Below are 230686 nucleotides of genomic sequence, written 5' to 3'. Positions count from 1 at the left end.
GCGTCGGGGCCCGCGGGCAGGATGCGCGTGGAGGTCGACGCGGACGCCGCGACGATCGCCTCGGCGTTCGCGTACGCCTCCTCGGGGGTCGCGCCCCCGACCTCGACCATCATCCAGCCGCCGCCCGGCGGCAGCTCGGGGACCGAGTCCGCGCCCTTGGCGCGGCGCACCACGTCGACGAGGCGGGCGTCGAGGCCCTCGACCGCGAGCGGGCCCAGCGAGAGGAGGGCGGGGACGTCGTCGGCCGCGGTGGGCATGTCCTCGTAGGCGAGGACGACGAGCGTGGGCGCGCTCGGCATCGGGACCAGGGCGACCGTGGCCTCGAGGATGGTCACGAGCGTGCCCTCGGTGCCCACGAGCATCTTGGCGAGGTCGGAGCCGTTCTCCGGCAGCAGGTGCTCGACCGAGTAGCCGGAGACCTGGCGGCCGAACCGCCCGAACTCGGTGCGGATGAGCGCAAGGTTGTCCTTGACGATCTTCGCGAGGCCCGGGACCGCGGCGAACGTCGGGTCGCCCTTGCCCGCGGTGAAGCGCCTGCCCGTGCCGTCGACCACGTCGAGCTCGACCACGTTGTCCGCGGTGCGCCCGTACGCGACCGCGTGCGGGCCGCACGCGTTGTTGCCGATCATGCCGCCGAGCGTCGCGCGGTTCTGCGTCGAGGGGTCGGGCCCGAACCGCAGGCCGTGCGGGGCCGCGGCCTTCTGGAGCGTCGACATGACCACGCCCGGCTCGATGCGGGCCGTTCGTGCCTCCGGGTCGAGCGACAGGACGCGGTTGAGGTGCCGCGAGAAGTCGATCACGACGCCCGGGCCGATCGAGTTGCCCGCGACCGACGTGCCCGCGCCGCGCGCCGTGAGCGGGACGCCCAGCTCGCGCGTCACGTCGAGGGTCGCAACGACGTCGTCGGTCGAGATCGGGAAGACCACCATCTCGGGGACGACGCGGTAGTTCGAGGCGTCGGTCGAGTACTCGGCCCGGCGCCGCGTCGAGGTGTCGACGATGCCGCGCGTCGTGGTCCGCACCGCGGTCGCGACGGCCTCGCGGGCCGCGTCCGCTGCGCGCTCGGCCTCGCTGCGGGCCGCGGACCGTGCGGACTCCTCGGCGGCGGCCGCCTTCGCGGCGTGCTGGGCGTCTGCCTCCGTGGTGCGCTCTGGCGGGACGGGGGCTCCTGCGGCGTCGAGTTCAGCAGTCACGTCGGCGATTCTCCCACCACTCCCGGGAGGGGGTGACGCCCGTCCGGGGAGTGTCCCGGATCCGGGTCCGGCGCGGGACGGGGGCGGGCACGGTGCCCGACGGCGGAGCGTGGGTTCGGGGGTGGCGCGGGGGTTCGGGGGGTGGCGCGAGGCGCTGGAGCTCCGGGTGGCGCGGTGCGCTGCGGCGTCGAGCGTGCGGAACGGACGGAAGGTCCCCGGACCCACCCTCGCCACGTGCGGGTCAGCACTCGGTGGTGCGCTGTGCCGGGTGCGCGGTGCACGTGTGCGCCGTGCTGGGCTGCGATGTGCCAGGGAGACCCTGTGCAAGCCTGCCCACCGGCTCCTGGAGGTGCCCTGCCCGGGCCGGGTCGTGCTCGCTCCCGCTCGTGGCTACCGACTTCCGTCCGCTCCGGTGGCAACGGTACTGCGGGTCGCCGCAGGGCGCGCCGCGGGCGGGGAGGCCACGACCTCCGCATCCGCTGTCAGCGCGGGTTCGCCACGAGCCGTCGGCTAGGGCGCGACCCGGTAGCCGCTGCGGATCGCGACACGGTTCCAGGCGCTCATCACCACGGCGAGCCAGCTGACCGCCGACACCTGCTCGGCGGTCAGCGACCCGTCGTTCCAGTCGTCGCGCGCAGGGACGGAGAGCCGTGTCACTTCCTCCGCCAGTCCGAGGGCCGACTTCTCGATGTCCGTGAAGTACTGCGTCTCCCACCAGGCAGGCAGCACTGCGAGCCTGTCCGCGCTCTCGCCGGCACGCAGCGCGTCGCGCGTGTGCAGACGGCAGCAGAAGGCACAGCCGTTGAGCTGGGACACGCGCAGCCGGATCAGCTCGACGAGCCGTGGGTCTAGTCCGGCTCCTGCCGCGGCCGCTCCTGCTGCCTTGCTGAGCTCAGCGACGTGCCGATAGACGTCAGGGTGCTCCTTGCTGATGTTGACCCGCGGCGTCCGAGAGCTCCGCTCCGTCGACGTGACCATCTGGGTGCTGCCCTCTCTTCGTCCGGACCGTCAGCTCGTGGCCGGCAGGGTTCGCTGCATCGAGTACACGGCCGGGCCGTCTGCCGTGGTCGTGTGCGCTGTCACGAAGAATCGACGTCCCTCGTACAGTCGCACGTTCCGGTCGTCGGACGTCTCGAGCGCGATGGTGCAGCCCGGGTCGAGACGGCCCACCTCCGCGACGACCGCGTCGACGAGGGCCGAGCCAAGGCCTGCACCGCGCGCCTCGGGGCGCACTCCGAGCGTGGCGAGCTCCCACGACGGCACCGGGTGTGCGGGGAGGTCGGCGGCGAGCAGAGCTTCCAGCCGGTCTCCGTGCAGCTCGCGCAGCCGCCGTTGCAGGTCGTCGGCGAGAGGCGGCGCGCTCGACGGCAGGGCGGCGACCGCTCCTCGTCCGTGGGCGTCGACCAGCACCAGGCCGTGCTCGATCGCGTGAGCGAGGTACAGGGACTGGAGCTCTTCGAGCCGGTGCGCGTAGTTGTCGTCAGGAATGGTCCATCGAGTCCACGGGTAGTCGGCGAAGGCGACCGCCAGCGTGCGCGCCGCGGCCGGAAGATCATGGGAGGTGGCGGTGCGGATCGAGTGATTCATGCAGGGCCTTTCAGTGTTCATGACGCCGAGCGTGCCCGTCGACCGTGGGACTGACGGGCTCCTGGATCCGCAGGTGGAGGATCGGGTACGGGCGACCGTCACCGTCGAGCGGGCTGCGCGCGACCACACGGAATCCACGGGCGAGGTAGAAGGCGTGCGCACCAGCGTTCTGCTCGTTCACGTCGACCCTGGTCACGCCGTGGTGGGCGATCGCCTCGGCGAGCAGCGCCGACCCTACGCCGTCGCCCCGCGCCTCGTTCCTCACGAAGAGCATCTCGAGAACGCCCTCGGAGACGCCGGCGAATCCGATCGGCCTCCCCCCGCGCTCGGCGACGACGAGGGTCACCGCGGGAAAGTAGACGGGAGAGAGGTCGGTCTCGATACGTTCGAAGTCGGCGTCGTCCAGAAACTCGTGCGTCGCCCGCACCGCACTGCGCCAGATCTCGACGAGCGCCGGATACTCTGACGGCCCCTCGACGGGGCGAACAGTGAGTTCTTCGGTACTCGCAGCCATGAGATCGATCGTGGCACGACCGTCCCAGCTCGGTCCATCCGATACTCGTCGAGAGCGCCGGCACGGGCCCTTCGCCACGAGAGGCCCTCGCGACGGCTTCACCTGCGGTCGTCCTCTGCCGGGTCGTCCTCAGGGGTGGGGACCTCCCAGGTCCCGAACAGCGCGAGGCCGCTCGCGGCCGCGAGGGCGACGGACGCGACGTTGTCGAGCTGGCAGCGGTACTGGGGTTCGAGGCCGCGACTGAGGGCGTGACGCATCATCGCGCGGACCACGGCGCGCCCCTGCCCCTGCCCACGCGCCTCGGCGAGGGTGAGGACCCCGATGTCCGCGAACACGGCTCCCTCGCCCCACGGGTACATGCTTCCCGCACTCGACAGGCGCCCGTCAGGACCGAACGCCCCGAAAGCGGCCCAGTCGTCGATCCCCACCTGTGCGTCGTCCAGGTCCTGCTCGGTCGCCCGAGACTCGAACTCCTCGAACGCCTCGGTGTCGGCAGGCGAGAGGAGCCGCACGCCTTCGCGGTCCCTCTCGGAGGTCACGCCCGCGCGAAGGGTCGCCGGAAGGTAGTAGAGGTTGTCCGCGCCGTGCAGGGTGATTCCCCCCGCCACGAGCGCTTCACGGACACGCGCCTCGGTGATCGGCCCAGACCGGAAGAGGCCGGTGGACTCGAGCCTCTCGACGACGTCGGGCAGCACGGCGATCGCCGTGTGCGAGTCGGCCGCCGTGCGCAGGACGGTGACGGATCGGTCCTCGTCCAGCCGGGGATTGACGACGAGGCTCACGCTGCCGTCCCTGTGGATGGTCTCGCCGAGGAACGGCTTGCGCCAGGTGGTGACGACGCTGGCGGGAAAGTGGCTCATGACGGGCCTTCCATGAGTAGTCGGGCGGGTCCTCCGCGCGGTGGACCGATGCGCTGCGGCGAGGGCGGGCAGGAACGTCGAGCGTGCTCGCCGGCCCGGGTGGACGACGCGAAGACCGGCGGTGCCGATGGCGTGGTGGGCGACGAGCGAGGTCGGCAGGGCTCCTACGATGACCCGCTCGATCTTGAAGAGCAACTGACTTTTGCCAGAACAGGAACCGGCTTCCTAGGGTGGCCGCATGGACTCGAATCCGGCGGTCGCGTCGACGCTCGACCAGGTGCCCGCACGCCTACGGCGCGCCCGGCAGAAGCGTGCCCTGACCCTGGCGGAGCTCGGTGAGCGCACCGGTATCTCCAAGAGCACCCTGTCCAGGCTGGAGAGCGGACGGCGCAAGCCGAGCCTGGAACTCCTCCTCCCGATCTCCGTCGCGCTGGCGACCCCGCTCGACGACCTGGTGGCTCCACCTCGCGTCGTCGACCCGCGCATGCCCCAGCGGCAGCAGAAGACCGGCGGCCGGCTCTACGTCCGCCTCTCCAGACACTACGAAGGCCCCCAGGCCTACAAGATGACCATTCCCGCGGACCAGAAGGACCCCACGCCGCGCAGTCACGAAGGCCACGAATGGCTGTACGTGCTGCACGGCCGCCTGCGACTGGTCCTCGGCGACCTCGACCTGACCCTGGGGCCCGGAGAGGTCGCCGAGTTCGACACCGAGAACCCCCACTGGTTCGGCTCCGCAGGTCAGGGGGACGTCGAGGTCCTCAGCCTCTTCGGCAAGCATGGCGAACGGATGCACATCCGAGCGTCCACCCCGCGGGAAGGCGCCGACGAGGCACCGTGATCCGTCGCACCGTCCGGCCGTCCTGAGCGGACGCGACGGGCTTCACGACGACGTCGGAGCCTCAGTTCCCGGCGTCGCCCTCGACGTCCGCGGTCCAGTTGACCTGCTGGATGCGCGTGTCGAGCTCGCGCAGCGTGCGCGCCAGGTCGTCGGCCTGCGCCCGGGTGGCGGGCACGTCGACGCCCGACACGTACCGCAGCTCGGTGCGCGTGAACCGGTCCTGGGAGGCCGACGCCGCGTCGGCGAGGTCGGTCCGCAGGCGGTGCCGCAGGCGCAGCACGTCCCGGCGGGCGAGCGCCGCGGTCATGGTCAGACCCGGTTCGACCTCGGTCGCGAGGTTGGCCGCGTTGATCCGGGCGATGAGCGACTCGAGCTGTGCCGCGAGCCGCTCGTGCTCGGCCAGCAGGGCCACGGGGTCCTCGGCGGGCCGGTCCCCCTCCTGGTGCCGTGCGTTGGCGACCGCACGGCTCGCCACCTGGGCGAGCCGGCGCTGGAGGTCGGCGCGCTGTGCGAGGGCCTCGGCGAGCTTCATCGTGTGTCGACTCCTGGTTCTCGGGGGGACAGGGGCGTGGGTCCGAACCTATCCCGGGACCGTCGTCACGGCACTGCGCCCGGCACTGCGGCCCGAGCCGATGGCGGCACGCGGGTTCCCGCCCGCCGCGAGATGCGGCCGACGGGGGTCGTCCCGGCGGTTCGACCCCGTCCGCCGGATCTCGGCCCCGCGGACCGGGACCGCTCGCTAGAGCACGAGCTCGGGCTGCAGCCTCGACGGGCTCCAGACCCGTTGCTTGTACGCCGCGTAGGTCGTCGCGAGCAGCGCGACCGCGAGCACGACGAGCAGGACCCCGACGTCGCGCGCGACCGTCGCGAGGTCCCCGCCGTACAGCAGCTGCCGCAGCCCCTCGACCGTGTAGGACATGGGCAGGAACCGGTGCAGCGAGCGCAGCGGCTCCGGGATCGTCTGCCACGGGAACGTCCCGCCGGCCGTGACGAGCTGGACCAGCATGAGCACGAGCCCCAGGAACTGCCCCACGGCCCCCAGGTAGACGTTGAGCGCCTGGAGGATCGCGACGAACGTCGCGGACGCGAGCACCAGCAGCACCGCGGTCCCCACGGCGTAGACGGGGTCGATGTCGAGCGCGAACTTCACGACCGTGAACATGAGCGCGACCTGCGCGATCCCGATCACGGCCGGGGGGATCCACCCACCGAGCGCGGTCTGCCACGCGGGTCGTCCGGCCGCGAGCGACCTGGTCGACAGCGGCCGCACGAGCAGGAAGAGCACGTAGGCCCCGATCCACGCCGCGAGCGACATGAAGAAGGGGGCGAGCCCGGCCCCGTACGTCCCGGCGTTGGCGATCGTGTCCTTCTTGACCTCGACGGGGTTGCCGATCGTCTTCGCGGTGTCCTCCTGCGTCTGCTCGTCGACGTCGGGGATCTTGCCCAGCCCTGCCACGAGCCCGTCGTAGAGCTCGGTCATGCCGGACAGCAGCTCGCCCGTCCCGTCGCGCAGGGTCACGCTCGAGGACGCCAGCTGCGTGGCGCCGTCGGACACCTGGGCCGTGCCCGAGGCGAGCGTGCCGGCCCCGCTCGCGAGCGTGTCCGCGCCCGCGTCGAGCTGTGCCGCGCCCGAGGCGAGCTGGTCGCCTCCTGACGCCGCGGTCGCGATGCCCTGCGTGAGCGCGGGGGTCGCGCCCGCGAGGGTCGCGGCCCCTGCCGCGACCTGTGCCGAGCCCGAGCTGAGCTCGTCGAGCTTCTGCGACGCGCCCTCGACCTGGGTCGCGGCGGCCTCGACCGGGCCGCGCGCGTCCTCGAGGACCTGTGCGACGGCGTCGGCCTCCTCCTGGGTGATGGTGCCCGCTGCGACGAGCTCGGCGAGGCGCGCCTCGAGGTCCGTGCGTGCGGTGTCCAGCTGCCCGACGACGTCCCTCGCCGCCGCGGCCGCCTCCTGCCCGTAGCCCGCGACCTGGGCGTTGCCGTCCGCGACCTGCTGCGCGCCGTCGGCCAGCTCCTGCGTCTGGGACGGGAGGCTCGCGGTCTTGCTGCGCAGCGTGTCGAGACCGTCCGACAGCGTGGCCGCGCCCGAGGAGAGCCTGCCGCTCGCGGTCGCGAGCTCGTCGGCCCCCGTCGCGAGCTTCGAGGCGCCGGCCGCCGTCTCCCCCGCCCCCGAGGCGAGCCGGGCCGTGCCGTCGACGAGCTGGACGGTCCCGTCGGAGAGCTGCGTGGCGCCGTCGACCAGCTTCTGCGCACCGTCGACCCCGCTCGCGAGGTTGGTGTGGATCGACGCGAAGCCCTTGAGGAACGTGTCGGCGGCCTCGGTGCCGACCTGCTCGGCGATCGAGTCGCGGACCTTGCCGACGATCGTGTCGGCGATGGTCGCGGCCAGGTAGTTGTTGGCATCGTTGGTGATGAGGGTCAGGCTCGCCTGCTGCGGCTCGAACTTGCCCGAGGAGGCGAGGTCCTCGGAGAACGTCGGCCCGATGATGAGCGCCGCGTCGAAGCGCCCCGAGCGCACGCCCACCTCGGCGTCGGCCTGGCTCGTCTCGACCCAGCCGAACCCGCCGTCGCCGCTGAGCAGCTGCTTGGCCACCTCGTCACCGAAGTTGGTCTGGGTCGACGTGCCGTCGGCCGCGTCCTCGACCGTCGCGCCGCGGTCCTGGACCACGAGGGCCGCGGGGATCTCCTGGAGCTTGTCGTACGGGTTCTCGTTGGCGAACAGGTACAGGCCCGAGTAGAGCGTCGGGATGACGATCATGGCGAGGATCGCGAGCTTCGGCAGCGTGCCCGCGCTGATACGCCGCAGCTCCGAGATGCCCAGGCGGATGGCGGTCATCGGTCGGTCTCCTTCCCGGGGGCGGGTGCGTCGAGATCGGCGTGCCCAGCGGGTGCGGGCCCAGCAGGTTCGACGGGCCCAGCGGGATCCGCCGCACCGGCGGGCCCCGGCGGCTCGGCGTCACCAGGGGCCTCGCCGGTGGCCTGGTGCCTGCCGGGGGCTTCGCGGTCGAAGAGCCGGGTCGGGTCGGTCTCCTCGACGCCCTCCTCCTCGGGACCACCGCCCACCGGTGCGAGCACCGCGGGCTCGGGCCGGGTCCGCAACGCCTCGACGGGCGCGGCCCGCAGGGCGTCCGCACCGCGAGCAGGGGCCAGCTCCGCCCCGAGGTCACGGGCCGAGGACCGGGTGCACTCGACCATCACCCCGTACCCGAGCGAGGCGAGGGACTCCGCGACCGACCACCAGCCCGACGGCTCCCCGCTGTGCCGGTCGGGGAGCGTGAGCACGACGAACCGGACGTCCTTGCGCTCGGACGCGAGCGAGGACAGGAGCGCGGTCCGCACCGCGCCGTGCAGCGCGTCGATGCGCTCGCCCCGACGGTCGAGCAGGTCGTGGTCCGCGAGCCACCGCTTGGCGTCGCCGGGCAGCGACCGCCGGCCCGCGAGCGAGAGCTCCTCGGCGACGACGTCGCCGACCGTGAGCGCCTCGTCGGGCTCGGAGATGCCCGGCACGTCGACCACGGCCGTGACACGACGCAGCTCGGCCGTGGACGTGGTGGTCGAGCCGTCGTCCTCCACGAGCGTGACCGTCCCCGTGTACGGCGCGAGGCGCCCGGTCGCGACGAGCGCGAGCGCGGTGTGCCCGTGCCCGGGCTCGCCCGCGAGGAGCACGCACTCGCCCGACGAGACGCTGAGGGTGGTGGCCTCGAGCATCGGCGAGCGCCGACCCTCGACCTGGACGTCGTCCAACGTGATCTGCACCTTCGGGTCCTCTCGTGGCGAGGCCCACCGGGATACGCCGCGGCGGCCTCCCGTCGATCTTCCGTTGGACCGCCGGGGAGCGCACCTTGTCCCGTGCCGTCCGGGTGAAGGTCGCACGTCCCCCGGCCGAGGCGGCGCATCGTCGGTAGCCTGGGAAAACGGGCGACGAGAGGAGACTTCATGCGCGTCGTGATCGTCGGTGCGAGCGGCAACGTCGGGTCGGCCCTGCTGCGCCGGCTCGCGGATGAACCGGTCGTGACCTCGGTCGTGGGGGTCGCGAGCCGGGTGCCGCGCGCGGACGGCTCGAGCACGGTCGTCCCACCGTTCGACACCGCCGAGTGGGTGCGGTGCGACCTGAGGGACCCGGAGGACGTCGTGACCTCGCGGCTCGAGGGGGCGTTCGTGGGCGCGGACGCCGTCGTGCACCTCGCGTGGGCGATCGATCCCGCGCACGACCGGGACGAGCTGGCCCGCGTCAACGTCGAGGGCACGCGACGGGTCGCCGCGGCCGCGGCGCGCGCGGGGGTGGGGCACCTGGTCGTCGCGTCGTGCGCGAGCGCGTGCTCGCCCGCGTTCGACGACGTCCCGCGTGACGAGTACTGGCCCACCGCGGGCATCGCAGGGTCGGTCAGCAGCGCCCAGAAGGTCGAGGTCGAGGAGCTCCTCGACCGGTTCTCGGCCGCTCACCCGGGCGTCGTGGTGACGCGCGTGCGCGCACCGTTCACGTTCCAGCGCGACGCCGCGAGCGAGGTGTCGCGGTTGTTCTTCGGTCGGCTCCTGCCCCTGCCGCTGCGCCGCAAGGGATTCCTGCCGACGCTCGTGTGGCCGCGCGGGATGCGGCTCCAGGTGGTCCACGCGGACGACCTCGCGGAGGCCTACCGCGCGATCCTCGTGGGGCGCCACGCGGGCACGTTCAACGTCGCCGCTCCGGAGGTCCTCTCAGGGCCCGACGTCGCCGCGATCGTCTCGCAGGGAAAGCTCCGTGAGGTCTCGCCCACGTCGTTGCGGCGCCTGGTCGCCCTGGCCTGGGCGGCACGAGCCGTCCCGCTCGACCCGGGCTGGTTCGACGTCGCGCTCGCGGTACCGGTCCTCGACGCGTCGCGGGCGCGCCGGCTGCTGCGCTGGGCACCGTCGCACGACGCCCGGTCGACCGTCACCGAGGTCGTCGACGGGCTTGTCGAGGGTGCCGGGACCCAGAGCCCGCCGCTGCTGCCGCACTAGGGTCGGCGGCCGCGAGCCGCGGCGCGCCGGGCGCGAGGAGGGCGGCTCGGTCGAGCCGCCCTCCTCGCGCCCGGCGGACCGCGGGGTCCGGGTCAGGACTCGGAGGCTCCGGGTCAGGACTCGTAGGTCGCGTCGAGCGTGATCGTCGTACCCGTGAGCGCAGCTCGGTCATCGCGAGGTGCGCGTTGTCCTGGATCACGGCCGCGGCCGCCGACGNCCTGGAGGAACCAGACGAGCGCCAGCAGGTAGAGGCACTGTCCCGCGATCCCGAGCGCGAAGACCCCGAGCAGGAGTCGAGCCGCCCTCCTCGCGCCCGGCGGACCGCGGGGTCCGGGTCAGGACTCGGAGGCTCCGGGTCAGGACTCGTAGGTCGCGTCGAGCGTGATCGTCGTACCCGTGAGCGCCTTGGAGACCGGGCACGTGGCCTTGGCCGTCTCCGCCGCCTCGAGGAAGCCGGCCTCGTCGAGGCCCTCGACCTCGCCACGGACCGTGAGGGCGATCGCGGAGATCCGCAGGCCGCCAGCAGGGTCCGGGGTCAGCGTGACGTCGGCCGACACGTCGAGCGCGAGGGGCGTGCCGCCCGCGGCGCCGATCACGCCGGAGAGCTGCATCGCGTAGCACGAGGTGTGCGCGGCCGCGATGAGCTCCTCGGGGCTCGTGACTCCCTCGGCCGCGTCGGCCGTGCGGCGCGGGAAGCTGACGTCGAACGTCCCGGCGCCGGAGCTCGTGAGCTCGACCTGTCCGGTGCCCTCCTGGAGGGTGCCGTTCCATGCGGTGCGTGCGGTGCGGACTGCCATGATGTGGCTCCTTCGAGCGGGTGATCAGGGGTGCAGGACCGTGCGTACCGACGGTAACCCCGGAGGCGGGCCGCTCGCAGAAGGGTCCGTCGCCCGCGTGGCAGCCGGGGTGCCCCTAGGGTGTCCCGGTGAGCATCGAGGAGATCATCGGCTTCGTGACGGGCGCCCTGTGCGTCTGGCTGGCCGTCCGGCAGAACGTGTGGACCTTCCCGATCGGCCTCGCGAACAACGCGGTGTACGTGATCCTGTTCGCCTCGACGGGGCTCTACGCCGGCGCGGGGCTCCAGGTCGTGTACCTCGTCCTGGGCGCGCTCGGCTGGTACTGGTGGGTGCGCGGCGGCGAGGCGCACCGTGCGCTGACCGTGCGACGGACCCCCGCGTGGGTCTGGCCCGCCGCTGCGGTGGGCGCCGCCGCGGCGACCGCGCTGCTGGTCTGGGTCCTGTCGACGTGGACCGACTCGACCGTGCCGTTCTGGGACGCCCTGACGACCTCGACGAGCCTGGTCGCCCAGCTCATGCTGGGGCGCAAGTGGGTGGGGAGCTGGTGGGTGTGGATCGTGACCGACGTGATGCTCGTCGGCCTCTACGCGAGCCAGGGGCTGTGGCTGACGGCCGTCCTCTACGTGGGCTTCATCGGCCTGTGCGCGCTGGGCCTGCGCGACTGGTCGGCCGAGCTGCGCGCCGGCACGCACACGAGCACGGGCGCGCCCACGGAGCCCGACGGCCCTGTGCCCGCAGTTCAGCAGGACGCCCGATGACCCGGTTCGCGCACGGCCTCGTGATCGGCAAGTTCTACCCCGTGCACGCGGGCCACGTGAACCTCGTGCGCACGGCGCTGTCGCGGTGCGAGCGCGTGACCGTCCAGGTGCTCACGGCCTCGCAGGAGTCGATCCCGGGCGAGGTCCGCGCCGGGTGGCTGCGGGCCGAGGTGCCCGGCGCGCACGTCGTCACGGGGCTCGACGACGCCCCGGTCGACTACGCGAGCCCCGACGCGTGGGCCGAGCACGTCAAGGTCATGGAGTCGCTCCTCGACCCCTCCGACGCTCCCGTGGACGCCGTGTTCACGTCGGACCGGTACGGCGTCGAGCTGGCCCGCCGGTTCGACGCCGAGTGGGTCCAGGTCGACCCGGGCCGCGCGGTGGTCTCGGTGTCCGGGACCGCGGTCCGCGCCGACCCCGGGGCGCACTGGTGGGCGCTGCCCTCCTCGGTCCGAGCGTGGTTCGCGCGCCGCGTCGTGGTGCTCGGTGCCGAGTCGACCGGTTCGACGACCCTGGCCACCGAGCTCGCCGAGCACTACCGCCTGGAACCCGTGCTCGAGTTCGGCCGCGAGTGGTCGGAGGTCCGTCCGGGAGGGCTCGAGGCGCCGTGGCACACCGCGGAGTTCGACCTCGTCGCCCGGGAGCAGGCCCGGCGCGAGGACGAGGCCGCGGCCCTGACCCCGGTCCCCCTGGTCGTGTGCGACACCGACGTGCTCGCGACGACCCTGTGGCACGAGCGCTACGTCGGCTCACGGTCGGCGAGCGTCGAGGCGCTCGCCGCGACCCGCCGTCCCGACCTCTACCTCCTCACGGGCGACGAGATCCCGTTCGTCCAGGACGGGCTGCGCGACGGCGAGCACATCCGCCACGCGATGCAGGACCGCTTCCGGGAGGTCCTGGCCGGGCAGGACGTGCCGTGGCTCGAGGTGCACGGAGACCGGGCGAGCAGGCTCGCCCGGGCGATCGACGCCGTCGGGCCGCTGCTCGCCACACCCCGTGCCGTGGCCGCGCCCATGACGCAGGCCGGGACCGACGCCTACTGAGCCGGGCCGCGAGCGCCCCTCCGGCGCACCCCGCCGTCAGGGCGCGAGCACCACGGCCGTCCCGTACGCCACGATCTCCTGGTAGCCGTTGCCGACCTCGTCGCTGTCGTAGCGCATCGCGAGGATCGCGTTGGCGCCCTGCGCCGTGGCCTCCTCGACCATGCGGGCCACGGCCTCGTCGCGTGACTGCTGGAGCTGCTTGGTCAAGCCCTTGAGCTCGCCGCCGACGATCGACTTGAACCCCGCCCCGATCTGCGCGCCGACGTTGCGCGACCGGACGGTCAGCCCGGTCACCTCGCCGATGACCTGCTGCACGGTCCGGCCCGGGACATCGTTCATGGTGGAGACCAGCACGGTACGTCCTCCTCACGGTCGCGCGACCTGCGCGACGTCTCCCTCACCGTAGGAGGTCCCCCGGCGCCGCGCCCGGCGGGGCCGAGGGGCCGTGGAACGCTTCGTCCCACCCCGGCGGCTCGCCGCGTGGTCGCGGGCCCGCGGGGTTTGAATGGACGCATGAGCGCCTCGGACTCCCCCACCGCGACCGCGACCGCCGAGCCGACGCCCTGGGCGCTCCCGCCACGGGCGGTGCTGGCCGAGGTCGGGTCGAGCGACGAGGGGCTCACGGCCGACCAGGCCCGGACGCGGCTCGCCGAGGTGGGCCCCAACCGGCTGGCCCCGCCCGCGCGCACGCCCTGGTGGCGCCGGGTGCTGTCGCAGTTCGACGACGTCCTCATCTACATCCTGCTCGTGTCGGCCGTGCTCAAGGCGATCGTGGGCGACTGGATCGACTTCACGGTGATCCTCGCGGTCGCGGTCATCAATGCCGCGATCGGGCTGGTCCAGGAGGGCCGGGCCGAGAAGGCGCTCGACGGCATCCGCAGCATGCTCTCGGTCCACGCGCAGGTCCGGCGCGACGGCGCCTGGACGCAGATCGACGCCGACGACCTGGTCCCGGGCGACGTCGTGCGGGTCCGGTCGGGCGACCGCGTCCCGGCCGACCTGCGGCTGCTGGAGGGGGTCAACCTCCGGGTCGACGAGTCGGCGCTCACGGGTGAGTCGGTCCCTGCGTCCAAGTCGAGCGACCCCGTCCCCGCCGGGGCCGGGGTGGGCGACCGGTCGAGCATGCTGTTCTCCGGCACCCTGGTCTCGGCGGGGACGGGCACGGGCGTGGTCGTCGAGACGGGCGAGACGACCGAGATCGGCCGCATCCAGACCCTGATCTCCGAGGTGGACTCGCTCGAGACCCCCCTGTCGCGGACGCTCGACGCGTTCGGCAAGAAGCTCGCGGTCCTGATCCTCGTGATGGCCGTGGTCATGGTGGTCATCGGGCGCGTGGTCCACGGGTTCGACACCCCCGAGCTGATCTCGGCGGCGATCGGGTTCGCGGTCGCGGCCGTGCCCGAGGGCCTGCCGGCCCTCGTGACGATCACGCTCGCGCTGGGCGTGCAGCAGATGGCCCGACGACGGGCGATCACGCGCCGCCTCCCGGCCGTCGAGACGCTCGGCTCGGTGACCACGATCTGCTCGGACAAGACCGGGACGCTGACCAAGAACGAGATGACGGCCCGCACCGTGCGGACCGCGGCGCACGAGTACGCCGTGACGGGGATCAGCTACGCGCCCGACGGCGAGGTCGACCTCGACGGCTCCCCCGCGCTGCTGGCCGAGCACGCCGACCTGCGGCGGCTGGCCGAGGTCATGACGCTGTGCAACGACGCCCGGATCGTCCGGTCCACCGTGGAGGGAGGGGGCCGAGGCCCCGAGGGGACCGACGGACAGGGCGGACACGACGACGGCGCCGGCGAGGGCGACGCGCCGGGCTGGCGGCTCGTGGGCGAGCCGACCGAGGGAGCGTTGCGGACCCTGGGCCTCAAGGCCGGGTTCGACCCGACCGGGTGGCGGCGCGTCGCGCTCGTCCCGTTCGAGTCCGAGAACAAGTACATGGCCACGCTGACCCAGGACCCCGACGGCGGTCTCCACGTCCTCGTGAAGGGCGCCCCGGACCGGGTGCTCGACCGGTGCGCGACCCAGACCGGTGCGGACGGGCGGCCCGAGCCGCTCGACCGCGACCTCTGGTACGAGCAGATCGACGCGATCGGCGCCCAGGGTCTACGGGTCCTGGCCGCCGCTCGCGCCGGTACGGCCCCTGGTCGGACGACGCTCTCCCCCGAGGACGTCGAGGAGGGCCTCGAGCTGGTCGGCCTGGTCGGCATCGTCGACCCGCCCCGCCCCGAGGCGATCGAGGCCATCGCCCAGTGCCAGGACGCCGGGATCACGGTCAAGATGATCACGGGCGACCACTCGGGCACGGCCCTCGCGATCGCCCGCGAGATGGGGATCGTGCCGCCGACCGGCGCCGGGGACGGAGCACCTGCGCCCCAGGTCCTGACGGGTGCCGAGCTCGAGGCCATGAGCACCGAGGAGCTCCGCGCGGTCGTCGAGGAGGTCGACGTCTACGCGCGCACGAGCCCCGAGCACAAGATCCGCATCGTCTCGGCCCTCCAGTCACGCGGGCAGGTCGTGGCCATGACGGGCGACGGCGTCAACGACGCCCCCGCGCTGACCCAGGCCGACGTCGGCGTCGCGATGGGGATCAAGGGCACCGAGGCGACCAAGGAGGCCGCCGAGGTGGTCCTGGCCGACGACAACTTCGCGACGATCGAGCGGGCCGTCGAGGAGGGGCGACGGATCTACGACAACCTGCGCAAGTCGGTCCTGTTCCTGCTGCCGACCAACGGCGCGCAGTCGCTCGTGATCCTCGTCGCGGTCCTGCTCGGGTGGGCGCTGCCGCTCCAGCCCGTGCAGGTCCTGTGGATCAACATGGTCACGGCCGTCACGCTGTCTCTCGCGCTGGCCAACGAGCGCGCCGAGCCCGACATCATGTCGCGCGCGCCGCGCGACGCCAAGGCCTCGATCCTCACCGCGGCCTACCTGCGACGGGTCCTGCTCGTCTCGGTCCTCATCGGCGGCGCGACCATGGCCGTGTACTTCGTCGAGCGCGACCAGGGCATGAGCGTCCCCGAGGCCCAGACCACGGCCGTGACGATGCTCGCGCTCGGCCAGCTCGCCTACCTGTTCAACTGCCGCTTCCTGGACCGGTCGTCCATCACGTTCGCGGTCCTGCGGGGCAACCGGGCGGTCTGGTACTCGGCGGGCGCGCTCGTCGCGCTGCAGGCCGTGTTCGTCTACGCGCCCTTCATGCACTCGTGGTTCGGCTCGGCGCCGATCGGGCCGCGCGAGTGGGGCATCACGCTCGGGCTCTCGGTCGTGGTGTTCCTCCTTGTCGAGGCCGCCAAGGCGTTCGGGAGGAGGCGGACCTCCGCCGCACGGTCGAGGTAGATCGACGAGAACCCTCTACGTCACGGCGAAGACCCACGCACTCTCCTGGCAGAATCGCTCCGTGACCCCCGCCGAGCAGCAGGACCTCGACCACGTCTCCTCCGCTCCCACGCGCCCCGGGCCGGCGGCCACGAACCCGTTCGACCTGGACGTCGCGGACCTGTTCCGCACGCCCGTGTCCGGCGCCCCGGGCACAGCCGGGACGAGTCACGGCTCGACGACGTTCGCGCCGCTCGACGAGAAGCTGCGCCAGGCGTACTTCTGGGTCGTCAACCACGCGATCATCAGCCCGCACTACGACGTCGAGTTCTCGGCCGGCCCTACGGCCCCGGACGTCTCGTTCCGCCTCGGGGACTCCCGGGCACGCCTGAACCTGCCGAGCGACCAGTCGTACTCGAGCTTCGTGCTGCTCCCGCTGCTGACGTTCGCGGTGCGGGGCCGGTGCCTCATGGTCGGCGGCCCGGGGCGCGGCAAGACCGCGAGCGCCGTCCTCATGGGCGTCCTCGCGGGCTACCCGGTCCGGGACGTGCGGCGCGCGATGCAGCACGGGCACCCGCAGCTCACGGTCTCGGACCTGTTCGGCACGCCCCTGCCCAAGGACCTGGTGCAGGCCGACTCGCTCGCCGACGTCGACGTCGCGTGGCGCACGTGGCTGGGCATGCGCGTCAAGATCGTCGACGAGTACAACCGCATCCCGACGCGCACGCAGTCGGCGCTCCTGACGGTCCTGGCCGACGGCTACGTCGAGGTCTACGACCAGGTCTACGAGACGGGTGCCGCCGCCTGGTACCTCACGGCGAACGACGACGCGGGCGGTGGGACCTACCAGGTCGTCGACGCGCTGCGGGACCGGATCGACGTCGTCGTGCACGCGCTGCCGTTCAACAACCGCTTCCTGGGCGACCTGGTCGCGCGCGCCGAGCGCGGGGTCCGTCCCGAGGAGAACGTGCCCCCCGAGATCGTGTTCGACGCCGACGAGCACGACCGCCTGCACCGCGACGTGCTCGCGGTGCGCATCCCGGTCCCGGTGCGGCGACGGCTGGAGTTCTTCGCGAGCCAGCTCGAGGTGCTGGAGCGGGCCGCGTGGCAGTTCGAGTACCGCACCAAGGACACCGCGAAGCTCGCGGGGATCGACCCGCACCTCCTGGCCGCGGCCGACACGGGCCGCGACCGGCTGGGCGACATCGGCGCGCAGACCCTCAACGGGCTCTCGGTGCGGGCCCTGCAGTCGCTCATCTCGTACGCCAAGGCCATGGCGTTCTTCCGCGGCAACGCCGAGGTGGACCTCGCGGACCTGCGCGCGGTGCTCCCCTTCGTGCTGCACGACAAGCTGGTCCCCGACCTGCAGTCCGCACCCTTCGACGACGAGGAGCGCGAGCCCCTGCGCGCCGACCGCGTCTCGTGGATCCGTGACCTGTTCGACACGGCCTGCCAGCAGTACGACGCCGCGGGGCTCGACCAGGACGACCCCGTGGCCGAGATCCTCTCGGCGGTCGAGGCCGGTCTCGAGGGGCTGGGCGAGGCCGAGGTCCTGCGGCGCACCGCGCAGATCGAAGGGCTGCTGTCCCTGTGGCAGGACGCGGTCAAGTTGCACGGGAACGTCTACGAGGACGCCCTGGTCCTGAAGTACGCGCACCAGCGCTACACGAACTACCTCGCGTGGCTGCGCTGGAGCGGTCAGTGAACGCTCGCCACCCCGACGACGGCCCCGGCCCCGGCGAGGACTCCCCGACGCGCTCGCCGTTCGCGGAGCACCTGGTGCGCGAGCGCGACCACCTCAACGCGGTGCTCGCGCGCGCGGTCGCGCTCGGTGCGGACCGCGACGACGTGGCCGCGGCCGTGCGCGAGCTGCGCCCGGTCGTCGACGGGCTCGCTCCCGCGCTCGACGCCGGCGAGCTCGCGGGCGTCGTGGACGCGCTCGTGTCCACGGCGACCCGGTGCGTGGCGGCTCGCCGGTGGCGCTCCGACTCGGCCGAGCGGTGGGCGGTCCTCGCGCTCGCGCCCCAGGTCCAGCCGTGGCTGCGCACCGCCCCGGCCGTCACGGTGGCCGCGCTCACGGACGCGGCGCGCCCGGTCGCGGCGCGCGGGGACGCGACCGGCTGGGGACGGCGTGTGTCCGCTGCGGCCGAGGTCGCAGGAGCCGCGACGCTCGCGGCCCGGGGCGGGCCGGCGTCCGAGGGGCTCGCAGCGCCCGGCTCGCCTGCCGCCACCGTCCGCGACGTCGTCCTGGTCGCGGCGTGGCGCAGCGGCCTCGTCCGCTACCGGCAGGCCGCGCTGCGCGCCGCGGCGTCGCTCCCCTCGCCCGTCGCCGCGGCGGCGCTCGACCTGGCCCCGGGGACCGACGTCGGCGCGGTCCTCGAGCGGCACGCGAACGACCCGTGGTGGTGGCCCGGGCAGGCCGCCTCGCACGGCGCGGCCCCCGCGGTCAGCCGGTTCGGGGGCTTCCGCGGGTTCGGCGGTCCGTGGCTCACGCTGCCGCTCGTCGTCGGGCCGCTGCCCGGTGAGCCCGGCCTGCTGTGGGCCGTCCGCACGGCCCGGCCCCAGGCCGAGGACTGGACGCTCGTGTGCGACGTCCACGGGTGGGCCGCGCTGCGCGCCGCCCCGGGGGCCGAGGAACGGCCTGCCCCGGGCGCGACCGACCGCACCCCGCCCGCCGGCGTCCCCTGGCTCGACGACGTGACCGGGCAGGCCTCGACGCTCACGCCCTCGACCCACCTGACGCTCGTCAGCCGCGAGCACTCGTACTCGCTCGACCTGGTACGGGCACCCCGATGACGGGTACGCCCACGCCGGGCCCGACGGCGGCGGACGGCTCCGCGTCGCTCCCCCCGGCGCCCGGCGCCGGCACGCGGCACGCACCGTCGCGCACGAGGCTCCGCGACCGGTGGCTCGCGGCCTGGCCCGAGGCCCTGGCCGCCTGGGGCACGCAGACCCGCCTGCACGCGCCCGTGCTGCACCACGGCGACGACCGGCCCCAGGACGTCGGGTCGTTCGCGTGGTTCTCGACCGTGGACGTCGAGGTGCACATCGACCTCGACGACATCGCCGAGCGCGGGCTCGAGGACCACGCGGTCGCGGTGCTCGCGCACGAGATCGGGCACCACCTGCTGTCCCCCGGCGACCTGACGACGAGCGCCCGGATCCTCTCGCGCGTCCGGGACGGCCTGGTCGACCTGGACCCGCTCGCGGGGGCCATGGCGAACCTCTGGTCCGACCTGCTGGTCAACGACCGTCTGCAGCGGCGCGCGGGCCTCGACATGGCGGCGATCTTCGCGGCCCTCGGCGCAGGGCGGGCACCGCTCGCGCAGATGGTCATGCGGACCGACGAGATCCTCTGGGGCCTGCCCCGCGGGACGCTGACCCATCCCGACCACCCCGTGCCCGAGCGCGAGGCGAGCCTGTGCGCGCGCCTCGTGCGGGCCTACGCCAACGACCCCGTGGGGGGTGCGGGCGGGTTCGCCGCCCTGATCCGCCCGCTGCTCGTGGCCCCGCCGTCCGACGAGCCGGGCGCCGCGCCGGGGGGCTCGGCCGACGGAGCAGGTCCCGCGGCGGACGGCGGGAGCGGCGCAGCCCTCTCCGGCGGGCAGCACGGCATCCTGTGCTCGCAGTCGGAGCCCGCGGGAGCCGTGCCCGCGGGCCTCGCGACCGACCCCACGCTCGGGCGACCCGTGCTGCACCCCGCGGTTGATCCGCGCGTGACGGGCGCGACGCCGTCGGGCCCGGACGAGGAGCGTCCCCTCCCTGTCCCGGCGAGCGACGCGACCGGGGCCGCCGACGCCCTGGGCCAGGCCATCTCGCCCGCGCACTACGACGCGGTCCTGCGGCTGCTCGGCCTCACGACGTCGAGCGCGCAGTCCGCCGCGCGCTGGTACCGCGAGCACGCCATGCGCTTCCTCGTCCCCTTCCCCGTCCGGACGGACTCCCCGGTCGACGAGGAGCTGCTCGGCGGGCACGAGCAGTGGGACCTGGGCGAGGACCTGGCCGACGTCGACTGGGCCGCGACCGTGCTGCGCTCCCCCGTGATCGTCCCGGGGGTCACGACCGTGCGCCGCGTGCACGAGCAGCAGGACGGGCACGACCCCGCGCCGCGCCCGTACGACCTGGACCTGTACCTCGACTCGTCGGGGTCCATGCCCAACCCCCAGCAGCGGCTCGCACCCATCGCCCTGGCCGGGGCGGTCCTGGCCCTGTCCGCGCTGCGTGCCGGTGCGCGCGTCCAGGCCACGACGTGGAGCGGCCCCGAGCAGGTCGCGGGCACCGACGGCTTCACGCGCGACGCCGACGCGATCCTCGCGGCGATCGTCGCGCACTTCGGGGGCGGCACCTCGTTCCCGGTCCCCCTGCTCGAACGCACCCACCTGGGCGACCCCGTCACGGGCGCCCCGGCCGTGCGCACCCGACCCGCGCACGTGTCGGTCATCTCCGACGACGGGATCAGCTCGATGTTCCTCGACCACCTGGGCGGTTGGCCGCGCGACCCTTCCGCACCGCGAGCCGCGTCCGACGACACGCTCGCGGCGCGCGCCGTCCGGGCCGCAGGGGGCGGCGGCAGCCTGGTCCTGCAGGGCAGCGACGAGCTCGCCCGACGCGTCGCCGGCTGGGCGCCCGGCTACCGGACGTTCGCGGTGAGCTCGACCGAAGACCTCGTGCGCTTCTCGCGCGACTTCTCCCGCACGCTGTGGACCACGAAGGGAGCGGACCGTGCCCGCTGACACCACCTCTGCCGGGCCCGCCGGCTCCGTCGGACCCCGATCCTCCCGGCCCACGGTCGAGGGCCCCGCCCTCGCGGTCCTCGTGCAGCGCCTGACGCTCACGCCGCCCGACGTGCTCGATCCCGGGGTGCACGTGCCCGCCCTGGTGGGCGACGCCGTCGACCTCCTGGCCCTGAGCGTGCCCGGCTGGTGGCAGCTCGACGCGCACGCCCGCACCGCGCTCGACCGCACGTGCGGGGCGGGGGCGCCCGCGGCCTCGCGCGCCGGGGCCGGGATCGCGGTCTGGCTCGTGCGCGCTCCCGAGCTCACGCGCCTGCCCCACCTGCGGGAGGCCGCGCCCGACGGCCCCGCTGCCTGGCTCCTCGCCGTGGTCGACGCCCTCGCGCACGACCTCGCGCCCGTGCGCGACCCGCAGACCTGGGTCTCGTCCCCCGAGGGGCGCGAGGAGGCCGCACGCGCGTTCCTGCGCGCGGCACGGCTGCGCCCCGCGGGCGAGAGCGACGCGGTCGCCGAGGACCGCTGGTCCGCGGTCAGCACGGTCGAGCAGCGGCGCGTCGACCGGGAGATGGCCGAGGAGGTCCGGCGCTCGGAGGAGCTCGCCAAGGCCCTCGCGGCCAAGCGCGCGGCCGAGGCCGCCGCGCAGTACGCGAACTACTGAGGCGTCGCGCGGGCCAGGGGGCGAGCCGCGCTCGGGAACGCGTCGCAGAGCGCGAGCCCATCGAGCCCCTGGACGCCGGGCGCCGCCCGCACGGTCCCCGCAGGAGCCCGACCGTTCACGTACAGTGCGACGACCGACGACGACCTGTCCCTCACCCGTCGAGGAGTCCCGTGCCCCCCGCCCCTGACGCACCCCCGTCCCCCGACCTCCCCAGCGGTGTCCCGGACGCGCTGCTCGGCGAGTACGCACCGTTCGGCAACGTCGCGCTCGACGACGCCGAGCGCTGGCCCACGCTCACGCCCGACGGCGCCGCTCGCCTCGACGCGCTGCGTCACCACCCGGCGGCACCGGTCTGGGTGCACGCGACGGGCGACCGGCTCACGGCCGACGACCTGCCCGTGCTCGCCGCGACCGCGCGCCGGTTCGCCGGGGCCGACAGCGGCAGAGACGACGGCCGCGACGACGCCGGCCCAGGCGCAGCGCTCCGCACCGGCACCTCCCGCACGACGGCCGAGCGCGACGTCCCCCCGTGGGTCACGGACCTCGTCGAGCGCGCGCACACGGTCGTCCCGCGCTACCGGCGTGCCCGGGACCAGCGCCGGAGCCACGCTCGTTCCCCGCTCGACGACCTGCCCCCCGTGACCCGCGACGACCTGCGGGCCGACCTCGCGTCGTTCGTGCCCGTCGACGTCGACCTGTCGCGCGTCCTCGAGGGCACTAGCTCGGGCAGCACCGGGGCGGCCGTGGTCGTCCCGCTGCACCCCGTCGCGGTCGCGGCCGACCTCGCGCTCCTCCACCTCCTCGTCCGGGACGCCGGTGCGGCCTGGGTACCGCACGAGGACCGGCTGGGTCTCGCGAACCTCGTCGACCAGCGGGCCGCCTTCACGTACGCGTCGGCCATGACGGGCTTCGACGCGGCCTCGGGTCGGGCCGCGAGCGACGTCGCCGTGCCGCTCATGGCGCGCGTGAACCTCGACCCCGGCGCGTGGCGGGACCCGGCCGACCGCTCGACGTTCCTGCGCGGGACCGACCCGCAGGTTCTCAGCAGCTCACCCCTCCCGCTGCTGGCGCTGGCCGACCTCGACGCGCGCGAAGGGCTCGGCCTGCACCCGGTCGCGGTCGTGAGCGGGGCCGCTCACCTCACCCCGCCCGCGCGGGCCCGGCTGCGGGCCGCGTGGGGCGTCCCGGTGATCGACCTGTACGGCCTGCGCGAGACGGGCGCGGTGGCCTCGCGCGCGGACGACGGCCCGTTCGTCGTCGTCCCGCGTCGTGTCTGGGTCGAGATCCTGTCCGACGACGGCACGCCCGTCCCCGACGGGTCGCCGGGCGAGGTCGTGGTCACCACGGACGAGAACCCCTACCTGCCGCTCCTGCGCTACCGCACGGGAGACCGCGCACGGATCGTCCGTCCCCACGGGCCTGGTGGGCGGGTCGAGCTGCACGACCTCGAGGGGCGCTCGCCCGTGCGCTACCTGCACGCCGACGGGCGCTGGCTCGGTTCGGTCGATGCGACCCAGGTCCTCCAGGCGGCCGGGATCGCGGCCTGGCAGCTCCACCAGCGCGCCGACGGGACGATCGACCTGACCGTGGTGCCGGACGCACCCGTGGGCGGGGCGCCGTCGGGCCACGGTCCGGTCGGCGCGTCCAGGCCGGGAGAACCCGCAGCGGGCTCGGCTGCGCACGCCCTGCGACGGTGGATCGGGCGCGACGTCGTCGTGACGGTCACGACGCCGGCCCGCCTGGGACACGGCCGGGCACGCCGCTACTCGAGCGACGTGCCCGGCGGTCAGGCGTGAGTCCCGGTCAGCCGATGTTGCCCTCCGGGCGGAAGACGATCGACGAGGTGCGGTCGTTCATGGACCCGAGGCTCGTGCACAGCGGGACGCAGTTGGTCGTGGTGCCCGAGTAGTTCTCGCCGTCGTAGAGCGTCGACCAGCACCGGGCGTAGGTCGCCATGGAGCTGATGTTGTTGTTCATCAGGTAGGTCGACATCTTGGGGAACCCGTAGGTGTTGCCCGTCATGCACCCGTAGCCGCTGCTGCCGTAGAAGACCTTGGCGCCACCGGTCTGGTTGGTGTTCTTGTACGCGATGCCCAGCATCATGGAGCTCGCGGCGGCGGTCGTGACCGTGCCCGCTCTCGCCGCCTGGGGCGCGGCCGCCGCCTTGGCCGCCTGCTCGTTCGCGTAGCCCCGCAGGGCCGTGATGTCACCCGCGAGGACGCGCGGGTCCGTCACGGGCTCCCCCGAGACCGACTCGAGCGCCTCGCCGAGCGTGTCGAAGCACGCGGTCGTGGGCGCGGGGGTGAGGGCGATGTCCTGCCCGGCCGGTGTCGGCTGCGCGATGACCGTGCAGACCTGGTCGTCGGTGGGGAATCCCTGCGACGTCAGGTCGGGACCGCTCGCGAGGGCCGGTGCCCCGCCGATCCCCCCGAGGACCAGGACGACCGCCGAGACGGCGGCCAAGCGCGTGATGCGTCGTGACATGTGGTGCTCCTTCACAGCGTGGGCCGGGAGCCTCCGCGACCTCGCGAAGGACCGACACGTGGGTGAGGACCGACAGCGGGACAACCTCGTCCCACGCCCCCGCACCGATCCTAGGGGTAGGTCAGAGCAGTGTCCCGTTTGTCCCCTGTGTTCACCCGCGGCCACCGGATCTGTTGCCCGGGGCCCGCGTGACGCGCGGTCGCACGGCTTCCCCTATAGCGTGCAGGCACGGTCGTCTGCACACAGCCGTCGGCGACCGCAACGGGGGAACCACCAAGCACCTTCAACGCCACCGGTCCGTACCGGGGAAATGAGTGTCGATGAAGCACCGTTCGTTGTTAGCTGCAGTCTCTGGACTGGCGGTGGTCGCGGCCTCAGCGCTGCCCGCCGCGTCCGCACCGTCCGACCCGGCCGGCCCGTCCGGCCCCACCCTCACCTCGCAGTCCTCGGAGTCGCTCGCGCTCGACCAGGGCAAGGTCGCCCCGTCGCTCGCCGAGTCCTCCGGGACCGTGACCGCGTTCGTCCAGCTCGACACCCCCTCGGGGGTCGACCTGTCGGAGCAGGGCGCGAGCGCCGCGCAGGTCGAGGACAACCAGGCAGTCGTCGAGCAGCTCGCGGACAGCGTCGTCCCCGCGCAGACGAACGCCCGCAGCGCCCGTGCCGCGGGCGCGCCCCAGCAGGTGTCGGTCACGAGCAAGCTCGTCCCCGGTGTCGTCGTGACCGGTGACGCCGAGCAGGTCCGTGCCCTGGCAGGTGACGACAAGGTCGTCACGGTCTACCGCATCGTCCCCAAGACGCCCTCCAACAAGGGCACCGACGCGTTCACGCGGGCCCTCGAGGCATGGCAGAGCACGGGCTACACGGGGCAGGGCGTCCGGATCGGCATCATCGACACGGGCATCGACTACACGCACGCGGGCTTCGGCGGCCCGGGCACGCAGGCCGCCTACGACGAGGCGTACGGCGTCAAGGGCCAGGGTCCCGTCCCCGCGGGGACGTTCGACGACGCCAAGTACCTCGGCGGGTACGACTTCGCGGGGTACGACTACGACGCGTCGGGCACCGTGCCGGGCACGTCGCTGATCCCGACGCCGGACGAGAACCCGATCGACTCGCTCGACTCGATCGGCTCGGGTCACGGCTCGCACGTCGCGGGCACGACGGGCGGCTACGGCGTCCTGGCTGACGGGACGACGTTCGACGGCGACTACACGACCCTCACCGACATCTCCGACTGGACGGTCGGGCCGGGCTCGGCCCCCGAGTCGGGCCTGTACGCGCTCAAGGTCTTCGGTGACCTGGGCGGCTCGACCAACGTCGTGGTCGACGCGCTCGAGTTCGCGGCCGACCCCGACGGCGACGGCGACCTGTCCGACCGGCTCGACATCGTGAACCTGTCGCTCGGCTCGGACAACAGCCCGGCCGACGACCCGGAGAACCTGTTCATCGACCAGCTCTCGCGCCTGGGCACGCTCGCGGTCGTCGCGTCGGGCAACGCGGGCGACGTGACCGACGTCGGGGGCTCGCCCGGCAACGCGCGCACCTCGCTCACGGTCGCGAACTCGGTGGGCAACACCCAGACGTTCGACGGCGTCGAGGTCACTGCCCCGGCGGGCGTCGCGGGCTCCTATCCCGCGCAGAACTCGCAGAGCTACGCGGGCGACGCCGACGTGACCGCGGAGGTCGCGTTCCTGGGCGCCACGGTCAGCGGGTGCACGCCCCTGACACCGGCGCAGGCCACCGCCACGGCGGGCAAGATCGCGTTCCTCTACTGGGACGACGACGACGCCACGCGGGCGTGCGGGAGCGCGGCGCGCTTCAACAACGCGCAGGCCGCGGGCGCGGTCGGCGTCCTGCTGTCCTCCGAGCTCGAGGTCTTCGCGGCCGGGATCGCGGGCAACGCGGGCATCCCGGGCGCGCAGCTCACGGGCCCGAGCCACGACGCGCTGCGTCCGGCGATCGAGGCGGGCGGCGTCGTCCTGACACTGGGCCCGTCGCTCGCGAACTCGTCGTTCGTCGAGATCCCCGCGATCGGGGACACGCTCAACGCGGGGTCCTCGCGCGGGGTGCACGGCTCGCTGGGCGTCGTGAAGCCCGACGTCGCCGCACCGGGCACGGGGATCTCGTCCGTGGCCTCGGGTCGTCTCACGCAGCCCGGCATCAAGTCGGGCACGTCGATGGCCACCCCGCACGTGGCGGGCATCGCGGCGCTCGTCAAGGAGGCCCACCCGGGCTGGAGCGCGCAGCAGGTCAAGACGGCCGTCATGAACACGGCCTCGCACGACGTGTGGACGGGTCAGGGCGGCACGGGCACGGCGTACGGCCCCGAGCGCGTGGGGTCGGGGCGCGTGGACGCGGTCGACGCGGTGAAGAACTCGACCCTCGCCTTCTCGGCGCAGGACAAGGAGCTCGTCTCGGTGTCGTACGGGCTCGTGCCCGTGGCGGACAAGACCGTCAAGGAGCGCCGCACGGTCGACGTGCAGAACACGGGTTCGCAGACCGTGAAGTACGCGGCGGCGTTCACGACGTCGAGCTCCGCAGGGGGCGCGACCGTCACGGTCTCGCCCGCGGACCTCACGATCCCCGCGGGGCAGACCCGGACGGTCACGCTGACCCTGACGGCCGACCCGGCGACGCTCGCGAAGCAGCTCGACCCGACGTCGGCCGCGACCACCTCGGGCGTGCCGCGCGACTTCGTCGGCATGCTCACCGGTCGCCTGGTCCTGACGCCGGAGTCGGGCAGCGAGCTGCGCGTCCCGGTCCAGGCCGCGCCGAAGCTCGTGAGCGACCTGACGGGCAAGGACGTCACGTTCCTGAACCAGGACACGTCGGCCGAGCTCGACCTCGACGGACGCGGCGTGGCCTCGGGCGGCTGGACGTCGCTCGTGGCGCCGTTCGAGCTCAAGGCGACGAGCCCGCGGCTCGAGGCCGATGCGGCCGAGGGCTCCTCGGCCTCGGCGGTCGCGTCGGGTGACATCCGCGCTGTCGGCTTCACGTCGAGCGCGCCGCAGTACGCGGCCGCGGGCGACGACCCGGGCGCGGGGCGGATCGGCATCGGCGTGGCCATGGACGGTGACTGGGCCTCGCTCGGTGGGGTCATGTTCCCGTCGGTCGAGACCGACGTGGACGGTGACGGCTCGGCCGAGTTCGAGACCGTGGTCCGCAAGTACAACGAGTCGGACCTGACCCTGGCGACCACGTACACGCTCAAGGACTGGACCGGTCCGGACGGCGAGGAGTACGGGGCGGGCGAGGGCGTGCTGCTCGAGCCGGTCAACTCGGTCTGGGCGAACGTCGACACGTCGGTCTTCGACAGCAACGTGCTCGTGGTGCCGATCGCGATCGGCGAGCTCGGCATCGAGCCGGGCACCGTGCCGTCGTTCACGGTCGCGACGTACTCGTACTACGGGACGCAGCCCGACCAGTCGATCGACCGGGTCGGACCGTTCACGGGCGACCCGTACGACCCCGCGTACTGGTTCAGCGGCGGCGGACAGCTCCTGTTCGTGGGCGCCGACGACGCACCCGTCACGGTCAACCGGTCGGCCGCGGCCACCGAGGCGGGCACGGGCGAGCTGCTCCTGCTGCACCTGCACAACGCGAGCGCGGGCAAGCGCTGGCAGACGGTCGGGGTCTCCACCCTGGACGCGTCGGTCGAGCTCACGGTCACGGCGCAGTCGCGCTGCGTGTCGGGCAAGGCGCAGGTCTCGGTGCGCGCGGTCAACGACGGTGACGTCAAGGCCGACGTCGTGGTCGAGACGCCGTTCGGTACCAAGACGTTCAAGAACGTCGCGCCGGGCAAGTCCGCGTCGCAGTCGTTCAACTCGCGCGAGGTCTCGATCGACGCCGGCGCGGCGACGGTCACGGGCACGGCGATCATCGACGGCGTCAAGGTCACGACGCCGTTCGAGGCCGGGTACGAGGCGATCAGCTGCGGCTGACACCTCGCCCCCTCGGGGGACGGGTCAGGGTCGGCGTGACCTCGAGGTCACGCCGGCCCTGACCCCAGAGCTTCTTGCGCATGACGAAGGGCGCGACCCCACGGGTCGCGCCCTTCTGGCGTCCCCGGGTCCAGAAGACACCGAGGGACCGTTCAGGACGAGCGTGGCCCCATGTTCACGCTCGTCCTGACAGCTCTGTGCCCACCAGGGGGCGACGGGCCCCTACACCTTGACGCCCAGGTTCTGCATCTCGAGCACGAGCCCCTTGATCGCCGCGGCGGGCACCTGTCCCCCGCGCTCGACCAGCGCCGCGACCGACGCCGGGATCTCGGCCTCCGAGCACAGGATGAGCGGGGTGTCGGCCGCCGAGTCGGGCAGCCGACCGTGCGTGCCGCGCACGTAGGACGCGTCGAGCGGCACGGTGCTCATGGCGTAGCGCAGCCCGACCTTCTTCTTGACGAGGTTGAGGCCGGCCTTGGCCTTGGCCAGGGGGTCGGCGGGGTCGAAGAACAGCTCGGCCGGGTCGTAGCCCGGCTTGCGGTGGATGTCGACGCCGCGTGCGTACTCGGGCGCGCGGGCGTCGTCGAGCCAGAAGTAGTAGGTGAACCAGGCGCCCGGCTCGGCGACGACCACGAGGTCGCCCGAGCGCGCGTGATCGAGCCCGTAGCGGGCCTGCGCCTCGCGGTCGAGGACCTCGTCGACGCCGGGCACGGCCCGCAGCAGGTCGGCGACGCGCGCGAGGCGCGAGAGGTCGTCGACGTAGACGTGCGCGACCTGGTGGTCGGCGACCGCGAACGCCTTGGACGTCCACGGGTCGAGCTGCTCCTTGCCGTCCTGGACGTAGACCTCGAGCAGGCCCTCGCGGCGCAGGATGCGGTTGAGGTGCACGGGCCGGTTCGCCTCGGCGATGCCGTACTCGGAGACCACGACGACCGCGATCCCGTTGTTGGCCGCGTCGTCGAGCAGCGGGGCCAGGACCGTGTCGAGCTCGGCGGCCGCGGCGTCGGCCTCGGGTGAGTCGGGGCCGAACCGCTGCAGGTCGTAGTCGAGGTGCGGCACGTAGGCCATGGTCAGCTCGGGCGAGTGCGTGCGCAGGACGTGGCGGGTCGCGTCGACGATCCAGGCCGAGGACGCGATCGCGGCGGTCGGGCCCCAGTAGGTGAACAGGGGGAACTCGCCGAAGCGGCCCGTGAGCTCGTCGTGCAGCGCGGGCGGGCGGATGTACGCGTCGGGCGACTTGCGCCCGTCGGCGTGGTAGATCGGCCGAGGGGTCACGGTCACGTCGGTCGTGGCGCCCATGGCGTACCACCAGCAGACGTTCGCGGTCCGGTGGTCGGGGTTCGAGCGGCGTGCGGCCTCCCAGATCTTCTCGCCCTCGACGAGCTTGTTGTGCTGGCGCCACAAGAACACCTCGCCGAGCTCGCGGAAGTACCAGCCGTTGCCCACGGCTCCGTGCTGGGCGGGCGCGAGGCCCGTCATCATGGTCGCCTGCACGCTGCACGTGACCGCGGGCAGCACGGTCGCGAGCTGGGTCTGCCAGCCGCCCGCGGCCATCTGGCGCAGGCGGGGCATGTGGGCGAGGGCCTTCTCGGTGAGCCCGACGACGTCGAGCAGCAGCACGGGCTTCATGCGGGGACTCCTGAGGGTGCGGGGATGGTCACGGTCTCCACGGGGCCGGGGGCAGCACCGGGGGTGAGCAGATGGTCGGTGGCCCAGCGCAGCTCGGCGGCGATGCCTCCCACGAGCGGTTCGACGGCCCCGGCAGAACCGAACGCCGGCGAGTCGGGCGGCAGCACGGCCCACGTGTAGGTCTCGACGTCGAGGTGCGCCTCGTCGCCGTGGGGCGCTGCGCGCACGGCCTCGACGGCCTCGCGCAGCACGTCGGTCGTCGCGGTCAGGGGTGCGGCGGGCTCGTGGTGCAGGGGCACGTGGAAGTGCACGCGCCAGGGGCCGTCCCCCGGCAGCCCGGGCACCGCGTCACCGTCGCCCAGCGCATCGGGCAGGTCGTCGACGGGCAGGACGTCGCCGCTCGGGGCGAGCTCGCGCACCTGGTGGATGTAGCGCTTCTCGACGAACTGCCCGACGGCGTCCCGCGCCTCGGGTGCCGACGGCTCGGCCACGTGGAGCGCGGCCGAGGCCTGCACCTTGACCACCCGCAGCCCGGCCCCCGTGATCCGCGCGACGGCCCCGGCCGGGTCGGCGAACGAGACCGCGAGGTGGCACGTGTCGAGGCAGACCCCGACGAACGCGGGGTCGATGCCCCCGACACGCCCCGGGCGCTCCGGGCGCTCCGCCTCGGCCTCGCCCGCCCCGCCGGTACGTGCCTCGAGCCAGGTCACGACGTCCTCGACCGTGTCGAGCACGCAGCCGGGCTCGGGCTCGACCGCGACGCGCACGACCTTGCCCGTGCGGGCCGCGAGGTCGCGCAGCCCGTCGGAGAGCTCCTCGAACGCCCGGGTCGCGATCGCGTCCTGCGCGGGCGACCAGGGCTCCCCGCCCGGCTCGCGCCACGCGAGCGGGAGCGTCGAGATGGACCCGTCCACGCCGTCGGGCAGGAGGGCCGCGAGGACCTCGGCGCACTCGAGGGTGTAGGCGAGCCGCTCGGGGTCGGCCCACGTGGGCGAGTAGACCGCGAGCTTGACGACGTCGTCGTGGAACCCGCCGTAGGGGAACGCGTTGAGCGTGTGCACCTGCAGCCCGTGCTCGTCGAGCGCGGCCCGCAGCCGGGCCATGTCGTCGGCCGCGCGCGGCGAGGCCGAGAGCCGGTGCGCGAGCGAGGCAGGCAGCCACAGCCCGACCCCGAGCACGTCGAGCCCTGCGGCCTCGCGCACGGGCCCGGCGTACCGGGCGAGCTGCTCGACCACCCCGTCGAGGTCCTCGGCGGGGTGGACGTTGGTGCAGTAGGACAGCAGCATCAGACCCGTGCCCCGCGCAGCACCGAGCTGCCCTCGAAGCTCGCGCTCGCCGCGGGCGCCTCGCCCTCGACGAAACCGGGCACGGGGTCGAGCAGCAGGTTGCCGGACTGCCCGTAGAACTCGACGGGGTTGCGCCACAGGACCTTGTCGACCTCGTCGTCGGTGAACCCGGCCGCGAGCATGGCGCGCCCGGTCTTGAGCGTCTTGAGGGGGTCGGAGCGCCCCCAGTCGGCGGCCGAGTTCACCAGGACCCGCTCGGTGCCGTGCTCGAGCAGGATCGAGACCATGCGGTGCTCGTCCATCTTGGTGTCGGGGTAGACCGAGAACCCCATCCACGCCCCGGCGTCCTTGACGAGCGCGACGTTGGTCTCGTTGAGGTGGTCGACCACGACCATCCCGGGGGCGATCCCCGACTCGCGCACCACGTCGAGCGTGCGGTGGGTCCCGACGAGCTTGTCGCGGTGCGGGGTGTGGACCATGACCGGAAGGGCCGCGTCGATCGCCATGGCGAGCTGACGCGTGAACGCCTCGTCCTCGGCGGGGGTCATGGAGTCGTAGCCGACCTCGCCGACCGCGACCACGCCGTCCTTGTCGAGGTAGCGCGGGATCTCGTCGAGCACCTCGGTGCAGCGCGGGTCGTTCGCCTCCTTGGGGTTGAGGGCGATCGTCGCGTGGTGGCGGATCCCGAACTGCGTGGCCCGGAACCGCTCCCAGCCGAGCAGCGCGTCGAAGTAGTCGACGAACGACCCGACGGTCGTGCGGGGCTGGCCGAGCCAGAACGCGGGCTCGACGACGGCGCGCACGCCCGCGGCGTACATGACCTCGTAGTCGTCGGTCGTGCGCGAGGTCATGTGGATGTGGGGGTCGAAGATGCGCATCAGGCGTCCTTGCTGTGGTTCGCGTGAGAGGTCGTGGGCACGGTGGGCAGGGTGGGGGCGCCGGTCCTGTTGGGCGCCTCGGGTGCGATGCGGGCGACGTCGTCGGGCACGACGCGCCCCGCGGCCCGACGCTCGGCTGCGAAGTCGCGCGCCATGCGCGCGAGCTCGTCGTCCGCGCGCTCGTCGAGCGCGGCGACCGCGTCGAGGCTCACGCCCATGAAGACGAGCTTGAGGACCGCGTGGCGCCAGGCGTGGTCGTCGAGGTGCGCGGCCGCGAACGGCCCGACCGCGGCGGCCACGAGGCTCTGGTCGTTGGCGCGCAGGGCGTCGGCCGCGAGCGCTGTCCCGGCGCAGACCACGGCGGGCGCCAGGGCGCCGTCGGGCTGCCCGGCCAGCGTGAGGGCGTCGAGCCCGCGCAGCACGCCGCGCCGCTCGGGCGTGTCCCCGCGCTGGTAGGTCTCGGTCAGGCGCGCCGCGAGCGACTCGCCGTCGGCGGGCAGGGCGTCCGCGAGCGCCACGACCAGGCGGGCGCGCGCGGCGTCGTCGAGCGTCCCGTGCAGGACCCCGGCGGGGTCCAGGTCGGGGTCGAGGGACGTGCGTCCCACGGCCCGCCCGGCCCGTGCCAGGTGCCCGACGGCGGAGCCCGGGTCCGCGGCGATCTCGCCGCAGGCCGTGGCCAGCCAGGCGGCCTGCTCGTCGGTGAGCAGGCCCACGAGGGCGTCGGGGTGACCGGCTGCGGGCGGGCCCGCCGTCGCTGTGGCGCCCGGTGCGGCGGTCAGGTCGGGGGTGGTCATCGGAGTGCCTCCTGGGGTGCGGATGCGGTGGTCGTCGGAGAGGTCTGGTCGGTCGCGCTCCACGCGGCCCAGGCCTCGGTCATCGCGGTCATGCTGCGGTGCGCGAGCCCGGGGGCGTCGTACGAGTGGCGGGGCAGCTCGACGGCTGCGACGCCCGTGTAGCCGATCTCGCCGAGCGTGCCGAGGGCGAGCGACAGGTCGAGCTCTCCGTCCCCGAACGGCAGGTGCTCGTGCGCGGTGTGCCGCATGTCGTCGACCTGCACGTTGAGCAGGTGCGGCGCCGCGGCGAGCAGCGCGCCGCGCACGCCGTCGGGCTCGACGACCACGCAGTGCCCCAGGTCGACCGTGAGGCCCAGCTCGGCGGGCGACCCGACGTCCTCGCGCAGCCGCAGGGCGTCTCCCACGGTCTCGACGAGCATCCCGGGCTCGGGCTCGAGCGCGATCCGGACCCCGTGCTCGCGGGCGTGGGCCACGACGCGCGGCACCCGGGCGAGCAGGCGCTCCCAGCCGGCCTCCGCCGTCGTGCCCGCGGGCAGGACCCCCGAGAAGAACGACACGCACTCGGCGCGCAGGCCCGCCGCGACCTCGACCGCACGGCACAGGAAGCGGACCCGGACGTCCGCGAGATCCTCGTCGGGATCGAGGAACGTCGGGTGGTGCTTGCGGAACGGGTCGAGCAGGAAGCGCGTGCCCGTCTCGACGACCACGCGCATGCCCAGGTCGTCGAGACGCTCGCGCAGCCGGGCGACCTGCGCGTCGGCGTCGTCCGCGAACGGGTCCAGGTGCGGGTGCCCGAGCGTCAGCGCCACGGCGCCGTAGCCCTCGTGCGCGAGCACGTCGAGCGTGACGTCGAGCGGGTGGTCGGTGAAGCCGTTGGTGCCGTACCCGAGGGTGAACGGTGGTGCACCGGGGCTGGTGGAGCGGCTGGTGGAGCGGCTGGTCGGCGAGCTCATGACTCGCTCAGTCCCGGGTTCGGGCTCGTGCTGCGCCGGCTCCTGGCGCGCAGCGCACGACCCACGACCTCGACCGCGGCGAGGACCGCGACCGAGCCCAGGCTCCCGCCCCGAGCGGCGAGCGCCGCCTGGAGCGGCACCATCGAGCGGATGCCCGCCTTCGTCGCCGCGAACGCGTTCGCGGCGTCGGGCGCGCCGACCGCCTGCGCCTGCTGCGGCAGGCACGAGGCCGCGTAGACCCCGGCCGACGCGAGCGCGGCGAGCGCCGGGACGACGGCGCGTGCGCGCCGTCCCGCACCGGACCTCCCGAGGGCTGGCTCCGCCGTCGGGCCGGAGCGCAGCGACCGCAGCGCGCCGACCGCCACGGCCCCCGCGACCCCGACCGTCCCCGCGGCCACGGCCGCCGCGACGGGCGGCGTCGTGCCGTGGACCTCACCGCGCGAGAGGACCGTCACGCCCGCGGTGTGCACCGTGAGGGCGGCCGCGGCCGGGAGCGCGGCGCGGACCCTCCCGGCGCCCGCGCCCATGAGGACGTCGAGGCCGCGGCAGGCCGCCATGACGACCGGACCGGACGCGTGGTTCTTCGCGACCAGGTCGTACGTCCACACGCTCGCGGCCAGCGGGACCGCGAGGGCGAACGACCTCCGTCCTCCCCCGGCCGCCGCGAGCGTCAGACCCGCGGCCGTGAGGCCCGTCGCGACGCCGAGCGCCTGGGCCGGCGAGACGCGCCCCGAGGGCAGCGGGCGCTCGGGGCGCTCGACCGCGTCGAGCTCGCGGTCCGCGTAGTCGTTGAGCGCCATCCCGCCCGCGTACAGGCAGGCCGAGGACAGCGGCAGCAGCGCGAGCCGCCACGCCCGCACGTCCCCGGCACGCACCGTGCGTGCCGAGCCCAGCCGCCCACCCGCGGCCGCCCCGGCCAGGGTGTCCCCCACCACGGACAGGACCGCAGGAGCACGGACCAGGTCGAGGTAGTCGCGCAGCGTCACGGCTCGTCGACCCCTGCCTGAACTGCGTCCGCCTGCACGCTCGTCCGGTGCGCCCACACACCCAGCACGCGGGACTGCTCGGCGAACGAGTGCACGTCCGAGCCCCACGGGTCCTTGAAGAAGAAGCCCATCTCCGGCACGGGGCCGGACAGGCCCGCAGCGTCGGCGAGCGCCAGGAGACGCGCCAGGTCCAGGACGAGGGGCGCCGCGAGCATCGAGTCGTACGCGCTCCACGTCGTCTGGAGCGTCAGGCGCGAGCCCAGGAAGCCCTCGACGTGGATGTGGTCCCACGCGACCTTGATGTCGCCGAGGTCCGGGACGTTGTCGATGTGCAGCGGGGTGACCGTGCTGCCCGTCAGGTCCTGCAGGCCGCGGTTCTTCGACACGAGCTTGCTCTGGACCGCGTGCGGGTCCGCGAGCGTCGCACCGTCGCCGCCGCCCAGCAGGTTCGAGCCCGCCCAGGACAGTACCCGCAGGCCGCGGGCCGTGATGGCCGGGGCCAGGACCGAGCGCAGCCACGTCTGCCCGGTCTTGCCGTCCTGGCCCGCGAACGGCACGCCACGCTCGGCCGCGAGCGCGTGCAGCGCGGGCAGGTTCATGCTCGCCGAGGGCGTGAAGCCCGCGTAGGGGGCTCCCGCGAGGAGCGCCGCGTACGCGTTGACCGAGCTCGCGGGCAGGACCTCGCGCTCGGGGTCCTCCAGGGCCGCGCGCAGCAGGTCCAGGTCCTCGAGCTCGGGGGCCGGGGCCGGGAGCGGCTCGGTCGAGGCGAGGTCGACGACCACGACGCGGGCCAGGCCGTGGCGCTCGCGGAAGTCGACGATGTCGGCTGCGAGCGCCTCGGCCGCAGCGGCCTGGGAGCCGGAGCGGTGGGCCGCGTCGTAGCCGGGGCGGATGTCCGCGTCGACCGCGTCGAGCTGGGGACGCACCGCCTCGAGGAGGCGGTAGGGGATCATGCCGGCCTCGACGAGCTGCTCGGCCTTCTTGCCGAGGGGCGTGTCGCTGATGTCGTGGCCACCCACCGCGAGGTCCGCGAAGGCCGGCAGGGCGACGTCGTCGAGCGGGGCCTGCGCGGTGACGCAGCCGGTGGGGGCGGAGAGCCCCGAGGCGATCGCTGCCAGGCCGAGGGTCGCGGTCGTGGCGACCGACCCGCGGGCCCCGACGAACCAGATGCCGGTGCGGCCGTGGTTCCACGTCGACTGGTGGGCTGAAAGGTGCATCGTCGCTCCTGGTCCCGTCGACCCCGGGGACCGGGGTCGATGTGGCGAGCCGAGGGCCTCGTCGCCCCCGACGGGCCTGCGAGCCCGGAGGTGGGCGCACTCTCGCTGCTGCGCGACGTGCTCTTGCTGTCCGGGCCGAGGCCGTGGCCTGACCCTAACCCCCCTTTTGTCGATGGTCAATCAAAAGCCGGAGGGTTCTGCCGTGGAGTCCTGGAAATGGCGGCAAAAGAAAGATGCCGGGAGCAACGCTCTCGCGTCACCCCCGGCACCCGGGTCCCCCGACGGTCAGCCCGCCGGCGCGAAGTCCAGCTCGTCGTCGGTCACCGCGACGACCGACCACGCGTTGCCCTCCGCGTCGCTCAGCTCGTACGACGGGACCAGCACCGCCCCGCCGTCGCCCTGGTAGTGCACGGCCCAGCCGAGACGGGCCTCGGTGATCGTCACGTCGCTCACGGGCCAGGAGATCGCAGCCCCCTCGCCTGCCGTCGGGGGCACCGTCGGCTCGGTCGGCTCGACGGGTGCCACGGCCGAGTCCTCCATCATGACGCCGACCTGCCCGCCCCGGGCGTAGGCGATCATCCCGGAGCCCGCGAACCGCGGGTCGCCCAGTCGCTCGACCGCCGCGGTCGGGCTGACGACCGTGTAGTCGCCGATCGAAACCGTGGGAGCGAGCGACCCGTAGAGGGACGAGAGCCCGGCCCCCGAGTACGTGAGGTTCCACGCGAGCCCCGTGCGCTGCCCCTCGACGACCTGCGCCGCGGTCACCGACACGGCCCGGCCCTCCTCGTCGAACGAGTCGGTCGTGAGCTCGTAGCCCGCCGGGTCGACCCCGAGCGAGGTGAGGACGTCCCTCGCGGCCCCGATCGCCGCGTCGGCCGCGGGCGCCTTGCCCAGGTCCGCCTGGCCGCAGCCGGCCTGGGGATCGACCTGCATCTCCTCGGTGCTCGGCGAGTCCGACCCCACGGCCGGGTCCACGAGCACGCAGTTCCAGGGGTCCTTGGTCGGGTCGTTGAACGACACGCTCGCCTGACCGTCGGGCTGGAGCGTGACCCAGGGCCCGGCGCCGTCGTCCGCCCCGACGACCCACGCCCCGTACTCCTGGCGCGGCTCGCCCGTGACGCCCAGCGCGGCGGCGACCCTGGCTGCGGACTCGGCCGAGAACACGCCGGCCGCGTCGAGGGCCCACGCGGGGGCCGAGTCTCCGTCCGTCCCGAGCCCCGACGCGGTGAAGACCGTGCGGCCACCGAACCCGCCGAACCCGAGACCGCTCATCTTGCTGTCGGCCGCCGTGCTCGACGCCGCACCCTGCTCGGTCGCGGGCGCCTGCAGGGTGATGGGTGCGTCCGCGGTCGAGGCCGTGGAGTCCGAGGTACCCGAACCCGCGCTCCCCAGGGCGTACCCGCCCACGCCGAACGCGAGCACCCCGGCGACCGCGGCAGCGGCCGTGAGCGGGAAGCGGCGCCGCCGCCGCGCGCGGTGCACGGCCAGCTCGTCCGGCAGGTCGGCGTCGGCCGTCGTGCCCCCCGCGTGCAGCGTGCCGCCGCTCGACGACGGCACGCCCGTCCCCGCGTCCGCCGCCCGGGCCGCGGCCTCGCTCGCGCCCGAGGCGCCGAACGTGCCGGACAGGTGTGCACGGACCGTCTCGTCCTTGGCCGCGATGGCCCCCAGGTCGGGGGTCGCCGTCGCGGCCGGGTCGGCGTCGCGCACACGCTCGTACGCCTCGTCGCGGGGCTCGGGGGCCGGTCCAGGGGTGCGGTCGTCGGTGCTCATCGGGAGCCTCCAGCTCGTCGATCCGGGGGCCCGGATCCTCTACCCCGTCTGTGTCGTCAGCGCTCCGGGTCTTGCACCGGGCGAAGAGTCGGCGTCGCCGTCCGGGCACGGACCTGCGCGACCGGCACCTCGCCCGTGTCGCCTGCCCGGGCCTGCGCGGCCCAGGCCTCACGCAGGCGCGACCTGGCCCGCGACAGCGCCGCGTCGGCGCCGCCCCGACTCACCCCGAGGACCGCGGCGAGCTCGTCGCCGGTGACGCCGTCCCAGGCGTTGAGGAGCAGGATGCGCCGGTCACGGGGCGAGAGCACGCCGAGCACCCGACGGACGTGGTCGTCACCGAGAGCGAGCGACATCGGGTCGACGTCGTCGGGCTCCTCGGGGACGTCGGCCACGAGGACCGGACGCATCTTGCGCCGGTGGTTCGCGAGGACGAACCCGGCGGTGCGGTAGAGCCACGGGAGCTCGGCGTCCTCAGGGAGGTCTGCCCGGCGGCGCCACGCGGTCGCGAAGACCTCGGCCGTCAGGTCCTCGGCGTCCGGTCCGGCCCCTCCTCCCTGGGCGGGCAGGCGGCGACGGAAGTACCGGTACACCGCCGTCGTGTGCGCGGTGAACAGCGCCTCGAACCAGGCGTCGTCGCGGGGCGGGGGCGTCACAGGGGCTCCAGGTGGGATCGCCGGCATCATCACCCTCCCTGTGTCGCGGCGGAGCGACTCCTTGCACCACGAGGTGGTTCGTGTTCCGCCGTACCACGTGCCCACCACGATCATGCCTCTACCCTGGGGGCATGAGCGCCCCCGACGCCGCCGTCCCGACGCCGCAGCCCGCCGATCGTCCGACGAAGCGCAAGGGGCGCACGGCAGGGTGGGTGATCCTCTTCCTGTTCCTCCTGCTCGTCGCGTTCCTCGTGTGCGCCGGCCTCCTGGCGCGCGACGCGCTCGCGGCCCGCTCCTCGCTCACCGAGGCGATCGAGAAGGTCCCGACGGTCGAGGAGGCACTGCGTTCGGGGGACGGCGCCGCAGCCGAGGCCGCCCTCGCCGAGGTCCAGCCCCTCACCGCGGACGCACGCAGCAGCACGGACGGCCCGCTGTGGTGGCTCGCGGGGCGCGCCCCGCTCTTCGGCGCCGACGTCCGCGCCTTCTCGACCGCCGCCTGGGCGCTCGACGAGATCACCCAGGACGTGCTCCCGCCGCTCGCGGCCGCCGCGGCCACGGTGTCCGAGGGCGGGGTCCAGGTGCACGACGGCACGGTCGACCTCGCGCCGCTGACCTCGGCCGCCCCGCAGATAGAGTCCGCGGCGGGCACCATGTCCACGGTCGTGGACCGGGTCGACGCGCTCGACGTCGCCGACCTGCACGACGAGCTCGCCGGGCCCGTGGTCGACCTCCAGGACAAGGTCGGCACGCTCGACGGGCTCGTCACGAGCGCGCACCGCACCACGACGCTCCTGCCCGCGATGCTCGGCGCCGAGGGGCCGCGGACCTACCTCGTCATGGCCCTCAACAACGCCGAGCTGCGCTCGCCGGGCGGCATCCCGGGCGCGTTCGCCGTGATCGGTACCGAGAACGGGACCATCACGCTCGGCGGACAGGCCTCGACCAGCGCTGTGGGCCCGTTCCCCGGGGGCATCCGTCCGCTGGCTCCGGCCGACGAGGAGCTCTTCGGCCCGAACATGGCTGTCTACGTCCAGGACACCGTCTTCACGCCCGACTTCCCGACAGCGGCTCCGTTGGCCGCCGCGATGTGGGAGGCCTCGCAGGGGCAGGTGGTCGACGGCGTCCTCACGCTCGACCCTGTCGCCCTGTCCTACCTGCTCGAGGCGACCGGACCGGTGGACGTCGCCGGGACCACCATCGACGCGGGGAACGCCGTCTCGACCCTCCTCTCGGACGCCTACGCGGAGCTCGAGCCGGGCGAGGAGACCGACGCGTTCTTCGCCGACGTCGCCTCCACCGTCCTCTCGGCAGCGCTGTCCGGCGGCACCGATCCCGCGAGCCTGCTGGACGCGGTCCGCCGCGCGACCAGCGAGCACCGCGTCCTCGTCTGGTCGAGCCACGAGGACGAACAGGTCCTTCTCAGCGACACCGTGATCTCCGGCGACATCTCGTCGTCCGATCGCGCAGCGGACACGATCGGTGTCTTCCTCAACGACGCGACCGCGGGAAAGATGGACTACTACCTCGACGCGACCGTCGAGCACGTGGCCAGCGAGTGCTCCGCTTCCGGACGTACGGACACCTTCCGCGTGGACCTCACGTCCAACGCCCCCGCCGACGCCGCGACCGACCTGCCCTGGTACGTGACCGGCGGCGGTATCTCCGGCACACCTCCGGGAAACATCCGAACCGACCTGTTCCTCTACCCACCGCGCGGGGGGCGCATCGTGAACACGACCGCCGACGGGACACTGACCGGCAGCAAGGTCGTGGAGAGTCACGGCCGCGCCGTCGCGACGCTGCCGCGCGAGCTCTCTCCGGGACAGAGCACGAGCGTCACGTTCACGGTCACGAGCGACGGGACAGGTGGCACGAGCAGCTCGTCGGACACCCGACAGGTCGACCTCTGGTCGACCCCGACCATCCACCACGGCGGTCTCACCACGATCGAGGTGCCGGTCTGCGGATGACCGGCGGGGATGTCACGGCGGAGCAACAATTCCCCGAGGATTGATTTTCACCCGGACACCCGTCCATCTGGCGCCGGATAGTGGATACCCTGACAAGTCAGGGTCCATTGTCGGTACGACGCGCACCAGAGCTTTGACCCTCCCATTCATCGACCGCCACGAACAAGACTGGTGATGACGCCATGAGCACATCAAGGACCACACTCTGGGCGCGAGGACTCGTCGTCGCAGGGCTCGTGGGTGCGACGGCTCTCGTCGGCCCCGCGGCGAACGCTTCCCTCGATACCCCCGACGCGACCCCGACCACCGGCGACTACGTCGAGACGACACCACCTCCGACGATCGAGCTCACGGTTCTCCAGCCCGTGTGCGACGGCGACGTGCCTTATCTCGTGTACGACGTCGACGTGACGGGCACGCCGAACGAGACCGTCACCATCACGTGGCTCAACCCGTCGGGCGAGAACGTCGTCCAGGCCGGGCTGCCCCTCTCCGGGCGTGTCCTGTGGCCCGGGGCCACCGTGAACTCCGCCGGCGAGCCCACGGGATGGCCGGGATGGGTGTTCGAGGACGGTGAATGGGTCGAGGGCGGCAGCTTCGGCTGGGTCCGCCCCACGGTCGACGTCCTGTTCCAGGTCAACCCTGAGACCACGGTCTCCGTGGCCTACCCGCCGTCCAGCCCTAACTGCAACACGAACCCGCCGGGCAAGACGACGCCTCCCCCGGGAACCACCGTCGACGGGAAGGTCACGACCGTGGCCAACGTCTCGGACTCCCAGGGTGGCCTTGCGGAGACCGGTGCCACGGTCGGCAAGTTCGTCGGCATCGGCGCAGCCCTCCTGCTCGTCGGAGGCGGACTCGTGCTCGTCGCCCGGCGCGGTCGCAAGGGCAACGCCTGACGAACCCCGCAGAGCACGAAGGCCCCCGGTGATCATCACCGGGGGCCTTCGTACGTGCAACGACCAGGGCTGGCCTCGGCTAGGCCGAAGCGGTCGCCCAGGTGCCCGCGTAGAGGCGCGACTCGAGGCCCTCGAAGGCCCAACGGTCCGCGATCAGCGTGGGACCGTTGGGCGACTCCGGGATGAACCACTGCAGCTGCTCGACCGTCATCTGCTCGGCGCCGGTCGCGTCGACGCAGCTGAGGTCGAAGCGCGTCAGCGTGCCCTTGGCGCCGTCGATCTCGACGTCGAGCGTGCTGGTCTCCGTCGACGCCCCCACCTCGAGCTTGCCGGGGCCCGGGCAGAACGCCCCCTCGGGGACGTAGGCCTGCGTCGTGTCGATCTCACCGACCGCGTCGCCGCTGAGGACGTCGAAGCTCGGGCACGCCTCACCCTCGGGGCAGCCCCCAGCACGCACCTGGGTCAACCCCTCCGAGGGCTGCACGATCGACCAGTAGTCGGCGGCGAAGAGCGCGAGCGGGCCCACGTCCACGGTGTTCGTGTGCTGGCCCTCGTGCTCGTCGTGGTTCTCGGCGGCAGCAGGACCAGAACCCGAAGGGTCCGTGTCCGCGGTGGCCTTGTCGGACGAGCCACCGGTGCAGGCCGACGCGAGGAGCCCTACCCCCAGGACGACCCCCGCGATCGGGACGAGGCGCGCACGGCCGGTGCGACGTCGTCGGGCGGGCCGGGCAGACGCCGCGACGGCGGCCTCAGGTGCGGCCGGAAGAAGAATCGGCTGGAGCTTGTGCACGGAGGTACTGCCTCACTCATGTAGGTCGGCCCCGGCGTGACCCACTGGGGAGAGTCGCGCCGGGGCCTCGGACGATTTCACGCTACTGATGCCGGGCCGGGACGGAGATGAGGGAATCCCACATCCTTGCCGGCGGGGTACGGGGAAACCCGTACCCCGGTTGTCGACCCCGCGGTCGGACGGGCTGGTCAGAGTCCCTGCCCGACCGGCCGCGGGGTCGACGACGTGCTCAGAGGGTCAGCACGCGCCGCTGTCGGCCCAGGCGCCCCACTGCTGGGAGCCCGGAGCCTCGCCCTGGGTCCAGTACTTCGCCGTCCACGTGCGACCGGAGTGGCTGACCACCTTGCCCCCCGTGTACGTCTCGGTCGCGGACCAGGCGGGCGCGAGGCACGTCCCCGTCCCGCCGGTCGAACCACCCGTCGTACCACCGGTGGTGCCGCCGGTGCTGCCACCGGTCGAGCCACCCGTGGTGCCGCCGGTGGGCTCGACGACCGTGACGCCCCGCGGGTAGTCGTACGTCGTCGAGTACGACACGCCGCCGATCGTGACGATCACGTTGGAGAACTGCGCGATCGGCATGGTCCACTTCAGCTGGTTCGTGATGCTGCCGCCCGCGGGGATCCCGCCGAGGGGCACCGTGAACTGCGCGGTGTGGAAGTCGCCCTTGAGCCCACCGACGTTCGGACCCGTGTGCCCCTTCGTGACCGTCGCGGTCTTCATGCCGGACCAGTCGCTCATCTCGCCCGTGTCGGTCGTCCCGTACTGGAACGAGATGGTCGCCCCCGCCGGGATGTCGGTCTTCGACCTGTTGGTGAAGACGACCTTCGGGTTGATCGGGTAGTTGCTGTCCCCGAGCGCGAACTGCGTGTAGTCGATGCTCATGTCGATCGCCTGCTTCGGCATGACGCGGTCGGCGTTGGCCTTGGTGGCCCCGTAGGCGGTCGTGGCGCTCAGCCTCGAGTGCATGAGGTCGACCATGGTCTGGCCGATCTCGTACTGTCCCTTGGCCGAGTTGTAGCCGTAGTCGCCTGCGAGCTCCCAGATCATGATGCCGCCGAGGCCCGTGTCCGCGACGTAGTCGGCCTTCGCGCCGATGGCCTGCGTCGTGTCACCCGAGAGGAAGACCTTCTTGCTCGCGTTCCACCACCACTCGTTCTTGGTCACCGGGTCGAAGTGGTGCACGTACGAGCCCGTGACCGCCGTCGGGACCTTGTAGGAAGCCGCGTAGTCGCCCGCGATGCCCTTCTGGAGGTTGAGCGCGTGCCAGATCGGGTTCACGCCGGCCGGGACCGCGTTGCCCATGGGGTCGGAGTCGAACCAGAGGTTGTCGACGCCCTCGGCCCCGTAGCCGCACTTGCCGTTGGTGCCCGCCGGGCACGAGAACCCTGCCGGTGGGACCGCCTTGCCACCCATGCCGTCGACGCCGCCCTGGACGCCCTGGAAGCCACGGGTGTAGAAGCCGACGCCGAGGTTGACCCGGCCCGCGGGCATCGCGCCGCGGAAGTAGTGCGCGGCCCAGTCACCGTTGAGGTAGCCCATGCCCTGGTACGCCGTGTAGACGCCCGCGGCCGTGAGCTCGGGGTCCTTGCCGTCGTCGAACAGCGGCGAGTTGCCGCCGACGTGCTCGTTCCACGCACCGTGCAGGTCGTAGGACATGAGGTTGACGTAGTCGAGGTACTGGACGACCTGGTAGGCCTCCATGCCGCGCAGCAGCCATCCCGACGACGGCGTCGCGGTCGTCAGCATGTAGTACTCGCCGTCCTCGGCCCCCGCCTTGTCGAGCTTCTCGCGCAGCGTCTTGAGCAGGTTCACGTAGCCCTGGAAGTGCTGGCCGCGCTTGGCGTCCGAGAACGCGAAGTCGTCCGGGTTGCCGGCGCCCTTGTTGGACGTGGGGTACTCGTAGTCGATGTCGATGCCGTCGAACCCGTACTGACGGATGAACGCGACCGTCGAGTCCGCGAACGTGTCGATCTTCGCCTGGGACTCGGTCATGGTGTAAAAACCACCGGATGCGACGCGCTTGCCGTCGGCGTCGAAGTAGCCACCCGTCTCGGCCCAGCCGCCGACGGCGGGGATCACCTTGACGCCCGGGTTCGCCTTCTTGTACTTGGCGAGCAGGTTGAAGTGCCCCTGGTACGACAGGCTCGGGTCCATCTCCGCACCGGCGACGCCCGGCCATGTCATGCCCGTCGCCGGGTTGCCTGCTGCCTGCGCGTTGACCGAGATCTTGTTGTCCGCGCCCACGTGGGCGAACGCGTAGTTGATGTGCGAGAGCTTGTTCCAGGGGATGTCGCTCGCGAGGTAGCGGGGCTGCCCGTTGGCGCCCGTGCGCCAGCTCGAGAAGTAGCCGATCACGCGGCGGTCGAGCCCGTTGGGGAGCTTCTCCCGGCCGTCGGCGTCGTAGACGTCGCAGTAGGGCACGTCGACGCCAGGGGTCTTGTACATGCCGTCGGGACGGCACGCCTCGTGGCCCGTCGCCGGGGTCCCGGGCGGTGTGGTCGTCCCCGTGGGGTCCGGCGTCCCCGTGGGGTCGGGGGTACCGGTCGGGTCCGGGGTGCCGGTCGGGTCCGGGGTGCCGGTCGGGTCCGGGGTGCCGGTCGGGTCCGGGGTGCCGGTCGGGTCCGGGGTGCCGGTCGGGTCCGGGGTGCCGCACGCACCCTGGGACTCCCAGGGGCTCGTCGTCTCGGTGCCCGGGACGTTGCCCTGCGTCCACCACTTCGCGCGGTAGTTCACGCCGCCGTACGACGCGGTCGCGGACCCGGTGTAGGTGGCCGTCGAGGACCACGCCGGCGCGCAGGCGGTGGCCGCGGTCGAGGACGTGGCGGTGGCCGTGACGACCATCGTCGCGAGCAACGCTGCCGTCGTCGCGAGGGCCGCGCCGACCCGGGCGCGGTGCCCGGTGAGTTTCACGTGCATGAATCTGCCTTCGTTGTGCGGAGCGCGACACACGGTGTGCATGAAGCGCAGAGGGCCGCAGAGCGTCGCCCTGCGGGAGGAGAGGGCCGAACCCGGAGCCGGTCGAGCGCGAGGAGCTGTCCTCGCGCGACGGACCCCGGGCCCGGCAGCGGAGGTACCGCTCCGTGGTACCCACCGATGACGGAGCCTCGTCCGGCGTCGGTCGTCGGCGGGGGTCGGGGTGAGCCGGGGGCGGGGCGGGGTTGCCCGCCCCCGGCTCGGCTTCAGCAGGCGCCGAGCGCCTGCCACGGGCCGTACTGCTCGGCTCCGGGGACGTTGTTCTGCGTCCACCACTTGGCCGTGTACTTCTGGCCCGCGTGAGAGACGGTCGCGCCGCCGGAGTAGGTCGCAGAGGCGGACCACGCCGGGGCGGTGCACGTCCCCGTGCCCGTCGTGCCGCCGGTGCTACCTGTGGTGCCGCCGGTCGTGCCACCCGTCGGGTCGGTCGTGCCGCACGCGGCGACGAGCTCCCAGGGGCTCCCGGCCGTGCCGGGGGTCTCGTTCAGGGTCCACCACTTGGCCTTGTAGTTCTTGCCGTTGTGAGAGACCGTCGCGCCGCCGTTGTAGGGGCTGCTCGCGGACCAGGCCGTCGCGCACGCCGTCCCCGTCCCGCCGGTCGGGTCCGTCCCGGTCGGGTCGGTGCCCGTCGGGTCGGTGCCCGTCGGGTCGGTGCCCGTCGGGTCGGTGCCCGTCGGGTCGGTGCCCGTCGGGTCACCACCGGTCGAGCCGCCCGTGACCGGTCCTGCCGGGGCTGCACGGAACTTCGTCGCGAGCCCCTTGAGCAGCGAGCCGTCCTGGTTGCCCGTGAGGTCCCACCACATGGCCCCGCCGAGCTTCTTGGTGGCGATGTAGTCACCCTTCACGCCGACGGACTTCGGGTCGTCGAAGCTCCACCACTGGTTGCCGTCGTACCGCCAGGAGGCCACGGACACCGGGTCGAAGTACCCCGTGCCGAGGTTCTTCAGCTTGTCGTAGTCCTCGTTGCCGGCCTCCCACGTGCCGGGCCCCGCGTCGGTCGCGACCCCCCAGGGCGCCGACGACGTCGCGCCCTTCCAGCCACGCCCGTACATCGCGAGGCCCACCGTGAGCTGCTTGGCCGGCACACCGTTGTCGAGGTACGCCTTGACGGCCTTGTCGACGCTGTACCGCTTGTTCGCGGGGCGCGTGTCGGTCGGGTCGTCGTACAGGTTGCCCTGGTGGCCCGTGAGGGTCTTGTTCCAGGCACCGTGCAGGTCGTATCCCTGGATGTTCCCGAAGTCGAGGTACTGGTAGTTCTCCGGGTCGTTCCACCCGCCGGACGCGATGTCGTCGGGGTTGGCCGGGAGGAACGCGCTGAGCTGGTAGTGCTTGCCCGTCGTGGCGCCGTAGGCGTCGAGCTGGGTGCGGAACTCCTTGAGGAGCGCCTTGAAGTTCGCCTTGTCGCCCGCGACGTCGACGATGTTGCCGACCTCCCCATTGAGCGAGCCGGGCCACTCCCAGTCGATGTCGAAGCCGTCGAACACGCCTGCCGCCGCACCGGGGCCGCCGCGACCGTCGACGACGGGCAGGTTGCCCTTGAGGTACAGGTCGATGCACGAGGACACGAGCTTCTTGCGGCTCGCGTCGGTCGCGGCAGCCTTGGAGAAGTTCTTGGACCAGGTCCAGCCGCCGATCGAGAGCATGGCCTTGAGCTGCGGGTTCTTGGCCTTGAGCTGCTTGATCTGGTTGAACGAGCCGGCGAGCGGCTGGTCCCAGGCGTCGGCCACGCCTGCGACCGAGTTGGCCGCGGTGTAGCCCATGCCGTAGTCGGCCCACGCGTCGCCCGCGCCGTCGGACCCGTTGGGGCCGGTCCCCTGGGCCTTGTTGGCCTCGAAGCACGTGAGGGTCTGGTGGTGGATGTTGCCGAACGCGTAGTTGAGGTGCGTCAGGTCGGCGGCGGCGCCGGAGTCCTGGAGCTCCTTCATCTTGAAGTCACGCCCGTACACACCCCACTGGGTGAAGTACGCGACGTTGCGGTAGCCGTTGATCGCGCTGTCGCCCGAGGTGGCGGTCGTGGTGGCTGCGGGGAGGGGGGCGGCGGTCGCGGCGACGGTGCCGGCGACCAGGGACGCGGCGAGCATGGCCGTCGCGGTCAGTCCCGCGGCCACCTTCCTCGCGCGGCCTCGTGGGGTTCTCAGTCGCATGTGTCTGCCTCACTGGGTGGGGGCTCTGTGCCCGGTGACCCCGGACGTCGTTGCCCAGGAACACCCCGACCCTAGGGAGCGCGCGTGCCCTCGTGAATCAGCGTTTCCCACATTGTTTACCTCGCGTACATACACGAGGCCGCGTAGGTGTTCCCCCGTACGTACTGCCCGCAGACGTACGTGTCCTCAGCGTCCGACGCGGTGCGCGAGCACCGCGAGCTCGACCCGTGAGCGCACCCCGAGCTTGCGGAAGACGCGTCCCAGGTGCACCTCGACCGTCCGGACGGAGAGATAGAGCTGGTCCGCCGCCTCACGGTTGGAGCCGCCCTGCACGACGAGGAGCGCCACGTCGAGCTCCCGCTCGGTCAGCTCGTCGGACCATCGCCCGCGCAGCTCGTCGAGCGCGTCGTCGGACACGTCGCTCTCGCGTGCGGCGAGCCGTGGCCTCCCCAGGCCCGACGACGTCGCTCCCGTCCCCGTCCCGGCTCCCCCGGGGGCGCCGGGACCGCCGGGCGGGGCCGCGGCGACCCGGGCGTCGAGCGTCGCGAGCCCGTCGTCGAGGAGCGCGAGGACCCGGCCCAGCTCCTCCTGCGCCTGCCGTGCCCACGCCCGGGCGCCCGACTGCGTGAGGAGCTCGACCGCCGAGAGCAGGTGCTCGTGCGCGGCAGGCAGGTCCCCCCACCGGGTGAGGGCGCGTCCCAGGCACAGCTCGGTGCGACCGTGCTCGAACGGTGACGCGATGCCGCGACCCGCCGACGCGACCGCGTCGCGCAGCACGACCGCGTCCTCCGAGCGCGCCAGGGCGATCTCCGCGCGGGCGAGCGTCGCGACCCGGTTCGCCGGGGAGAGGTCCTTGGCCTCGACCCTGCGCCGGGCCAGGGCGCGCTCGGCCGCGTCGGGCCGTCCCGCGAGCACCCACGCCTCGACGTCGTCCATGCCCGGCAGGTGCAGCATGTGCGCGCAGTCGCGCCGGTCGGTCTCCGCAGCGAGCTCGAGCAGGGTCGCCGCCTGGGTGTGGTGCCGCGCGAACGACGCCCCGATGGCCCGGTCGACCAGGAGGCCGAGCCGGACCGGGCGCGACGTCGGGCACGAGCACGTCTCCTCGAGCGCCGTCGCGAGCGTCCCGACGCTCCCGTGGACCGCCATGTCGAGGCGCCGTGCGACCGCGACCCCGGTCCCCGCGAACGGCAGACCGACCGGGAGCCGGAAGGCCGCCTCCTCGAGCTCGCGGCGCGCCTTGGTGATGTTCCCCGACCAGAAGTGGACCAGGACCTGAGCGAGACGCAGGTGCGCCTCGACGTACGGGGTCACGGCCCCGGACGGGGTGTCGAACCATCGGCCCCCTGAGTGCACCGGGGCGAGGTTCGCGACCGCGCTCGCGAGCGCCTGGCCCGCGACGTCGAGCGCGTCCTCGTCGGCGAGCGAGAAGGCGCGGCTGACCTGGGAGTAGGCCTCCTGCTCCGCGGTGAGGCCCGAGCCCGGAGCGCACGGCCCCTCGCCGCGCTCCCCGACCCCGTAGTTCGCGAGCCAGGCCCGGGTGATGTCCAGTCCCCCGACGCCCTGCGTACAGCGTCGGGCCAGGCGCTTGGCCGCGTCGAACGCCTGCGCGGCTGCGACGCCGTCACCACGTTCGGCGTGCAGCGTCGCGGCGCTCGTCAGCCCCCGCACGACGTCCCCGATCTCACAGCTCCCTGCGGCCTCGCGCGGGTTCCCGTCCCGGTCGACGCAGCACGTGCACGCGTCGTCGGTGTCGGCGAGCGCGAGGTAGGGCGCGATCACGTCGTCGGGCACCTGCCCCTGGACGTGCGTGAGCGCGACGACCAGCGGGCCGAGGATCCGGGCCGCGCTCACGGTCCCGTCGCAGCGGGCGGCCCGTCGCAGCCAGTCCGCGGCGTCGTGCACGTGCCCGGACTGGAGCGCCGCGGTGCCCGCGAGGACGTACGCCTCCCCGCGCTCGTGCCCCGTGGCCTGGCTGGCGGCCTCGCGCGCCACCTCGTGCGCCCAGACGACGTCACCCCGGTCGAGCAGCCGCTGCGCGAGGGACACCAGGCCGGGGACCAGCGCGGCGTCCCCCGCGAGGGTCGCGAGCGCCGTGTGCCAGGTCGCGATGTCCTGCTCGTCGACCGCGGTGTGGACCGTGGCCAGGCGCAGGTGCGCGGCGGTCTTGTCCGCGAGCCGGGCCTCGCCGTGCACGAGCGACCGGACGCGGGGGTCCGTGAACGCGAACCTCCCCGAGACCAGCGACAGGTACCCCGAGAGGGGGCCGTCCAGGACCTCCTCGATGCTCAGGCCCGAGGCAGCGAGGAGGATGTCGGTGCGCTCGACGACCGCGACGGCCGCGACCAGCAGCGCCCGCAGCTCCTCGGGCGCGAGCTCGGCGAGCCGGTCGCCGAGCAGTCTGCGCACCGCGGGGACCGGCGGCAACGGGTCCGGCAGGATCGCGGTCCCCGCGAGCTGCTCGGTCGAGAGCGTCCGGGCGGTCTGGGAGATCGCGGCAGCGTTCCCCGCGAGGTGCCGCGACAGCCTCGCGGCGACGTGCGGGGCCACGGAGAGCCGCTCCTCGACGAGGAGGAGGTGCAGGGCCTCGGCGGGCCCGAGCGGCGCAAGCTCACGCACCTCGACCGGGTACGGCAGCGGGCGCTCGAACCCGCCCGGGACCGACGTCGCGAGCAGCACGAGCGAGGCGCGACGCTGGGCCACGAGCCCCAGGATCACGGCCCGGCTGATCTCGTCGACGAGGTGGAGGTCGTCGGCGAGCAGCACGACCGTCCGGTCCGGGACCGCTTCCTCGAGGTACTCGGCGAGCGCCACGGCGCCGACCTCCGGGAGATACCCGTACTCGGGGTCCGCGACGTCGAGCGGGCGCACCAGGCGGTCGGGCACGTCGCGCCCCGTCGCCTGGGCCAGCTGGGAGACGATCGACCGCACCGCTCCCCCTGAACGCTGGGGACCGACGCTCTGCGCGACCCGCAGGACGAGGGGCGCATGGGGGCCCCGCGTCTCGTGGAGCGCCTCGTGGACGAGCTCGAGCGTGGTGCTCGCTCCCATGCCGGGCTCGCCCGACCACACGAAGGCGCCGCGGCCGTCCGCGACGGCGGCCAACGCGAGATCGATCTCCGCCCTGCGCGAGGAGAGCCGCTCAGGCCGGTGCTCGGCGGCCGCGCGGGACGTGCGTCCCTGCTCTGAGGTCAGGAAGTCTTGCTGGCTGGCTGGCATGTCAGACCCTCCCGTCCGGGGCAACGATGGCCGGACGACTCTCAGGAATGTTAACAACCCGACGTAAAGCCAGGCATCCTGTGCTGTTACCCGTGCGTATCCTCGACGGTTTCCCCCGTGGTGGCTTGCCGCCACCTGAGACCAGGTCTAGGGTGACCTCGTCCCTCCGTCCTGACTGCCGAAAGCTCGGTACCTCAGTACGTGCACGGAACCAGAAGCAGATGAGAAGGAGGTGAGAGCGATGCAGGACGGCAGCAGTCATAGATCCCCGCACTGCGCGTTCGCACCCCTTCGTCCTGCCCGCTGACCTTCGTCAGCCCTTCCGGCGGGCCCTCCGGGGGCGGTCGCCAGTGCGCTCCGTGCACCGTTTCCCCCGCCGTTCCTCGACCCCGCGCTCCGGCGCGCCGTCGGGCCCGGCGTCCGGTCGGCACCGTCGAGAGCACGGCGCCGGGAAGGACCAGCATGTCGACGACGACCCACCTCAGCACTGCACGCCCCGCCACGCTCAGCGGTCGCGTGCCGCACCCTCGTGCAGGACGCGGCGACCCCGCACCCGCCCGACCCAACCTCGAACGACAGTCGATCACCTTCACGATCGGCCTCTACCTGTTCATCTGCACGGCCCTGCTCGGGACCCACCTCGTGGCCTCCCGTGCGGACGCGGCTCCCGAGGCCCCCACCACCGCAGTGACCTCGACCACCGGACCCGGCGCGACGTCGTCGGGCCGCGGGACCGTGCAGGAGGTGACCCCGTGACCACCACGCCGCCCACCCTGCTCGAGGCCCCCGGCACGCACGGGGCCCCGCTCACGCCGACCACGCGCCCCTCCCCCGCCCCGGGACAGCGTTTCGACCCCCGTACGCTGCGCCGCCACTGGCTCCAGGTCGCGTCCCAGGACCCCGCCGCGCTCCAGCACGCCTGCGACGAGGGGGTCGACTTCGCGGTCGCCGGCGGGCGAGTCTGGGAGACCGACGAGCACGTGTACCTGCCCGTCGTCGCGACGTACCGGCAGGGGGAACGGATCGCCCGCGAGACGCTCGTGTTCGCGCTGTCCCCCGACCGTGTCGCGACCCTGCAACCCACGAGGCACTACCCGATCTTCGACAAGGCCATCGCGCGGATGCGGCGCACACCGCGGCTCGTCCAGTCCTCCTACGGCGTCATGTACGCCCTCGTGTACGCGCTCAACGAGGCCGCCGAGCGCGTCATCCACCACGCGAGCGACCTGCTCGAGGAGATGTCGGACCAGATCGAGGAGGCCACGCTGGGCTACGACCGGCGTGGCCGGGAGATCGGCGTGACCGACATGCAGGGCACCATCTCGCGCATGAACCGGGCCGAGGAGATCGTCTCCAGCACGCAGGAGTCGCAGCTCTCGCTCGCGCGCGCCGCGCGGCACCTGCGCAGCGAGATCGCCGACACGGACCCCGTGCTCGCCGGGCTCGTCGAGACCCTCATCGCGGACATCGACGGCGTCAAGGAGCACGCGAGCTTCGAGCATGACAAGGTCCGCTACCTGCAGCAGGCGATCATGACCTCGCTCGACGTCAAGCAGAACCAGATCGTCAAGGTCTTCACGATCATCACGGCCGTGTTCCTGCCCCCGACGCTCATCACGTCGTTCTACGGCATGAACTTCACGCGCATGCCCGAGCTCGAGTGGGACCTCGGCTTCCCGTGGATCGTGCTCGTGACCCTCGTCGCGGCCGTGATCCCGCTCGTCTACATCAAGCGGCGAGGCTGGCTGCGCTGACCGCTCGCACCCTGCACGTACCCAGGCACGCCGCGCGTGGGTCCCTGTGCGGCCGGGCGGCCCGGGTGTCTGCACCGGACCCGGGCTGCCGGGCTCCCGACGTCCGGACGCGCCGACGCCGTCGGGACCATGACAGGCAGGTCATGGTCCCGACGGCGTCGGGTGCGCAGGGCTCGCGTCAGGTCAGACGCAGGCGCCGACCACGCGCCACGGGCTCCAGTACGTCTCGGTGCCCGGAGTGTTGGTGTGGACCCACCAGTTCGCCTGGTAGTTGACGCCCTCGTGCGACGTCACGTCGCCCGCGGTGTAGGTGCCCGCCGCGCTCCACGCGGGGAAGCAGCCGCCGGCGGCCCCGGAGTCGACCGGGCCCGTCGGCGACGCACGGTAGACGTCCGCCGCGGTGCCGACCAGCTCGTCCTCGTAGTCGCCCGCGAGGTCCCACCACATCGAGCCGCCGAGGCCCTTCTCCGCGACCCACTTCGCCTTGAACTCGACCGCGCGCGGGGTGTCGACGGACCACCACTCGTTGCCGTCGTAGCGCCACGACGAACCCGTCGCCTCGTCGAAGTACTCGGTGCCCAGGTCACGCAGCTCGAAGTACTGCTTGTTGCCGGCCTCGAACGTGCCGGGGGCCACGCCCGTGGCGTACTGCCAGGCGCCTCTCGTGCCGCCGTCCTCGACGCCGGTCCAGCCGCGCCCGAACGCCGGGATGCCCACCGTGATCTGCTGCGGGTCGACGCCACGGCTCAGGTACACGTCCACACCCTGCTCGACCGAGATGTCCCCCGAGAACGTCGGGTCGTCGTGCAGGTTGGACTGGTGCCCGGCCAGGTTCGGGGACCATCCGCCGTGCAGGTCGTAGCCCTGGATGTTGCCGTAGTCGAGCGACTCGAAGATCGCCGGGGCGTCCCAGCCCGCGTTGATGACCGTCGGGTTCACGGGGATGTACGCCGAGAGGAGGTACTCCTCGCCCTGCGACGCGCCGTACTCGTCGAGCTGCTTGCGGAACTCGGCGAGCAGCGCCGTGAAGTTCGCCTTGTCGTTGACTGGGTCGATGTGGTTCTCGGGGTGCTGCGACCAGTCCGGTGCTCCGGGCCACTCCCAGTCGATGTCGATCCCGTCGAAGACGCCCGCAGCGGCAGCCGGGCCGCCGCGACCGTCGATCACGGGCAGGTTGCCCTTGAGGTACAGGTCGATGCACGAGGACACGAGCTTCTCGCGCGACTCGGGAGTCGCGGCAGCCTTCGAGAAGAACTTGGACCAGGTCCAGCCACCGATCGACACGAGCACCTTGGTGTCGGGGTTCTGCTCCTTGAGCTTGCGGAGCTGGTTGAAGTTCCCGGCGAGGGCCTGGTCGGACGTGTCCGCCACCCCGTCGATCGAGTCCTCGGCACTGACCGCGTCGACGAAGTCTGCGCCCGCGACACCCGCACCGTCGTTGCCGCCCACCTCGGGCGTGCCCACCTTGTCGGAGATGAAGCACGAGAGGTCGGTCGGGTGGATGTTCCCGAACGCGTAGTTGACGTGCGTGATCTGCTCGGCCTGGCCGGACTCCTGGAAGTCCTTGACCGTGTAGCCGTAGTTCTCGGGCGCCCACGACATGAAGTAGCCGACGTTGCGGTAGCCGTTGATGTCGTTCTCGCCGTTGGGGCTGGCTGCCGCAGGGGCAGCGGGAGCTGCCGTCGCGCTGCCCGCCGCGACCAGGCCGGTCGCCACGAGCGCGAGCGTCGTCGCGGACACCACGGCGCCGAGCGCGCGGCGGCGCACCGGTGAAGGAGTGGTTCGAGTTGCGTGCAAAGGGAGGCCTCTTCGTCTTCCGTGCTGCTGGCCCCGGTCCGTCCCGGAGCCCCAGATGCTGGGCTCCTCGAACCTAACCAGGCTCGCGCACGAAAGATGTACGGGTGTTCCACATGGTTCACAGCGGTCACATAAGGGATTTCCCGTAGAAACCATGCGAAGACCTCGAAACGGTACGAATGGTAGCTTTTCGAACGCCTGCCGCTACGCCTCGACCAGGATCGTCACGGGCCCGTCGTTGACGAGCTCGACCTGCATGTCCGCGCCGAACACCCCCGTCGCGACCTCGACCCCCTTGGCGCGCAGCTCGGCGACCACGGCGGCGACGAGCGGCTCCGCGACGTCCCCCTTCGCCGCGCCGTTCCACGACGGCCGTCGGCCCTTCTTGGTGTCCGCATAGAGCGTGAACTGGCTGATCACGAGGACCGGGGCCCTCTCGTCGAGCACCGACCGCTCGTCGCGCAGGATCCGCAGCTCGGCGAGCTTGCGCGCGACCAGCTCGACCTGCGCGGGCCCGTCGTCGTGCGTCACGCCCACGAGCGCGACCAGGCCGGGCCGGTCCACGCGCCCCACGACCTCCCCGCCCACGCTCACGCTCGCGCGCGTGACCCGCTGCACGAGGGCCCTCATGAGGCGCGGCCCGCAGAGAACGCGGCGCGCACCTCGCCCACGGGCGCTCCCCCGCCCAGGACCGGGGTGCGGCCCACGCGGTCGAGCGCGGCGGCGTCGGCGCCGGGGAGATCGCCCGCACCGAGCGCCGCGAGCGCGGCGACGAGCACCGCGGGCCGCGGGCGCGGCGACCCGTCGAGGACCTTGAACGCGAGCGCACGACCGTCGGGCAGCCCGACCCCGTACACGCCGTCCGCGCCGTCCTTGGCCACGAGCCCGGGGACGGCCCGCATGACGTCGGTCGCATCCCGACCGGTCCCACCGACCATCTCCGGGAACGCGGACATCGCGCGGGCGACCAGTGCCTCGGGCGATGCCGGATCGGCGACGGGCGCACCGGCCAGCCGGCCGAAGGCCCGGGCCATGCCCTGCAACGTCGTCGAGAACAACGGCGCGCCGCAGCCGTCCACGGTGACGTGGAGCCCGGACGCGTCGTCGCCCGTGAGCTCGAGCAGCGTCTCGCGGATCGCGACCTGCAGCGGGTGCGCGGGATCGAGGTACGTCTCGATGTCCCAGCCCGCCGCGACGCACGTCGCGAGCATCGCGGCGTGCTTGCCCGAGCAGTTCTGCGTGATCGACGCGGGCCCGTTGCCCTGCTCCTGCCATGCGAACGCGGCAGGCGGGTACACGGGCATGTCCGGCGTGTTGCGCAGTGCCGACTCGTCGAGGCCCGCGCCCGCGAGGATCTCGCGTGCGCCCGCGAGATGGAAGTCCTCGGCGTTGTGGCTCGCGGCGGCCAGCGCCAGGAGGCGCGGCGGCAGCGACAGCCCGTGACGGAGCATGGCGACGGCCTGGAACGGCTTGACCGACGAGCGGGGCCAGATCACGGTCGACGGGTCGCCCACCGCGAGATCGACACCACCCGACGCATCGAGCGTGACCAGGTGGCCCAGGTGCACGGACTCGACCAGGTCGCCCCGGACCACCTCCGCGAGCGGAGCGGCCGAGCGCAGCACGGGGGTCACCACCCGCCCGGACGGCCGCCGCGCGACCCCCCGGAGCCTCCCGAGCCGCGCCCGAACCCGTACGGCTTGAGGCGCGGGCGCACGTCGACCAGGTAGATGAAGGCGGGGACGAGCGCGATGAGGTTGAAGAAGCTCGTGCTGGTCCACATCATCGGCGGCAGGCCGAGGAACCCGATCGCCGCCGCGACGCCCAGGATCGCCGACCAGATCGGCTTGGTGAGCTTTCCCTCGGCCGTGAACCCGTTCGCGGGACGCCGGAGCGCATCGATGAGCGCGACCGCCTGGGCGACGAACACCACGACCGCGAGGACGACGAGGACGAGCCACTGGGCTCCACCGAAGCTGATCACGCTCCGAGCCTACGGCAGGACGCGCAGCGACTCCGCGCGGGCAGCCGCGGCCACCCGCTCGTCCCACACCGCGAAGATCGCGTCGTCGTGCCGCAGGGTCAGGGCCGAGGCCAGGTGGACGGCGTCGGCCCCGCGCAGCGCGTGACGGTCGGCACCCGCGAGGGCGCTCGCGCGGTCCAGGACCCCCGGGGAGACCTCGACCAGGTGCAGCGCGGGCCACAGCAGGTCCCACGTCGCGAGCGCCTCGGCCCGCTCGGTCGCGTCGAGGACCCCCGACCGCTCCCCCGCGGCGAGGGCCGCCCGGACCTCGGTGTCGGACAGCCGGCTCGTGGTGACCACGTCCGCGCGGTTCCAGAGCGCGCTGGCCAGCTCGGAGCCAGGCTCAGCCACGCACAGCTTCACGAGCGCGCTCGCGTCGAAGTAGACCAGTGCCACGGGGACCGCCGGTCAGCGTCGGATGCGGCGCACGAGGCCCGACATCGCCGACTGCTTCGCGGCCGGGCGTGCCGGCGGCGTGTGGACGGGGCGCTCCTCGGTGGCCGGTGTCAGGAGCCCGTCCCTGGTCAGAGACGTGATGAGGTCCGCGCTCCCCACCGCGCTCAGCCGCGCCACGGGGATGCCGCGCTCGGTGATCACCACGTCCTCTCCGTCACGTGCCCGCTCGATCCACGACTTCAGCTCGGCCCGCAGGGCGCTGACGGAAACCTCCATCCCCTGAAGGTACCGGCACGTGCCCGGATTGCGTAGACCTCCACGCGATCGGATCTCGCGGACCTCGGGGCGCCGCTCAGAGCTCGGTGAGCGCCTCGCGCRCCTCGCGCGGCGACATCCCCGCGGCCTCGAGCGTGTCGACGATCGGGGAACGCAGGAGCATGACGAGCGACTGGACCTGCCAGTCGCCCGCGCCCACGGTCCTCGGGTCCGCCGCGGCGGCCGTCTCCGCGAGGATCTCGCGAGCCGTGACCGGGTCCTTGCCCGCCCCGATGGCCTCGGCCAGCACCCGGGTCCCCGCCGCGTACCGGTCGACGATGGCCGCGACGGGCAGGAGGTCGTGCTCGGGTCCGGCGACCGGGCGGGAACGGCGTGCGAGCACCCGGACGCTGCGCATCGCCCGGTCGACCAGGACCGCCTTGCGCTCGAGGTCGCCCAGCTCGGCGCGGTGCTTGCGACCCACGGCGCTCACGCGGGACAGCTCCTGGGCGCTGGTCGCGGTGGCCTGCCACTCCTCGAGCGCCGGCTCGGACGCCCGGCCGCGCACGAGCGCGGCGTCCAGGTCGTCCACGTCGCCCGAGCGGAACCCCCGCGCGAGCAGCTCGAGCGTCTCGGCGAGCTCGGTGGTCGCCTCGTCCCCCAGGATGCGGGGTCGACGGCGTGGGTCCCCCGGCGTCAGCGTCGCGGCGAGCAAGGCGATCGCCCCGCCCACGAGGGCGTCCACGAGCCGCCCGCCGGGGCCGCCCGTCTGTGCGGCGGGCAGTCCCACGATGACGATCGCCTGCACTCCCGCCTGCGTCGCCAGCAGCGCACCGCGGTCGATGAAGCGAGCGACCAGGGCCGAGGTCGCGAGCACGACCGCGACCTGCCACCACCCCGAGCCGATGAAGTGCACGATCAGGTCGCCCAGGCCCACGCCCACGGCAACCCCGATCGCGAGCTCGCCCACCTTGCGGACCTGCCGGTCGAGGCTGAACCCGAGGCACACCCACACCGAGACGGGTGCGAAGAACGGGTACGGGTGCCCGAACACGTAGTGCGCGATCCCGTAGGCGATCCCGGCCGCGAGCGAGGCCTGGATGATGGGCCAGAACGCCGCCCGGACCCGGGAGCGCCCCTGGCGGAGCCTGGCGCGGAGCAGCAGCCGACGGAACGCCTTGCGAGCCGTCTCGACGGCCCCCGGCTCCGGCAGCGCCGTCCCGTCGGAGGCGTCCCGCGACTGCGTCATGTGCTCCTGCTCACCGGGTCCCGGCGACCCGGCGGAACCCGGGGTCAGGCCATGCGGTGGCTGCGGCGGGCCGCGACGCGGTCATCAGATCATGCTCCGGGGGGCGTCCTGCCCGCGGGGCGTGATCCCACGCGCCACGGGGCCGCGCGGGGCCGGGCGGTCGACCGAGACTCCTTCGCCCGGGACGACGACCTCCTGGGCGGCCGCCACGGCGCCGCCGTCGCAGTCGACGACGAGCTCGACGTCCTCGGGGGCGCTGCGCTTGAGGACCGCGAGCGCGATGGGACCGAGCTCGTGGTGCCGCGCGACCGACGTCACGTTGCCGACCGGTCGCCCCACGGGCGCGGCCCCGTCCGCACCGGGCTCTCCGCCGGGCAGCCGGACCTCGGCGCCCGCGACGGGCAGCAGGTGACCCGAGCCGTCGAGGTGGAGCATCACGAGGCGACGCGGGGGCCGACCCATGTTGTGCACGCGCGCGATCGTCTCCTGCCCGCGGTAGCAGCCCTTGTTCAGGTGGACCGCGGTCCGGAGCCAGTCGAGCTCGTGCGGGATCGAGCGGTGGTCCACCTCGGTCGCGAGACGAGGACGCCACGCCTCGACGCGCAGGGCCTCGCTCGCCCACGTCCCTGCCAGCCGCCAGCCGGCCGCCTCGCGGGACGCGACGGCGTCGGGCAGCTCGGCACGAGGCACCAGGACGAGACGCCACGCGCGGTGCGCGCCGGGGTGCTCGTCGTCCGCCGGGCCGTAGCGCGTGCCGCCGGGAGCGGTGCGCGGCCAGGGGTCGCGCCAGGTGACGGGCTCGCCCTCGGCGCCCTCTGCGTCACGGGGCTCGCCCAGCACCGCGATCTCGTCCGTCATGTCGGTGATCTCGACGCGCAGCGCGAACTTCATGCGGTCGAGCCAGGCCGCGAGGGTCGGGGCGTGCGACCCCTCGGTCACGAGCCACGTGGACTCGCCGTCGTCCACGACGCCTGCGGAGTGCTCGACGTGCCCCTGGGGGCTCAGGACGAGCAGCTCGGTCGAGGTCCGAGGGGCGAGCCCCAGCAGGTTCTGCGACGTGATCGAGTTCAGCCAGGTGAGGCGGTCGGGTCCCTTGACGCGCACCACGCCGTGGTGCGAGAGGTCGACGACGGCGCCGCCCGCCTCGAGCGCACGCTGCTCGCCCGTGGGGTCGCCGTAGTGCCAGGCGACACCCGCGTCCGGTCCCGAGCCCGCGACCGCACCGGGGCGGGCCAGCAGCGGGCTCGTCCGGGTGGGGGCCTCGGCCTGGGGTGCGTCTTCGGTGCCAGCAGTCACGATCGAACAACCTCCTCGGCGCCGCGATGGGCGCGCACGTCCGTCCGGCCGCGCGGTGGCGACGGCCGTACCTCACGCGTCGGACGGGCTACAGGCGGTCCAGCTTCGCCGACGCATACGACTGCAACGACTGACCGAAGGCCGCCAATTCCCAGACCCACATGAGCTGGCCCTGCACGTTGCCGTACAGGCGGTTCGACGCCGACACCTCGGCGGACGTCGAGGTGCGCACCATGGCGTCGCTCGACAGGTCCACGCGGCCGTTGCCGACCACGCCCAGGTACAGGGTCATGCGGCCCGACGGGTCCGCGATCATGACCTCGATCGCGGACTTGTCCTCGGGCAGGCCCTCGGGGCGCTCCGGGGACACGCGCCAGTACCCGGTCTCGGTGGACCAGATCCGCCCGGGCGCGAGGTGCCCCTCGGTGCTCGGCTCGGTCGAGTCGCTCGACGGGTCAGCCTCGGGGTCGGCAGGCTGGTCCGCGGTCCAGGACTCGGGGACGGTCTCCGGGACCTCGGTCTCGAGGACGCGGATCGTCGACTCGTAGCGCAGGTAGGGGCCGCCGTCGTGGTCGAACGTCACGTCCTGGACGAACGGTGTCTCGGGGATCCCCGGATAGGCGATGACCCCCTCGCCGCGCCACGAGCCCACGAGCCACGCGAGCGGGTAGGCCTCGGGGGCGAGCCCCTCTGGGAACGCGAAAGCCATCTGGTGGTACCTCCGGCGGTGCCGGTCCCGTGGACCGGTGGGTGACGACAAGGAGAGAGGGGACCTGGGTCCTGCCGGGCGACGGAGGCCCGGCGCGACGATCAGGTCAGCGCTGACCCTGGTACAGCTTGTAGACGACGAACCCGGCGAACCACGTGATCGTCACGGTCGCGGCGATCAGCAGTCCCAGGAAGATGAGCTCGAGTGCATGCGTGGACATGTCGCCGATCCTACCGTCCGGCCTCTAGGCTCGCGCACGTGACCACCGAGCCCACCCTCCCGCAGCCCACGACCGTCCCCTCCCAGCGCTCCCTGGTCGTCAAGACGACCTCGGGGCTCGAACGCCCCGAGGCGACCAACCAGGCGTTCACGGTCGCTGCCGCGGCCGTCGCCGCGGGGGTCGAGGTGAGCGTGTGGCTGACCGGGGAGTCCGCGTGGTTCGGGCTGCCGGGGCGGGCGAGCGAGCTCGAGCTCGAGCACGCGGCGGCCCTGCCGGACCTGCTCGCGGTCATCCTCGAGGCCGGGACCGTCACGGTCTGCACGCAGTGCGCGGCACGGCGCGGCATCACCGAGGCAGACCTGCTGCCCGGCGTGCGGATCGCGGGGGCCGCGGTGTTCGTCGAGGAGACGCTGCGCCCGGGGGCGCAGGCTCTCGTCTACTGAGGGAGTGCGGCGGCGGTGCCAAGGTGCCGAGCTGCCGAGCTGCCGAGCTGCCGAGCTGGCTCAGGGAACTTGCGGCGCTCACGCAGGCGACCGCCGTCCCCCCGTACCCCCGACCCGCCGTCCCCCCGGCCCGTCGGCCCGTCGGCCCGTCGGCCCCGGCGTAGTTGTCAGAACTGAGCCGGGCGATACCCCGGCCACGTTCTGACAGCTCATCGATCCGCGGTGCGACAGCTCACCGAGCCCCGAGCCCTCAGCCTTCGACCCGGATCCCCAGCTCGGCCGCGAACAGCGGAGCGAGGTCCACGAGCTGCGCCGGGCTCACCGTCGCTCCGGCGAGCCTCTCGATGCTCGTGATCCGGCGCAGCACCGCGCCGCGCAGGTCGACGTGCACCAGGCGGGCGCTCGCGAGGACCAGGTGGTCGACCGCAGTGTCCTCGAACGCGACCCGGGTGGCCTGGGCGTTCGTCAGGTCGAGCTCGTCGACCGTGCAGCGCGTGAGCCGCAGGTCGCGGATCGTCGCGCCCCGCAGGTTGACGTAGCCGAGCTTGCAGTCGACGAGCTCGACCGACCGCCACCCCGACTCGTAGAGCTCGGCCGACCCGATCCGCGAACCGTCCAGGACCACGTCGTGCCACACCGAGCGCGGTGCGCTGAGCACGGGCGCGTCGATCCTCTCGAGCCGGGACTCGCTGAACGTCGCGGCGCGCAGGTCGGCCTGGTGGAGCGAGAGCCCGACGAGGTCACAACGCTCGAACGTGATGTCCGAGAGGTCGGTGTGGGACAGGTCCGCGCCCTCGAACCGCTCGTCGTGGCGGCGTTCCTCGGCCCCGAGGACTGCGGCGTCGCCCGCGGTCCTGACCCCGGCACGCAGCCTCTTGATCCTGGGAGGGACGGTGGTCACGGGGCTGGGGAGTGCTGGCACCGCTCGACCCTACGCTCCGCACGCGGGCGCGCCGAGACCTCGCCGATTCCGGTACCGCCCGCCACCGGCACGAGCGACGAGGCGGCGCGGAGCGTCAGCGAGCGGGCGCGAACCGGCGGATCAGCAGGTACATCTCGCACCCGAGGCACAGCCCGAACGCCGCGTTGAGCACCGCCGCGACGAGCGCGAGACCCGCGGCGACCGGCACCGCCACGAGGGACACCGTGAAGCCCAGGACCACGCCGACCCCGGTGATGACGAAACCGACCCCCTGCGCGAAGCGAGGAGGACGCGGGTCCTCGCGCTCCGCCGTCGGGCCGAGGCGAGGCTGGACGAAGGTCTTGAAGACCCACCCCTGCCACGTGCCCTGCGCCCCGCGCAGCGTCCCGAGCAGGAAGCTCAGCGCGACGAACGTCAGGACCCACAGCGCGGCCTCCGACGATCCCAGGAGAAGGGTGACCGCGAGCAGCAGCGCGGTGATCCCTGCCCCGACGCGGGGACCTCGCGGGTCGATGCCCTGTGGTGCGCTCACAGCGGGGGTGGACTCGTGCGACATGCGGGCTCCTCGGTGGGACGGGCCGTCAGCGGAGCCTCGGGCGGGATTCTCAGCAGGACGATCGAGCGGCACGGCCCGCTCAGGCGACCGAACCCGCCGGCACGTCGAGCGCCTCGAGCGCGTGCGCCCTGCTCACGCTGCCGCTCATGCGGGCGACCTCGCGACCGGCCGGGTCCAGGACGAGCACCGTCGGCGTGCGCAGTATGCCGAACGTTCGCACGAGGTCGTGGTGCTCGTCGACGTCCATCTCACGATGTGTCACGTCGGTGCGGGCCGCGACGACCTCGTCGAGCACCCTGGCCGTGTGACGGCAGGGCGAGCAGAACTCCGACGAGAACTGCACGAACGTCCGGTGGTCCCCCAGCACGATCCCGCGGGCCGACCAGTCGACCGCGGCAGCGGGCTGGGCGTCCCGGAGCCGGACCACTCCCTGCCGGCGCTGCCACCACACGCCGAGGAGCACGCTCGCGCCGAGCAGCGCGAGGAGGATCACGATGCGCCAGACCATGGTTCGACCTTCCCGTCGTCCGTCTGCGGTGCGTCCGGAGAGAGCCGGGCAGGTCAGCCCACGAGGACCCGACCCACCACGAAGACCAGGATGCCCCCGACCGTCACCGGAAGCACTATGGCAGCAAGCGCGGCAGCCCTGCGCTCGAGGGCCGGCAGCTGGTCGAACAGCGCGTGCAGGGACGCGACGAGCAACCCTGAGACCGCCCCCGTCCACAGCCCGTTGGCGGTCACGACCTCGGGGAGCGCCCACGCCAGGGCGCCGCCGGCGGCGATCGACGCCGCGAGGGTCAGGAGCGTGTTCCACCAACCCGGCACGGGCAGTGCCGAGACCGCCGAGGCGACGGCCAGCGTCGCCGCGCACGTCACGACGAGGGCTGCGCCGGCATCGGTGCGGTCCGTCGCGATCCACCCGGCGGCGGAGACCGCGACCACGAGCCCGCTGACCGTGCCCAGCAGGGACTCGACCAGGCGTGGCCGTCCGTCGCGGCGGAGCATCTCGGCGACGAACGCCAGGACGACCCCCATCGCGAGCACGAGCGGCAGGTTGCGCAACGAGGGCTCGCCCTCGGTCGCGGCGACCGCGGCGACCGCCCCGACCCCGGTCAGGCCGATGACCAGGCCGGACCCACCGGGGGCGGGCTGGTTGAGCAGCGACGGCCACCCGATCGCCACGAGGACGGCCAGTGCCGCGGACGCGAGGGTGAGCGGGAGGAGCCCGAAGAAGGCTGCGACGGCGACCGCGGCGGCCACCACCGCGGTGGCGACTGCGCGTGAGGAGAGACCCACTAGGCGCACTCTCCCTGCGTCAGGGAGCGAGCGGCACCGGGTCCGGAAAGGCTGAGCACGAACATGAGTCTCCCAGATGACGCGCGGCGGCGAACACGAAACAAGGTTGTAACAGCAGAAAGGCCCTGGTCACCCCGTTGACGTCTGTTCAACGCGCTACGGTAATGATTCCGGCCTTCTCGAAGGTCACTGGGAGGAGGTGCGTCGGTGGCAGAGCTGTTGATCCTGACACCGGCGACAGGTGGGTCCGTCGAGGTCCTGCCTGCGCTGGGACTGTTGTCGCACCGCATACGGGTGCTGCCCATGGAGCCGTCGGCTCTGGTGGACGCGCCGGACTCGGACGTCCTGCTGCTCGACGCGCGTCGTGACCTGGTCGCAGCGCGCACCACGTGCCGCCTGCTGCGCGCCACGGGTCTCGCGGTGCCGCTCGTGCTCGTCCTCACCGAGGGCGGCCTGACGGTCGTGACGGCCGAGTGGGGGGCCGACGACCTGCTGCTCGAGTCGGCGGGCCCCGCCGAGGTCGAGGCCAGGCTCCGGCTGGTCGTCGAGCGCTCGGCGCACGGTCGGGCCGAGGACGCCCCGCAGGAGATCTCGGCGGGCGAGCTCGCGATCGACGCCGGCGGGTACACCGCGAGGCTGCGCGGGCGCCCGCTCGACCTGACCTACAAGGAGTTCGAGCTCCTCAAGTACCTGGTGCAGCACCCGGGCCGCGTCTTCACGCGGGCCCAGCTGCTGCAGGAGGTCTGGGGGTACGACTACTACGGGGGCACGCGCACGGTCGACGTCCACGTACGGCGCCTGCGCGCCAAGCTGGGCCCCGAGCACGAGCAGCTCATCGGCACCGTCCGTAACGTCGGCTACCGGTTCGACCCGCCCAAGGACCGGCGGGCCCAGTCCGCCGAGATGCCGGACGCCGCCCAGCCCACGGACGAGTCCGCCCTCGCGGAGGACCAGGTAAGTTCGTCCGGGTGACGACCGACTCGAGCGACTTCTCCGCAGCACTCGTCGACGGCCCCTGGCGGCACGAGTTCGTGCCCGCCAACGGTGCGCGCTTCCACGTCGCCCTCGCGGGACCGGAGTCCCGTGGAGGGGGTTCGAGCGCGCCGCTCGTGCTGCTGCTGCACTCCTTCCCGCAGTTCTGGTGGGCATGGCGCCACCAGCTCGAGGCTCTCGGCGAGGCGGGCTACCGCGTGGCCGCCATGGACCTGCGGGGCACGGGCGCCTCGGACAAGCCGCCGATCGGGTACGACGCCCCGACCCGCACGCGTGACGTCGCGGGCGTCGTCCGGTCGCTCGGTGCTGATCGCGCCGTCGTCGTCGGGCACGGGAGCGGAGGCGGGCTCGCCTGGGCCATGGCCGCGCTCCAGCCCGCCGTGACCGCGGGTGTCGCGGCCCTCGCCGCGCCGCACCCCTCGCACGTGCACGCCTCGGGTCGCCGCCTGCTCACGCCCGTCGCTCAGCGGCACCTGGCCTTCGCGCAGCTGCCCACGCTGCCCGAGCGCGCGCTGACCCGCGACGACCTGGTCGCGCGCGTCCTCGCGGACGGTGCGGCCTCGCCGCTCTCCCCGGAGGCGGTCGAGACCTACACGACCGTCATGCGCATCCCGTTCGCGGCGCACTCAGCGATGGAGGCGATCCGCTGGTCGGTGCGTTCCACGCCCCGGCCCGACGGGCGTCGCTACCGCAGCGCGCTGCGCCGCCCGCTCAACGTCCCGACCCTCCAGGTCCACGGCGGGGCGGACGGGTTCCTGCGTCGTGAGCTCACCGACGCGGACGCCGCGGCGGTCTCGCGCAGCCTGCGCTTCGAGGTCCTCGAGGGGGCGGGGCACTTCCTCCCGGAGGAGGCGCCCGACGACGTCACGCGCCTCCTGCTGGACTGGTTGCCCTCCACGCAGGGCTGAGCCGCGCAGGAGACGACAGCAGCGGCCTCGCAGGCCGCCGGACGGGCGCTCAGTCGGTCTTGACCAGGGTCGCCGCGACCACAGGATCCGTCTCGCCGATCCCGAACGACGGGCACAGGTGCGAGATGGTGCACGCCCCGCACGCGGGCCTGCGCGAGAAGCAGACCCGGCGTCCGTGGAAGATCAGGCGGTGCGAGAGCATGGTCCACTCGCGCTTCTCGATCAGCTCGCCGACCTCCGTCTCGACCTTGACCGGGTCCTCCTCCGAGGTCCACTCGAGCCGGCGCACGAGACGCCCGAAGTGCGTGTCGACCGTCAGACCGGGGACGCCGAATGCGTTGCCCAGCACCACGTTGGCCGTCTTGCGCCCGACCCCGGGCAGCGTCACCAGGTCGTCGAGCTTCTTGGGGACCTGCCCGCCGTAACGTTCGACGAGCGCCTGTCCGATCCCGATGACGGCCTGCGCCTTGGCCCGGAAGAAGCCCAGCGGACGCAGGACGTCCTCGAGATCGAGGCGGTCCGCCGCTGCGTAGGCGGCGGCGTCCGGGTAGCGCGAGAAGAGCTCGGGAGTCGTGAGGTTGACCCGCTTGTCCGTCGTCTGTGCCGAGAGCACCGTCGCGATCAGGAGCTCGAGCGGCGTGGTGAAGTCGAGCTCGCACCGCGCGTCCGGATACGTCTCCGCCAGCTCGCGGTTGGTCCGCCGCGCACGCCGGACGAGCGCGAGGCGTGACTCGGCGGAGGAACCCGCCGGAACCTGCGATGGCGCGGGCGAAGGAGAGGGAGCAGGACGCGAGGTACCACCCGAAGAGGTCACGTTCGGCAGCCTACTCGGCCCCACCCACACACCCCTCCCACAGGATCGACGCAGGCCGGTCCCAGGCGTTGGCGTCCCAAGTTGCGCGCATGAGGCAGACTTGTGGGAGGAATCACGAGTACCGGTTCGCTCGAACTCCGCCGATGCAGACGGGCACATGCCGGGAAAGTCCGCTCAACACCCGAAGGACATCGCGTGGACGACGACGTAGTGCTCTCCGCCCCCCTCTTCGCCACCATGGACCGCGAAGAGACCCGGACGCTGTTCGACTCGATGCAGCAGATCGAGCTCACCCGTGGGGACGTACTGTTCCGCGAGGGCGAGCCCGGCGACAGGCTGTACGTGATCGCACAAGGCAAGATCAAGCTCGGCCGACGCTCGAACGACGGCCGGGAGAACCTCCTGTCCATCCTCGGGCCGGGCGAGATGTTCGGTGAGCTCTCGCTCTTCGACCCGGGCCCCCGCACGGCCACGGCGAGCTCCGTGTCCGACGCGCTCCTCTACGAGCTCCGCCACGAGCAGCTCATCGAGTGGATCGAGAAGCACCCGAGCGTCGCGAAGCACCTGCTCAACGCTCTCGCCCGCCGCCTGCGCCGCACCAACGAGACCCTCGCGGACCTCGTCTTCTCCGACGTCCCGGGCCGTGTCGCCAAGGCGCTCCTGGACCTGTCGACGCGCTTCGGCGAGGAGACCGAGGAAGGCGTGCGCGTCGCGCACGACCTCACCCAGGAGGAGCTGGCCCAGCTCGTCGGCGCCTCCCGCGAGACCGTGAACAAGGCTCTGGCCGACTTCGCGACCCGCGGGTGGGTCCGTCGTGAGGGCCGCGCCGTCGTGCTCCTCGACGTGGACCGCCTGGAGCGTCGCGCCCGCTGAGCGCGCCCCTGCGACGACCGGAGGCCGGTCGGACCACCCCTCACGGGGTCGGCCCGACCGGCCTCTCGTCGTGCTGCTGCTCCTGCGGAACGACCCGTGCTGCGCGCTCGGGAGGACCGGTCAGTCCGCGAGCTCCACGACCAGCTCGACCTCGACCGGCGAGTCCAGCGGGAGCACCGCGACGCCGACCGCGCTGCGCGCGTGCACGCCCGCCTCGCCGAAGATCTCGCCGAGCACCTGGCTCGCGCCGTTGACGACTCCCGGCTGCCCCGTGAACGACGGGTCGCTCGCGACGAAGCCCACGACCTTGACGACCCTGGTCACCTGGTCGAGGTTGCCGACGAGCGCGTGCACGGCAGCGAGCGCGTTGAGCGCGCACGTGCGGGCGAGCACCGCGGCGTCGGCCGCGGCGACGAGGCCGTCGCCGTCACCCACCTTGCCGGTCACCTGGAGCGCGCCGCCGACGAACGGCAGCTGGCCCGAGGTGTAGACGTACCGTCCCGTGCGCACGGCAGGGACGTACGCGGCGACGGGCGCGGCGACGTCGGGCAGGGTGATGCCCAGCTCCGCGAGGCGCGCCGCGATGCTCGTCGCCACTACTGCCCGCCGGTCGGGCGCTTGAGGTAGGCCACGAGCCCGTTGCCGTCGGGGCCCGTGACGACCTGGACGAGCTCCCAGCCGTCGGAGCCCCACTGGTCGAGGACAGCCTTGGTGTTGTGGATGATGAGGGGGATGGTCGCGTACTCCCAGGTGGTTGCCATGCGACCGAGCGTAGCGGGGATCGCCGGTCCGGTCAGCGCGTCGTGACGTTCGTCGCGACCGCGCATCCCGGGGTCCTGCGGGGGCGCGCCGGGGCCCGGGGCCGAGCGGTTCTGCGGTCACGGGTGCTCCGCATCCTGGCCCGCGGATGCTTACACAACCCGCACACCGGGCAGGGGCGAGAACGCCCGGGGAGCGTCGGTGCCCTCCCGTAGGCTTGGGCCATGGCCTCCCCTGCGCGTCCCCGTCGACAAGTCAACGCCTATCAGCTCATCGCCCTGCTGCTGGCGTTCGTCCTCGTCTCGGGGGTCGGCGGAGTCCTCGGGGCGGGTCTGCTGATCCCGATCGCGGCCGGCGCGAGCCAGCTCACCGACAGCACCGTCCAGATCTTCGACGAGCTCCCCGACGAGCTCGAGCCCGGCCCTCTGTCGGAGCAGTCGCGCGTCTTCGCCAACGACGGGACGACGCTCCTCGCGACCTTCTACATCGAGAACCGCATCGTGGTACCCCTCGACGAGGTCTCGGAGCACATGCGCAACGCCGTGGTCGCGACTGAGGACAAGCGCTTCTACGAGCACGGCGGGGTCGACATCGAGGGCACCACGCGCGCCGCCATCAACAACGCCACGGGTGGCTCAAAGCAGGGCGGTTCGAGCCTGACCCAGCAGTACGTGAAGAACGTCCTGATCGAGCAGGCAGTGCGGGCCGAGGACCCCATCGCGGTCGAGGCCGTCAAGGAGAGCTCGATCGAGCGCAAGGCCCGCGAGGCCAAGCTCGCCATCTCGCTCGAGAAGCGCATGACCAAGGACGAGATCCTCCAGGGCTACCTGAACATCGCACAGTTCGGCATCCGGGTCTACGGCGTCGAGACCGCGGCCAGACAGTACTTCGGCACGCACGCCGCCGACCTCAGCATCGTCCAGGCCGCGACCATCGCCGGCGTGACCAACGCACCGGGCAAGTACGACCCGTTGGCCAACCCGGCCGAGTCCGAGAAGCGTCGGAACCTCGTGCTCGGCCGCATGCTGGAGCAGGCCTTCATCACCCAGCAGGAGCACGACGAGGCCGTCGCGACCCCGCTGCCCGACACGCTCAACGTCCAGCCCATCTCGGCCGGGTGCCAGGCTGCCAACGGTTCCGCGTTCTTCTGCGACTACGTCACCAAGGTCATCCTGTCGGACCCCATCTTCGGGGAGACGCAGAAGGACCGTGAAGGTCTGCTCTACCGCGGCGGCCTGGACATCACCACGACGCTCGACCCCCGCCTGCAGACCGCCGCCGAGGACGAGGTCACGTCGGCGATCCCCGCGTCCGACCCCAGCGGCATCGAGAACGCGCTCGTGACGGTCGAGCCCGGCACGGGCAAGATCCTCGCGATGGCCCAGAACCGGCCCTACGACGCGTCGCTCGAGGCCGCTCCGGGCACCACGGCCCAGAACTACAGCGCGGACCAGGCTCACGGCTCGTCGCGCGGGTTCTCCCCCGGCTCGACGTGGAAGCCCTTCCTGCTCGCCGAGTGGCTGAACGCAGGGCACACCCTCAACGAGACGGTCAACGCGAACCGGCGCGAGTGGAACGTGGGGCGTGACTTCACGTCGTCGTGCACCAAGCTCAACGTCGGCGAGAAGTGGAACCCTAACAACTCGGACGGCCAGGGCAAGGGCAGCATGACCGTCCTGGCGGCGACGGCCAACTCGGTCAACACCGCGTACGCCGACATGGCGAGCAAGCTCGACCTCTGTGCGGTGGCCAGCACCGCGAAGTCCGTGGGTTTCGCTCCGTCGCTCACCAAGGACAAGGGCGAGGTGGACGTCCGTCCCTCCATGATCATCGGTACCCAGAACTCCTCGCCGCTCCAGATGGCTGCCGCGTTCGCCACGTTCGCGAGCGGTGGCACGTACTGCGAGCCCGTCGCGATCACGAGCGTCGTCGACCCGAACGGCAAGGAGCTCGAGGTCCCCTCGGCGAACTGCAACCCGAACGCCCTGGACCCGGCGGTCGCCAACACCGTCACGTACGCGCTGCAGGGCGTCATGACGCAGGGTTCGGGCAAGAACTCCCAGCTCGCCGACCGGCCGAGCGCGGGCAAGACCGGGACCGCCCAGCTCAACACGCACAACTGGTTCGTGGGCTACACGCCCCAGCTCGCCACGGCCGTCTGGATCGGCAACGCCGAGACGGACGTCCAGATGCGCAGCAACGGACGTGGTCGCTTCTACATCAACGGCGTGGGCAAGCAGTGGTGGTTCGGCTCCGACCTGGCGGCCCCCATGTGGAAGAACTACATGACGGCAGCGCTCGACGGTGCGCCGGTCGTCGAGTTCCCGGGTCCGGACCCCAAGCTCCTCGGCAAGGTCCAGGCACCGCCCAAGACCGACGGCGGCACGACCGGAGAGGGCAACGGGTCCGGGAACGGCGGGACCGGCTCGGGCAACAACGGTGGTGGGAACACTGGCGGCAACGGGTCCGGCAACAACGGCGGTGGCCAGGGCAACGGGTCCGGGAACGGTGGCAACGGCTCGGGCAACAACGGTGGTGGGAACGGCGACGGCGCCACGCCTCCTGAGGAGCAGGACTGACCCGGTCCCGCGTGCACCCCGCACTGGTCGGTCTCGGCGCTCTCGCCGCGGTCGGTGCCGGGGGGCTCGCCTACGCCCACGTCGAGACCAAGCTCTTCACGCTGCGTGAGGTCACCGTCCCTGTGCTCCCGCCGGGGCACGCCGACCTGCGGGTCCTGCACTTCTCGGACCTGCATCTCACGCCCAGCCAGGAGCGCAAGATCGAGTGGGTCCGGTCGCTCGCCGCGCTGCGCCCCGACTTCGTGGTCGACACGGGCGACAACATGGCGCACCTCGACTCGCTCGAGCCGCTCCTGTACGCGCTCGAGCCGCTCCTGAGCAGCGCGCCAGGTGCCTTCGTCATGGGGTCGAACGACTACTACGCCCCCTCGCCCAAGAACCCGGCGCGCTACCTCCTGCCGGACGCGCGGATCTTCCACAAGATCGACCCTCCCAAGCTCCCTGCCCCTGAGCTTGCTGCCGCGATGTCCGCGGCCGGGTGGATCGACCTCACCAACCGTCGTGACGCGGTCGACGTCGGCGGTCTGCACATCGACCTGGTGGGCGTCGACGACCCGCACCTCGACCGCGACGTCTTCCCGGCCGCACCCGAGCGGGCGGCGGGCGGCTCCGGGACGGCCGCTGCGCCGTCGGGCCTGCGGATGGGCGTGGTGCACGCGCCTTATGTGCGCGTCCTCGACCAGATGCACGACGACGGCGCCGACGTCATCCTCGCCGGCCACACGCACGGCGGCCAGCTCTGCGTCCCCTTCTACGGAGCGCTCGTGACCAACTGCGACCTGGACCGCGGGCGGGCCAAGGGCCTGCACGGCTGGCCCGGAGCCCGCCCCGACGCCCCCGGCGGCGAGGACTCGACCTGGCTCAACGTCTCGGCCGGAGCAGGCACGTCGCCCTACGCACCGTTCCGATTCGCGTGCCGCCCGGAGGCCACGATCGTGACGCTGACCGCACGCTGAGGCAGCGGTTTCGTCCCAGGGGCAAACGTCCGCTATTCTAGGCAGGCTCCAGCGCGCAGGTTTGGCGGGACCTTTCGAGGACCCCTGACCGATCTGACGCAAGAGGAGCAATCGGGGTGTGGCGCAGCTTGGTAGCGCGCGTCGTTCGGGACGACGAGGTCGCAGGTTCGAATCCTGTCACCCCGACCAGCACGAAGGCCCGGAGTCCACTGGACTCCGGGCCTTCGTCGTTCCCGCATCCCTGCGCCCGCCGACGGTGACGAGCCCGTCCGCCGAGGGTGACGGCCATCCGGCGCCCAGCCGGTCACCCTCGCCGCCCCCGCTGCGCCCGGACCGCTCGGGTGACACGATGAAACGGTCCCGTCCTCGCGAGGAGCCGTCGTCCTGGGCAGGGCGCTGAACACGCTGAGGGCCCCCGCACCACGCACCGGAGGAGTCGTCATGGCCGAGGAGCCGATCGTCGTCGTCGGAGGTGGGCTGGCCGCCGCGAAGGCCACCGAGACGCTGCGCGCCGAGGGGTACGACGGCGACCTCGTGGTCGTCTCGAGCGAGCCCCATCGGCCCTACGAACGGCCACCGCTCTCCAAGGACTACCTGCGCGGCGAAGCCGAGCGCGACGTGCTGTTCCCGCTGCCCGAGGACTGGTACGCCGACCACCACGTCGACCTGAGGACGGCCACGCGGGCAGCGGCGATCGACGTCGCCGGCCACGCCCTGACCCTGATCGACGGCACCGTCCTGCCCTACTCGCGCCTGCTCCTCGCGACGGGCTCGACGCCCCGCTCGTTCGCCGTCCCCGGCGCCGACCTCCAGGGTGTCCACTACCTGCGCACGATCGAGCACGCCGACCTGCTGGCCGCGACGCTCGAGGCGTCGGCCCGCGAGGGGGCGGGACGGCTCGCGGTCGTGGGAGACGGCTGGATCGGGATGGAGGTCGCGGCCTCGGCCCGCACCATGGGCCTCGACGTCACGGTCGTCGGCCGCTCGGTGCATCCCCTCGGCAGGGTCCTGGGCCCGCTGCTCGGCGAGATGTACGGCAAGGTCCACGCGGACCACGGGGTGCACCTGCACCGCAACGCCCAGGTCGTGGGGATCACCGGCAGCGAGGGGCGGGTGACGGGCGTGGACGTCGAGGACGGGACGCACGTCGCGGCCGACGTCGTCGTGGTCGGCGTGGGCGTCACGCCCAACGTCGGGTTCGCCGAGGCCGCGGGCATCACGCTGCGCGACCGGTCGCTCGGTGGCGGGCTCGCGGTCGACGCGACCCTGCGCACGTCCGCCCCAGACGTGTGGGCTGCGGGGGACATCGCGAGCGTCCCCTCGCAGCGCTACGGCCGTCCGCTGCGCGTCGAGCACTGGTCCGTGGCCCTCGAGACCGGGCCCCATGCCGCACGCGCCGTGCTGGGCTCGCGCGAGCCCTACGACAAGCTCCCGGGCTTCTTCTCCGACCAGTACGACGTGGGCATGGAGTACCTGGGGTTCGTCGAGGACCCGGCCGAGACCGAGGTCGTCGTGAGCGGGTCGCTCGAGGACAGCGAGCTCGTCGCGTTCTGGGTCGCGGACGACCGCGTCCAGGCCGGGATGGCCGTCAACACCTGGGAGCAGATGGAGCGGGTCGAGGAGATCGTCCGGGCCGAGGGGCCGGTCGACCGGGACGCGCTCAGGGTGTTCCGCACCTGACCGACCGGGCGCACCGGCCCCCTCAGCCCGGCCAGGCCGAGCCGGGATCCGGCCCCCCTACGGCACCGCGCGCTGCGCCTGCCCCACGTACTGGCTGAGCGGCCGGATGAGGGCGTTCGCGGCGCGCTGCTCGACGACGTGCGCAGTCCAGCCCACGACTCGCGCGGCGACGAACAGCGGCGTGAACGTCGGGGTGTCGAACCCCATGAGGTGGTAGGCGGGGCCCGTCGGGTAGTCGAGGTTCGGCAGGATGCCCTTGCGCTCGGTCATCGCGGCCTCGAGCGCGTCGTACAGATCGTCGAGCGCGGTCGCCTCGTCGGTCCCGAGGTGCGCGACCAGGTCGTCGAGCGTCTTCTTCATGGTGGGCACGCGCGAGTCGCCGCTCTTGTAGACGCGGTGGCCGAACCCCATGATCTTGCGCTTGCCGGCCAGGGCCTCGTCGAGCCAGGAGGCTGCCCGGTCGGCGGTCCCGATCTCGGCGAACGTCGCCATGACGGCCTCGTTGGCCCCACCGTGCAAGGGGCCCTTGAGCGCGCCGATCGCCCCCGTGACGGCCGAGTGCAGGTCCGAGAGGGTCGAGGTGATGACGCGGGCCGTGAACGTCGAGGCGTTGAACGAGTGCTCGGCGTACAGGACCATCGAGACCTCGAAGGCACGCACGACGCACGCGTCGGGCACCTCGCCGAACGTCATGTGGAGGAAGTTCTCGGCGTAGCCCAGGTCCTCGTCGGGGTCGACGATCTGCTGGCCGCGCCGGCGTCGCTGGTCGAGGGCCACGACCGCGGGCATCATGGCCCACAGCCGCAGGGCCTTGGCGTGCTCGGCCTCGGGGGACGAGTCCTCGGCGCTCGGGTCGTGCGCGCCCATGACCGAGACGGCGGTGCGGCACACGTCCATGGGGTGGCAGCTCGTGGGGAGCTCGAGGATCGCGTTGCGGACCTCACCCGGCAGCGCCCGGTTCTCCCGTTCGACGGCGGTCTGCTCGGCGAGCTGCTCGGGCGTCGGCAGCTCGCCGTGCCACAGCAGGTAGGCGACCTCCTCGAAGCTCTTGCGGGCCGCGAGCTCCTGGACGGGGTAGCCCCGGTACAGCAGCGAGTTCGTGTCGGGGTTGACCTTGGACACGGCGGTCGTGTCGACGACGACGCCCGCGAGGCCCTTGCGGATCTCCGGGGCCGGGGACGCCGTGCCCGGGGCGGTCGCGCGGGCCTCGGTGCCGTCGGGGACCTGCGCGGGGGTGCTGGTGGTCATGTGCTCACTCCTTCGTGATGCGGGGTCATGTGCTGCAGTACCGGGTCGCCCGGGCCGGCGAGGACCCCAGTCCTCGCCGGCCCGGGCACCCCGACCGCCCTACGGCCGGTAGGTGAAGATCTCGGTGTCGAAGTGGTTGTAGCCGGCATAGTCCACCAGCTCGTACAGCCGCGCGCGCGTCTGCATCTCGCCGACCACCCCGTCCTGCGTCCCGGTCTCCCGGATCACGTCCAGCGTGCGCTCCGCGGCCCCCATCGCGCTACGCAGGAGGGTCACGGGATAGATGACGATCTGCACGCCGACGGACGCGAGCTGGTCTCGCGTGAACAGCTCGGACTTGCCGAACTCGGTCATGTTGGCGAGCACGGGCACGTCGACCGCGGAGGCCACGGCCTCGAACTCGGCGAGGTCGCGCATGGCCTCGGGGAAGATCGCGTCGGCTCCCGCGTCGACGAGCGCCTTGGCCCGGTCGATCGCAGTCGCGAGGCCCGCTGCTCCGTCGAGGCTCGCCCGGACGTCGGTGCGCGCCATGACGAGGAAGTTCGGGTCGCGCCGGGCGTCGACCGCCGCGCGGATCCGCTTGGTCGCGGTCTCGAGGTCGACGGTCGCCTTGCCGTCGAGGTGGCCGCACCGCTTGGGGTTGACCTGGTCCTCGATGTGGCAGCCCGCGACGCCCGCGTCCTCGAGCGTCTGGATGGTCCGCGCGACGTTCATGGGCTCGCCGAACCCCGTGTCTGCGTCGACGATCGCGGGCAGGTTCGTCATGCGCGCGATCTGACCCGCACGCGTCGCGACCTCGGTGAGGGTCGTGAGACCGATGTCCGGCAGCCCGAGGTCCGCGGAGATCACGGCCCCCGAGATGTACACCCCGTCGAAGCCCTTGTCCTCGATCAGCCGCGCCGAGAGCGGGTTGAACGCACCGGGGAGCTGGAGCAGCTCACCGGCGGCGAGCCGGGCGCGCAGCGCGGCCCGCTTGTCCGACGGCGTCACGTGCGAGTACAGCATCAGTTGCCTCCTGCGGTGGTCGGGTCGGCAGAGCCGGCAGCGTCGGCAGAGCCGGCAGAACCAGCAGAGCCGGCAGCGTCGGCAGCGTCGGCAGCGTCGGGATCCTCGTCGGTCACGTCGCGCATGGTCCAGGAGGCCGAGCCGTCCCCGGGCCCGCTCCCGGCCGGCCCTCCGCCCGCGCGCCCCGTTCCCGGGGTGCCGGACGCGCCTGGGTGCGCTCCGCCGTCGGGCTCGCCGCCTGCCGCGCCCTGCGAGGGACGACCCAGCTCGAAGATGCCCGTGGGCACCGGGACCGCGTCCAGCAGCCCGGGCCGCGCGACGATCGAGAGCTCGCGCACCTCGGCAGGCGTGAGCGACGGGAGGCGCTGCGCGAGGTCGAGGAAGCGCTCGATCTCGGCGGGCTCGAGCACGCCGTCCGCGAGCAGCCGGAACTTGGCGACGTACTGCGCGCGGGCGAACGGGCGTGCGCCGAGCGGGTGCGCGTCGGCGACGGCGATCTCGCGGACGATCCGCCCGCCGTCGGCCAGCTCGATCTCGACGCGACCACCGAACGCCTTCTCGGCCGGGTCGACCGAGTGGTAGCGGCGCGTCCACTCGGGGTCCTCGGCCGTGGTGACCTTGCCCCACAGCGCGACGGTGTCGGCGCGGCCGGCGCGCTCGGGCGTGTACGAGTCGACGTGGTGCCACCCGCCGTCCTGGAGCGCGACCGCGAAGATGTACGGGATGGAGTGGTCGAGCGTCTCGCGCGAGGCCTTCGGGTCGTACTTCTGCGGGTCGTTCGCGCCCGAGCCGATCACGTAGTGCGTGTGGTGGCTCGTGTGGATGGTGATGCCGACGATGTTGTCAGGGTCGGCGAGCCACGGGTGCTCGGCGTGCAGCGCGCGCGCCAGGTCGATGAGCGCCTGCGACTGGTACTCCGCCGAGTGCTCCTTGGTGTACGTGTCGAGGATCGCGGTCTTGGGCTCGCCGGGCGACGGCAGCACGACGTCGTAGCGTCCCTCGGGGCCGTCGAGCAGCCACGCGACGACGCCGTCCTCGCCCTCGTAGATCGGCTCGGGCGAGGTCTGCCCGCGCATCGCCCGGTCCACCGCCTCGACCGCGACCTTGCCCGCGAGGGCCGGCGCGTACGCCTTCCACGTCGAGATCTGCCCCTTGCGAGACTGCCGCGTCGCGGTCGTGGTGTGCAGGGCCTGACCGATCGCCTGGAAGATCGTCGTGGTGTCGAGCCCGAGCATGGTCCCGATCCCGGCCGCTGCCGACGGGCCCAGGTGCGCGACGTGGTCGATCTTGTGGGCGTGCAGGCTGATGGCTCGCACCAGGTCCACCTGGATCTCGTATCCCGTCGCGATGCCGCGCACGAGCGCCGCGCCGTCGCAGCCCGCGTGCTGGGCGACCGCGAGGATCGGCGGGATGTTGTCACCCGGGTGCGAGTACTCGGCTGCGAGGAACGTGTCGTGGTAGTCGAGCTCGCGGACCGCGACGCCGTTGGCCCAGGCGGCCCACTCGGGGCTCGTGCGGGTCGCGAGCGAGGTCCCGAAGACCGTCGCACCGGGCTCGTATGGGTGCGCGAGGGCCTGCCCGCGGGCCGCGACGGCGGGCGGGCGCGTGAGGCTCGCGGCCGCGACGGCCGCGTTGTCGATCACGCGGTTGACGATCATCTCGACGGCCTCCTCCGGCACCTCGACCGGGTCGGTCGCGAGCTCGGCGAGCTTCCACGCGAGCTGATCGGTGCGGGCGAGGTTCTCCGCCGAGCGGTGGGTCCGCAGGTGGTGGGTCGTGGGCATCGGTGCCTCCGGTGGTCGGGTGCGGTGCGTCGGGGTGCGTCGGGCGGGCGTCCTGCCCGACGGCGCCGCGCGGGCTGGGGGTGCGGTCGGCGGGGGGCCGGTGAGGCGCGCGGCGTCGTCAGCCGGGCGGTGGCGCCTCGCCCAGTGCTTTGGCGGCCATGGCCGCGCTGCGCTCGATGTGCTCGCGCATGGAGCGCTCGGCCGCGTCCGGGTCACCGCTCGCGATGGCACGGGCCACCGCGCGGTGCTCGTCGACGTGGTCGGTCGTCCCGACGCGTTCGCGCGCAGACAGCGAACGGTAGCGGTCGACGTGCCCGCGGATCTGGCGCAGCAGCGCGGAGCACCAGCGGTTGTCGGCGAGCGACTCGATCTCGCCGTGGAACTGGGAGCCGATGCGCAGCACCTCGTCCTCGTGGTCACGCACGGCGTCCATGAGATCGACGAGGCGAGCGAGGTGCTGGACGTCGGCAGGCCGTGCGCGTTCGCACGCGTCCCGCGCGAGCAGCCCTTCGAGACGGGAGCGGACGTCGTAGACGCGGTGGAGGTCGGTGACCGCGAGCGGCGCGACGCGCACTCCCCCGGTGGGCTGCTCGACGACGAGTGCCTCGGCCTGGAGGAGACGCAGCGCCTCGCGGACGGGTGTCCGGCTGACGCCGAGCTGAGAGGAGAGCACGGGCTCGGTGAGACGTGCGTCCGCAGCGAGGGTGCCATCGATGATCCGGGCCCTCAGGAGGTCGTAGACCGCGCGCGCGCCGGACTGTCGGCGGACGGCGGCGAGGGGCTCGTCGCGCGGTGGGGGCGACGTCGTCGTCGGAGCGCTGGGCATGCGGCCATCGTGCCACAGCACCTGCGTACTTGTATACAACACTGGTGCCCGCTGGCCTCAGGTCGCCTCATTCCATCTGGGTGATGTGGACACCAGGAAGCCGTGGAACGCTGAAGAAACCTCATCGAAGGAGGAACCGAAGGTGAGTACAACTGCTGGCCGCAGCATCGGGCCCACGAGTGAGTTCAGCCTGTTCTTCCACGTCAAGCCCGGCCAGAGCGAACCGCTCCGGGCCGCGCTCGACGACCTGCAACAGACCCCGGGGTATCTTCCCGGTGACTACGGCATGGCGATCAAGACGATTCACGAGGCACGATTCGTGCTCTTCGACGACGACACGCGACTCGCCTTCATCACGAGCTTCGACGGTCCCTGGGACGCCTACATGGACGACTTCTTCAACTCCGGCCCGACGCTCGCGCTCTTCGACCTCATCTTCAGGCACACCGAGGGCTACGCCGGCCTGCCGGACCTCGCCACCGAGAAGGCGTTCGTCCTCGGAGCGCAGGAGCGTGCCGCCGCCTACGCACGCAACTACCCCGGCACGGTGAAGGAGATCCTGAAGGCGCAGCGCGTGAACGCGGCCTTCCAGAAGGTGCTCGATCACCCCGATGCCGCGGCCGCGCTGCAGCACCCGGCACTCCAGCCGCTCCTCGACGAGGCCGGAGACTGAGGTGTCGGATCACATCTCGGGCCCGCGGGCGTTGGCCAACTCGATCGCCGACATCACCGACGTCTTCGCGTTCCCGAGCCCCGCCCGGCCGCGGCACCTCGTTCTCGTGATGAACACCCTGCCGTTCGCCAAGGTCTCCGACGCCCTCTCGGAAGGCCTGATCTACCGGTTCCGGGTGCGGCCCCTCACGGCAGCCGTGCCCGGCGACCACGCCCCGTTCTCCGCAGGCCCGGAGCACGGCGCCGAGGAGTTCGTGTTCGACTGCGTCTTCTCTCCGCCGACCAGCGCCGAAGGCCAACCGTTCGAGCAGGAGGGCACCTGCACCACCCCCTCCGGCGAGACCGTGTCGTTCCGCGTCAACGACGAGGACGGCGGTTCCGCGCACGGCGTGCGGGTCTTCGCCGGTGCGCGCTGGGACCCGTTCATCCTCGACGCCCCCGCGGCGCTGAAGACCGTCGCGATCGGCGAGCTCGCCTTCGCGGAACGCGGCTCGATCTACATGGACGGCAAGAACGTCCTGGGACTCGTCGTCGAGATCGACCCTGCGCTGCTGGGCGGCGCCACGTTGGTCGGCGTCGTCGCCGAGACCCTGACGCGCGGCGTGTTCAACGTCCGGATCGAGCGCGTCGGGCGACCCGAGGTGAAGAACCTGATGCTCGGGCCGATGCAGTTCGATCGGGTCAATCAGGACCTCGAGATCCGCGACCTCTACAACATGGAGGACGCGTTCCACATCCAGCACGGCTACGAAGGCGCCTACCGGGCACGGCTCGACGCCAACCTCGCGTTCTGGGACAGCCTCGACGGCAAGACCGACTGGCCGACGATCGACGGCGTCCATCCGCTGACCGAGCTCGTGCTCGCCGACTACCTGGTCATCGACCTCTCCAAGCCCTACCAGGAGAAGGGTTCGTTCCTCGAGATCGAGCTCGCCTCCCGCAGGGGACGGGCCCACGCGACCTGCGGAGGGCGCACGATCAACGACGACGTGATGGACGTGTTCTTCACGACCCTGATCAACGCCGGCAACGGACCGATCATCCGCGACGGGGTGGACGGCTCGTCCCGGCCGGCCTCGCAGACCTTCCCGTACCTCTCGGCTCCCAACCCCCATCCGCCAGAGAAGCCGGAGCACCACTGAGCATGGCTGAGACGGGGAGCGTCACGCTCGAGCTCGATGACATCCAGAGTGGCGCCCTGCACGAGCGCCCCTCCCCCTACGTCGGCGCCTACCTGATGCTGCGCATCGACGACCGCGCCGACGGCCATGAGCTCGTCCGGCGGCTGACAGCCCTCGTGAGCTCGGGGACGCAGTCGCTCGATCCCGCCAACGACGCCTGGTTCACCGTCGCGTTCACCTACCACGGGCTGAAGGCGCTCGGAGTTCCTCAGGATTCCCTCGACAGCTTCACGCCGGAGTTCCGTGAAGGGATGGCCGCGCGGGCGGAGCACCTGGGAGACGTCGGCGAGAGCAGTCCTGAGAACTGGGAGAAGCCGCTCGGCACTCCCGACGTCCACATCGCCATCGCGGTCATCTCCCCCGACGCCGAACGACTCGAGGCCGTCACCGAGAAGGCTCGCCTCGCCCACCAGGAGCTGGCGGGCATCTCGGTCGTCTGGCGGCAGGACTGCTACCAGCTCCCGACCGGGCGCACCTCGTTCGGGTTCAAGGACGGGATCGGCCAGCCGGCCGTCGAGGGCAGCGGCAGGGCGCCGTCGAACCCGCACGAACCGCCGCTCAAGGCCGGCGAGATCATCCTCGGCTATCCCGACGAGACCGGCGGGCTGCCGCCGATGCCGAGCCCCGACGTCCTCGGCCGCAACGGCACCTACGTCGTCTTCCGGAAGCTCCATACGAAGGTCGCGGCCTACCGGCAGTACCTCCGCGCGCGAGCGGCGAACCGTGAAGAGGAGGCGCTGCTGGGGGCGAAGATGGTCGGACGCTGGCAGAGCGGAGCCCCGCTGGCCCTGACGCCCGACGTCGACGACGCCGAGCTCGGCAGCGATCCGCAGCGCAACAACGCCTATCTCTACGGCGATGACCCCCGGGGCTTCAAGTGTCCGGTCGGCGCCCACGCACGACGCGCCAACCCGCGCGACGCGCTCGGCGACGACGGCAGCACGGACGTGCGCCTGCACCGCATGATCCGACGTGGCACGAGCTACGGCCCGATGCTCCCCGACGGCGTGCTGGAGGACGACGGCGCGGACCGCGGCATCATCTTCGTGTTCGCCGGCGCCCACATCAAGCGCCAGTTCGAGTTCGTCAAGACCCAGTGGCTCAACGACGGGATCTTCATCGGCGCCCCTGACGAAGCGGACCCGATCGTCGGCTCCCCCCACCACGCGAACACCTTCACGATCCCCCGGCGACCGATCCGACGCCGCCTGCAGGAGCTCCCGCCGTTCGTCGTCACGCGCGGGGGCGAGTACTGCTTCGCGCCGAGCCTCTCGGCCATGCGTTGGCTCGCAGAGCTTCCGCATTCCGTCTCGACCGAGGAGAGCACGCCATGAGCACGACCCCCGAGGGGACCGACCGCTGGAAGGCGCTCGACTTCGCCCCGCCGGCTGCAGACGCCCCCGAACCCGAGTCCTCCGTCCTCGTCGAGTACCAGCATGACGACCAGATCGCCGTGATCACGCTCAACCGTCCGCACGCCGACAACGCGATCACGACCGAGATGGGTGCTCGACTGACCGAGATCGTCGAGACGATCGCCGTGCGCACCGCCGTGCGCGTCGTCGTGCTCACGGGCGCCGGCGAGCGCGCGTTCTCCGTCGGCAGCGACCTCCGACAGCGCAGGAGCATGACGAAGGAGGACTGGCTTCGCCAGCGCCAGGCGTTCGACCGCACGCTGTACACCGTGCGGCAGCTGCGCAAGCCGCTCTTCGCCGCCGTGAACGGCATCGCCTATGGCGGCGGGTGCGAGCTCGCCCAGAGCTGCGACTTCATCATCGCCTCCGAGAACGCCACGTTCGGGCAGCCGGAGGCGATGCTCGGCCTCTCGGCCGGTGGCGGCTCCCCGGTGTTCCTGCCACGCCTGCTCGGACCGGGCAGGGCACTGCAGATGCTCATGACCGGCGACCCGATCTCCGCGGCCGAAGCACACCGGCTCGGCATGGTCAACGAGGTCCACGACCAGGACGACCTGGCGGCCGCGGCAGCTCGGATCGCGGAGAAGATCGCCGGCAACTCCCCGACGGCGGTCCAGGCCGTCAAGCGGGCCGTACAGCTCGGCGAGGGGCAGCCCGTGGAGCAGGCGATCGCCATCATGATGGAGGCGCACTGGCGCTCGGCCGTGCACCCCGACCGCATCGAGGGCATCGGAGCCTTCAACGAGGGCCGAGACCCGGTCTTCCGCGACGCCGACTACTGAACCCGGCCTACGAGGAGGCAGAGCAATGACGATTCCCGACGAGGTCATCCGTGCGCGCGCCGCGCTGCAGATGATCAACCCGGCCCCGTACAACGCGGAGGCGCCGCCCGCGGCGCTCGCCGAGGAGATCACCCCGACCGAGCTCCACTACGTGCGCAGCAACTTCTCGCTGCCCGAGCACGACGGCAGGCTCGAGATCGGCGGCGCGGTGGAGCACCCGCTGACCCTCACGCTCGAGGACCTTCGTGCCTTCCCCGCGCACGAACGCGCGGTCACGCTCGAGTGCGCCGGCAACGGACGCCTCGAGATGCGTCCACTGCCCACCGGTGAGCCATGGGGTGACTACGCCGTCTCGACCGCCCGCTGGAAGGGTGCTCTGCTGCACGAGGTGCTGGCACAGGCGCGGCCGCACGACGACGGCGTCGACGTGCGGTTCGAGGGCGCTGATCACGGCGCCTACCACCTGGCCGCGGTGCTCGCCGACACCGACACCGAGGACATGCACTTCGTCCGCTCCCTGCCGCTGGACCACGTCGCCGATCCGGCTTCCGAGATCCTCATCGCGTACGAGATGAACGGCAAACCCCTCGGCCAGGACCACGGTGCGCCGTTCCGGATCGTCGTGCCGCACTGGTATGCCGTGGCGTCGGTCAAGTGGCTCCAGCGCATCGACGTCCTGACCGAGCCGTACGTCGGCGAGTTCCAGACGGGGCACTACATCTACGAGTGGGCCGATCGGGCCCCGGAACCCGTCGACCTCATGCGCGTCAGGGCGCGCGTCACCGCTCCCGCCGCTGGCTCGACCGTGCCCGCGGGCACCGTCGAGGTGCGCGGAAAGGCCTGGTCGGGCACCGGCCCCATCGCACGTGTCGACGTGAGCCTCACGGGCGCCGGCGAGTGGCGCGAGGCCCACCTCGCTCCGCCGACGGGCCCGTACCACTGGCAGGAGTGGTCGTTCGACTGGGAGGAGGCCGCGGTCGGGCGCCACACGCTCCGCGTCAGGGCGACCGATGCAGCGGGGAACGTGCAACCAGACGTACCGCCGTGGAACCGACTCGGCTACGGCAACAACGCCATCGAGGTCGTCTACGTCGACGTCGTCTGACCAGATCCCACCACTGCGCTCTCGCACGACAGGGTCTGGCCTCGTTGGAGAACCGCTCACCCCTCCGGGACCAGACCGCGCGACGTGCCTGCGCAACGGTGGCGTCCACTGCCGTCAGCGGACGCCGGGGCCCGTCTCTCCCTCGGCTGCCGCGTCGGCGAACGGGGTCATCCGTTCTCCCAGCTCCTGGTGCCATGCGGCGAGGCCGTCGAGCGGGACCGGGCTGCGCTTGGTCGATCCGCTCCCCTGGCCCGACCACAACGGCGGATAGACACTGAGCCCCTGGCTCGGCGGGAGCGCTTCCAGGTCGTCGACCCAGCCAGGCCAGCGCAGGTCGGCCACGTACTCGGCGAGCCCACCGCTCACGGCCCACTCCGCGAAGGCACCGAGGCCGAAGCCCAGGACGTGCCACTCGAGCGTGTCCGGGGCGAAGTAGTGCACGTCCCCGAGCGGGCCGGGCAGGCCGCCGCCGTTGACCGCGAACGTCCCGCCGAGCACGTCGAACGCGACGACGAGCCTCTGGGGCGCGACGGCCCCCTCCTCCGGGGTGCCCAGGCCGTTGATCGTCGCGAGGTCGGGGAGTCCGTACGCGCCTCCGCCGAGGAGCCGGAGCCAGCCGTGATCCACCAGGACGCCGCCGGTGTAGAGGGCCAGCGCCCCGAGCGTCGAGCGCGTCGTGATCTGGAGGCGGTACAGGACCTCGGGCGCCCACTCGGGCGGCGCGAGGACCTCGACGCCGGGCCGCTGGAACATCCGGGCGAGCGTGGGCCACGCAGGATCGTCGACCTGCGTCAGATCCGAGACCGTCCTGATGCCCATGACCGGGGATCATGCCACGTCCGGCAGTGAATTCCGACACGTCGCGGAGGATCCGCTACCGGATTCTCCCCATCTGTGCATCTTCTCCGTGCTCAAGGAGGTGCGATCCCCGGAATTCCGGGGCAACTAGACCTCCCGAGGCGTCCGCTCCGTGAGACGGACGGAGCCCTCGGCCATCGGCGCGGGCACGGTCTCAGCGGCCTCGTCCACCCCGTGGAGAGGTCGTGCGACCGCACCGGCGTCGGGCGTCGCGACCTGGCGCCGTCCGGCCACAGCCGCGTAGCCGAGGCCCACGACGACCGCGCCCCCGACCAGGTTGCCGAGCCCGACGAACAGCAGGTTCCGTCCGAACTGGCCCCACGTCGTCAGCATCTCGGGGCTGAAGAGGCCGATGCTGAACGTGGTCATGTTGGCGACCACGTGCTCGAACCCCGAGGAGATGAACGCGAAGATCGCCCAGAAGATGACGATCGCCTTGCCGGCCTCCGACCGGAGGCGACCGCACGCCCAGATCGCCGCGCACACCAGGATGTTGCACAGGACGCCGCGGAAGAAGAGCTGACCGCCGGTCTCGTGCGACTTGCCCGCGAGCATCGACGCGATCATCTCGCCCGCGGCGGCGTTGGTGTGCAGGATCCCCGACTGGACGACCATCCACCCGAACAGCATGGACCCGAGCAGGTTCCCGCCGAAGCAGAACAGCAGCGTCCCGACGGCGGAGCGCACCGGGATCGTCCGCGTCACCGCTCCCTGGGTCAGGATCATCATGGCCGAGGTGCTGAGCTCGGCCCCCGCGAAGACGACCAGGGTCAGCGCGACCGAGAAGACGCCACCGGCCACGAGCCGCTCGGCCGGCGCCCCCGCCGCGAGGAACGGCCCGGCCGTGGCGACCATGAGGACCACGCCCACCCCGATGTAGGCCCCGGCGAGCATCGCGGCCACCAGATATCGCCAGGGGTGCCGGGTGCCCTCGACCTTGGTGCGAGCTGCACGGGACTGCTCGGACAGGTTCTCGGTGAGGGTCAGCACCCTTCGATGATCCGCCCGTTCCATCTATGCGTCCCGGAGGGTCGGCAGATGGAACGGGCGGTCTCAGTCCGGACGCTTCCTACCCGAACGTGAACGTGAAGACCTGCATCCCCGCCGGGACCTCGAGCTCGACCGTCCCCTCGCTCGGCGCGTCCCCCTCGATCACCGGGTAGAGCGTCGGGTTCCCCGAGACCGCGATGTCCCGCCGCTCGACGACCTCCCCGTCCGCGTCGCGGACGGTCGCCACGACGGTGCCCTGGCCACCCAGGACGGTGAAGACGTCGGTGCCGCGGTAGGCCAGCCGCACGCGCGCACCCTCGGACACCGCGGTCGCCCCCTGGAAGTCGACGTCCCACGTCCCGCCCAGCGAGAACGTGTCGGAGGCCTGGTCCTGGGTGAGCGTGAACGCCTGCTCGCCCGCGGCGTAGCGCGGCTCGCCCGCGTAGTTGCCGACCTTGCCGACCGAGAGGTACGTCTCCGGGGTCGTCGAACCGTCCGGTGTCCCGTCCTCGACCGAGGTCGCACCCGGCAACGTGACGCCCGGGTTCGCGTCCGCGAGCAGCTCGCGGATCAACGCCTCGGTGTCCTCGTACCCGCCCTCTCCGAACCGGATGTGACGTACGGTCCCGTCGGCGTCGATCAGGTACTGCGCCGGCCAGTAGCGGTTCCGGTACGCGGTCCAGGTCGCGTAGGAGTTGTCCTGTGCGACCGGGTACGTGACGCCCAGGTCGTCGGCCCCCGCCACGACGTTGCGCGTCTCGCGCTCGAACGCGAACTCGGGCGTGTGCACCCCGATCACCTCGAACCCCTCGCCCACGTCCTTGTACTGCTCGTACCAGGCGTTCACGTGCGGGATCGCGCGCTGGCAGTTGATGCAGGAGTAGGCCCAGAAGTCGACCAGGACCACCTTGCCGCGCAGGTCGTCGAGCACGAGCGGCTGGTCGCCGGGTGTGTTGAACCACGTGTCGATCCCGCGCAGCGCGGGAGCCGGACCGCAGTCCTCGAGCTCGGGCGCACCGTTCGAGCAGTTCGACAGTTCGCGGTTCTCGTCCGTGACGATCCCACCGAGGTCGAGCGCCTCGCGCACCGTCCCGGACGCGTCGACGCGCTCCTGGAGGCTGCCCGTGTAGTCGGGCAGCGCGCGCTGGAGGTAGGCGGGCAGGTTGAACGCGAGCCCGACCGCGAGCGCGATCATGACCACGCCGCCCGCCACGCGGATCCCCCGTGCGTGGCGCTGGAAGGCCTTGACCCGTTCCGCGACCCGACGGCCCGCGAGCGCGAAGACCAGCAGCGGGATCGCCGCGCCCACCGCGAACGACACGGTGAGCGCGATGGTCTCCGGCCCGATGTTCCCCGTCGCGCCCGCGACCGTGATGGCCGCGAGGACCGGTCCCGCGCACGGGACGTACAGGACCCCCAGCCCCAGACCCAGCACGAACGCCCCGCGGTCCTGGCTGCGCGTCCCTCGTCGCGCACCGAGCGCCGCGATCCTCTGGAACGGTCGTTCGAGCACCTCCTCGAACCGCGGCACGATCATGCCCACGCCGATCACCGCGAGCAGCGTCAGGCCCACCCAGCGCAGGAGGTCCTGCGGCAGGCCGAGCGCCCCGAGGAGCAACGAGCCGAGCAGAGTGAAGACGCTGAAGCTCACGACGAGCCCTGCGATCACGAGGTACGGGCGCCACGAGCGACGAGCGGCCGCGTGGGCGTCGTCGCGGGCGTCCGCGCCGCCCCCGGCCCGACGGCGCCGCTCGCCCTCGGCGCGTGGGGCGCCACGGTCGCTGGTCGGCGGGGCCGCCGTGACGACCTGCCCGCGCGCACCCACCGTCACGACGCCCGGAGCACCCGCGAAGAGCGCCGCCGACGGCGCTGCCGACCCGTCCTCCGCCGAGGGCGACCGGACCTCGGTGGTGGCTCCGTCGTCGGGCACGGCGGAAGCTGCGGGTGCGGCGCCGCGGGCACCCTGCACCCCGCCCGCGAAGAAGATCACGGGCAGCATGGGGAGGATGCACGGCGAGATGCCGGTGATGAGGCCACCGAGCAGACCGATGAGGACGAGGGTTTCCATGGCCGGGGTTCGGCGCCGCGTCCCCGCGGGATGGGTCGAGGGGCCGTCGGACCACCGCGCGGCGACGGCGAGAAGACCGGACCCATCCACCCTCGCCCGGGCTCCGAACCTCCTCCGAGACGCCCCGCACCTGACGGGGCGACGACAACGAGGAGAGACCGATGAACGTTCGAACCCGTACCTCGTACGCCGTGGTCGGCGTCGCGACCCTGGCGGTCCTGGGCCTGTCGGCCTGCAGCTCGGACTCCGACTCGGGAAGCGACGACACCTCGAGCGCGGCCGAGACGACGATGCCCAGCGACGACATGTCCGAGGACGCCATGACCCCCGAGGTGGACCCGGCGGCCAACCTCGTGGGTCCCGGCTGTGCCGCCTACGCCGAGCAGGTCCCGGACGGTGCCGGCTCCGTCACGGGCATGTCCACCGACCCCGTCGCGGTCGCGGCGTCCAACAACCCCCTGCTCACGACCCTCACGGCCGCGGTGAGCGGACAGCTCAACCCCGACGTGAACCTGGTCGACACCCTCAACGGCGGCGAGTTCACGGTGTTCGCGCCGGTCGACGACGCCTTCGCGAAGATCGACCCGGCCACCATCGAGAGCCTCAAGACCGACTCCGACACGCTGACCTCGATCCTCACCTACCACGTGGTCCCCGGACAGCTGACCCCGGACCAGGTCGTCGGCGAGCACGAGACCGTCGAGGGCGGGACCGTGACCGTCACGGGCTCGGGGGACGACCTCAAGGTCGACGACGCGAGCGTGATCTGCGGCGGTGTCATGACGCAGAACGCCACGGTCTACCTGATCGACACGGTCCTCATGCCGACCATGTGACCCCCGACGCCGGCCGCCGCGGTTGTCCCCGTGCCGCGGCGGTCGGCCCACCAGGAGATGCACGGGGACACGGACGAGGAGCCGGTCGCTCCGGACGGGATGCCCCGAGCGACCGGCTCCTCTCGTCTGCCCGACCCCTCAGGGGCGGGCAGACGTGCTGCGGCTCAGCGGGTCGGCGATCAGCCGTTCGCCCTGCGGCGCGCCCACACGAGCGCAGCACCGCCACCGATGAGCAGGAGCGCGAGGAACCCGGCTGCTCCGGCCGTGGCTCCCGTCGCGGCGAGCGACGGACCGCTCGGCGCCTCGGCACTCACGGGACCGGGGGCCGCGACGACCGGCGGGTTGGCGCACGACGCCGTGCCCTCCGGGTAGCGGACCGTCGTGGAGTAGTCCGGGTTGACCTGGAACAGGACCTCGACGTCCGATCGCGTCCACGCGTAGTTGCCGTCGGTCTCGACGTAGGTGCCGTCGGACTGACGCTCCCAGCCGGGCCACGCGCGGGGCTCGTCCGCGGACGCGCCGGGCCACAGGATCCTGCCGTCGAGCGGCAGCCCCTCGACCGTGTAGTCCTCACCCTCGCCGGGGTTCAGGAACGTGATGCTCAGCGGGCGGTCGCTGTCGGCCTGGTACCCCTCGGGCAGGAAGACCTCGTAGCCGAGGTAGGGCGTGTCGGCCTCGCAGACCGCACCGATGTCACCGGGGGTCAGGACGCAGTCCTCGGCGGCGGCCTCCAGGTCGAGCGCGAAGGACGCGCTCGCTCCGTCCTCGGCCAGCACGTACCCCGCGGACTCACCGAGAGCGAAGCCGGACGCGGGGTGCGCGACGATCGCGCCGTCGGTCCGCGTGTAGCTGATCTGCTCGGTGCTCTCGGGCAGGACGAAGCGCTCGTCGTCGGTGCCGCAGACCTCGAGGATCGTCGGTGCGACCGGGGGCACGAACGTCAGCGACGGCTCCTCGGGCTCCGGCACGACAGGCGTCTCCGGCTCGGCCGGAGGCACGGTCTCCTCGGCACACTCCGGGACCTCGACGAGGTCGTCGAGGTCGTGGTGCTTGGAGCCGGTCATGACTCCGCCCAGTGCGGACTTCGGCGGAGTGATGGTCACGGGCCAGGCGAACGTCCCGTCCTGACGGATCCTGTCCTGCTGGACCGCCCACCCGTCCCCGCAGACCTCCCGCGGGAGGTCGGACGGGAAGGTGGTGTACCACTCGGTCCCCGGCCTGTGGTCGATGAGCGTCTGGGGTCCGGAGTTCTCCCAGGCGGCGGGCTTCGCGGGGTCGGTCTTCTGGTAGACGTAGATGCCCACCTCATTGCCCGGCGTGGGTGCGGAGACGCACGGCGTGGTCTTTCCTTGCTGCGCGAAGTCGTACCTCTTGCCGTCCGAGGCACGCACGTCGATCTCCCACGAGTGGGCGACCGACGAGTCGGGGAACGCGTAGGAGGTCGAGTACGAGCGCTGGAACGTCTCGTCCTTGACGACCTTTCCGTCGACCTTCACGGTGACGGTGTTGTCCTTGGCGGAGTAGGCCTTGAGCGAGAGGTCGAGGCCCGTGCAGGTCGCGGAGACCTGCGGGGTGTGGGCAGAGGCGGGGGCCGCGGTGGCGACCAGTCCGCCGAGGGCGAGCAGCGAGGCTGCCGTGCTCGCCAGGAGCTTCTTCACGGGTGGTGGATTCCTTCCGGGGTGATGCCGAGATGCGACGTCGCACGAACGACACGGGGTGGGAACGTGTCGTATTGCATCACCAATACCCAGACTTTGACAAACCCCGGCATATATCCGGAATCGGACCAAGGAATTACCCGAGAGCGGGCATTGTGACCGGAATTCGGGTCGGAAATTATCCGAGATCGAGCATCAGGTCTCGAGGACGACCAAGGGGTCGCTCGTCGGCTGCGGAGAACCCCCGGCGGGCTCGAGCGTCACCGCCACCCCCGCACTCCCGGCCGCATCGACGAGCAGGGCCGCCGAGCCGTCCCGGGCGTCGAACACCCCGGCCGAGACCATGCCCTCACCCTCGACGAGCCAGAGCTGGTAGTCCTCGGCAGCCCCGGCCTGCGGCAGGTCCGAGACGGAGAACAGCACGCGGTCGCCCGAGACGAGCGCGCTCGCGTCCCCGCCCCCGACCATCTCGCCCCGGACGATCTCCGCAGCGGGGTCGGCGAGCATCGAGGCGACCGCGTCGGCCTGCGTCTGGAGCCGGACCTGCTCCTGCCGGGCCTGGACCGCGAGCGTCGTCGGGACCGCGACCGCCACGGCCGCGGCCGCGACCGCCGCGACGACGGCCCACCGGCGGGGAGGGCGAGCCGTCCGGCCCGGGCGAGCGTCAGCGCGACCGGCCTGGGCGGCCGCGACCTGGGGCGTCGACGCGACGCGCTCGAGCACCTGGTCGCGGAGCCCAGCAGGCGGGGGCGTGTCGACCGTGAAGGCCGCAACCACCGCGCGGTGCTCGTCGAGCTCGCGGCGCGCGTCGGGCTCCGTGGCCAGCAGCCGTTCGACCACGCGGCGGTCCAGGTCGTCGACCGCGTCGAGCGCGTAGGCCGCGAGCAGGTCGCGCGGGTCGTCCGCGCCCGGTCCTCCGGGCCCCGACCCGGTGCCGCGGGTGTCTCCGGTCTGGCCGGGGTCGTCAACCACGGTTCACCCCCAGGCAGTCACGCAGGCGCACGAGGCCGTCACGGATCCGTGACTTCACGGTCGGCACGGCGGCGCCCAGCTCGAGCGCGACCTCGCGGTACGTCAGCCCACCGAAGTAGGCCCGGACGACCGACTCGCGCTGCGTCTCGGTGAGGCTCCCGAGGCACCGGCGCACCGCGGCCGACTCGATCAGCTGCTCGACCTCCTCGGCCACGACGTCGTGCCCTCCCCCGGCGAATCTTCCGTCGACGTCCTTCTGGTCCCGGACCCGGCGGGACTGCTCGGACCGCACCCGGTCCACCGCTCGCCGTCGGGCCATCGTGACGACCCAGGTCCGGGCCGAACCCCGGGAGGCGTCGAAACGCACCGCCGTCTGCCACACCTCGATCATCACCTCCTGGGTCACCTCGGCCGCGTGGTCGTGGTCTCGCAGCACGCCGAGCGCCGTGCCGAACACGGCCGGCGCCAGGGCGTCGTACACCGGCGCGAACGCAGCCGGATCACCCTCGGCGCACGCGGCGAGCGCGGCATCGAGAGCGTCGGGCTCGCTCGTCCTCACGGGTGGCACCCGACCAGTCTGCCCCAGGCTCACCGCCGCGGCGCACGGGCGGGACGTCCGCAGGTGCGCTGCATCCGCGACGGCTGAGGCACCCAAGGTTCGTCGCGCTCGGGCCTGCGGATGGGTCGCCGGTCGGTCGGGGGCTGCCACTACCCTCACGGGGTGACCGAGACGCCGCAGCCCACCCGGCTCCATCCCCTCTACGTCGTCGTGGTGGTGCTCTTCGTGGTGCTCGTCGCGCTCGCGCTCTGGGCCACGGCCCGGGGCGACGTCCGGGCCGGTGAGCAGGGGGACGAGCGCGAAGCTCCTGCCGATCCCGCCCCGTCCGAGGACGCCCGGATCCGCGCGGACGTCGAACGGGATCTCGGGACGATCGAGGGTGTCGAGTCCGCCACGATCCAGGTCTTCGAGGAGGGGATGCTCGAGAACGTGCCCCCGCCCTCCCCTGCGGTGACGATCGACCTCGAGAGCTTCCGGACCCCCGAGGACACCCAGGCGACCGTCGACGCCGTCTACGGCATCCTCGCCGGCTCGGGGCTCAGCGCGCCGCCCACGGTCACCGTGGTCGACACGCTGCCCGGCACCAAGGCGACGCTGACGCTCGAACCCGCAGGCCCGGGAGACCCCGCCGTCCACGACGCCGTGGCGTTCCTCGACGCAGGAGCCACCTCGGTCCACCTCACGCCGGAGAGCTCGGCGGTCAGCGGCCGCGAGCCCGCCGACCTGCCCGGGCTGGCCGAGGTCGCGGGCACCCTCGCCCGGCCCCTGAGCGCGCTCTCGACCGACGGCTACGACGCCCTGTACACCGCAGGCGTCGACCCCGTGCCGCCACCCCTGCCCGCCGTCCAGCTCCTGGCGGAGGCCGGGTCGCGCGACGAGACGACCCAGACCGTCTACGAGGCCAGGTCCCCCACGGGCAACCCCGTCCCGCTGCTCACCGTCTACGTCGACGGCCCGCCGACACCCGTCGCGGACTGGTTGCGCGCCTCGGGCCAGGCGGACCTCCTGGGCAGCGCGATCGCCTTCACGGTCTACGGCAGCGAGACCTCCGAGTCCGGCTTCGTCTCGGACCGAGAGCTCGTGAGCACCGACCCCGCGAACGACGAGGCCGACGCCGCGGCCGCGGCCGCCGACGGGGTCCCGCCTTGCACCGGGCAGGACCTCCGAGCAGGGGTGACCGGGTTCGACGCCGCCGCCGGGTCGCGCTTCCTCACCGTCACCGCGGAGAACGTCACCGACGCACCGTGCGCGCTCGACGGGCGCCCCGGGCTGAGCTTCCTGCGCGCCTCGGGGACGGTCCCGGACGTCCTGTCCGAGCCGGAGATCCCCGGGCAGAACCCGGTCCGGATCGTCGTGCCGCCCGGAGGTGTCGCGACCTCGCAGCTCCGGTGGGGCGCCATGTCGACGGCCAACGACCCCGACCAGACGACGAGCGTCCTCGTCACGACCGTGCCGGGCGCCGACGAGGCGCGCCTTCGTGTGACGGACGTCCCGGGCGCCGAGTCCGGGGTCGACATCCTCGAGGGCGCGCGCGTCGTGGTCGGCGACTGGGTCCGCTCCTCGTCCTGACCCGCGATGTCGGGGCGCGCTCGCGCCCGGGCTCGGTCGCACCACCGCACGGTCGCACCGACTCAGCACGACCGACGGCCGCTCTCCCCGTGGGGAGAGCGGCCGTCGGTCGTGCCAAGGAGTGCGGTGGCTCAGAGCGCCCGGCGCGCCCGCACCGACTCGGCCAGCTCGCCGAGCAGCTCGGCCGTGGTGTCCCAGTCGATGCACTTGTCCGTCACGGACTGGCCGTAGACGAGCCCGCGCGGAGCCGGCGCCTGCGCCCCGGCCACGATGAAGCTCTCCATCATGAGGCCCGTGATCCCGGCCTCGCCCTCGGCGATGCGCGTCGCGACCTCGCGCACGACCTCGGCCTGACGCACGTGGTCCTTGCCCGAGTTGCCGTGGCTCGCGTCGATGACCAGGCCGTGCTCGACGGCCCCGCCCAGGCCCGAGGACGCGGCCACGCGCAGGGCGGACGCGACGTCGTCGGGCCCGTAGTTGGGGCCGCTGCGGCCACCGCGCAGGATGATGTGGCAGTCCGGGTTGCCCGCGGTCTCGACCGCGGCCGCGCGGCCCGCCCCGTCCGTACCGAAGAACGTGTGCTCGCTCGCCGCGGTGATGCAGCCGTCGACCGCGATCTGGATGTCGCCGTCGGTCGCGTTCTTGAAGCCGACCGGCATCGACAGGCCCGACGCGAGCTGGCGGTGCACCTGGCTCTCGACGTTGCGCGCACCGATCGCGCCCCACGAGACGGCGTCGGCGATGTACTGCGGGCTCGTGGGCTCGAGGAACTCGGTCGCCGCGGGGACACCCGCGTCGAGGACACCGAGCAGGACCTCGCGGGCCAGGTGCAGGCCGCGGTTGACGTCGTGCGTGCCGTCGAGGTCGGGGTCGTTGATGAGGCCCTTCCAGCCGACCGTCGTGCGCGGCTTCTCGAAGTACACGCGCATGACGATCGCGAGGTCCTCCGACAGGTCCTTGGCCACGGCCGCCAGGCGGTGCGCGTAGTCGAGCGCTGCCTCGGGGTCGTGGACCGAGCACGGGCCGACGATCACGAGCAGGCGGTCGTCGTCCCCCGCCAGGACGTCGCGGATCTCGCGGCGCGACTGGGTGACCAGGTCACCCCGGGCCGTGCCGAGGGGAAGCTCGGCGAGCATGTCGACGGGTGCGGGCAGCGGGTCGAGGGCGCGGATGCGCAGGTCGCTCGTGGGCGCCTGCAGCTCGTACTCGGGGTGAGAGGTCACGCGTTCCATGGTGTCACCTGCGCCGGTGGCGGAGGTGACCGTCTCGGGGTGACGTTCGTCGACGGTCTCCGCAGAGACGGCGGTCGAGGTCGTGGCGGTCATGCGAGGGCTCCTGATCTGAAGGTGACTCAGACGGAGCCGTGCGGCCTGCTCTGTGTCCGGAGTCGGCCCGTCTGAATGACGAAGGGCCCGGACGCGGTCTGCGTCCAAGGCCCTGTGCTGGCTCCGGGGAAGGTTGGTCAGGCGAACGCCCGCTCGGCCCCTCCAGGAGCCAGCGTAAAGCGCCAATACCAACGAACCGTGTTCACCCGACGACCGTAGCACAGCCGTTTCGGGGACCGGCAGGGCCGTCTCAGACTCCGGTCGGGAGTGCTCGGGGCCGCGTCGGCCCCGCAGGCGGCCGGCACGCGGTCAGCGCGCCGTCGGTACGCGCCGTCTACGCTCGGTCCATGCCGATCCCCGAGTTCGTCGCCGCGCTCCGCTCCCACGTCGGGACCGACCTCCTGTGGATGCCGGGGGTCTCGGGCGTCGTGATCGACGACGACGGACGTCTCCTGCTCGGGCAGCGCGCCGACACCGGGCAGTGGGCGATCGTGAGCGGGATCCTCGAGCCGGGCGAGGACCCCGCGGTCGGTCTCGCGCGCGAGGTCCTCGAGGAGACCGGCGTGACCGTCGGGGTCGACGCCCTGACCGGGGTCACGGTGACCCCGGCCGTCGAGTACCCCAACGGTGACCGCTCGCAGTACCTCGACCTGTGCTTCCTGTGCCGCCCGGTCTCCCCCGCCGCGGCGGCAGCGGCCCACGTGGCCGACGACGAGTCCCTCGCGGTCGCGTGGTTCGCCCCCGACGACCTCCCGGCCGACCTCGCCGCCTCGACGAGCGAGCGGCTCGGCCACACCCTGGGCTACCTCGCGGACCCGACCGCGGGACCGTTCTTCGTCCGGTAGCCCGGTGTGCGGGGCCGCCCGGCAGGACCCGCGCACCGGGCGCCCCGCGGTGTGCGCGGGGGTCGCGGTCGCGTCACGACCAGCGGAACAGCTTCACCGCGAGCGGCAGCAGCACCACGGTCCACACGGCCATGACCACGAGCTGCGAGAGGGGCACGCCGTCCTCGAACCAGCCCGTCGTCATGGCCTGCGTCGCGGCGCCGAGCGGCGTGTACCCACCGATCGTGCGGAGCACCTCGGGCATGATCGGCCCGGGCGTCCACATGCCCGCGAGGAAGAGCATCGGGAAGTAGAGCGTCATCCCGATCGCCGACGCGGTGCTCGCCTTCCCGGCGCGCGACGCGATGAGCATCCCGAGCGAGAACATCGACAGGATCCCCAGCAGGAAGCTCCCCGCGACGACGGCCGGGTTCGCGGGCGCCGCGAGGTCGAACACCAGGCTCCCGACGAGCACCGCGAGCAGCGCCGCGACGCAGACCGTCACCAGGTTGATGAACAGGTGGGCGCCGATGAGCCCCTGCGGCCTCATGGGCGTGGTCGAGAGCCTGCGCAGCACGCCCTTCTCACGGAACGTCGCGAAGTACACGGGCATGGTCGTGAGCGCGACCGTCGCGACCGCGGTCGCGAGCGCCACGGGCACGTAGACCGCCACGGCGGTCAGCCCTCCCCAGGGCGGTGGGGCGTCGGTGATGACCTCCCGCATGCCGGGGATCGCGAAGCCCACGCCCACGAGGAGCACGGTCGGGAAGAGGAGCGCGAAGAAGACCGTCCCCGGGTCGCGGAGCAGCAGCCGGGCCTCGGTCAGTGTCAGTGTCCGCAGGCCGTGCCAGCCCGTGCCAGCGACCTTGCGGCGGCGGGGTCCTGCCACCTGCGTGCGTGTTGCCGTCTGCGTGGTCATCGCGCTGCTCCCTCGGTGTCGGACCGGTCGTCGGTCAGGGTGGGGCCCGTCGCCCCCGTGTGGTCGTAGGTCCTGCCCGTGACGTGCACGAACACGTCCTCGAGCGAGCGCGTCACGGTCCGGACGTCGGGCACCACGTCCACCTCGGCGAGGGCCAGCACGACGGCGGGCAGCACCCGCCGCGTCCCGGTCACCTCGATCTCGTGGCCCTCGCGCGTCACTGCCTGGACGTCCGCGAGCCCGGCGAGGATCTCGAGCACGTCGGCCTCCTCGTGGGGCTCGACCCGCAGGCGCAGCACGCGCGTGGCATCGACCGACTCGATGAGCTCGGCCGGCGAACCGGCCGCGACCACGACTCCCTGGTCGATGATGACGAGCCGGTCGCACAGGCGCTCGGCCTCGTCCATGAAGTGGGTCACGAGCAGGATCGTCACGCCGCGGTCGCGCACCCGCTCGACGAGCTCCCACGTGGCGCGACGGGCCTGCGGGTCCAGGCCCGTGGTCAGCTCGTCGAGGATCGCGACCTGCGGGTTCCCCACGAGTGCGAGCGCGATCGACAGCCGCTGCTTCTGGCCGCCCGACAACTTGGCGAACTGCTGGTCGCGGTGCGGCGTGAGGTCGAGCAGGTCCAGGAGCTCGCTCGTGTCGGCGGGCGACTCGTAGAACGACGCGTACAGCCGCAGCGCCTCGGCGACGGTCATGCGGTCGTTGAGCTCGGCCTCCTGGAGCTGGACGCCCAGGAGCTCGCGCACCGAGGCCGGGTCCTTCTGCGGGTCCCTGCCGAGGATCCGGACGGTCCCGGAGTCGGCCTGCCGGAGCCCGGCGAGGCACTCGACGGTCGTGGTCTTGCCGGCCCCGTTGGGGCCGAGGATGCCGAAGATCTCCCCCGGCCCGACGGCGAGGCTCACGTCGCGCACGGCGACGTTGCTCCCGTACGCCTTGCGGAGGGCGACGACCTCGATGGCCGGTGCGGCGCCGTCGGGCAGCGTGCGCGCCGAGCGCGACCGGGTGGTCGACGACGCGGGCGGGACGGACGGGACAGGATGTGCGGTGGTCATGGTGCCCTCCCTGAGGGTGTGCTCGCCCGCCGGGCGGCGCACCGGTGGACCGGACGCCGTCCGTCGGACGGGATGAACGCTGTGGTGGGTGCGCCGGTCCCCGGTTCGGAGGCACGCCGCGCGAAAGGCGTCGGGGACGCCAGGGCCGTCAGGTCGTGACGGGAGCGATGGCCACCGACCGCGTGATCAGTCGGAACGCGAACGCCGCTGCGGCCAGGGCGACCAGCCCACCGACCGCCGCGATCAGGACCTCGAGGTCGTCGAGGCCGACCGCCTGGGCGAACGGCTTGCCGAAGTAGCCGCTCTGGAACGCGAGCTCGACGAGCGCCACGGGAACCAGGAGCAGAGGGAGCGCGAACGTCCCGCGCAGGAAGCGGAGCCGGTAGTACCCCATGCCGATCGCCGCGCCCACGAGCCAGTAGACGGCGCAGAAGAAGACCTGCGACAGGAACACTGTCCCGAGGACCCTGGCGTCGACGTCGAGCTGGCTGCTCTCGAGGGTCGGGAGCCACCCGAGCGAACGGAAGACCGCCCACTCGGCGTAGCCGAGAAGTGCTGCCGCGAGACCGAACGTGACCCCGACGACGCCCGCCGTGAGCCACGCCGCGCGGATCAGCGACCGTCGCGTGCCGCCTGCCGCGACGTGCACGGCGATGCTCCCGATCGGGAAGATGATCCCCAGGACGAACAGGAAGAACTTGACCGACCCGTTGACGACGCCTTCGATCGGCTCGCCCTCGAAGGTGTTCGTCTGGCCCCCGAGGTAGCCGATGACCGCGGCGACGACCACGACGATCGCCCAGTACCAGACGCCGACCGTCCAGGATCCCGCGGTCATGTTCCAGGTCGCGGTGCGCAGCGACCGCTTCTCGGCCGTGCGGCGCACCTCGGCACGCTGCACGGCCCGGTCGGTGAGGGCTGCCGGGCCCAGGTTCTCGGTCATGACCGCTCCTCTCGCGTCAGGTGCACGAACAGGTCCTGCAACGGCACCGCGCCGAGCTCGAGGCCCGCCTCGGTCGCCGCGGTGCGCTCGGCGTCGTCGAGCGTGCCGAACAGCGTGACCTGGGCCGTGCCACCCAGGCGTTGCCGGGCCAGGACGCGCCGGCCGTCGACGAACGACTCGACCACGGCCGCCGAGCCCGTGAGGCTCACTCCCCTGCTGCGGACGGACTCGACGCTCTCCGCGAGGAGCACGCGCCCCCGGTCGACGATCACGACGTCCTCGAAGATCCGCTCGACCTCGTCGATCAGGTGGCTCGACAGGACGATCGTGCGCGGGTGCTCGGTGTAGTCCTCGACGAGCGCGTCGTAGAACGCGTACCGGCTGGGCGCGTCCATGCCGAGGTACACCTCGTCGAAGATCGTCAGCGGTGCGCGGGACGCGAGCCCGATGACCGCCCCGAGCGCCGACCGCTTGCCGCGCGAGAGGTCCTCGGGGTTCTTGCGCAGGTCGACCTCGAACAGGTCGACCAGACGGGCCGCGAGGTCCGCGTCCCAGTGCTCGCGCATCTCGGCGTAGTACCCCAGGCTGTCGGCGACCTTGGTCGCCGAGATCGTGTCGCCGCTCTCGCGGACGAGCTGCGTGCCGGCCATGGCCCAGGCGTTCTCGAACGGGTCCTCGCCGTCGACCAGCACGGTCCCGGCGTCGGGGCGGCGCATGGCGGCGATCAGCGAGAGGGCCGTCGTCTTGCCCGCGCCGTTGCGGCCGAGAAGTCCCGTGATGGTGCCGGGACGGATCTGGAGGCTCAGTCCGTCGAGCGCCGGGTGCTTCTCGCCCTTGCCGAAGCTCAGCGTCACGTCCCGGAGCTCGACGCCGAACGGGTCGGGGCGGGTGGGGGCGGTCATGGGGTCTCTCCCGTCGGGGTGGGGCGGTCCTGGGGACCGCGGCCGAGGACGTGGTCCACGATCTCGGCGGGCGTGATGCCCAGCAGGTCGGCCTGGACCAGAGCGGGGCGCAGGACCTCGGCGAAGTAGCGGTCGCGATGCTCGGCGAGCAGCTTCTCGCGGGCTCCCGAGGCGACGAACATGCCGACGCCGCGCCGCTTGTAGAGCACTCCCTCGTCGACCAGCCCTGCGAACGCCTTGGCGGCGGTCGCGGGGTTGATGCGGAAGGTCGTCGCGTACTGGGTGGTCGACATGACCTGCTCCTCCTCGGCGAGGTCTCCGCTCAGGATCTGGGCGCGGATCTGCTGGGCGATCTGCAGGTAGATGGGTTCAGGTCCGTCGAACATGGTGCCCATCCTCTCGCCGATCGCACGTTCTATGGTTCGTTACATGAGTAATGAACCATAGAACCCTGGGTGTGCGCAAGGGGCAACGCTGCCGAGAAGTGAGCGGTGGCCCCCGATCCGGTGGAATCAGGGGCCACCGCTCACTTCTCGGCGTCGCTCGGTCGTGCGCTCACGACTCGACGGCCACCCCACCGCTCTCCGGCTGCTGCTGGACCTCCTCGTCCGCGAGGCTCTCGAGCAGGTCGAGCGACGGCACGAAGAACAACGATCCCGTCAGCGCGGTCGACACCTCGAGGATCCGGTCGGTGTTGCCCTCGGGCTCGCCGATGAACATGCGGTGCAGCATGAGCTCGGTCACCGCGGGGTCCTTCGCGTACGCGATGTAGTACGTCCCGAACACGCCCGACCCCGCATCGCCGAACGGCATGTTGTCGCGCAGGATCGCAAGCTCCTCGCCGTCCTCGTCCTCGATCACGTTGAGCGCGACGTGCGAGCTGCTGGGCTTGACGTCGTCGTCGAGCTCGATGTCGTCGAGCTTGGTGCGCCCGATCGCCTTCTCCTGCTCCTCGGTGCTCAGCCCGTTCCAGGTGTCGAGGTCGTGCACGTACTTCTGCACGACGACGTAGCTCCCACCCACGAAGTCCGGCTCGTCCACGACCAGCGCGGCCTCGGGCGCGGCCCGGCCCGTCGGGTTCTCGGTCCCGTCGACGAAGCCCAGGAGGTCGCGCGAGTCGAAGTACCGGAAGCCCGTGGTCGAGTCCTCGACGACCACGGCGTCGCCCAGCGCGCGCATGATCTGGCGGGCGAGCTCGAACGTGAGGTCGGCCCGGTCCGCGCGGAGGTGGAAGAGCACGTCCCCCGGGGTCGACGGGGCCGTGTGCCGGGCACCGGCCAGGGCCGTGAACGGGTGCAGGTGCGCGGGGCGCGCCGCCCCCGTGGGCCGGACGCGGTCCCAGAAGTCCGAGCCCAGGCCCACCACGCACGACAGCTCGGCCCGGCCCTGCCGGAAGCCCACCGAGCGCACCAGCCCGTTGACGTCCGAGGCCACGCCGAGCAGCGTCGCGTCCGCCTCGGGAGTCCCCGTGGAGCGCACGACGAGGAACTCTGCGGACGTCGTGAGCTGGTACAGCACGGGCTGCGGCTCGGGGTCCGGCGCAGGGACGGGGGCCGGGAGCTGGGGGTTGGTCACGGGGCACCTCCGCGTCGCGCCCGCCGCACGGGAGGCGCGGGTCTTCCCCGAGTCTGTCCGGCGGGCGGCGGTTCGTCGCGCGCAACGGATCCCGTGCGCGCCGGGCGGGGCGGCCGCACCTGGGTGCGCACAGCCCGACGGCGCCCGCCCACCGGAAGGTGAGGGGCGCCGTCGGGCACCGCGGTGCCTGGCCCGTCGCCGGGCCAGCGGGACCGACGGGAGACCTCGGCCTCCCGCCCGTCCCGGCAGCACGAGTCAGGCCGAGGCAGCGGCCTTGCTCGTGAGGTCTGCCGCGACCAGCTCCGCGACCTGCACCGCGTTGAGCGCGGCGCCCTTGCGAAGGTTGTCGTTCGAGACGAACAGCACCAGGCCACGTCCTCCCGGCACGCTCTGGTCGGTGCGGATGCGGCCCACGAACGACGGGTCCGCGCCAGCGGCCTCGAGCGGGTTCGGGACGTCCGAGAGCTCGACGCCCGGGGCCGCCGCGAGCAGCTCGCGCGCACGGTCCGGAGTGATGGCCTGGCCGAACTCGGCGTGGATCGCGAGCGAGTGGCCCGTGAAGACCGGGACGCGCACGCACGTGCCCGCGACCAGGAGGTCGGGAAGACCCAGGATCTTGCGCGACTCGTTGCGGAGCTTCTTCTCCTCGTCGGTCTCCTCCTCGCCGTCGTCGACGATCGACCCGGCGAGCGGCACCACGTTGAACGCGATGTTGCGCGGGAACTTGTCCGGCGCGGGGAACGAGACAGCGCTGCCCGAGTGCACCAGGCCCGTGAGGTCCTGCTCGGCCCCGGCGACCGCCTGGTCGCGCAGCTCGGCCGCACCTGCCAGCCCCGCGCCAGAGACCGCCTGGTACGTCGCCACGATCAGGCGCTCGAGGCCTGCCTCGTCCGCGAGCGGCTTGAGGACCGGCATCGCGGCCATCGTGGTGCAGTTCGGGTTCGCGATGATGCCCTTGCGCGCCTCGTGGATCGCTTCCGGGTTGACCTCGGCCACGACGAGCGGGACGTCCGGGTCCATGCGCCACGCCGAGGAGTTGTCGATCACGACGACGCCCGCTGCGGCATAGCGCTCGGCCTGCGCCTTGGACGTCGCGCCGCCCGCGGAGAACAGGGCGATGTCGAGGCCCGAGACGTCGGCCGTGGCCGCGTCCTCGACGACGACGTCCTCACCCTTCCAGGGCAGCGTGCTGCCCGCGGAGCGCGCCGAGGCGAAGTAGCGGATCTGCGCGACGGGGAAGTCGCGCTCCTCGAGCAGGCGGCGCATGACGGCGCCCACCTGACCGGTCGCCCCGACGACGCCGACGACGAGGCCTGCAGAGTTCTGGTTGCTCATGGTGGTCTCCTCGCTCAACGGCCGGTGCCGGCGTAGACGACTGCTTCGCTCTCGCCGTCCAGCTCGAACGCGGTGTGGATGGCCCGCACCGCGTCGTCGAGGCTGTCGGCCCGCGTGACGACCGAGATACGGATCTCGGACGTCGTGATCATCTCGATGTTGATGCCCGCGTCACGCAGCGCACCGAACAGTCGCGCCGAGACGCCCGGGCTCGACTTCATGCCCGCGCCGATGAGCGAGACCTTGCCGATCTGGTCGTCGTACTGGAGCGACGCGAACCCGATCTCCTCGCGCACGGCGTCCAGGGCCGTGGTCGCGAGCGCGCCGTCGTCCATGGGCAGGGTGAACGAGATGTCGGTCAGGCCCGTGGCCGCGACCGAGACGTTCTGGACGATCATGTCGATGTTCGCGCCGGCACCGGCCACGACCTCGAAGATGCGGGCGGCCGTGCCCGGGACGTCCGGGACGCCCACGACGGTGATCTTGGCCTCGCTGCGGTCGTGCGCGACGCCGGAGATGATCGGATCTTCCATGATGACCTCTGCCTCGTTGTCGGCCGGGTGGCCGGGAGCCTGCTGGGGGACGTTGGGCACGGGGCGCGCGTCGTTCGACACGATGGTCCCCGGCTTCGTCGAGAACGACGAACGGACGTGGATGGGCACGTCGTAGCGGCGCGCGTACTCGACGCAGCGCAGCACCAGGACCTTGGCCCCGCTCGCCGCCATGTCGAGCATCTCCTCGTAGGAGATGCGGTCGATCTTGCGGGCCGTCGGCACGATGCGCGGGTCCGCGGTGAACACGCCGTCGACGTCGGTGTAGATCTCGCACACGTCGGCGCCCAGGCCGGCCGCGAGCGCGACCGCCGTGGTGTCCGAGCCGCCGCGACCGAGGGTCGTCACGTCGTTGGTGCTCTGCGTGACGCCCTGGAACCCGGCGACGATCGCGACCGAGCCCTTCTCGACCGTCTCGCGGATGCGGTGCGGCACGACGTCGACGATGTGCGCCTTGCCGTGCACGGCGTCCGTGATCACGCCGGCCTGCTGGCCCGTGAACGACTTGGCCTTGACGCCGAGGTTGTTGATCGCCATCGCCAGCAACGACATCGAGATGCGCTCGCCTGCCGTGAGCAGGATGTCCATCTCGCGCTGGGGGGGAAGGGGGGTGACCTGCTGGGCGAGATCGATGAGCTCGTCCGTCGTGTCACCCATGGCCGAGACCACGACGACCACGTCATGTCCGGCCCGCTTGGTCTCTGCGATGCGCTTCGCCACCCGCTTGATGCTCTCTGCATCAGCTACCGACGAGCCACCATATTTCTGCACGACAAGTGCCACTAGCCTGCTCCGTTACGTCGCCGGCCTCCGTCTCTCTCAACGGCCCGCCGGGTGTTTTACGAGTCGGTCGATGATAGCCCGGCGCCCGTGGACGGCGGGAGGGGGCTCAGGATGCGAACGGTCCGGGCCGGTGCCGGTCGCTGACCTGCGGGGATGCGGACGGTCCGGGCCGATGCTGCTACCGGCGCTGTGTGCCGAGCACGAGGTTGTGGTCGATCTGACCCTGAGAACGACCGCAACCTCGTGCTCGGCAGTCGCCACCGCGTGAAGGGTCAGTGCCCGAGGCGTCCCGGCAGCTCGTCGAGCGACGTGATCCGCGCGGGCTCGTCGAACGGCCCTCGTCCGCCCCGGTCCAGGTGGACGGCCTGCAGCCCGGCCGCTCGGGCGGCGACGACGTCGAGGTCGTGCCGGTCCCCGACGTGCAGCACCTTCTCCGGCACCACTCCCAGCGCGGCGCAGACCTTCCGGTAGCTCGCCGGTGCGGGCTTGGCCACCGCGAGCCTCTCGGCCGTGAACACCGGCCCGATCCGCCCGTTCAGCCCCACGGCGCGGAGCTTGGCGTGCTGCTGATCCTCGGTCCCGTTGGTCAGGACGGCCAGCTGGACCGGCCGGGCCTGCAGCGCGGCGAGCATCGGCTCGACGTCGTGGAACGCGGTCCACGACGCCTCGTAGTGCGCGACATAGCTGGCGAAGACCTGGTCGAGGTCGTCGTCAGATCCCACATCGAGGCCCGCGAGCGGCAGGACGTCGCGCAGACGCCTGCGCCGCTGCTCAGCGAAGTCGACCTCCTTCGAGCGCCACGCCAGGAAGTGCTTCTCCTCGGCCGTGAACCACGCCGAGGCCAGCGCGTCGGTGACCTGCACCCCGAGTTCGGGGAGCCACGCAGCGAGCGCCGCGCGCGCGGCCCCTTCGTGGTCGAGCAGCGTCCCGTCGAGATCGAGGACGACGGCCTGCACGGGAACGGTCACGGCCGCGATCCTAGGCGACGCCAGCGCCTGGTGCCGAGCACGAGGTTGCGGTCGGTATGACTCTGAGAACGACCGCGACCTCGTGCTCGGCGAACAACCGCGCTGGGCAGGCAGGCAAGCAGGTGGTCAGGCCGACGGCCCGGTCAGGTGCGCGGATTGGCCAGCACGAGATAGGCGTACAGGCCGAGCGCCGCGCACGCCAGCAGCAACAGGAGGAGGCCACGCCGCCGCGGCCAGGCGACGAGGACCCCGAGCGCGGCAGGCACCGTGACCATCGCCACGAAGAGTGCGAAGGCCTCGGCGGCAGGCGTCGGATCGCCGAAGCAGGCCAGGTCCGCTTCGACGAAAATCCCCGTCTCGCAGTAGTAGCCGTACCCGTCCATCCCCACGTCGTAGGTGATCAGGGCGGGGAACACCGCCAGGATGTATCCCACGACCGCGACGACCACCCCGGCGACCAGCCGCCCCAGCGCCAGGCCTGGCCTCCGCGGCCGGGGCCGAGGCCGGCCGAACGGGCCGGTCACGCCGGAGGGGTCGATGCGCACCGGGTCGCGCGCCCGCTCCCCCGCCCGCGCACGAGGCGGGTCGTCGCGCGTGGCAGGCAGCTCGAGATCAGGCGAGCAGCCACCCGTCTCCGACCGGACCATGCGTCGCGGCCCTGCCCGCCGGGCCCCGGCCGGCCCCGTGCCGTCCGACCCGGCCCCCGCCCCGCTCAACCTCACTCCCCGAGGCTCGTGACGACGTCGTACCCGAGCTTGCAGATGAGCGCCCCCACCACGACCACGAACACGACCCGCACGAACCCGCTGCCCTTGGCCACGGCCATGCGCGCCCCGATGTACGCGCCCAGCAGGTTCGCGGCCCCGATCGCGAGCCCCAGCCCCCACAGCACCGCGCCGTACGGGACGAAGAAGATGAGCGCGCCCGCGTTGGTCGCGAAGTTGGCGATCTTCGCGAGCGCGGAGGCCGGCAGGAACGCGTACCCCAGGATGCTGACGAGCGAGATGACGAAGAACGTCCCCGTCCCGGGCCCGAGCAGCCCGTCGTAGAACCCGATCACGAGCCCGATCCCGGCCGCGGCCCACCGGTGCCCGTTGCCCTCCCAGCGCAGGTTCGTCGTGTGCCCGAGCCTGGGCTTGGCGATCGTGTAGACCGCCACCGCGATCAGGACCACGAGGATGATCGGCTTGAACAGCTCGGCGGGGATCTTCGACGCGAGCGCCGCGCCGCCGATCGCCCCGAACAGAGCCGCGATCGCCATGGGACCGGCGGTCCGCAGGTCGGGACCCACCCGCCGGTAGTACGTCGTCGCGCTCACGGAGGTGCCCATGATGCTCGCGAGCTTGTTCGTCGCGAGGGCCTGGACCGGGCTGATGCCCGGCACGAGCAGCAGCGCAGGGAGTTGGACGAGCCCTCCCCCGCCCACGACCGCGTCGATCCAGCCCGCGGTCAGGCCCGCGAGGACCAGGAGGGCGATCGTCAGGAGGTCGAGCTCGAGCCCGCCCGAGCCCGGCAGCACGATCCCCTCGCCCGCGGCGAGAGGCGCGTGCGCCACGAGAGGAGGCGTCGCGGCGAGGTCCCAGGTCACACGGAAGTCTTGCACGACGGCGGAGGCGGCACCCAGGTACTGGACAGAACCTTGTCCGGGTTCGCCACCACGGTCCTCGATGCCCCGTGGTGCTCAGCGAAGTGACGAGCACGGGAGCTCCCCAGGGCGCATGCCTGTGACTCGTCGGTGGCCCGCGTAGTCTCACGACCGTCGCGCCGCTTCTTCTCTCCCACCCCTCACCGACGGCGACCGGCCCGCTCCTCAGGCGTCCGGGAGGTCGGCGATGCGGGACGAGATCCGCTCCAGAACACGCAGCTCGTCGGACGTCAGGTGGTCGACGAGACGACGGCGTACCGAGCGGACGTGGTGCGGAGCGGCCTGCTCGAGGATCTCGAAGCCGTGATCAGTCAGTCCGATGACGCAGCCGCGCGCGTCCGACGGGTCCGGGTGCCGCTCGACGAGGTCACGCACCTCCATCCGGTCGATGTGGTGCGACAGGCGGCTGCGGGACCACTCCATCTTGGCTGCCAGGTCCTTCAGGGCGCGGCGTCGGCCATCCCGCTCCGAGAGCGTGCTGAGCACCTCGTAGTCGGGGGCAGACAGCCCGGAGTCGGCTGCCAGGTCGCGGGCCGTACGGGCGGGCAGCACCGTGAGCAGACGACGGAAGGCCCGCCAGGCTCTCTCCTCCTCGGGGGTGAGCCACGGAACGGCCGTCGTCGGCGCATCGTGCCGAGAGCCGGCAGGCCGTCCGGTGAAATTCGTTGACATGTCATCATTCTAGCCTCTAAGGTCGTTGACATGTCAACGAAGCCGCGCATCATGGTCCTCACCACCAGCACCCGGCCCGGACGCAGGGGGCGGGCGATCACCGACTGGTTCCTCGATGTCGCCTCCTCGCGTCCAGACCTCACCGTCGACGACGCCGACCTGGCCCTGATCCGGCTGCCCCTCCTCGACGAGCCCGGCGAGCCGGCATCGGGCTCCTACCGCCATCGACACACCCAGCAGTGGAGCCATCGGGTCGCTGCCGCGGACGCGGTGGTCGTGATCCTCCCGGAGTACAACCACGGCATGCCGGCGACGTTCAAGAACGCAGTCGACTACCTCTCCGCCGAGTGGGCCTACAAGCCCGTCGCATTCATCAGCTACGGCAACACCTCGGCGGGCACGCGTTCCCTGCAGATGGCCAAGCAGGTCACGAGCGCCCTGAAGATGATCCCGGTGGGCGCCGCCATCTCGCTGCGGATCTCCGACGCTCTCCCCGAAGGAACCGTGATCGACTCCCCTGCGCTCGTCGCGAGCGCCGGCGCCCTCCTCGACGACCTCGCACGGGTGTCGAGCACCGTCCACCCTCTGTTCGCACGAACGACCAGGACCAGCAACGGTTCCGACGCCCCGCCACTCCCGGCGCCCGTGCCCGTCCCTGACGTGACGCTCACCCGGGCGACCGCCGTGGACGCGGGCGAGCTCTTGGTGCTCCAGCGCGCCTGCTGGGTGCAGGAGGCGATCGCCAACGCCTCGCTCCGACATGCGGCACTCACCGAGTCTCTCGACGACGTCATCGCGTGGGTCGCCGACTGGCAGGTCTGGGTGGTGCACCGCCACGGGCGCCTGGTCGCAGCGGTGCGTGCTCGCCGCGACGGAGCGATCTGGGAGATCGGCCGGCTGATGGTGGCCCCCGATCTCGCCGGACGCGGCCTGGGCACGTGGCTGCTGGAGCATGCCGAACGTGCCGCACCCGAGGAATCCACGTCGATCGGCCTGTCCACGGGGAGCAGGAGCCTGCGCAACCTCGCCCTCTATCGACGGGCCGGCTACCGACCCGTCGAGGAGGTCGACGGTGCCGTCCGGCTGGTCAAGAACCTGGACAACGAGAACGTCGCCGGGATGCGCGACGAAGAAGCCGACAGGCGACGTAGCGACCGCGTCGACGAACCACGGGACGATCGCAAGCGTCCGGTCCGCGCCGTCGGGGCACCTGTCGACGTCGGCTGACAGGTCATGGCCGCGGTGGCAGCGGTTCGCAGGTCAGGACTGCAGCGCGTCGTACTCCGCCTCGGCCGCGACGTCGTCCTCGACGTCGAGGCGCAGGTGCGCGAGCACCATCTGCAGGACGCGCAGCGCGCTCGCGGCACGCTCTCCCCACAGGGACAGGTAGGAGAACTGCCACCACCACAGCGCCTCGAGCTCCTGGCCCGAGTCGTAGTGCTGGAGCCCCTTGGCGAGCGCCTCGGCGATGCACGCGATGTCTCCGGACACGTACGCCTGGCTGACGACGGCACCCAGCACGGGGTCGACGATCTCCGGGTACTCGTCGAGCCCGTCGAGGAGCTGCGCGAGGGCCTCGCGCAACGGGTCGAGGTCGGTCTCGGGTCCCGCGTCGGGCTCGAACCGCTGGTCCGGGACGACGTCCATCATGGCGCCGAGCCGCGCACCGGCGGCCAGCATGTCCGACGTGGCGAGCAGCAGGAGGGGGATCGCGGCCTCGGGAGCGGCACCCGAGGCGACCTCTGCCGTGGTGGTGAGGAACGTGCGGGCCTGCGCGGACACGGAGGCGGCGACCGACCGGAGGTCGGACCCCAGGGCCTCGCTGATCTCAACCACTGACGACTCTCCGTCCCTCGAAGGCCCGCCCCAGCGTGACCTCGTCCGCGTACTCCAAGTCTCCACCCACGGGCAGGCCGGACGCGAGGCGGGTGACCCGCAGCCCCATCGGGGACAGCATGCGTGTCAGGTAGGTGGCCGTGGCCTCGCCCTCGACGTTGGGGTCGGTCGCGAGGATGACCTCCTGCACCTCGCCGTCGGCCAGGCGTGTGAGCAGCTCGCGGATGCGCAGGTCGTCAGGGCCCACGTTGTCCATGGGGTTGATGGCCCCGCCGAGCACGTGGTACTTGCCCCGGAACTCGCGCGTGCGCTCGATCGCGACCACGTCCTTGGGCTCCTCCACGACGCAGATGACCGCGGCCGAGCGTCGGGGGTCGAGGCAGATGCGGCACCGTTCGCCCTCCGCGACGTTGCCGCAGACCTCGCAGAAGCGCACGCGCAGCTTGACCTCGGTCAGCGCGTCGGCGAGCCGGCGCACGTCCGCGGCGTCTGCCGCGAGGAGGTGGAACGCGATGCGTTGGGCACTCTTGGGACCGACCCCGGGGAGTCGGCCGAGCTCGTCGATCAGGTCCTGGACCGCGCCTTCATACACGTCCCCAGCCTACGGGTCGCCGCCCACGGTCGGGTCCGCGCAGGGAGAGTGCCCTGGTCTCGCCTGCGAAGTCCGATCAGTCCTCGTCCGCGACGATCTCCACCTCGAAGCCGTCCTCGTTCTCGAGGTAGGCCGCGTAGTGGTCGGGCCCGCCCGCGTACGGGTGGGCGTCGGCGAACATGAGGCTCCACCCGTGCTCGGCGGCACGGGCCACGAGGTCGTCGACCTCGCTGCGCCGACCACCCGTGAACGCCAGGTGGTTGACCCCGGGGCGCATGCGGTCGTGATCCTTGCCACGGACCGCGGGGCTCGCCTCGAGGACGATGTACGTCGCCCCGCGCAGCCAGCTCTGCCCCGTGGCCCACGTCTGGAACCGCGTGTACCCGAGCTCGTCGAGCAGCCACGCCCACGAGCTCTCCGCGGTGTCGAGGTCCTTGACCCAGAGCTCGACGTGGTGGAGCTCGCCGCGCGGACTCACGGTCAGAGCCCGGTGTCGATGGTCTCGTCGATCACGACGCCGCCCAGGAGCTGCGCCACGAGCGGGGCACCGACCAGGCCCGACGACGCCAGGTCCGGGTCGTCGTCCGAGGGCGAGTCGTCCTCGATCGAGATCGCGACGCGGGCGGAGGACTGCCGCGCCTTCTGCTCGGCGGCCTGGCGTTCGAGCGTCTGGCGGCGGGACTCCCGCACGCCGGGCGGCGGTCCCGCGGGTGCGGGGGTCGGGGCGCTGGGCGCGGCGGGCGCGGCGGGCGCGCGCAGCGTCTGCCGGTTGCCCGACGGCGCAGCTCGCCTCACGTCCGCGGGCGGCGGTTCCGGGCCCTCGTCGAAGTCTGCCGGCGGCTCGGTCATGGAGGCTCCCGCGAGCCAGGCCTCGTCGGCCGCGTTGACGACCGGCGGCTCGTCGTGGCGCGGAGCCGGGGGCGCGACGGGGGCGGCGGGCACGGTGGCCGGAGCTGGGCGTTCCTGGACCGCGACGCTGCTCCGCTGCTCGTGCTGCGGGGCTGCCTCGCCCGTGTGCTGCGGAGCAGCAGGGGCACTCGTGGCTGTCGGCGCTGCGACGATGCCGACGCGATCAGAGGCCGGAGCCGGGGCCGACGACCCCGAGGGCCCGTAGCCGCCGGACCCCGACGCACCCTGTCCGCCGGGGGCCTCGTGCCCGGACACGTCGGCCGGGGCCGACGGCCCTGCGTCGGACGGGTCGTCGTGGCGTGGAGCCGGGGGCGCGGCAGGCGCCGAACCGCTGCGCACCGAACCTCCGCCCTCGTCGAGGCGGGCCTCGACCCGGACCTGGAACCCGAGCGTCTGGTAGACGGCCTCCTGGACCGCGCCCGTGTGCCGGGAGGTGGAGAAGGTCCGCGCGAGGGCGGGCGTCTGGAACGCGAGGTACAGCGTGTCCGAGGTGAGCTCGCCGACCTGCGCGTTGGCGCTCACGAGGGACCACGTGACGCGGCTCGAGCTGAGGGTCTGGAGGACCTCGGGCCAGCGACGGCGCAACGCGTCGGTGCTGAGCGCGTCGCCGTCGTTCGAGGCCGGTCCGGCACCGGCACCGGCACCGGCACCGGCACCGGCCGAAGGTGCCGTGACCTCGGGCTGGGCGGGGGCGTCCACGGCGGGCGAGACGGGCTCGGCGACCGGTGCGGGAGCAGGGGCTGCGCGGGGCACGCCCTGCTCCGTCCCGTCCTCGACGGCATCGAGCGGAGCGGCGGGCCCCGCATCATCTGCGGGCTCGACGACGCCGGAAGCGTCCTCGGCGACCGGGGACACGTCGTCCGCAGGACCCTGCGCAGCGACTCGCACCGACTCCGCCGGCTCCGCGTGGGCGTCGCCGACGGGCACCACGACCGGTCGGTCGTCGGTCGCCGGGGCGACCGCCTCGCTCGCGCCGACGGGTTCCTCGACCTGGGGGGCGGCCTCGGCCGGCACCGCGACCGCAGGAGCGACCGGCGCAGCAGCAGGGACAACGGCCGGCGCCACCACAGCAGGCGCGGCAGGAGCGACCGGCGCAGCAGCAGGCGCCCCAGCCGCCGCGGCCACCTCCCCGCTCTTGCGCGCCTGGAGCGCGGCCCGCGCGGCCGCGGCACCGCTCAACCCGTTGACGGGGGCGACCGGGGTGTCCTCCTCGACCCGCGGGCCTCGCGGCGCTGCGGCGACGAGTCCCTCGGGGCCGCCGGACCGCGGCGCGGACGCGACCGGGGCCAGGCCGGCGGTTCCCAGCCCGCCCCGCTCCAACCGGTCGATGCGTGCTGCGAGCCCTGCTGCGCCGTCGTCCACCCCGGGGAGCAGGAGGCGCGCGCACAGGAGCTCGAGGTGCAGGCGCGGGGACGTGGCGCCGCTCATCTCGGTGAGCGCCGCATTGACCAGGTCCGCCGCACGCGAGAGCTCGGCCGCGCCGAGGTGCTGCGCCTGGGCCTTCATGCGCTCGAGCTGGTCCGACGGGACGTCGCGCAGCACCGCGTCCGCAGCACCGCCCGAGACCGAGATGACGATCAGGTCGCGCAGGCGCTCGAGCAGGTCCTCGACGAAGCGGCGCGGCTCGTGCCCCGTGGTGATGATCTGCTCGACGACCCGGAAGATGCTCGCGCCGTCGCGGGCCGCGAGGGCCTCCACCACGTCGTCGAGCAGCGAGGCGTGCGTGAAGCCCAGGAGGTCCACGGCACGCTCGTAGTCGACGTTCCCGGCCTCCGCGCCCGCGATGAGCTGGTCCATGACGGACAGCGAGTCACGCACCGAGCCGCCGCCCGAGCGGACCACGAGGGGCACGACGCCCGTGCCGATCGTCACGCCCTCCGCGGCGCAGAGCTGCTCGAGGTACGGACCCAGGACGTCCGGCGGGACCAGCCGGAAAGGGTAGTGGTGCGTGCGCGACCGGATGGTCCCGATGACCTTGTCCGGCTCGGTGGTCGCGAAGATGAACTTCACGTGGGGCGGCGGCTCCTCGACCAGCTTGAGGAGCGCGTTGAAGCCCTGCGGCGTGACCATGTGGGCCTCGTCGAGGATGAAGATCTTGTACCGGTCCCGAGCGGGCGCGAAGGTGGCGCGCTCGCGGAGCTCTCGTGCGTCGTCGACACCGTTGTGCGAGGCCGCGTCGATCTCGATGACGTCGAGGCTGCCCGACCCTCCGCGCGCGAGCTCGATGCACGACGAGCACTCCCCGCAGGGGGTGTCGATGGGCGTCTCCTCGGTGTTGCGCGCACAGTTCAGGGTGCGGGCGAGGATGCGCGCCGAGGTCGTCTTGCCGCAGCCACGAGGGCCCGAGAAGAGGTAGGCGTGGTTCACGCGTCCGCTGCGCAGTGCCTGCCGCAGGGGTCCGGTGACGTGGTCCTGCCCGATGACCTCGGCGAAGGTCTCTGGCCGGTAGCGGCGGTACAGGGCGGTGCTCACCCCGGCAACTCTAGACGGCGTGGCTGACAGCCCGCACAGCGGGTCCCCAGGCGTGCTGCCCGGGGCCCGGCCGTCGGCCCGTCGACGGAGAGTCGGCCCGTCGACGGCAGTGCCTCAGCGCCGCAGCACCTTGCGCGCGAGCCAGTTGCCGAAGAACTGCACGACCTGCACGATCACGATGATGACGACGACCGTCACGGCCGTCACGGCCCAGTTGTAGCGCTGGTAGCCGTACCGGATCGCGAAGTCGCCCAGGCCGCCGCCGCCGATGTAGCCGGCCATCGCCGACATGTCGATCACGGCCACGAAGATGAACGTGTAGCCCAGGATGAGCGGCGCGAGAGCCTCGGGGATGAGGACCGTCCGGATGATCCGCCACGGTGAGGCGCCCATGGCGCGCGCGGCCTCGACCACGCCCGGGTCGATGCTCACGAGGTTCTGCTCGACGATGCGCGAGGTCCCGAACGCCGTCATGACGGACAGCGGCAGGATGAACGCCTCGGTGCCGATGGTCGTCCCGACGACCGCGAGCGTCACGGGGTAGATCATCGTCAGGAAGATGATGAACGGGATGGGTCGGACGATGTTGACGAGCACGTTGAGGACGTTGAACACCACGCTGTTCGCCAGCAGGTTGCCCTTGCGCGTGCAGTAGAGCGCGAGCCCCAGGACCAGGCCGCCGATCCCGCCCGCGAGGAGCGCGATCGAGACCATGTAGAGCGTCTCGCCCAGGGAGGACAGCAGGATCGGCCACAGGGTGGACCAGTCGCGGTTCATCGCTCGCCTCCGAACGTGCCGGGCTCGTTGCCGAAGTCACCGGGCTGGGTGCCCTGGGTGCCGGGGCGGCCGACCCCTGAGATCCCGGGGCTGCCCGTCCCGGGCCACCTCTCGCTCTGCCACGCGTCGCGCGGGTCGGGTTCGTCGGCACGGCCCGACGGCGGAGCCCCGGTCACGTCGTCGGCCTCACCCGACTCGTCGCTCGCCCCGGCCACGACGCGCGGGTCGTCGCGCGGGTCCGCGGCGGTCCCGAGGTCCACGACGTCGGTGGTCGCCGCGAGCTCGGTGAGGAAGGCCGCGATCGTGGCGTCGTCCCCCGCGAGCTCGAGCGTGAGCGAGCCGAAGGGCCGCTCCCCGATCTCGGAGATCCCGCCGAACACCACGGAGCCGTCGAGCCCGTGCTCACGCAGGAGCCGCGTCAGGCTCGCGCCCGAGGTCCCGTCCTCGTGGACCCCGACGGTCACGAGGCGCCCGGGGTGCCGGCGACGCAGGCGCTCGAGCGCCTCGGGGCCGGGGCGGTCGCGCAGCGCCGTCCCGACGAACCTCTTGGTCGCGGTGGCCTGCGGCGAGGAGAACACGTCGTAGACCTCGCCGACCTCGACGACCTTGCCGTGCTCCATGACCGCGACCCGGTGGCACGTCGAGCGCACGACGTCCATCTCGTGCGTGATGACCACGATCGTCACGCCGAGCTCGGCGTTGACGCGGCGCAGCAGCGCGAGCACGTCACGCGTCGTCTCGGGGTCCAGGGCGCTCGTCGCCTCGTCCGCGAGCAGGAGCTTGGGCGACGTGGCGAGCGCGCGGGCGATCCCGACGCGCTGCTTCTGCCCACCCGAGAGCTGCGACGGATAGGCCTTGGCCTTGTCGGAGAGCCCCACGAACTCGAGGAGCTCGGCGACGCGGGCCTCGCGCCGGGGCTTGTCCCAGCCCGCGACCTTGAGCGCGTAGGCCACGTTCCCGGCGACGGTCCGTGAGGACAGGAGGTTGAACTGCTGGAAGATCATGCCGATGCTCGCGCGCACGGGACGCAGCTCGCGCTCGGAGAGCGCGCTCACCTCGTCCCCGTCCACGACGACGCTGCCCGACGTGACGGGCTCGAGCGCGTTGATGAGCCGGACGAGCGTGCTCTTGCCCGCGCCCGAGTAGCCGATGACGCCGAAGATCTCACCCGCCTCGATGTCCAGGGTGACGCCGTCGACGGCCGCCACGGCGGACGGACCGGTCCCGAAGACCTTCGTCACGTCGCGGAAACGGACCATCGTGTCCGAGGTGCTGCTCACGGAGGAACCTCTCGTGCGGGGGGTGGGGGCGACCGGGGCTCCTCGTGAGAGCCGTGGGCCGACGGGGTGCGGAGGGGCTGCGGCCTGGTGGCCGTGCGGCCGGCGCGTGCGGACAGCTCTCATCCAACAGGCTCCGGGGCCCGCGGGCGAGAGCAGCGCGTGCATCGCCCGGGGCGGGCGGGAGCACGCCGGTGCCCGACGACGTCAGGTGAGTGACGCCGTCGGGCACCGGTGGCTCACGCCGAGGGCTCAGCCCTGGGCGCGGTAGTTCTCCTCGATCCCCGCGAGGATCTCCTGGAGGTCGGCGGGCGAGTTGTCCTTGATGACCGCGGTGCCGCCCGAGGCCTTCTTCTCTGCGGCGATGACCTCTTCGTTCTGCGAGAGGGCGGCGATCTTCAGGAGCGTCTCGTCGTCCTTGTCCGCGGCACGGGCGACCCACACGTTGATGTAGGGCTCGGAGGCCGACGAGTCGGGGTCGTCCTGGAACAGGGCGTCCTCGGGCTTGAGGCCGGCGTCCTCGAGGAAGTCGTTGTTGATGATCGCGCCGTCGACGGACTGGAGCGAGATCGCGGTCTGCGCGGCGTCGACCGGGGTGACCTTGACCTTGGAGGACGGGAGCACGTCGGCCTCGGTCGACAGCGAGCTGCCGCCGTCCTTGAGCTCGATGAGCTTGGCCTCCTGGAGGACCAGGAGCGCGCGCGCGAGGTTGGTCGCGTCGTTGGGGACCGCGATCTCGCCGCCCGCGGGGATGTCCTCGAGCGCCGTGTGCTTGGACGAGTAGAGCGCGAGCGGGTAGACCGCGGTGGCGCCGATCGGCTGGAGGTCGTCACCGGCCTCGACGTTGTAGCCCGCGAGGAACTGCAGGTGCTGGAACTGGTTGAGGTCGATCTGGTCCTGCGCGAGCGCCGGGTTGGCCTGCTGGTAGTCGCCGAAGTCGACGATCTCGATGTTCAGGCCCTCTTCCTTGGCGACCTTCTCGAACACGGCCCACTTGTCGTCGGCTGCGCCGACCACGCCGATCTTGACGACGTCGTCGGCGCTGCTCGCCGAGGCACCGCTGTCGGTGGGGGTCGTGGCGCACGCTCCGAGCGTGAGGGCTGCGGTGGCCGCGATCGCAGCGAGGGTGAGGTTCTTGCGGAGCATGGTCTGTCCTTCCGGTGACGGGCGCCGGCGGTTGTCGCGGGGCGTCCGTGGGGGCGTCGTGGTGGTGACGGGGTGACGGGTGGAACGTCCTCCTGCCCGACGGCGGGTCACGGGTCGCGAGGACACGTCACCGGTGGTCGGTGGTCAGGAAGGGATGAGCAGGGCGCTCCGGCGCGGGCTCCGGTCGTCTCCGGGCTGCACTCGTGGCGGGTGGTGCGGTGCTGGGGTCAGGTCAGAGCTGACAGCACATTCGACCGGCGCCACGCAGGACGGAGCGACACGACATTCGGCAGCAGGGGGCTGCGCGGTGCGTCGTGAGCTCGGTGCTCGTGGGGCGGGTCATGGCTCCATGATGCGCACGCTCGGCGTCCCAAAACCACTGCATCGGTCGATATTCCAGATGCTGGACGGATTCTCGTCCGCATCCTGGTCCGTCGACGAACGTTTGTACTGTTCTGCGGCTTTTCCACCCATGGGGTGTGGCACAGGCCACACCTGGCCGTCCGGGGCGAGCGCCGACGTCGGGCACGGCTCGATGCCGAGCTCAGGAACGGGCCGCGGCTCTGTCCGGACATGCAAGGACCCCCCGTGCACCCACCAGAGCCCACCTGCCCTTGCTGCCTTCCGGCCCTGGGGGAGTTCAGTGAGATAGTGCCGCACGAGGGGTCTGGACCCAGCCTAGCCCAGGACGGGCGGTCGTCAGAAACCGGCCCCTGCACATCCCTCCTCGCCGCCTGCCCTGAGGCCCCAGAACGGCACCAGCCCGGGGGCCAGCGGCCCGATTCGGTCGCTGGGCGTCCGTCCGGTATTCTCGACACGCTGCCTGACGCCCCGCGTGGGTCGACGCTGCAGCACGGAGGATTCGCCTAGTGGCCTATGGCGCACGCTTGGAAAGCGTGTTGGGTTAAAAGCCCTCGGGGGTTCGAATCCCCCATCCTCCGCAGAACGAAGGGCCCGCAGCGTGCGCTGCGGGCCCTTCGTCGTGCACGGACTCCGGTGGACGGGGCGCGGGAAGCCAGGCCCTAGAGTCACCCCATGACCGTGGAGCGGACCCTGGCACGGGTCGAGGAGGACCTGCGCGTCGGCGACGTCACGATGGCGCGCACGAGGCTGAGCAGCCTGGTCCGGAGCCTGCCGCACCGGCTCGACGCGCGGGAACGCCTCGCCGACGTCTGCCGCCTGGACGGCGACCTCGTCGAGGCCGGACGGTGGTCGTACCTGAGCGAGCATCGCGACGAGGGCGAGGTGGCCGCGTTCGAGCGCGCCTGTGGCAATGACCCGGTCCGGATCATGCGCGCGCTGCGCTGGCGCTCCTCCGAGGAGGCCGCCACCACCGAGGTGGCACGGCTGCGGCTCCTCGACGTCCGTGGCCGCGCCGAGGCCCAGGCCGGCAGGACGCTCGACTGGTCGGATCGCGGTCGCGAGGCGGGTGACCCCTGGTGGCGGGACCTCTTCGCCGTCGGCTGCCTGGTCATGGGCGTCGCCCTCGTCGCTCTCGTGATCATCGGCGCGGTGACGGTCGTCGGCTGGATCGTCTAGGAGTCGTCGCAGCTTCGCCCCGGACCCACGGGGTGCGGGCGAGTCGTCAGCCCTCGTCGCCGAGGCTGTCGAGCAGCCGCTCCGCCATCCCGATCAGCTCGTCACGGGCCACACCGTCACCGATGAGCCGCACCGTCCCGGCAGGAGGCGCCTCGATCGACACGACCGACCGTTCCTCCCCCTCCGGGTCGGACACCACGGTCACGGCCAGGTCGACCGAGAGCTCGGGGACCGGCTCGGGGGCCCAGTCGTCGCCGAGGTACTCGACGTCGACCCCCTCGGGGACCGCGTAGACGTACAGACCGGGACCCTGCTCCTCGGGCTGCCCCTGGACGTAGATCGAGCTCGTGGACCCCGAGAGGTCGATGTCGACGGTCTCGACGTAGCGGAAGCCCGCGGGCAGGATCGCCTCGTCGATCTCCGATGCCGCGGTCAGCAGCAACGCCCCCTCGGTCGTGGCGCTGTCGAACGTCGGAGCGGGACCCGCGGCCGGAGCCGCCGGGGTCTCGTCCGCGGTGGCGACGGGCGAAGCGGACGAGGCGCATCCCGCGAGCGCCGCGACGACGAAGCCGAGGGCAAGGGGCAGCAGGGCGGTTCGAGTCGGGTGGGAGCGCACCCTCGGATGGTGCCACGATGCTGCGGCACTGGACAAAACCCTCAGAGCGAGGTCACGACGGACCTCGTCCCGTCAGGGTCGGTTCACTCCGGGTCCCGGGGAAGGACGATCCACAGCACGATGTACAGGAGGATCTGCGGTCCCGGCAGGATGCAGGACGCGACCGCGAGCACGCGGACCAGCGTCGGGCTGATGTCGAAGCGGCGGGCGAGGCCCGCGCAGACGCCGGCGATCACGGCGCCGCGGCGCGGTCTGGCGAGGATGTGGCTCATGTTTCGACGGTACGCCGGGCCTCGTCGCGCGCACATCGGGGACTCCCCTGGTCTGTCCCTGATACCGGTCCGTCCCTCAGAAGGGTGGCCGTCATCCCCGAGGCGGACCCCCTGGCCTCCTCGACCTTGACGACTCCTTGACGCCTGTCCCTCTTGCGCCGGGCTGAACAGGTGTTTAGCGTGTTGAACATGCGTTCAGCATCGTCCCGCACCCGGGCCGAGGACGCGGCAGAGCCCGCGGCCGACCCCTCGGACCTCACGGCTCGCGCTCGCATCCGCGACGCGGCCCTGGCCCGCTTCGCGAGCGAGGGCTTCCGCGTCCCGCTGCGCACGCTCGCCGCCGACGCCGGGGTCAGCGCGGGCCTCGTCATCCATCACTTCGGATCGAAGGACGGCCTGCGGCGAGCGTGCGACGAGCACGTCCTCGTCCTGATCCGGGAGAACAAGCGCAACGTCCTGGGCGACGAGACGGGCGCCCGAGGCAGCCCCATGGACGTCCTCGCACAGCTCTCGTCGGTCGAGGAGTACGGCCCGGTCCTCGGCTACGTGCTGCGCAGCCTCCAGGAGGGCGGCGACCTCGCCCGCTCGTTCGTCGAGAGCATGGTCGAGGACGCCGCCGCGTACATCGCCGACGGCGTCGCCGCCGGCACCATCAGGCCCTCGCTCGACGAGACCGCGCGTGCGCAGTACCTCGTCACGCAGTCGCTCGGCACGATCCTCCTCGACCTCACGCTCCACCCGCCGACGGACCCCACCGACACGGGCGCGATCGTCCGTGGCTACGTCGACCGCGTGGGGCTGCCGTCGATCGAGCTCTTCACCCACGGCTTCCTGACCGACCGCACGCTCCTCGACGCGTACCTCCGGTACGCCGAGCCGCCGCCCGGTGAGCCCGCCCCCTCGGCACCGGCCCCGTAACCCCCTCCGACCTGTGCGGACCGCCGCCCGCTCGCCGAGGCGAGCTGCGCCGTCGGGCACGGACGTCCCCCGCCCGACGGTGGCCCGGACCCGCCTCTCCCCTCCCCAGCCCACGCCTCCCCGACGAGGAACCATGACCACGACCGCACGGACGACCCCCGCCCCCGCCACGACCCGCGGACCGGCCGTCGAGATCCACGACCTGCACAAGTCCTTCGGCACGACCCGGGCCCTCGACGGCCTGGACCTGACCGTCCGCGCCGGAGAGGTCGCAGGCTTCCTGGGACCCAACGGTGCCGGGAAGTCCACCACCATCCGGGTCCTGCTGGGCCTCCTGCGCCCCGACTCGGGCACCGCGACCCTGCTGGGCGGCGACCCGTTCCGCGACGCCGTGTCCCTCCACCGGCGTCTCGCCTACGTCCCGGGTGACGTCACGCTGTGGCCCCAGCTCTCGGGCGGCGAGACGATCGACCTGCTGCTGCGCCTGCGCGGCGCGGGCGTCGACGAGCGCCGCAAGGCCCGCATGCTCGAGAGGTTCGAGCTCGACCCGACCAAGAAGACCGGGACCTACTCCAAGGGCAACCGGCAGAAGGTCGCGCTGGTCGCGGCGCTGAGCGCCGACGCCGAGCTGCTCGTGCTCGACGAGCCGACGTCGGGCCTCGACCCGATCATGGAGTCCGTCTTCCAGGACTGCGTGCGCGAGGCGACCGCGCGCGGCACGTCGGTCCTGCTGTCGAGCCACATCCTGGCCGAGGTCGAGGCGCTGTGCGACACCGTGACGATCATCCGAGGCGGCCGGGCCGTGCAGTCCGGGACCCTGCGCGAGCTGCGGCACCTCACGCGCTCCAAGGTCGTCGTGACCGTGGGTCCGGGGGCACCCTCGACCGCCGCGCTCGCTGCGCTCGAGGGCGTGCACGACCTGACCGTCGACGGGTCGCACCTGACCTTCCACGTCGACGACGACGCACTCCCCCACGTCACGCGCGCCCTGGCGGACCTCGAGCCGCACGGCCTGACGATCGAGCCCCCCTCGCTCGAGGAGCTGTTCCTGCGGCAGTACGGCGACGAGCTCGCCCTGCTCGAGGGTGAGGACGGGCGATGACCGCGCTCGCGGCGCCGTCGACCACCCCAGCCCCGGCGCGCGCCTCCGCCCCGCCCCTGTCTCTGCACCGCGCGCTCGCCGGAACTTGGTCGCTCCTGCGGCTCGCGCTGCGGCGCGACCGGGTCGTCCTGCCCGTGTACGTCGTCGTCGTGCTGCTCATGGTCGCGGTCACGTACTCGTCGGTCGCGACCGTCTACGGGACGCAGGCCGAGCGCGACGAGCTCGCCGCGAGCATGGGCACCAACAGTGCGTTCCTGGCACTGCTGGGCCCGCTCGAGCACACCGGGTCGGTCGCCTCGACCACGGCGTGGCGCGTGGGGCTCTTCATGATCCTCGTCCTGGGCGTGCTCGCGGTGCTCACCGTGGTGCGCCACACGCGCAAGGAGGAGGAGACCGGGCGGCTCGAGCTCGTGCGCGCAGCCCGGGTGGGATCGCTCGCGCCGCTCGCGACGGGCGTCCTCGTCGCGGCCGGGATGTCGGTGCTCACGGGCGCGCTCATGGCCGCGATGTTCGTGGCCCAAGGAGCCGACAGCGCCTCGTCCGTCGCGTTCGGCCTCCAGTTCGCGGCGCTCGGCCTGGCAGGGACGGGGATCGGGGCCGTCTGCGCGCAGGTCGCCACGTCGTCGCGGACCGCCAACACGATCGGCGTGCTGCTGCTCGTCGCGGGGTACGCGCTGCGCGGCGTCGCCGACATCGAGCCGTCCGCCGACTGGCTGCACTGGGTCTCGCCCGTCGGCTGGGTCCAGGAGATCGACCCGTTCGGGGCGAACGCCGTGGGGCCCGCGCTGCTGTGCCTCGCGCTGTTCGTCGTGTGCGTCGCGGTCGCGGCGCGCACGTCGCTCGGTCGCGACCTCGGGGCGGGGCTCGTGCAGCCGCGCCCGGGGCCCGCCGGGTCGGCCTCGTTGACGAGCCCCCTCGCGATCGCGCGCCGGCTCCAGCTCCCGGGCGTCGCGTCGTGGGCGCTGGGCGTGGGCGCCTACTGCCTGCTGGTCGGGTTCCTCCTGGACTCGGTCGACGACATCGCCGGGTCGTCGCCGCAGATGCAGCAGATCATCGAGCAGCTCGGCGGGGCAGGCGCGCTCGCGCAGGTCTTCCAGGTCGCGATCATGGGGTTCGTCGGGATCGCGGCCGCGGCGTTCGCGGTGACGTCGGTCTCACGGCTGCACGCCGAGGAGACGTCCGGGCGAGCCGAGCTGGTGCTCGCGACCGGGGTCTCGCGGACCCGCTACCTGTCGGCCTCGGTCGTCATGACGGTCGCGGGGGTGGTCGCGGTCCCGCTGTGGTCGGGGCTCATGATGGGCCTGGGGCACGCGCTGGTGTCGAGCGGGTGGGGCAGCGCGTTCGCGGACGCCGTCGGGGCCGGGCTCGTGCAGGTCCCGGCCGCGCTCGTCGTCGCGGGCCTCGTGCTGGTCCTCTACGGGTGGTGGCCGCGGCTCGTCGCACTGGGCTGGGGCGTGGTGACGCTCGTGCTCGTCGTCGGGCAGCTGGGCGAGCTCCTCGGCCTGCCGCAGTGGGTCCGCGACCTGTCGCCCTTCACGCACGTGCCCCAGGTCCCCCTCGACCCGTTCGCCCTCGGCCCGGTGCTCGCACTGACGGCAGTGGCCGCGGCGCTCTTCGCGGTCGCCTACGTCGGGTTCGGGCGTCGGGACGTGAGCGGTGCGTGAGCCCGACGTGAGACCCGGCCCCTGCCCGGGCCGGATGTGCGGGGCCTGTGGAGTTGTGGGGCACCGCGGGACATCCAGCGCCGGGCGCTCGGCCCCCGCCCTAGACTGGCCCGCATGATCTTCAAGGCCGTCGGCGAGGGGCGCCCGTACCCCGATCACGGGTTGGTGACGCCCAAGGACTGGTCGAGCGTCCCACCCCGGCAGGTGCGGCTCGACGAGCTCGTCACGACCAAGGGCACCTTGAACCTGGAGACGCTCCTCTCGGAGGACTCGACGTTCTACGGAGACCTCTTCGCGCACGTCGTCGAGTACCAGGGTGTCCTCTACCTCGAGGACGGGCTCCACCGTGCTGTCCGGGCGGCTCTGCAGCAACGCGCGATCCTGCACGCCCGTGTGCTCATGCTCAACGCCCCTGCGGTCGGGTAGGTTGCTGGCGTGACCACGCAGCCCGGCCCCGACACCTCCCGTACCGTCCGACGACGGCGCATGCACGAACGCCAGGCCGTGATCTTCGGGTTGCTCGTCGCCTTCCTGGTCATCATCGGCATCGGCGCGCTGGCCGTGTACACGGGCGCGGTCGACGCCCCCTTCAACAAGGGCTTCACCACCATCCAGGTCGACGACGAGCTCGCCGACGTCAAGTCCCCCTGCCTGCCCGAGGGCACGCTGCCCGTCCCGTACACCGACGTCCAGGTCCGCGTCTTCAACGGCACCGGGAAGGGCGGACTCGGCGCGGCCAACAAGGAGATCCTCGCCAACCGCGGCTTCACGGTCGTCCTGCTGGGAGACCTCGAGAACCCGGACGGCACCAACACGACGCAGAACGTGACGCAGATCTCGTACGGCCTGGCCGGGGTGGCGCAGGCGTACACGCTCGCGGCCCACTACCCGTCCCCGGTGCTCGTCCTCGACGACCGGGCAGACACCACGGTCGACGTGGTGCTCGGCAAGAACTTCGACAACCTCGTCGACGAGGAGCTCGTCGGTCTCGACGGTGCCGTCCCGCTCGAGAGCCGCAAGGACTGCGCCGCGGTCGAGACCCTCACGCCGCGGGCCACCTACGTCCCGCCTGTGCCCGCCGCCGACGTGCCCGCGGAAGAGGTCCCTGCCGAAGAGGTTCCCGCCGAGGACGCCCCCGCCGAAGGCTGACGCCGGGCGCCACGCGTCCATGCCGGGGAGTGCGTTGGCCCCGTGCAGGGTTCGGCGCTACTGTCTGGCCCGGTCTTTGATTCGTCCCTGCTCCTGAACGGTCGCTGCAACGATGGCCTCGCTCCCCCTCCGTCCCGCTCGCGTCACCGACCCTGCCGAGGTCGAGCGCCTGTACGACATCTGCCTGCGGACAGGGGCCGACGGTGGTGACGCGACCGCGAGGTACCGCGACCCCCGTCTGCTCGGCGAGGTCTACCTCGGTGCGTACCTGGCGCTCGAGCCGGACCTGGCGTTCGTGGTCGACGACGGCACGGGAGCGGTCGGCTACGTGATCGGCACCGCGGACACCCGGGAGTTCGAGGCACGCTGCGAGCGTGAGTGGTGGCCGGAGCTGCGCGAGCGCTACCCCCTGGACTCGTTCCCTGCGGGCTCGGAGGACCACGGGCTCGTCGCGCAGATCCACTCACGCGGACCCGCGGAGCAGGACGTGGTGGACCTGTACCCGGCCCACCTCCACGTGGACCTGCTCCCGCAGGCCCAGGGCGGGGGGAACGGCCGCCGGCTCCTCGAGACCCTCTTCGACGCGCTGCGTGAGCGCGGTGTCCCGGGCGTGCACCTGGGCGTCTCGGAGACCAACGCGTCGGCGATCGGGTTCTACGAGCACCTGGGCTTCGAGCGCCTGGCTGTGCCGCAGGGCTACGTGCTGGGGCTGAAGCTCTAGCCCCTCGCACGCTCCGACCCGTGGGGCACCGAGATCTCCTGCCGCTGGGCACCGAACCCGCGGCCCGTCGAGCACCTCCCCCCACCCGCCACGCACGAGATGCGGCCAACGGGGGTCAGGACTTCTCCCAGACCCCCGTTGGCCGCATCTCGCGGGCGGCGGGGTACCCGCGTGCGCACCGGGTCGACCGCGAACGCCGGCGCCCAGGGACCCGGCGGCCAGGGATCCGGCTGGCCGTCAACGGCGGTCGGTCGACGGCCAGCGACCCGGCGCACCCGCCGCCGCCGGCCGCCAACGGCAGGCCGTCAGCGGTCCGCCATCTCCTCGCCACCCGGCACCGACGCCGGGCTCGCGGGCTCCTGCGACGTCCCGCGCCACCGGGAGATGTTGCGCATCACGTGGTAGATCACGAGCGCCGACGCCGTGCCGAGCGCGATGCCCTCGAACGTCACGTCCCCGATGACCCAGGTGAAGTTCGCGATGCCGACGACGAGCGGCACGGCCGCGGTCGTGAGGTTGACCGGGTCGGAGAAGTCGACCTTGTTCTGCACCCAGATGCGCGCCCCCAGGATGCCGATCATGCCGTAGAGCATGGTCGTCGCCCCGCCCAGGACCCCCGCAGGGATCGTCGCGATGAGCGCCCCGAACTTCGGGGACATGCTCAGGACCAGCGCCGTCACGCCCGCGACCCAGTAGGCCGCGGTCGAGTAGACGCGCGTCGCGGCCATGACCCCGATGTTCTCCGCGTACGTCGTGGTGCCGGACCCGCCGCCGATGCCCGCGAACGTCGTGGCGAGACCGTCGGCGAAGAGCGCACGGCCCGTGAGGTCGTCGAGGTTCTTGCCCGTCATGGCCGCGACCGACTTCACGTGGCCCACGTTCTCCGCGACGAGCACCAGGACGACCGGGACGAACAGGCCCAGGACGGCGACGTCGAACGTCGGGGTCACGAACTCGGGCAGGCCCAGCCACGAGGCGTCCGACACCGGGGCGAAGTCGACCTCGCCGCGGATCGTCGCGACGACATAGCCGATGATCACGCCCAGCAGGATCGCCAGGCGACCGATGATGCCCTTGAAGAGCACCGTGATGAGGATGATCGAGGCGAGGGTGACGAACGCCGTCACGGGGAACACCTTGAAGTTGTTCCACGCGGCGGGCGCCAGGTTGAGGCCGATGAGCGCGACGATCGTGCCGGTCACGATGGGCGGCATGGTCACGTCGATCCACCGGGGCCCGGCGAAGTGCACCACGACGCCGATGAGCGCGAGCACCAGGCCCGTGACCAGGATCCCGCCGACCGCGACGGACTGTCCCCCGGAGGCGCTCGCCGCGGTGATGGGTGCGATGAACGCGAAGCTCGACCCGAGGTAGCTGGGGAGCCGGTTGCGCGTGATCAGCAGGAACCCGATGGTCCCGATCGCCGAGAAGAACAGCGTCGTCGCGGGCGAGAAGCCCGTCAGGAGCGGGACCAGGAACGTCGCGCCGAACATCGCGACGACGTGCTGCATGCCGATCCCGATCGTGCGAGGCCAGCTCAGGCGCTCGTCGGTGCTGACCACGGCGCCGGGTTCGACGCGCTTCCCGTCTCCGTGGATCTTCCAGCCGAGTGCTGCCATGAGGGGGCTCCGATCGTGAAGTTTTGGTGAAGTGCCGAAGGGAAGGGTACTGCCCGGTACGCCCGCTCCGTGACCGACCGGTACGCCGTGGACAGCCCCGTCCCACAGCCCTCTCGCACGCGCGCACCACCGGCCGCCCCCGGACGCCCGACGGCGGAGCGCACCTTCTCCACGAAGGTGCGCTCCGCCGTCGGGCCGGAGTGGGCGCTCAGCTCAGCTGCGGCCTGACCTCGCGCGCGACGAGCTCCAGGTGGTCGAGGTCCGGGAGGTCCAGGACCTGCAGGTAGAAGCGGGTCGCCCCGTCCTCGCTCATGGCCGCGAGCTTGTCCGCCGCCTCGGCCACGGTGCCCGCGATGCCGTTCGTCCGCAGCTCCTCGGGGTCACGACCGATCGCCGCGGCGCGACGACGGAACTCCGCCTCGTCCTTGCCCACGCACACCACGAAGGCCGCGGAGTAGATCAGGTCGTCGGGGTCGCGGCCCGCGTCCTGGCAGACCACGCGGACGTTCTCGATGCGGTCGCCCAGCACGCCCGGGTCGGGGAACGCGACGTTGAACTCGGTCGCGTAGCGCGCCGCGAGCGCCGGGGTGCGGCGCGGGCCGTGCCCACCGATGATCACCGGGATGCGGCTCTGCACGGGCTTGGGCAGCGCCGGCGAGTCCGTGAGCGTGTAGTGCTCGCCCGCGAAGCTGAACTTCTCCCCCACGGGGGTCTCCCACAAGCCTGTGACGACCGCGAGCTGCTCCTCGAGGATCCCGAACCGCTTGGCCGGGAACGGGATGCCGTACGCGGTGTGCTCCTGCGGGAACCAGCCCGCCCCCAGGCCCAGCTCGATGCGACCGCCCGACATCTGGTCGACCTGCGCGACCTGGATCGCGAGCACCCCGGGGTGCCGGAAGGTCGCCGAGGTCACGAGGGTCCCGAGGCGGATGCGGCTGGTCTCGCGCGCCAGCCCCGCGAGCGTGGTCCACGCGTCGGTCGGGCCCGGGAGCCCGTCGCCGTCGCCCATGACGAGGTAGTGGTCGGAACGGAAGAACGCGTCGAAGTCGAGCTCCTCCGAGGCGCGTGCGACCGCGAGGATGTCGTCGTAGGTGGCGCCCTGCTGAGGCTCGGTGAAGATGCGGAGGTCGATCGTCATGTCCTCCACCTTGCCACGTCGCCGGGGGTGCCGAGAGCGGGCCCGGGGCCCGCGGCGCCTCAGCCGACCTGCGCGGCGACCACGGTCACCGAGCGCCCCGGCGGCGCGACGACCACGAGGTCGCCGTCGTCGGTCAGCGAGAGGCGGAAGCCGCCGAGCTCGCGCGAGGCGTCTGCCCCCGGTGCGCCCGCCGCGTGGGGCGCGTCGGATGCACGGCCGGCCTCCGACGCGTCGTGCTCGTCGGTCGAGGCCTGCACCTCCGACACCGCCCCGCCGGCCGGGGCCGCGAGGTCGAGGTACTCCATGAGGTCGCGCGACGCCTCGACGAGCTTGACGGGCCAGCTCTCGCCCGGCTCCCAGGCCGCCCCGACGCGCAGGCGCCGCCCCACGAGACCGGCGAGCGCGGGCTCGTCGGCGGTCTCGAAGCGGACGTGCCCGCCCTCGTCGACCTGGAGCCCCGTGACGCGCTGGACGTCGACGATCTCGTTGCTCGCCGCGGCGACCAGGACGTCGGCGGCGTCCAGGAGCTCCTGCGCGTCGTCGGAGTCCGCGAAGGCCTCGGGGGTGTCGACCTCGGGCACGGGCCAGTCCCCGCGGACCACCGCGAGCTGCTCGTCGCGCGACCCGGTGCGCGGGTAGCGGTGCGAGACGTTGACGACGACGGCCATGGGAACCTCCGGTGATGCGTGGATCGGACTCAGGACAGCAGATCACACGTCGGCGGTCTTCCCCGCACCGCACGGGCCGCTCCCGGCACCGTAGGGTCGGGGCATGCGACTGAGCACCGTGATCCTGCCGATCTACCGCTGGTCCGAGGGCCGCGACGTCTGGCGCCGCGCGGAGGACCTGGGGTTCCACGCGGCCTACACGTACGACCACCTCTCGTGGCGGAGCTTCCGCGACGGCCCCTGGTTCGGCGCGCTGCCGACGCTCGCAGCCGCGGCCGCCGTCACCGAGCGGATCCGGCTCGGGACCCTCGTGACCTCACCGAACTTCCGCGAGCCCGTGACGCTCGCCAAGGACCTCATGACCCTCGACGACGTGTCGGGCGGGCGCATCACGCTCGGCCTCGGCGCGGGGACCACGGGGTTCGACGCCACGGTCCTGGGCGGCGAGGGCTGGTCGGCTCGCGAGCGCGCGGACCGGCTGCGGGACTTCACCGCGCTGCTCGACCGTCTGCTGACCGAGCCCGCGGTCACGCACGACGAGGGTCACTACCGCGCGCACGAGGCCCGGACGATCCCCGGACCGGTCCAGGAGCCGCGCGTCCCGTTCGCGATCGCCGCGACCGGCCCGCGCGGCCTGCGCCTCGCGGCGCGCTACGGCCAGGCGTGGGTCACGACGGGCGACGACCGCGTCGGGACGGACGGCACCCCGGCTGCGTCGCGCGCGGCCGTCGGCGCCCAGGTGACCCGGCTCGAGGCGACGTGCGCCGAGGCCGGTCGCGACCCGGGCAGCATCGAGCGCATCCTCCTGACGGGGTTCACGCCTGACCGGCCGCTCGACTCGGTCGACGCGTTCGTCGAGACCGCGGCCGCCTACCGCGACCAGGGGATCACCGAGATCGTGCTGCACTGGCCCATCGCGGACTCGCAGTTCGCGGCCGACCGGGCGACGTTCGAACGGATCGCGACCGAGGGCCTCGCGCAGCTCGGCTGACGCAACCGGGGACGGTAGGCGGGGCCGGGCGGCGAGGCCGACCGGCCCCTGCGGCAGCCCGGCCCCGCCTGCCCGCCTGCAGCGGCCGCGCTCAGCCCTCGACGACCCCGCCGGCCCCGGTCACGACCCCGGGCGTCTCGCGCTCGGCGCCCCGCGTCTCGGTCGAGATGCGGAGCGCGGCCACGAGGTCGCGGTACAGCTCGTCGGACGCGAGCAGCTCGTGGTGCGTGCCGCGCGCCCGCACGCGGCCGTCCTCCATGACGAGGATCTGGTCGGCGTCGATCACGGTCGAGAGCCGGTGCGCGATCGTCACGACGGCCCGCTCACGCGACAGGTCCTCGATCACGGCGTGGACCGCGGCCTCGGTGAGCCCGTCGACCTGCGCGGTCGCCTCGTCGAGCAGCAGGACCTCGGGGGCGTGCAGCACGGCACGCGCGAGCGCCACGCGCTGGCGCTCGCCGCCCGAGACCGTGGTGCCGACGAGCGAGGTGTCGAGCCCGTCCTCGAGCGAGCGGACCTTGGCGTCGAGGCGCACCTTGGCGAGCGCGTCCCACATGGCGTCCTCGGTCGCGTCGGGGTCGGACAGGCGCAGGTTCTCGCGGATCGTGCCGGGCACGACGGGCGTCTCCTGCTCGACGTACGCGATGCGCGAGCGCACCTCGTCGAACGTGTAGCCGTCGTAGGGTCGCCCGTCGAGCAGCAGCGTGCCGGACTCGGGCTGGAGGAAGCGCAGGAGCAGCGAGAACGTCGTGGTCTTGCCCGCCCCCGACGGGCCGACGATCGCGACCTGCCCGCGCCGTGGGACGTCGAACGTGAGGTCGCGGACCACGGGCTCGCCGCCGGGCAGGTAGCGCGCGGTCACGTCCTGGAACGCGAGCACGGGCGTCTCCCCCACCTGGTCCGGAGCGGGGTGCGCGGGGTGCGCGGCGCCGTCGGGCAGGGCGCTCCCCCGGCCCGACGACGGCACGCGGCCTCCCGCCGCGCCTCGCCAGGGTGCGTCCCCGGACGGGGTGGAGGCCCGCTCGGGCTCCTCGATCTCGATGGCTTCGACCTCGCGGATGCGGCCCGCGGCCGCGATGCCGGCCTGGAGCTGGCTGACGTTCTGCGTGAGGCTCGTGACGGGGTCGACGATCTGGAACGCGTACAGCAGGAACGCGACCAGGCTCGAGACGGCGAGCAGGCCCTGGTCGACGCGCCATGCGCCGAGCGCGAGGATCACGATGATCGCGAGCTGGATGCCGCCGCCCGCGATGGTCCAGGCGACGGCCTCGGTGCGCACCGACCGGACGCTGTGCCGGGCCGCGTCGCGCGCGTCGTCGACCACGCGGTCGATCTGGCGCTGCTCGGCGCGGCTCGCCTTGATGGTCCGCAGCGCGCGCAGCCCGCCCTCGAGCACGCCGCCGAGCCGGCCGAGAGACTCCTGCGCCTGCTCCTGGGCCTTGGCGATGCGCGGCATGAGCGACCCCACGAGCACGCCGATGATCACGATCGCGAGGAGCGTGGTGCCGAGCAGGACCGTGTCGAGCACGGCCATGAGGACGATCGTCCCGACCAGCCCGACGACCGCGTTGACCAGGTTGACGATGCTCGACGACGCGGCCTCGCGCAGCAGCACCGTGTCCGACGTGACGCGCGTGACGAGCTCTCCCGTGGGGCGCGACCCGAGCGCCCCGACCTTGGCGCGGAAGAAGCGGCGCACCATCGAGGTGCGGGCGTCGAGCACCACGCGCTCGGCGAGCGTGCCGAGCAGGATCCACTGCCACAGCCCCAGGACGAGCCCCACGAGCAGGAGCCCGATCAGCAGCCCGACGGCCGGCGCGAGCGAGACCCCCGTGCCGAGCGTGTCGAGGACGCGCTTGGTGACCATGGGGGTCGCGAGGCTCGCGGCCGTGGTCCCGAGCCCGAGGACCAGGCCGAGCGCGAGCGTGCGTCGGTGGGGCCGGACGAAGGTCCACAGGACCTTGAGGCGTGGGAGGAGCGGCCCCTTCGGAGCAGGGGCCTGCGGGGTCTCGGTGGTCGGGTCGGTCGACGCGGGGGCGGTGGCGGCCATGCGACCAGTGGAACACGCGTGTCTCATTTCAGACAAGAGACGTCTCACCCGTTCGCGGATACGCTGAGCACGTGACAGCCAGCGACACCGCCGCCGCGCCGCGCGAGGCGAGCACCGACGCTCCCGCCGCCGCGACGCCGGCGACCCCCGAGGCCCCCGCGACGGGCGCCCGCGCCCGGACCCGGCGCGCGATCCTCGACGCGGCCGTCGAGGTGTTCAGCACCAACGCCTCAGCCTCGCTCGGCGAGGTCGCCCAGGCCGCGCAGGTCGGCCGGAGCACGCTGCACCGCTACTTCCCCGAGCGCGCGGACCTCATCCGGGCCGTCGGCACCGAGGCGCTCGACCGCACGCGGGCCGCGATCCGTGCCGCGCGCCTCGACGACGGCGACCCCGCGGCCGCGCTGCGACGGCTCGTGATCGAGTACTTCGACCTGGGCCCCTGGTACATGCTCCTGTTCCACGAGGCCTCGCTCGCCGAGGACGAGGCGTTCTGGGAGGAGAGCGAAGCGGCCGAGGCCCCCGTCCGTGCCCTGTTCGCACGAGGCCAGGAGGACGGCGCGTTCGACCCCACCCTGACCGTCTCCTGGAACCAGCGCACGGTGTGGTGGACACTGTTCAACGCCTGGTCGGTCATGACCGAGGACGGTGCGTCGCGCAGCGACGCGCTGCGCATGGCGGTCCGCAGCGTCGAGGGCGTGGTCCTCGCGGCGCGGAGCACTCCTCCGTCCTGAGCACCCGCACCGACGACCCGCACGAGCGAACCGAGGACGACCGCATGAAGAACATCCGCTGGGCGAGCGTCCTGACCGTGCTCGGGTGCGCCGTGGTGGGGCTCGTGAGCCTGTTCTCGCTGCTCCGGGGCCGCACGTGGGCGTGGTTCCCGCTGCTCGTCGCGGTCGCCGTGGGCTTCCGCGAGATCCGCTACCTCCAGCGGATCGACCACCAGCGCAACGCCCCGCGGTAGTCTCGGCACCTGCCTCGCCCTGCCCGCCGCACACCCCGGACCTGCCCCTCAGGGGCGTCCCGGAGGGGATGTCCCCCATCCGACGGGCGCCCGTCATCCTCCGGGAGGACGAGGGCCTCGCCGAGGATGGTTCGGAGGGCCGATGTGCCGGCGACCCTCCCCCGCAGAGACTGGTGGCACGCCCCGCGACAGCGAGGGCGGCCAACTTTCCCTGGGGAGGAACCATGACCACGCAGGTCACGACCTCGGCGCCGATCCGCGTCGCACTCCGCGGCCACGACTCGACCGCGCGCCGTGCGCGCTCGTCGCAGCGCCCGGACGGCTCGCGTCCCGCCTCCCTGCCCGACGACGGAGCGCCCGCCCCGCAGTCGCGTCGTCCGGGTGCGACGAGCGACCCGTCCGACCGTGCGAACGGCTGGCTCGTGGCCGGCTCGGTCCTCGTGGCCATCGCGCTGTTCTCCGCGCTCGCGCTCAGCTCGTTCGCGACCCTGGGCTGACCGGCCGACACGTCAGGACCCGCAGCACCCCGCAGGACCCGCGTGACCTCGAGGTCTCGCGGGTCCTGCCGCGTCACGGCCCGTCCCGCGCGGCTCAGAGCCGCGGGTCGACCGGCTCCGACTCGAGCGCCAGGACGGCGAACACTGCCTCGTGGACGCGCCACAGCGGCTCGCCCGCCACGACGCGCTCGACGGCCTCGAGACCCAGCGCGTACTCGCGCAGCGCGAGCGACTGCTTGCGTCCCAGCGACCGGTCGCGGAGCCGTTCGAGGTGGTGCTCCTGGGTGTACTCGGGCCCGTAGATGATCCGCAGGTACTCGCGGCCCCGGACCTTGAGCCCCGGCTGGACGATCCCCCGGGGCCCGCGCACGAGGTTCGCGAGCGGCTTGACGACCATCCCCTCGCCGCCCGCCTCGGTCATCTCCTCCCACCAGCGGACCCCTTCGGCGCGTGAGGCCTCGTCGGCGAGGTCGACCACGAGACGACGCGTGGGCCGGAAGAGCACCGGGTCGGCCTCGACCAGGCGGTCCGCGATCCCCAGGTGCCACAGGTGGTCACGGGTCGCGTAGGTGGCACCGGTCGCAGTGCCGGGGGCGGGCGCGACGTCCGCCGCCGGGCCGTCGAGCGGAGCGGGAACGCCGTCGACCGTCGGGGCGGCGGAACCGTCCGCACCGCTCGCGAGCACCTGGAACGGGGCGAGCTGGACGCCGTCGAGCCCGTCGACGGGCCACCGGTAGCGGCGGTACGCCTCGGTGTACCTCTGGGCGTCCTCGGCCCGCGACGCCGTCCGCGCCCGCAGCCCCTCGACGTCGACGCCGCGCGCGGCGGCCGCGTCCAGCGCAGCGAGCGCGGGCGGCATGACGGCCCGGGCCGCGGCCCCGACGCTCGCGTACTGGTCACGGATGAGCTGGTCGGCCTTGGCCGACCACGGCAGGATCTCGGCGTCGAGCAGGACCCAGTCGGCGCCCAGCTCGTCCCACACCCCGGCCCCGTCGAGGGCCTTCGCGACGCGCTCGAGGAGAGCCTCCGCCGTCGGGCCGGAGAAGAGCGGGCGACCCGTGCGCGTGTGCGCGACGCCGCGCCCGCCCGGCGGGGCGTCGACCCCGAAGCGCCACGCCGAGGCCCCGTACGCCTCGCGGCACACCAGCACCACGGCGCGCGACCCCATGTGCTTCTCCTCGCACACGACCTGCCCGACGCCGTCGCTCGCGTAGGCCGCGAACGCACCGTCGGGGTGCTCGAGGTAGCCGGGCAGACGCGACGTCGCGACCGGGCTCATGGTCGGCGGCAGGTACAGCAGCGCGCGCGGGTCCACCGCGAACCGGCTCATGACCTCGAGCGCGCCCGCGGCGTTCTCCTCGGGGACCGTGATCCTGCCCCGCGTGCCCGTCACGACCGAGCGCCTGCCGAGCACGTCGGTCACGTCGAGGACGTCGGGGTCGCGCTGCCGGAGAGCCCCTTCGGCACCTGCCGCGTCGCTCCCGGCGTCGGGCAGGAACGGGCGCGCGGGCTCGTAGTAGACCTGGGCCGCGGGCACCGAGACGAGCTCCTTCTCCGGGTACCGCAGCGCGGAGAGCTTGCCGCCGAACACGCAGCCCGTGTCGAGGCACATCGTGTTGTTGACCCACTCGGCCTCGGGCGTGGGCGTGTGCCCGTAGAGCACAACGGCCTGACCGCGGTACTCGTTCGCCCACGGGTAGCGCACGGGCAGCCCGAACTCGTCGGTCTCCCCCGTCGTGTCGCCGTAGAGCGCAAAGCTGCGCACCCGACCCGAGGCCCGCCCGTGGTACGACTCCTTGAGCCCTGCGTGCGCGACCACGAGCCGCCCGCCGTCGAGCACCAGGTGCGAGACCAGGTCACGGCAGAACGTCTCGACGTCCTGGCGGAACTCCTCGGGCTCGTCGGCGAGCTGCGCGAGCGTCGTCTCCAGCCCGTGGCTGACCGTCACGTTGCGCCCCGAGAGCGCGCGCACGAGCTTGTGCTCGTGGTTGCCCGGGACCGCGAGCGCGTGGCCCGCACGGACCATGCCCATGGCGAGGCGCAGGACGCCCGGCGAGTCCGGTCCGCGGTCGACGAGGTCGCCCAGGAACACCGCGCGGCGGCCCTCGGGGTGGGCGGCGTCGACCGGGCGACCGGCCTCGTCGCGCTCGATCACGTAGCCCAGCTCGGTGAGCAGGGTCTCGAGCTCGGCGCGGCAGCCGTGCACGTCGCCGATCGCGTCGAACGGCCCGGTCTGGTCGCGGAGGTCGTTCAGCAGGGGCTCGCGGGCGATCGTGGCGCGGGCGATCTCGTCGACGCCGCGCAGCACGTGGACCTTGCGGAAGCCCTCGCGACTCAGGGACTTGAGCGACGAGCGCAGCGCCTGGCGCTGACGCTTGACGACGTGGTCGCCGAGGTCGCGGTCGGGGCGGGAGCGGTTGCGCTCGATCGCGACGGACTCGGGCACGTCGAGCACGATCGCGACGGGCAGGACGTCGTGCGCCCGCGCGAGCGCGACGAGGCTCTTGCGCGCTGCGGACTGCACGTTGGTCGCGTCGACGACCGTCAGGTGCCCCGCCTCGAGCCGCTTGCTCACGATCGTGTCGAGCACCTCGAACGCCGCGGCCGTGGCCGACTGGTCGTTGACGTCCCCCGACACGAGGCCTCGGCAGAAGTCCGAGGACACGGCCTCGAAGGGGGCGAAGCGCTCGCGCGCGAACGTCGACTTCCCGGACCCGGACACACCGACGAGCACCACGAGCGAGAGCTCGGGCACGGTCAGGACGCGGGGTTCCCCGCTGGTCACGTGCTGCTCGGTGGTCATGCCCCTGCCTCCGTCGATCGGGTGAACAGCGCCATCTGCGTCGGCGAGCCCAGCCCGCGCGGCCCGACGTCCTCGGGCCCGACGTCGCGGAACGTGACCGCGTAGCCGTGGCGGTGCGCGACGCCACCGGCCCAGGCCTGGAGCTCGGCCCGCGTCCACTCGAACCGGTGGTCCGTGTGACGGTGGCCGTGCTCCTCGAGCGTGGGGTACAGCGCGTTGTACTCGACGTTCGGCGTCGTCACCACGACCGTCCCCGGCCGTGCCTCGGCGAACACGACGCGTTCGAGCGCGCCCAGGCGCGGCGGGTCGACGTGCTCGATCACCTCCATGAGCACCGCGGCGTCGAAGCCCGCAATCCGCTCGTCGCGGTACGTGAGCGAGGACTGCACGAGCTGCACGCGCTCGCGCTCCGCGTCGCTCGCGTCCTCGAGACGGAGGCGGGTCGCGGCCCGCTCGAGCTCGCGCGCGGCCACGTCGGTGCCGAGCAGCCGCGTGAAGCGGCGGTCGGCGACGAGGAGGCGCAGCAGGGCGCCCTCGCCGCACCCGAGGTCGACGACGCTGCGCGCCCCGACCTCGTGCAGGGCCGCGACCACGGCCTCGGCGCGCTGCCGGGCGAGCGTGGGCGCCCTGGTCCCGACGGCGTCGCTCCCCGCGGCGGTGACGTCGCCCTCGGCCGGGGCGTCCTCGGACTCGGCCCCGGCGTCGGCGGGCAGCGGGCCGCCGTCGAGCGTCACGAGGCGGTCGGTCGCGTCCTCGACGTACCGGCGCTGGTGCGCGAGGTAGCGGTGCATGATCTGGTCGCGCTCCGGATGCTCGGCGAGCCATCCTTCGCCCGCTCGGAGCAGCTTGTCGACCTCGTCGCCCGTGACCCAGTAGTGCTTGGCGTCGTCGAGCACGGGCAGCAGGACGTACAGGTGGTGCAGGGCGTCGGCGAGGCGCACGGTCCCGGTCAGGCGCAGGTCGACGTAGCGCGAGTCGCCCCACTCGGGCACGGTCGGGTCGAGCGGCTCGGGCGTGGCGTCGACGGTCCAGCCCAGGGGCCCGAACAGGCGCTCGGCGAGCCCCGCGCCACCGCGGCAGGGCAGCGCGGGGACGTGGATCTCGAGCGGGATCGAGGAGTCCGCGAGCGCCTGCCGGGAGTCGCAGCGGCCTGTCATCGCCGTCCGGAACACCGCGCCGAGCGCGACCGCGAGCATCGAGGAGGCGGCGTAGGGGCGGTCGTTGACGTACTGGGCGAGCGAGAACGCGTCGCGTCCGCCGAACCGCTTGTTGCGCACGATCCCCACGGGGTCGACCTCGAGGAGCAGCGCGACCGTGCAGCGCGCGGTGTCGGCCTCGGGATAGAAGACGTGCGCCGTGCCGACGGGAAGGTCGAACGACTGGGCTCGGGCGGGGTGCTTGTGCAGCAGGTACCCGAGGTCGGTCGCGTCCAGAAGGGCTCCGTGCTCGACGGACCCGGCCGGCGCGCCGGCGGTCGTCGTGAGGGTGACCAGCATGCTGTGCATGCTCCCACGGGGGCGCAACGGATTTAGGCTGGAGGTGGTCCGTGCGTCCGCGCGTCGACGACGACCGCGAGCGCCGTGTCCTCGACGGACGGAGCACTCATGTCCACGACACCCCAGGTCCCGCTCGGCACCTCCGGTGGGCCGACCGACGAGGGTCCGGGAGCCGACGAGTTCGCCGAGCGCCTGTTCGCGTCGGCGCTCGGCGCTCTCGACGTCTTCTCGGTGTACCTCGGCGACCGGCTGGGTTGGTACCGGTCCCTCGCGACGGACGGGCCCGCGACCTCGGCCGAGCTCGCGACCCGGACGGGGACGCAGGAGCGTTACGCGCGCGAGTGGCTCGAGGGGCAGGCGGTCGCGGGCGTCCTCACCGTCGCTCCCGGGCACGCGCCCTGGGCCGAGCCCACGACCCAGCCGGACCGCTCCCCGCGGGGTGAGCCTCCGTCGTCGGGCCCTCTCGTCACGGAGGCGGCGGCCCGCCGCTACGCCCTGCCGCCCGGCCCGGCCGAGGTGCTGACGGACGAGCACAGCCTCGCGTACCTGGCGCCGTTGCCCCGGCTGTTCGCGGCCGTGGGGCGCACGTTCGACGAGCTGCTCGGCGCGTACCGCGACGGCGGCGGGGTCTCGTGGGGGCGGCTCGGGCCGGACGCGCGCGAGGCGCAGGCCGACCTCAACCGGCCGTGGTTCGAGCACGAGCTCGCGGGCGCGCTCGGCCGGGTCCCTGACCTGCACGCGATCCTGTCGCGGCCCACCGCGCGGGTCGCGGACGTGGGTTGCGGCGCCGGGTGGTCGACGGTCGCGCTCGCGCGCGCCTACCCGCAGGCCCGGTTCGACGGGTACGACATCGACGGCCCCTCGGTCGAGATGGCGCGCGCGAACGCTGAGGCGGCGGGCGTCGCGGACCGCGTGGCGTTCCACGCCGCCGACGCCGCGGCCCTGCCCACGGACGCCCCGCTCGACGCGGCCTTCGCGTTCGAGTGCACGCACGACATGCCGCGCCCGGTCGAGGTCCTGTCGGCGGTCCGTCGGGCCGTCCTGCCCGACGGCGCCGTGGTCGTCATGGACGAGGCCGTCGCCCAGGAGTTCACTGCGCCGGGGGACGAGGTGGAGCGGCTCATGTACGGGTTCAGCCAGTTCGTGTGCCTGCCGGACGGCCTGTCGTCGTCGCCGTCGGTCGGCACGGGCACGGTCATGCGGCCCGCGACGCTCGAGCGGTACGCGCTCGACGCCGGGTTCGAGCGCGTCGAGGTCCTGCCGATCGAGGGGTTCAGCTTCTTCCGGTTCTACCGGCTGCACCACTGAGCGCCCCTGCCGGTGTGGCAACCGCTCGACGTCGTCGAGGCCGTCCGGCACCGTGCGGGGGCGTGGGGAGTGCTGTGGGCCGGGGTGAGCTCGCCGTTCCGGTTCACGTTCGGGTGGCTGAGGCTCCTGCCGGTCTTCTAGGTCGGGGCGGCCGGGGCGACGGCGTGCCGGTCCCTGCGCGGCCTGGCACCCTGGCCAGATGATCACCGAGCTGCACGTCGTCGACTGGCGCCGCCGCGTCCAGCACCTGTACGCGCGCGTCCGCGACCTGGCGGCCGAGGACCCCGCGGCCGCGCACGAGTACTGGGTCGCGTCGCGCGACGACCTCCTGGCCGAGCACCCGGCCTCGCCGCTCCTGCCCGAGGACCGTGCGGCTTTCACAGGTCTCCCGGTCGGTCCGTACGACGCCGCGATGCGCTTCGAGGTGCCGCTCGTGCCCGACCCCGCGCGGGGCACGCCGGACGCCGCACGGCTCGACGTCCCCACGGGCACCGACGGCGTGGTGCCGTTCGAGCGTGTCGGGCGCCTCGACCTCCCCGGCCTGGGGTCGCTCGACGTGTGGGCGCTGCGCTCGTACGGCGGCGGGCTGTTCGTGCCGGTCAAGGACCGGTCGCCTGCGACGTACGGCGGCGGGCGGTACCTGCTGGACACGATCAAGGGCGCGGACCTGGGTTCCGCGTCGTCCCGTCCCGTGCCCGACGGCGACGCACCCCTGGTCGTCGACCTCAACTTCGCGTACAACCCGTCGTGCGCCTACGACCCTGCGTGGGCGTGCCCGCTCGCCCCACCGGGGAACACGCTCGCGGTCGAGCTGGCGTGCGGAGAGCTGGTGCGGGCCGCGGCGTAGCGTCCGCCGGGCAGGTGTGCCGGACACGCCTGGCGCTACCCCGGAGTGTGTTTTCTCCGCAGCCACAACAATTGTGGTGGCTGCGCAGACGACGACCTCGGGAGCACCGAGGCCCGGGCGTCGCTCGGACGGGCGAGGCCGCCCCGGGTTCGCGGGCAGCACCTCAGTGCAGCAGCGTCTTCAGCCCGATGATGAGCAGGCCGAACGCCCCCGCGACCACGGTCTCGACCGTCAGCGCCCACCCCCGGACGCCCGCCCGGTGCGCCGCGAGGTGGCCGACGACCGCGAGCATCAGCACCGTGAACCACAGCGCGATCAGCGCGGCGTCCACCACGTCCAGCCCGAACACCCTCCCCACGAGGAAGACCCCGAGCGCGGGCACCCCGCCGATCAGCACCCACACCTCGTCCGACGACGCGAGCCTCAGGCGCTCGGTGATGGTGTGGTCGGTGTCGCGGAACCGCCCGCCGATCGCCGACACGTACACGTGCGCTGCCCAGTACCCCACGAGCACGCCGGCCACCGCGAGCATCACGAAGTCGCTCGACGCGTCGTGCGTGCTCGAGACCGCGAGCATGAACCCCGAGACCACGGCCCCGTACAGGAAGTCGGCGGGGCCACCCCGCGCGAACCGGTCGCCCAGGTTGTCGCGCTGGGCGTGGTGGTCGACGCTCTTCCACGAACGCGCGGCCTGCTCGCCCGCGCCGCCCTCGGCTCCGTCGTCGGAGCCGGCTGCCCGCGTCTCGTCACCGTCAGTCATCCGCGTCGCCTCCGGGTCGCGTCGGCCTGTCGCCGCCTCTCTCGTCACTGTAGCGACGCCGTCGGGCCCGGCGCGCGGCGACAGCCGCCAACCCGCCAGCACCGCGCGCGGCGACCGACCCGCCGATCCTCGGGCGACGTGCCCCACCGACCGACTGACGAGCAGCGCTCTCCCACGGCCTCGCCGCAGCATGCCCCGCCCGCTGCGCGCGGTGTACCGTCCCGTTCATGAGTGCCGCACGAAGCAACACCCACGCGCAGGCGGTCGACGCGGCGATCGAGCTGTTCACCCGGAAGGGCTACGAGCAGACGACCGTCGAGGACATCGCCGACGCCGCGCAGATCAGCCGGGCCACGTTCTTCCGCCGTTTCCGCTCCAAGGAGGACGTGGTCTTCGCGGACCACGAGCTGCTCCTGGACGCCGTGGTGGTCCTCCTCGGGGAGACCCGGCCCGCCGCCCGCGGCGTCACCCCCGAGGAGCTCGAGAACGTCGACCCGTACGTCGAGGTGTGCAAGGCGGCCCGGCTCGTGTTCGACCACCACGTGGGCCAGCGCGAGACGTCGGTCGCGCGGCACCGCCTCCTGCAGGACGTGCCGGCGCTGCGCGACCGGGAGCTCGTGACCACGCACCGCTACGAGCGCGCGTTCACGTCCTACCTGCGCGACACCCTGCCCGCCGACACCCGGCACTCGACCGCGTCGGTCGCGTTCGCGGCGTCGGTCGTCGCGGTGCACAACGCGATCCTGCGCCGCTGGCTGCGCGACCCCGACCAGGACCTGCGCCCCGAGCTCGAGGAGGCGTTCGCGGACCTGCGGCGCGCGGCGCGCAACCCCGCGGGCCCGACGGCGGAGCCCACCACCGCGTCCACGTCGCCCGCACCGGCGCGCACGCAGGGCACGGCTGGCACGGCAGGCGCCGAGGGCAGGGTGGGCACGGCAGGCACGGAGAGCACGGACGACCAGGCTGCCGCCGCTGCTGGCACCGCACCGAACCGCCGCGTCGTGGTGACCGTGCTCGACGGCGACGCCGACCCCGACGTGGTGGCCCGGGCCGTGCGCGACGCGTTGGGTGCGTGATTCGGCTGCGACTCGCCGGGCGTGTCGCAGCCGAACCACGCACTCGGCTCAGCACCGATGAGCCCGGGAATGCACGGGTAGCATCTGCGGTTGCAGCACACAGCAAGCAGTACGCACGAACGTGCTCCGGGGTCGGTGCAATTCCGAGCCGGCGGTGACAGTCCGCGACCCGCGCCCACGCGCGGTTGACCTGGTGGAACTCCAGGACCGACGGTGAAAGTCCGGATGGGAGGAAGCACGTGCGGCGCGGCCGTCCCCGGCCGGGCTGGGCACGACGTGATCGTCGTGTCCACCCCCGACCGTCCGGACCGGTCTCGCCGTGGTGAGCGCCGCCGTCGGGCAGCCCGGACAGGGCTCCCCCGACCCGGCGCCCGCCCTCACCCCGGAGCCGACGTGCCCGGGACGAGGGAACATCGATGGACCTGCTCCACGCGCTCTTCGACGCGCAGCTGACGATCGGCGGCCAGCACCTGCTGTGGCGCGAGATCGTGGGCAACGGGTTCGGCCTGGCCTCCGCGCTCGGCGGCATGCGGCGCAAGATCTGGGCATGGCCCGTGGGGATCGTCGGGAACCTGCTGCTCCTCACGGTGTTCCTCGGAGCGGTGTTCGCGACGCCCAACCCCGTCAACCTCCTCGGCCAGGCCGGGCGCCAGGTCATGTTCGTCGTCGTGTCGGTGTACGGGTGGGTCCAGTGGCGGCGCACCCGTGCGCGCCTCGACCAGGACGCGGCCGGTCTCGACGCGGACAGCCACGGCGTCTCGGTCGAACCGCGATGGGCCACGTGGCGGCAACGAACGTTCCTCGTCGTGGCGCTCGTGGGCGGGACGCTCGTCCTGACCCCGATCTTCCGGATGCTCGAGTCCTACGAGCCCGTGTGGGCCGACGCATGGATCTTCATGGGTTCGCTGCTCGCGACGTACGGCATGGCCAAGGGATGGGTCGAGTTCTGGCTGATCTGGGTGGCCGTCGACGTGGTGGGCGTGCCCCTGCTGGTCGACGCCGGCTTCTACGCGTCCGCGTTCATGTACGTGTTCTACGGGGCGTTCACGCTCGTCGGGTTCTTCGTGTGGTGGCGCATCGACCGGCGCTCCAAGGCACTGGAGGTCGCGGCGAGCGCCCCCGCCACCACCCCCTGAAGCCACCCCTTGCGTCCGGGTGGGCCGGGCGGATACTCGAAGGTGCGCCCTGCTCGCGCCGGGCGCACCACTTCCGGCCCGATGACGCGAGGACGCGACGGGAAAGGCGGCACCATCATGGTCACGCGACTCAACCCCTACCTGAACTTCCGCGACGAGGCACGGCAGGCGATCGAGTTCTACCGCGACGTGTTCGGCGGCGAGGTGACGATCAGCACGTTCGCCGACTTCCAGGCCTCCGAGGACCCTGCCGACGCCGACAAGGTCATGCACTCCCAGCTCGAGTCCCCCACCGGCCTGGTCCTCATGGCCGCGGACACCCCGAGCTCGATGGAGGTCCCGACCGGCGCCGGCTTCTCGATCTCGCTGAGCGGCGAGCAGCCCGACGACGCCGAGCTGCGCGGCTACTGGGACAAGCTCTCGTCGAGCGGGAGCGTGACCGTGCCGCTCGAGGTCGCGCCGTGGGGAGACGCGTTCGGCATGTGCGTCGACGGGTTCGGCGTGAGCTGGCTCGTGAACATCGCCGGGGCTGCGCGGGCCTGAGCGCTCCCCCTGGTCAGGCCGGGCACCGGGCCCGCCCGTGATACCCCGTCTCTTGACCTGAGACGGGATATCACGCACCATGGGGGGTATCGCCCGACACCGACGTCCGGCCCGACCCCGGGAGCATCCCCCATGACGATCGAGAACCCTGTCCGCCAGAACGTGACCGAGCCGGACTACGACCTCTCGCAGCCGCTCGGCATCGACTACGCCGGCGCGTTCTCGGACGCGACCGACGCCGACCGCGACCTGCAGCAGCGGGTCCGCACGTTCGTCCAGGACGAGGTCCTGCCCGTGATCGACGGGTACTGGGAGCGCGCCGAGGTGCCGTTCGGTCTGGCCAAGCGCATGGGCGAGCTCGACTTCCTGCGCGACGGCGTCGACGTCCCCGGTGCGCCACGGATCAGCCTCATGGGCGCCGGTCTCGCCGAGATGGAGATGTCGCGCGGCGACGGCTCGGTCGCGACCATCTGCGGTGTCCAGGGCGGCCTCGCGCTGCGCTCGATCCAGCTCCTCGGCTCGGACGAGCAGAAGGCCGAGTGGCTCGGCCCGCTCGCTCGCGGCGAGAAGCTCGGCGCGTTCGCCCTGACCGAGCCCACGCACGGCTCGGACTCGGTCTCGCTCGAGACCACGGCCCGCCGCGAGACCCGCGACGGCGTCGAGGGCTTCGTGATCGACGGCGAGAAGAAGTGGATCGGCTTCGGGTCGTGCGGCGACATCACGGTGCTGTGGGCGCGACTGGTCGGCGACGAGGGCGACAACCAGGTGCACGGGTTCCTCGTGCCCCAGGACACCCCGGGCTACGCGGCCACGACCATCGAGGGCAAGGTCTCGCTCCGCGCGATCTGGCAGGCCCACATCGTCCTGACCGACGTGTTCGTCCCGGCCTCGGCCATGCTCCCGGGCGGACGGTCGTTCAAGGACACCGGCCGCGTGCTCCAGGCGACGCGCCTCGGGGTGGCATGGTCCGCCGTCGGGCACGCGACCGCCTGCTACGAGACGGCCGTCGCCTACGCCACGCAGCGCGTCCAGTTCGGCCGCCCGCTCGCGGCCAACCAGATGGTCCAGGAGCGGCTGACCCGCATGCTCTCGACCCTCACCCAGATGCAGCTCCTGGTCGCGCAGATGACCCGCCTCGACGAGGCCGGGCAGCTCTCCGGCCCGCAGGCGTCGATCGCCAAGTACACGAGCACGCGCGGCGCACGCGAGATCGCGGCGAGCGCGCGCGACATGCTGGGCGGCAACGGCATCCTCCTCGCGAACCGCGTCGCGCGGCACTTCGCGGACATCGAGGCCCTGCACACCTACGAGGGCACCGAGAGCGTCCAGGCCCTCATCGTGGGTCGCGACATCACGGGCGTCTCGGCGTTCGTGTAGCCCCCTGCGGCGGCGCTCCCCGTACCGGGAGCGCCGCACCCTCTCCTGCCACACCTGGCCCGCAGCGGCCACCCGTCGACACCACAAGACCACCCGGCGCCGTACCGGACCTCCTCGTTCACCTGACACGCACGGCGCCGGGTCCCCTTCCCCCACGGAGCACCTCATGAGCAACGACGCCCACGTCCCCGTCCTCCTGCACGGTGCACGCACGCCGTTCACGCGCTTCCAGGGCGCGCTCGCGTCCCTGTCGGCGAACGAGCTGGGCGCGCACGCGATCCGCGGCGCGCTCGAGGCCGCGGGCGTCGCGGCCTCCGACGTCGACGCCGTGATCATGGGCCAGGTCATCCAGGCGGGCGGCGGCCAGGGTCCGGCCCGTCAGGCCGCGATCGCGGCCGGCATCGGCTGGGACGTCCCCACGGTCACCATCAACAAGCTGTGCCTGTCGGGCCTGACCGCGATCATCGACGCGGCGCGCCTGGTCCGCACGGGCGAGGCGTCGGTCGTCGTCGCGGGCGGCCAGGAGTCCATGACGAACGCGCCGCACCTCGTGCTCGGCTCGCGCAAGGGCTTCGCGTTCGGAGACGTGACAATGGCGGACTCGCTCACCCACGACGGTCTGCGCGACCCGTTCGACGGTCAGATCATGGGCGAGGCCACCGACCGCGGCTGCACCACGCGCGGCATCGGCCGCGCCGAGCAGGACGAGTACGCTGCCCGCTCGCACGCCCTCGCGGCCGCGGCCCGCGCGGAAGGGCGCCTGGCCGAGGAGATCGCCCCGGTCACGGTCCCGCAGCGCAAGGGCGAGCCCGTGGTCATCGCCGACGACGAGGGCATCCGTCCCGGCACCACGGTCGAGGCGCTCGCCCGCCTGCGTCCCGCGTTCGTCGCGGACGGCACCATCACCGCCGGCTCGTCGTCCCCGCTGTCCGACGGCGCCGCGGCGGTCGTGGTCGTCAGCAAGGCCTTCGCGGTCTCCCGCGGCCTCACGTGGCTGGCCGAGATCCGGTCGGCCGGCCAGGTCGCCGGCCCCGACAACTCGCTGCACTCCCAGCCCGCCCGCGCGATCGAGCGTGCGCTCGAGCGCGAGGGCATGAAGGCCGACGAGCTCGACCTGGTCGAGATCAACGAGGCCTTCGCGGCCGTCGCGCTCCAGTCGGTCGAGGACCTCGGGATCGATCACGCGGTCGTCAACGCCGACGGCGGCGCGATCGCCCTGGGTCACCCGGTCGGCGCGTCGGGCGCGCGCCTGGCCCTGCACCTGGCCCTCGCCCTCCAGCGCCGCGGGGGTGGCGTGGGCGCTGCCGCGCTGTGCGGCGGCGGCGGCCAGGGGGACGCGCTGATCCTGCGCGCCTGAGTCCTTCCCCTCGCGTCGCGCGGTGCTGCCTCACCGCGCGACCGGCGGCCCGCCCGGAGGTCCCCTTCGCCTCCGGCCGGGCCGCTTCTTCGTGCCCGACGGCGTGCGGCGTCCAGGGCGTGTCGCGCTCCCCGGGCGAGCGGCGCCGTCGTGCGACGATGAGCCCGTGCCCGAGACCTCCGCCGCCCGGCCCGCCTCGACCGGACGCCGGTTCCTCGCCTGGGCCCTGCGTTCGCCGTGGGCACTGGTCGCGGGCTTCGTGCTCGTGCACGCCTGGCTCGTCGTCGATGCCCTGACCTGGGGGTACCGGATCTCGGGCGACGTGCAGCTCTACCGGGTCTGGGCGCGCGCAGGCTGGGACCGCGGGATCTGGCCCGTGCTGGACTACGACTGGGTCTACCCGGTCGGGGCGCTCGTGCCGGTCTCGGCCCCCGCGCTCCTGGGGACGTCGTTCGAGGCGTACTACGCGCAGTTCCTCGTGCTGATCGTCGCGCTGAACGCGCTCGCGCTGTGGTTCCTCGCGCGGCTGCCGGGGCGCGGCCGTGTCGCGGCCTGGTGGTGGCTCGCGTTCCTCGTCGCGCTCGGCCCCATCTTCCTGGGCAGGCTCGACGGCGTCGCCGCTGCCCTCCTCGTGATCACGCTCGCGCTCGCGGTACGCCGCCCGGCCGTGGCGACCGCGATCGCGACGTTCGGTGCCTGGGTCAAGATCGCCCCCGGGGCCGTGGTCGTGGCGCTCCTGACGACCGCGAAGCGCCCGTTGCGCACGGTCGTGCTCCCGGGCGCTGCGGTCAGCGCGGTCGTCGTCGCGCTCGCCCTCGCGGGCGGAGCGGGCAAGCGGGTGCTCGGGGTGTTCGGGACCCAGGACGCGCGGGGCCTCCAGTCGGAGTCGGTGTTCGCGACCCCGTTCAGCGTGCTGCGGCTGTTCGACCCCCGGTTCCGGGTCTGGATGAACCAGGACATCCGCACGCTCGAGATCTACGGCCCCGGCACCGCGGTGACGGGACGGCTGCTCGACGTGCTGCTGCCCGTCGCGGTGCTCGCGATCGCGGCCCTGTCCTGGTGGGCCGTGCGGCGGCGCCCCGAGGTCCGCACCGACGTGTTCCTCCTGTCCGTGACGGCCCTGCTGCTGAGCCTCATCGTCTTCAACAAGGTCGGATCGCCGCAGTTCGTCGCGTGGATCGGGCCTCCCGTGGCCGTCGCGATCGCGCTCGCCGGACCTGGCGCCCGCTCCGTCTGGTCGGCGCCCGCGCTGGCAGTCCTGGGCACCGCTGGTCTGACGCAGCTCCTCTACCCGGTCGCGTACGACGAGTTCATGGTCGGGGAGCCCTGGATCGTCCTGGTCGCGGCCGTGCGCAACCTCGCGCTCGTGGTCCTGCTCGTCGGGGCCGTGGTCCAGCTCGTGCGGCTGGGGCGAGGGGCGGCGGGAACCGTCGCGTCGACCGTCGTGGCCGAGCCGCACGCGTCACGGCCAGACCCCGGGCCCGTGGCGAACGCCTGACCACTGATGCCCGGCTGCCTCTCACGCGGGACCGGGGCGCATCCCGGGCGCAGGGCGCTCGGCGGTCACGAGGCCGTGGTCGAACGCCGCGATGACGAGCTGGGCACGGTCGCGGGCGACGAGCTTGGCGAGCAGGTTGCCGATGTGCGTCTTGACGGTGCCCATGGAGATCGTCAGCCTCCGCCCGATCTCCTGGTTGGACAGCCCACGGCCCACGAGCGCGAGCACCTCGACCTCCCGGCTGGTGAGGAGCGGCGGCGCCACGGCCCCGCGCTGCGGCCCACCGTCGAGGTAGTGCCCGACGATCCGCGCCAGGACGGCCGGGGCGAACAGGGACTCGCCGGCATGCGTACGCCGGACGGCGTCGACGAGGCTCGTGGGCTCGGCGTCCTTGAGCAGGAACCCGCTCGCGCCTGCGCGCAGGGCCCCGTGGACGTACTCGTCGAGCTCGAACATGCTGAGCACGAGGACGCGGGTCGACGTGAGGTCGGGGTCGGCCGCGATCCGGCGCGTCGCATCGATCCCGTCACCGCCGGGCATGCGGACGTCCATGAGGACGACGTCGGGGCGGGTCCGGCGCGCGACCTCCACCGCGGCCTCGCCCGAGCCCGCCTCGCCCACGACCGTGAGCCCGTCGGCACCGTCGAGCACGAGCCGCAGGCTGTGACGTATCAGGGGCTGGTCGTCCACGACGAGCACCCGTACCGGCACCGTCACGACTGCGCTCGTCCCAGCAGGCCGGCGGCCGGCGGGGCCGGGTCCGGCAGCACGACCGTCACGCGGAAACCTCGGGAGGAGGGCCCCGCGACGAGAGAGCCGCCGAGCGACTCGACCCGCTCGCGCAGGCCTGCGAGCCCCATCCCCGCCCCCGGGTGAGGCTCCCACCCGACGACGGGCCCGTCGTCCTCGACGACCAGCCGCAGGCCCTCGGCGTCGCGGCCGAGGACGACCGAGGCACGCGTCTGCCCCGCGTGTCGCAGGACGTTGGCGAGGGCCTCACGGACCACCGTGCACACGCAGAGGCCCACCCCTGCCGAGGCCACGACCTCCTCGGCGTCGAGCGCGACGTCGAGGCCCGCGCCCCGCGCAGTGGTGACGACACGCGGGAGGTCGGCGAGCGTCTCCGCCGGACGCAGCGGAGCCTCGTCGCCCGGTCCGCGCAGGACCGTGAGCATCCTGCGCAGCTCGGTGGTCGCGTCCCGGCCCGCGCGCTCGATGTCGGCCAGGGCGCGGGCCCGCTCGGCATCGCCGCCCGGCCCTGGCACCGTGCGCGCCGACGCCGCACGCACCGTGATGAGCCCCAGCCCGTGCGAGGCGAGGTCGTGCAGGTCTCGTGCGATGCGCAGCCTCTCGGCCTGAGCGGCCCGTTCCGCCGCCCAGCCCGTCAGGTCGTCCTCGAAGGCACGTCGCTCGCGCCGGGAGCGGACGAGGGCCCAGGCCAGCACGCCCGCCGCGACCGCGGTCGCACCCAGCAGGACGGCGAGGGCCTCGACGGGGCGACCGACGCCGAGGGTCGCCAGGGCGAGCACGAGGGCCGCGACGAGACCGCCCGCGATCGGCCAGACGCGGGATCGCAGCACGGGTCGGGCGGTCGTCTCCATCCACCGGAGTCTAGGGACGCGCCGCCGGACGCACATCGGCCCACGGTCCGAGAGACCGCGGTCCGAGAGACCGCGGGCCGAGGCCCGGACCCCAGGTCCGGCCTCCGGTCCGATGCCCTGCGCGCTCCTGGCGGCTGGACTGTGGGCATGTTGAAGATCGAGCACCTCGTCAAACGCCACGGTCCCCGCACCGTCCTCGACCGCGTCGCCTTCGAGGCCCGGCCGGGCCGCGTGACCGCCTTCCTCGGGCCCAACGGAGCCGGCAAGTCGTCGACCCTGCGCATCCTCCTCGGCCTGGACCGGGCCGACGAGGGTCGTGCCCTCGTCGGGGGGCAGCCGTACAGGTCGCTGCGCGACCCGCTGCGCACCCTCGGCTCGATGCTCGACGGCTCCGGAGCGCACCGCTCCCGCACGGCCCGCAACCACCTCTCCTGGGTCGCGCGCAGCAACGGGATCTCGCAGAGGCGCGTCGACCAGGTGCTCGAGCAGGTCGGGCTCACGGCCTCCGCCCGGACACGGGTGGGGCGCTACTCCCTCGGCATGGGACAGCGCCTGGGGCTCGCGTGCGCACTCCTGGGCGAACCCGAGGCGCTCGTCCTCGACGAGCCCGTCAACGGTCTCGACCCGGAGGGCATCCGGTGGATCCGTGGCCTGCTCCGTGCGCACGCTGACCACGGCGGCACGGTCCTGCTGTCGAGCCACTTCATGGGCGAGGTGGCCGACATCGCCGACGACCTCGTGGTCATCTCGGGCGGTCGGGTCGTCGCGGACGGGACGCTCGCCGACGTGACCCACCGCTACGACACGCTCGAGGACGCCTTCTTCGCGCTCACGAGCGACGGACAGGGGACGGTCCGGTGAGGGGGTGGAACGTGTTCGTCGCCGAGCTGCAGAAGATGCTGGCGCTGCCCGGGGTGTGGACCGGGGCTGCGGTCGCCGTCCTCGGGACGGCCGCGCTGACCCTGCTCAACGCGGTCGGCGTCCGCGACGCGCTCGTCGCCGGACGTCCCGAGGACACGGGCTACGGCTCCGCGTTCGACACGGCGTTCGCCGCGATGCCGATCGGGACCGTGGGCGCGGTCGTGATCGGCGTGATCGCGGTGAGCAGCGAGTACACCGCGAACAGCCCGGACGCCGGAGGCGGTCGGCAGATCGGTACGACGCTCGTGGCCGTCCCGCGGCGCGCGAGCGTCCTCGTCGCGAAGGTGACCGCGGTCGTCCTGCTCGTGATCGCCACGGCGGTCGTGGCGGTCCCGGCGAGCGTCGCACTCGCCGAGGTGATCATCGCCGACGCCGCGACCGCGACCGTCCCGCTCGACGAGGCCGTCCGGCGCTGCCTCGGCGCGGCCCTCTACTGGACCCTCACGGCGCTCCTGGCCCTGGCGGTCACGGTCTTCACGCGCAGCGGGGTCGTCCCTCTCCTGGTGCTCGTGGTCAACAGCTCGTTGGTGTCGGTGTCGCTCCTGCTCACGATGCTCACGCCGCTCGCTCACTGGCTCCCCGACATGGCCGGCCGCAGGCTCTTCGGGGACGTCGACACCGTCGCGGGCGGCCTGTCGCCCGGTCCCGGTGCGCTCGTGATGGCCGCGTGGGCCCTGGCGCTCCTCGCGGTCGCGGGCACCGTGTTCTCACGGCGGGACGCGTGAGCGCCGGGGGGTTGGCGTCCGTGGTCGCCGCGGAGCTCGACAAGCTCCGCACGCTGCCCGGCCCGGTCCTCGCGGTCGTCGGGACCACCGTGGTCGGAGCTCTGATCGCCGCCGCGCAGGCGGGTGCGGCCGCCGACCAGGGCCTGCCCGTCACCGCCCTCGATTCCACGCTCCGCACGGTGCCCTTCGTCGTGGCAGGCCTCGTGCTCGTCGGCGTGCTGCCGGTCTCCCAGGAGCACGCCGGTCGCCAGGTCGCCACGACCCTGACCGCGGTCCCGCGGCGCGGGCTCCTCGTCGCGGGCAAGAGCGTCGCGGCGATCTGCGCCGTCGGGCTCACCGCGGTCTCGGTGCTCGGCGCCTGCCTGGCCGCGTCCGCGGTCACGCAGCACCTCCTCGACGCACCCGCCGCGACGGGCGACGCGGGAGCGGGCCCGCTCCTGGGGGCCGCGGCGTTCCTGGTCGTCATCGGGGTGTTCTCGCACGCCGTGGCGCTGGTCGTGCGTCACCTCGTGCCCGCGCTCGTCGGCGTCCTCGCACTGGTGCTCGTCGTGTCCCCGCTGCTCGCGGGCGCGACCGAGCACGCGCGCTGGTTGCCGGACCGCGCCGCGTCGGCCTGGTACGACGCAGGCCCGAGCACGCTCGACGGGCCGACGGCGACGCTCGTCGCGCTCGCCTGGGTGGCGGTCGTCGGCGTCCTGGGTTCGTGGCGGTTCCTCACGCGGGACGCATGACGAGGTCGAGGCGCGGGTGGTCGGGCCCCAGCGCACCCCGGCAGCACCCACTCTAGTTGATAATGAGAGCGGTTCTCATTCTCTGCTACGGTGTGCGAGTTCGGCGCGCTCCCTGCGCCGCAGCCCACACCTACCGGAAGGACGGTGGGACCCGCCGGGGTCCCGTGACGCCATGACCAGCACCAGACACCGCCACCTCGCCCTGGGGATCGCCCTCGCCCTGCCCGCCGCCGTGCTCGCCGGCTGCGCCACGGGCGAGGCCTCCCCCGCCGCGACGTCCGACGCGTCCGCACACGACCACGACGAGCACGAGGAGGGCGGCCACGGCACCGAGGCCGCGACCGACACCCCGCGCATCGCCCTGACCTACGACGGCGGGATCGTCGTCCTCGACGGCACGAGCCTCGAGCAGGTCGCCGACCTCCCGGTCGACGGCTTCACGCGCATCAACCCCGCAGGGGACGAGCGCCACGTGATCGTCTCCGCGGGTGACGCGTTCCGGGTCCTCGACCTCGGCACGTGGGGCGAGCCGCACGGCAACCACTCGCACTTCTACACGTCCGAGCCGGCCTTCACGACGACCGAGTTCGCCGCGAACCACCCCGGCCACGTGGTCCGCCACGCGGGCCGCACGGTCCTGTTCAACGACGGCTCGGGCCTCGTCGAGTCGTTCGACCCGCACGACCTCGCGGACGGCGACCCCCAGACCACGACGTACACGACCCCGTCCCCGCACCACGGCGTCGCGGTCGAGCTCGAGAGCGGCGACCTGCTCGTCACCGACGGCACCGAGGACTCGCGGTCGAGCGTCGCGGTCCTCGACAGCGGTCGCCACGAGGTCGCGCGCACCGACGCCTGCCCGGGCGTGCACGGCGAGGCCGTCGCGGCCGACGAGGCCGTGGTCGTGGGCTGCGAGGACGGCGTGGTCGTCTACGCGGGCGGCGAGCTGACCAAGATCGCGTCGCCCGACGCCTACGGCCGGATCGGCAACCAGGCCGGCTCGGACGAGTCGCCCGTGGTCCTGGGCGACTACAAGTCCGACCCGGACGCCGAGCTCGAGCGCCCCACCCGTGTCTCGCTCGTCGACACCGTGAGCCGGCAGATCACCCTGGTCGACACGGGCGCGAGCTACACGTTCCGCTCGCTCGGCCGCGGCCCGCACGGCGAGGCGCTCGTCCTGGGGACCGACGGCGCACTGCGCGTCATCGACCCCGCCTCGGGGGCGGTCACCAGCACCATCGCGGTGATCGACGCGTGGACCGAGCCCGACGACTGGCAGGCCCCGCGCCCCACGCTGTTCGTGCTCGACCACACGGCCTACGTGACGGACCCCGCCACGAAGGCCGTGCACGCGGTCGACGTCGAGTCGGGCAAGGTCTACGCGAGCACCACGCTCGACGTGGTCCCCAACGAGCTGACGGGGGTCTCGGGACTCCCCGGGTGATCGCCTGCCCGACGGCGCCACGCGCCCCGGGCGACCACCTCACCGCGCGAGGTGGTCGCCCGGGCGCGCTGCGTCGTCGGGCCCCTCCGGGACGGGCGATCACCTCTTCCGCCCAGGCAGCCCTTGCACTTCCGCCGTACCGTCGAGGGGTCAACCGCCCGACCGACCTTCGAGGAGGGCCCGTGAAGGGTTCGAACAAGGCCGAGGCGCCCAAGCGTCCCCCGGGCAGCCCGATGCTGATCGTGCTGATGATCATCGTGGTCCTCCCTTCCGTGCTGCTCGCCGACGCGTGGGGAGCCGGCCCGGTGGGGATCATCGGCGGACTGACGGGCATGTTCGCGCTGGTGGCCTTCATGGGCGGTCCGCTCCGGGCGGACCTCCGCATCGCTGCGGTGATGGGCCCGCTGCTGATCTTCGCAGCAGCCGTCCCGCGCCTGGTGGCCGAGACCTCGCGCCCCGCGGCGATCGCGCTCGTCGTGGTGCTCGTGTTCGTGGCCGCGCTCCTCCCCCTGCTCGGCCCCCGCTTCGGCAACGCGGGGATGGGGCTCGGGATGACCACGGTGTTCGGCTACGGCTACGCACCGATGGGTGGGGCCGATCATCGGCAGGTGATCGCGGCGGCCGTCGCGGGGGTCGCCGTGGCGCTCGTCCTGCGCATCCTGATGGGGATCTCGGACCCGTCCAAGCAGACCCGCGAACAGGTCGCCGCGGTGCTCGTCGCCGACGATCCGAGCAGCGCCACCGCCACCGCGTTCAGCACCTGGCTCAGCGACGGCAGGCAGCGCTGGCTCGCGGACGCGCTCGAGGGTGCCTCGCGCTACCGCCTCGCCCTGCACACGGCACACCTCACCGCGGCGGGCGATCCCGACGACACCGTGCTCCGCGAGCGGGCTCACGAGCTGGCCGAGGAGATGAAGGCCAAGCCCCGGCGGGGCGAGCCCGTCAAGGCGCCGTCGCCCTCGCCGGCATCAGCCGTCACCGAGCCCCCCTTCACCGACGCAGCGCGCGCCCTGGACTCCGTCGAGCAGGCGATCCAGGAGCGCGACACCACCACGGTCACGCTCGATCGGGACCGGCGCCACCAGCTCCAGGACGCGGTGCTGCACCCCGCGGCCAGGCTGCAGTCCATCCAGTTCCGGCACGCGTTCCGCACTGCGCTCGCAGTGCTGCTGATGCTGCTGATCACGTCCGGCCTGGAACGGGGTGACCCCCTGGTCTCGACCGTGCTGCTGACCACCTTCAGCATCCTCCAGGCCAGCTGGAGCGGCACCGTGGCCAAGACGAAGAACAAGATCATCGGTCTGGTCTCCGGCTCGCTCACGGTCGCGGTGGTCCTGCTGGTCGTCCCGTCGCGCTATCTCACCCTGGTCGCGGTCGTCGCCCTGTGCCTGGGGCTGTGGTACATCGTCACCCGCCCGGCGCTGGGCGGCGCGTTCATGGTCGTCGTCAGCGTCGGCTTCAACTCCGTGACCCGTGACCTGAACGCGGTCGACCTCCTGACGCAGTACGTGGTGCTCACCCTGAGCGCGGTGCTGGTCGGAGTGGTCCTCGGCTTCGCCGTGATCCCGGGCTTCCGGCCCCCACCTCTGCGACGACGTATCGAGACCGCGTCCGAGGCCACCGCGACCGCGCTCCGTGCCTCGTCGGAGAGGTCCGGTCCACAGCAGCCTGAGGAGATCGCCCTGCTCCGGGACGCCGTCCGCCTGCAGGACGAGCTGGTGCCCGACCGCGACCGGCTCGACGACAGGCAGCTCGCGGAGCTCGACACGCTGCGCAACGGGTTGCGCGACCTGACCGTCCTCGCCGACGCAGCGCAGCTGAACCGCGGCGAGCTCGACCAGGTCCTCCAGGCGTTGAGCCCCGACGACCCGACGGGCGGGAACGGGGCCGACGGCACGGCCCCCGAGACCTCGGGCGCAGCGTCCTCGACCTTGTGGGACCTGGCCCAGCACGCCGGCTCGGCCGAGCGGTACCTGCTGCGGACGCTGCCGGACCACGCCTGAGCCGGCTCGCACGGTCTCGCCTCAGGACCGGGCGAGCGCCTCCGCGAGGCGGTCGAGCAGCTCGACCTGCCCCGCGACCACGAGCTCGCGCGCCCGCGCGAGCGGCACCCACGCGACCCGGTCGAGCTCCGGGAACGACGCCGTCCGGCCCGACCGCGGCGGCCACTCCATCTCGAACGTGTTGCTCGTCGCGGTGCTCGCGTCGAAGTCGGCGCGGCGCGCCCAGGCACGAACGGTCTTGCCCGCTCGCTGCCTGATCTGCCCCAGGTCGATCTCCGGCCCCTCGGGCGGAGCGGACCCGAGCTCCTCGGTGAACTCGCGGACCGCCGCGGCGTGCGGGTCCTCGTCGGGGTCGTGCTCGCCCTTGGGGATGGTCCAGGCGCGTTCTTCCTTGCGCGCCCACAGCGGACCGCCCATGTGCCCGACGAGCACCTCGACCTCTCCCCCGTCACCGACCCGGTGCAGGAGGAGCCCCGCGCTGCTCGCCACGACCCGCGCCCTACGAGACCGGGGGACGCGCCTGGAGCTCGGCCAGCACCGCCGGGTCCTGGACGTTCATCCACGCGATGACGTCCTGGTACGTGGCGCAGATGGTCTCGGGCTTGCCGCACGCCTCGAGCATGAAGTCCTTGGCCGCCGGGTTGAACGCGTTGCCGCTCCACTGGTTGAAGTGGTTGGCCACGAGCACGGGCGCACGGTTGCCGTTGAAAGCGACGTCGTACATGTGCCGGTACGTCTCGAGCACCGCGGCGCGGATCTCGGGGGCCCGCTCGGGCTGGTTCTGCGCCTTGTTGAACTTGTACCAGAAGTTGTAGTCCATGGCCATGACGTTGCCGAGCGTCGGAGAGCTCGTCGTCTGCATCCGGAACTCCCACACGCCGTACTCCTGCTTGGGCCACGCGATGCCGCTGCCGGGGATCGAGGAGTCGTACGTCTGCCCGTGCGCGGCCCACGCCGGGGCGATCTGGTCCCAGTTGCCCTCGAGGCACGGCGTCCGACCGCCCGTGACCTCGGAGGCCGGGATCTCGAGCGGTGGCGTGTCCTGGAGGCCGTTGATCTCCTGCCAGTCGTTCCAGAAGCCGAAGAACTGGTCGAGCTCGCTGTTCCAGTCGGCCGTGGTCCAGTCCGCGCCACCGGGCGGGTTGTCGGCGCAGAAGTGCCCGTTGTAGTGCGTGCCGATCTCGTGGCCCTCCAGGTAGGCAGCGTTGAGGTCGCCCACGAGGGTCGTGACCGTGGCCGCGTCCCCGCCGAACCCCACCGACGCCTTGCCCGGCGCGTGCCCCGGTCCGGTGTAGGCGTCGCGGTGCTCGTCCGTCAGGAGGTAGATGCCCGTGAGGAATCCCGTGAACCGTGCGTCGACCTGGGCCGCCGCCTCACGGAACTCGGTCCACCGGTCGTGCCACCCGGCGCCGTCGAACGAGAAGATGATGAACTGCGGCGGGTTCTCGCCGGGCGCGAGCTTGGTGAGCGGGACGTTCGACGCCGCCCGCGTGGGGGTCGGCGTGGGCGTGGGGGTCGGCTCCTCGGGCGTGGGCTCCTCCGAGGGTGAGACGTCCCCGGTGGGGCGCTCCGCCGTCGGGCCCGGTTCTGTGGGCCCCGGAGATCCTGTGCACCCGGCGACCAGCGCCAGGGCCGCGACCACCGCCCCCGCACCGAGCGCCGCCCGGCGCACCGTTCCGACAGGACGAGCAGAACGCAGTGACACGAAGAGTCCTTCCGAGCGTGGGCCGTCCCACCACGCTAGGGGAGGACGCGGTGCCGCGCTCGGCCTGAGCGGGTGAGTCTGCTCAGGGTTCCGGGACGTCCTCGAAGACGCTCCCCGGGTTGCGCATGAGCGACGCCCGGTCGAGCGGCCACACCTTGGCGACCGCGGTGCCGACGACGTTGTCGATCGGCACGAACCCGTTCCCGGGCTTGTCCGTGTTGTAGCGCGAGTCGCCCGAGTTCTGCCGGTTGTCGCCCAGGACGAACAGCGAGCCCTCGGGCACGACCACGTCGAACTCGATCTCGCTGGGGATCGAGCCCGGCTTGATGTACGTCTCGTCGATCGCGACGCCGTTGACCGAGACGCGGCCCTGCGCGTCGCAGCACGTCACGTGGTCCCCGGGCAGCCCGATGACCCTCTTGATGAGGTGCTCGCCCGCGTCCACCGGACGGATGCCGATGAAGGTCAGGAACGTCTCGCCCGCCTTGACCAGGCCCGTCGACTCCTGCTGCGGCTGGCTCGCGAGCCAGCCGCCCGGGTCCTTGAAGACCACGACGTCGCCACGGTGGATGTCGAGGAAGCGCGGGACGAACCGCGAGGCCAGGACCCTGTCGTCCTTGATGAGGGTGTTCTCCATCGACTCGCTCGGGATGACGAACGGCTGGACCACGAAGGTCTTGATGAGGAACGAGATGACCAGGGCCGCGACGACGATCACGCCGACCTCGCGCGCGAACGACCAGCGCCGCCTGGACCTCACGGCTGCGCCGGGCGCCGGGGCCCCCGCCGAGCCGTCGCCGGGCTCGCCGCTGGGTGCCTGCCCCTCGGGGAAGACCGACTCGACATCGGGCGCGCCGGGGAAGGCGCCCGACGGTCTCGGCTGGTCGTCTGGGCGCTCGGCGTCGTTCGAAGTCACGGGGACACTCTTTCACCAATGGGCTCGTGGGGCCGGTCGGTCTCGGCGGGCCGGCGCCGCGGACGGTGACGGGCCGCTCTCCGGAGACGTGGTGTTCACGACTCGCCAGGTCCGGACGGGCAGACGGGGTGAGTCCGGGGTGGGGTGTGTTGTTCGTGCAGCCACCACCATTGTGGTGGCTGCACGAACAACACACCCCCCCGGGAGACGGGCAGGGCGCAAGCGTCCCGCACGACCGCGAAGCCCGAGGCAGGTGGCGCAAGATCGCGGGCCCCGTCAGCGGCACGATCCGCTCCGCCGGCGAGAGCGCCCCAGCCGGGGCACCAACGACGAAGGGCCCCGACCACTGGTCGGGACCCTTCGTACTTGCGGTAGCGGTGAGATTCGAACTCACGGTGGACTTTCACCCACACACGCTTTCGAGGCGTGCTCCTTAGGCCACTCGGACACGCTACCCAGCCGGGAAGTCCCGGCTGCAGAAGGATACCCGCTCGCGGCGCCTGGACCGAATCGGGCACCCCGCGCGCCTGCCGGCACCCGAGGGAGGCGCCGTCGCACGCCCGACGCCGGGCCCGCCGTCGGGCACCGACGCCGCGTCCCGAACTCATATCCCCGGCTACCCCGGGTCATAGGGACCTCACAGGTTCGGACGGCTCACTGGAGGAGCTCACTTCCCCGTCACCTGGAGGTCACCCGTGACCCAGCCCCCACAGCTCGCGCTGTACCTCGTCGACCTGGTCGCCGTGCTCGTCCTGACGTTCGGCCTCTACTTCCCGCGCCACCGGCGCCGCGACCTGGTCGTCGCCTACCTGGGCGTCAACGTGGGTGTCCTCGCGGTCGCCGCGACGCTCGCGAGCAGCACGGTCGGCGCGGGCCTGGGACTCGGCCTCTTCGGTGTCCTGTCGATCATCCGCCTGCGGTCGACCGAGCTGTCGCAGCACGAGGTCGCCTACTACTTCGCCGCCCTCGCCCTGGGTCTCCTGGGCGGGCTCGGCACCAGCGCGGGCTGGCTCGGCGTCGCCGGGAGCGCACTGATCCTGGTGGTCATGGCGGTCGCGGACCACCCGCGACTCCTGCGCCGCCACCGCAGCCAGGTCATCATGCTCGACCGCGCCTTCCCCGACGAGGTCGGCCTCGTCGCCTACCTCGAGCAGCTCCTCGGGGCGCACGTCCACTCGGCCTCGGTCCAGCGCCTCGACCTGGTCAACGACACGACCCTGGTCGACGTCCGCTACGAGGTCGCCCCGGGCGGCGGCGTCATCGCGAGCAGCGACGCCACACCGTCCGCGGCCGCCCTCCCGGGCGGCGCGAGCGCAGGGCAGGTGCCGGCATGACCACGCTCCTGCCCGACGGCGCCACGCCCGACTCCCTCGCCGCACCTCACGCCGGGTTCGCTCCCATCTCGCTCGACGAGCTCGTCGAGTCGGCCTCGCTCCAGACCCGGATCGACCGCAAGTACGTCCTGCGCCGGGCCGAGGCGCGCGCGGTGCTCGCCGACCTGGTCGAGCGGGAGCCGGGCGTGCGGGTCCTCGACATCGACGGCCGCCGCGACTTCGCGTACGAGTCGGTGTACTTCGACACCCCCGATCTCACGAGCTACCACCTGGCGGCCCACCGGCGCCGCCGCCGGTTCAAGGTCCGCACCCGCACCTACCTGGACTCGGGCGAGGCGTGGCTCGAGGTCAAGACGCGCGCGGCCCGCGGGTCGACCGTCAAGGAGCGCGTCGAGCACGAGCCCGACGCCAGGTGCGCGCTCGGCGACGGCCGCCGCTTCGTGTCCGCGACGCTCGACGACGCCGCGATCCCCGCGGCCGCCGACCTGCCGCTCGCGGCCGGGCTCGTGACCCGCTACCGGCGCACCACGCTCTTCCTCCCCGGCGGCGCGCAGGGAGCACCAGCCGCCCGCGCGACGCTCGACAGCGACCTCACGTGGCTGCTCGACGAGGGCACGCCCGCCGGTCGCACCGCGGCGGTCCCCGACCTCGTCGTCGTCGAGACCAAGACCGGGTCGACGCCGTCGTGCCTCGACCACCTCCTCTGGCGCAGCGGCCACCGGCCGCAGCGCATCTCCAAGTACGGCACGGGTCTGGCGGTCCTCCGCCCCGACCTGCCGGGCACGCCGTGGCGGCGCGTCATCCGCCGCTACCTCGAGCCCTCCCTGACCACCTCTCACGACAGGAGCACCTGATGCGACTTCGCAGACCGACCACCGTCACCACCGCGGTCCTGACCGCCACGCTCACCGCCGCCACGCTCGTCGGCTGCTCGGCCGACGCCGGCGAGAGCACGAGCGCCACCACGAGCGACGCCGCGTCCGCCACCACCGCGTCGTCCGCCGTCGCGGGCCTGACTCCCGAGGAGGCCATGGCCGCGAACGCCGAGCCGCACTCCTCGGGAGCCGACGACGAGGACCTCGCGTGGGACGAGTCCGAGGAGGTCGCGATCTCGCTCGACGGCGACTCGGCCCAGGCGGACGGCGACGGCGTGAGCGTGGACGGCTCGACCGTCACGATCACCCAGGCCGGCACCTACCGCGTCACGGGGGACCTGACCGACGGGCAGCTCGTCGTGGCCTCGTCGGGCGACGGCGTGGTGCGCCTCGTGCTCGACGGCGCGAGCGTCACGAGCTCGACGACCTCGGCCCTGGTCGTGGACGACGCGGCGAGCGCCGTCGTCGTCCTGGCCGACGGCTCGACGAACCACCTCGAGGCGACAGGGGCGGCTGTCGATGCCGATGGCGACGGCAGCACCGACGAGCCCGACGGCGCCCTGTTCTCCTCCGCCGACCTGACGATCGGCGGCACGGGGTCGCTCGACGTGGTCAGCGCCTCGACCGACGGGATCGTGAGCAAGGACGGCCTGGTGATCGCGGGCGGCACCCTCACGGTCGACGCGGCCGACGACGGCGTCCGCGGCAAGGACTACCTGGTCGTGACGGGCGACGCCTCGGTCACGGTCGACGCCGTCGCCGACGGTCTCAAGTCGACCAACGCCGACGACGAGACCATGGGCTACGTCGCGGTCCTCGGCGGCACGGTCGACCTCACGGCGGGCGACGACGGCATCCAGGCAGAGACCGACGCGATCGTCTCCGACGCGACCGTGACGATCGCCGCCGCCGGGGGCGCGGGCGCCGAGGTGGCCGAGGACGCGTCCGCCAAGGGCATCAAGGGCGACGTGGGGGTCGTGGTCGGCGGCGGCGCCGACGTGCGCGTCGACGCCGCGGACGATGGCCTGCACTCGAACGGCGCGGTGTCCGTCTCCGGTGGGGACATCACGCTCGCCTCGGGCGACGACGGCGTCCACGCCGACGGCGACGTCACCGTCGCGGACGGCAACCTCACGGTCACCGAGTCGGTCGAGGGCCTCGAGGGGGCGACCATGACGCTCGCGGGCGGCGACGTCGACATCACGTCGTCCGACGACGGCGTGAACGCCGCTGGCGGGACGAGCAGCACGTCGGACACCGCGGCGGGCACCACCCAGGACGGCACCGCACCCCAGGGCGCTTCCGCGGGCGACGGCGAGATGCCCGACGACTTCACTCCCCCGGCCGACGGCGAGATGCCGGCCATGCCCGACGGCGCCGCCCCGGGCGACGGTACGGCGGGCGAGCCTCCCGCGATGCCCGACGGCGAGATGCCCGACGGCGCGGCCCCGGGTGGTCAGGCCGGCGGCCAGGGCGGTGCACCCGGAGGCGAGAGCGCCGACACGGGCGACTACTGGCTCAAGATCACGGGCGGCACGCTCGTGGTCGACGCAGGCGGCGACGGCCTCGACAGCAACGGGACGATCGAGATCACGGGCGGCACGACCGTCGTCCAGGGCCCGACGAACGCGGGCAACGGTGCGCTCGACACCGCCGGGGCGTTCACGGTCTCGGGTGGCACGCTGCTCGCCGCGGGCAGCTCGGGCATGGCCGTCGCGCCGGACACCGACTCGTCGCAGGGCTGGGTCGCGGCGAACCTCGACCAGACGGCCGCGGCCGGGACCGTGGTCCACGTCCTGTCCGACGACGGCACGACCCTCGTGTCCTACGAGGTCACCAAGGACACGGAGAACATCGTCTACTCCTCGCCGGAGATCACGACCGGCGCGACGTACGTCGTCCAGGCGGGCGGGACGCTCGGCTCGCCCGACACGACGGGCCTCTCGTCGGACGGCAGCACCGACGGCGCCACGCAGGTCGCGACGGCCACCGCGGGTGAGTTCGCGGGCGGCGGCACGGGAGGCATGGGTGGCGGAGGACGCCGACCCGGTGCCAGCGACGCCACGGGCGAGGCGACGACGAGCGGCACGTGACGCCGTCGGGCACGCGCGCCCGCAGGCCGTAGGCACGGGACGAGCCCGTCACCCGACAGGACGACACGAGAGGGGTGCCGCACCCGACGGTGCGGCACCCCTCTCCCCTGTCATGGAACGGCCCATGACACGGTGCTGCGGTGCAGCGCGGCGGTCAGACCGCCGTCACGCAGGTCATGCCGAGCAGGGCTGACCCGCGTCCCACGCACCCCAGACGTTGCTCCCGGGCACCTCGCCGCGGGTCCACCACTGGGCGGTGTGGTTGACACCCGCACGGGACACGACGGCGCCGCCCGTGTAGGTCGCCTCGAGCGAGAACGCCGGTGCGCACGTGACGACCTCGACCACGGGGGCCGTGCCGCACGGGCCGATCTTCTGCCACGGGCTGCCCGAGGTCGCGGCCGGAGCCGTGCCGCGGGTCCACCACCTGGCCTTGTACTCGGCGCCGTCGTGCGAGACCACGTCGCCCGAGGTGTAGACGCCCGAGCCGAACCACGGTGCGGCGCACTGCGCGTCGACCCCGGGTCCGGGCGTCGAGGCGCGCAGGGTCGAGCCGAGCGTCCCGCCGAGCTCGTTCTTGTAGTCACCGCTCAGGTCCCACCACATGGCCCCGCCGTACCCCTGGACCGCGAGCCACTCTGCCTTGGCGTTGACCGACGCCGGGTCGTCGAAGCTCCACCACTGGTCGCCGTCGTAGCGCCACGACGCACCGATCGTCGGGTCGAAGAACGCCTTGCCGAACGTGCGCAGCTCGGCGTAGGTCTTGGTGCCGACGTAGCCCTCGGCGGGCTTCCAGCCCGCGCTGCCGTCCTCGACGCCGTACCAGCCGTGGCCGTACGCCGCGAGGCCCGCGTTGAGCTGCTGGGGGTCCGCCCCGGCGTTCACGTACATGCCCATGGCGCCGTCGAGGCCCAGGCCCCAGTTCTCGGTGCCGTCCGGGTGCAGGTTGCCCTGGTGCCCGGTCTTGTCGGGGACCCAGCCGCCGTGGAAGTCGTAGCCCTGGACGTTGAGGAAGTCGACCGACGCGAAGAAGCGCTTGTCGAGCCAGCCGCCCTGACCCGCGTTCCAGCCGCCGGCCGGCGCGAACGCCGTGAGCAGGTAGTCCTCACCGTCCTGGTCGCCCAGCGCGTCGAGCGAGGAGCGGAACTCCTCCATGAGGAGCAAGAAGTTCTCCTTGTCCTCGGGGCGTGCGTTGGCGGTCTCGCCGCCCGTGACAGGCCACTCCCAGTCGATGTCGATGCCGTCGAAGATGCCGGCCGCAGCACCCGGGCCGCCCTTGTCACCGATCTGGGGCAGGTTGCCCTTGATGTAGATGTCGAGGCACGAGTCGACGAGCCGGGTGCGCCCCTCGGCCGTCGAGGCGGCCTCGGAGAAGTTGTCCGACCAGGTCCAGCCACCCAGCGACACGAGGATCTTGGTGTCCGGGCTGACCTCCTTGAGCTTGCGGAGCTGGTTGAAGTTGCCCGCGAGCGCCTGGCCGGGCTTGTCGGCCTTGCCGTCCACGGAGCTCTTGGCGGGGACGAGGCGCAGGAAGTCGTTCTGCGCGTCACCCTCGCCGGGCTCCTCGGTGATGTCGCACACCAGGTCGGTCGTGACGTTGCCGAACGCGTAGTTGAGGTGGGTCAGGTCCTTGATCGCGCCCGAGGACACGAGGTTCGCGACGTGGAAGTCGCGCGTGACCGGGCTGTCGGCCATGAGGTAGCCGACGCTGCGGTAGCCGTTGATGTCGTCGGTGCCTGCGGTCGTCGCAGCGGGCTTGGCAGAAGCGACGGACTGGGTCGCGACGGCCTGGGCAGCGGGGGCCACCAGGACGGATGCCGCGAGCACCGCTGCTGCGGCGATCGCCACCGGCGCGAGCCGGCGCGTGGGTGTGTCTTGCATGAAGGGCCTCGTTGCTCTCCTCCGGGCACGCCCGGAACTTTGTTCGGACGCCTCGCACATTAGCCGTGCTGAGAACCTTTGCCAAGACCCTTAACCAATAAGTTTCCTACCGGTCCGCGAGGCGTCCCTTTTGCCCCGTGAACAGGTGTTTTACACCTGGTCCCACCGAGGCCCGTCCGGGAGGTTCACCCGATCTTCAGGCACGCGTCGTACGCTCGAACGGTGCTACCGGAGACCCCTGCCACGACCCCGACGACCGACGACGTCCTGCACCTCCTGCGCGGCAAGCGGCTGACCGCCCTGACCGGCGCGGGCATCTCGACGGACTCGGGCATCCCCGACTACCGCGGCCCCGACTCTCCCCCGCGCAACCCCATGACGTACCAGCAGTTCGTCGGCGACGAGGCCTTCCGCCGTCACTACTGGGCGCGGAACCACGTCGGCTGGCAGCGCGTGCACCGCACGCACCCCAACGGCGGGCACAAGGCTCTCGTGCGGCTCGAGGAACGCGGCGTCCTCGAGGGGATCATCACGCAGAACGTCGACCTGCTCCACGAGGACGCGGGCTCGCGCAACGTGATCGACCTGCACGGGCGCTACGACCGCGTGATCTGCCTGTCGTGCTCGCGCGTCGTCTCGCGCGAGCACCTGGCCGATCGCCTCACCGAGCTCAACCCGCACTTCCTCGAGAGCATCGGCGACCTCGAGGACGTCGAGACCGCTCCCGACGCCGACGCGGTCATCGAGTCGACCGCGCACTTCGTGCCTGCGGCCTGCGAGTTCTGCGGCGGCATGCTCAAGCCGGAGATCGTGTACTTCGGCGAGAACGTGCCGCGCGAGCGGGTCGAGCGGGCATACGCCATGGTCGACGCCGCGGACGCGCTGCTCGTCGCGGGCTCGTCGCTGACCGTCATGAGCGGGCTGCGGTTCGTCAAGCACGCCGTGAAGACCGACAAGCCCGTCGTGATCGTCAACCGCGGCGCGACCCGGGGCGACCCGCTCGCGACGATCAAGCTCGAGGCCGGCGTCTCCGAGACGCTCGAGGAGCTCGCGGACAGGCTCTGACGGGCGTCTCGCGCCGGGAGCTGCGCGTGGGGCCCGCGCCGAGAAGTGAGCAGATGCCCCTGGATCGAGCGATCCAGGGGCATCTGCTCACTTCTCGGCCGGAGGTCCCCTCAGGCGCCGAGCCGGATCGCCACGATGCCCACGACGGCGCAGATCGTCGCCGTGACGCGCCGTGCGCTCAGCGGTTCACGGAACACGAGGAAGCCGATCGCTCCGGCCGCGAGCACGCCCGTCTCGCGCAGCGCCGAGACGACCGCGAGCGGTGCGATCGACTGCGCCCAGACCACGATCGTGTAGGCCGCGAGCGAGAGGACGCCGCCCAGCACCCCCATCGGCGCGTGCGTGCGCAGCCCTCGGACGAACTCACCCTTGTCCCGTGCCAGGAGCAGGCACGTGAGCGGGATCGAGACCCCCTGGAGCAGGAACAGCCATGCTGCGTAGCTGAGCGGCTCGCCCGAGAGGCGCACCCCGACGCCGTCGAGCACCGAGTACGCCGTGATGGTGAGGCCGACGACGACCGAGATGAGCGTGCCGGTCGCGCTCGCGCGGCCCTTGGGTGCCCACGCGAGCGTGAGCAGCGCCAGCGCGACGACCGCGACACCCCCGAGCTGCGCCGCGGTCATCACCTCCCCGAGGAAGACCGTCGAGACGAGGGTGATGCCGAGCACCGCGATGCCACGGGTGAGGGGGTAGGCGCTCCCGAACTCCGACTTCGCGTACGCGGCCGTGAGCAGCAGGAGGTAGAGCGTCTGGACGGCGGCCGAGACCAGGAGGTACGGCCACGCCGCCCGTTCGGGGAGCGGCAGCACCAGGCAGGCCGCTCCCCCGACCACGAGGTACACGAGCGCGATGAGCGTCGAGGAGACGAGCCGGGCAGGGATCGCCTTGGCGATCGCGTTCCAGGTGCCGTGCAGGACCGCAGCACCGAGGACGACGGCGACGACCGACCCGGTCACTCCGCTCCCCCCGGCACGTCCCCGCCCTCGGAGCCGGCGCCGACCAGGCCGGTACCGACTGGGCCGGCGCCGTCGGCCACGCGCACCGCGTGGAGCAGGACGGCCTGCTCGGGCCGGAGCGCGGGCATCACCACGCCCACGGTGGCCAGGACCGCACCGCTCAGCGTGAGCGGGCCGCCGTCCCACCACGGAGCCGGGTCGGCCCCCTGCGGGACGCCTCCCACGAGGACGGGTCCGACGCGGTAGGTCACGTCGCGTCCGAGCCCAGGGAGCCGGATGCGCCCCGGGCTCGCCACCGCGGCGCGCGCGAGAGAGGCGAACGAGTACACGCCCTCCGAGCCGTCGGCCGCCACGACGCCGTGCAGCGCGAGAGAGGCGTCAGGATGGTCGAGGCGCACGACCTCTCCTCCGTGCAGCAACGCGCGGTGCTCCTTGTGGAACGCGATCCACCCGGCCAGCTCGGCGAGCTCGGCCGCGCTCGCCGCGCGCAGGTCCCACTCGACGCCGAGGTGCCCGAACAGCGCGGTGATCGCCCGGAAGGACAGCGCCTGGACCCTGCCCGTGGTGTGCGAGGCGCCCGACGCGACGTGGGCCCCGACGAGCTCGGGGGGCACGAGCTGGCCCGTCCACCGGTTGATCTGCTGACGTTCGAGGGGGTCGTTGTCGTCGGAGGCCCAGACGCGGTCGGTGCGCTCGAGCACCCCGAGGTCGACCCGACCGCCGCCCGAGGAGCACGACTCGATCTCCAGGCCCGGGTAGCAGGACCTCAGCTCGTCCACGAGCCGGTAGAAGGCGAGGGTCTGCTCGTGCACCCCCGGACGCCCGTCGGGCCCGGAGCCCGCGTCGACCAGGTCGCGGTTGTGGTCCCACTTGATGTACGCGATGTCGTACTCGTCGAGGATCGCGCACATCGCGTCGCGGACGTGGGCGTAGCACGCGGGGATCCCGAGGTTCAGGACCTGCTGGTGGCGCGCCTCGACCGGCAGCCGGCCGCCGGTCGCCATGATCCACTCGGGGTGCGCGCGTGCGAGCTCGGAGTCGACGCTGATCATCTCGGGCTCGAACCACAGCCCGAACTGCAGGCCGAGGCCACGCACGTGGTCGACGAGCGGGTGCAGGCCGTCGGGCCACACGTCGGGCGAGACGTACCAGTCCCCCAGGCCCGCGCGGTCGTCGCGCCGCCCGCCGAACCACCCGTCGTCGAGCACGAAGCGTTCGACGCCGAGCTCGGCCGCACGGTCGGCGAGCTCCCGCAGGGTGTCGAGGTCGTGGTCGAAGTAGACGGCCTCCCACACGTTGAGCGTGACGGGGCGGGGCGAGGTCGGGTGCTGCGGGCGCGAGCGCAGGTACCGGTGCGTGCGCCGTGCCGCGTCGTCCAGGCCTGCCCCGTAGAAGCCGTGGACCCAGGGGCTCGTGTACCGCTCACCGCGGGCGAGGCGCACCTCGCCAGGCAGCAGCAGCTCCCCTCCGCCGATCAGCTGTTCGCCGCCCAGGACCCGCTCGACCTGGTGGACGTGGTTGCCGGACCACCCGGTGTGCACCCCCCAGACCTCGCCGTGACCGAAGCCGAACCCCGGCGTGCCGACCGAGAGCACGGTCGCCGCGTCCAGCCCGGTCCGGCCGCGCCTGCCCTCTCGGCGGTGCGCGCCGACCGTCACCGTGCTGCGTTGGGGCGCTCGTTCGCCGCCCCACCGGCCGGCCAGGTCGAGGATCTCGCTCGCCTCGGTCGGGGTGGGCAGGCAGAGCAGCAGCTCGTCCAGCTGGTAGTGCCCCTCGCCCGTGTTCTCGACCTCCGCGCGCAGGCGCACGGTCCCCGGGGCCGACAGCTCGACGGTGAGCGCGAGACTCAGCTCGGCGTCGTCGTCGACGGCCGTGACGACGAGCGTCCCGCTGCCGTGGTCGACGACCGCGAGAGCCGCGGGCGCGAGCAGCTCGCGTCCGTCGAGCAGCGCCGACGTCGTGCGCCAGCGTGGCGACCAGGCCGTGCCCCCGCGCGACCCGCTCAGTCCCGGGCGGCCCATCCAGCCGCGCGTGTGCTCCGGCAGGATCGCGACCCGCACGGGGACGTCGACCTCGCTCGCGCCCACGGGCAGGACCGCGGACCTGCGCACGGCGTCGAAACCGCGCTCGTCGAGGGGGCCGCAGTCGGCCCCCCAGTGCACGACGGAGGGAAGGGCGCCGTCGGCGAGATCGAGCGCGAGGGCGACGCCGCCGGAGCGCAGGACCAGGCCGTGGACGGGTCGGTCGGTGGTCATCGGGGACCTCTCTTCGGGTGGTCGTACAGGTTCTTGCGAGTTTCAGGACGAGGGAGGACGGAACGGCAGAATTCCGCTATTGTTTGCGCCACCATGACGTCCTCATCGAACACATCGCCGGGCGCCGAGCCCTCGTCCAGGCCGCGCGCGTCGATCAACGACGTCGCCAAGCACGCGGGAGTCTCCGCACAGACCGTCTCGCGCGTCGCGAACGGGCAGACGAACGTCCGGGCCTCGACGCGAGAACGCGTACGCGTCTCGATGCAGGCGCTCGGCTACCGGCCCAACAGCGCTGCTCGCATCCTGAAGTCGGGCCGGTTCCGCAGCATCGGGTTCGTCACCTTCAACCTCGCCACGCTCGGCACCGAGCGCACGCTCAACGCCATCGCCGAGGCCTGCGAGGCCGCCGGCTACACGACCACGCTGCTGCCCGTCGAGGACCCGACGCAGCTCGAGGTCGCGGGCGCCTTCAGCCGGCTCGAGGAGCAGGCCGTCGACGGCATCATCCTCGTGATGTCGGCCGAGCTCGACTCGCTCGACGAGCTGAAGCTCACGGCGGACCTCCCGCTCGTCATCGTCGACTCCGACGCCGAGCTGCCGTACACGATCGTCGACACCGACCAGGAGCAGGGCGCCCGGATCGCGCTCGAGCACCTGCTCGGCCTCGGGCACCGCGACATCGCGCACATCTCCGGACCGGCGACGTCCTTCTCGGCCAAGCGCCGAGCCGCCGCCTACCGCCAGATCATGTCCGACGCCGGGCTCGAGCCGCGCCCGGTGGTCGTCGGCGACTGGACGGCGACCTCGGGGATGGAGCGCATGCGCGACCTCCTCGCCTCCACCCAGCCACCGACGGCCGTGTTCGCGGGCAACGACCAGATGGCGCTCGGAGCCATGCACGCCATCCATGCGCACGGCTGGAAGGTGCCCGACGACGTCAGCGTGGTCGGCTTCGACGACACCGACGACGCGGCCGCGTACTGGCCGGCGCTGACCACCGTGCACCAGAACTTCGACGCCGTGGGTCGGCAGGCGACGGAGCTGCTGCTCTCGATCATCGACGGCGACCCGAACGGTACGCAGAAGGTCCTGGTACCGACGCGGCTCGTGGTCCGCGCGAGCACGGGGCCGGCTCGCAGCTAGCCCCACGGGGATCCTCACGCCTCGGTCGGTCCGAGCTCGGGGCGGGCGACGAGCTGCGCGGTCGCCGTGGCGGCGCCGATCGTCTCGAAGACCAGCACCTCGTTCTCCCCGGCCCGGGTCACGGGCAGCGGGACGTACGAGGTGCGCTGCGGCCCACGGCTCCAGTAGCGGCCGAGGTTCACGCCGTTGACCCACAGGACGCCCTTGCCCCACCCGCGCAGGTCGAGGTGAAGGTCTGCCGGCTCGTCGAGCACGAACGAACCACGCACGAACGCCGGTCCGCAGACCGCCGGGCTCTCGCCCCCGCGCCGACGGGCGTCCGTTCCTGTCCCGTCGCCCGCGCGGGAGAGCGCCTCCCGGATCGGCCCGAGGTCGTCGAGACGGACCTGCCCGGCGACCCACTCCGCGATCTCGACGCCGTCGAGCGTCACCGGGCCCATGAGCCCCTTGGGCTCGCCCAGCCGCGGGCCGTAGTTCACGCCGCCGAGGTTCTCGACGAGGACGGCGATCCGGCCGCCGTCCCCGCGGGGCAAGGGGGTCATCTTCTCGTGGAGCTCACGGTCGAGCGTCCCGACCGGCACGCCGTCGAGGAAGACCTGGGCGCGGTCCCGCACCTCGGTGAACGTGAGGAGCCCTCCGTGCTCGACCGTGGTCGAGTAGCAGGTGAACCCCCGCGTCGAGCCGAGCTCGGTCGCGTCAGGCAGGTGGTCGAAGGTCTGCGCGTCGATGACCGGGACGGACCAGAGCGGCACGGAGCGGTCGAAGCGCACCTCGAGCACCGGGGCGTCGACCCGCTCCTCGGGGACCTCGTCGGGCACGGGCGCGTACTTCGCGATCACCTCGCGGAAGCGCCAGTACTTCTCGGTCGGGGTGCCGTCCTCGGCGAGCGGTGCGTCGTAGTCGTACGACGTCACGATGGGCCGGTAGGTGCCCTTGTCGTTCGCGCCGTTCGTGAACCCGAAGTTCGTGCCGCCGTGGAACATGTAGATGTTGACCGAGGCTCCCGTCGCGAGCAGCTCGTCGAGCTCGCGCGCCGACTCCTCGGCCGAGGTCGTGTGGTGGATCTCGCCCCAGCTGTCGAACCAGCCGCACCAGAACTCCGAGCACATCAACGGTCCCGTCGGCTGATGACGACGCAGGTCCGCGAGACGCTCGGTCGCGCGCGAACCGAACGAGGCCGTCCGGTGCAGCTCGTCGAGACCGCCGTTCGCGAGCATCTCGTCGGTCGGCTGGTCGACCGTGGTCAACGGCACGTCGATCCCCAGGGCGCGGGTCATCGACGTCAGACGCCGCAGGTACTCGTGGTCGGCACCGTAGGCCCCGTACTCGTTCTCGATCTGCACGAGGACGACCGGCCCGCCGTGCTGGACCTGGCGCGGCCCGACGATCGCGTAGACCTTCTCGAGGTACTCGCCGATCGCCTCGAGGTACGCGGGATCGCTCGAGCGCAGCGTGATCGCCGGGTCGGCGACGAGCCACCCGGGGAGTCCCCCGTCGTGCCACTCGGCGCAGATGTACGGGCCCGGACGCACGACGGCGCGCATCCCCTCGGCGTGCACGAGGTCGAGGAAGCGGCCGAGGTCGAGCTGTCCGGCGGCGCGGAACTCGCCTCGGACCGGCGCGTGCTCGTTCCACGGCACGTACGTCTCGATCGTGTTCAGCCCCATGAGGCGTGCCTTGCGGATCCGGTCGCCCCACTGGTCGGGGTGCACACGGAAGTAGTGCAGCGCGCCCGAGAGGACGCGGAAGGGGACGGCATCGAGAAGGAAGTCCGTCTCACCGATGGCGAAGCTGGGCATGCATCATCCTGTAGGTCGTGGAATGGCCCGCGGGGCGGCCGCCGTGACGGCGACAGCCCCGCGGGATGGTGCGATCGGTGCTACTCGTTGACGCTGAAGCCCTGCTCGTTGCCGAACGCGACGAGCGTCTCCTGCCACTCGAGGAGCGCCGCGTTGAGGTCGCCGTTCGAGCCCAGCGCCTTGCCGACCGAGTCACCGAACACGTTGTTGGCGTAGCCCTGGTACGGCAGGTACTGCCAGTCGGTGACGACCGACGCCGCCGAGGCCGCGCCGACCTGGTTGGCGGGCTGGCCCGCGTAGTTCTCGAACGGGAAGTCGAGGAACTCGGGGTTCGAGAGGTCGGCGACCGTCGAGGGGAAGCCCGTCGTGTTGAGCAGTGCGCGCCCCTCACCGTCGGCGAGGAACTTCAGGACGCCCGCCGCGGCGGCCTTGTTCGCGCTCTGCTCGGTCACGGCCAGTCCGCTGCCGCCGTTCTCGGCCGAGGCCGGCTGACCGTCCCACGACGGGACCGGGGCGACGCGCCACTTGCCCGCGGGACCGTAGTCGTCCATCCCGCTGATCATCCAGGAGCCCATGAGGAGCGTCGCCAGCTTGTCCTGGGTCAGCGCCTTGGACCACTCGTCCGACCAGGTCGAGAGGCCGGAGAGCTCGCCGGCGGTGAGCCGCTCGCCCCAGAAGTCGGCGAACTTCTTGGTGCCCTCGTCCTGCAGGTCGATCGTGACGTTCTCGCCGTCGGTCCGGAACGGCTGACCGCCCGAGGCCCAGATCATGCTGGTGAAGAAGCCCGCGTCACCACTGTTCGCGATGTAGGCCTCGGGGTCCGCCGCGTGGATCGCCTGCGACGCCGCCGCGAACTCGTCCCACGTCGTGGGTGCGGCCGTCACGCCGGCCTTGTCGTACATGTCCTTGTTGTAGATCATGACCATCGGGCCCGAGTCCATGGGGAGCGCGACGAGCTTGTCCTGCACGTTGACGGCGTTCCACGTCGAGGCCGTGAACCCGTCCTCGTACGTGTCGAGACCGTAGCCGTTCAGGTCGGCGAGCGCCTTGCCGAGAGTCAGCTGCGGGAGGGTCTGGTACTCGACCGGTACGAGGTCGGGGGCACCCTTGCCCGCCTTGATCGCGTTCTGCAGCTTCGTGACCACCGCATCCGGGTTCTCGAGCTTGACGACGTCGAACGTGACGTTCGGGTAGGCCTTCGAGATGCCGTCCGCGATCACCTGGGTGTCGTCCGACCAGGTCCACCAGGTGAGCGTGACATCGCCCTCGAGCGCCTTGTCGGTGTCGGTCGAGCCGCTGTCGGTCCCGGCCGTGCCGGTGCTGCAGCCAGCCAGCACTCCGACGAGCAGTGCACCGGTGCCGACGACGGCACCGAGGCGCTCCCACCGGCGAGTGGAGATTCTCTTCATTGAGGTGATTCCTTTGCGGTTGGTTGTTCGATTTCTGGTACCGGATGAACCGGACTACTTGACGCTCCCGGCAGTCAGCCCCGACTGCCAGTAGCGCTGGAGGTAGAGGAAGGCCGCCGAGATGGGGATGACGGTGAGCAGCGATCCCGTGATGACGAGGTGGGGGATGGCCTGGCCGCCGATCGAGCTCGACTGGGCGGACCACTGCGCCAGTCCGACGGGGAGCGGGTACCACTGCGCGTCGCTCAGCATGATGAGCGGCAGGAAGTAGTTGTTCCAGGTCGCGACGACCGCGAACATCAGCACCGTGATCAGCGCCGGCGCGAGCTGTCGCAGCGCGATCACGAAGAAGATGCGGATCTCCCCGGCACCGTCGAGGCGTGCCGCCTCGAGCAGCTCGTCGGGGATCGCGTCGCGGGCGTACACCCACACGAGGTAGAGGCCGAACGCGCTCACCATCGCCGGGATGATCACCGACCACGGCGTGTTCGTCAGTCCGAGGCCGCTGAAGAGCAGGAACTGCGGGACCGCGAGCGCCGTGCCGGGGATGGCCATCGCGCCGAGGATGATCGCGAACACCCACTTGCGACCGGGGAACTTGTACTTCGCCAGGCCGTAGCCGGCGAGCGTCGCGAGCAGCGTGGCGCCCCCGGCTCCGACGACCACGTAGAACAGCGTGTTCGTGAGCCAGCGCAGGAAGATCCCGTCCTGGTAGGTGAAGGTGTCGGCGATGTTCTGGAACAGGGAGAACTCGCCGCTGAACCAGAACGCGAAGGAGCCGTAGAGGGAGTCCATCGTCTTGGTCGAGTTCACGACGAGCCACCACAGCGGCACGAGGCAGTACAGGACCATGAGCGTCATGAGGACGCCGAGCAGCAGCGAGGGGCGCTTGTGCCGAGGCTTCGGCCTCGCACGGCGCGACTCGTCCCCCGGGATCCGACCGCTGGCGAGACGGCTCGGCGTGCGGCCCTGCCTGCGCCCGGTGCTGACGGCGCTCATGCCCCCGCCCCCTTCTTCTCGCCGCCGAGCTGGACGAGGTAGGCCACTACCATGGTGATGACTCCCGAGATGATCGCGATCGCTGCCGCGTAGTTGAACTGCGAACCGGCGAACGACAGGTTGAAGGCGTAGAGGTTCGGCGTGTAGTAGGACGGGATCGAGTTCGGCGCGAGGGTCTGCAGGATCGACGGCTCGTTGAAGAGCTGGAAGCTGCCGATCACCGAGAAGACGGTGGCGATGACGAGGGCTCCTCGGATCGACGGGAGCTTGATCGAGAAGATGGTGCGGAACGTCCCGGCGCCGTCGATCTCCGCGGCCTCGTAGAGCTCCTGCGGCACGGACTTGAGCGCGGAGAAGAAGATGAGCATGTTGTAGCCCACGAACTCCCACGTGACGATGTTGCCGATCGAGACCAGGATCAGGTTCGTCGCGAGCGGCGACGGGAGCTCGACCCCGAAGAAGTGGTTCAGGTCGGCGACGAGGCCGAACTGCGAGCCGTACATGTAGCCCCAGATCATCACCGCGACCACCCCGGGCACGGCGTAGGGCAGGAAGATCGACAGCCGGTAGAACGGCACCCAGCGCAGTCGGGCGCTGTCGAGGGCGAGGGCTGCGAACAGCGCCAGCAGGAGCATGATCGGCACCTGCACGAGCAGGAAGATCGCGACCCTGCCCATGGCTTCCCAGAACTTCGGGTCGGTCAGGGCCTGTGCGTAGTTCTCCACCCCCACGAACGAGTTGCCACCCATCAGCGTCTCGCGGAAGAGGCTGAGATAGATCGCGTAGAACAACGGCGCGAGGAAGACGAGCGCGAAGACCAGCATGAACGGTCCGACGAACCACCAGCCGGCCCAGTCCCGGCGGACGCGCCGCCGTGGAGGTGCTGTGGTTCTTGCCGTAGGCACGTGCACGGAGGTCACGGTCGACGGCTCGACCGGTCCCTGCGCCAGAGCGATGTGCGCTCTGGCGCCCACATCTTGAACGGATGACTTCTTCGACATGCGCGGCCGCACTCCTTCGTGGGTGTTTGCGTTACCAGGAAGATAGTGGGACCTAGTATGTTTACGCAAACAGCATGGAGCCACCGCACGTCACGAAGGAGTAACGAATGCTGGCGACCCCCCTCGCCCAACCGGGCACCAGACCCCCGGCCGACGGACCGATCACCACCGTCCACGTCGTCTTCAAGACCCACCTCGACCTGGGGTTCACCGACACCGCCGCGAACGTCACCGATCGGTACGTCCACGAGTACCTGCCGCGCGCCATCGCGCTGGCCGAGGAGCTCGTGCGCAGGGGCGGGGCGGCCCGCTTCGTCTGGACCACCGGTTCCTGGCTGATCCACGAGGCGCTCCGGCTCGGCGACGCCGACGGACGAGCAGCCCTGGAACGAGCGATCCGGGCCGGTCACGTGACCTGGCACGGGCTCCCGATGACGACCCACACCGAGCTCATGGACGCCGGCCTCGTCGAGCACGGCATCGCGATCGGCCGGTCGCTCGACGCGCGCTTCGGCCACCGCACCCGAGCAGCGAAGATGACCGACGTCCCCGGCCACACGATCGGCCTCGTCCCCTTCCTCGCCCGCGGCGGGCTCGACTTCCTGCACCTGGGCGTCAACGGGGCCTCCGCGGTGCCCGAGGTGCCGGAGTTCTTCGTCTGGCGTGCTCCCGACGGGAGCGAGGTGGTCGTCAACTACGCGCGGAGCTACGGGGCGACCGAGCTGGGTGTGGCCGTCGTGCCCGGCGGCACCGAGGCCCTCCACCTCGCGCACACGGGCGACAACTTCGGACCGCCGCCCGTCGACGAGGTCGAGGCGCTGTTCGCCGAGCTCCAGGCCGCGTACCCGGGCGCCCGGGTGATCGCCTCGACGCTCGACGCGTTCAGCCGGGAGGCCGTCGCGGCCCGCGCGACCCTGCCGGTGCTCGAGCAGGAGATCGGCGACTCCTGGATCCACGGCGTCGCGAGCGATCCCGTGCAGACCGCACGGCTGCGGGCGCTGCTGCGGCTGCGCACCGAGTGGGTCGCCTCGGGCGCGCTCGTACCGGGCACCCAGGAGTGCGACGCGTTCAGCGACGGGCTGCTGCTCGTGCCCGAGCACACCTGGGGCGAGGACCTCAAGACCTACCTGCCCGACTACGTGAGCTACGAGAAGGCCGACTTCGAGCGCGCCCGCGCGGCAGACGTCGTCGACCCGTCCGGGAACCCGGCCGCGTTCGACGAGTACGCCTGGGCGTACACCGAGCACCCGAGCCCGCAGGGCCTCGCCTACTCGGCGTTCGAACGCTCGTGGGCCGAGCAACGGGCCCACGTCGACCGCGCGCTCGCCGCGCTCTCGCCCGAGCGCCGGACCGAGGCCGAGGCCGCGATCGCCGAGACCCGCCCGGCCCCCGGCACGGGTACGGGGTCGAGCGGGACGCCCGTCGACCTCGACGCCACGCTCGACGTCGGCGCCTACCGGGTCCGCTTCGGCCCCGACGGCTCGCTCGTCTCCCTCGTCGACCCCGCGGGGACGGACTGGGCGGGACCCGAGCACCCGCTCGCGGCCTACCGCTACGAGACGTTCGACGAGCGCGACGAGGCCCGGTGGATGCGCGAGTACTGCCGCGACATGGACGAGAACGCCCTGTGGGCGGTGCCCGACCAGTCGAAGCCCGGCCTCGCGATCGCCGAGAGGCTGCCGGCCACGACCTTCGCCCCGCGCGTCGTGGCGGGCGAACGCTCGGCCGACGGCACGGGCACGGTCGTGACGCTGCAGCTCGCCCTGCCCGACGCGGCGTGCGACACGTGGGGAGGGCCACGCGACATCCGGTTGACGTACCGCTTCCCGGGCGATCCCGGACCGGTCGGCATCACCCTCGACCTGCGCGGCAAGGATGCCTCCCGTCTCCCCGAGGCAGGGTGGTTGGGCTTCCGCCCGCGCACCGAGCCCGGCGACTGGCGGCTGACCAAGATCGACACGCCGGTCGACCCGCGGTCGGTCGTGCGCAACGGCAACCGCAGCCTGCACGCCGTGGCCGAGGTCACCCACACAGCGGCGCGGACCTTCTCGCTGCGCCCGCTCGACGCGGCGCTCGTCGCGGTCGGGCGCCCCGCGCTGCTCCGTTTCGACAACTCCCTGCCCGATCCCGACGAAGGACTTCACGTGAACCTGCACAACAACGTCTGGGGGACGAACTTCACCATGTGGTTCGACGACGACCTGCGCTTCCGCTTCGTGCTCACCCTCGGGGACGCACGATGACCGGCGCGCTCGTGACCAGCCCTCCCGTCGTGATGGCCCCACGCCCCGACGGCTTCGAGGTCGTCTGGGGCGTGAGCCGGCTGTGCCGCGGCTGGGTCGAGTGGGAGGCCGACGACGGCTCGCGCGGCACCGCGTCGGGGGACGCGTTCGGCATGGTGCCCCAGGGGGCCCGGGTGCTGCGCGTGCGGGTCGAGGGCCTGCCGCACGGCTCGACCCTGCACCTCAGGACCGTCACCGAGGCCGTCGACGCCTCGTCCCCTCGGCACGAGAGCGCGTGGAAGTCGGTGCGCACGCTCGACGGTTCGTCCGAGGACGCGCGCTTCGCGGTGTGGAACGACACCCACCAGCGCGACGACACCCTGAGGGCGCTGCACGAGGCGACGCCCGAGGTCGACGTGCTCGTCTGGAACGGCGACCTCTGCAACGACTGGACGGACCCCGCGGAGTTCACCACGACCGTCCTGAACCCTGCGGGCCTGGACGTGAGCGACGGCCGCCCCCTCGCGGTCGTCGTGGGCAACCACGACGTGCGCGGCACGTGGGCGTACCAGCTCGAGGACTTCGTCGCCACGCCGGAGGGGCGGCCGTTCACGGCCTTCCGCATCGGTCCGGTCGCATGCGTCGTGCTGCACACGGGCGAGGACAAGCCCGACGCCCACCCGACCTTCGAGGGACGTGTCGCGTTCGAGCCGCTGCGCGCCGAGCAGGCCAGGTGGCTGCGCGAGGTCACGGCTCGTCCCGAGATCGCGGACGCTCCCTACCGCGTGGTGTTCTGCCACATCCCGCTGCGGTGGATCGACGAGACCGTCGTCGACTACGACGCCGACGGCTACGACTGGTTCAGCCGCATGAGCCGCGACGCGTGGCACGACGCGCTCGTCGGGTGGGGCGCCCAGATCGTCGTGTCGGGGCACACGCACTACCAGACCTCGCTCCCCGCGACCGCGGAGTTCCCGTACGCGCAGCTCATCAGCGGCGGTCCCGATGCCGACCCGACGTCCGACGAGGCTGCCGCGTGGATCGACGGCACCGCGTCCGCCGACGAGCTCGTGCTCACGATGCGCGACCTCGCAGGCGAGGTCCTGCACGAGATCCGTCTGCCACCGCTCGCCTGACGCGGCGACGAGGTGAGGGCCGGGTCGCAGCTGCGAACCGGCCCTCACCTCGTCCCCGTGCTGCTCAGCCGTCGATCAGCCGAGCGGCTTGCAGAGCAGCGCGTCGGGCGTGCCCCCGTGGTTCCAGCGCCACGTGAACGCGACGCCCGCGATGTACTCGCCGTCGCCGCACTGGCCCTTGTAGCTGCCGGGCGCCCAGTCGCTCGCGGTCGAGCCGCCGCCTGCCGGCCGGTTGTCGCCCTGGTCGAACCAGACGTTGCGACCCTGGTTCGACGGCAGCGCGGTCTCGGGCTGCGCGCACAGCAGCTTCGACGTCGACCACTTGTTGACCGTGCCGATCGTCAGGCTGTAGCCGACGGCCATCTGCCCGGCGGGGCACTGCAGCTTGTCGTAGCCGCTCGCCCAGTCGTTCTGCACGTACGCCTCGTTGCTCACGACCGTGCGGGTCGTGATCAGCGCGGGCTGCAGGTTGTCGGTGCAGAGCGCGCGGTTGGTGCTCCGTGCGACGCCCACGAGACGCTGCGTGTCGGGGCAGCTGCCCTTCCACCGGCCCGGGTCCCAGTCGGGCCGGTCGTTCATGAGGGCCGAGGCGTTCGTGTCGGGCGAGTGGCTCCCGCTGCCGAGCATGTTCCAGCGCACCTCGGGAGCGACGGGACCGGTCTTGCCGTCCGAGGTCACGAGCTTCTTCCACTGCGGGTAGCGCCAGTCGTCGGCGATGCTCAGCCGGGTGCCGTCGGCCTTGTAGGCGAGGAGAGAGAAGGTGTCGACGAAGCTGCCGTCGTCCGTGGCGTGGGCCACGAGGGGCCAGGCCGCGAAGTCGCTGTCGTTCTCGACGAGGATGTCGGTGAAGTTGACCCACCACGCCTTCTCCTTCTCGTTCGTCTGTCCGGCACCGGTGGTGCCGAACTCGCTGAACCAGACGGGGGCCGTGTAGTGCTGACCGGTCGTGTTGACGAAGAGCGCTGCTTCCGTGACGGAGGCCTTGAGCTGTGCCGCCGTCATGTCGCGGTACCGCAGGTCCGTGGTCTCGCCGAGCCCCGTCGCGCCCGTGTGCTGGGGTCCGGTGAACCCGTAGATGTGCGCGGCGTAGACGATCTTGTCGGGGTAGAGCAGCGTGTTGGACAGGTTGCGCACGGGCTTCAGGTGCGGCCGGTCGTGGAAGGTGACGTCGGTCGGGATGCCCTGGAAGTTGATGCCCTCCATGATGACGAGCACGTCAGGGTCCGCGCGTTGGATGGCGATGCCGGCCTGCTGGTAGGACTTGTACAGGTCGTTCTTGTCGCCCATGCCCCAGTTGGGGTCGTCGAGGATGTCGCGACGCACCTCGTTGCGCAGGTCCATGCCGACGACGCGGGGGTTGTCGGCGTAGCGCTCGGTGAGCATCACCCAGTCACCGATCCACTTCTCGATCGTCTGGCTGCTGTAGGGCTTGGAGTTGCCGTCGTCGGCGCCGCAGCACCAGCGCGACGTCGTCGTGTGGTTGTTGAGGATGACGGCGAACCCGTCGGCCGTGAGCGCTTCGACGACCTCGTCGAAGACCTGCAGCGGTGTCATGCCCCTCAGCTGGGGGTTGGCTGTCACGGCGACGTCAGGCACAGGGGCCGTCATGCCGAGCATCTCGTTCGAGAAGGACAGCCGGATGCTGTTCAGCCCGAGCCCGTGGAAGTCGCTCATGAGGGTGGCCATCGGCACCCGGTCGAGGCCCATGGGGATGTCGTAGCTGATGCCGCTGTTGTGGTTGGCGGGATCGTTCTTGTCGCCGCTGCCGTTCCAGTGCCCTTGAGCGCCGTCCCAGTTGGCGGACTTGAGCTTGAACCGGTCCCCGTCGGCGTCGACGACGTACCGACCGCGGGTGCTGAGCGGCGCGTCCCACGACGCCGACAGCTCCGGGCCGGTCAGCACGGGGATGGGCTCCTCGGTGGACGTGGCGGTCGCCGGGGTCACGACGGTGGTCGTGAGCCCGATCGTTGCCGTGACCGTGACGAGTGCCACGGCGAGCCGCGTGATGCGACGTTGCATGCTGCGAACCTCTCTGTTCGTCTTCTGCGTGTTCGCGAGGCTCGGCCGACCGTTGGAGGGACGCGCCCCGCGACCTGATCCGGTCAGGCTAGGGTGACGAATCACCGATGTCAACGTAAACATCCGCATTCGTGGCAACGTAAACATCTCCGGCTCCGGATGAGCCGGGCCCGCTTCGCCTCTCAGCGCTGCGTCTCGAAGAACTCCCGGATGAGGTCGCCGCACTCGACGTCGCGGACGCCTCCCACGACCTCGACACGGTGAGAGTTGCGCCGGTCGCGCACGATGTCCCACACCGAGCCGCACGCGCCCGCCTTGGGATCCCAGGCGCCGAGCACGAGGCGCTCGACCCGCGCGAGCGTCGTCGCCCCGGCGCACATGGCGCACGGCTCGAGCGTCACGACGAGCGTGCACCCCTCGAGGCGCCACGAGCCGAGCGTCGCGGCGGCCTGACGCAGCGCGAGCACCTCGGCGTGGGCCGTGGGGTCGCCGATCTCCTCGCGCCGGTTGCGCCCGAGGCCGAGCAGACGCCCGTCGGGCCCGACGACGAGCGCCCCGATGGGCACGTCGCCCGTCGCCAGCGCGTGGGTCGCCTCGTGCAGCGCGAGCCCCATGAGCTCGTCCCAGACCGCGCGGCGGGCCGCGACCGTGTCGGGCGGGAAGGTCCCGCTCGCCCAGGGGAGGTCGAGCCCCGCAGGGCCGGGCGTTCCTGGGCCGGACTCTGCGGTGGGGGCGACGTCGTCGGGGACCATGCTCCCGAGGCTACCGGGCGGTACCCTCGAACCATGCGCCTGCACGTCGCCGACCACCCGCTGGTCGCCCACAAGCTCACCGTCCTTCGCAACAAGGACACCGCCTCCCCGACCTTCCGCCTCCTGGTGGACGAGCTCGTGACCCTGCTGGCCTACGAGGCGACGCGGGACGTCCGGGTCGAGCCCCACGAGGTCGAGACCCCGGTCACCACGACGGTCGGGGTCCGCATCGCCGAGCCCCGCCCGCTCGTCGTCCCCATCCTGCGTGCCGGCCTGGGGATGCTCGAGGGCATGACCCGCCTGCTGCCCACCGCCGAGGTGGGCTTCCTGGGGATGCAGCGCGACGAGGAGACGCTCGAGGCCGTCACGTACGCCAACCGCCTCCCGGACGACCTGACGGGTCGCCACGTGTTCCTGCTCGACCCCATGCTCGCGACCGGCGGGACGCTCGTCGCGGCGATCGACTACGTGTTCGAGCGTGGCGCCCGTGACGTGACGGCGGTGTGCCTGCTCGCGGCCCCGGAGGGCATCGAGGTCCTCGAGAAGGCGATCGGCGACCGGGTCGACGTCCAGCTCGTCGTGGCCGCGGTCGACGAGCGGCTCGACGAGAAGGCCTACATCGTCCCCGGCCTGGGTGACGCGGGCGACCGCCTGTACGGCGTCGTCTGACCGGGTCGACGTCCGAGCGCACGGAGCGGGGCCGCCGGGAGGACCTGGCGGCCCCGTCCTGCGTGACGATGCCCGACGACGCCACGTCCGTCCCATTTTCGCGTCTCACCTTGTGAGATTCTCGGTTCTTCCCCTTGGCGGCCTTCGGCACCGCTGCCATGCTCACCTGGTGACCCCCTCGCTGAGCTTCCGCGGTGCCACCCGGCGCCCGAGCGTCAGCATGTCCTCCTGCGTCTGTTGTCCGGCCTGACTCGCTCAGCCCCCTGACAACCCTGCCGACCCTCGTCGGCGCCGCTCCGGCTCCTCGCCGTCGAGCGGGAAGACCCACGGAGCCTCGCATGACCACGCTGACCCAGAAGACCGCCCAGCCCCACGCCGCGCACCGCCGCAACCACCCCGGGTTCGTCCTGTACGTCGGGGTCGACGCGGCGTCGGGCGAGCACCCGCAGGCCGAGCTCGTCGAGCTCGCCGAGGCCCTCGGAGAGCTCGCCCGGGAATGGCTGCCGGCCGCCGAGACCTACACGGCCCTGACGCTCTCCGAACCGGCGACCGACTCGCACGAGCCGCTCGTCGACCACGGTCGACGCAAGGTGCGCGGGCGCAGCGCGGCCCGCCGCGCCGAGGTGCCCACCCCGGCACCGGACCTGGCCCCGCTCGGAGACGTCAACGCGTTCCGCGACCGCCTCGCGGCCCTGTCGCCGTTCCCGCGCGTCGTGATCGACCCGGTCGGTCGGCGGGTCACCGTCGACGGCTCGGTCCAGCGCCTCACGTACAAGGAGTTCGAGCTCCTGTCGCACCTCTACCGCTCGGCGCACCGCGTCGTGACCCGCGAGGAGCTCCTGTCGACCGTCTGGGGAGCCGACGCAGTGCGCGACGGCAGCCGGACGATCGACGTCCACGTGCGGCGGCTGCGCGAGAAGCTCGGCCTCCAGCACGTCATCACGACCGTCCGCGGGCTCGGCTACCGGTTCGACCCGCAGACCCACGTCGTCCTCAGCGGCTCGGGGGACGCCGCCTGAGGACAGGTGCTGCCGGGTCGGGCGCTCGTGATTCCGTGGGGGGATCGGCGCGGCCCGGCAGCACGGCTCCGGTGCGCGAGACCACCCGGGCCTCGAGGACCGGTTTGGCCGGGACGCCCCGCCGGGGTTGGATGGACCGGTTCATCCGTTCCGTCCCCGCGAGGTCCTCTCCGCCGTGCCCGTCCTCCCACCGCCCGCCCGACCCTCCGTCGGCCTCCTCGGCGCAGGCGTCGCGCTCGTGCTCCTGACGGGGTGCACCGGGACCGGAGCCACCGCGGCACCGGCAGTGCCCTCTGTCGCCGTGCGTGAACCCGTCACGACCCGCGCCGAGGCCGACACGCTCTTCGCAGGACTCACCTCGGCACGGAACACCGCGAACGCGGCCCGGGACGCGGCTGCTCTCTCGCTCGTCGAGACGGGGCCGAGCCTGCGCGCCTCGACCTTCGCCTACGCCGCGCAGGTCGCGCAGGGGGCCGCGCCCGTCGCGCCCTACACCTCGACCGCGGGCGCACTCGCCGCCCCGGAGCGTGGCACCGCGGACTGGTTCTACTCGCTGAGCGCACCGGGCGACACGGCGGTCGGCGACACCACGGGCGAGTACGTCGAGTCGACGTTCTTCACGCGCGCGGGCGAGGGCGACCCCTGGCTGCTGACCTACCGGCTGGCGACCGACCCGGCCGTCGCCCTGCCGCAGCCCGCGCTCTCGGGCGGCTCCGCCGTCGTGCCCGACGGCGACGCGCGCGCCCGCGGGGACCTCGCCCTCCAGGACGTGGTCGCGTACGCGAGCACCGGGCAGCCCGCCCCCGCGCTCGACGTGACGGACGCCGACCAGCTCGCGACCGCGCACACCCAGGGCTTCCCCCTGCCCGACCTCTCGCCCGACGCCGGGACCGAGCAGCGCGCCTGCACGCTCGAGGAGCCCGCCCCGGCCTGGGCCTCGTCCACCCGGGGGATCTTCGCGATGGCGTCGGTCGAGTGCACGCAGAGCGTCGCGCTCACGGGAGGCTGGACGGCGCCGACGCCCACGACCGGGACGATCGGCACCGTCCCCGTCGGGGCCCGCTTGTCGGGGTGGACGGTCTCGCAGTCGGTCACGGTCCTCGTCGAGGTGCACGACGACGGCACGTCCCGGGTGGTCGGGTCCGGTCTGCGCCCGGTCCGGACGGACGTCACACCCGCCCCGTGACCCGGATCGCTGCACGTCCCCGGCCACCGACGTAGGTTCGGAGCATGAGCGACTCGACCGGATCGAACCCCGTACCGCGCGGCTGGAAGCGCCGCGGCCCGCACTTCACCGACCGGATCGCGGCGAGCAGCACCTCGCAGCCCGGCGGCCAGGGCGACGACCAGGGCAGGTGGCCCGTCGAGCCGGGCCGCTACCGCCTCGTCGCGAGCCTCGCGTGCCCGTGGGCGCACCGCTCGATCATCGTGCGGCGCCTGCTGGGGCTCGAGGGCGCGATCTCGTTGGGGATCGTCGACCCGATCCAGGACTCCCGGTCGTGGCGCTTCACGCTCGACCGCGACGGGATCGACCCCGAGCTCGGCTCACGCTTCCTCGCCGAGCACTACCTCGCGCGCGACCCCGAGGACGACGGCGGTGTGAGCGTGCCGGCGATCGTCGACGTGCCCTCGCGGCTGCTCGTCACGAACGACTACCCGCAGATCACGCTCGACCTGTCGACCGAGTGGACCGCCTACCACCGCCCCGGCGCGCCCGACCTGTACCCCGAGGCGTGGCGCGACGAGATCGACGATGTCGCCGAGAAGGTCTTCCTCGACGTCAACAACGGGGTCTACCGGGCCGGGTTCGCGGACTCGCAGGAGAAGTACGACACGGCGTTCGGGATCCTCTTCGAACGGCTCGACTGGTTGTCGGACCGGTTGTCGGAGCGCCGCTACCTGGTGGGTGACCACATCACCGAGGCCGACGTGCGGCTCTTCACGACGCTCGTGCGCTTCGACGCGGTCTACCACGGGCACTTCAAGACCAACCGCAACAAGATCACCGAGGACCGCGTCCTGTGGGCCTACGTGCGGGACCTGTTCCAGACGCCGGGGTTCGGCGACACCGTGAACTTCGACCACATCAAGCACCACTACTACCGCGTGCACACGCAGCTCAACCCGAGCGGGATCGTGCCCGACGGCCCTGACCTCTCGGGATGGCTGACCCCCCACGGGCGCGAGGCGCTCGGTGGTTCACCGTTCGGCGACGGACGCGCACCGACGGCCGCGACGGACCTGGCGTCCTACCACCTTGCGCCGCTCGCAGTCCCTGTGGCCGACGAGCCCCAGGCCGCGAGGCCGCGCGACTGAGGGTCTACTCCGCGTCCCACGTCGCACTCCCCAGGAGGGTGTGCGGCGTGAAGAACGAGAGGTGGGAGATCGTCGCGACGTAGTTCGTGCCATGGCTCACGACGCGGTCGCCCCGGACGTAGAACTGCCCGTACTGCCAGGCGGGCAGGCACGACTTCCCGGCGACCTGGAAGGTCCACGAGGTCCCCGCGTCGGTCACGACGCGGTAGGTCGCGCCGCCCTCACCCGCGCTGGGCGCCTTGACCTGGATGCTCGTCCCGGGCTGCACCGTGCGGGTCGAGTCGCGGACGACCGCGGCCGAACCTTCGATGTGGAACGTCACGGCCTGGGTCGACGCCGTGTTGTCGTACACGAAGGTGACGGGCTGGTACGAGCGCTGATCGTTGTCCTCGAACCAGCAGGCACCGACCGTGGGAGCACCGACGACGGGAGCGACGACGACCGGCACGTAGCGCGCCGCCTCGTAGCCCGCGGTCGCGGTGCTCGTGTACTCCTTGCCGTCGACCGTGCGCGACTGCCGGAGCTCGACCACCCCCGCAGGGACCTCGCTCTTGCCCGTGTCCTGGGTGAACGTGGCCGTGGCCCCGGGCTCGACCGTGACCGGAGCCCCGGCGGTGCCGTACGGGGTGACCATCGAGACCTGCATCGACTCGTTCGAGGAGTTGGTCAGTCGGCCCGTCAGGCGGACCGTGCGATCGAGGACTGCGGACGTCGCGGAGGCCTTGACCGTCCAGTCGGGCGCGTAGCAGCTCACGCCCGGGACGGTGTGGCTCGCGAGCTGGGCACCGTCGGCCAGGACCGTGAACGTCGCGCCCGCGGGACCGACGCTCGTGCTGACCGTCTCGGTCTGCCCGGCGGCGACCGTCCGGGAGAGGTCGTCACGTCCCGTCACCGTGAACGGCACGGGGAGCGTGGAGGCCGAGTTGTCGAACGTGAGCGTCACAGGGGCCGACGACGAGTGCGCGTCCGGGTCGAACACGCACTGGCCGACGGCTGGCGCCGGGCTCGTGGGCGCGATCGACGCGGCCGGGAACGGCACGGCCTGGTTCTGCGTGTATCCCTTGCCCGGTGCACCGACCTCGGTGACCCAGCGGTACTGGCGGAAGGTGACCTTCCCGGCCCGTCGCACCCGGCGCGAGCGTGACCTTCTCCGAGTCCTTGACGTCCCCCAGACCCTCCGGCGCGAGCATCCGCACGTCCATGGCCTCAGCCGTCGTGTTCGTCAACGTWCCCACCAGACGAACCGCACCACCCACGTTCTGCGCAGCCACCGAGAACTCCTGCGACCACGCCGGCACATAACAGCTCTCACCCTGCACCGTGAACGAACCCGCCGACCGACCATCGGTCAGCACGCTGACGTCCTGCGCAGCCAACCCCTGCACCAGGCCCGACGCCGTCACGCTCACCTTCTCGCCCGCACCCACCTCCGTGCGCAGCCCCTCATGCCCCACGACCCCGAACACCACCGGAAGCGTCGAGCGAACACCGACGTCCGCGACGCCACGTCGAAACGACACTCACCCACCACCGGCTGCACGACCTTCGGAGCGATCACCGCACCCTCGAACGCAGCGGTCGTGGTGTGCGTGTACTCCTTGCCGTCGCTGGGAGGTCCGTCCTCGCCCGGACCGATGTCCTCGACCCAGCGGGCCTGGTGGAAGGCGACCTTCCCGGCCTCGACCGCAGCCCTGCCCGTGTCGATCACGAACGTCCCCGTCGCACCCGGCGCGAGCGTGACCACCTTCGAGTCCGCGACGTCCCCCAGACCCTCCGGCGCGAGCATCCGCACGTCCATCGGGGTCGTCGACGTGTTGGTCGCAGAACCGACGAGACGGACCGTACCGCCCACGTTCTCTGCGGTGACCGTGGCGGCGGCCAGCCAGTCGCCGTCCGGGACCCGATAGCAGTCGAGAGCCTCGAAGGCACCCGCCTCGACCGGACGGGTGTACTCGGCGCCTGCGACGGTGGTCGCGAGCGTCAGGGTCGCCTTGCCCTCGGGGAAGCGGTACCCGTCGTCCAGCCGGAGGTCGGCCGTCTCGCCACGAGTCAGTCCGACGACGGGCGAGGTCGAGCCGACGGCGTCGAGACGCACCCGGAGGTCGTCGTACGCGGTCGTGTTGGTGACGCCTGCGAGAGCGATCGAGGCCGTGCTCGCGTCGACGCCGACGCACTGGGGAACCGCGCGCGTCCCCGAGGGGATCGCGTCTTCCGCACCGGCCCACGGGGAGTCGACCCGGAGCGTCGCGCTCGCGGAGTCCTGGACCGACTTCCCGTCGGAGCTCGCCGAGGCCGCGAACGTCAGACCGGTCGTCGACGCCGGGGCCCCGCCGTCTGCGACCAGCTGCACGTCGAGCACGACGGCCGGTCCGGCACTCGCGCTCGCGTCCGGCGCCGGGAGTCCGCCTGCGCCGGTCACCGAGCAGCGCGCCGACGATCCGTCGGGCTCGCAGAACCATCCAGGCGTCAGGGCGCGGGCCGAGCTCCCCGACGGAAGGTTCCCCACCGAGAACGTGAGTCCCTGGGCGTCGACGTCACCGGTGTTCCGGGCCGAGAGCCGGACCGCCGACGCACCGGGGTTGAGCAGCTCACCCACGACGGGGGTCGCAAGGTCCACCTCGGCGCCGTAGGACTGGACCGGCGCCGGCGCGTAGGTCTTCTTCACGGGCACCAGGCCCTTGCCGTGGACAGTGCCACCGAAGCTGTACGTGCCTCCGCGGGAGGCCTGCACCGTGACGACCAGCTCCTTGTTCTCCCCTGGCGCCAGCACGCCGACCGTGCAGGTCACGAGCGAGGTCCCGTCGCCCTGAGGCACGGCCGTGCCGCACGGGAGCGCCGCGGCCTTCAGGGCGGGCACCACGCCCCGCCCGGCAATGACCGTGGAGCTCACGACCGAGACGTTGGCCGGGAGCGTGACGTCGACGACGACCTCCTCGGCGGACGTCCCACCGGTGTTCGACGCCGTGAGCGTCAGATCCTCAGGGTCGCGAGGAGCGAGCTGGAGTGGCGCGAAGGCCAGATCGAGCGTGGCCGGAGCGGGATCGACCGGGTCCACCGGGTCCACCGGGTCCACCGGGTCGACCGGATCGACCGGGTCCACCGGATCGACCGGATCGACCGGGTCCACCGGGGTGAGGGGCGTCGCCGGGACGGTCGTCCCGGGCCCTGCCTGATCGCCGGCGGTGCCCGTACCGCCACCCGCGTCGCCACCGGTGCCGGCGCCGGTCCCGCCCGCGCCCCCGCCGGTGTTCCCGCCCGCGGTCAGCGGCGTCGAGCCGGTGCCGTCCTCCTCGAGTGGCGCCAGGTTGGCGGGGGACGTGGGGTCCGCGCTCGGGGGCGTGGGTGCTGTCGTCGGAGATCCGGTCGGCGTGTCGGTCGGAGACTGGGAAGGGTCCGGGCTCGCACCCGCGCTGGGCGGCGTGTCGGACGAGAATCCACCGTTCACCGCGACGACGCCTACGCCGACAGCCGCGATGGCCACGACGCCGACGGCCGCCGCGACCAGCGGTGATGCTGCGATGAAGGCGGCGATCCCTGTCGCACCGGCCACGGCCGCCCCTGATCCGGCAGCCACGGCACCGGTCGCACCGGCGGCGGCTGCGGCTCCCACGGCCCCGCCCGCCCCGGCACCTGCGGCCGTGGTTCCACCGGCTGCTCCGGCCGTCGCCGCTGCGCCTCCCCCGGCCCCGACGGCACTGCTCCCCCCTGCCGCGGCACCACCGGAGGTACCTGCTGTCGTCCCGGAGGCGCTCGCCGAGGCCCCGGTTCCCGCACCGGCTCCGCCCGCGACGGCACCGCCGCCGACGATCGGGAGCGCGTGCCCCACCAGCCCGAGTCCCGCGACCCCGAACACCAGGGGCGCGATCACCGCACGCATGCCGTGCGAGACGTCACCGAGCTCGAGCACGAGCCCTCGGCACTCGCCACAGCCTTCGAGGTGCGCGTCGACCTTGGCGTTCTCCCGCTTCGCGAGCCCTCCCCGGACGTAGGAGCCGAGCAGCGGGTTGACGACCTCGCACCCCTCGCTCGCCGCTCCCGTCAGGTGCTGCTGGAGGTAGGCCTGACGCAGCCCCTCTCGCGCGCGGTAGGCGAGGGCCGAGACTCCGTTGGCCGACAGCCCGAGCAGGGGCGCGATCTGGGCCGGGTTCATCTCCTCGACCTCGGTGTACCAGAGGACGGCCTGCCACCGCTCGGGCAGGCCCTGGTAGGCCTTGGTCACGATCGACCGCTCGAAACCCTGCAGGGTCGGGTCCTCGGTCGAGGCCATGGGGCCGAACGCGGTCTCGAAGGTCTCGACGTCGTCGGTCGGCTGGGTGCGCCTGACTCCGTTCACCAGGTCGTACGAGAGGCGGCGGACGACCGTGAAGAGGTAGGCACGGAACGTGACGTCCGGTCCCCCGCCGGTCTGCAGGATGCCGAGGACCTTGGCGAACGCCTCGGACACCACGTCGTCCGCGTCCGAGGTCGAGTGGACGTACTGGCGCGCCACGGTACGGGCGGCAGCGGCGTGCCGCTCGTAGAGTGCACCGAACGCGGAGTGGTCGCCACCGCGCACGGCGGTGATCAGCTCGGCGTCGCTCGTCGAAGCGCCGTCCGCGTACGTCTCGACCTGGGTCATTCCCTCGCCCCTGACTGCGCCTCGTGCAGTTGAGGCTCCTCTCGCTCATAGTAGACGTCACGAACCCCAGTGTTTTCAACGTCTCACGGGCGATATGCGCTGCTTGTCCTATCCTCGCAGGGGCGATCCTCGCGAACCGCCCGGACCTCCGAGCGGATGAAACCAAAGTGCTCGGTCGGTATCGCGTCATGAGTGTCGGCCTGAGGGGTCTCATGGGTATGGACCTACGACCTGGCTACCCCCAGCCAGCCGTCGACTCGCTGCTCGCCGAGTGGCAGGCGGCGAGCATGGACTCCGTCTGGCTGCGCCCCGGCGACTGGTACCACCCTGCGGTGGAAGCGTTGGCCGAGGCGCTGACGGACGGACGCCCCACGGCCCCTGCCGCCGACCGGCTCGGCGAGGCTCGGGGGCACGTCGGCATCAGCATGGGCGAGACGATCGACGACCTCGCGTGCCTGTTCGGCGCCTGGGGCACCCAGCCCGAGCTCGACACCCTGCGCGCCCTGAGCACCGGATGGGTCCGCGGCAACGAGCCGAGCCTCCTGGTCCCGCTCACGACCGACCCGCGGTCGGGCCTGGCCACCCCCGAGTACCTCGTGCAGCGTCTGCGTGAGACGTACGGCGCGGGCGAGCGCAGCGGACGCCCCGCGTCCCGCACCCACTGCCTGCTGCTCGTGGACGTCGCGGTCGACCGGATCGACGGTTGGCAGAAGGTCGCGCGCGCGGCCGCGATGGGCAAGATCTTCACCGAGGTGTTCGGCACGGGCCATCCCGTCGCGACGCTCGGTGGGGGCGTCTACGCCGCGCTGTGCGAGCGCGGCGCGGACCTCGAGCCGGTGCGCTCCGAGCTGCGGCACCGGATCGAGCGCACCGCGCTCTCCTACGGCGTCACCGCGGTGCTCCGGCGACCTCCGCGCGTCTGGGTCGAGCCGCTCCCGACCGCTCACGCGGGAGCCGCGTCGCTCCTCCAGGCGCTCGGGCGCTGAGAGACCTTCCTCCTCGAGGCGCCGTGTCCCCGGAAACACCTCGACGCCCGTCGTCCGGCGAGGGACGAGCAGGGCGTCGAGGGGGAACGCGCGAGGGGTCGGGACTCGCTCAGCGAGGAGCGTAGGTGAGGCAGTCCGCGTGGTCGGCGCCCAGGGGGCCGGCTCCGACGCGGATCGAGGAGGCGTTGCACTCGAGCGACTCGTTGTGGGCGCACTCCCCGCGCTGGCAGGCGCCGACGTGGGCGATGACCTTCTCGAGGCCGCCCTTGGCCGTGAGCGGGATGAACGTGGCGCACTCGGCCTCGCCGCCGTGGGCGGCGATCGTCACGGCACCGGCGTGGCAGCCGTGCTCGTGGTTGTATCCGCAGCCGTCGATCGAACACTCGACGACCTGGGGCAACTCCATCAGGCTGCTCATGGGACTTCTCCTTGCTCGAGGGACAGGGGCAGATCAACCGTGCATTTCCTTCACGGTATTCCTTGATGCAGCCCTTGTATAGGAAGCAAGGCCTCACTCACTTCGGCGGAATTCCGCCATTTTTACGTCACACGAACCGCGCGTAAATGCGAAGAGAATCGCGTTCGACCCGGCATTTCACGCGTCGCGACGCGGGGCTCGGCGCGATCAGTCCCCGCGCCCGGGCCGCCAGAGGACGAGTGCCCGGGTCTCCGTGCCCTGCCCTGCGACGGTTCGTCCGGCGTCCTCCGGGCTGCCTCGCCGGACCCGTCGGCCGCGCGGGACCATGACCACGTCGCCGCTGACCCCCGCGGCGAAGACTCGCCCGCCCTCGAGCCGCGCCGAGAGCGCGTCGAGCCGGGACTGGAGCCGGTCGACCTGCTCCTCGAGCGCGAGGATGCGGCGGATCCCGGCGAGGTTGACGCCCTCCTCCTGGGAGAGCCGCTGGACCTCGAGGAGCTTCGCGACGTCGCGCTGGGAGTACCGGCGCCCGCGCCCCATGGTGCGGCGCGGGGTCACGAGCCCCAGCCGGTCGTACTGGCGCAGCGTCTGCGGGTGCATCCCGGCGAGCGCCGCCGCCTGCGAGATGGCGAGCACGGGGGCGTCGTCGTACGCGTTGAACGGCATCTGTGCCGCTGCCGCTCCGGACTCTTTCCTGACCATGCGTCCTCCTCTCACCATTCTGCTCTCGGGGGGTGGCGCTCGACGAGGCCTGCGGGGGCCTCGTCGAGCGCGGGTCCTGCTACTCCGCGGCGCGTCCGAACAGGTCCGAACGCACGTCGCTCTCGCCGTCTGTCGCTGCCGCGAGCTGCTCGACCGCTTCCTTGGCGGCCTTCGAGAGCTTCTGCGGCACGACGACCTGGATCGTGACGAGCAGGTCTCCGGTGGCCTTGGCGGTCTTGACGCCCTTGCCCTTGACGCGCAGCGTGCGTCCGGACGGCGTGCCCGCGGGGACCTTGACCTTGACGGGCTTGCCGTCGAGCTGCGGGACCTCGATGGTCGCGCCGAGCGCTGCCTCGGCGAACGTCACGGGGACCGTGAGCCGCAGGTTGTGCTTGTCATCGACCGAGAACACGGGGTGCGGCGTGACGTGCACCGTGATGACCAGGTCGCCCGGCGCTCCGCCCGCGACGCCCGGACGGCCCTTGCCACGCAGGCGGATCTTCTGGCCGTCGCGCACACCGGCAGGGATGCGGGCCGTGACGGTGCGGCCTTCGGTCGAGACGGTGACGGTCGCGCCCTCGACGGCGGGCCGGAAGCCGAGCGTCGCGGACGAGTGCACGTCGGCACCGGCCTGCGGCCTTGCCGCGTTGGGACGGAACCCGGTCTGGGCTCCCCCGCCGCCGAACATCGACCCGAGGATGTCCTCGAAGCCTCCGCCTCCGCCGGTCTGCGTGGAGTACCGCACTCGGCCTCCCCCGCCACCGCCACCACCGCCGCCGAACATGCCGCCGAAGATGTCCTCGAACCCTCCGGCCCCGCCGGCGGGCCCGCCGGCTCCTGCGGAGAAGCGGGCGCCCCCGCCGGCCATGGCACGGATCGCGTCGTACTGCTGGCGCTGCTCGGCGTCGGACAGGACCGCGTAGGCCTCGCCGATCTCCTTGAACTTCGCCTCGGCCTTGGCGTCACCCTGGTTCTGGTCGGGGTGGTAGGTGCGGGCCAGCTTGCGGTACGCCTTCTTGATCGCGGCGTCGTCGGCATCCTTGGGGACGCCGAGCGCGGCGTAGAAGTCCTTCTCGATCCAGTCCTGACCGGTCAAGGCGCCTCCTCTCGTGGTGTCACCGGCCGCGGGCCGGTGGTCGTCTGCTCTCTGAAGTCTTGGTGTTCGTTCAGTCGTTCGCTCGTTCTGTCGTTCTGTCGTGCGTCAGGTCCCGGGGACCTGCTCTCCTGGCCTGCCCGACGGCGGAGCGTCACCTTCGCGCAGAAGGTGCGCTCCGTCGTCGGGCAACCGGGAACGTGGGTGCCCGGCCCCGGAGGACCGGGCGCCCACGACCGTCCTACTCCGGTCCGACGACCGAGACGCGCGCGGCGCGCACGACCTTCTCGCCGATCCGGTAGCCCGGCTCGATGACCATGTTGACCGTGGCCGACGTGGCCTGCGGGTCCACCTGGTGCATGAGCGCCTCGTGGACGTTCGGGTCGAACTCCTCGCCCACGACGCCGTACCGCTCGATGCCGAACTTCGCGAGGCTCGCGTCGAGCTTGTCGGAGATCGCGACGAACGGTCCGTCGAGCTCGCCGTGCTGGCGGGCCCGGTCGATGTCGTCGAGGACCGGCAGGAGCGCGGCCAGGACGTCCTCGACGCCCTTGACGCGCGCGGCCTCCTGGTCACGCAGCGACCGGTTGCGGTAGTTGGTGAAGCTGGCCCGCTCACGCTGGAGGGCGTCGAGGTGGGCAGCTGCCTCGGACTGCGCAGCCAGCAGCGCTGCGTCGTCCCCGGCCTCACCGGTGGGCTCGAAGTCGAGCCCCGCCAGCGGGTCGTTCTCGGCGTCGTCACCTGCCGAGCCGGCCCCCTCGGGGGCAGCCTCCTTGGGCTGCCCCTCTGGGGTCACCTTGCGCTTGTCCGTGAAGTGGAAGGGCTGGTCCTCGGAGCCGTGCTCCTCGGGGCCCTGGGCGTCGCTCGTCACTTCTTGTCGTCCTCGTCCACGATCTCCGCGTCGACGATGTCCTCGTCGGGCGCGAACGGGGCTCCGGCGGCCGCAGCGGCGTCGGCGTCAGCCGCGCCCTGGTTGCCCGCGGCCTGCTCCTGCTCCGCCGCGGCGTAGAGCGCCTCGCCGATCTTCTGGCTCGAGGCCAGGAGCTTCTCGTGGGCCGACTTCACGGCCTCCGCGTCGGTGCCCTCGAGCGCCGTCTTGACCGACGCGATGTCGGCCTCGACCTCGGTGACGACCTCAGCGGGGAGCTTCTCCTTGTTCTCCGCGACGAGCTTCTCGGTCGAGTACACGAACGCCTCGGCCTGGTTGCGGTTCTCCGCCTCCTCGCGACGCTTCTTGTCCTCGGCCGCGTGCTCCTCGGCCTCCTTGACCATGCGGTCGATGTCCTCCTTCGGCAGCGCGGAGCCACCGGTGATGGTCATCTTCTGCTCCTTGCCGGTGCCGCGGTCCTTGGCGCCGACGTGGACGATGCCGTTCGCGTCGATGTCGAAGGTGACCTCGATCTGCGGCAGGCCGCGCGGGGCCGGGGCGATGCCCGTGAGCTCGAACGTGCCCAGCGGCTTGTTGTCGCGGGCGAACTCGCGCTCACCCTGGAAGACCTGGATCAGCACCGACGGCTGGTTGTCCTCGGCGGTCGAGAAGACCTCGCTGCGCTTGGTCGGGATGGCCGTGTTGCGCTCGATGAGCTTGGTCATCACGCCACCCTTGGTCTCGATGCCCAGGGACAGCGGGGTGACGTCGATCAGGAGGACGTCCTTGCGCTCGCCCTTGATGACACCGGCCTGCAGCGCGGCACCGACGGCCACGACCTCGTCCGGGTTGACGCTCTTGTTGGGCTCCTTGCCGCCCGTGAGCTCCTTGACGACCTCGGTCACGGCGGGCATGCGGGTGGAACCACCCACGAGCACGATGTGGTCGATGTCGTTGACCGAGATGCCGGCGTCACGGATGACGGCGTGGAACGGCGCCTTGGTCCGGTCGATGAGGTCCTGCGTCATCTGCTGGAACTGAGCGCGCGTGAGCTTCTCGTCCAGGTGGATGGGGCCGTTCTCGCTCATCGAGAGGTACTGCATGGAGATGTTGGTGCTCGTCGCGGACGAGAGCTCCTTCTTCGCCTGCTCGGCAGCCTCACGCAGACGCTGGAGCGCGATCTTGTCCTTGGACAGGTCGACGCCCGAGCTGTTCTTCACCTGCTGGATGAGGTGCTCGACGATGCGGTTGTCCCAGTCGTCGCCGCCGAGGCGGTTGTCGCCCGAGGTCGCGCGCACCTGGATGGTCGAGAAGTCGTCCTCGTCCTTGCCCACCTCGAGGAGGGAGACGTCGAACGTTCCACCACCGAGGTCGAAGACGAGGATGAGCTCGTCCTCCTTGCCCTTCTCCAGGCCATAGGCCAGAGCGGCGGCGGTGGGCTCGTTGACGATCCGCAGGACGTTGAGGCCCGCGATCTGCCCGGCGTCCTTGGTCGCCTGGCGCTCGGCGTCGTTGAAGTACGCCGGGACCGTGATGACCGCGTCCGTGACGGGCTCGCCCAGGTACTCCTCGGCGTCGCGCTTCAGCTTGCCGAGCACGCGCGCGGAGATCTCCTGCGCGCTGTACTTCTTGTCGTCGATCTCGACCGACCAGTCGGTGCCCATGTGGCGCTTGACCGACGTGATGGTGCGGTCGACGTTGGTGACCGCCTGACGCTTGGCGATCTCGCCGACGAGGACCTCGCCGGTCTTCGAGAACGCGACGACCGACGGGGTCGTGCGAGCGCCCTCGGCGTTCGCGATGACGGTGGGCTCCCCACCCTCGAGAACGGCAACCACCGAGTTGGTGGTGCCCAGGTCGATTCCGACCGCTCGTGCCATGTTCGTGCCTCCGTTGTGTTGCTGTGTGCTGCTACGTGTGTGTCGTTCGATCGGCAGCCCGTGGCGGTTCACTGCCCGACGGCGCGTCGTGGCGCGCTCGCCCGGACCTTCCCCTGCCCGGTGATGGGTGTCGCCACCCGGCTGCCGGTTGAGTCGTCCTCACTCAAGTTATGCCGGTCCGTGCCGCTGCGCAAGCGGCGGGGGCGTGAACTTGAGTCCACTAGGCTCAACCTTGGCCTGGAGGGGAGTATTCCCAGGGTCGAACGGCTCGTCCAGGAGGCGACGCAGATCGTGTCGCACGCGAACGACCACGGCGAGAGGTGGTCGCCGTGGTCGTTCGAGGGGGCCGGTCGCCTGGAGCCGCTCATCCCCTCGCTCGCGGCGACCGCCCCTGGCTCAGGCCAGCTCGACGGCGTCGGCCTGCGGTCCCCGGTCGCTCTGGCGCACCTTGTACCGGACCCGGTCGCCCTCCTCCAGGACCTCGTCACCCCGCACGACCGACACGTGCACGAACAGGTCCAGGCCCCCGTCATCGGGGGTGATGAAACCGAAACCACGCTCCTCGTCGTAGCGCGCAACCGTGCCCTCGCCGCCGCGCACGGGTCCGCCGGATGCGGCGGGACGGCCCGGCCGTCCGCGGTCCATGGCGCCGTGCCCGCCCCCGGAGCCGCGTGCGAGCTGCACGTTGCGGGCGTTCGGCCCCTTGTCGCCGTCGACGACGTCGTACGTCACCCGATCGCCCTCGGAGAGCTCGGTCAGCCCCGAGCCGAGCGCCTTGACGTGGACGAAGACGTCGTCGCCTCCCGAGTCGGGAGCGATGAACCCGAAGCCCTTGATGTCGTCGTACCAGGACACCGTGCCGTCGGCGCCGTCTGACGCGGGCCGTGCGGCCTCGGCCCTGAGCGGGAGCAGGTGGTCGGCCTGCGGCCCCTTCTCCCCGTCGACGACGAGGAACGCCACACGCTGCCCCTCCGAGATCACACCGCCCCCGACGATCGCCGAGCTGTGCACGAAGATCTCGGTGCGGTCGTCGTCGGGCGTGACGAACCCGTATCCCTTGGTCGGCTCGTACCAGTTGACGGTACCGAGCACGCCCATGGGCGCGTCTGCGGCGCGGTCGCCCGTGACACGGACGCGGCGCGCCTGGGGCCCACGGTCCCCCTCGCCCATCTCGAACTCGACGGTCTGCCCCTCACGGAGCAGCCTCGGTCCGTCGTCACCGACGATCTCGGACGCATGCACGAACAGGTCTTCGGCCTCGTTCCCGAGGTCGATGAAGCCAAAGCCTCGGTCGGCGTCGAACCATCGGACTGTTCCCTGGGGCACTTGGGGCTCCTCTATCTCGGCAGACATTGCTGTCACCTATTGTCCCCCCGGACGGAACCGCCGACCGTTGGGTTCCTTGACCCTCGACCCGGTCGAGGCACGAACGTGCGGCCATGGCTACGACCGACGCACCACCGCGCCCCTCCCCCGATCGACCTGCACCACTGACGGGCTCGTGGACCGGTCGTGCCTCGGTGGTCTGGCGGCTCACCCTCGGCCTGCCACCTCCGCGACAACCAGCGTGAGCTCCGACCAGAGCGGGGCGAAGCTCCCGACCCAGGGCGCAGGCATCCCTCCTGAGGCTCGTTGCGCCTCGACCTCGGCCCAGCTGACCCACGCGGCGTCGTCGACCTCGGCCGGGTCGAGGACCAGCCGCGGGCGACCGAGCACGGCCGCGACGTAGACGTCGAGGAACGCAGTGGGCAGCAGCCCCCTGCCCACCCGCGTGAGGGACTCGCCGTCGATCACGAGCCCCGTCTCCTCGCGCACCTCGCGCACGGCCGCCTGAGCGCCGGTCTCGCCCGCGAGCACGCTGCCGCCGGGGATCTCCCACGCAAACGGAAAGGTCTTGGTCGCGGCGCGACGTGTCAGCAGGACCAGGCCGTCGGACCGGACGACGCACGTCGCCACCATGAGGTGGAAGCGGCCCAGGGGCCATCCCGGGTCGCTTCGGCGGTGCACCTCCCCGGCGGGACTGCCCTGGTCGTCGAGCAGGTCCCACGTCTCTGCGTCAGCCATCCACGCATCCTCGCAGCGGCACTCCAGACCTGCCCGACGGCGGATCTCGCTGTTGCGCTACGGTTCCCGCAGCTGCCGGTTCGAGCGAGGAGAAGACGACATGGCTCCAGGTCTGCGACGGGGCGTCCTCGTCCTGTGCTGGCTCGCGATCGTCGTGGGAGCACTGTTGTTCGCCGCGGGTGCCTACACCGGCTACGTCGAGGGCGTCGCCGCGGACGAGGGGCACACCGTCGGCCGCCTGATGCCCGCGGAGGTAGCGGCGTTCGTGCTCGGGCCAGTCCTGACGATCGCGGGCGTAGCTGTCGTGGCGGCCCTGCACCGCTCGGGTGCGAAAGCCACCGACGCGCCCTGACAGCCAGCCGCGGCGAGGGTGCGGCTACCGCCCCTGCGTCGCCAGCTCGAGCACCTGCTCCACTGTCGCCGCATAGACCTCGGAGGTCTCGGTCAGGAGTCCGTTGAACCAGTCCGTCGCGAACCGGAACACCAGTGCGCGCACGAGGTGCTGGGCGAAGCCCTCCCTCGGGTCGATCGTCCCGAGGAGAGACAGCGGCGCTCCCTCGAAGCAGACCGCGTCGACGGCGACGATCGCCACCGAGTATCGCACCGGCCGCCAGTAGAGGGTCAGGTCGATCACGGCGGGCGGCAGGTCGTCGGCGAACAGCACGTTGCCCGTGAGGTCGCCGTGGACGATCGTCGACCGTTCGGCGACCACCCGCCGGGCCGCGAGCAGCGCAGGGAGGTGCGGGACGTCGTCGGGCACCTCCACCGCGTCCTCGCCCCAGGCGAGGCGGTCCGCACGAGCCCAGGCGTGCGTCCGCTCGTCGAGGAACGACGGCCGCTCCGCGCCGTCGAACGCCTCCGCGAACCGCCACGCCACGTCGGCGATCCGGGCCCACCGTCCCGCGACGTGCTCGCCCTGGAGCACCGGGAACGCGGTCCAGCCGTCGACGACGAGCTCGCCCGTCCGGCTCGGAGCAGGCAGGCTCAGCCGCAGGTCGTCGCAGACGGCCGGCGCATGGCGCCGCAGCCAGTCGAGCTCGGCCGGGAGCACGTCGAGCGGCTTGAGCACCAGGTCGCCCGCGCGCCACGCGGCGCCCCGCCCGCCGTCGAGCTTCACCGCGGGGCCGACGGCGCCGAAAGCCTCCAGGACCTCTCTTGGTGGCTGCACCGGACGACCCTACCCAGGAGCCGGCTGCGCGACGAGCATGCGGTTGTCGTGGGTCGAGCATGCGGTTGTCGTCGAGAACCCGCCGGATCACGACGGCAACCGCATGCTCGGCACCGAACGCCGCCCACCGCCCACCGCCGCGTCGGCCGACGCGACCGCTCCCGACGCGCGAGTCGCCCGGTCTGCACGTAATGTCCGGTGACGCTCACGCGCCGACCCCCAGTCGTCGCGTGCCGACCACCGTTGGAGGCCCTGTGCACCCGTTCGTCCACCGCTACGAGCTCGACACCTCTCGGCCGACCGGCCGCGAGGTCGCCCGCGACCTGGCCCTCCGGGCGTTCCTTCCCGGCGCCGCGCTGTGGCTCGCCGTCGTGGGTCTGGGGTTCCTCATCAAGGGCCCGCTCGAGAACCTGCCGGGAGAGGCCGGGATCAACGAGAAACTCGTGACCTGGCGGACCCCCTTCCTCGACACGGTCACGGAGATGCTGTCCGCGATCGGGACGACCGAGTTCATCATCGGCGCCTGCGTGCTCGCGGTCGCACTCATCTGGTGGCGCACGCGGCAGTGGTGGTTCGCCCTGGTCCCCGCGCTCGCGGTGTCTCTGCAGGCCCTGGTCTTCCTGACGTCCTCGCTCGTCGTGGGCCGCTCGCGCCCCGAGGTCGAGATGCTCGACCACGCCCCGCCCACCTCGAGCTTCCCGAGCGGCCACACGGGGGCCTCCACGGCCTTCTACCTCACGCTCGCGCTCCTCGCGCAGCGCGTGCAGAACCCGGCGCTCCGGGTCGTGCTCACGGTCCTTGCGGTGCTCGTCCCGTTCGCGGTCGGCTTCGCCCGGCTGTACCGCGGCATGCACTCGCTGACCGACGTCCTCGCCGGGTTCGTCAACGGCGTCGTGTGCGCAGTCCTGGCGTGGGGCTACCTTCGTCGCGACACGTCGCAGGTCAGGGCCTGACGACGGCGGGCCGTCAGCCGCGGCTTCCGACCGTCAGCCGACGACCTGCTCCACGCGCACGATCTCGGTCCGTGCGACCGACCGGTCCCGCAGGTCCGCGAGCGCCACGCGGTCCGGGTCGGCCATGTACGCGGCGAGCGCGGCGTCGTCGGGCATCTCGATGACCTGCACCTCGGTGGGCCCGGACGCGTCCTCGCCGGGCACGCTCCGGACCCGCGACAGCACGCGCCCGCCGTGGCGCGGGACGAGCGCGAGGACCTCGTCCTCGTAGCGCGCGAGGGAGCGGACCTGACCGTCGACGGCCCAGAGGAGGACGCAGAGCGTGAGTGGCACGAGGTCACGCTAGCGCCACAGAGCCGGCGCGTCAGTCCTGGCCGTCGGCCTCCTCCGAGGCCTTCCGTGCGACGCCCGCGTCTTCCGTGGGACGTCGCGACCTGAACAACCGCGTCAGCGGCCCGGAGAGGAAGAGCAGGAACAGCCAGTACAGCCCGACGACCGGCGTGACGACGCTCAGCACGAGCGCGACGAGCAGCAGCGCGATCGCGACGAGCGCGCCACGGGCGTCGAGCTGTCCACGGACCTCGGCGCGCTGGAGGGAGGGGTCCCGCACCGCCAGGACCTCGATCAGGGCCAGGCTCCCGGTCGTGACGATCATGGTCCCGATGTACAGCGCGTTCACGGGCGCGGTGTCGGTGCCCTGGTCGGCGAGCAGCTGGGTCGTGAACGGGATGAACACGATGCTCGCGAGCCACAGGAAGTTGGCCCAGAGCATGGCCGAGGAGTAGTCCTCGAGGTGCTCGAACACCCGGTGGTGCCCGGTCCAGAAGCTCGCGATCACGACGAAGCTGATCGCGAACGCCAGGAACGTCCCCCGCTCGTCCTCCACGAGGGTGCGGAGCGGGTGCTCCTTGCCGTCGGTCACCAGGTCGACGAGCGGCAGGACGAGGAGCGTGATGGCGATGGCCACCGCAGCGTCCGTGAAGTTGACGAGCCGGTCGAGGCCTCTAGGCGTGCGGGACGTGAGCATGTCGCCTCCCGGGTCGACCTCCAGGCTAGGGCGACGAGTCGTCCGCTGCCTGGCGAGGATCGGGCGGGTCAGGCCTGACGGTGCAGCACCGCCCATGTCACGCCCAGGTCACGACCGTGCTGTCGCCGAGCCGTGCCGCACCGCCAGACGTACAGTCGGCAGATGGGCCAGTCCACACGACCCCGCCAGCAGCCCCACGCCGTCAAGGCGCTCGCGCTCCTCCTGGCCTTCCTGCTCGTGTCGGCTGTGGGGGGAGTCCTCGCGGCCGGCCTCCTGCTGCCGCTCGCCGCCGGTGCGAGCGCGGTGAGCAAGGACGTCACGCAGCTGTTCGAGGACCTCCCCGACGACCTGCAGCCCGGCCCCCTCTCCGAGAAGTCACGCGTCTTCGCGAACGACGGGACCACGCTCCTCGCGACGTTCTACACCGAGAACCGCATCGTGGTGCCGCTCGACGAGGTCTCGCAGCACATGAAGAACGCCGTGGTCGCGATCGAGGACAAGCGCTTCTACGAGCACGGCGGGCTCGACCCCGAGGGCGTGAGCCGTGCCGCGATCAACAACTTCACCGGCGGTGACACGCAGGGCGGGTCGAGCCTGACGCAGCAGTACGTGAAGAACGTCCTGATCGAGCAGGCCATGCGCGACGAGGACCCCATCGCGGTCCGCGCTGCCCGCGACGACACGCTGGGCCGCAAGGCCCGCGAGGCCAAGCTCGCGATCTCGCTCGAGACGGTCATGACCAAGGACGAGATCCTGCAGGGCTACCTCAACATCGCGCAGTTCGGCATCCGGGTCTACGGCGTCGAGACGGCCTCGCTCCACTACTTCGGCAAGCACGCCTCCGAGCTCGGCATCGTCGAGGCCGCGACCATCGCCGGGGTGACGAACGCACCGACCCGGTACGACCCCGTGACGAACCCGGCCAACTCCGAGGCGCGCCGCAACAGGGTCCTCGACAGGATGCTCCAGCAGGAGTACATCACCCAGCAGGAGCACGACGAGGCCGTCGCGACCCCGCTTCCCGCGACGCTCAACGTCCAGCCCATCTCCGCCGGGTGCCAGACGGCGGCCGGTGCGGCGTTCTTCTGCGACTACGTCACCAAGGTCATCACGTCGGACCCCACGTTCGGCGAGACCAAGAAGGATCGTCAGGCCCTGCTCTACCGCGGCGGCCTCGACATCACCACGACCCTCGACCCCCGCCTGCAGGCCGCCGCGGAGGCCAACATCACGGCCGCCGTCCCCGCCCTGGACCCGAGCGGCCTCGAGGACGCGCTGGTGACCGTCGAGCCCGGGACCGGGAAGATCCTCGCGATGGCCCAGAACCGGCCCTACGACGTCTCCCGCGAACCCGCCCCCGGGACCACGGCCATCAACTACTCTTCGGACCAGCTCCACGGCTCGTCGCGGGGCTTCTCCCCCGGGTCGACCTGGAAGGTGTTCACGCTCGCCGAGTGGCTGCGCTCGGGCCACACCCTCAACGACACGGTCAACGCGAACAAGCGCACGTTCGTGCCCAACAGGGACTTCCGCGCCTCGTGCGCCCGTCTCGGCCGCGACGCCTGGTCGCCCGGGAACTCCGACGGGTCGACCGACCAGGGGTCGATCCCGGTCCTGCGCGCGACGTTCAACTCGGTCAACACCGCGTACGCGTCCATGGAGTCCCAGCTGGACCTGTGCGGGGTCCGGGACATGGCGTGGAACGCCGGGCTGCGCCCGTCGATCACCTCCGAGCTCAAGGGCGACGCGTCCTCGATCCACGTCATGCCCACCATGACGATCGGCACCCAGAACTCGTCCCCGCTGCAGATGGCCGCGGCGTACGCGACGTTCGCGAGCGGCGGCACGTACTGCGCACCGATCGCGATCACGCGCGTCGTCGGCGCCGACGGTGCCGACCTCCCCGTCCCCTCGGCGAACTGCACCCCGAACGCGGTCGACCCACGGATCGCGAACACCGTGACGTTCGCGCTGGAGAACGTCATGACGCAGGGGACGGCCAAGAAGTCCCAGCTCTCCCGCCCGAGCGCGGGCAAGTCGGGGACCGCGAACAACAACCATCACACCTGGTTCATCGGGTACACACCCCAGCTCGTCACGGCCGTGTGGATCGGCAACGCCGAGAACGACGTCTCGATGAGCTACATGCGCATCAACGGCCGCTACGAGAAGCGGTGGTACGGCTCGACGCTCGCCGCACCGACGTGGCGGTCCTACATGGAGACCGCGCTCGAGGGCACGCCGGTCGTCGGCTTCCCGGGCCCGGACCCCGCGATGCTCGGGCAGGCGCCCGCACCCAAGCCGCCCAAGACCCCCAAGGGAGATGCGCCGAGCGACCCGGCCGCGCCGGCCGAGCCGGCCCCGCCCGCGGACCCCGCCCCGCCTGCCGACCCCGCCCCTCCCGCTGACCCGGCGGTCCCGCCGACGCCGTAGTCCCGCCGACCGAGCCCGGGCCCCTCCCGCCCAGGCTCACCCCCAGGAAACTCTCAGGGTCCGTCTCAGGGGCATCCCCGATGCCCCGCACCGGCCGTGCGCGCCAGCATGGTGCCAGCGGCTCGGAGGGGTGACCGTGGACAGGGCTCGCGGCCCCGTCGGCTCGCTCCGTCAGGGGCGCTGCACAGCCCAGCGCACCCTCCCAGAGACGAGTCCGCCATGCCTTCCCCGACCCGCACCACGACGTCCCCCGCCGCCCTCCCCGGCGAGCCCGCGCCGAGCGGGGCCGCGCCGACCATCGCGTCCGCCCGTGGCCTGGTCAAGACCTACGGCAAGGGCCCGACGGCCGTCCACGCGCTCGCGGGCGTCGACGTCGACTTCGGGCGTGGCCGCTTCACCGCGATCATGGGCCCCTCGGGCTCGGGCAAGTCGACCCTCATGCACTGCATGGCGGGGCTCGACTCCCCGACGGCCGGCACGGTCGTGGTCGACGACCTGGTGGTCTCGGGCATGAACCAGCGACAGCTCACGAAGCTGCGTCGCACCCAGCTCGGATTCGTCTTCCAGTCGTTCAACCTCGTCCCGACGCTCACAGCCGAGGAGAACATCACGCTGCCCCTCGACATCGCCCGCAAGCCCGTGGACCGGGCCTACCTCGCCAAGGTGGTCGACGCCGTCGGGCTCACGGACCGCCTCACGCACCGCCCGAGCGAGCTGTCCGGCGGCCAGCAGCAGCGCGTCGCGTGCGCGCGGGCGCTGGTCTCCCGTCCCGCGGTCGTGTTCGCGGACGAGCCCACGGGCAACCTGGACTCGACGTCCTCGCGCGAGGTCCTGACGTTCCTCCGCGAGTCGGTCGACGACCTGGGCCAGTCGGTCGTCATGGTCACGCACGACCCCGTCGCGGCGAGCTACGCGCACCGCGTCCTGTTCCTGGCCGACGGCCGGATCGTCGACGAGGTCACCGACCCGACGCCCGACTCGGTGCTCGCCGTCCTGGGTTCGCTCACGCGCAAGAAGGCGGCCGCCTGATGCTGCGCGTCGCCCTGCGCAACGTCCGCGCGCACCTCGTGCGCCTCGGGCTGTCCATCCTCGCGGTCGTGCTCGGCGTCTCGTTCGTCGCGGGCACGTTCTCGCTGCGCGAGATGCTCTCCTCGACCTTCGACGGGATCGTCGACGCCGGGTCCTCGTTCGACGTGTACCTGCGCGGCGGCGAGGACTCCGCGGCGCTCACGCAGGAGAACGCGAGCGCGGGCGAGGTCCGCACCACGATCCCGGCGGACCTGACGGACACGGTCCAGGGGGTCGACGGCGTCGCGCACGCCTTCGCCGACTACACCGGTCCGTTGGTGCTCGTCGGGGCGGACGGCACCCCGCCGCCCACCACGGGCGCACCGACGTTCGGCCTCGCGTGGCGGGCCGCCGACCCCTCGACGCCGATCGCGGAGGGCGCGGCGCCGTCGGGCCCCGGGGAGTTCCTGCTCGAGGCCGGCACGGCCGAGGCCAGCGGCCTCACGGTCGGGGACTCGACCACGCTCGTCGTCGCAGGACAGGTCGCCGAGGCGACCCTGACCGGGATCGTGGACATGGGTGCCTCGATGGCGGGCGCGAGCATCGTGTTCTTCGACGAGCCGACGGCCGCGGCGGCCTTCGCGCCCGACGGCATGGTCTCGACGATCTCGGTCCTGGCCGAGGACGGCGTGGGCGAGCAGGAGCTCGCCGACCGGATCACGGCCGCGATCGACAGCTCTGCGTCCGCCGCCGTGCTGACCGCCACGACCCCCGTCGAGACCGTCACGGGCACGACGGCCCGCGACGAGGCCCGCGAGGACATCGCGTCGCAGCTCGGGTTCATCGAGACGTTCCTGCTGGTCTTCGCGGGCATCTCGCTGTTCGTCGGCGGGTTCATCATCGCCAACACGTTCGCGATGACGGTGCGGCAGCGGCAGCGCGAGCTCGCCCTGCTGCGCGCCGTGGGGGCGTCCCCGCTCCAGGTGTTCGCCTCGATCCTGGTCCAGGCCGCGGTCATCGGGGCGCTCGGCGGCGCGCTCGGGGTGCTCGGCGGGCTGGGGCTCGTCACCGCGCTCAAGGCGATGTTCGGGTCGATGGGCATGGAGCTCGCGGGCGACATCCCGCTCGACGCGACGACCGTCGTGGTCTCGCTCGTGCTGGGTGTGGTCGTCTCGGTCGCGTCGGCGGCCCTCCCTGCCCGACGCGCGGCGCTCGTCGCCCCGGTCGAGGCCATGCGTGACGACTCCCCCGCCCAGGCCGGGTCGCTCCGCGCTCGTGGCATCGCGGGTGCGGTCGTCGCCGGGGCGGGCGTCGGGGCCGTGGTCGTCGCGGTCGTCCAGGCCGCAGCCGACGAGGCCGCGGGGACCGGGACGCTCCTCGGTCTCGGGGCCGTCGGGGTGATCGTGGGGACGCTCCTGCTCGCGCCCGTCGTCGCGCGCAGCGTCCTGCACGTCATGTCGGCGCCGTTCGTCGCGTGGGCCAAGCCTCTCGGGACGCTGGCGCGCGGCAACGTGACGCGCAACCCGCGCCGCACCGCGAGCACCGCGAGCGCCCTCATGATCGGCATGTCCCTCGTCGGCGCGGCCTCGGTCCTGGCCGTGTCGATGCAGGCGTCGATGAAGTCCATCGTGGCCGACGAGTCGCTGGCCGACCTGGTCGTGGAGTCCGCGACGGGCACGGTCCCCTCGGGTGCCGTGAGCGACATCTCGACGTTGCCCGAGGTCGGTGCGGCCGACTCGCTGACGGCCGACCAGTACTTCGTCGGGTCGTCCTCTGGGGACGCTGCCGACGCGTCTCCCTTGTTCGTGCTCGGGGTGGACCCGGGGGTGTTCGGCCGCACGTGGCAGACCGAGACGGTCGAGGGCAGCCTCGACTCGCTCGCCGACGGGCAGGTCAGCGTCCTCCAGGCGACCGCGGCCGACGAGGGCTGGGGTCTGGGTGACGAGCTGACGCTCCGCTCCCAGCAGGGCAGCGTGGACGTCACGATCGGGTCGATCTTCGACTCGCCCGCGCTGGGCGTCCCGGTCGTCGTGCCCGACGCGGTGTTCGCCGAGCTCTCGGTCGCCCCCGCGGAGATGTCGACCATGCTCCTGGTCAAGGCGGCCGACGGCGTGACCCAGGCCGAGCTCGACGCTGCGGTCACCGCGGCGGCCGAGCCGTACATGATCGTGTCGGTCATGGACGACGAGGAGTACGTCTCGGCGCTCGCGAGCCAGATCGACCAGATGCTCACGATCCTCTACGCCCTGCTGGGGCTGTCGATCGTCATCGCGGTCCTCGGCATCGTCAACACCCTGGCGCTGTCGGTGATCGAACGGACGCGTGAGATCGGGCTGCTGCGGGCCGTCGGGCTCGGACGGTCGCAGCTCGCCGGCACGATCGTCATCGAGTCGGTGCTCACGGCCGTGTTCGGGACGCTCCTCGGGCTCGCGGTGGGCGTGGGGCTCGCCGCTGCGATGCCCACCGTGTTCGCGAGCACGGGCTTCACGGCCCTCGCGATCCCGTGGGCCGGGCTCGGGGCCATGGTGGGCATCGCGGTGCTCGTCGGCGTCCTGGCCGCGGGCTGGCCCGCGCTGCGCGCGGCGCGGCTCCCGGTGCTCGACGCCGTGACGGTCGACTGACGGACCCCGGCGGCGGTCGGCTGGTTGGCCGGCGCTCCAGTCACCGGTGATCCAGGTCCGCCCCCTCCCGGAGGGGTCCGCACCCCTCCCGGAGGCGGGTGTTCTTCTGCGTAGCCACCACAATTGTGGTGGCTACGCAGAAAACACATCCGTACCCCGGGCCCCACGAGGCAGAGGGGCGGGGGCAGGGGCAGGGGCAGGGGAAGGGGAAGTGGAGCCGGACGCCCGTGGTCGCTCGCGAGGCGCACGGGCGGAACGTCGCCGTATCACCGTCACCGTCGCCGTCACCGTCACCTTCTCGGTGCCCTCCGCCGACGCGCGCAGAGCCCGTGGCCCCTTCCCGGTGACGTGGCCCGCTTCACCCGATAGTGTCCCGCTGAGGGGCGCCCCGACCCCCGCCGTGCCGTGGACGGAGCCCTCCGGCGGGCTCGAGGGATGTGGTGCCATGTCCGCACGTCCGGGCGACGTGACCCTGATCGGCCGCGAGCGCGAGAAGCAGGTCCTCGACGACCTGCTGGCCTCGGTGCGTCAGGGATCGAGCCGGGTGCTGGTCCTGAGGGGGGAGCCCGGATCGGGCCGCACCGCCCTGCTCGACCGGCTGTCCGCCACGGCGGGCGGCCTCGACGTCCTACGCCTCACGGGGACCGAGACCGAGACGGACCTGCCCTTCGCGGCCGTCCAGCGCGCGCTCCTCCCCCGGGCGTCGCGCATCGCGGACCTCCCCGCTCCCCAGGCGGACGCGCTCCGCACGGCCCTCGGGACGTCGTCGGGCCCCGCACCGGACCGGTTCCTCGTGAGCCTCGCCGTGCTGTCCCTCCTGGCCGCGCTGTCCGACGACGCCCCCGTCCTCGTGCTCGCCGACGACGCGCAGTGGCTCGACCGCGAGTCCCTCGACCTCCTCGCGTTCGTCGGCCGCAGGCTGCGCGCCGAGCGGGTGGCCCTGGTCCTCTCGGTCCGGGCCGGGACGCCGGGCGCGGCCGCGGTGTCGGACCTGCCCACGGTGGACCTCGCAGGGCTCCCGCGGGACGCGGCGCTCTCGCTCCTGCGCTCCCGGGTGGGCACGGCCCTCGACCCGCAGGTCGCCGACTCGATCGTCGCCGCGACCGGCGGCAACCCGCTCGCGCTGCTCGACCTGAGCGGCGAGCTGAGCGCCGCTCAGCTCGCGGGCGGCGCGGTGCTCTCGGCGCCCCTCCCTGTCGGCAGCCACCTCGAGGACCACTACCAGCGGCACACTCGCGCGTACGCTCGCCCGACCCAGCGCTGGCTCCTGCTCGCCGCGACCGAGCCCGGGGGCGACACGGCATACGTCAGGGCCGCCGCCGAGGCCCTCGGCCTGCCCGACGACGCCTCCGACGCGCCCGAGCGCGACCGCCTCGTGACGGTCGAGAGCCACGTCGCGTTCCGCCACCCGCTCGTGCGGTCGGCCGTCTACCGCGGCGCGACCGGCAGCGAGCGCCGGGCCGCCCACGCCGCGCTCGCCGCCGTGACGAACAGGCCGGCCGACGTCGACCAGCGTGCCTGGCACCTCTCGGCGGCCGCCCTCGGCCCTGACGAGGGCGTGGCGGCAGCGCTCGAGCAGGGCGCCGAGCGTGCCCGCGCCCGAGGCGGCTACGCGGCCCGCGCGGCCTTCCTCGCCCGCGCGGTCGAGCTCACCGCGCCAGGTCCGCGGCGGGACGGACGCGCGGTCTCGGCGGCCGAGGCCGCGTCGCTCGCCGGGTCGCCGGTCCGTGCGCTGGCCCTCCTGGACGGGGTGGACGAGAACTCTCTCGCCCCGGCGGTCCTCGCACGGTGCCTCACCGCTCGGGCCGTCGCCCGCAAGTACTCCGGGGCTCCGCACGCCGCGGCCGAGAGCCCGGGCCTCTTCCTGCGCGCCGCGCGCACGCTGCGCGCGACGGACCCGGCGGCTGCCCAGGACGCGCTGCTCACGGCGTTCGGCGAGATCCTCGGCGCCGAGCGCGCGGCGGGTGACGACACCCTCGCGGACCTCGCGCGCGAGGCACGCGCCCAGGAGGTCGACAGCACCGACGACACGACTCTCGACCGGCCGAGCGACATGGCCTCGACCCTGCTGGGCGCGCTCGCAGCGCTCGCGACGACGCCCGACGCCCGGTGCGTCCCCGCGCTACGAGCCGCGGTCGAGGCGATGCGTGCGCCGGGTGCGGCGTCCTCCGAGACGTTCCAGCGGCACGGCCTCCTGGCCGTCGCCGTGACCACGGCACTGTGGGACGACGCTGCCCGCGACGAGCTCGTGCGCCAGGCCGCCGCTCAGACCCGGGCTGCCGGCGCGATCCCTGCCCTGGACTCGGCCCTGTGGGTGCTCGCGCTGTGCGAGACCGTGATGGGTCAGCTCGGGGCGGCCGACCACCTCCTGGCCGAGGTCCACGAGCTCCGCGAGGCCGTGGGGCTCAGCCCTGAGCAAGCCCGGATCTTCGCCAACGTCGAGCTGCTCGCGTGGCACGGTCCCGACTTCCCCGCGCTGCGCGAGCGGATCGACCAGGCGCAGGGGGCCGCGGACCACCTGGGCCTGGGCGGGGCCGCGAGCCTGGCGCGGACCGCGCGCATGCTGCTCGACCTCGCCGCCGGCGACCACGCCGCCGCGTTCGACGCTGCGTCGGCGATCGCTCGCGAGGGGTTCCTGCAGGTCGGGCTCCGCGTCCTGCCGGACCTCGTGGAGTCCGCACGACGCAGCGGTCACGACGACGCGGCCCGCGCCGCGCTCGCCCGGCTCGCCGACGTGACCCTGGCGAGCGGGGCGCCGTGGGGCCTGGGCGTGCTCGCCCGCTCGCGAGCCCTCCTCGCGGAGGACGGTGAGGCGGACGCCCACTTCCGTGACGCCGTCGGGCACCTGTCGCGGACACGCGCGGTCGCCGACCTCGCACGGACCCACCTCCTGCACGGCGAGTGGCTGCGGCGACGGCGTCGCCGGCGCGAGGCGACCGTCGCCCTGGGCGCCGCGCTCGACCTGTTCGAGCGCATGGGCGCCGAGCCGTTCGCGGCGCGCGCCCGCCGCGAGCTGGCTGCGGTCACGGGGCGGGCCCAGGTCCCGCTCGACCGCCCCACGACGGGTCTGACCGCGCAGGAGCAGAGCGTGGCCGAGCTCGCCGCCACGGGCGCGACCAACGCAGAGATCGCCGCGCACCTGTTCATCAGCCCGCACACCGTGCACTACCACCTGCGCAAGGCGTTCCGGAAGCTCGGGGTCTCCTCGCGCCGTCAGCTCGCGCACGCGCTGCGCCCGCCCGACGCCGGAGCGACGGTCCGGCGGTAGACGTCGCCCGTGCCGGGCGGGAGCCTCGCGCAGGTGGTCGGTCGTCTCAGGCCGGCTCCCCCGCGGCCTGGGGCGCCCGGGCGTGCGCGACGGCCCAGTGGAGGGCGGCGTCCGCGACGGCCTCCCAGCCGGGCTCGGCGCACGTCCAGTGCGAACGGCCCTCGAAGTCCAGGACCTCGGTCACCGCGGGCGAGCGGTGGTACTTGTGGGCGTTCGACCGGTTCACCGACGCCGGCATGATGTGGTCCTCGCTGCCCGTGATGAACAGGAGCGGTGCACGGTCGGCGTCGTAGTCGACCCAGGTCTCCTGCTTGCCCGGCTTGAAGTTGGCGATGAGCCCGTAGGCCCACACCCAGCTCCCGGGTGCAGGGATGTGGTAGCGGTCGTAGACCTCGCGGGACTCCTCGGCCGTGAGCGTGTTGGTGAACGCGTAGTGGAACTGCTCGGGCGTGAACCCCGCGGCGCGGTGCGCCTTGGCGGGGTTGTTGAGGATGGGGAAGAGCGACTTGATCTGCGACGGCGGGTTGACCCGCACGCCCTCGGTCGGGGCCGCGTCGATCACGACGGCCGACGCGCCCAGGCCGCGGGCCAGCAGGAGCTGGGTCAGGGTGCCGCCGAACGAGTGGCCCATGATGATGGGCGGCCTGTCGAGGCCCTCGACGATCCCGGCGAGGTGGTCGACGGTCTCGGGGACCGTGAGCCTCGCGATGACCTCGGGGTTCTCGCGCAGCGCCTCGACCTCGATCTCGAACCCCGGGTAGCCGGGCGTGAGCACGCGGAACCCCTTGGCCTCGTAGTACGGGACCCAGTGCTCCCAGCTGCGAGGCGTCATCCACAGGCCGTGGACGAGGACCACGGTGTCAGGGGCGGTCGGCGGGGTGGTGTCGCTCATGGTGGTCTCCTGTGGCCGAGGGATCGTGCTCCCCACCTTCCCCGGCACCTGGTGGTCGGGGCATCACCCGTCGCGGGTAGTCACCACCGGATCGACGCAAGAAATCGACAGAAGCGCGAAAACTTCTCGCAGAACCCTTGCGCGGGTGAACGCTCGGCCATAGATTCGGGCTCACCGTCAGGGCGAGGACGCCCTGCACCGCGAAGGCAGCGCCTTCCCGAGAGAAGTCGAGTCGACGATGACACGAACACACCTCAGCCCCACTCTCCCCCTCGGAGGACGAGGGCGGTCCCGATCCCCCCTGACCTCGCTCACCGCGCTCACCGTCGCACTCGGCCTCGTGGTCGGCACCGCGGCCGGCGCGGCCGCCCATGGCCGCGACCCGCGCCCCCCCGAGCCCCGCCGCGACCCGTGCGGCACTGGCCCCGGACCTCGTCGCGGGCCGCGGCGCGGACCTCGGGATCGTCGAGCAGGAGGCCGAGTCGGCCGTCACGGACGGCACCGTCCTCACCCCCGACCGGACGGCCTACACGCTCGCGTCCGAGGCCTCGGGACGCTCGGGCGTCCGGCTCGCACCGGGCCAGTACGTCGAGTTCACGCTGCCGAAGGCCGCCAACGCGCTGACCGTGCGGTACTCGATCCCGGACGCGCCGGGCGGCGGCGGGATCACCGCTCCGCTCGCAGTGTCGGTCGACCGGGGCCCGAGCCGGACCATGACGCTCACCTCGCAGTACTCGTGGCTCTACAACCAGTACCCGTTCACGAACGACCCGGGCGCGGACCTCCTGCACCCCGACTGGTGGATCACCGAGTGCGCGTGCGTCCCGGCCGCCACGACCCCCGCCCCCGAGATCACCAAGCCGTTCCGGCCCACGCACTTCTACGACGAGCAGCGCCTGCTCCTGACGAGGACCTACCCGGCCGGCTCGACCGTCCGGCTCACCGTCCCCGCCGGGAGCCAGGCCGCCTGGACCGTGATCGACCTGCTCGACTCGCAGGTCGTGGCCCCTCCGAAGCTCACGCTGCGCGCCGCGAACGTGCTCGCGTTCGGCGCCGACCCGTTGGGTCGCCGCGACTCGGCCGCCGCGTTCGACAAGGCGATCGCGTTCGCGAAGAAGGCCAGGCTCCCCGTCTACGTCCCGCCGGGCACCTTCCAGGTGAACCGCCACATCATGGTCGACGACGTGACGATCCAGGGCGCGGGCAGCTGGTACACGATCGTCAAGGGCCGCGAGACGACGCTCGCGACGCCCGCGCCCGACGGCTCGGTGCACACGGGGGTGGGCTTCTACGGCAAGGACGCGGCGGACGGCGGGAGCCGCGAGGTCCACCTGTCCGGGTTCACGATCGAGGGAGACGTCCGCGAGCGCATCGACACCGACCAGGTGAACGGCGTGGGCGGGGCCATGAGCGACTCGACGATCGACGGGCTCTACATCCACCGGACCAAGGTGGGGCTGTGGTTCGACGGCCCCATGGACAACCTGCGCGTCACGAACAACGTCATCACCGACCAGATCGCCGACGGTCTCAACTTCCACGGCGGCGTGACCGGCTCGGTCGTCTCGAACAACCTGGTCCGCAACACGGGCGACGACGGCCTGGCCATGTGGTCGGAGAAGCTCGCCAACGCGAACAACACGTTCGACCGGAACACGATCCAGTCCCCGACGCTCGCGAACGGGATCGCGGTCTACGGCGGCACCGACAACACCGTGTCGAGGAACCTGGTCGCCGACCCCGTCCGCGAGGGCAGCGCGCTCCACGTCGGGTCACGGTTCGGCGCCGAGCCCTTCACGGGCAGCCTCCGGATCACGGACAACACGACCGTGCGGTCCGGGACGTACGAGCTCAACTGGAACATCGGGCTCGGTGCGATCTGGTTCTACGCGCTCGACCGCGACATCGACGCCGACGTCCAGGTCGTCGGCAACCACTTCCTCGACAGCACCTACAACGCGATCATGCTGGTCTCCGACTGGCCCGTGAAGGACCAGGTCGCGATCCGTGGCGTCCACTTCAAGGACACGCGGATCGACGGGACCGGCACCTCGGTCCTGAGCGCGCGGGTCGCGGGCTCGGCGACGTTCGAGAACGTCGACGCCCGGAACGTCGGGGCGGTCGGCATCAACAACTGCGGCTCGTTCAACTTCCCGGCGACGGGCTCCGAGTTCACGGTGACCGACCTCGGCGGCAACGACGGGGGCGGGACCACCGGCCCGTGGCTCGCGCCGTGGGAGCTGCCGAACACCATCACGTGCGACGACCGGCCCCCGGTCGTCGCACCCCCGGCGCCTTCGACCTGGTGACTGACCGCGGGGTGCGCCGAGCCACGCGGCGAGGCGCACCCCGTGGTCGGGACCGCGACGGGCGGGGTGGACACCCGGGCTCCAATGAGTCAATACTATGATTCATTGATCCAGTCGGAGGAGTGCCCATGTTCGGTCCGCCCGTCGCCGCCCTGGCCGCGCTCTGCGCCGTCTCGGCCGCTGTGCTGATCCTGGCCGGCTCCGTCCGCGTCCGTCGGCACCCGACCCGCAAGGTGCTCGACGCCGCCCTGACCCACGAACGGACGACCTCGGCCGTCGCGGGCCTGCTCGCGCTGCTCGTGATCGCCTACGCCCTCTCCCCCGTGGGCGCCGCGGACCTCACGAGCAGCACGCACACCCCCGGCCTGCTGCTCGCCGTCGCACCGCCCGCCACGGCCGTGCTCCTGCTCGCCGTCCGCGCCGTGGGCGAGCTGACCTGGCCCCGCACCCAGGGCGCGGTGCGGACCGCGGCCCTCTCTCGTCGCAGCGTCCGCTCCCTGGGCGAGTGGCGCCTGACGCTCTTCCTCGTGACCGTGGCGGTCTCCGCCGTCGGGCTCGTGGTGTTCGGTCTGACCGCGGGCGAGGGCGGACGTGCCGTCGACGCCCCCATCCAGGTCTCGCCCGACGGCTGGTCCACCGGGAGCTCGGGCCCGTACCCGGGCTGGCCCTACGGGGTGCCGCTGCTCGTCGCGCTGGCCGTCGTGACCCTCGCGACGCTGGGCGTCCTCAAGCTGGTCTCGCGCCGTGCGGTCGTGAGCGGCGCGACCGCCGCCGAGGACGACGCGCTGCGCCGCCTCAGCGCCGCGCACGTGCTCGCGGGCGTGCAACTCCTCGTCGGGCTGGGCACGGCCGCGGTCATGCTCCTCGCGTCCCTCGCCCTGTTCTCGGCGGACCGCAGCCCCGCCGCGTTCGTCGCCTTCGCGGTCGCCACGGCGATCGGGATCACCTCGGTCGTCGCGGGCCTCTCGGTGCTCGCGCGCCACCCCGCACCGGCCGCTCCCGCGGCGCCCCAGCCGTCCGCCGCATGAAGACCCTCACGGTCGACCTCGAAGGACCCGTCCCCGTCTACGAGCAGATCCGCAGCCAGATCACCGCGCTCGTCTCGCTCGGGGCCCTGAGCCCGGGCGACCGCCTGCCCTCGTCGCGCGACCTCGCGCGCGACCTGGGGATCTCGGTCGGGACGGTCCAGCGCGCCTACCGCGAGCTCGAGGCGACCGGGGCCGTCGTCTCGCGGCGACGCACGGGGACCGTGGTCGCGGTGCCCGAGCACGGCACCTCGGAGGCCGACCAGCGCTCGTTCGCCGCGCGCGCGACCGAGCTCGTGGCCCACGGACGGGCGCTCGGCATGGAGGACTCCGTGATCCTCGACGTCGTCACGGGCCTGCTCCAGCAGCACGACGGCCCCACCGGCGGCTGAACCCGTCTTCCCCGGCCGGGCTCGGCTGCTGGTGGGGCCGTCGTGCACCCACGGTCTCAGACCGTGAGCGGCGCCTTCGCGCGCAGCGCCGCGGCGATCGACTCGCCCCACACGTACGCCTGCTCCATGTGCCCGTCGACCAGCGGCCCCGCCGCGTCCTCGACGAGGAACGACTTGAGCGGGACGAGCATCTCGTAGCCCTTGCGCGTGATGATCCTGGCCGCGGCGCGCGACGCCGAGCTCGGGATCGCACGGCCCAGGGCGGTGCGCGTGTCGAACGTCGTGACCCAGCGCGGGCCGGTCCCCTCGGAGTGGTCGGGGAGCGCGACGCACCACTCGCGGAGCCCGACGTTGCGGGCCGGCACCGTGCCGCCCGAGCGCTGGACGGCCTCGGCCCGGGTCCCCGGGCGGCTCATCGACATGGAGTGCGTCGGACCGCCCGCGACCACCAGGTCGACGTCGTCGAGGAGCGAGGGGTCCGCCACGGCGTCCGCGACGTCGACGACCTTGACGGGAACGCCCGTCGCCATGCCCGCGGCGATCTGGCGGGCGACCTTCTCACAGTTCCCGAACATCGACTCGTAGACGACGGCAGCAGTCAGGTTCTCTCCACGGTTCGTCATGCTCCCAGCCTCGCGTCCGCAGCCCGCCCCGGGCCACGGACGACGGTCCCGGGGGTCAGGGACTTTCGTCCCCCCGCCCGACGGCGCCGCTCGCCCAGAGGGGGTCGCGCCGCTCTCCCGCGGTCGGGACGCCACTCCGGAGCCCGGGCGTCGGCTGCCTGCCGGTGCGCCGACCACCCCGAGACCGGACGTTCCAGTCATATAGGTGTTCTCCACACGATTAAACGTCGAAACGATCTCATGGAGCTCTCATCTGCCGGAGAATTCCGTTCACCAACCGCACCAAGACGCCGCTCCGGGCGCCAGGACGACACGACTACGTGGTTTCCCGTACGCCTGCCGACCGTTTGAAGACGCGACGACCGCTGACCTAACGTCGCACCGTTCTGGTCGAGGTGGACCGAGGCCCTGCGTCTCGCCGTTCGCCACAAAGAAAGCGAGATGCACATGAGACGACTTCGCGCGGCAATGATCACCGCCGTTCTCGGCGCGACCGCCATCGTCGCCCCCGTGGTGCTGGCGCCCGCCGCCTCTGCACACGGCTGGGTCACCTCCCCGCCGAGCCGTCAGGACAACTGCGCGACCGGCGCCGTGTCCTTCGACTGCGGCACCCTGAAGTACGAGCCGCAGAGCGTCGAGGCCCCGCACGGCGGCACGACCTGCAGCGGCGGCAGCGCCTACGCGATCCTCGACGACAACAGCAAGCCCTGGCCCCGCACCACGGTCGGCTCGTCGGTCAAGATCCAGTGGAAGCTCACCGCGAACCACGCGACGAGCACCTGGGAGTACTTCGTCGACGGCAAGCTGCACCAGACCTACGACCAGGGTGGCGCCCAGCCGCCGAAGGACATCTCGCACACGCTGACGAACCTGCCGGCGGGCAACCACACCATCCTCGCGCGCTGGAACGTGGCCGACACGGTCAACTCGTTCTACAACTGCATCGACATCACGGTCGAGGGTGGCGGCACCACGGGTGGCACGACCGGCGGCACCACGGGCGGCGAGACCGGCACGACCGGCGGCACCACGGGCGGCGAGACCGGCACGACCGGCGGCACCACGGGCGGCGAGACCGGCACGACCGGTGGAACCACCGGCGGCACCACGGGCGGCACGCCCGGCACGTGCACCGACGCGGCCTGGGACACCAACGCCGTCTACACGGGCGGCACCAAGGTGTCGCTCGACGGCCAGGTCTACGAGGCCAAGTGGTGGACCAAGGGTGAGGCTCCCAGCGCCGGCGCGCAGTGGGGCCCCTGGAAGAGCCTCGGCGCCTGCTGAGACCCGATGCCCGTGAGGGCGTGAGGTACCGCGCACGAAGCGCACAGAAGTGGCGCCGTGCCAGGAATTCTCCTGGCACGGCGCCACTTCTGCGCGTGCCCGATACGTAGGACCCCCTACGTGCTTTACCGGATTGTGCCTGCCTGTTTCTTTCCTTAGCGTCGAAGATGTCCGATTCGACATGAGTAGGTCGCCCGGCAATGGGGCCTACCGACTTCCATGGAGAGCGAGAAGAGAAACATGAGACGACTACGCGCGGCGATGATCGCCGCCGTCCTCGGAGTGGCAGCGATCGCAGCCCCGATCATCGTGGCACCCAGCGCCTCGGCGCACGGGTGGATCACGTCCCCGCCCAGCCGGCAGGACAACTGTGCGACCGGCGCGGTGTCCTTCAGCTGTGGCGGGGTGCAGTACGAGCCCCAGAGCGTCGAGGCACCCAAGGGGTCCATGCAGTGCTCGGGCGGCAGCGGGTTCACCGTCCTGGACGACAACAGCAAGGCCTGGCCTCGCAAGAGCGTCGGCTCGACGGTGACGTTCCAGTGGAAGCTCACGGCAGCCCACAACACGAGCACGTGGGAGTACTTCGTCGACGGCAAGCTGCACCAGACGTTCAGCCAGGGTGGCGCACAGCCGCCGAGCAACATCTCGCACACCCTGACGAACCTGCCCGCGGGCAACCACACCGTGCTCGCCCGGTGGAACGTGTCCAACACCGTCAACGCGTTCTACAACTGCGTCGACATCTCGGTCGGCGGCGACCCCACGGGCAACCCGACGGGCGGCGACCCGACCGGTGGCAACCCCACGGGCGGCGACCCGACGGGCACCACCGGCGGCACGACCGGCAACGGCACGTGCACGGACCCGGCCTGGTCGGCGGGCTCGGTCTACACGGGCGGCGCCCGCGTCTCCTACAACAACACGAAGTACGAGGCCAAGTGGTGGACCACGGGCGAGAACCCGGGCACGAGCGGCCAGTGGGGGGTGTGGAAGAACCTCGGCGCCTGCTGAGGTGACGACCGTCCCGTCGACGCGCTGGAGAACGTGACGGCGGGAGCATCGCCAGGGCCCGTCCGGAGCCCGCCTGGATCAGCAGGCGGCCCCGGGCGGGCCCTCTCCCCGTTCCGATTGCATGAATATGCAATCGTCTGCATATACTTGAGTCGTGTCCAAGGTACTCACTTCACTTCCGGCCGGCGAGCGCGTCGGCATCGCCTTCTCCGGGGGTCTCGACACCTCCGTCGCCGTCGCGTGGATGCGCGACAAGGGTGCGGTGCCCTGCACCTACACCGCTGACATCGGGCAGTACGACGAGCCGGACATCGACTCCGTGCCGGGCCGCGCCATGGCCTACGGTGCCGAGCTGGCCCGTCTCGTCGACTGCCGCGCAGCGCTCGTGGAGGAGGGGCTGGCCGCGATCACGTGCGGCGCGTTCCACATCCGCTCGGGCGGGCGCTCCTACTTCAACACGACCCCGCTCGGTCGCGCCGTGACCGGCACCATGCTCGTGCGGGCCATGCTCGAGGACGACGTCCAGATCTGGGGCGACGGCTCCACGTTCAAGGGCAACGACATCGAGCGGTTCTACCGCTACGGCCTGCTCGCCAACCCGAACCTGCGCATCTACAAGCCGTGGCTCGACGCCGACTTCGTCACCGAGCTCGGTGGGCGCAAGGAGATGTCGGAGTGGCTGCTCGCGCACGACCTGCCGTACCGCGACAGCACCGAGAAGGCCTACTCGACCGACGCCAACATCTGGGGTGCGACGCACGAGGCCAAGACCCTCGAGCACCTCGACACGGGCCTCGAGGACGTCGAGCCCATCATGGGCGTGCGCTTCTGGGACCCCTCGGTCGAGATCGCGACCGAGGACGTCGCGATCCGCTTCGAGAAGGGTCGTCCGGTCGCGATCAACGGTCAGGAGTTCGACGACGCCGTCGCCCTGGTCATGGAGGCGAACGCGATCGGTGGCCGCCACGGGCTCGGCATGTCCGACCAGATCGAGAACCGGATCATCGAGGCCAAGAGCCGCGGCATCTACGAGGCCCCGGGCATGGCGCTGCTGTTCATCGCCTACGAGCGTCTGGTCAACGCGATCCACAACGAGGACACGGTCGCGAGCTACCACAACGACGGCCGTCGCCTGGGCCGCCTCATGTACGAGGGCCGCTGGCTCGACCCGCAGGCCCTCATGATCCGCGAGTCCCTGCAGCGCTGGGTCGGTGCCGCGATCACGGGCGAGGTGACGCTGCGCCTGCGTCGCGGCGAGGACTACTCGATCCTCGACACGACGGGCCCCAACTTCTCCTACCACCCCGACAAGCTGTCGATGGAGCGCACGACGGACTCGGCGTTCGGTCCCACGGACCGGATCGGCCAGCTCACCATGCGCAACCTCGACATCGCCGACTCGCGCGCCAAGCTCGAGCAGTACGCGGGTCTCGGCATGGTCGGCGCGCAGCACGCGGCGCTGATCGGGACGGGACAGACCGAGCTCATCGGCCAGATGCCCGAGGGCGGCGCCGAGGCCATCGCGTCGCGCGGCACCTCCTCGTCCGAGCTCGACGAGGCGCTGGACCGCGCCGCGATGGAGTTCGGGGTCGACTAGTCGTCCTCGTCGACCCAGCCCACCGGGGGCAGGTCGCGCCCGCGCAGCTTGTCGATCTCGCGTCGTTCTCGCTTCGTCGGGCGCCCTGCCCCGCGGTCGCGCACCGGCACGAACGGCACCGCCTCGCGCGGCAGCACCGGTGGGCTGTGGTCGACGTACGCCTTCGCGGCCTCGGGCGCACCGACGCGCTTGGCGAGGAGCTGGACGACCTCGACGATCCGTTCACGCTCACCGCGGTAGGTCACGGTGTCGCCGACCTTGAGGTTCGCGGCGGGCTTGACCCGCGTCCCGTTCACCTTGACGTGCCCGGCGCGGCACGCGGCCGTGGACACCGATCGGCTCTTGGTCAGGCGGACCGCCCAGAGCCAGCTGTCGACCCGCATGGCCACTTCCCTTCCCGACGTCGGACCACCCCAGCGTAGGCGGCTCCCGGCCTGCGCGGGACCGGCCGTCACGCCCGACGGCGCCGAGCGCCACTGCGGCGAATGTCGTCTTTGGGCGTGCGAACCCCGCGCAACCGTGCCACGGTGAACGGGAACCGACGCCACCCGGCCGCACTCGCACCGTCCGGGTCGTCGCCCGGAGAACGGAGTGGCTATGTGGATTCTGTCCTGGATCGTCATCGGCCTCATCATGGGAGCCATCGCTCGCGCCATCATGCCTGGTAGGGCAAGTGGAGGCTGGGTCGTGACGCTGATCGTCGGCGTCGTCGGGGCGTTCGTCGGTGGATTCATCGGCAGGGCTTTCGGCTCCGACCCCAACCAGGAGTTCTGGTCCTTCTCGACCTGGTTCTGGGCCTTCATCGGTTCGCTCGTCGTGCTGCTCATCTGGGGCCTGATCTCGGGCCGCAGGTCGAAGGCCTGACGCTCGCTCCGCCGTCGGGCGCCTGGCGGCTTCCTGCGGCGCACCGCACCACCCCGGACGGCCCGGCCCCTCGACGGGCCGGGCCGTCCGGCGACGCGGACGCACCCGAAAAACCGTGGACCGCTCCCACCCCGCGGAGGACGCTGGGACCATGAGCTCCCCCACCGAGTCGACGGCGACCTGTCGCGTCCTCGAGGCCCCGCACCCCACGAGCCTCGACGCCCCCGACGCCTGGGCCTACCTCGGCATCGCCCAGGTCGAGGCCGAGGTCACGACCGAGGCCCACGGCTACGACGACCTCGCCGACGAGGCGCGTGACGTCCTCGCCGGGATGAACAGCCAGCGGTACACGACCAAGCAGCGCGTCGTCGCCGTCCGCGCGGACGCACCCGAGACCCCGCGGCCGCAGGACGTGCTCGGCCACCTGGCCGTCGCCCTGCCGACCAGCAGCAACACGCACCTGGGCGAGCTGTCCGTGAAGGTCCGACCCGCGCACCGACGCCACGGGATCGGGAGCGCACTGTGGGAGACGGGCGAGAAGATCCTCGTCGACGCGGGCCGGACAGTCCTGTTCACGGACACCCAGCACGGCACCGAGCCGCCGCCCGGACCGGGCGCCCTCGAGGCACGCACGGGCGCCGGGCGCGTCCCTCCGGACGCCCCCGGGCCGCGCTTCGTCGCGAGCAAGGGCTACGCCCTCGAGCAGGTCGAGCGGCACTCGGTCCTGCCGCTGCCCGTCGACCCCGCGTTGCTCGACCGCCTGCGGGCAGGCGCGGTCGTGGCAGCCGGCCCCGACTACCGCACGCTCGTGTGGGAGGACGACGTCCCCCCGGACCGGCGCGAGCAGGTCGGGACGCTGTTCACGCGCATGAGCACCGATGCCCCGGTGGGCGATATCGACTTCCGCGAGGACCCGTGGGACGCGCAGCGCGTGGGCGTCTGGGTCGACGAGCTGCTCGGCAAGGGGCACGGCCTGCTCATGACGGTCGCCGAGCACGTCCCGACCGGCACGCTCGCCGCGTTCTCGGTCTTCGCCTACCCCAAGGACCGCACCGCGTTCGCTTTCCAGGAGGACACCCTGGTGCTGCGCGAGCACCGCGGCCACCGCCTCGGGATGCTCGTCAAGGTCGTGAACCTCGACGAGCTCGCCGTGCGCCGGCCCGCGACCGAACGTATCCACACCTGGAACGCCGAGGAGAACGACCACATGCTCGCGATCAACATCGACCTGGGCTTCACGCCTGCCGGCGGCTACGCGGGCTGGCAGAAGCGGGTGGGCGCGTGAGCGGCCCGTCGCAGACCGCGATCCCTGCGGAGGACCAGGTCTCCGGCCCGACGGCGTGGCGCGTCCTGCGCGTGCCGGTCCCGGACTCGCTCGACGCACCCGAGGCGTGGGGCGTGCACGGCACCGTCCGTGTGGGAGAGGCCGTCGACCGGGAGATCCACGGGCACACCGACCTCGCGCTGGACGCCGCGACCACGCTCGTCAGCATGACGGCCCAGCAGGAGTACAAGAAGACCGTCCGGCTCGTCGCGGTGGCCTACGGCGCCCGTGGCGGCGAACCGGACCGGACCCCGGCGGCGAGCGACGTCGTCGGGCGCGGCATGGTGGGCCTTCCCCAGAAGGGGAACACGCACGTCGCGATCGTGTACGCCGGGGTCGACCCCGACCACCGTGGCCAAGGCGTGGGTACAGCGCTCTGGGAGGAGGGCCTGCGCATCGCGCGGGAGGCCGGACGCACCGTGATCCTGTCGGACTCGTCGCACTCGCCCGAACCCCCGGCGGGGCCCGGCGCGCTCGAGTCGCCGACCGGGAGCGGACGCGTCCCGCTCGACGACCCGGGCACCCGCTTCGCGCTCTCTCGCGGGTTCTCGCTCGAGCAGGTCATGCGGCACTCGGCGATCTCGCTGCCTCCTCGCCAGGACGTCGTGGCCCGGTTGCGCGAGGCTGCCCGTGCCGCGGCCGCCGACCGGTACCGGGTCCACCTCTGGCAGGACACGGTCCCGGAGGACTGGATCGACGAGTTCGCCGTGCTCGAGACCCGCATGAGCACCGACGCCCCCTCGGGCGGGCTCGACCTCGAGGAGGACCCGTGGGACGCGGACCGCGTCCGCGCGGCCTCCCGGTCGTTCGCCGACCGAGGGCAGGGGTATCTCATCGCGGTCGCCGAGCACGTCGCGACCGGACGGCTGGCCGGGTTCTCGATGGTCTCCTACCCGCACGACCGGCCCGAGGTCGTCGTCCAGGAGGACACCCTGGTGCTGCGGGAGCACCGGGGCCACCAGCTCGGGATGCTCGTCAAGATCGCGGTGCTCGACGAGCTCGCGCGCGTGCGGCCCTCGTCGCGGCGCATCCACACCTGGAACGCGCAGGAGAACCGGCACATGCTCGCGATCAACGAGGCGCTCGGTTTCGAGGTCGCGAGCGTCGACGCGGAGTGGCAGCTGCGGCTCGCCTGACCGACGGGGCGATGTGTCGTTATTGTCTGGCCCGCGCGGACCTGGTCGCGCAAGAGTAGGGCACATGACGAGCACCGAGACCTCCCCCAGGGCCGCGGCCCCCGCAGGCACGACCTGGCGCGCGGTCGACGCCCCTCCCGTCCCGCCCACGCTCGAGCACCCCGACATCTGGGCGTACCAGGCGTACAGCGAGATCGAGCACGACGTGCAGCTCGCGACCTGGGGCTGGACCGACTGGTGGGCTCCCCTGCCCGTGATCCACGGGGCGCTCCAGCAGCAGGAGTACCAGCGCAAGGTCCTGGTCGTCGCGCTCCCCGGAGAAACTCCTGGAGGGGCTCCGGGGACGGCCGACGCCGCCGGCGGCGGCGACGGACCCGGCGACGGCGACGGACCCGGCGACGGCGGGCCGCTCACCCCTGACACCCCGGCCCCCCGCGACGTGGGCGGTGCCGCGATCGTCAACCTCGCGACCGTGAGCAACACGCACCTCGCGTACGTCACGCTCATGGTGCGCCCCGGGCTCGAGGGCCAGGGCATCGGCGACGTGCTCCTGGCACGGGTCGAGGAGATCGCACGCTCCGCGGACCGGACCACGGTCATCACCTTCAGCAACCACTCTCCCGAGCCCGCCCCCGGTCCCGACGCCCTCGACCCGCCCACGGGCGCGGGTCGGGTGCCCGCCGCGTCCCGGCCGGCCCGCTTCGCGCTCGGACGAGGTTTCACGCTCGAGCAGGTCGAGCGCGCCTCGGTCCTCCGGCTCCCGGTCGACCCGACGCTGCTCGACGCGCTCGGCGAGCAATCCTTGGAGGTGGCCGGGGACGACTACCGGCTGCACACCTGGTGGGACGAGGTGCCCACAGCGTGGGAGGACCAGGTCGCGGTCCTGTGGACGCGCATGAGCACCGACATCCCCAACGCGGGCCTCGACGTCGCGGAGAGCCGCTGGGACGCCGCACGCGTCCGCAGCCACCTGCGCGACCTCGCCGGACGGCACCAGCACGTGCTGATCACGGTCGCCGAGCACGCACCCACGGGCACGCTCGCAGCCTTCTCGGTGGTGCAGATGCCCGTCCCCGACGTGCCCTTCGCGTTCCAGGAGGACACGCTCGTGCTCCGCGAGCACCGCGGCCACCGGCTCGGGATGCTCGTCAAGATCGTCAACCTGCGCGCCTACTCCGAACGCCGCCCCGGCGAGCGCCGCATCAACACGTGGAACGCCCAGGAGAACGAGCACATGCTCGCGATCAACGTCGCGCTCGGCTTCGAGCCCGTCGGCGTCGCGGCCGTCTGGCAGAAGCGCCTCGGCTGACGCTCGCGGCGGGGTCTCGGACCCTGCCACCCACGTGAGGCGACGGGCGTGCCCGGCGGACGCTCCGCCGTCGGGCACGCCCGACTGTCCGGCACCGCACCTCACAACCGCTCGCACCGTGAGCCACCAGGACAACCCCGCAGGTCGCAGCCTACGGTTGTCGGGTCCGGCCAAGACCCCGGGCGACCCCCGAAGACCCCCACCGACCAGGGAGCAGCGAGACCATCGTGAGCACTGCGAGCACACCGCCGATCGACGCCACCACCACTCCCTCCTGGGCCGACCTCACGGCCCACCAGGCCGCCCTGAACCCGGACCTGCGCGCATGGTTCGCCCAGGACCCGGGCCGCGCCGCGCGCCTCACGTTCGACGCCGCGGACCTCCACGTCGACCTGTCGAAGAACCTCGTGACCGACGAGACGATCGCGCTCCTCGTGCGCCTCGCACAGGACGTCGACCTCGCCGGACGCCGCGACGCCATGTTCCGCGGCGACCACATCAACGTGACCGAGGACCGCGCCGTGCTGCACACCGCGCTGCGGCGGCCGTCCGGAGCCTCGCCGGCGCTGACGGTCGACGGCCAGGACGTGGACGCCGACGTGCACCGCGAGCTCGCCAAGGTCTACGCGTTCGCGGAGAAGGTCCGCTCGGGCGAGTGGACGGGCGTCACGGGCGAGCGCGTGCGCACGGTCGTGAACATCGGTATCGGCGGCTCGGACCTGGGCCCCGTCATGGCCTACGAAGCCCTCCTGCCCTACAAGGCCGAGGACCTCGACGTCCGGTTCGTGTCCAACATCGACCCGACCGACGTCGCCGAGAAGACCGCGGGCCTCGACCCGCGCACCACGCTGTTCATCGTCGCGTCCAAGACGTTCGGCACGCTCGAGACCCTGACCAACGCACGCCTCGCGCGCGACTGGCTGTGGACCGAGCTCGCGGCGGTCGACGCTCTCGACGACTCGGACGAGGCCCGGACGGCCGCGGTCGGCAAGCACTTCGTCGCGGTCTCCACGGCCCTCGACAAGGTCGCCGCGTTCGGGATCGACCCCGCCAACGCGTTCGGCTTCTGGGACTGGGTCGGCGGGCGCTACTCGGTCGACTCGGCGATCGGGACGTCGCTCGCGATCGCGATCGGCCCGGCGCGCTTCGAGGAGTTCCTCGCAGGCTTCCACGCGATCGACGAGCACTTCCGCACCACCCCGATCGAGCAGAACGTGCCCGCGCTCATGGGCCTGCTCAACGTGTGGAACGTCAACTTCCTCGGGGCGCACACGCACGCGGTGCTCCCCTACGCGCAGTACCTGCACCGCTTCCCCGCGTACCTGCAGCAGCTGACCATGGAGTCCAACGGCAAGTCGGTGCGCTGGGACGGGTCGCCCGTCACGACCGAGACCGGCGAGGTCTTCTGGGGCGAGCCGGGCACCAACGGCCAGCACGCGTTCTACCAGCTCATCCACCAGGGCACGCGCCTGGTCCCCGCGGACTTCATCGCCGTCGCGAACCCCGCGCACCCGCTCGTCGACACCGCGGCGGGCGACGAGCCCGTCGACGTGCACTCGCTGTTCCTCGCGAACTTCTTCGCGCAGACCAAGGCCCTCGCGTTCGGCAAGACCGCCGACGAGGTCCGGGCCGAGGGGACCGCGGAGGACCTCGTGAGCGCCCGCGTGTTCTCGGGCAACCGCCCCACGACGTCGATCCTCGCCCCCGCGCTCACGCCCTCGGTGCTGGGCCAGCTCATCGCGCTCTACGAGCACATCACGTTCGTCCAGGGCGTCGTGTGGGGCATCGACTCGTTCGACCAGTGGGGCGTCGAGCTCGGCAAGAAGCTCGCGAACGAGATCGCCCCGGCGGTCACGGGCGACGCCACCGCGCTGGCTGCGCAGGACCCGTCGACGCAGGCGCTCATCGGGTGGTACCTCGAGCAGCGGAGCTGACGCTCGGACTGCTGGTGCCGAGCACGAGGTTGCGGTCGTTCCGACGCCCAGAACGACCGCAACCTCGTGCTCGGCACCCCTCCAGCAGGCTCAGGCCTCGGCCTCTTCGACGAGCGCGAGGGCCTGCCCGACTGTTGCGATCTCCTCGTCCGAGCCCGTGATCCCATCCTTGACGACGAGAACGGACGAGAAGACCCCGACGTTGCACGACTGGGCCGAGATCGCCTGCGGTGCCTCCTGCGTCGGCACGAGGTTGATCGTCGTGCTCAGCCCGGCCTCGGTCCCCGAGATCTCGAGCATCGTCGAGAACATGGCGCACGCCTGCCCCGCGTCGAGCCTGCCACCTGCGCTGATGAGCTCGGACGCCTCACGGATCTTGCGGGAGTTCTCGGCGTCGTCGAGCATCCCGGATGCCTCGGCCTGTTCGAGCGCGGCGGGCAGCTGCTGGGCCCAGTCCTCGGCCGGGACGCGCGCGACCTGGACGGCCGTCGCCCCGAAGTCGCCCCACAAGCAAGCGGGCATCCCGTCGGCTCCTGCGACCGTCACGCTGCGTGGACCGTCCAACGCCCGCCCTGCCAGTGCCGTGACCTGCTCCGCCCCGAGCAGGTCGCAGTCCTCGGGTGCGGCAGCGACGTCTGCCGCCGAGGTCACGGGGGATTCGGCGGCCGGCGCCTCGCTCGGGGTGACGGTCTGGGTGCCATCGTCGGTCGGTGACGCGCAGCCACCGAGGATCATCACGCTGAGCAGTCCGGGCAGGGCGACGGTGAGGAGGGACCTCCACTGTGAGTTCACGTGACGAATCAAACCATGGGGTCGGCGTCGTCCGGCGATCCAGCCCGACGAGGCACACGGCCGAGCACGAGGTTGCGGTCGTTCCGACGCCCAGAACGACCGCAACCTCGTGCTCGGCACCCCTCCAGCAGGCTCAGGCCTCGCCCGGCACGTGCTCCTTGGCCTCGTCGTACCCCTCGCTCCCGGGCAGCTCGGCCGGCCCGTAGACCAGGTGGACCACGCCCGTGGGGAAGACCTCAGAGCGCAGCAGCCGCAGGGGGTAGATCGTGTCGCCCTCGTCGAAGAGCCGTTCGCCCTTGCGGGCCGCGACAGGGTGGACCAGGAGGCTCAGCTCGTCCACGAGCCCGGCCGCGAGGAGCTGGCGGACCACCGAGATCGACCCCGCGACCAGGACCTTGGCGATGCCCGGAGTCTCCTTGAGCGTGGTCACGGCCTCGACCAGGTCACCGTCGATCCTCTCCACGTTGCGCCAGCCGAGGTCCGCGTCGCCCCGGGTCGCGACGACCTTGCGCAGGTCGCCGAGCCGCTTGGCGAACACCGCGTCCTCCTCGCCGGCCTCCTCGCGACCGGGCCAGGCACCCGCGAAGCTGTCGTACGTGACGCGGCCCAGCAGCAGGGTGTCGACGCCCGTGTAGTCCTCGTCGACCGCGGCGCCCATGTGCTCGTCGAAGTACGGGAAGTGCCACGTCGGGTCGATCTCGACGACGCCGTCGAGCGAGCTGAACAAGGTGGAGACGAGCTTCGCCATGATGAGGTCCCTTCGGGGGTCTGCGGGTACGTCTGCTGAGACCGGGCGACGCTGCCGAACTCATCGGTCCCTGCCTCCCACCGTGGCACGCACCCCGGCGCGTTGCGCGCGCGGGGGGCGTGCCGTCGTCGGGCCACGTGGGCTCAGCGCCGCAGGCCACGTGGGCTCAGCGCCGCAGGCCCAGCGCGACCACGGCCCCGACCGTGACGTGGAGAGCGGCCAGGAGCACGGTCGCGGACACGCCCGCCGCACCCAGCGGTCCGAGCAGGGACACCAGGAGCACGACGCCGCAGGTCACCATCCAGGTCCGCTCACCTGCGGTCCTCCCGGCCCGCGGCGTGCCGAACCGTCGGAGCACCGCACGGACACCCCAGCCCGCGAGACCGACGAGCAGCGAGGTGACGATCACGGAGACCGGTCCGATCACCGTGTCACCGGCTCCGCCCCGCACGACGGCCTCGACGCCGAGCGCCGTCCCGGCACCCCACACGACCACCCCTGCGGCCGCGGCGAGCAGCGGCACGCTCCATCCGGGCACCTTCCTCGTGCGCCCCTGGCCCGTGCGCTCGGCCGCCCCGCTCGTTGCTGTCCGGTACGCGTCCATGACGTCTCCCTCCGATCGATCGGGCCCCGTCCGGGCCCGCGCCGACCCCTCGGCCGACGTCCCCACCGTGTCTCCCGGGCCTCCCTCGCCGGACCCTCCCGACGGCTCGTCCCCTCCCGACCGACGGCCCGCTCCCCCCTCCGAAAGTCGGTGGTGACGGCAGCGCGCCCGTTCCTAGGGTGGCGGCATGAACAGCTACCCGAACGAAGAATGCTCTCCGCCGCGGGCCCCTTCCCGGGGCGTGCTGATCGGGGCCGTGCTCGCCGTCGGCGCCCTCACCGCCCTGATGCTGTGGGGAGCCCTGCCGGGCGAGCCCGGGCCGCGCGTCGTGCTGGACGTCGTCGTCGGACTGGTCGCTGTGGCCCTCAGCCCGCTCCTGTGGTGGACACCGCGCGGGCGTCGGGGCGGCGCGGGGGCGGCGCTCGGCGACCCCGTGGTGCCGGCCCTCGTGCTGGCGGCACTTGCAGCCCTGTCCCCCGCGGCGACGCCCGCATCCACCGTCGCGACGCTCGAGGTCGCCCGCCGTCGGCCCCTGCGTGTCGCGGTGCTCGTCGCCGCGGCAGGTTTCGCGGGCCACGCGGTCCAGGCGCTGTGGCGCCCGACGGGCCTCCCGCTCGGGTGGTGGCTGCTGTGCGACGCCGCGGTGCACGCCGCACTCGTCGGCTGGGGGGCGTTCGCCCAGGCCAGGGCTCAGGTCGTCGCCGACCTGCGCGAGCGGGCACGGCGGGCCGAGCGTGAGCAGGAGCTGCGCGTGCGGGAGGCCCGCGCCGCCGAGCGCACGCGGATCGCCCGGGAGATGCACGACACGCTCGCGCACCGGCTGTCGCTGCTCGCGACCGTCGCAGGGGCGCTCGAGTTCCGGCCCGATTCCCCGCCCGAGGAGGTCGCCCGTGCCGCCAGCCTGGTCCGGGAGGGCGTGAGCGCCGCCCTCGAGGAGCTGCGGGACGTGGTGGGCGTGCTGCGCGCAGAGCCCGACGCCCTGCGCCCGGCTCCCGGGCCTGCCGACGTGGCCCGGCTCGTCGACGAGTCCCGGCTCGCGGGCGTCGCGGTCGACTGGGAGCTGGACGGCGACCTCACCGCGGTCCCGGCCACCGTGCAGGCAGCGACCTTCCGCGCGGTCCAGGAAGGACTGACCAACGCCCGACGGCACGCTCCCGGCAGCGCGGTCCGCGTCGCGGTCGTGGTCGTGCCGGGCGAGGTCCGGGTCGACGTGTCCGACGACGGTCCCTCCCCCGGGCACGCGCCCTCGCTCCAGGGGACGGGGACCGGGCTCGTCGGGCTCCGCGAGCGGGCCGGGCTGCTGCGCGGCGAGGTGCTCGCCGGGCCGCTCCCGGAGGGTGCCGGGTTCCGGCTCACGGTGTCGCTACCGTGGGGCTCATGACCGGACCCGTACGGATCGCCATCGTCGACGACGACGCCCTGGTGCGGTCCGGCCTGCGCATGATGCTGCACGGCACGCTCGGCATCGAGGTCGTCGGCGAGGCCGCCGACGGCGCGGAGGTCCCTGGCCTCCTCGACGCCCACCCCCTCGACGTGGTCCTCATGGACCTGCGGATGCCACGGGTCGACGGGATCACCGCGACCGCCAGGGTGCGCGCCCGGACGAACCCGCCCGCCGTCGTCGTGCTCACCACGTTCGACACCGAGGACGAGGTGCTCGGAGCGCTCCGCGCCGGCGCCGCCGGCTACCTCCTCAAGGACATGCCTCCGGCCCGGATCGCGGCAGCGGTCCTCGCGGCCGCGGCCGGCGAACCGGTGCTGTCCCCCGACGTCGCGCGGCGGCTCATGGCCTCGGCCGCCTCGGTCGGCGAGGCGCGGGCGCGGGCCCGGGCGTCGCTCGACCTGCTGACCGGGAGGGAGCGCGACGTCGCGCTCGCCGTCGGGCGCGGAGCGAGCAACGCCGAGGTCGGGCGCGAGCTCTACCTCAGCGTGCCGACCGTCAAGGCGCACGTGTCGAGCGTCCTGGACAAGCTGGGGCTCGAGAACCGGACGCAGCTCGCCGTGCTGGTGCGGGACGCCGGGGGCGCGTGAGCCGTCGTCCAGGCGTGCTCCGGGCCGACGCGCCGGGGTGGCTCAGTCCCCCGGCCACTCCCCCGTCCACTTCTGGAAGGCACGCGCCCCGCCACGGTCGATCAGGGCCTTGACCCCGGAGAACACCGCGCCCTGGATCAGTGCGGCGATCAGGATCTCGCGCAGCGGATACTCCGACTGCAGCGGCGTGGGTGCGTCCTTGCGGTGGCCAGGAGACACCCGCTTGTAGACCTGCTTGAAGACCTGGCCCGCGACCAGGCCGCCGATGATCGAGCTGATCAGCCCGAACGGCCTGTACAGGATCTTCGCGGCCTTGCCGCCGTGCTCCTCGGTACGGTCGGGCACATGGTCGATCGTGGCGTCGCTCATGCTTCGACGCTAACGCGGCGGACGGGTGGTCGCAGGGTGGGGGGTGCCGATACCGGGTGCCTGTCGGCACACCACGTCCGCCGGGCTACGAGTCCGCCGGCACCACCGCACAGCCCGCGAGGTCGAGCGCGACCCGGACCCGCTCCCCCGGTGCGGGGGCGAACGAGTGGTGCGTGGCGCCGTCGGGCACGGGTGTCGCCGACGGCATGCCGAGCGCGACCACGCGCTGCGGGCCGGCCCCCAGGTCGACGTCGACCGTGACCTCGGTGCGTCCGCGCCGGAAGGCGCTGCGGACGACCGTGCCGTTCGCGGACCATGCCCTGGATGCGTTGTCAGAACCACCCCGGTCCATACCCCGACCACGTTCTGACAACTCATCCGTGGCGTGGGCACCGGGTGCGGCCGTGGCGTGGGCACCGGGCACGAGCACGAGCCCTGTCGGGCCGATCGCGAGCAGCTCACCACCCGCCGCCGAGGAGTTGTCAGAACCACGCCGCTCCATACCCCGGCCACGTTCTGACAACGGATCCGCGGCAAGAGACCTGTCAGAACCACCCCGCGGCATACCCCGGCCACGTTCTGACAACCGATCAGCCCCACGAGCCGCCTCGGAGCCCCCCACAGATCCCACCGACCCCAGCGCCACGAACGCCTGGTACCCCAGGAACTCCGCGACCCGCCGCGACGCGGGAGCGCGCCACAGGTCCTCGGGAGCCGCGACCTGGAGCAGCCGGCCGGCGTCCATGACGGCCACGCGGTCGGCCACGGTGAAGGCCTCGTCGTGGTCGTGCGTCACGAACAGCGCGGTGGTCCCGGTCGCGACGAGCGCCGCGCGCAGGTCGGCTGCGAGCCGGTCGCGCAGCCCCCGGTCGAGCGCCGACAACGGCTCGTCGAGCAGGAGGAGCTGCGGCTCGGGTGCCAGGGCGCGCGCGAGCGCGACGCGCTGGCGCTCGCCACCGCTCAGCGTCGCGACGGGCCGCTGCGCGTACCCGGCGAGCCCGACGACGTCGAGCAGCTCGGCCACCCTGCCCGCCGCCGCGGACCGCTTGAGGCCCGCCATCTGGAGGCCGAACGCCACGTTCCCCGCGACGTCCCGGTGCGGGAAAAGCTGCCCCTCCTGGAACATGAGCCCGAACCCGCGCCGGTGCACGGGCACGCCCGCGAGGTCGCGCCCGTCCCACGCGATGCTCCCGCCCGCGACGGGCTCGAGCCCCGCGACGGCGCGCAGGAGGCTCGACTTGCCGCAGCCGCTCGGCCCCAGCAGGGCGAGCACCTCGCCCGGTGCGAGGTCGAGGCTCACGCCGCGCACGGCCGTGGTCCCGGGGCCCTTCGAGGAGGCCGGGTCGGGGTAGTGCACGACGACGTCGCGCACCGTGAGTCCTCGGCCCGCCGTGCTCCCGCTCGGGTCGTGCGGCACGTGCGGCACGTGCGGCACGTGCGGCTCAGCCGAGCCGTCCGTCGTTCGCTCCACCACCGTGGCTCCGTCCATCAGAACTCTCCTGCCGAGCGGTCGCCGCGCAGGCGTTCCGCCACCATCATCACCGTTGCCGTGAGGACCGCGAGGACGACGCTCGCGGCCAGTGCCATGCCGTAGTTCTCCGCCCCGGGCCGGCCGATGAGCCGGAAGATGACCACGGGGAGCGTGGCCGCGTCGGGCCGGGCCAGGAACGACGTCGCCCCGAACTCGCCGAGCGACACCGCGAACGCGAACCCGATCGCGAGACCCAGGGACCGGGCCGCGATGGGTCCGTCGACCGCGGCGAACACGCGAGCGGGCGACGCCCCGAGCGTCGCTGCGGCCTCGCGCAGCCGCGGGTCGATCGCGCGCAGCACGGGCAGCACGGTCCGGACCACGAGCGGGATCGCGACGACCGCCTGCGCGATGGGCACGAGCAACCCCGAGGTCCGCAGGTCCACGTCGATCCCGAGCGGCTTGTCGAGCGTGATGAGGAACCCGAACCCGACCGTCACGGCCGAGACGCCGAGCGGGAGCATGAAGACCGAGTCGAGCGCGCTGATCGCCCGACGACCCGTGCGCGACCGAGGCCGTCGCGAGACGACGAGCGCGACGAGCCCGCCGATCACGACCGCGAGCAGCGTCGCGATCGCGGCGGTCCGCACCGAGTTGGCCGTGGCCTCCCACACGGTCACGCTCAGGGCGTTGCGGCCGCCGGTCGTGCCGAGGTTCGCGTAGTTCGCGAGGCTCCAGCCGTCGGGGGTCTGGAACGAGCGCACGAGGAGGTTGACGAGCGGCAGGGCGATCAGGCCCAGCACGACGACGGCGGTCACCGCGAGCGGGACCGCGTCGGCCCGCGGGCGCAGCGGCCGGGCCGCGGACGTCGCCGCGGAGAGGTTGAGCGCGCGCTCGCGCCGGGCGCGGGTCCGGTTGGCCACGCTCAGCGCGACCACCACGACCACGAGCTGCACGACCGAGAGCACCGCGGCCGCGCGCAGGTCGAGGAACTGGGTCGTCTGGATCCAGATCTCGGTCTCGATGGTCCCGTACTGGACCCCGCCCAGGACGAGCACGACACCGAACGCCGTGGCGCAGAACAGGAACACGATCGACGCGGCCGACGCGATGGCCGGGGCCAGCGACGGCAGCGTCACGGACCGGAACGCCCGCCAGGGCGAGGCCCCCAGGGCGCGGGCCGCCTCCTCGGCACGCGGGTCGAGGTGCTCCCAGAGCCCGCCAACGGTCCGGACCACGACCGAGTAGTTGAAGAAGACGAGGGCCAGGACGATCGCCCCGAACGTCCCGTCGAGCCGCAGGAACCCGAGCAGCCCGCCCTCGACCAGCAGGGAGCGGAACGCCACTCCCACCACGACGGTCGGCAGCACGAACGGCACCGTCACGAACGCCCGCAGGAACGTGCGCCCCCGGAACCGGCACCGGTAGAGCACGTACGCGCCGGGCACGCCGAGCAGCACCGAGATCACGGTGCCGAGCACGCCCTGCCACAGCGTCAGCCCGATGATCCGCCAGGTCCGCGGCTCGGAGAACACCTCGGCGAAGCCGGAGAGGTCCAAGGAGGCGCCGGCAGCGTCCTGGGTGACGAACCCGCGCGCGATGAGCGTCACGACGGGCCACGCGAAGAACACCCCGAGGAAGAGCAGCGGCAGCCCGGCGGCGAGCCCCCACAGGAGGACCCGCCCGCCGCGCTGCACGGCCGCGGGCAGGCCGCGGCTCACGGGCATCGTGCTCAGCCGATCACCGTCGACGTCCACGCCTTGATCCACTCGTCGCGGTGGGCCGTGATGTCGGCGGGGGCGACCTCGAAGGGCGACGGGGACAGGGGCGCGAACTCGGCCCAGCCCTCGGGCAGCTCGGTGTCCGCGTCCGCCGGGTACATGTACATGTTGTCGGCGATGTCGGCCTGGAACGCGTCGCTCACGAGGAAGTCGACGAGCTTCTTGGCGCCCTCGGGGTTCTTGGCCCCGGTCAGCACGCCCGTGTACTCGACCTGGCGGAAGCACGTGTCGAGCAGCGCGCCCGTGGTGGTCTCGGTACCGTCCTCGGTGACCGTGAACGCGGGCGACGTCGAGTAGGACAGCACGAGGGGGCGTGGGCCCTTGCCCTCGGAGCCGGAGAAGTCGACGTAGTAGGCGTCGGACCACCCGTCGGCGACCTTGACGCCGTTGTCCTTGAGCTTGCTCCAGTAGCCCTCCCAGCCGTCCTCGCCGTAGGCGCCGACGGTCGCGAGCAGGAACGACAGCCCGGGCGACGAGGTCGCGGGGTTGGTCACGACGAGCAGGTCCTTGTACGCGGGCTCGGTCAGGTCGTCGAGCGTCGTGGGCTCGGGGATCCCCGCGGCCGAGAACCAGGCGTGGTCGACGTTGACGCAGACGTCGCCGAGGTCCAC

General features: G+C 72.5%; 200 protein-coding genes, 3 tRNA genes, 1 other RNA gene, 1 pseudogene and 1 riboswitch (2 of these 206 running past the window's edge). Of the genes and pseudogenes, 88 read left to right on the top strand and 117 right to left on the bottom strand.

Going from position 1 to position 230686, the window contains the following annotated elements:
- The 5 genes from ASE27_RS02020 to ASE27_RS02000 all read right to left on the bottom strand — a co-directional run.
- Window positions 1–1022 carry the 5' end (the start) of an FAD-binding and (Fe-S)-binding domain-containing protein gene (locus tag ASE27_RS02020; protein WP_056646535.1) on the bottom strand. It extends 1822 nt beyond the left edge of the window, so 1022 of the gene's 2844 nt are visible here — the first part of the coding sequence; the start codon lies at window positions 1020–1022; the stop codon falls past the left edge of the window.
- 681 nt (window positions 1023–1703) lie between these two features.
- The gene (locus tag ASE27_RS02015; RefSeq protein ID WP_056645193.1) at window positions 1704–2171 is read right to left on the bottom strand and encodes a carboxymuconolactone decarboxylase family protein; all 468 of its coding nucleotides are present in this window, start codon (window positions 2169–2171) and stop codon (window positions 1704–1706) included.
- Window positions 2172–2201: 30 nt separating this feature from the next.
- Complete coding sequence (locus tag ASE27_RS02010) at window positions 2202–2780, bottom strand: GNAT family N-acetyltransferase (RefSeq protein ID WP_056645191.1); 579 nt, start codon at window positions 2778–2780, stop codon at window positions 2202–2204.
- Window positions 2781–2790: 10 nt separating this feature from the next.
- Window positions 2791–3372 (bottom strand): GNAT family N-acetyltransferase, encoded by a 582-nt coding sequence (locus ASE27_RS02005; RefSeq protein WP_255354690.1) that lies wholly within the window; start codon window positions 3370–3372, stop codon window positions 2791–2793.
- A 20-nt stretch (window positions 3373–3392) separates the two neighbouring features.
- The gene (locus ASE27_RS02000; protein WP_056645187.1) at window positions 3393–4154 is read right to left on the bottom strand and encodes a GNAT family N-acetyltransferase; all 762 of its coding nucleotides are present in this window, start codon (window positions 4152–4154) and stop codon (window positions 3393–3395) included.
- Between the two features lie 238 nt (window positions 4155–4392).
- Here ASE27_RS02000 and ASE27_RS01995 point away from each other — a divergent pair, with 238 nt between their 5' ends.
- A complete protein-coding gene (locus ASE27_RS01995) occupies window positions 4393–4995 on the top strand; it encodes a helix-turn-helix domain-containing protein (protein ID WP_056645185.1) in 603 nt (200 codons plus the stop codon).
- Window positions 4996–5056: 61 nt separating this feature from the next.
- Here ASE27_RS01995 and ASE27_RS01990 read toward each other — a convergent pair whose 3' ends face one another.
- The 3 genes from ASE27_RS01990 to ASE27_RS01980 form a co-directional block, all read right to left on the bottom strand.
- The gene (locus tag ASE27_RS01990) at window positions 5057–5527 is read right to left on the bottom strand and encodes a DIP1984 family protein (RefSeq protein ID WP_056645184.1); all 471 of its coding nucleotides are present in this window, start codon (window positions 5525–5527) and stop codon (window positions 5057–5059) included.
- A gap of 207 nt (window positions 5528–5734) precedes the next feature.
- Window positions 5735–7828 carry a YhgE/Pip domain-containing protein gene (locus ASE27_RS01985; RefSeq protein ID WP_056645182.1) on the bottom strand — a complete coding sequence of 698 codons (2094 nt, stop codon included), beginning with the start codon at window positions 7826–7828 and terminating at the stop codon, window positions 5735–5737.
- Window positions 7825–8748, bottom strand: coding sequence for a hypothetical protein (locus tag ASE27_RS01980; RefSeq protein WP_056645179.1), 924 nt, complete (start codon window positions 8746–8748; stop codon window positions 7825–7827). The genes ASE27_RS01985 and ASE27_RS01980 overlap by 4 nt, the downstream gene beginning before the upstream one ends.
- A gap of 180 nt (window positions 8749–8928) precedes the next feature.
- On the opposite strand from ASE27_RS01980, the gene ASE27_RS01975 reads away from it, so the two are divergent.
- Window positions 8929–9969, top strand: a complete 1041-nt coding sequence (locus tag ASE27_RS01975) for an NAD-dependent epimerase/dehydratase family protein (protein WP_056645178.1) — start codon at window positions 8929–8931, stop codon at window positions 9967–9969.
- A gap of 356 nt (window positions 9970–10325) precedes the next feature.
- Here ASE27_RS01975 and ASE27_RS01970 read toward each other — a convergent pair whose 3' ends face one another.
- Window positions 10326–10766, bottom strand: coding sequence for an OsmC family peroxiredoxin (locus ASE27_RS01970; protein ID WP_056645176.1), 441 nt, complete (start codon window positions 10764–10766; stop codon window positions 10326–10328).
- 128 nt (window positions 10767–10894) lie between these two features.
- Between ASE27_RS01970 and pnuC (ASE27_RS01965) the strand changes: the two genes are divergently transcribed.
- On the top strand, window positions 10895–11524 hold the full coding sequence (gene pnuC, locus ASE27_RS01965) for a nicotinamide riboside transporter PnuC (RefSeq protein WP_056645174.1): 630 nt from the start codon (window positions 10895–10897) through the stop codon (window positions 11522–11524).
- Entirely contained in the window at window positions 11521–12567 is a 1047-nt protein-coding gene (locus ASE27_RS01960) for an AAA family ATPase (RefSeq protein WP_056645172.1), read from the top strand. The genes pnuC (ASE27_RS01965) and ASE27_RS01960 overlap by 4 nt, the downstream gene beginning before the upstream one ends.
- A 36-nt stretch (window positions 12568–12603) precedes the next feature.
- Here the strand turns inward: ASE27_RS01960 and ASE27_RS01955 are convergent, their stop codons facing one another.
- Complete coding sequence (locus ASE27_RS01955; RefSeq protein ID WP_211268485.1) at window positions 12604–12921, bottom strand: YbjQ family protein; 318 nt, start codon at window positions 12919–12921, stop codon at window positions 12604–12606.
- A gap of 159 nt (window positions 12922–13080) precedes the next feature.
- Here ASE27_RS01955 and ASE27_RS01950 point away from each other — a divergent pair, with 159 nt between their 5' ends.
- From ASE27_RS01950 to ASE27_RS20780, 6 genes are all read left to right on the top strand, one after another.
- The gene (locus ASE27_RS01950; RefSeq protein ID WP_056645170.1) at window positions 13081–15906 is read left to right on the top strand and encodes an HAD-IC family P-type ATPase; all 2826 of its coding nucleotides are present in this window, start codon (window positions 13081–13083) and stop codon (window positions 15904–15906) included.
- Window positions 15907–15967: 61 nt separating this feature from the next.
- Window positions 15968–17590 carry an AAA family ATPase gene (locus ASE27_RS01945; protein WP_056645168.1) on the top strand — a complete coding sequence of 541 codons (1623 nt, stop codon included), beginning with the start codon at window positions 15968–15970 and terminating at the stop codon, window positions 17588–17590.
- Window positions 17587–18681 (top strand): hypothetical protein, encoded by a 1095-nt coding sequence (locus tag ASE27_RS01940; protein WP_056645167.1) that lies wholly within the window; start codon window positions 17587–17589, stop codon window positions 18679–18681. The genes ASE27_RS01945 and ASE27_RS01940 overlap by 4 nt, the downstream gene beginning before the upstream one ends.
- The gene (locus ASE27_RS01935; protein ID WP_056645164.1) at window positions 18678–20618 is read left to right on the top strand and encodes a VWA domain-containing protein; all 1941 of its coding nucleotides are present in this window, start codon (window positions 18678–18680) and stop codon (window positions 20616–20618) included. The genes ASE27_RS01940 and ASE27_RS01935 overlap by 4 nt, the downstream gene beginning before the upstream one ends.
- The gene (locus tag ASE27_RS20075; RefSeq protein WP_056645162.1) at window positions 20608–21276 is read left to right on the top strand and encodes a hypothetical protein; all 669 of its coding nucleotides are present in this window, start codon (window positions 20608–20610) and stop codon (window positions 21274–21276) included. The genes ASE27_RS01935 and ASE27_RS20075 overlap by 11 nt, the downstream gene beginning before the upstream one ends.
- Window positions 21277–21446: 170 nt before the next feature.
- Window positions 21447–23072, top strand: a complete 1626-nt coding sequence (locus tag ASE27_RS20780; RefSeq protein WP_056645160.1) for an AMP-binding protein — start codon at window positions 21447–21449, stop codon at window positions 23070–23072.
- A gap of 7 nt (window positions 23073–23079) precedes the next feature.
- Here ASE27_RS20780 and ASE27_RS01920 read toward each other — a convergent pair whose 3' ends face one another.
- On the bottom strand, window positions 23080–23760 hold the full coding sequence (locus ASE27_RS01920) for a hypothetical protein (protein ID WP_056645158.1): 681 nt from the start codon (window positions 23758–23760) through the stop codon (window positions 23080–23082).
- A gap of 320 nt (window positions 23761–24080) precedes the next feature.
- Here ASE27_RS01920 and ASE27_RS01915 point away from each other — a divergent pair, with 320 nt between their 5' ends.
- On the top strand, window positions 24081–27701 hold the full coding sequence (locus tag ASE27_RS01915) for a S8 family serine peptidase (protein ID WP_082608398.1): 3621 nt from the start codon (window positions 24081–24083) through the stop codon (window positions 27699–27701).
- 222 nt (window positions 27702–27923) lie between these two features.
- Here the strand turns inward: ASE27_RS01915 and ASE27_RS01910 are convergent, their stop codons facing one another.
- From ASE27_RS01910 to ASE27_RS01870, 9 genes are all read right to left on the bottom strand, one after another.
- Complete coding sequence (locus ASE27_RS01910; protein ID WP_056645154.1) at window positions 27924–29330, bottom strand: alkaline phosphatase family protein; 1407 nt, start codon at window positions 29328–29330, stop codon at window positions 27924–27926.
- The gene (gene eboE, locus ASE27_RS01905) at window positions 29327–30616 is read right to left on the bottom strand and encodes a metabolite traffic protein EboE (protein ID WP_056645152.1); all 1290 of its coding nucleotides are present in this window, start codon (window positions 30614–30616) and stop codon (window positions 29327–29329) included. Before eboE ends, ASE27_RS01910 begins: the two co-directional genes overlap by 4 nt.
- The gene (locus ASE27_RS01900) at window positions 30616–31494 is read right to left on the bottom strand and encodes a TatD family hydrolase (RefSeq protein WP_056645150.1); all 879 of its coding nucleotides are present in this window, start codon (window positions 31492–31494) and stop codon (window positions 30616–30618) included. Before ASE27_RS01900 ends, eboE begins: the two co-directional genes overlap by 1 nt.
- Window positions 31494–32288: an EboA domain-containing protein gene (locus tag ASE27_RS01895; RefSeq protein WP_056645148.1), complete on the bottom strand. Its 795-nt coding sequence runs from the start codon at window positions 32286–32288 to the stop codon at window positions 31494–31496. Before ASE27_RS01895 ends, ASE27_RS01900 begins: the two co-directional genes overlap by 1 nt.
- Window positions 32285–33241, bottom strand: coding sequence for a sugar phosphate isomerase/epimerase (locus ASE27_RS01890; protein WP_082608397.1), 957 nt, complete (start codon window positions 33239–33241; stop codon window positions 32285–32287). Before ASE27_RS01890 ends, ASE27_RS01895 begins: the two co-directional genes overlap by 4 nt.
- Window positions 33238–34227, bottom strand: a complete 990-nt coding sequence (locus ASE27_RS01885) for an SCO3242 family prenyltransferase (protein ID WP_056645146.1) — start codon at window positions 34225–34227, stop codon at window positions 33238–33240. Before ASE27_RS01885 ends, ASE27_RS01890 begins: the two co-directional genes overlap by 4 nt.
- A complete protein-coding gene (locus ASE27_RS01880) occupies window positions 34224–35444 on the bottom strand; it encodes an inositol-3-phosphate synthase (RefSeq protein ID WP_056645144.1) in 1221 nt (406 codons plus the stop codon). The genes ASE27_RS01885 and ASE27_RS01880 overlap by 4 nt, the downstream gene beginning before the upstream one ends.
- Before the next feature lie 285 nt (window positions 35445–35729).
- Complete coding sequence (locus ASE27_RS01875) at window positions 35730–37214, bottom strand: hypothetical protein (protein ID WP_056645142.1); 1485 nt, start codon at window positions 37212–37214, stop codon at window positions 35730–35732.
- Between the two features lie 56 nt (window positions 37215–37270).
- Window positions 37271–37867 (bottom strand): RNA polymerase sigma factor, encoded by a 597-nt coding sequence (locus tag ASE27_RS01870; RefSeq protein ID WP_369800530.1) that lies wholly within the window; start codon window positions 37865–37867, stop codon window positions 37271–37273.
- A gap of 131 nt (window positions 37868–37998) precedes the next feature.
- On the opposite strand from ASE27_RS01870, the gene ASE27_RS01865 reads away from it, so the two are divergent.
- Both ASE27_RS01865 and ASE27_RS01860 read left to right on the top strand, forming a co-directional pair.
- Window positions 37999–39837 (top strand): DUF4012 domain-containing protein, encoded by a 1839-nt coding sequence (locus tag ASE27_RS01865; RefSeq protein ID WP_056645140.1) that lies wholly within the window; start codon window positions 37999–38001, stop codon window positions 39835–39837.
- A gap of 182 nt (window positions 39838–40019) precedes the next feature.
- Window positions 40020–40736, top strand: coding sequence for a hypothetical protein (locus ASE27_RS01860; RefSeq protein WP_082608396.1), 717 nt, complete (start codon window positions 40020–40022; stop codon window positions 40734–40736).
- Between the two features lie 79 nt (window positions 40737–40815).
- On the opposite strand, the gene ASE27_RS01855 is transcribed toward ASE27_RS01860, so the two are convergent.
- From ASE27_RS01855 to ASE27_RS01840, 4 genes are all read right to left on the bottom strand, one after another.
- Window positions 40816–41526: a hypothetical protein gene (locus ASE27_RS01855; protein WP_056645137.1), complete on the bottom strand. Its 711-nt coding sequence runs from the start codon at window positions 41524–41526 to the stop codon at window positions 40816–40818.
- A gap of 237 nt (window positions 41527–41763) precedes the next feature.
- Window positions 41764–44442 (bottom strand): glycosyl hydrolase family 18 protein, encoded by a 2679-nt coding sequence (locus tag ASE27_RS01850; protein WP_200955870.1) that lies wholly within the window; start codon window positions 44440–44442, stop codon window positions 41764–41766.
- 263 nt (window positions 44443–44705) lie between these two features.
- Window positions 44706–46643, bottom strand: coding sequence for a glycosyl hydrolase family 18 protein (locus ASE27_RS01845; RefSeq protein ID WP_082608394.1), 1938 nt, complete (start codon window positions 46641–46643; stop codon window positions 44706–44708).
- 186 nt (window positions 46644–46829) lie between these two features.
- On the bottom strand, window positions 46830–49859 hold the full coding sequence (locus tag ASE27_RS01840) for a LuxR family transcriptional regulator (RefSeq protein WP_157257338.1): 3030 nt from the start codon (window positions 49857–49859) through the stop codon (window positions 46830–46832).
- Window positions 49860–50321: 462 nt separating this feature from the next.
- Between ASE27_RS01840 and ASE27_RS20065 the strand changes: the two genes are divergently transcribed.
- Both ASE27_RS20065 and ASE27_RS01830 read left to right on the top strand, forming a co-directional pair.
- Window positions 50322–50615, top strand: coding sequence for a hypothetical protein (locus ASE27_RS20065; RefSeq protein ID WP_056645133.1), 294 nt, complete (start codon window positions 50322–50324; stop codon window positions 50613–50615).
- Window positions 50612–51613, top strand: a complete 1002-nt coding sequence (locus ASE27_RS01830; RefSeq protein WP_056645132.1) for a CorA family divalent cation transporter — start codon at window positions 50612–50614, stop codon at window positions 51611–51613. Before ASE27_RS20065 ends, ASE27_RS01830 begins: the two co-directional genes overlap by 4 nt.
- Before the next feature lie 183 nt (window positions 51614–51796).
- On the opposite strand, the gene ASE27_RS01825 is transcribed toward ASE27_RS01830, so the two are convergent.
- The 9 genes from ASE27_RS01825 to ASE27_RS01785 form a co-directional block, all read right to left on the bottom strand.
- Window positions 51797–53410 (bottom strand): glycosyl hydrolase family 18 protein, encoded by a 1614-nt coding sequence (locus ASE27_RS01825; RefSeq protein WP_235535320.1) that lies wholly within the window; start codon window positions 53408–53410, stop codon window positions 51797–51799.
- Between the two features lie 204 nt (window positions 53411–53614).
- The gene (gene dtd, locus ASE27_RS01820; protein ID WP_056645130.1) at window positions 53615–54040 is read right to left on the bottom strand and encodes a D-aminoacyl-tRNA deacylase; all 426 of its coding nucleotides are present in this window, start codon (window positions 54038–54040) and stop codon (window positions 53615–53617) included.
- Window positions 54037–55044, bottom strand: coding sequence for an asparaginase (locus tag ASE27_RS01815; RefSeq protein WP_056646531.1), 1008 nt, complete (start codon window positions 55042–55044; stop codon window positions 54037–54039). Before ASE27_RS01815 ends, dtd begins: the two co-directional genes overlap by 4 nt.
- Window positions 55041–55394 carry a DUF2516 family protein gene (locus ASE27_RS01810; protein WP_068626518.1) on the bottom strand — a complete coding sequence of 118 codons (354 nt, stop codon included), beginning with the start codon at window positions 55392–55394 and terminating at the stop codon, window positions 55041–55043. The genes ASE27_RS01815 and ASE27_RS01810 overlap by 4 nt, the downstream gene beginning before the upstream one ends.
- A 9-nt stretch (window positions 55395–55403) precedes the next feature.
- On the bottom strand, window positions 55404–55829 hold the full coding sequence (locus tag ASE27_RS01805) for a type II toxin-antitoxin system VapC family toxin (RefSeq protein ID WP_056645129.1): 426 nt from the start codon (window positions 55827–55829) through the stop codon (window positions 55404–55406).
- A gap of 12 nt (window positions 55830–55841) precedes the next feature.
- A complete protein-coding gene (locus ASE27_RS01800; RefSeq protein WP_056645128.1) occupies window positions 55842–56105 on the bottom strand; it encodes a type II toxin-antitoxin system Phd/YefM family antitoxin in 264 nt (87 codons plus the stop codon).
- Between the two features lie 76 nt (window positions 56106–56181).
- Complete coding sequence (locus ASE27_RS01795; protein ID WP_082608390.1) at window positions 56182–57333, bottom strand: aromatic acid exporter family protein; 1152 nt, start codon at window positions 57331–57333, stop codon at window positions 56182–56184.
- Between the two features lie 84 nt (window positions 57334–57417).
- Window positions 57418–58629, bottom strand: coding sequence for a folate-binding protein YgfZ (locus ASE27_RS01790; RefSeq protein WP_056645127.1), 1212 nt, complete (start codon window positions 58627–58629; stop codon window positions 57418–57420).
- Between the two features lie 88 nt (window positions 58630–58717).
- Complete coding sequence (locus ASE27_RS01785; RefSeq protein ID WP_056645126.1) at window positions 58718–59338, bottom strand: FABP family protein; 621 nt, start codon at window positions 59336–59338, stop codon at window positions 58718–58720.
- Between the two features lie 258 nt (window positions 59339–59596).
- On the opposite strand from ASE27_RS01785, the gene ASE27_RS01780 reads away from it, so the two are divergent.
- Entirely contained in the window at window positions 59597–60001 is a 405-nt protein-coding gene (locus ASE27_RS01780; RefSeq protein ID WP_056645125.1) for a DsrE family protein, read from the top strand.
- Window positions 60002–60251: 250 nt separating this feature from the next.
- Here ASE27_RS01780 and ASE27_RS01775 read toward each other — a convergent pair whose 3' ends face one another.
- From ASE27_RS01775 to ASE27_RS01760, 4 genes are all read right to left on the bottom strand, one after another.
- Window positions 60252–60923 carry a pentapeptide repeat-containing protein gene (locus ASE27_RS01775; protein WP_082608389.1) on the bottom strand — a complete coding sequence of 224 codons (672 nt, stop codon included), beginning with the start codon at window positions 60921–60923 and terminating at the stop codon, window positions 60252–60254.
- Window positions 60924–61017: 94 nt separating this feature from the next.
- Window positions 61018–61479 carry a DUF4395 domain-containing protein gene (locus ASE27_RS01770; RefSeq protein WP_056645122.1) on the bottom strand — a complete coding sequence of 154 codons (462 nt, stop codon included), beginning with the start codon at window positions 61477–61479 and terminating at the stop codon, window positions 61018–61020.
- A 79-nt stretch (window positions 61480–61558) separates the two neighbouring features.
- The gene (locus ASE27_RS01765) at window positions 61559–61987 is read right to left on the bottom strand and encodes a thioredoxin family protein (RefSeq protein ID WP_056645120.1); all 429 of its coding nucleotides are present in this window, start codon (window positions 61985–61987) and stop codon (window positions 61559–61561) included.
- Between the two features lie 53 nt (window positions 61988–62040).
- Window positions 62041–62775, bottom strand: a complete 735-nt coding sequence (locus tag ASE27_RS01760) for a hypothetical protein (protein WP_056645118.1) — start codon at window positions 62773–62775, stop codon at window positions 62041–62043.
- Window positions 62776–62982: 207 nt separating this feature from the next.
- Between ASE27_RS01760 and ASE27_RS01755 the strand changes: the two genes are divergently transcribed.
- The gene (locus ASE27_RS01755) at window positions 62983–63747 is read left to right on the top strand and encodes a response regulator transcription factor (RefSeq protein WP_056645117.1); all 765 of its coding nucleotides are present in this window, start codon (window positions 62983–62985) and stop codon (window positions 63745–63747) included.
- Complete coding sequence (locus ASE27_RS01750) at window positions 63744–64676, top strand: alpha/beta fold hydrolase (RefSeq protein WP_056645115.1); 933 nt, start codon at window positions 63744–63746, stop codon at window positions 64674–64676. The genes ASE27_RS01755 and ASE27_RS01750 overlap by 4 nt, the downstream gene beginning before the upstream one ends.
- Window positions 64677–64725: 49 nt before the next feature.
- Here the strand turns inward: ASE27_RS01750 and nth are convergent, their stop codons facing one another.
- Complete coding sequence (gene nth, locus ASE27_RS01745; protein WP_369800545.1) at window positions 64726–65499, bottom strand: endonuclease III; 774 nt, start codon at window positions 65497–65499, stop codon at window positions 64726–64728.
- Window positions 65500–65685: 186 nt separating this feature from the next.
- On the opposite strand from nth, the gene ASE27_RS01740 reads away from it, so the two are divergent.
- The gene (locus tag ASE27_RS01740) at window positions 65686–66363 is read left to right on the top strand and encodes a Crp/Fnr family transcriptional regulator (RefSeq protein WP_056645111.1); all 678 of its coding nucleotides are present in this window, start codon (window positions 65686–65688) and stop codon (window positions 66361–66363) included.
- A 120-nt stretch (window positions 66364–66483) separates the two neighbouring features.
- Here ASE27_RS01740 and ASE27_RS01735 read toward each other — a convergent pair whose 3' ends face one another.
- Together ASE27_RS01735 and ASE27_RS20535 are read right to left on the bottom strand one after the other, a co-directional pair.
- Complete coding sequence (locus ASE27_RS01735) at window positions 66484–66960, bottom strand: RidA family protein (RefSeq protein WP_056645109.1); 477 nt, start codon at window positions 66958–66960, stop codon at window positions 66484–66486.
- Complete coding sequence (locus tag ASE27_RS20535; RefSeq protein WP_191802177.1) at window positions 66960–67124, bottom strand: hypothetical protein; 165 nt, start codon at window positions 67122–67124, stop codon at window positions 66960–66962. Before ASE27_RS20535 ends, ASE27_RS01735 begins: the two co-directional genes overlap by 1 nt.
- Before the next feature lie 222 nt (window positions 67125–67346).
- Between ASE27_RS20535 and ASE27_RS01725 the strand changes: the two genes are divergently transcribed.
- The 4 genes from ASE27_RS01725 (at window position 67347) to ASE27_RS01710 (ending at window position 72337) form a co-directional block, all read left to right on the top strand.
- Window positions 67347–69701, top strand: a complete 2355-nt coding sequence (locus tag ASE27_RS01725; protein WP_056645105.1) for a transglycosylase domain-containing protein — start codon at window positions 67347–67349, stop codon at window positions 69699–69701.
- 11 nt (window positions 69702–69712) lie between these two features.
- A complete protein-coding gene (locus ASE27_RS01720; protein WP_056645103.1) occupies window positions 69713–70657 on the top strand; it encodes a metallophosphoesterase in 945 nt (314 codons plus the stop codon).
- Window positions 70658–70769: 112 nt separating this feature from the next.
- Window positions 70770–70846: transfer RNA gene (locus ASE27_RS01715), tRNA-Pro, on the top strand.
- A 252-nt stretch (window positions 70847–71098) separates the two neighbouring features.
- Entirely contained in the window at window positions 71099–72337 is a 1239-nt protein-coding gene (locus tag ASE27_RS01710) for an NAD(P)/FAD-dependent oxidoreductase (RefSeq protein WP_056645101.1), read from the top strand.
- 57 nt (window positions 72338–72394) lie between these two features.
- Here the strand turns inward: ASE27_RS01710 and ASE27_RS01705 are convergent, their stop codons facing one another.
- From ASE27_RS01705 to ASE27_RS01690, 4 genes and pseudogenes are all read right to left on the bottom strand, one after another.
- The gene (locus tag ASE27_RS01705; RefSeq protein WP_082608387.1) at window positions 72395–73585 is read right to left on the bottom strand and encodes a bifunctional 2-methylcitrate synthase/citrate synthase; all 1191 of its coding nucleotides are present in this window, start codon (window positions 73583–73585) and stop codon (window positions 72395–72397) included.
- Between the two features lie 99 nt (window positions 73586–73684).
- A complete protein-coding gene (gene prpB / locus ASE27_RS01700; protein ID WP_056645098.1) occupies window positions 73685–74590 on the bottom strand; it encodes a methylisocitrate lyase in 906 nt (301 codons plus the stop codon).
- Window positions 74591–74859: 269 nt separating this feature from the next.
- Window positions 74860–76374: pseudogene (locus ASE27_RS01695) on the bottom strand (MmgE/PrpD family protein); the annotation flags it as partial.
- A 118-nt stretch (window positions 76375–76492) separates the two neighbouring features.
- Window positions 76493–77200 (bottom strand): GntR family transcriptional regulator, encoded by a 708-nt coding sequence (locus ASE27_RS01690; protein WP_056645097.1) that lies wholly within the window; start codon window positions 77198–77200, stop codon window positions 76493–76495.
- Between the two features lie 142 nt (window positions 77201–77342).
- Here ASE27_RS01690 and ASE27_RS01685 point away from each other — a divergent pair, with 142 nt between their 5' ends.
- The 5 genes from ASE27_RS01685 to ASE27_RS01665 are packed head-to-tail and all read left to right on the top strand — an operon-like array spanning window position 77343 to window position 82355.
- The gene (locus ASE27_RS01685; RefSeq protein ID WP_157257337.1) at window positions 77343–77873 is read left to right on the top strand and encodes a hypothetical protein; all 531 of its coding nucleotides are present in this window, start codon (window positions 77343–77345) and stop codon (window positions 77871–77873) included.
- A 1-nt stretch (window position 77874) separates the two neighbouring features.
- Window positions 77875–79014 carry a DUF4331 family protein gene (locus tag ASE27_RS01680; protein ID WP_056645092.1) on the top strand — a complete coding sequence of 380 codons (1140 nt, stop codon included), beginning with the start codon at window positions 77875–77877 and terminating at the stop codon, window positions 79012–79014.
- A 2-nt stretch (window positions 79015–79016) separates the two neighbouring features.
- Window positions 79017–80387 (top strand): Dyp-type peroxidase, encoded by a 1371-nt coding sequence (locus ASE27_RS01675; RefSeq protein ID WP_056645091.1) that lies wholly within the window; start codon window positions 79017–79019, stop codon window positions 80385–80387.
- On the top strand, window positions 80384–81250 hold the full coding sequence (locus tag ASE27_RS01670) for an enoyl-CoA hydratase/isomerase family protein (RefSeq protein ID WP_056645089.1): 867 nt from the start codon (window positions 80384–80386) through the stop codon (window positions 81248–81250). The genes ASE27_RS01675 and ASE27_RS01670 overlap by 4 nt, the downstream gene beginning before the upstream one ends.
- Before the next feature lie 25 nt (window positions 81251–81275).
- Window positions 81276–82355, top strand: coding sequence for a sulfite oxidase (locus ASE27_RS01665; protein ID WP_056645088.1), 1080 nt, complete (start codon window positions 81276–81278; stop codon window positions 82353–82355).
- Window positions 82356–82469: 114 nt separating this feature from the next.
- Here the strand turns inward: ASE27_RS01665 and ASE27_RS01660 are convergent, their stop codons facing one another.
- From ASE27_RS01660 to ASE27_RS01650, 3 genes are all read right to left on the bottom strand, one after another.
- Complete coding sequence (locus ASE27_RS01660) at window positions 82470–83174, bottom strand: DUF2625 family protein (protein ID WP_056645087.1); 705 nt, start codon at window positions 83172–83174, stop codon at window positions 82470–82472.
- 126 nt (window positions 83175–83300) lie between these two features.
- Window positions 83301–84203, bottom strand: coding sequence for a formate/nitrite transporter family protein (locus ASE27_RS01655; RefSeq protein ID WP_082608386.1), 903 nt, complete (start codon window positions 84201–84203; stop codon window positions 83301–83303).
- A 79-nt stretch (window positions 84204–84282) separates the two neighbouring features.
- Window positions 84283–86271: a cytochrome c biogenesis protein DipZ gene (locus ASE27_RS01650; protein ID WP_056645083.1), complete on the bottom strand. Its 1989-nt coding sequence runs from the start codon at window positions 86269–86271 to the stop codon at window positions 84283–84285.
- A gap of 161 nt (window positions 86272–86432) precedes the next feature.
- On the opposite strand from ASE27_RS01650, the gene ASE27_RS01645 reads away from it, so the two are divergent.
- Entirely contained in the window at window positions 86433–87107 is a 675-nt protein-coding gene (locus ASE27_RS01645) for a fasciclin domain-containing protein (RefSeq protein WP_056645081.1), read from the top strand.
- Between the two features lie 179 nt (window positions 87108–87286).
- Here the strand turns inward: ASE27_RS01645 and ASE27_RS01640 are convergent, their stop codons facing one another.
- From ASE27_RS01640 to sigK, 3 genes are all read right to left on the bottom strand, one after another.
- Window positions 87287–88765, bottom strand: coding sequence for a hypothetical protein (locus ASE27_RS01640; RefSeq protein ID WP_056645079.1), 1479 nt, complete (start codon window positions 88763–88765; stop codon window positions 87287–87289).
- Window positions 88766–88960: 195 nt separating this feature from the next.
- Window positions 88961–89737, bottom strand: coding sequence for an anti-sigma factor (locus ASE27_RS01635; protein ID WP_056645077.1), 777 nt, complete (start codon window positions 89735–89737; stop codon window positions 88961–88963).
- Complete coding sequence (gene sigK, locus ASE27_RS01630) at window positions 89730–90305, bottom strand: ECF RNA polymerase sigma factor SigK (RefSeq protein WP_056645075.1); 576 nt, start codon at window positions 90303–90305, stop codon at window positions 89730–89732. The genes ASE27_RS01635 and sigK overlap by 8 nt, the downstream gene beginning before the upstream one ends.
- Window positions 90306–90458: 153 nt before the next feature.
- Here sigK and ASE27_RS01625 point away from each other — a divergent pair, with 153 nt between their 5' ends.
- Window positions 90459–91865 carry a DUF4232 domain-containing protein gene (locus tag ASE27_RS01625; RefSeq protein WP_082608384.1) on the top strand — a complete coding sequence of 469 codons (1407 nt, stop codon included), beginning with the start codon at window positions 90459–90461 and terminating at the stop codon, window positions 91863–91865.
- A 131-nt stretch (window positions 91866–91996) separates the two neighbouring features.
- Here the strand turns inward: ASE27_RS01625 and ASE27_RS01620 are convergent, their stop codons facing one another.
- Window positions 91997–93097 (bottom strand): 3-deoxy-7-phosphoheptulonate synthase, encoded by a 1101-nt coding sequence (locus tag ASE27_RS01620; RefSeq protein ID WP_056646523.1) that lies wholly within the window; start codon window positions 93095–93097, stop codon window positions 91997–91999.
- 440 nt (window positions 93098–93537) lie between these two features.
- Between ASE27_RS01620 and ASE27_RS01615 the strand changes: the two genes are divergently transcribed.
- Window positions 93538–94035 (top strand): NUDIX domain-containing protein, encoded by a 498-nt coding sequence (locus ASE27_RS01615; RefSeq protein WP_056645071.1) that lies wholly within the window; start codon window positions 93538–93540, stop codon window positions 94033–94035.
- A 73-nt stretch (window positions 94036–94108) separates the two neighbouring features.
- Here ASE27_RS01615 and ASE27_RS01610 read toward each other — a convergent pair whose 3' ends face one another.
- The 12 genes from ASE27_RS01610 to ASE27_RS01555 form a co-directional block, all read right to left on the bottom strand.
- Entirely contained in the window at window positions 94109–94933 is an 825-nt protein-coding gene (locus ASE27_RS01610) for an ABC transporter permease (protein ID WP_056645069.1), read from the bottom strand.
- Complete coding sequence (locus ASE27_RS01605) at window positions 94930–95991, bottom strand: ABC transporter ATP-binding protein (protein WP_082608514.1); 1062 nt, start codon at window positions 95989–95991, stop codon at window positions 94930–94932. Before ASE27_RS01605 ends, ASE27_RS01610 begins: the two co-directional genes overlap by 4 nt.
- A gap of 148 nt (window positions 95992–96139) precedes the next feature.
- Window positions 96140–96934: a hypothetical protein gene (locus ASE27_RS01600; protein WP_056645066.1), complete on the bottom strand. Its 795-nt coding sequence runs from the start codon at window positions 96932–96934 to the stop codon at window positions 96140–96142.
- Entirely contained in the window at window positions 96931–97836 is a 906-nt protein-coding gene (locus ASE27_RS01595) for an ATP-binding cassette domain-containing protein (RefSeq protein ID WP_056645064.1), read from the bottom strand. The genes ASE27_RS01600 and ASE27_RS01595 overlap by 4 nt, the downstream gene beginning before the upstream one ends.
- Window positions 97833–98222: a GntR family transcriptional regulator gene (locus tag ASE27_RS01590; protein WP_056646520.1), complete on the bottom strand. Its 390-nt coding sequence runs from the start codon at window positions 98220–98222 to the stop codon at window positions 97833–97835. The genes ASE27_RS01595 and ASE27_RS01590 overlap by 4 nt, the downstream gene beginning before the upstream one ends.
- Window positions 98223–98391: 169 nt before the next feature.
- The gene (locus ASE27_RS01585) at window positions 98392–99411 is read right to left on the bottom strand and encodes a Dyp-type peroxidase (RefSeq protein ID WP_056645062.1); all 1020 of its coding nucleotides are present in this window, start codon (window positions 99409–99411) and stop codon (window positions 98392–98394) included.
- 255 nt (window positions 99412–99666) lie between these two features.
- A complete protein-coding gene (locus ASE27_RS01580; protein WP_056645060.1) occupies window positions 99667–100746 on the bottom strand; it encodes an aspartate-semialdehyde dehydrogenase in 1080 nt (359 codons plus the stop codon).
- 14 nt (window positions 100747–100760) lie between these two features.
- Window positions 100761–102080 (bottom strand): aspartate kinase, encoded by a 1320-nt coding sequence (locus ASE27_RS01575; protein WP_056645058.1) that lies wholly within the window; start codon window positions 102078–102080, stop codon window positions 100761–100763.
- Between the two features lie 272 nt (window positions 102081–102352).
- Window positions 102353–103048 carry an HAD family hydrolase gene (locus ASE27_RS01570; protein WP_056645057.1) on the bottom strand — a complete coding sequence of 232 codons (696 nt, stop codon included), beginning with the start codon at window positions 103046–103048 and terminating at the stop codon, window positions 102353–102355.
- Between the two features lie 143 nt (window positions 103049–103191).
- Window positions 103192–103695 carry a hypothetical protein gene (locus tag ASE27_RS01565; RefSeq protein WP_157257336.1) on the bottom strand — a complete coding sequence of 168 codons (504 nt, stop codon included), beginning with the start codon at window positions 103693–103695 and terminating at the stop codon, window positions 103192–103194.
- A 71-nt stretch (window positions 103696–103766) separates the two neighbouring features.
- On the bottom strand, window positions 103767–104564 hold the full coding sequence (locus tag ASE27_RS01560) for a TSUP family transporter (RefSeq protein ID WP_056646518.1): 798 nt from the start codon (window positions 104562–104564) through the stop codon (window positions 103767–103769).
- A 294-nt stretch (window positions 104565–104858) separates the two neighbouring features.
- Window positions 104859–105365, bottom strand: a complete 507-nt coding sequence (locus ASE27_RS01555) for a MarR family winged helix-turn-helix transcriptional regulator (RefSeq protein ID WP_082608382.1) — start codon at window positions 105363–105365, stop codon at window positions 104859–104861.
- A gap of 30 nt (window positions 105366–105395) precedes the next feature.
- Between ASE27_RS01555 and ASE27_RS01550 the strand changes: the two genes are divergently transcribed.
- Window positions 105396–106592, top strand: coding sequence for a GNAT family N-acetyltransferase (locus ASE27_RS01550; RefSeq protein ID WP_082608381.1), 1197 nt, complete (start codon window positions 105396–105398; stop codon window positions 106590–106592).
- A 33-nt stretch (window positions 106593–106625) separates the two neighbouring features.
- Here the strand turns inward: ASE27_RS01550 and ASE27_RS01545 are convergent, their stop codons facing one another.
- The 8 genes from ASE27_RS01545 to ffs all read right to left on the bottom strand — a co-directional run bounded on the left by ASE27_RS01545 (window position 106626) and on the right by ffs (window position 115045).
- The gene (locus ASE27_RS01545; protein ID WP_056645053.1) at window positions 106626–107201 is read right to left on the bottom strand and encodes a DUF5063 domain-containing protein; all 576 of its coding nucleotides are present in this window, start codon (window positions 107199–107201) and stop codon (window positions 106626–106628) included.
- Window positions 107194–107793 (bottom strand): recombination mediator RecR, encoded by a 600-nt coding sequence (gene recR / locus ASE27_RS01540; protein ID WP_056645051.1) that lies wholly within the window; start codon window positions 107791–107793, stop codon window positions 107194–107196. The genes ASE27_RS01545 and recR overlap by 8 nt, the downstream gene beginning before the upstream one ends.
- Window positions 107794–107869: 76 nt before the next feature.
- Window positions 107870–108271, bottom strand: a complete 402-nt coding sequence (locus tag ASE27_RS01535) for a VOC family protein (protein ID WP_231907873.1) — start codon at window positions 108269–108271, stop codon at window positions 107870–107872.
- A gap of 2 nt (window positions 108272–108273) precedes the next feature.
- Window positions 108274–111174, bottom strand: a complete 2901-nt coding sequence (locus tag ASE27_RS01530; protein ID WP_056645048.1) for a DNA polymerase III subunit gamma and tau — start codon at window positions 111172–111174, stop codon at window positions 108274–108276.
- Between the two features lie 114 nt (window positions 111175–111288).
- Window positions 111289–111951 carry a methionine ABC transporter permease gene (locus tag ASE27_RS01525; protein ID WP_056645046.1) on the bottom strand — a complete coding sequence of 221 codons (663 nt, stop codon included), beginning with the start codon at window positions 111949–111951 and terminating at the stop codon, window positions 111289–111291.
- Window positions 111948–113231, bottom strand: a complete 1284-nt coding sequence (locus tag ASE27_RS01520) for a methionine ABC transporter ATP-binding protein (protein WP_369818972.1) — start codon at window positions 113229–113231, stop codon at window positions 111948–111950. The genes ASE27_RS01525 and ASE27_RS01520 overlap by 4 nt, the downstream gene beginning before the upstream one ends.
- A gap of 249 nt (window positions 113232–113480) precedes the next feature.
- Complete coding sequence (locus ASE27_RS01515) at window positions 113481–114374, bottom strand: MetQ/NlpA family ABC transporter substrate-binding protein (protein WP_056645045.1); 894 nt, start codon at window positions 114372–114374, stop codon at window positions 113481–113483.
- A gap of 574 nt (window positions 114375–114948) precedes the next feature.
- Window positions 114949–115045: signal recognition particle sRNA small type (ffs, locus tag ASE27_RS19610), an RNA gene on the bottom strand.
- Window positions 115046–115229: 184 nt separating this feature from the next.
- Here ffs and ASE27_RS01510 point away from each other — a divergent pair.
- Both ASE27_RS01510 and ASE27_RS01505 read left to right on the top strand, forming a co-directional pair.
- Window positions 115230–115315, top strand: a tRNA-Ser gene (locus tag ASE27_RS01510).
- Window positions 115316–115409: 94 nt separating this feature from the next.
- A complete protein-coding gene (locus ASE27_RS01505; RefSeq protein ID WP_056645043.1) occupies window positions 115410–115913 on the top strand; it encodes a DUF6584 family protein in 504 nt (167 codons plus the stop codon).
- A gap of 46 nt (window positions 115914–115959) precedes the next feature.
- Here ASE27_RS01505 and ASE27_RS01500 read toward each other — a convergent pair whose 3' ends face one another.
- Both ASE27_RS01500 and ASE27_RS01495 read right to left on the bottom strand, forming a co-directional pair.
- On the bottom strand, window positions 115960–116529 hold the full coding sequence (locus ASE27_RS01500; protein WP_056645041.1) for a hypothetical protein: 570 nt from the start codon (window positions 116527–116529) through the stop codon (window positions 115960–115962).
- Between the two features lie 83 nt (window positions 116530–116612).
- The gene (locus ASE27_RS01495; protein ID WP_056645039.1) at window positions 116613–116801 is read right to left on the bottom strand and encodes a PspC domain-containing protein; all 189 of its coding nucleotides are present in this window, start codon (window positions 116799–116801) and stop codon (window positions 116613–116615) included.
- Window positions 116802–116990: 189 nt separating this feature from the next.
- On the opposite strand from ASE27_RS01495, the gene ASE27_RS01490 reads away from it, so the two are divergent.
- From ASE27_RS01490 to ASE27_RS01465, 6 genes are all read left to right on the top strand, one after another.
- A complete protein-coding gene (locus ASE27_RS01490) occupies window positions 116991–117719 on the top strand; it encodes a TetR/AcrR family transcriptional regulator (protein ID WP_056645037.1) in 729 nt (242 codons plus the stop codon).
- A gap of 133 nt (window positions 117720–117852) precedes the next feature.
- The gene (locus ASE27_RS01485) at window positions 117853–118821 is read left to right on the top strand and encodes an ABC transporter ATP-binding protein (RefSeq protein ID WP_056645035.1); all 969 of its coding nucleotides are present in this window, start codon (window positions 117853–117855) and stop codon (window positions 118819–118821) included.
- Window positions 118818–120485: an ABC transporter permease gene (locus tag ASE27_RS01480; RefSeq protein ID WP_056645032.1), complete on the top strand. Its 1668-nt coding sequence runs from the start codon at window positions 118818–118820 to the stop codon at window positions 120483–120485. The genes ASE27_RS01485 and ASE27_RS01480 overlap by 4 nt, the downstream gene beginning before the upstream one ends.
- A 114-nt stretch (window positions 120486–120599) precedes the next feature.
- Complete coding sequence (locus ASE27_RS01475) at window positions 120600–120911, top strand: type II toxin-antitoxin system VapB family antitoxin (RefSeq protein ID WP_056645031.1); 312 nt, start codon at window positions 120600–120602, stop codon at window positions 120909–120911.
- A gap of 9 nt (window positions 120912–120920) precedes the next feature.
- On the top strand, window positions 120921–121634 hold the full coding sequence (locus ASE27_RS01470; protein WP_157257335.1) for a LytR C-terminal domain-containing protein: 714 nt from the start codon (window positions 120921–120923) through the stop codon (window positions 121632–121634).
- Between the two features lie 112 nt (window positions 121635–121746).
- Entirely contained in the window at window positions 121747–122355 is a 609-nt protein-coding gene (locus ASE27_RS01465) for an N-acetyltransferase (RefSeq protein ID WP_056645025.1), read from the top strand.
- Between the two features lie 305 nt (window positions 122356–122660).
- Here the strand turns inward: ASE27_RS01465 and ASE27_RS01460 are convergent, their stop codons facing one another.
- The 3 genes from ASE27_RS01460 to ASE27_RS01450 form a co-directional block, all read right to left on the bottom strand.
- A complete protein-coding gene (locus ASE27_RS01460) occupies window positions 122661–123974 on the bottom strand; it encodes a uracil-xanthine permease family protein (RefSeq protein ID WP_056645021.1) in 1314 nt (437 codons plus the stop codon).
- A 208-nt stretch (window positions 123975–124182) separates the two neighbouring features.
- A complete protein-coding gene (locus tag ASE27_RS01455) occupies window positions 124183–125106 on the bottom strand; it encodes an LLM class F420-dependent oxidoreductase (RefSeq protein WP_200955882.1) in 924 nt (307 codons plus the stop codon).
- A 65-nt stretch (window positions 125107–125171) separates the two neighbouring features.
- Window positions 125172–125780 carry a hypothetical protein gene (locus tag ASE27_RS01450; protein ID WP_056645015.1) on the bottom strand — a complete coding sequence of 203 codons (609 nt, stop codon included), beginning with the start codon at window positions 125778–125780 and terminating at the stop codon, window positions 125172–125174.
- 103 nt (window positions 125781–125883) lie between these two features.
- Between ASE27_RS01450 and ASE27_RS01445 the strand changes: the two genes are divergently transcribed.
- A complete protein-coding gene (locus ASE27_RS01445) occupies window positions 125884–126771 on the top strand; it encodes an LLM class flavin-dependent oxidoreductase (RefSeq protein WP_056645012.1) in 888 nt (295 codons plus the stop codon).
- Window positions 126772–126862: 91 nt separating this feature from the next.
- On the opposite strand, the gene ASE27_RS01440 is transcribed toward ASE27_RS01445, so the two are convergent.
- Window positions 126863–128821 (bottom strand): ABC transporter ATP-binding protein, encoded by a 1959-nt coding sequence (locus tag ASE27_RS01440; RefSeq protein WP_056645010.1) that lies wholly within the window; start codon window positions 128819–128821, stop codon window positions 126863–126865.
- 71 nt (window positions 128822–128892) lie between these two features.
- Between ASE27_RS01440 and ASE27_RS20060 the strand changes: the two genes are divergently transcribed.
- The 3 genes from ASE27_RS20060 to ASE27_RS01425 all read left to right on the top strand — a co-directional run bounded on the left by ASE27_RS20060 (window position 128893) and on the right by ASE27_RS01425 (window position 130282).
- Window positions 128893–129552, top strand: coding sequence for a TetR/AcrR family transcriptional regulator (locus ASE27_RS20060; RefSeq protein WP_056645008.1), 660 nt, complete (start codon window positions 128893–128895; stop codon window positions 129550–129552).
- 44 nt (window positions 129553–129596) lie between these two features.
- Window positions 129597–129785 (top strand): hypothetical protein, encoded by a 189-nt coding sequence (locus ASE27_RS01430; protein WP_056645005.1) that lies wholly within the window; start codon window positions 129597–129599, stop codon window positions 129783–129785.
- A 224-nt stretch (window positions 129786–130009) separates the two neighbouring features.
- Entirely contained in the window at window positions 130010–130282 is a 273-nt protein-coding gene (locus tag ASE27_RS01425; protein WP_056645002.1) for a hypothetical protein, read from the top strand.
- A 94-nt stretch (window positions 130283–130376) separates the two neighbouring features.
- Here ASE27_RS01425 and ASE27_RS01420 read toward each other — a convergent pair whose 3' ends face one another.
- Together ASE27_RS01420 and ASE27_RS01415 are read right to left on the bottom strand one after the other, a co-directional pair.
- On the bottom strand, window positions 130377–133085 hold the full coding sequence (locus ASE27_RS01420; protein ID WP_056644999.1) for a polynucleotide kinase-phosphatase: 2709 nt from the start codon (window positions 133083–133085) through the stop codon (window positions 130377–130379).
- Window positions 133082–134581 carry a 3' terminal RNA ribose 2'-O-methyltransferase Hen1 gene (locus ASE27_RS01415; protein ID WP_056646514.1) on the bottom strand — a complete coding sequence of 500 codons (1500 nt, stop codon included), beginning with the start codon at window positions 134579–134581 and terminating at the stop codon, window positions 133082–133084. The genes ASE27_RS01420 and ASE27_RS01415 overlap by 4 nt, the downstream gene beginning before the upstream one ends.
- A 108-nt stretch (window positions 134582–134689) precedes the next feature.
- On the opposite strand from ASE27_RS01415, the gene ASE27_RS01410 reads away from it, so the two are divergent.
- Together ASE27_RS01410 and ASE27_RS01405 are read left to right on the top strand one after the other, a co-directional pair.
- On the top strand, window positions 134690–135889 hold the full coding sequence (locus ASE27_RS01410) for a class I SAM-dependent methyltransferase (RefSeq protein ID WP_082608512.1): 1200 nt from the start codon (window positions 134690–134692) through the stop codon (window positions 135887–135889).
- A 199-nt stretch (window positions 135890–136088) separates the two neighbouring features.
- Window positions 136089–136736, top strand: coding sequence for a DUF1684 domain-containing protein (locus ASE27_RS01405; RefSeq protein ID WP_056644996.1), 648 nt, complete (start codon window positions 136089–136091; stop codon window positions 136734–136736).
- 163 nt (window positions 136737–136899) lie between these two features.
- On the opposite strand, the gene ASE27_RS01400 is transcribed toward ASE27_RS01405, so the two are convergent.
- Entirely contained in the window at window positions 136900–137496 is a 597-nt protein-coding gene (locus tag ASE27_RS01400) for a hypothetical protein (protein WP_056644994.1), read from the bottom strand.
- Between the two features lie 227 nt (window positions 137497–137723).
- Here ASE27_RS01400 and ASE27_RS01395 point away from each other — a divergent pair, with 227 nt between their 5' ends.
- The 6 genes from ASE27_RS01395 (at window position 137724) to ASE27_RS01370 (ending at window position 144483) form a co-directional block, all read left to right on the top strand.
- Window positions 137724–138572 (top strand): TetR/AcrR family transcriptional regulator, encoded by an 849-nt coding sequence (locus ASE27_RS01395; protein WP_056644992.1) that lies wholly within the window; start codon window positions 137724–137726, stop codon window positions 138570–138572.
- A gap of 117 nt (window positions 138573–138689) precedes the next feature.
- Window positions 138690–138815, top strand: a riboswitch (FMN riboswitch).
- 173 nt (window positions 138816–138988) lie between these two features.
- Window positions 138989–139708, top strand: coding sequence for a nicotinamide riboside transporter PnuC (gene pnuC / locus ASE27_RS01390; RefSeq protein WP_056644990.1), 720 nt, complete (start codon window positions 138989–138991; stop codon window positions 139706–139708).
- A gap of 117 nt (window positions 139709–139825) precedes the next feature.
- Complete coding sequence (locus tag ASE27_RS01385) at window positions 139826–140251, top strand: VOC family protein (protein ID WP_056644987.1); 426 nt, start codon at window positions 139826–139828, stop codon at window positions 140249–140251.
- A 132-nt stretch (window positions 140252–140383) separates the two neighbouring features.
- A complete protein-coding gene (locus ASE27_RS01380; RefSeq protein ID WP_056644984.1) occupies window positions 140384–141628 on the top strand; it encodes an acyl-CoA dehydrogenase family protein in 1245 nt (414 codons plus the stop codon).
- A gap of 166 nt (window positions 141629–141794) precedes the next feature.
- A complete protein-coding gene (locus ASE27_RS01375) occupies window positions 141795–142985 on the top strand; it encodes an acetyl-CoA C-acyltransferase (protein WP_056644981.1) in 1191 nt (396 codons plus the stop codon).
- 166 nt (window positions 142986–143151) lie between these two features.
- Window positions 143152–144483: a glycosyltransferase 87 family protein gene (locus ASE27_RS01370; protein WP_082608379.1), complete on the top strand. Its 1332-nt coding sequence runs from the start codon at window positions 143152–143154 to the stop codon at window positions 144481–144483.
- 21 nt (window positions 144484–144504) lie between these two features.
- On the opposite strand, the gene ASE27_RS01365 is transcribed toward ASE27_RS01370, so the two are convergent.
- Both ASE27_RS01365 and ASE27_RS01360 read right to left on the bottom strand, forming a co-directional pair.
- A complete protein-coding gene (locus ASE27_RS01365; RefSeq protein WP_056644977.1) occupies window positions 144505–145200 on the bottom strand; it encodes a response regulator transcription factor in 696 nt (231 codons plus the stop codon).
- Complete coding sequence (locus ASE27_RS01360; protein WP_056644974.1) at window positions 145197–146084, bottom strand: sensor histidine kinase; 888 nt, start codon at window positions 146082–146084, stop codon at window positions 145197–145199. The genes ASE27_RS01365 and ASE27_RS01360 overlap by 4 nt, the downstream gene beginning before the upstream one ends.
- Window positions 146085–146231: 147 nt before the next feature.
- Here ASE27_RS01360 and ASE27_RS01355 point away from each other — a divergent pair, with 147 nt between their 5' ends.
- The 5 genes from ASE27_RS01355 to ASE27_RS01335 all read left to right on the top strand — a co-directional run bounded on the left by ASE27_RS01355 (window position 146232) and on the right by ASE27_RS01335 (window position 151908).
- The gene (locus tag ASE27_RS01355) at window positions 146232–146945 is read left to right on the top strand and encodes an ABC transporter ATP-binding protein (RefSeq protein WP_056644971.1); all 714 of its coding nucleotides are present in this window, start codon (window positions 146232–146234) and stop codon (window positions 146943–146945) included.
- The gene (locus tag ASE27_RS01350) at window positions 146942–147730 is read left to right on the top strand and encodes an ABC transporter permease (RefSeq protein WP_200955869.1); all 789 of its coding nucleotides are present in this window, start codon (window positions 146942–146944) and stop codon (window positions 147728–147730) included. Before ASE27_RS01355 ends, ASE27_RS01350 begins: the two co-directional genes overlap by 4 nt.
- Entirely contained in the window at window positions 147727–148461 is a 735-nt protein-coding gene (locus tag ASE27_RS01345; RefSeq protein WP_157257334.1) for an ABC transporter permease, read from the top strand. The genes ASE27_RS01350 and ASE27_RS01345 overlap by 4 nt, the downstream gene beginning before the upstream one ends.
- 172 nt (window positions 148462–148633) lie before the next feature.
- Window positions 148634–149905, top strand: a complete 1272-nt coding sequence (gene aztD / locus ASE27_RS01340; RefSeq protein ID WP_056644966.1) for a zinc metallochaperone AztD — start codon at window positions 148634–148636, stop codon at window positions 149903–149905.
- A 182-nt stretch (window positions 149906–150087) separates the two neighbouring features.
- Window positions 150088–151908, top strand: coding sequence for an FUSC family protein (locus tag ASE27_RS01335; protein ID WP_056644963.1), 1821 nt, complete (start codon window positions 150088–150090; stop codon window positions 151906–151908).
- Between the two features lie 21 nt (window positions 151909–151929).
- On the opposite strand, the gene ASE27_RS01330 is transcribed toward ASE27_RS01335, so the two are convergent.
- The 4 genes from ASE27_RS01330 to ASE27_RS01315 form a co-directional block, all read right to left on the bottom strand.
- Entirely contained in the window at window positions 151930–152397 is a 468-nt protein-coding gene (locus ASE27_RS01330; protein WP_056644960.1) for an NUDIX domain-containing protein, read from the bottom strand.
- Window positions 152398–152407: 10 nt separating this feature from the next.
- Complete coding sequence (locus ASE27_RS01325) at window positions 152408–153613, bottom strand: hypothetical protein (protein WP_056644957.1); 1206 nt, start codon at window positions 153611–153613, stop codon at window positions 152408–152410.
- An 82-nt stretch (window positions 153614–153695) separates the two neighbouring features.
- The gene (gene lepB / locus ASE27_RS01320) at window positions 153696–154529 is read right to left on the bottom strand and encodes a signal peptidase I (RefSeq protein WP_056644954.1); all 834 of its coding nucleotides are present in this window, start codon (window positions 154527–154529) and stop codon (window positions 153696–153698) included.
- Between the two features lie 369 nt (window positions 154530–154898).
- Window positions 154899–154985, bottom strand: a tRNA-Ser gene (locus ASE27_RS01315).
- A 239-nt stretch (window positions 154986–155224) separates the two neighbouring features.
- Here ASE27_RS01315 and ASE27_RS01310 point away from each other — a divergent pair.
- The 3 genes from ASE27_RS01310 to ASE27_RS01300 are packed head-to-tail and all read left to right on the top strand — an operon-like array spanning window position 155225 to window position 158831.
- Window positions 155225–155863, top strand: a complete 639-nt coding sequence (locus tag ASE27_RS01310; protein WP_056644952.1) for a DUF4956 domain-containing protein — start codon at window positions 155225–155227, stop codon at window positions 155861–155863.
- Window positions 155860–156717, top strand: coding sequence for a polyphosphate polymerase domain-containing protein (locus tag ASE27_RS01305; protein WP_056644949.1), 858 nt, complete (start codon window positions 155860–155862; stop codon window positions 156715–156717). The genes ASE27_RS01310 and ASE27_RS01305 overlap by 4 nt, the downstream gene beginning before the upstream one ends.
- Complete coding sequence (locus tag ASE27_RS01300; protein ID WP_056644946.1) at window positions 156717–158831, top strand: carbohydrate-binding domain-containing protein; 2115 nt, start codon at window positions 156717–156719, stop codon at window positions 158829–158831. The genes ASE27_RS01305 and ASE27_RS01300 overlap by 1 nt, the downstream gene beginning before the upstream one ends.
- Window positions 158832–159005: 174 nt before the next feature.
- Here the strand turns inward: ASE27_RS01300 and ASE27_RS01295 are convergent, their stop codons facing one another.
- Window positions 159006–160712 (bottom strand): glycosyl hydrolase family 18 protein, encoded by a 1707-nt coding sequence (locus tag ASE27_RS01295; protein ID WP_056644943.1) that lies wholly within the window; start codon window positions 160710–160712, stop codon window positions 159006–159008.
- Window positions 160713–160934: 222 nt separating this feature from the next.
- Here ASE27_RS01295 and ASE27_RS01290 point away from each other — a divergent pair, with 222 nt between their 5' ends.
- Entirely contained in the window at window positions 160935–161777 is an 843-nt protein-coding gene (locus tag ASE27_RS01290; protein WP_200955868.1) for an NAD-dependent protein deacetylase, read from the top strand.
- Window positions 161778–161887: 110 nt separating this feature from the next.
- On the opposite strand, the gene ASE27_RS01285 is transcribed toward ASE27_RS01290, so the two are convergent.
- Together ASE27_RS01285 and ASE27_RS01280 are read right to left on the bottom strand one after the other, a co-directional pair.
- Complete coding sequence (locus tag ASE27_RS01285) at window positions 161888–162733, bottom strand: hypothetical protein (RefSeq protein ID WP_056644940.1); 846 nt, start codon at window positions 162731–162733, stop codon at window positions 161888–161890.
- Window positions 162730–164988, bottom strand: a complete 2259-nt coding sequence (locus ASE27_RS01280) for an alpha-galactosidase (protein WP_082608377.1) — start codon at window positions 164986–164988, stop codon at window positions 162730–162732. Before ASE27_RS01280 ends, ASE27_RS01285 begins: the two co-directional genes overlap by 4 nt.
- A gap of 93 nt (window positions 164989–165081) precedes the next feature.
- On the opposite strand from ASE27_RS01280, the gene ASE27_RS01275 reads away from it, so the two are divergent.
- Window positions 165082–166131: a LacI family DNA-binding transcriptional regulator gene (locus ASE27_RS01275; protein WP_056644927.1), complete on the top strand. Its 1050-nt coding sequence runs from the start codon at window positions 165082–165084 to the stop codon at window positions 166129–166131.
- 14 nt (window positions 166132–166145) lie between these two features.
- On the opposite strand, the gene ASE27_RS01270 is transcribed toward ASE27_RS01275, so the two are convergent.
- From ASE27_RS01270 to ASE27_RS01255, 4 genes are all read right to left on the bottom strand, one after another.
- Entirely contained in the window at window positions 166146–167930 is a 1785-nt protein-coding gene (locus ASE27_RS01270) for a beta-galactosidase family protein (RefSeq protein ID WP_056644924.1), read from the bottom strand.
- A gap of 80 nt (window positions 167931–168010) precedes the next feature.
- Entirely contained in the window at window positions 168011–169339 is a 1329-nt protein-coding gene (locus ASE27_RS01265) for a sugar ABC transporter substrate-binding protein (protein WP_056644921.1), read from the bottom strand.
- 54 nt (window positions 169340–169393) lie between these two features.
- Complete coding sequence (locus tag ASE27_RS01260; protein WP_056644919.1) at window positions 169394–170338, bottom strand: carbohydrate ABC transporter permease; 945 nt, start codon at window positions 170336–170338, stop codon at window positions 169394–169396.
- Window positions 170335–171162 carry a carbohydrate ABC transporter permease gene (locus tag ASE27_RS01255; protein WP_197487152.1) on the bottom strand — a complete coding sequence of 276 codons (828 nt, stop codon included), beginning with the start codon at window positions 171160–171162 and terminating at the stop codon, window positions 170335–170337. Before ASE27_RS01255 ends, ASE27_RS01260 begins: the two co-directional genes overlap by 4 nt.
- Before the next feature lie 284 nt (window positions 171163–171446).
- Here ASE27_RS01255 and ASE27_RS01250 point away from each other — a divergent pair, with 284 nt between their 5' ends.
- Complete coding sequence (locus ASE27_RS01250; RefSeq protein ID WP_056644917.1) at window positions 171447–173582, top strand: DUF5054 domain-containing protein; 2136 nt, start codon at window positions 171447–171449, stop codon at window positions 173580–173582.
- 11 nt (window positions 173583–173593) lie between these two features.
- Window positions 173594–174697 carry a metallophosphoesterase gene (locus ASE27_RS01245; protein WP_157257333.1) on the top strand — a complete coding sequence of 368 codons (1104 nt, stop codon included), beginning with the start codon at window positions 173594–173596 and terminating at the stop codon, window positions 174695–174697.
- Between the two features lie 75 nt (window positions 174698–174772).
- Here ASE27_RS01245 and ASE27_RS01240 read toward each other — a convergent pair whose 3' ends face one another.
- Window positions 174773–176716 carry a glycoside hydrolase family 5 protein gene (locus ASE27_RS01240; RefSeq protein ID WP_056644911.1) on the bottom strand — a complete coding sequence of 648 codons (1944 nt, stop codon included), beginning with the start codon at window positions 176714–176716 and terminating at the stop codon, window positions 174773–174775.
- A 182-nt stretch (window positions 176717–176898) separates the two neighbouring features.
- Complete coding sequence (locus ASE27_RS01235) at window positions 176899–177330, bottom strand: nucleoside deaminase (protein WP_056646504.1); 432 nt, start codon at window positions 177328–177330, stop codon at window positions 176899–176901.
- Window positions 177331–177501: 171 nt separating this feature from the next.
- Here ASE27_RS01235 and upp point away from each other — a divergent pair, with 171 nt between their 5' ends.
- The 4 genes from upp to ASE27_RS01215 all read left to right on the top strand — a co-directional run bounded on the left by upp (window position 177502) and on the right by ASE27_RS01215 (window position 181472).
- The gene (upp, locus tag ASE27_RS01230; RefSeq protein WP_056644908.1) at window positions 177502–178137 is read left to right on the top strand and encodes a uracil phosphoribosyltransferase; all 636 of its coding nucleotides are present in this window, start codon (window positions 177502–177504) and stop codon (window positions 178135–178137) included.
- A gap of 338 nt (window positions 178138–178475) precedes the next feature.
- Complete coding sequence (locus tag ASE27_RS21110; protein ID WP_056644905.1) at window positions 178476–179156, top strand: winged helix-turn-helix domain-containing protein; 681 nt, start codon at window positions 178476–178478, stop codon at window positions 179154–179156.
- Window positions 179157–179457: 301 nt separating this feature from the next.
- Window positions 179458–180342: a hypothetical protein gene (locus tag ASE27_RS01220; RefSeq protein ID WP_157257332.1), complete on the top strand. Its 885-nt coding sequence runs from the start codon at window positions 179458–179460 to the stop codon at window positions 180340–180342.
- Between the two features lie 44 nt (window positions 180343–180386).
- Complete coding sequence (locus ASE27_RS01215; RefSeq protein WP_082608375.1) at window positions 180387–181472, top strand: glutathione S-transferase family protein; 1086 nt, start codon at window positions 180387–180389, stop codon at window positions 181470–181472.
- Window positions 181473–181476: 4 nt separating this feature from the next.
- On the opposite strand, the gene ASE27_RS01210 is transcribed toward ASE27_RS01215, so the two are convergent.
- On the bottom strand, window positions 181477–182601 hold the full coding sequence (locus tag ASE27_RS01210; RefSeq protein WP_056644899.1) for a hypothetical protein: 1125 nt from the start codon (window positions 182599–182601) through the stop codon (window positions 181477–181479).
- A gap of 276 nt (window positions 182602–182877) precedes the next feature.
- A complete protein-coding gene (locus tag ASE27_RS21105) occupies window positions 182878–186090 on the bottom strand; it encodes a sigma-70 family RNA polymerase sigma factor (protein WP_056644896.1) in 3213 nt (1070 codons plus the stop codon).
- Window positions 186091–186308: 218 nt separating this feature from the next.
- On the opposite strand from ASE27_RS21105, the gene ASE27_RS01200 reads away from it, so the two are divergent.
- On the top strand, window positions 186309–187076 hold the full coding sequence (locus ASE27_RS01200) for a hypothetical protein (protein ID WP_056644893.1): 768 nt from the start codon (window positions 186309–186311) through the stop codon (window positions 187074–187076).
- Between the two features lie 109 nt (window positions 187077–187185).
- Here the strand turns inward: ASE27_RS01200 and ASE27_RS01195 are convergent, their stop codons facing one another.
- The 7 genes from ASE27_RS01195 to ASE27_RS01165 all read right to left on the bottom strand — a co-directional run bounded on the left by ASE27_RS01195 (window position 187186) and on the right by ASE27_RS01165 (window position 194101).
- Window positions 187186–187494, bottom strand: coding sequence for a DUF1540 domain-containing protein (locus ASE27_RS01195; RefSeq protein ID WP_056644890.1), 309 nt, complete (start codon window positions 187492–187494; stop codon window positions 187186–187188).
- A 207-nt stretch (window positions 187495–187701) separates the two neighbouring features.
- Window positions 187702–188196 (bottom strand): heat shock protein transcriptional repressor HspR, encoded by a 495-nt coding sequence (locus tag ASE27_RS01190; protein WP_082608374.1) that lies wholly within the window; start codon window positions 188194–188196, stop codon window positions 187702–187704.
- Between the two features lie 79 nt (window positions 188197–188275).
- Window positions 188276–189292, bottom strand: a complete 1017-nt coding sequence (locus ASE27_RS01185) for a DnaJ C-terminal domain-containing protein (protein WP_056644882.1) — start codon at window positions 189290–189292, stop codon at window positions 188276–188278.
- A 238-nt stretch (window positions 189293–189530) separates the two neighbouring features.
- Window positions 189531–190160 carry a nucleotide exchange factor GrpE gene (gene grpE / locus ASE27_RS01180; protein WP_056644878.1) on the bottom strand — a complete coding sequence of 210 codons (630 nt, stop codon included), beginning with the start codon at window positions 190158–190160 and terminating at the stop codon, window positions 189531–189533.
- Window positions 190157–192037, bottom strand: coding sequence for a molecular chaperone DnaK (gene dnaK / locus ASE27_RS01175; protein ID WP_056644875.1), 1881 nt, complete (start codon window positions 192035–192037; stop codon window positions 190157–190159). Before dnaK ends, grpE begins: the two co-directional genes overlap by 4 nt.
- A 396-nt stretch (window positions 192038–192433) precedes the next feature.
- A complete protein-coding gene (locus ASE27_RS21100; protein ID WP_056644872.1) occupies window positions 192434–193363 on the bottom strand; it encodes a cold-shock protein in 930 nt (309 codons plus the stop codon).
- A 207-nt stretch (window positions 193364–193570) separates the two neighbouring features.
- Window positions 193571–194101 (bottom strand): NUDIX domain-containing protein, encoded by a 531-nt coding sequence (locus ASE27_RS01165; protein ID WP_056644868.1) that lies wholly within the window; start codon window positions 194099–194101, stop codon window positions 193571–193573.
- 100 nt (window positions 194102–194201) lie between these two features.
- Between ASE27_RS01165 and ASE27_RS01160 the strand changes: the two genes are divergently transcribed.
- Window positions 194202–194453, top strand: coding sequence for a hypothetical protein (locus ASE27_RS01160; protein WP_056644865.1), 252 nt, complete (start codon window positions 194202–194204; stop codon window positions 194451–194453).
- A gap of 24 nt (window positions 194454–194477) precedes the next feature.
- Here ASE27_RS01160 and ASE27_RS01155 read toward each other — a convergent pair whose 3' ends face one another.
- The gene (locus ASE27_RS01155; protein ID WP_157257331.1) at window positions 194478–195269 is read right to left on the bottom strand and encodes a TIGR02569 family protein; all 792 of its coding nucleotides are present in this window, start codon (window positions 195267–195269) and stop codon (window positions 194478–194480) included.
- A 254-nt stretch (window positions 195270–195523) separates the two neighbouring features.
- On the opposite strand from ASE27_RS01155, the gene ASE27_RS01150 reads away from it, so the two are divergent.
- Window positions 195524–196222 carry a phosphatase PAP2 family protein gene (locus ASE27_RS01150; protein WP_056644860.1) on the top strand — a complete coding sequence of 233 codons (699 nt, stop codon included), beginning with the start codon at window positions 195524–195526 and terminating at the stop codon, window positions 196220–196222.
- 33 nt (window positions 196223–196255) lie between these two features.
- Here ASE27_RS01150 and ASE27_RS01145 read toward each other — a convergent pair whose 3' ends face one another.
- Together ASE27_RS01145 and ASE27_RS01140 are read right to left on the bottom strand one after the other, a co-directional pair.
- Complete coding sequence (locus ASE27_RS01145) at window positions 196256–196555, bottom strand: DUF1330 domain-containing protein (protein WP_056644857.1); 300 nt, start codon at window positions 196553–196555, stop codon at window positions 196256–196258.
- A gap of 31 nt (window positions 196556–196586) precedes the next feature.
- Window positions 196587–197249 (bottom strand): TMEM175 family protein, encoded by a 663-nt coding sequence (locus ASE27_RS01140; RefSeq protein WP_056644855.1) that lies wholly within the window; start codon window positions 197247–197249, stop codon window positions 196587–196589.
- Window positions 197250–197411: 162 nt separating this feature from the next.
- On the opposite strand from ASE27_RS01140, the gene ASE27_RS01135 reads away from it, so the two are divergent.
- From ASE27_RS01135 to ASE27_RS01120, 4 genes are all read left to right on the top strand, one after another.
- Window positions 197412–199682: a transglycosylase domain-containing protein gene (locus tag ASE27_RS01135; protein ID WP_056644852.1), complete on the top strand. Its 2271-nt coding sequence runs from the start codon at window positions 197412–197414 to the stop codon at window positions 199680–199682.
- Window positions 199683–199901: 219 nt separating this feature from the next.
- Window positions 199902–200711 carry an ABC transporter ATP-binding protein gene (locus tag ASE27_RS01130; protein WP_082608372.1) on the top strand — a complete coding sequence of 270 codons (810 nt, stop codon included), beginning with the start codon at window positions 199902–199904 and terminating at the stop codon, window positions 200709–200711.
- Complete coding sequence (locus ASE27_RS01125) at window positions 200711–203311, top strand: ABC transporter permease (protein ID WP_056644849.1); 2601 nt, start codon at window positions 200711–200713, stop codon at window positions 203309–203311. Before ASE27_RS01130 ends, ASE27_RS01125 begins: the two co-directional genes overlap by 1 nt.
- Window positions 203312–203756: 445 nt before the next feature.
- Window positions 203757–206579, top strand: coding sequence for a LuxR family transcriptional regulator (locus ASE27_RS01120; RefSeq protein ID WP_056644846.1), 2823 nt, complete (start codon window positions 203757–203759; stop codon window positions 206577–206579).
- A 46-nt stretch (window positions 206580–206625) separates the two neighbouring features.
- Here the strand turns inward: ASE27_RS01120 and ASE27_RS01115 are convergent, their stop codons facing one another.
- Window positions 206626–207471: an alpha/beta hydrolase gene (locus ASE27_RS01115; protein ID WP_056644843.1), complete on the bottom strand. Its 846-nt coding sequence runs from the start codon at window positions 207469–207471 to the stop codon at window positions 206626–206628.
- Window positions 207472–207842: 371 nt separating this feature from the next.
- Here ASE27_RS01115 and ASE27_RS01110 point away from each other — a divergent pair, with 371 nt between their 5' ends.
- From ASE27_RS01110 to ASE27_RS01100, 3 genes are all read left to right on the top strand, one after another.
- Entirely contained in the window at window positions 207843–209780 is a 1938-nt protein-coding gene (locus ASE27_RS01110) for a glycosyl hydrolase family 28-related protein (protein ID WP_056644840.1), read from the top strand.
- A 128-nt stretch (window positions 209781–209908) separates the two neighbouring features.
- Window positions 209909–210808 (top strand): hypothetical protein, encoded by a 900-nt coding sequence (locus ASE27_RS01105; RefSeq protein WP_056644837.1) that lies wholly within the window; start codon window positions 209909–209911, stop codon window positions 210806–210808.
- Window positions 210805–211197 (top strand): GntR family transcriptional regulator, encoded by a 393-nt coding sequence (locus ASE27_RS01100; protein ID WP_056644834.1) that lies wholly within the window; start codon window positions 210805–210807, stop codon window positions 211195–211197. The genes ASE27_RS01105 and ASE27_RS01100 overlap by 4 nt, the downstream gene beginning before the upstream one ends.
- Before the next feature lie 56 nt (window positions 211198–211253).
- On the opposite strand, the gene ASE27_RS01095 is transcribed toward ASE27_RS01100, so the two are convergent.
- Entirely contained in the window at window positions 211254–211820 is a 567-nt protein-coding gene (locus ASE27_RS01095; RefSeq protein WP_056644831.1) for a flavodoxin family protein, read from the bottom strand.
- A 468-nt stretch (window positions 211821–212288) separates the two neighbouring features.
- On the opposite strand from ASE27_RS01095, the gene ASE27_RS20730 reads away from it, so the two are divergent.
- From ASE27_RS20730 to argG, 3 genes are all read left to right on the top strand, one after another.
- Window positions 212289–213104: a lytic polysaccharide monooxygenase gene (locus tag ASE27_RS20730; protein ID WP_235535318.1), complete on the top strand. Its 816-nt coding sequence runs from the start codon at window positions 212289–212291 to the stop codon at window positions 213102–213104.
- Between the two features lie 240 nt (window positions 213105–213344).
- Window positions 213345–214115 (top strand): lytic polysaccharide monooxygenase, encoded by a 771-nt coding sequence (locus ASE27_RS01085; protein ID WP_068710235.1) that lies wholly within the window; start codon window positions 213345–213347, stop codon window positions 214113–214115.
- Between the two features lie 154 nt (window positions 214116–214269).
- Window positions 214270–215712 carry an argininosuccinate synthase gene (gene argG / locus ASE27_RS01080; protein ID WP_056644822.1) on the top strand — a complete coding sequence of 481 codons (1443 nt, stop codon included), beginning with the start codon at window positions 214270–214272 and terminating at the stop codon, window positions 215710–215712.
- On the opposite strand, the gene ASE27_RS20055 is transcribed toward argG, so the two are convergent.
- A complete protein-coding gene (locus tag ASE27_RS20055; RefSeq protein ID WP_056646500.1) occupies window positions 215709–216095 on the bottom strand; it encodes an RNA-binding S4 domain-containing protein in 387 nt (128 codons plus the stop codon). The genes argG and ASE27_RS20055 overlap by 4 nt on opposite strands.
- Window positions 216096–216309: 214 nt before the next feature.
- Here ASE27_RS20055 and ASE27_RS01070 point away from each other — a divergent pair, with 214 nt between their 5' ends.
- The 5 genes from ASE27_RS01070 (at window position 216310) to pgi (ending at window position 222279) form a co-directional block, all read left to right on the top strand.
- On the top strand, window positions 216310–216576 hold the full coding sequence (locus ASE27_RS01070; RefSeq protein WP_056644819.1) for a GlsB/YeaQ/YmgE family stress response membrane protein: 267 nt from the start codon (window positions 216310–216312) through the stop codon (window positions 216574–216576).
- A 151-nt stretch (window positions 216577–216727) separates the two neighbouring features.
- Window positions 216728–217861, top strand: a complete 1134-nt coding sequence (locus ASE27_RS01065; protein WP_056644816.1) for a GNAT family N-acetyltransferase — start codon at window positions 216728–216730, stop codon at window positions 217859–217861.
- Window positions 217858–219036, top strand: a complete 1179-nt coding sequence (locus ASE27_RS01060) for a GNAT family N-acetyltransferase (protein WP_056644814.1) — start codon at window positions 217858–217860, stop codon at window positions 219034–219036. Before ASE27_RS01065 ends, ASE27_RS01060 begins: the two co-directional genes overlap by 4 nt.
- A 64-nt stretch (window positions 219037–219100) precedes the next feature.
- The gene (locus ASE27_RS01055) at window positions 219101–220345 is read left to right on the top strand and encodes a GNAT family N-acetyltransferase (RefSeq protein ID WP_056644811.1); all 1245 of its coding nucleotides are present in this window, start codon (window positions 219101–219103) and stop codon (window positions 220343–220345) included.
- Window positions 220346–220572: 227 nt separating this feature from the next.
- The gene (gene pgi, locus ASE27_RS01050; RefSeq protein WP_200955867.1) at window positions 220573–222279 is read left to right on the top strand and encodes a glucose-6-phosphate isomerase; all 1707 of its coding nucleotides are present in this window, start codon (window positions 220573–220575) and stop codon (window positions 222277–222279) included.
- A 90-nt stretch (window positions 222280–222369) separates the two neighbouring features.
- Here the strand turns inward: pgi and ASE27_RS01045 are convergent, their stop codons facing one another.
- The 3 genes from ASE27_RS01045 to ASE27_RS01035 form a co-directional block, all read right to left on the bottom strand.
- Window positions 222370–223071 (bottom strand): hypothetical protein, encoded by a 702-nt coding sequence (locus tag ASE27_RS01045; protein ID WP_056644808.1) that lies wholly within the window; start codon window positions 223069–223071, stop codon window positions 222370–222372.
- Window positions 223072–223204: 133 nt separating this feature from the next.
- The gene (locus ASE27_RS01040; RefSeq protein ID WP_056644805.1) at window positions 223205–223819 is read right to left on the bottom strand and encodes a dihydrofolate reductase family protein; all 615 of its coding nucleotides are present in this window, start codon (window positions 223817–223819) and stop codon (window positions 223205–223207) included.
- A gap of 166 nt (window positions 223820–223985) precedes the next feature.
- Window positions 223986–224423 (bottom strand): DUF6069 family protein, encoded by a 438-nt coding sequence (locus tag ASE27_RS01035; RefSeq protein WP_056644803.1) that lies wholly within the window; start codon window positions 224421–224423, stop codon window positions 223986–223988.
- Window positions 224424–224610: 187 nt separating this feature from the next.
- On the opposite strand from ASE27_RS01035, the gene ASE27_RS01030 reads away from it, so the two are divergent.
- Together ASE27_RS01030 and ASE27_RS01025 are read left to right on the top strand one after the other, a co-directional pair.
- The gene (locus ASE27_RS01030; protein WP_056644800.1) at window positions 224611–225804 is read left to right on the top strand and encodes a sensor histidine kinase; all 1194 of its coding nucleotides are present in this window, start codon (window positions 224611–224613) and stop codon (window positions 225802–225804) included.
- On the top strand, window positions 225801–226454 hold the full coding sequence (locus tag ASE27_RS01025; RefSeq protein ID WP_056646495.1) for a response regulator transcription factor: 654 nt from the start codon (window positions 225801–225803) through the stop codon (window positions 226452–226454). Before ASE27_RS01030 ends, ASE27_RS01025 begins: the two co-directional genes overlap by 4 nt.
- 42 nt (window positions 226455–226496) lie before the next feature.
- On the opposite strand, the gene ASE27_RS01020 is transcribed toward ASE27_RS01025, so the two are convergent.
- The 4 genes from ASE27_RS01020 to ASE27_RS01005 all read right to left on the bottom strand — a co-directional run.
- Window positions 226497–226823, bottom strand: coding sequence for a DUF4235 domain-containing protein (locus ASE27_RS01020; RefSeq protein ID WP_056644797.1), 327 nt, complete (start codon window positions 226821–226823; stop codon window positions 226497–226499).
- 85 nt (window positions 226824–226908) lie between these two features.
- Window positions 226909–228312, bottom strand: coding sequence for an ABC transporter ATP-binding protein (locus tag ASE27_RS19590; protein ID WP_082608370.1), 1404 nt, complete (start codon window positions 228310–228312; stop codon window positions 226909–226911).
- Complete coding sequence (locus tag ASE27_RS01010) at window positions 228312–230021, bottom strand: iron ABC transporter permease (protein WP_056646493.1); 1710 nt, start codon at window positions 230019–230021, stop codon at window positions 228312–228314. The genes ASE27_RS19590 and ASE27_RS01010 overlap by 1 nt, the downstream gene beginning before the upstream one ends.
- Before the next feature lie 5 nt (window positions 230022–230026).
- A protein-coding gene (locus ASE27_RS01005) for a thiamine ABC transporter substrate binding subunit (protein WP_056644795.1) crosses the window boundary here: on the bottom strand, window positions 230027–230686 show its 3' portion. 432 nt of this gene lie beyond the right edge of the window; the window shows 660 of its 1092 coding nt (coding positions 433–1092); its start codon lies off the right edge, out of view — the gene reads right to left on this strand; it ends in the stop codon at window positions 230027–230029.

The organism is Oerskovia sp. Root918 (assembly GCF_001428945.1).
Taxonomy (GTDB): Bacteria; Actinomycetota; Actinomycetes; order Actinomycetales; family Cellulomonadaceae; genus Oerskovia; species Oerskovia enterophila.
Note: the sequence above shows the minus strand (reverse complement) of the source record. Positions and strands in the feature narration are given on the sequence as shown.

What these genes read in the sequence shown, in the direction of transcription:
- ASE27_RS02015 (WP_056645193.1), bottom strand. Translation starts at nt 2,171, where the DNA reads ATGGTCACGTCGACGGAGCGGAGCTCTCGGACGCCGCGGGTCAACATC.
- ASE27_RS02010 (WP_056645191.1), bottom strand. Translation starts at nt 2,780, where the DNA reads ATGAATCACTCGATCCGCACCGCCACCTCCCATGATCTTCCGGCCGCG.
- ASE27_RS02000 (WP_056645187.1), bottom strand. Translation starts at nt 4,154, where the DNA reads ATGAGCCACTTTCCCGCCAGCGTCGTCACCACCTGGCGCAAGCCGTTC.
- ASE27_RS01995 (WP_056645185.1), top strand. Translation starts at nt 4,393, where the DNA reads ATGGACTCGAATCCGGCGGTCGCGTCGACGCTCGACCAGGTGCCCGCA.
- ASE27_RS01990 (WP_056645184.1), bottom strand. Translation starts at nt 5,527, where the DNA reads ATGAAGCTCGCCGAGGCCCTCGCACAGCGCGCCGACCTCCAGCGCCGG.
- ASE27_RS01985 (WP_056645182.1), bottom strand. Translation starts at nt 7,828, where the DNA reads ATGACCGCCATCCGCCTGGGCATCTCGGAGCTGCGGCGTATCAGCGCG.
- ASE27_RS01975 (WP_056645178.1), top strand. Translation starts at nt 8,929, where the DNA reads ATGCGCGTCGTGATCGTCGGTGCGAGCGGCAACGTCGGGTCGGCCCTG.
- ASE27_RS01970 (WP_056645176.1), bottom strand. Translation starts at nt 10,766, where the DNA reads ATGGCAGTCCGCACCGCACGCACCGCATGGAACGGCACCCTCCAGGAG.
- ASE27_RS01960 (WP_056645172.1), top strand. Translation starts at nt 11,521, where the DNA reads ATGACCCGGTTCGCGCACGGCCTCGTGATCGGCAAGTTCTACCCCGTG.
- ASE27_RS01950 (WP_056645170.1), top strand. Translation starts at nt 13,081, where the DNA reads ATGAGCGCCTCGGACTCCCCCACCGCGACCGCGACCGCCGAGCCGACG.
- ASE27_RS01935 (WP_056645164.1), top strand. Translation starts at nt 18,678, where the DNA reads ATGACGGGTACGCCCACGCCGGGCCCGACGGCGGCGGACGGCTCCGCG.
- ASE27_RS01920 (WP_056645158.1), bottom strand. Translation starts at nt 23,760, where the DNA reads ATGTCACGACGCATCACGCGCTTGGCCGCCGTCTCGGCGGTCGTCCTG.
- ASE27_RS01915 (WP_082608398.1), top strand. Translation starts at nt 24,081, where the DNA reads ATGAAGCACCGTTCGTTGTTAGCTGCAGTCTCTGGACTGGCGGTGGTC.
- ASE27_RS01910 (WP_056645154.1), bottom strand. Translation starts at nt 29,330, where the DNA reads ATGAAGCCCGTGCTGCTGCTCGACGTCGTCGGGCTCACCGAGAAGGCC.
- eboE (WP_056645152.1), bottom strand. Translation starts at nt 30,616, where the DNA reads ATGCTGCTGTCCTACTGCACCAACGTCCACCCCGCCGAGGACCTCGAC.
- ASE27_RS01900 (WP_056645150.1), bottom strand. Translation starts at nt 31,494, where the DNA reads ATGCGCATCTTCGACCCCCACATCCACATGACCTCGCGCACGACCGAC.
- ASE27_RS01895 (WP_056645148.1), bottom strand. Translation starts at nt 32,288, where the DNA reads ATGACCACCCCCGACCTGACCGCCGCACCGGGCGCCACAGCGACGGCG.
- ASE27_RS01890 (WP_082608397.1), bottom strand. Translation starts at nt 33,241, where the DNA reads ATGAGCTCGCCGACCAGCCGCTCCACCAGCCGCTCCACCAGCCCCGGT.
- ASE27_RS01880 (WP_056645144.1), bottom strand. Translation starts at nt 35,444, where the DNA reads ATGCACCTTTCAGCCCACCAGTCGACGTGGAACCACGGCCGCACCGGC.
- ASE27_RS01875 (WP_056645142.1), bottom strand. Translation starts at nt 37,214, where the DNA reads ATGAGCACCGACGACCGCACCCCTGGACCGGCCCCCGAGCCCCGCGAC.
- ASE27_RS01865 (WP_056645140.1), top strand. Translation starts at nt 37,999, where the DNA reads ATGAGCGCCCCCGACGCCGCCGTCCCGACGCCGCAGCCCGCCGATCGT.
- ASE27_RS01860 (WP_082608396.1), top strand. Translation starts at nt 40,020, where the DNA reads ATGAGCACATCAAGGACCACACTCTGGGCGCGAGGACTCGTCGTCGCA.
- ASE27_RS01850 (WP_200955870.1), bottom strand. Translation starts at nt 44,442, where the DNA reads ATGCACGTGAAACTCACCGGGCACCGCGCCCGGGTCGGCGCGGCCCTC.
- ASE27_RS01845 (WP_082608394.1), bottom strand. Translation starts at nt 46,643, where the DNA reads ATGCGACTGAGAACCCCACGAGGCCGCGCGAGGAAGGTGGCCGCGGGA.
- ASE27_RS01840 (WP_157257338.1), bottom strand. Translation starts at nt 49,859, where the DNA reads ATGCCAGCCAGCCAGCAAGACTTCCTGACCTCAGAGCAGGGACGCACG.
- ASE27_RS20065 (WP_056645133.1), top strand. Translation starts at nt 50,322, where the DNA reads ATGTCGACGACGACCCACCTCAGCACTGCACGCCCCGCCACGCTCAGC.
- dtd (WP_056645130.1), bottom strand. Translation starts at nt 54,040, where the DNA reads ATGAGGGCCCTCGTGCAGCGGGTCACGCGCGCGAGCGTGAGCGTGGGC.
- ASE27_RS01800 (WP_056645128.1), bottom strand. Translation starts at nt 56,105, where the DNA reads ATGGAGGTTTCCGTCAGCGCCCTGCGGGCCGAGCTGAAGTCGTGGATC.
- ASE27_RS01785 (WP_056645126.1), bottom strand. Translation starts at nt 59,338, where the DNA reads ATGGCTTTCGCGTTCCCAGAGGGGCTCGCCCCCGAGGCCTACCCGCTC.
- ASE27_RS01770 (WP_056645122.1), bottom strand. Translation starts at nt 61,479, where the DNA reads ATGTCGCACGAGTCCACCCCCGCTGTGAGCGCACCACAGGGCATCGAC.
- ASE27_RS01765 (WP_056645120.1), bottom strand. Translation starts at nt 61,987, where the DNA reads ATGGTCTGGCGCATCGTGATCCTCCTCGCGCTGCTCGGCGCGAGCGTG.
- ASE27_RS20535 (WP_191802177.1), bottom strand. Translation starts at nt 67,124, where the DNA reads ATGGCAACCACCTGGGAGTACGCGACCATCCCCCTCATCATCCACAAC.
- ASE27_RS01725 (WP_056645105.1), top strand. Translation starts at nt 67,347, where the DNA reads ATGGCCTCCCCTGCGCGTCCCCGTCGACAAGTCAACGCCTATCAGCTC.
- ASE27_RS01710 (WP_056645101.1), top strand. Translation starts at nt 71,099, where the DNA reads ATGGCCGAGGAGCCGATCGTCGTCGTCGGAGGTGGGCTGGCCGCCGCG.
- ASE27_RS01705 (WP_082608387.1), bottom strand. Translation starts at nt 73,585, where the DNA reads ATGACCACCAGCACCCCCGCGCAGGTCCCCGACGGCACCGAGGCCCGC.
- prpB (WP_056645098.1), bottom strand. Translation starts at nt 74,590, where the DNA reads ATGCTGTACTCGCACGTGACGCCGTCGGACAAGCGGGCCGCGCTGCGC.
- ASE27_RS01690 (WP_056645097.1), bottom strand. Translation starts at nt 77,200, where the DNA reads ATGCCCAGCGCTCCGACGACGACGTCGCCCCCACCGCGCGACGAGCCC.
- ASE27_RS01675 (WP_056645091.1), top strand. Translation starts at nt 79,017, where the DNA reads ATGGCTGAGACGGGGAGCGTCACGCTCGAGCTCGATGACATCCAGAGT.
- ASE27_RS01670 (WP_056645089.1), top strand. Translation starts at nt 80,384, where the DNA reads ATGAGCACGACCCCCGAGGGGACCGACCGCTGGAAGGCGCTCGACTTC.
- ASE27_RS01665 (WP_056645088.1), top strand. Translation starts at nt 81,276, where the DNA reads ATGACGATTCCCGACGAGGTCATCCGTGCGCGCGCCGCGCTGCAGATG.
- ASE27_RS01660 (WP_056645087.1), bottom strand. Translation starts at nt 83,174, where the DNA reads ATGGGCATCAGGACGGTCTCGGATCTGACGCAGGTCGACGATCCTGCG.
- ASE27_RS01650 (WP_056645083.1), bottom strand. Translation starts at nt 86,271, where the DNA reads ATGGAAACCCTCGTCCTCATCGGTCTGCTCGGTGGCCTCATCACCGGC.
- ASE27_RS01645 (WP_056645081.1), top strand. Translation starts at nt 86,433, where the DNA reads ATGAACGTTCGAACCCGTACCTCGTACGCCGTGGTCGGCGTCGCGACC.
- ASE27_RS01620 (WP_056646523.1), bottom strand. Translation starts at nt 93,097, where the DNA reads ATGGAACGCGTGACCTCTCACCCCGAGTACGAGCTGCAGGCGCCCACG.
- ASE27_RS01615 (WP_056645071.1), top strand. Translation starts at nt 93,538, where the DNA reads ATGCCGATCCCCGAGTTCGTCGCCGCGCTCCGCTCCCACGTCGGGACC.
- ASE27_RS01610 (WP_056645069.1), bottom strand. Translation starts at nt 94,933, where the DNA reads ATGACCACGCAGACGGCAACACGCACGCAGGTGGCAGGACCCCGCCGC.
- ASE27_RS01605 (WP_082608514.1), bottom strand. Translation starts at nt 95,991, where the DNA reads ATGACCACCGCACATCCTGTCCCGTCCGTCCCGCCCGCGTCGTCGACC.
- ASE27_RS01600 (WP_056645066.1), bottom strand. Translation starts at nt 96,934, where the DNA reads ATGACCGAGAACCTGGGCCCGGCAGCCCTCACCGACCGGGCCGTGCAG.
- ASE27_RS01595 (WP_056645064.1), bottom strand. Translation starts at nt 97,836, where the DNA reads ATGACCGCCCCCACCCGCCCCGACCCGTTCGGCGTCGAGCTCCGGGAC.
- ASE27_RS01590 (WP_056646520.1), bottom strand. Translation starts at nt 98,222, where the DNA reads ATGTTCGACGGACCTGAACCCATCTACCTGCAGATCGCCCAGCAGATC.
- ASE27_RS01580 (WP_056645060.1), bottom strand. Translation starts at nt 100,746, where the DNA reads ATGAGCAACCAGAACTCTGCAGGCCTCGTCGTCGGCGTCGTCGGGGCG.
- ASE27_RS01565 (WP_157257336.1), bottom strand. Translation starts at nt 103,695, where the DNA reads ATGGTCCGGTCGGAGACGGGTGGCTGCTCGCCTGATCTCGAGCTGCCT.
- ASE27_RS01555 (WP_082608382.1), bottom strand. Translation starts at nt 105,365, where the DNA reads ATGTCAACGAATTTCACCGGACGGCCTGCCGGCTCTCGGCACGATGCG.
- ASE27_RS01550 (WP_082608381.1), top strand. Translation starts at nt 105,396, where the DNA reads ATGTCAACGAAGCCGCGCATCATGGTCCTCACCACCAGCACCCGGCCC.
- ASE27_RS01525 (WP_056645046.1), bottom strand. Translation starts at nt 111,951, where the DNA reads ATGAACCGCGACTGGTCCACCCTGTGGCCGATCCTGCTGTCCTCCCTG.
- ASE27_RS01515 (WP_056645045.1), bottom strand. Translation starts at nt 114,374, where the DNA reads ATGCTCCGCAAGAACCTCACCCTCGCTGCGATCGCGGCCACCGCAGCC.
- ASE27_RS01505 (WP_056645043.1), top strand. Translation starts at nt 115,410, where the DNA reads ATGACCGTGGAGCGGACCCTGGCACGGGTCGAGGAGGACCTGCGCGTC.
- ASE27_RS01495 (WP_056645039.1), bottom strand. Translation starts at nt 116,801, where the DNA reads ATGAGCCACATCCTCGCCAGACCGCGCCGCGGCGCCGTGATCGCCGGC.
- ASE27_RS01490 (WP_056645037.1), top strand. Translation starts at nt 116,991, where the DNA reads ATGCGTTCAGCATCGTCCCGCACCCGGGCCGAGGACGCGGCAGAGCCC.
- ASE27_RS01485 (WP_056645035.1), top strand. Translation starts at nt 117,853, where the DNA reads ATGACCACGACCGCACGGACGACCCCCGCCCCCGCCACGACCCGCGGA.
- ASE27_RS01480 (WP_056645032.1), top strand. Translation starts at nt 118,818, where the DNA reads ATGACCGCGCTCGCGGCGCCGTCGACCACCCCAGCCCCGGCGCGCGCC.
- ASE27_RS01475 (WP_056645031.1), top strand. Translation starts at nt 120,600, where the DNA reads ATGATCTTCAAGGCCGTCGGCGAGGGGCGCCCGTACCCCGATCACGGG.
- ASE27_RS01465 (WP_056645025.1), top strand. Translation starts at nt 121,747, where the DNA reads ATGGCCTCGCTCCCCCTCCGTCCCGCTCGCGTCACCGACCCTGCCGAG.
- ASE27_RS01460 (WP_056645021.1), bottom strand. Translation starts at nt 123,974, where the DNA reads ATGGCAGCACTCGGCTGGAAGATCCACGGAGACGGGAAGCGCGTCGAA.
- ASE27_RS01450 (WP_056645015.1), bottom strand. Translation starts at nt 125,780, where the DNA reads ATGGCCGTCGTCGTCAACGTCTCGCACCGCTACCCGCGCACCGGGTCG.
- ASE27_RS01445 (WP_056645012.1), top strand. Translation starts at nt 125,884, where the DNA reads ATGCGACTGAGCACCGTGATCCTGCCGATCTACCGCTGGTCCGAGGGC.
- ASE27_RS01440 (WP_056645010.1), bottom strand. Translation starts at nt 128,821, where the DNA reads ATGGCCGCCACCGCCCCCGCGTCGACCGACCCGACCACCGAGACCCCG.
- ASE27_RS01430 (WP_056645005.1), top strand. Translation starts at nt 129,597, where the DNA reads ATGAAGAACATCCGCTGGGCGAGCGTCCTGACCGTGCTCGGGTGCGCC.
- ASE27_RS01425 (WP_056645002.1), top strand. Translation starts at nt 130,010, where the DNA reads ATGACCACGCAGGTCACGACCTCGGCGCCGATCCGCGTCGCACTCCGC.
- ASE27_RS01420 (WP_056644999.1), bottom strand. Translation starts at nt 133,085, where the DNA reads ATGACCACCGAGCAGCACGTGACCAGCGGGGAACCCCGCGTCCTGACC.
- ASE27_RS01415 (WP_056646514.1), bottom strand. Translation starts at nt 134,581, where the DNA reads ATGCTGGTCACCCTCACGACGACCGCCGGCGCGCCGGCCGGGTCCGTC.
- ASE27_RS01410 (WP_082608512.1), top strand. Translation starts at nt 134,690, where the DNA reads ATGTCCACGACACCCCAGGTCCCGCTCGGCACCTCCGGTGGGCCGACC.
- ASE27_RS01405 (WP_056644996.1), top strand. Translation starts at nt 136,089, where the DNA reads ATGATCACCGAGCTGCACGTCGTCGACTGGCGCCGCCGCGTCCAGCAC.
- ASE27_RS01400 (WP_056644994.1), bottom strand. Translation starts at nt 137,496, where the DNA reads ATGACTGACGGTGACGAGACGCGGGCAGCCGGCTCCGACGACGGAGCC.
- ASE27_RS01395 (WP_056644992.1), top strand. Translation starts at nt 137,724, where the DNA reads ATGAGTGCCGCACGAAGCAACACCCACGCGCAGGCGGTCGACGCGGCG.
- pnuC (WP_056644990.1), top strand. Translation starts at nt 138,989, where the DNA reads ATGGACCTGCTCCACGCGCTCTTCGACGCGCAGCTGACGATCGGCGGC.
- ASE27_RS01385 (WP_056644987.1), top strand. Translation starts at nt 139,826, where the DNA reads ATGGTCACGCGACTCAACCCCTACCTGAACTTCCGCGACGAGGCACGG.
- ASE27_RS01380 (WP_056644984.1), top strand. Translation starts at nt 140,384, where the DNA reads ATGACGATCGAGAACCCTGTCCGCCAGAACGTGACCGAGCCGGACTAC.
- ASE27_RS01375 (WP_056644981.1), top strand. Translation starts at nt 141,795, where the DNA reads ATGAGCAACGACGCCCACGTCCCCGTCCTCCTGCACGGTGCACGCACG.
- ASE27_RS01360 (WP_056644974.1), bottom strand. Translation starts at nt 146,084, where the DNA reads ATGGAGACGACCGCCCGACCCGTGCTGCGATCCCGCGTCTGGCCGATC.
- ASE27_RS01355 (WP_056644971.1), top strand. Translation starts at nt 146,232, where the DNA reads ATGTTGAAGATCGAGCACCTCGTCAAACGCCACGGTCCCCGCACCGTC.
- aztD (WP_056644966.1), top strand. Translation starts at nt 148,634, where the DNA reads ATGACCAGCACCAGACACCGCCACCTCGCCCTGGGGATCGCCCTCGCC.
- ASE27_RS01305 (WP_056644949.1), top strand. Translation starts at nt 155,860, where the DNA reads ATGACCACGCTCCTGCCCGACGGCGCCACGCCCGACTCCCTCGCCGCA.
- ASE27_RS01300 (WP_056644946.1), top strand. Translation starts at nt 156,717, where the DNA reads ATGCGACTTCGCAGACCGACCACCGTCACCACCGCGGTCCTGACCGCC.
- ASE27_RS01295 (WP_056644943.1), bottom strand. Translation starts at nt 160,712, where the DNA reads ATGCAAGACACACCCACGCGCCGGCTCGCGCCGGTGGCGATCGCCGCA.
- ASE27_RS01280 (WP_082608377.1), bottom strand. Translation starts at nt 164,988, where the DNA reads ATGACCACCGACCGACCCGTCCACGGCCTGGTCCTGCGCTCCGGCGGC.
- ASE27_RS01275 (WP_056644927.1), top strand. Translation starts at nt 165,082, where the DNA reads ATGACGTCCTCATCGAACACATCGCCGGGCGCCGAGCCCTCGTCCAGG.
- ASE27_RS01270 (WP_056644924.1), bottom strand. Translation starts at nt 167,930, where the DNA reads ATGCCCAGCTTCGCCATCGGTGAGACGGACTTCCTTCTCGATGCCGTC.
- ASE27_RS01265 (WP_056644921.1), bottom strand. Translation starts at nt 169,339, where the DNA reads ATGAAGAGAATCTCCACTCGCCGGTGGGAGCGCCTCGGTGCCGTCGTC.
- ASE27_RS01260 (WP_056644919.1), bottom strand. Translation starts at nt 170,338, where the DNA reads ATGAGCGCCGTCAGCACCGGGCGCAGGCAGGGCCGCACGCCGAGCCGT.
- ASE27_RS01255 (WP_197487152.1), bottom strand. Translation starts at nt 171,162, where the DNA reads ATGCTGGTCTTCGCGCTCGTCTTCCTCGCGCCGTTGTTCTACGCGATC.
- ASE27_RS01250 (WP_056644917.1), top strand. Translation starts at nt 171,447, where the DNA reads ATGCTGGCGACCCCCCTCGCCCAACCGGGCACCAGACCCCCGGCCGAC.
- ASE27_RS01240 (WP_056644911.1), bottom strand. Translation starts at nt 176,716, where the DNA reads ATGCAACGTCGCATCACGCGGCTCGCCGTGGCACTCGTCACGGTCACG.
- ASE27_RS01235 (WP_056646504.1), bottom strand. Translation starts at nt 177,330, where the DNA reads ATGGGGCTCGCGCTGCACGAGGCGACCCACGCGCTGGCGACGGGCGAC.
- upp (WP_056644908.1), top strand. Translation starts at nt 177,502, where the DNA reads ATGCGCCTGCACGTCGCCGACCACCCGCTGGTCGCCCACAAGCTCACC.
- ASE27_RS21110 (WP_056644905.1), top strand. Translation starts at nt 178,476, where the DNA reads ATGACCACGCTGACCCAGAAGACCGCCCAGCCCCACGCCGCGCACCGC.
- ASE27_RS01215 (WP_082608375.1), top strand. Translation starts at nt 180,387, where the DNA reads ATGAGCGACTCGACCGGATCGAACCCCGTACCGCGCGGCTGGAAGCGC.
- ASE27_RS21105 (WP_056644896.1), bottom strand. Translation starts at nt 186,090, where the DNA reads ATGACCCAGGTCGAGACGTACGCGGACGGCGCTTCGACGAGCGACGCC.
- ASE27_RS01200 (WP_056644893.1), top strand. Translation starts at nt 186,309, where the DNA reads ATGGACCTACGACCTGGCTACCCCCAGCCAGCCGTCGACTCGCTGCTC.
- ASE27_RS01195 (WP_056644890.1), bottom strand. Translation starts at nt 187,494, where the DNA reads ATGAGCAGCCTGATGGAGTTGCCCCAGGTCGTCGAGTGTTCGATCGAC.
- ASE27_RS01190 (WP_082608374.1), bottom strand. Translation starts at nt 188,196, where the DNA reads ATGGTCAGGAAAGAGTCCGGAGCGGCAGCGGCACAGATGCCGTTCAAC.
- dnaK (WP_056644875.1), bottom strand. Translation starts at nt 192,037, where the DNA reads ATGGCACGAGCGGTCGGAATCGACCTGGGCACCACCAACTCGGTGGTT.
- ASE27_RS01165 (WP_056644868.1), bottom strand. Translation starts at nt 194,101, where the DNA reads ATGGCTGACGCAGAGACGTGGGACCTGCTCGACGACCAGGGCAGTCCC.
- ASE27_RS01160 (WP_056644865.1), top strand. Translation starts at nt 194,202, where the DNA reads ATGGCTCCAGGTCTGCGACGGGGCGTCCTCGTCCTGTGCTGGCTCGCG.
- ASE27_RS01140 (WP_056644855.1), bottom strand. Translation starts at nt 197,249, where the DNA reads ATGCTCACGTCCCGCACGCCTAGAGGCCTCGACCGGCTCGTCAACTTC.
- ASE27_RS01135 (WP_056644852.1), top strand. Translation starts at nt 197,412, where the DNA reads ATGGGCCAGTCCACACGACCCCGCCAGCAGCCCCACGCCGTCAAGGCG.
- ASE27_RS01130 (WP_082608372.1), top strand. Translation starts at nt 199,902, where the DNA reads ATGCCTTCCCCGACCCGCACCACGACGTCCCCCGCCGCCCTCCCCGGC.
- ASE27_RS01125 (WP_056644849.1), top strand. Translation starts at nt 200,711, where the DNA reads ATGCTGCGCGTCGCCCTGCGCAACGTCCGCGCGCACCTCGTGCGCCTC.
- ASE27_RS01120 (WP_056644846.1), top strand. Translation starts at nt 203,757, where the DNA reads ATGTCCGCACGTCCGGGCGACGTGACCCTGATCGGCCGCGAGCGCGAG.
- ASE27_RS01115 (WP_056644843.1), bottom strand. Translation starts at nt 207,471, where the DNA reads ATGAGCGACACCACCCCGCCGACCGCCCCTGACACCGTGGTCCTCGTC.
- ASE27_RS01110 (WP_056644840.1), top strand. Translation starts at nt 207,843, where the DNA reads ATGGCCGCGACCCGCGCCCCCCCGAGCCCCGCCGCGACCCGTGCGGCA.
- ASE27_RS01105 (WP_056644837.1), top strand. Translation starts at nt 209,909, where the DNA reads ATGTTCGGTCCGCCCGTCGCCGCCCTGGCCGCGCTCTGCGCCGTCTCG.
- ASE27_RS01100 (WP_056644834.1), top strand. Translation starts at nt 210,805, where the DNA reads ATGAAGACCCTCACGGTCGACCTCGAAGGACCCGTCCCCGTCTACGAG.
- ASE27_RS01095 (WP_056644831.1), bottom strand. Translation starts at nt 211,820, where the DNA reads ATGACGAACCGTGGAGAGAACCTGACTGCTGCCGTCGTCTACGAGTCG.
- ASE27_RS20730 (WP_235535318.1), top strand. Translation starts at nt 212,289, where the DNA reads ATGATCACCGCCGTTCTCGGCGCGACCGCCATCGTCGCCCCCGTGGTG.
- ASE27_RS01085 (WP_068710235.1), top strand. Translation starts at nt 213,345, where the DNA reads ATGAGACGACTACGCGCGGCGATGATCGCCGCCGTCCTCGGAGTGGCA.
- ASE27_RS20055 (WP_056646500.1), bottom strand. Translation starts at nt 216,095, where the DNA reads ATGCGGGTCGACAGCTGGCTCTGGGCGGTCCGCCTGACCAAGAGCCGA.
- ASE27_RS01070 (WP_056644819.1), top strand. Translation starts at nt 216,310, where the DNA reads ATGTGGATTCTGTCCTGGATCGTCATCGGCCTCATCATGGGAGCCATC.
- ASE27_RS01065 (WP_056644816.1), top strand. Translation starts at nt 216,728, where the DNA reads ATGAGCTCCCCCACCGAGTCGACGGCGACCTGTCGCGTCCTCGAGGCC.
- ASE27_RS01055 (WP_056644811.1), top strand. Translation starts at nt 219,101, where the DNA reads ATGACGAGCACCGAGACCTCCCCCAGGGCCGCGGCCCCCGCAGGCACG.
- ASE27_RS01040 (WP_056644805.1), bottom strand. Translation starts at nt 223,819, where the DNA reads ATGGCGAAGCTCGTCTCCACCTTGTTCAGCTCGCTCGACGGCGTCGTC.
- ASE27_RS01035 (WP_056644803.1), bottom strand. Translation starts at nt 224,423, where the DNA reads ATGGACGCGTACCGGACAGCAACGAGCGGGGCGGCCGAGCGCACGGGC.
- ASE27_RS01030 (WP_056644800.1), top strand. Translation starts at nt 224,611, where the DNA reads ATGAACAGCTACCCGAACGAAGAATGCTCTCCGCCGCGGGCCCCTTCC.
- ASE27_RS01025 (WP_056646495.1), top strand. Translation starts at nt 225,801, where the DNA reads ATGACCGGACCCGTACGGATCGCCATCGTCGACGACGACGCCCTGGTG.
- ASE27_RS01020 (WP_056644797.1), bottom strand. Translation starts at nt 226,823, where the DNA reads ATGAGCGACGCCACGATCGACCATGTGCCCGACCGTACCGAGGAGCAC.
- ASE27_RS19590 (WP_082608370.1), bottom strand. Translation starts at nt 228,312, where the DNA reads ATGGACGGAGCCACGGTGGTGGAGCGAACGACGGACGGCTCGGCTGAG.
- ASE27_RS01010 (WP_056646493.1), bottom strand. Translation starts at nt 230,021, where the DNA reads ATGCCCGTGAGCCGCGGCCTGCCCGCGGCCGTGCAGCGCGGCGGGCGG.